Annotated in this window: 254 protein-coding genes and 2 tRNA genes (2 of these 256 running past the window's edge); 94 read left to right on the forward strand and 162 right to left on the reverse strand. The window is 46.6% G+C overall.

Going from position 1 to position 227,972, the window contains the following annotated elements; all coding sequences use genetic code 11:
* Both EXW93_RS08375 and EXW93_RS08380 read left to right on the forward strand, forming a co-directional pair.
* On the forward strand, nt 1–494 hold the 3' portion of the coding sequence (locus EXW93_RS08375) for a P-loop nucleotide/nucleoside kinase family protein (protein ID WP_174316339.1). Its footprint begins 67 nt before the window's first position; the window shows 494 of its 561 coding nt (coding positions 68–561); its start codon lies beyond the left edge, outside the window; the stop codon is at nt 492–494.
* A gap of 100 nt (nt 495–594) precedes the next feature.
* Nucleotides 595–1,401 (forward strand): phosphotransferase, encoded by an 807-nt coding sequence (locus EXW93_RS08380; RefSeq protein ID WP_174316340.1) that lies wholly within the window; start codon nt 595–597, stop codon nt 1,399–1,401.
* A 67-nt stretch (nt 1,402–1,468) separates the two neighbouring features.
* Here EXW93_RS08380 and EXW93_RS08385 read toward each other — a convergent pair whose 3' ends face one another.
* Genes EXW93_RS08385 through EXW93_RS08405 form a run of 6 tightly spaced genes read right to left on the reverse strand, consistent with a single transcriptional unit; the run spans nt 1,469 to nt 6,143 of the window.
* Nucleotides 1,469–2,782 carry a HAMP domain-containing sensor histidine kinase gene (locus tag EXW93_RS08385; RefSeq protein ID WP_174316341.1) on the reverse strand — a complete coding sequence of 438 codons (1,314 nt, stop codon included), beginning with the start codon at nt 2,780–2,782 and terminating at the stop codon, nt 1,469–1,471.
* Nucleotides 2,779–3,042, reverse strand: a complete 264-nt coding sequence (locus EXW93_RS16440; RefSeq protein ID WP_254606198.1) for a winged helix-turn-helix domain-containing protein — start codon at nt 3,040–3,042, stop codon at nt 2,779–2,781. Before EXW93_RS16440 ends, EXW93_RS08385 begins: the two co-directional genes overlap by 4 nt.
* A gap of 57 nt (nt 3,043–3,099) precedes the next feature.
* A complete protein-coding gene (locus EXW93_RS16445; protein WP_254606199.1) occupies nt 3,100–3,450 on the reverse strand; it encodes a response regulator transcription factor in 351 nt (116 codons plus the stop codon).
* Between the two features lie 16 nt (nt 3,451–3,466).
* The gene (locus tag EXW93_RS08395) at nt 3,467–4,612 is read right to left on the reverse strand and encodes an ABC transporter permease (protein ID WP_174316342.1); all 1,146 of its coding nucleotides are present in this window, start codon (nt 4,610–4,612) and stop codon (nt 3,467–3,469) included.
* The gene (locus EXW93_RS08400; RefSeq protein ID WP_055968249.1) at nt 4,609–5,286 is read right to left on the reverse strand and encodes an ABC transporter ATP-binding protein; all 678 of its coding nucleotides are present in this window, start codon (nt 5,284–5,286) and stop codon (nt 4,609–4,611) included. The genes EXW93_RS08395 and EXW93_RS08400 overlap by 4 nt, the downstream gene beginning before the upstream one ends.
* Nucleotides 5,286–6,143: an efflux RND transporter periplasmic adaptor subunit gene (locus EXW93_RS08405; RefSeq protein WP_174316343.1), complete on the reverse strand. Its 858-nt coding sequence runs from the start codon at nt 6,141–6,143 to the stop codon at nt 5,286–5,288. The genes EXW93_RS08400 and EXW93_RS08405 overlap by 1 nt, the downstream gene beginning before the upstream one ends.
* Nucleotides 6,144–6,311: 168 nt before the next feature.
* Between EXW93_RS08405 and EXW93_RS08410 the strand changes: the two genes are divergently transcribed.
* From EXW93_RS08410 to EXW93_RS08450, 9 genes are all read left to right on the forward strand, one after another.
* Nucleotides 6,312–7,007 (forward strand): ABC transporter ATP-binding protein, encoded by a 696-nt coding sequence (locus tag EXW93_RS08410; RefSeq protein WP_023468400.1) that lies wholly within the window; start codon nt 6,312–6,314, stop codon nt 7,005–7,007.
* Nucleotides 7,008–7,034: 27 nt separating this feature from the next.
* Nucleotides 7,035–7,805 (forward strand): hypothetical protein, encoded by a 771-nt coding sequence (locus tag EXW93_RS08415; protein WP_055968253.1) that lies wholly within the window; start codon nt 7,035–7,037, stop codon nt 7,803–7,805.
* A gap of 19 nt (nt 7,806–7,824) precedes the next feature.
* Nucleotides 7,825–10,470 (forward strand): ABC transporter permease, encoded by a 2,646-nt coding sequence (locus tag EXW93_RS08420; RefSeq protein WP_174316344.1) that lies wholly within the window; start codon nt 7,825–7,827, stop codon nt 10,468–10,470.
* Between the two features lie 52 nt (nt 10,471–10,522).
* Nucleotides 10,523–10,939, forward strand: coding sequence for an NUDIX hydrolase (locus tag EXW93_RS08425; protein ID WP_064299821.1), 417 nt, complete (start codon nt 10,523–10,525; stop codon nt 10,937–10,939).
* Nucleotides 10,940–10,953: 14 nt separating this feature from the next.
* Complete coding sequence (locus EXW93_RS08430; RefSeq protein WP_174316345.1) at nt 10,954–13,590, forward strand: ABC transporter permease; 2,637 nt, start codon at nt 10,954–10,956, stop codon at nt 13,588–13,590.
* Nucleotides 13,591–13,607: 17 nt separating this feature from the next.
* Nucleotides 13,608–14,132, forward strand: a complete 525-nt coding sequence (locus EXW93_RS08435; RefSeq protein WP_174316346.1) for an HAD-IIIA family hydrolase — start codon at nt 13,608–13,610, stop codon at nt 14,130–14,132.
* A gap of 450 nt (nt 14,133–14,582) precedes the next feature.
* A complete protein-coding gene (locus tag EXW93_RS08440) occupies nt 14,583–15,242 on the forward strand; it encodes a hypothetical protein (protein ID WP_174316347.1) in 660 nt (219 codons plus the stop codon).
* A 5-nt stretch (nt 15,243–15,247) separates the two neighbouring features.
* Nucleotides 15,248–16,504: a hypothetical protein gene (locus EXW93_RS08445; RefSeq protein WP_174316348.1), complete on the forward strand. Its 1,257-nt coding sequence runs from the start codon at nt 15,248–15,250 to the stop codon at nt 16,502–16,504.
* 30 nt (nt 16,505–16,534) lie between these two features.
* Complete coding sequence (locus EXW93_RS08450) at nt 16,535–17,788, forward strand: hypothetical protein (protein WP_174316349.1); 1,254 nt, start codon at nt 16,535–16,537, stop codon at nt 17,786–17,788.
* Nucleotide 17,789: 1 nt separating this feature from the next.
* Here the strand turns inward: EXW93_RS08450 and EXW93_RS08455 are convergent, their stop codons facing one another.
* Complete coding sequence (locus tag EXW93_RS08455) at nt 17,790–18,320, reverse strand: nucleotidyltransferase family protein (RefSeq protein WP_174316350.1); 531 nt, start codon at nt 18,318–18,320, stop codon at nt 17,790–17,792.
* A complete protein-coding gene (locus tag EXW93_RS08460; protein ID WP_174316351.1) occupies nt 18,317–18,904 on the reverse strand; it encodes a TetR/AcrR family transcriptional regulator in 588 nt (195 codons plus the stop codon). Before EXW93_RS08460 ends, EXW93_RS08455 begins: the two co-directional genes overlap by 4 nt.
* Before the next feature lie 154 nt (nt 18,905–19,058).
* On the opposite strand from EXW93_RS08460, the gene EXW93_RS08465 reads away from it, so the two are divergent.
* Nucleotides 19,059–19,775, forward strand: a complete 717-nt coding sequence (locus EXW93_RS08465; RefSeq protein ID WP_023468412.1) for an ABC transporter ATP-binding protein — start codon at nt 19,059–19,061, stop codon at nt 19,773–19,775.
* Nucleotides 19,775–20,803, forward strand: coding sequence for an ABC transporter permease (locus tag EXW93_RS08470; protein ID WP_023468413.1), 1,029 nt, complete (start codon nt 19,775–19,777; stop codon nt 20,801–20,803). The genes EXW93_RS08465 and EXW93_RS08470 overlap by 1 nt, the downstream gene beginning before the upstream one ends.
* Here EXW93_RS08470 and EXW93_RS08475 read toward each other — a convergent pair whose 3' ends face one another.
* A complete protein-coding gene (locus tag EXW93_RS08475; RefSeq protein ID WP_174316352.1) occupies nt 20,804–21,508 on the reverse strand; it encodes a hypothetical protein in 705 nt (234 codons plus the stop codon).
* Between the two features lie 82 nt (nt 21,509–21,590).
* Here EXW93_RS08475 and EXW93_RS08480 point away from each other — a divergent pair, with 82 nt between their 5' ends.
* From EXW93_RS08480 to EXW93_RS08490, 3 genes are all read left to right on the forward strand, one after another.
* Nucleotides 21,591–21,935 carry a DUF2200 domain-containing protein gene (locus EXW93_RS08480; RefSeq protein WP_174316353.1) on the forward strand — a complete coding sequence of 115 codons (345 nt, stop codon included), beginning with the start codon at nt 21,591–21,593 and terminating at the stop codon, nt 21,933–21,935.
* 12 nt (nt 21,936–21,947) lie between these two features.
* A complete protein-coding gene (locus EXW93_RS08485; protein ID WP_158024752.1) occupies nt 21,948–22,118 on the forward strand; it encodes a hypothetical protein in 171 nt (56 codons plus the stop codon).
* 75 nt (nt 22,119–22,193) lie between these two features.
* A complete protein-coding gene (locus tag EXW93_RS08490; protein ID WP_023468417.1) occupies nt 22,194–22,403 on the forward strand; it encodes a hypothetical protein in 210 nt (69 codons plus the stop codon).
* Nucleotides 22,404–22,462: 59 nt separating this feature from the next.
* On the opposite strand, the gene EXW93_RS08495 is transcribed toward EXW93_RS08490, so the two are convergent.
* The 4 genes from EXW93_RS08495 to EXW93_RS08510 form a co-directional block, all read right to left on the reverse strand.
* A complete protein-coding gene (locus EXW93_RS08495; RefSeq protein ID WP_050678013.1) occupies nt 22,463–23,005 on the reverse strand; it encodes an NADPH-dependent FMN reductase in 543 nt (180 codons plus the stop codon).
* Between the two features lie 54 nt (nt 23,006–23,059).
* The gene (locus tag EXW93_RS08500) at nt 23,060–24,043 is read right to left on the reverse strand and encodes a ring-cleaving dioxygenase (RefSeq protein WP_055968274.1); all 984 of its coding nucleotides are present in this window, start codon (nt 24,041–24,043) and stop codon (nt 23,060–23,062) included.
* Between the two features lie 58 nt (nt 24,044–24,101).
* A complete protein-coding gene (locus EXW93_RS08505) occupies nt 24,102–24,536 on the reverse strand; it encodes a MarR family winged helix-turn-helix transcriptional regulator (protein ID WP_174316354.1) in 435 nt (144 codons plus the stop codon).
* 194 nt (nt 24,537–24,730) lie between these two features.
* Nucleotides 24,731–25,411: an NAD(P)H-dependent oxidoreductase gene (locus tag EXW93_RS08510; RefSeq protein WP_174316355.1), complete on the reverse strand. Its 681-nt coding sequence runs from the start codon at nt 25,409–25,411 to the stop codon at nt 24,731–24,733.
* A gap of 119 nt (nt 25,412–25,530) precedes the next feature.
* Here EXW93_RS08510 and EXW93_RS08515 point away from each other — a divergent pair, with 119 nt between their 5' ends.
* Together EXW93_RS08515 and EXW93_RS08520 are read left to right on the forward strand one after the other, a co-directional pair.
* Nucleotides 25,531–25,902 carry a winged helix-turn-helix transcriptional regulator gene (locus tag EXW93_RS08515; RefSeq protein WP_174316356.1) on the forward strand — a complete coding sequence of 124 codons (372 nt, stop codon included), beginning with the start codon at nt 25,531–25,533 and terminating at the stop codon, nt 25,900–25,902.
* A complete protein-coding gene (locus tag EXW93_RS08520) occupies nt 25,899–26,360 on the forward strand; it encodes a VOC family protein (protein ID WP_174316357.1) in 462 nt (153 codons plus the stop codon). The genes EXW93_RS08515 and EXW93_RS08520 overlap by 4 nt, the downstream gene beginning before the upstream one ends.
* Here EXW93_RS08520 and EXW93_RS08525 read toward each other — a convergent pair.
* The 3 genes from EXW93_RS08525 to EXW93_RS08535 are packed head-to-tail and all read right to left on the reverse strand — an operon-like array spanning nt 26,353 to nt 28,191.
* Nucleotides 26,353–26,985 carry a Type 1 glutamine amidotransferase-like domain-containing protein gene (locus tag EXW93_RS08525; RefSeq protein WP_174316358.1) on the reverse strand — a complete coding sequence of 211 codons (633 nt, stop codon included), beginning with the start codon at nt 26,983–26,985 and terminating at the stop codon, nt 26,353–26,355. The two genes, EXW93_RS08520 and EXW93_RS08525, sit on opposite strands and share 8 nt — an antisense overlap.
* A 25-nt stretch (nt 26,986–27,010) precedes the next feature.
* Nucleotides 27,011–27,769 (reverse strand): aminoglycoside phosphotransferase family protein, encoded by a 759-nt coding sequence (locus EXW93_RS08530; protein WP_174316359.1) that lies wholly within the window; start codon nt 27,767–27,769, stop codon nt 27,011–27,013.
* Nucleotides 27,766–28,191 (reverse strand): Lrp/AsnC family transcriptional regulator, encoded by a 426-nt coding sequence (locus EXW93_RS08535; protein ID WP_174316360.1) that lies wholly within the window; start codon nt 28,189–28,191, stop codon nt 27,766–27,768. The genes EXW93_RS08530 and EXW93_RS08535 overlap by 4 nt, the downstream gene beginning before the upstream one ends.
* A 136-nt stretch (nt 28,192–28,327) precedes the next feature.
* Between EXW93_RS08535 and EXW93_RS08540 the strand changes: the two genes are divergently transcribed.
* On the forward strand, nt 28,328–28,486 hold the full coding sequence (locus tag EXW93_RS08540; protein ID WP_081637378.1) for a DUF1272 domain-containing protein: 159 nt from the start codon (nt 28,328–28,330) through the stop codon (nt 28,484–28,486).
* A gap of 35 nt (nt 28,487–28,521) precedes the next feature.
* Here the strand turns inward: EXW93_RS08540 and EXW93_RS08545 are convergent, their stop codons facing one another.
* Both EXW93_RS08545 and EXW93_RS08550 read right to left on the reverse strand, forming a co-directional pair.
* Nucleotides 28,522–28,986 carry a DUF4188 domain-containing protein gene (locus EXW93_RS08545; RefSeq protein ID WP_029341806.1) on the reverse strand — a complete coding sequence of 155 codons (465 nt, stop codon included), beginning with the start codon at nt 28,984–28,986 and terminating at the stop codon, nt 28,522–28,524.
* Between the two features lies 1 nt (nt 28,987).
* Entirely contained in the window at nt 28,988–29,524 is a 537-nt protein-coding gene (locus EXW93_RS08550; RefSeq protein ID WP_174316361.1) for a PadR family transcriptional regulator, read from the reverse strand.
* A gap of 147 nt (nt 29,525–29,671) precedes the next feature.
* Between EXW93_RS08550 and EXW93_RS08555 the strand changes: the two genes are divergently transcribed.
* Nucleotides 29,672–29,944: a hypothetical protein gene (locus tag EXW93_RS08555; protein ID WP_174316362.1), complete on the forward strand. Its 273-nt coding sequence runs from the start codon at nt 29,672–29,674 to the stop codon at nt 29,942–29,944.
* A gap of 5 nt (nt 29,945–29,949) precedes the next feature.
* Here EXW93_RS08555 and EXW93_RS08560 read toward each other — a convergent pair whose 3' ends face one another.
* Together EXW93_RS08560 and EXW93_RS08565 are read right to left on the reverse strand one after the other, a co-directional pair.
* On the reverse strand, nt 29,950–30,507 hold the full coding sequence (locus EXW93_RS08560) for a histidine phosphatase family protein (RefSeq protein WP_174316363.1): 558 nt from the start codon (nt 30,505–30,507) through the stop codon (nt 29,950–29,952).
* Nucleotides 30,504–31,166, reverse strand: coding sequence for a Type 1 glutamine amidotransferase-like domain-containing protein (locus EXW93_RS08565; protein ID WP_174316364.1), 663 nt, complete (start codon nt 31,164–31,166; stop codon nt 30,504–30,506). The genes EXW93_RS08560 and EXW93_RS08565 overlap by 4 nt, the downstream gene beginning before the upstream one ends.
* A 162-nt stretch (nt 31,167–31,328) precedes the next feature.
* Here EXW93_RS08565 and EXW93_RS08570 point away from each other — a divergent pair, with 162 nt between their 5' ends.
* From EXW93_RS08570 to EXW93_RS08585, 4 genes are all read left to right on the forward strand, one after another.
* Nucleotides 31,329–32,036, forward strand: coding sequence for a hypothetical protein (locus tag EXW93_RS08570; RefSeq protein WP_174316365.1), 708 nt, complete (start codon nt 31,329–31,331; stop codon nt 32,034–32,036).
* 10 nt (nt 32,037–32,046) lie between these two features.
* The gene (locus EXW93_RS08575) at nt 32,047–32,751 is read left to right on the forward strand and encodes an AAA family ATPase (protein ID WP_174316366.1); all 705 of its coding nucleotides are present in this window, start codon (nt 32,047–32,049) and stop codon (nt 32,749–32,751) included.
* A 105-nt stretch (nt 32,752–32,856) separates the two neighbouring features.
* Nucleotides 32,857–33,204, forward strand: coding sequence for a hypothetical protein (locus tag EXW93_RS08580; protein WP_047394673.1), 348 nt, complete (start codon nt 32,857–32,859; stop codon nt 33,202–33,204).
* The gene (locus EXW93_RS08585) at nt 33,185–33,403 is read left to right on the forward strand and encodes a helix-turn-helix domain-containing protein (protein ID WP_047394678.1); all 219 of its coding nucleotides are present in this window, start codon (nt 33,185–33,187) and stop codon (nt 33,401–33,403) included. Before EXW93_RS08580 ends, EXW93_RS08585 begins: the two co-directional genes overlap by 20 nt.
* On the opposite strand, the gene EXW93_RS08590 is transcribed toward EXW93_RS08585, so the two are convergent.
* The 3 genes from EXW93_RS08590 to EXW93_RS08600 form a co-directional block, all read right to left on the reverse strand.
* Nucleotides 33,378–33,788, reverse strand: a complete 411-nt coding sequence (locus tag EXW93_RS08590; protein ID WP_174316367.1) for an SRPBCC family protein — start codon at nt 33,786–33,788, stop codon at nt 33,378–33,380. The two genes, EXW93_RS08585 and EXW93_RS08590, sit on opposite strands and share 26 nt — an antisense overlap.
* A gap of 75 nt (nt 33,789–33,863) precedes the next feature.
* The gene (locus EXW93_RS08595; protein WP_174316368.1) at nt 33,864–34,094 is read right to left on the reverse strand and encodes a hypothetical protein; all 231 of its coding nucleotides are present in this window, start codon (nt 34,092–34,094) and stop codon (nt 33,864–33,866) included.
* A gap of 2 nt (nt 34,095–34,096) precedes the next feature.
* On the reverse strand, nt 34,097–35,377 hold the full coding sequence (locus EXW93_RS08600) for a right-handed parallel beta-helix repeat-containing protein (RefSeq protein ID WP_174316369.1): 1,281 nt from the start codon (nt 35,375–35,377) through the stop codon (nt 34,097–34,099).
* Nucleotides 35,378–35,494: 117 nt separating this feature from the next.
* Between EXW93_RS08600 and EXW93_RS08605 the strand changes: the two genes are divergently transcribed.
* Nucleotides 35,495–36,073 carry a hypothetical protein gene (locus tag EXW93_RS08605; RefSeq protein WP_035397151.1) on the forward strand — a complete coding sequence of 193 codons (579 nt, stop codon included), beginning with the start codon at nt 35,495–35,497 and terminating at the stop codon, nt 36,071–36,073.
* 36 nt (nt 36,074–36,109) lie between these two features.
* Here EXW93_RS08605 and EXW93_RS08610 read toward each other — a convergent pair whose 3' ends face one another.
* Nucleotides 36,110–36,724, reverse strand: a complete 615-nt coding sequence (locus EXW93_RS08610) for a histidine phosphatase family protein (RefSeq protein WP_174316370.1) — start codon at nt 36,722–36,724, stop codon at nt 36,110–36,112.
* 144 nt (nt 36,725–36,868) lie between these two features.
* Between EXW93_RS08610 and EXW93_RS08615 the strand changes: the two genes are divergently transcribed.
* On the forward strand, nt 36,869–37,744 hold the full coding sequence (locus EXW93_RS08615; RefSeq protein ID WP_174316371.1) for an alpha/beta hydrolase: 876 nt from the start codon (nt 36,869–36,871) through the stop codon (nt 37,742–37,744).
* A gap of 274 nt (nt 37,745–38,018) precedes the next feature.
* Here the strand turns inward: EXW93_RS08615 and EXW93_RS08620 are convergent, their stop codons facing one another.
* The 3 genes from EXW93_RS08620 to EXW93_RS08630 form a co-directional block, all read right to left on the reverse strand.
* Entirely contained in the window at nt 38,019–38,615 is a 597-nt protein-coding gene (locus EXW93_RS08620) for a hypothetical protein (protein ID WP_023468440.1), read from the reverse strand.
* A 110-nt stretch (nt 38,616–38,725) separates the two neighbouring features.
* On the reverse strand, nt 38,726–39,256 hold the full coding sequence (locus tag EXW93_RS08625) for a nucleotidyltransferase family protein (RefSeq protein WP_035397146.1): 531 nt from the start codon (nt 39,254–39,256) through the stop codon (nt 38,726–38,728).
* Nucleotides 39,249–40,232, reverse strand: coding sequence for a quinone oxidoreductase family protein (locus EXW93_RS08630; RefSeq protein ID WP_055968304.1), 984 nt, complete (start codon nt 40,230–40,232; stop codon nt 39,249–39,251). Before EXW93_RS08630 ends, EXW93_RS08625 begins: the two co-directional genes overlap by 8 nt.
* A 166-nt stretch (nt 40,233–40,398) precedes the next feature.
* Between EXW93_RS08630 and EXW93_RS08635 the strand changes: the two genes are divergently transcribed.
* The gene (locus tag EXW93_RS08635; protein WP_023468443.1) at nt 40,399–40,986 is read left to right on the forward strand and encodes a hypothetical protein; all 588 of its coding nucleotides are present in this window, start codon (nt 40,399–40,401) and stop codon (nt 40,984–40,986) included.
* A gap of 70 nt (nt 40,987–41,056) precedes the next feature.
* Nucleotides 41,057–44,290: an FtsX-like permease family protein gene (locus EXW93_RS08640; RefSeq protein ID WP_058713147.1), complete on the forward strand. Its 3,234-nt coding sequence runs from the start codon at nt 41,057–41,059 to the stop codon at nt 44,288–44,290.
* Nucleotides 44,291–44,343: 53 nt separating this feature from the next.
* Here EXW93_RS08640 and EXW93_RS08645 read toward each other — a convergent pair whose 3' ends face one another.
* The 10 genes from EXW93_RS08645 to EXW93_RS08690 form a co-directional block, all read right to left on the reverse strand.
* Nucleotides 44,344–45,267, reverse strand: a complete 924-nt coding sequence (locus EXW93_RS08645) for a DMT family transporter (RefSeq protein WP_035397139.1) — start codon at nt 45,265–45,267, stop codon at nt 44,344–44,346.
* Nucleotides 45,268–45,372: 105 nt separating this feature from the next.
* The gene (locus tag EXW93_RS08650; protein WP_058713148.1) at nt 45,373–45,843 is read right to left on the reverse strand and encodes a hypothetical protein; all 471 of its coding nucleotides are present in this window, start codon (nt 45,841–45,843) and stop codon (nt 45,373–45,375) included.
* A gap of 31 nt (nt 45,844–45,874) precedes the next feature.
* Nucleotides 45,875–46,192, reverse strand: a complete 318-nt coding sequence (locus EXW93_RS08655; protein WP_023468447.1) for a hypothetical protein — start codon at nt 46,190–46,192, stop codon at nt 45,875–45,877.
* Nucleotides 46,193–46,221: 29 nt separating this feature from the next.
* Complete coding sequence (locus EXW93_RS08660) at nt 46,222–48,666, reverse strand: ABC transporter permease (RefSeq protein ID WP_058713149.1); 2,445 nt, start codon at nt 48,664–48,666, stop codon at nt 46,222–46,224.
* Nucleotides 48,663–49,412, reverse strand: coding sequence for an ABC transporter ATP-binding protein (locus tag EXW93_RS08665; protein ID WP_082487087.1), 750 nt, complete (start codon nt 49,410–49,412; stop codon nt 48,663–48,665). The genes EXW93_RS08660 and EXW93_RS08665 overlap by 4 nt, the downstream gene beginning before the upstream one ends.
* A 95-nt stretch (nt 49,413–49,507) precedes the next feature.
* Entirely contained in the window at nt 49,508–49,930 is a 423-nt protein-coding gene (locus tag EXW93_RS08670) for a cytidine deaminase (protein WP_058713150.1), read from the reverse strand.
* A 10-nt stretch (nt 49,931–49,940) separates the two neighbouring features.
* The gene (locus tag EXW93_RS08675) at nt 49,941–50,711 is read right to left on the reverse strand and encodes an ABC transporter permease (protein WP_058264934.1); all 771 of its coding nucleotides are present in this window, start codon (nt 50,709–50,711) and stop codon (nt 49,941–49,943) included.
* Nucleotides 50,708–51,409: an ABC transporter ATP-binding protein gene (locus EXW93_RS08680; RefSeq protein ID WP_058713151.1), complete on the reverse strand. Its 702-nt coding sequence runs from the start codon at nt 51,407–51,409 to the stop codon at nt 50,708–50,710. The genes EXW93_RS08675 and EXW93_RS08680 overlap by 4 nt, the downstream gene beginning before the upstream one ends.
* A 96-nt stretch (nt 51,410–51,505) precedes the next feature.
* Nucleotides 51,506–51,946 carry an NUDIX domain-containing protein gene (locus EXW93_RS08685; RefSeq protein WP_023468453.1) on the reverse strand — a complete coding sequence of 147 codons (441 nt, stop codon included), beginning with the start codon at nt 51,944–51,946 and terminating at the stop codon, nt 51,506–51,508.
* Between the two features lie 58 nt (nt 51,947–52,004).
* Nucleotides 52,005–53,600, reverse strand: coding sequence for a M3 family metallopeptidase (locus EXW93_RS08690; RefSeq protein ID WP_058713152.1), 1,596 nt, complete (start codon nt 53,598–53,600; stop codon nt 52,005–52,007).
* A gap of 159 nt (nt 53,601–53,759) precedes the next feature.
* On the opposite strand from EXW93_RS08690, the gene EXW93_RS08695 reads away from it, so the two are divergent.
* Nucleotides 53,760–53,966, forward strand: coding sequence for a helix-turn-helix transcriptional regulator (locus EXW93_RS08695; RefSeq protein WP_023468455.1), 207 nt, complete (start codon nt 53,760–53,762; stop codon nt 53,964–53,966).
* Nucleotides 53,963–54,661, forward strand: a complete 699-nt coding sequence (locus tag EXW93_RS08700) for a DUF3169 family protein (RefSeq protein ID WP_058713153.1) — start codon at nt 53,963–53,965, stop codon at nt 54,659–54,661. Before EXW93_RS08695 ends, EXW93_RS08700 begins: the two co-directional genes overlap by 4 nt.
* A gap of 44 nt (nt 54,662–54,705) precedes the next feature.
* Here EXW93_RS08700 and EXW93_RS08705 read toward each other — a convergent pair whose 3' ends face one another.
* Complete coding sequence (locus EXW93_RS08705; RefSeq protein ID WP_023468457.1) at nt 54,706–54,855, reverse strand: hypothetical protein; 150 nt, start codon at nt 54,853–54,855, stop codon at nt 54,706–54,708.
* Nucleotides 54,856–54,955: 100 nt separating this feature from the next.
* On the opposite strand from EXW93_RS08705, the gene EXW93_RS08710 reads away from it, so the two are divergent.
* Together EXW93_RS08710 and EXW93_RS08715 are read left to right on the forward strand one after the other, a co-directional pair.
* A complete protein-coding gene (locus EXW93_RS08710) occupies nt 54,956–55,138 on the forward strand; it encodes a hypothetical protein (protein ID WP_023468458.1) in 183 nt (60 codons plus the stop codon).
* 6 nt (nt 55,139–55,144) lie between these two features.
* Complete coding sequence (locus EXW93_RS08715; RefSeq protein WP_058713154.1) at nt 55,145–56,008, forward strand: NAD-dependent epimerase/dehydratase family protein; 864 nt, start codon at nt 55,145–55,147, stop codon at nt 56,006–56,008.
* 46 nt (nt 56,009–56,054) lie between these two features.
* On the opposite strand, the gene EXW93_RS08720 is transcribed toward EXW93_RS08715, so the two are convergent.
* The gene (locus EXW93_RS08720; RefSeq protein WP_174316372.1) at nt 56,055–57,029 is read right to left on the reverse strand and encodes a phosphotransferase; all 975 of its coding nucleotides are present in this window, start codon (nt 57,027–57,029) and stop codon (nt 56,055–56,057) included.
* A gap of 101 nt (nt 57,030–57,130) precedes the next feature.
* On the opposite strand from EXW93_RS08720, the gene EXW93_RS08725 reads away from it, so the two are divergent.
* From EXW93_RS08725 to EXW93_RS08735, 3 genes are all read left to right on the forward strand, one after another.
* A complete protein-coding gene (locus tag EXW93_RS08725; protein ID WP_023468461.1) occupies nt 57,131–57,529 on the forward strand; it encodes a VOC family protein in 399 nt (132 codons plus the stop codon).
* A gap of 122 nt (nt 57,530–57,651) precedes the next feature.
* Entirely contained in the window at nt 57,652–57,993 is a 342-nt protein-coding gene (locus EXW93_RS08730) for a PadR family transcriptional regulator (protein ID WP_058713156.1), read from the forward strand.
* Nucleotides 57,990–58,334: a DUF1048 domain-containing protein gene (locus EXW93_RS08735; RefSeq protein WP_338060537.1), complete on the forward strand. Its 345-nt coding sequence runs from the start codon at nt 57,990–57,992 to the stop codon at nt 58,332–58,334. Before EXW93_RS08730 ends, EXW93_RS08735 begins: the two co-directional genes overlap by 4 nt.
* A 50-nt stretch (nt 58,335–58,384) precedes the next feature.
* Here the strand turns inward: EXW93_RS08735 and EXW93_RS08740 are convergent, their stop codons facing one another.
* The 5 genes from EXW93_RS08740 to EXW93_RS08760 form a co-directional block, all read right to left on the reverse strand.
* Nucleotides 58,385–58,738, reverse strand: a complete 354-nt coding sequence (locus EXW93_RS08740; RefSeq protein ID WP_058713157.1) for a hypothetical protein — start codon at nt 58,736–58,738, stop codon at nt 58,385–58,387.
* Nucleotides 58,735–58,950, reverse strand: coding sequence for a helix-turn-helix transcriptional regulator (locus tag EXW93_RS08745; RefSeq protein ID WP_023468465.1), 216 nt, complete (start codon nt 58,948–58,950; stop codon nt 58,735–58,737). The genes EXW93_RS08740 and EXW93_RS08745 overlap by 4 nt, the downstream gene beginning before the upstream one ends.
* A gap of 112 nt (nt 58,951–59,062) precedes the next feature.
* Nucleotides 59,063–59,461 carry a GNAT family N-acetyltransferase gene (locus EXW93_RS08750; RefSeq protein ID WP_058713158.1) on the reverse strand — a complete coding sequence of 133 codons (399 nt, stop codon included), beginning with the start codon at nt 59,459–59,461 and terminating at the stop codon, nt 59,063–59,065.
* A 19-nt stretch (nt 59,462–59,480) separates the two neighbouring features.
* The gene (locus EXW93_RS08755) at nt 59,481–59,825 is read right to left on the reverse strand and encodes a DUF3147 family protein (RefSeq protein ID WP_035397105.1); all 345 of its coding nucleotides are present in this window, start codon (nt 59,823–59,825) and stop codon (nt 59,481–59,483) included.
* Entirely contained in the window at nt 59,806–60,210 is a 405-nt protein-coding gene (locus EXW93_RS08760; RefSeq protein WP_055968336.1) for a MarR family winged helix-turn-helix transcriptional regulator, read from the reverse strand. The genes EXW93_RS08755 and EXW93_RS08760 overlap by 20 nt, the downstream gene beginning before the upstream one ends.
* A gap of 74 nt (nt 60,211–60,284) precedes the next feature.
* Between EXW93_RS08760 and EXW93_RS08765 the strand changes: the two genes are divergently transcribed.
* Both EXW93_RS08765 and EXW93_RS08770 read left to right on the forward strand, forming a co-directional pair.
* Nucleotides 60,285–60,641, forward strand: coding sequence for a hypothetical protein (locus tag EXW93_RS08765; protein WP_058713159.1), 357 nt, complete (start codon nt 60,285–60,287; stop codon nt 60,639–60,641).
* Between the two features lie 12 nt (nt 60,642–60,653).
* Entirely contained in the window at nt 60,654–61,421 is a 768-nt protein-coding gene (locus EXW93_RS08770) for a nucleotidyltransferase domain-containing protein (RefSeq protein WP_058713160.1), read from the forward strand.
* On the opposite strand, the gene EXW93_RS08775 is transcribed toward EXW93_RS08770, so the two are convergent.
* The gene (locus EXW93_RS08775) at nt 61,410–62,120 is read right to left on the reverse strand and encodes a class I SAM-dependent methyltransferase (RefSeq protein WP_023468470.1); all 711 of its coding nucleotides are present in this window, start codon (nt 62,118–62,120) and stop codon (nt 61,410–61,412) included. The genes EXW93_RS08770 and EXW93_RS08775 overlap by 12 nt on opposite strands.
* A 183-nt stretch (nt 62,121–62,303) precedes the next feature.
* Between EXW93_RS08775 and EXW93_RS08780 the strand changes: the two genes are divergently transcribed.
* Nucleotides 62,304–62,939 carry a homing endonuclease associated repeat-containing protein gene (locus EXW93_RS08780; RefSeq protein WP_050677254.1) on the forward strand — a complete coding sequence of 212 codons (636 nt, stop codon included), beginning with the start codon at nt 62,304–62,306 and terminating at the stop codon, nt 62,937–62,939.
* A 48-nt stretch (nt 62,940–62,987) separates the two neighbouring features.
* Here the strand turns inward: EXW93_RS08780 and EXW93_RS08785 are convergent, their stop codons facing one another.
* Genes EXW93_RS08785 through EXW93_RS08795 form a run of 3 tightly spaced genes read right to left on the reverse strand, consistent with a single transcriptional unit; the run spans nt 62,988 to nt 64,259 of the window.
* Entirely contained in the window at nt 62,988–63,398 is a 411-nt protein-coding gene (locus EXW93_RS08785; RefSeq protein ID WP_055968344.1) for a DUF4362 domain-containing protein, read from the reverse strand.
* Between the two features lie 17 nt (nt 63,399–63,415).
* Nucleotides 63,416–63,922 (reverse strand): SRPBCC family protein, encoded by a 507-nt coding sequence (locus tag EXW93_RS08790; protein WP_058713161.1) that lies wholly within the window; start codon nt 63,920–63,922, stop codon nt 63,416–63,418.
* Nucleotides 63,894–64,259 (reverse strand): ArsR/SmtB family transcription factor, encoded by a 366-nt coding sequence (locus tag EXW93_RS08795; RefSeq protein WP_055968349.1) that lies wholly within the window; start codon nt 64,257–64,259, stop codon nt 63,894–63,896. The genes EXW93_RS08790 and EXW93_RS08795 overlap by 29 nt, the downstream gene beginning before the upstream one ends.
* Before the next feature lie 136 nt (nt 64,260–64,395).
* On the opposite strand from EXW93_RS08795, the gene EXW93_RS08800 reads away from it, so the two are divergent.
* The gene (locus EXW93_RS08800; RefSeq protein ID WP_035397093.1) at nt 64,396–65,250 is read left to right on the forward strand and encodes a LysR family transcriptional regulator; all 855 of its coding nucleotides are present in this window, start codon (nt 64,396–64,398) and stop codon (nt 65,248–65,250) included.
* Here the strand turns inward: EXW93_RS08800 and EXW93_RS08805 are convergent.
* Nucleotides 65,238–65,867: a hypothetical protein gene (locus EXW93_RS08805; protein ID WP_023468475.1), complete on the reverse strand. Its 630-nt coding sequence runs from the start codon at nt 65,865–65,867 to the stop codon at nt 65,238–65,240. The two genes, EXW93_RS08800 and EXW93_RS08805, sit on opposite strands and share 13 nt — an antisense overlap.
* A gap of 118 nt (nt 65,868–65,985) precedes the next feature.
* Here EXW93_RS08805 and EXW93_RS08810 point away from each other — a divergent pair, with 118 nt between their 5' ends.
* The 3 genes from EXW93_RS08810 to EXW93_RS08820 all read left to right on the forward strand — a co-directional run bounded on the left by EXW93_RS08810 (nt 65,986) and on the right by EXW93_RS08820 (nt 68,665).
* Complete coding sequence (locus tag EXW93_RS08810) at nt 65,986–66,753, forward strand: SDR family NAD(P)-dependent oxidoreductase (RefSeq protein WP_058713162.1); 768 nt, start codon at nt 65,986–65,988, stop codon at nt 66,751–66,753.
* Between the two features lie 62 nt (nt 66,754–66,815).
* Entirely contained in the window at nt 66,816–67,613 is a 798-nt protein-coding gene (locus EXW93_RS08815; RefSeq protein WP_174316373.1) for an SDR family NAD(P)-dependent oxidoreductase, read from the forward strand.
* 26 nt (nt 67,614–67,639) lie between these two features.
* Nucleotides 67,640–68,665, forward strand: coding sequence for a phosphotransferase (locus EXW93_RS08820; protein ID WP_174316374.1), 1,026 nt, complete (start codon nt 67,640–67,642; stop codon nt 68,663–68,665).
* 17 nt (nt 68,666–68,682) lie between these two features.
* Here the strand turns inward: EXW93_RS08820 and EXW93_RS08825 are convergent, their stop codons facing one another.
* Nucleotides 68,683–69,930, reverse strand: a complete 1,248-nt coding sequence (locus EXW93_RS08825; RefSeq protein WP_235515894.1) for a polysaccharide deacetylase family protein — start codon at nt 69,928–69,930, stop codon at nt 68,683–68,685.
* A 193-nt stretch (nt 69,931–70,123) separates the two neighbouring features.
* Between EXW93_RS08825 and EXW93_RS08830 the strand changes: the two genes are divergently transcribed.
* Both EXW93_RS08830 and EXW93_RS08835 read left to right on the forward strand, forming a co-directional pair.
* Complete coding sequence (locus EXW93_RS08830) at nt 70,124–71,539, forward strand: NAD-dependent succinate-semialdehyde dehydrogenase (RefSeq protein WP_023468478.1); 1,416 nt, start codon at nt 70,124–70,126, stop codon at nt 71,537–71,539.
* A gap of 155 nt (nt 71,540–71,694) precedes the next feature.
* Complete coding sequence (locus tag EXW93_RS08835; protein ID WP_023468479.1) at nt 71,695–72,138, forward strand: NUDIX hydrolase; 444 nt, start codon at nt 71,695–71,697, stop codon at nt 72,136–72,138.
* Nucleotides 72,139–72,223: 85 nt separating this feature from the next.
* Here the strand turns inward: EXW93_RS08835 and EXW93_RS08840 are convergent, their stop codons facing one another.
* Entirely contained in the window at nt 72,224–74,239 is a 2,016-nt protein-coding gene (locus tag EXW93_RS08840) for a Na+/H+ antiporter (protein WP_023468480.1), read from the reverse strand.
* A 56-nt stretch (nt 74,240–74,295) separates the two neighbouring features.
* A complete protein-coding gene (locus EXW93_RS08845) occupies nt 74,296–75,204 on the reverse strand; it encodes a helix-turn-helix transcriptional regulator (protein WP_055968356.1) in 909 nt (302 codons plus the stop codon).
* Between the two features lie 83 nt (nt 75,205–75,287).
* On the opposite strand from EXW93_RS08845, the gene EXW93_RS08850 reads away from it, so the two are divergent.
* Nucleotides 75,288–75,812, forward strand: a complete 525-nt coding sequence (locus EXW93_RS08850; RefSeq protein WP_174316375.1) for a dihydrofolate reductase family protein — start codon at nt 75,288–75,290, stop codon at nt 75,810–75,812.
* Nucleotides 75,813–75,861: 49 nt separating this feature from the next.
* Here the strand turns inward: EXW93_RS08850 and EXW93_RS08855 are convergent, their stop codons facing one another.
* From EXW93_RS08855 to EXW93_RS08865, 3 genes are read right to left on the reverse strand one after another with little or no spacing between them, the layout of a single operon-like run.
* Nucleotides 75,862–77,082 carry a cation:proton antiporter gene (locus EXW93_RS08855; RefSeq protein ID WP_174316376.1) on the reverse strand — a complete coding sequence of 407 codons (1,221 nt, stop codon included), beginning with the start codon at nt 77,080–77,082 and terminating at the stop codon, nt 75,862–75,864.
* 3 nt (nt 77,083–77,085) lie between these two features.
* Complete coding sequence (locus EXW93_RS08860) at nt 77,086–77,586, reverse strand: cation:proton antiporter regulatory subunit (RefSeq protein ID WP_023468484.1); 501 nt, start codon at nt 77,584–77,586, stop codon at nt 77,086–77,088.
* 24 nt (nt 77,587–77,610) lie between these two features.
* Nucleotides 77,611–77,829 (reverse strand): AbrB/MazE/SpoVT family DNA-binding domain-containing protein, encoded by a 219-nt coding sequence (locus EXW93_RS08865; RefSeq protein WP_023468485.1) that lies wholly within the window; start codon nt 77,827–77,829, stop codon nt 77,611–77,613.
* Nucleotides 77,830–78,076: 247 nt separating this feature from the next.
* Here EXW93_RS08865 and EXW93_RS08870 point away from each other — a divergent pair, with 247 nt between their 5' ends.
* Complete coding sequence (locus tag EXW93_RS08870) at nt 78,077–78,382, forward strand: hypothetical protein (protein WP_035397073.1); 306 nt, start codon at nt 78,077–78,079, stop codon at nt 78,380–78,382.
* Here the strand turns inward: EXW93_RS08870 and EXW93_RS08875 are convergent.
* Both EXW93_RS08875 and EXW93_RS08880 read right to left on the reverse strand, forming a co-directional pair.
* Nucleotides 78,365–78,988 carry a hypothetical protein gene (locus EXW93_RS08875; protein ID WP_174316377.1) on the reverse strand — a complete coding sequence of 208 codons (624 nt, stop codon included), beginning with the start codon at nt 78,986–78,988 and terminating at the stop codon, nt 78,365–78,367. The two genes, EXW93_RS08870 and EXW93_RS08875, sit on opposite strands and share 18 nt — an antisense overlap.
* Before the next feature lie 3 nt (nt 78,989–78,991).
* Nucleotides 78,992–79,561 carry a GNAT family N-acetyltransferase gene (locus EXW93_RS08880; protein WP_035397071.1) on the reverse strand — a complete coding sequence of 190 codons (570 nt, stop codon included), beginning with the start codon at nt 79,559–79,561 and terminating at the stop codon, nt 78,992–78,994.
* A gap of 130 nt (nt 79,562–79,691) precedes the next feature.
* Between EXW93_RS08880 and EXW93_RS08885 the strand changes: the two genes are divergently transcribed.
* The gene (locus EXW93_RS08885) at nt 79,692–80,903 is read left to right on the forward strand and encodes an MFS transporter (protein WP_174316378.1); all 1,212 of its coding nucleotides are present in this window, start codon (nt 79,692–79,694) and stop codon (nt 80,901–80,903) included.
* A 16-nt stretch (nt 80,904–80,919) separates the two neighbouring features.
* Here EXW93_RS08885 and EXW93_RS08890 read toward each other — a convergent pair whose 3' ends face one another.
* The 3 genes from EXW93_RS08890 to EXW93_RS08900 all read right to left on the reverse strand — a co-directional run bounded on the left by EXW93_RS08890 (nt 80,920) and on the right by EXW93_RS08900 (nt 84,945).
* Nucleotides 80,920–81,465 (reverse strand): ribonuclease FAU-1 family protein, encoded by a 546-nt coding sequence (locus tag EXW93_RS08890; protein WP_052017113.1) that lies wholly within the window; start codon nt 81,463–81,465, stop codon nt 80,920–80,922.
* A gap of 105 nt (nt 81,466–81,570) precedes the next feature.
* Nucleotides 81,571–83,028, reverse strand: coding sequence for a 6-phospho-beta-glucosidase BglA (gene bglA / locus EXW93_RS08895; RefSeq protein ID WP_035397067.1), 1,458 nt, complete (start codon nt 83,026–83,028; stop codon nt 81,571–81,573).
* Nucleotides 83,029–83,052: 24 nt separating this feature from the next.
* Entirely contained in the window at nt 83,053–84,945 is a 1,893-nt protein-coding gene (locus EXW93_RS08900) for a beta-glucoside-specific PTS transporter subunit IIABC (protein ID WP_174316379.1), read from the reverse strand.
* A gap of 163 nt (nt 84,946–85,108) precedes the next feature.
* Here EXW93_RS08900 and EXW93_RS08905 point away from each other — a divergent pair, with 163 nt between their 5' ends.
* Both EXW93_RS08905 and EXW93_RS08910 read left to right on the forward strand, forming a co-directional pair.
* Nucleotides 85,109–85,819, forward strand: a complete 711-nt coding sequence (locus EXW93_RS08905) for a GntR family transcriptional regulator (protein WP_035397060.1) — start codon at nt 85,109–85,111, stop codon at nt 85,817–85,819.
* 18 nt (nt 85,820–85,837) lie between these two features.
* Complete coding sequence (locus EXW93_RS08910; RefSeq protein ID WP_023468494.1) at nt 85,838–86,293, forward strand: hypothetical protein; 456 nt, start codon at nt 85,838–85,840, stop codon at nt 86,291–86,293.
* Between the two features lie 92 nt (nt 86,294–86,385).
* Here the strand turns inward: EXW93_RS08910 and EXW93_RS08915 are convergent, their stop codons facing one another.
* A complete protein-coding gene (locus EXW93_RS08915; RefSeq protein ID WP_174316380.1) occupies nt 86,386–86,727 on the reverse strand; it encodes a hypothetical protein in 342 nt (113 codons plus the stop codon).
* A 322-nt stretch (nt 86,728–87,049) separates the two neighbouring features.
* Here EXW93_RS08915 and EXW93_RS08920 point away from each other — a divergent pair, with 322 nt between their 5' ends.
* Nucleotides 87,050–88,435: an MFS transporter gene (locus tag EXW93_RS08920; RefSeq protein ID WP_050677231.1), complete on the forward strand. Its 1,386-nt coding sequence runs from the start codon at nt 87,050–87,052 to the stop codon at nt 88,433–88,435.
* Nucleotides 88,436–88,481: 46 nt separating this feature from the next.
* On the opposite strand, the gene EXW93_RS08925 is transcribed toward EXW93_RS08920, so the two are convergent.
* From EXW93_RS08925 to EXW93_RS08935, 3 genes are read right to left on the reverse strand one after another with little or no spacing between them, the layout of a single operon-like run.
* The gene (locus EXW93_RS08925; protein WP_174316381.1) at nt 88,482–89,114 is read right to left on the reverse strand and encodes an HAD hydrolase-like protein; all 633 of its coding nucleotides are present in this window, start codon (nt 89,112–89,114) and stop codon (nt 88,482–88,484) included.
* Nucleotides 89,111–89,605 carry an AAA family ATPase gene (locus EXW93_RS08930; protein WP_035397056.1) on the reverse strand — a complete coding sequence of 165 codons (495 nt, stop codon included), beginning with the start codon at nt 89,603–89,605 and terminating at the stop codon, nt 89,111–89,113. The genes EXW93_RS08925 and EXW93_RS08930 overlap by 4 nt, the downstream gene beginning before the upstream one ends.
* Entirely contained in the window at nt 89,602–90,414 is an 813-nt protein-coding gene (locus EXW93_RS08935; protein ID WP_035397054.1) for an MBL fold metallo-hydrolase, read from the reverse strand. The genes EXW93_RS08930 and EXW93_RS08935 overlap by 4 nt, the downstream gene beginning before the upstream one ends.
* Nucleotides 90,415–90,543: 129 nt before the next feature.
* On the opposite strand from EXW93_RS08935, the gene EXW93_RS08940 reads away from it, so the two are divergent.
* A complete protein-coding gene (locus EXW93_RS08940; RefSeq protein ID WP_231681718.1) occupies nt 90,544–90,927 on the forward strand; it encodes a VOC family protein in 384 nt (127 codons plus the stop codon).
* Nucleotides 90,928–90,971: 44 nt separating this feature from the next.
* On the opposite strand, the gene EXW93_RS08945 is transcribed toward EXW93_RS08940, so the two are convergent.
* Both EXW93_RS08945 and EXW93_RS08950 read right to left on the reverse strand, forming a co-directional pair.
* Nucleotides 90,972–91,400: a hypothetical protein gene (locus EXW93_RS08945; protein WP_035397052.1), complete on the reverse strand. Its 429-nt coding sequence runs from the start codon at nt 91,398–91,400 to the stop codon at nt 90,972–90,974.
* Between the two features lie 327 nt (nt 91,401–91,727).
* Entirely contained in the window at nt 91,728–92,129 is a 402-nt protein-coding gene (locus tag EXW93_RS08950) for an RrF2 family transcriptional regulator (protein ID WP_035397050.1), read from the reverse strand.
* 371 nt (nt 92,130–92,500) lie between these two features.
* On the opposite strand from EXW93_RS08950, the gene EXW93_RS08955 reads away from it, so the two are divergent.
* Entirely contained in the window at nt 92,501–92,806 is a 306-nt protein-coding gene (locus tag EXW93_RS08955; protein WP_064299743.1) for a hypothetical protein, read from the forward strand.
* Nucleotides 92,807–92,964: 158 nt separating this feature from the next.
* Here EXW93_RS08955 and EXW93_RS08960 read toward each other — a convergent pair whose 3' ends face one another.
* The gene (locus EXW93_RS08960) at nt 92,965–93,354 is read right to left on the reverse strand and encodes a thiol-disulfide oxidoreductase DCC family protein (RefSeq protein WP_035397048.1); all 390 of its coding nucleotides are present in this window, start codon (nt 93,352–93,354) and stop codon (nt 92,965–92,967) included.
* A gap of 196 nt (nt 93,355–93,550) precedes the next feature.
* Between EXW93_RS08960 and EXW93_RS08965 the strand changes: the two genes are divergently transcribed.
* Nucleotides 93,551–94,291, forward strand: a complete 741-nt coding sequence (locus EXW93_RS08965; RefSeq protein ID WP_052017112.1) for an SDR family oxidoreductase — start codon at nt 93,551–93,553, stop codon at nt 94,289–94,291.
* 53 nt (nt 94,292–94,344) lie between these two features.
* Here EXW93_RS08965 and EXW93_RS08970 read toward each other — a convergent pair whose 3' ends face one another.
* Genes EXW93_RS08970 through EXW93_RS08985 form a run of 4 tightly spaced genes read right to left on the reverse strand, consistent with a single transcriptional unit; the run spans nt 94,345 to nt 96,083 of the window.
* Nucleotides 94,345–94,803 carry an NUDIX hydrolase gene (locus tag EXW93_RS08970; protein WP_035397043.1) on the reverse strand — a complete coding sequence of 153 codons (459 nt, stop codon included), beginning with the start codon at nt 94,801–94,803 and terminating at the stop codon, nt 94,345–94,347.
* Nucleotides 94,775–95,500 (reverse strand): alpha/beta fold hydrolase, encoded by a 726-nt coding sequence (locus EXW93_RS08975; protein ID WP_052017111.1) that lies wholly within the window; start codon nt 95,498–95,500, stop codon nt 94,775–94,777. Before EXW93_RS08975 ends, EXW93_RS08970 begins: the two co-directional genes overlap by 29 nt.
* Nucleotides 95,490–95,903 carry an RDD family protein gene (locus tag EXW93_RS08980; RefSeq protein WP_035397041.1) on the reverse strand — a complete coding sequence of 138 codons (414 nt, stop codon included), beginning with the start codon at nt 95,901–95,903 and terminating at the stop codon, nt 95,490–95,492. Before EXW93_RS08980 ends, EXW93_RS08975 begins: the two co-directional genes overlap by 11 nt.
* A gap of 12 nt (nt 95,904–95,915) precedes the next feature.
* Nucleotides 95,916–96,083, reverse strand: coding sequence for a hypothetical protein (locus EXW93_RS08985; protein WP_174316383.1), 168 nt, complete (start codon nt 96,081–96,083; stop codon nt 95,916–95,918).
* 123 nt (nt 96,084–96,206) lie between these two features.
* Between EXW93_RS08985 and EXW93_RS08990 the strand changes: the two genes are divergently transcribed.
* Complete coding sequence (locus EXW93_RS08990) at nt 96,207–97,133, forward strand: zinc-dependent alcohol dehydrogenase (RefSeq protein ID WP_174316384.1); 927 nt, start codon at nt 96,207–96,209, stop codon at nt 97,131–97,133.
* Here the strand turns inward: EXW93_RS08990 and EXW93_RS08995 are convergent.
* Together EXW93_RS08995 and EXW93_RS09000 are read right to left on the reverse strand one after the other, a co-directional pair.
* A complete protein-coding gene (locus EXW93_RS08995) occupies nt 97,115–97,711 on the reverse strand; it encodes a hypothetical protein (protein ID WP_050677221.1) in 597 nt (198 codons plus the stop codon). The genes EXW93_RS08990 and EXW93_RS08995 overlap by 19 nt on opposite strands.
* Nucleotides 97,712–98,443 (reverse strand): DUF5694 domain-containing protein, encoded by a 732-nt coding sequence (locus EXW93_RS09000; protein WP_174316385.1) that lies wholly within the window; start codon nt 98,441–98,443, stop codon nt 97,712–97,714.
* Nucleotides 98,444–98,552: 109 nt separating this feature from the next.
* Between EXW93_RS09000 and EXW93_RS09005 the strand changes: the two genes are divergently transcribed.
* Nucleotides 98,553–98,906 carry a hypothetical protein gene (locus EXW93_RS09005; RefSeq protein ID WP_174316386.1) on the forward strand — a complete coding sequence of 118 codons (354 nt, stop codon included), beginning with the start codon at nt 98,553–98,555 and terminating at the stop codon, nt 98,904–98,906.
* 343 nt (nt 98,907–99,249) lie between these two features.
* Here the strand turns inward: EXW93_RS09005 and EXW93_RS09010 are convergent, their stop codons facing one another.
* Nucleotides 99,250–100,602 (reverse strand): phenylacetate--CoA ligase family protein, encoded by a 1,353-nt coding sequence (locus EXW93_RS09010; RefSeq protein ID WP_174316387.1) that lies wholly within the window; start codon nt 100,600–100,602, stop codon nt 99,250–99,252.
* Between the two features lie 172 nt (nt 100,603–100,774).
* On the opposite strand from EXW93_RS09010, the gene EXW93_RS09015 reads away from it, so the two are divergent.
* A complete protein-coding gene (locus EXW93_RS09015) occupies nt 100,775–101,629 on the forward strand; it encodes an AraC family transcriptional regulator (RefSeq protein ID WP_035397033.1) in 855 nt (284 codons plus the stop codon).
* 55 nt (nt 101,630–101,684) lie between these two features.
* Here the strand turns inward: EXW93_RS09015 and EXW93_RS09020 are convergent, their stop codons facing one another.
* Complete coding sequence (locus EXW93_RS09020) at nt 101,685–103,034, reverse strand: phenylacetate--CoA ligase family protein (protein WP_174316388.1); 1,350 nt, start codon at nt 103,032–103,034, stop codon at nt 101,685–101,687.
* Nucleotides 103,035–103,279: 245 nt separating this feature from the next.
* On the reverse strand, nt 103,280–103,669 hold the full coding sequence (locus EXW93_RS09025; RefSeq protein WP_023468515.1) for a hypothetical protein: 390 nt from the start codon (nt 103,667–103,669) through the stop codon (nt 103,280–103,282).
* A gap of 159 nt (nt 103,670–103,828) precedes the next feature.
* On the opposite strand from EXW93_RS09025, the gene EXW93_RS09030 reads away from it, so the two are divergent.
* Nucleotides 103,829–105,253, forward strand: coding sequence for an NAD(P)H-binding protein (locus tag EXW93_RS09030; RefSeq protein WP_174316389.1), 1,425 nt, complete (start codon nt 103,829–103,831; stop codon nt 105,251–105,253).
* A gap of 121 nt (nt 105,254–105,374) precedes the next feature.
* Complete coding sequence (locus EXW93_RS09035; RefSeq protein ID WP_174316390.1) at nt 105,375–108,962, forward strand: dynamin family protein; 3,588 nt, start codon at nt 105,375–105,377, stop codon at nt 108,960–108,962.
* A 55-nt stretch (nt 108,963–109,017) separates the two neighbouring features.
* On the opposite strand, the gene EXW93_RS09040 is transcribed toward EXW93_RS09035, so the two are convergent.
* From EXW93_RS09040 to EXW93_RS09050, 3 genes are all read right to left on the reverse strand, one after another.
* Complete coding sequence (locus tag EXW93_RS09040) at nt 109,018–109,926, reverse strand: LysR family transcriptional regulator (protein WP_023468518.1); 909 nt, start codon at nt 109,924–109,926, stop codon at nt 109,018–109,020.
* A gap of 12 nt (nt 109,927–109,938) precedes the next feature.
* On the reverse strand, nt 109,939–110,889 hold the full coding sequence (gene corA / locus EXW93_RS09045) for a magnesium/cobalt transporter CorA (protein ID WP_174316391.1): 951 nt from the start codon (nt 110,887–110,889) through the stop codon (nt 109,939–109,941).
* Between the two features lie 314 nt (nt 110,890–111,203).
* Nucleotides 111,204–111,752, reverse strand: a complete 549-nt coding sequence (locus tag EXW93_RS09050) for a hypothetical protein (protein WP_023468520.1) — start codon at nt 111,750–111,752, stop codon at nt 111,204–111,206.
* Nucleotides 111,753–112,036: 284 nt separating this feature from the next.
* On the opposite strand from EXW93_RS09050, the gene EXW93_RS09055 reads away from it, so the two are divergent.
* Both EXW93_RS09055 and EXW93_RS09060 read left to right on the forward strand, forming a co-directional pair.
* Complete coding sequence (locus tag EXW93_RS09055) at nt 112,037–113,155, forward strand: NAD(P)/FAD-dependent oxidoreductase (protein ID WP_174316392.1); 1,119 nt, start codon at nt 112,037–112,039, stop codon at nt 113,153–113,155.
* A gap of 42 nt (nt 113,156–113,197) precedes the next feature.
* Nucleotides 113,198–113,521 carry a hypothetical protein gene (locus EXW93_RS09060; protein ID WP_055968418.1) on the forward strand — a complete coding sequence of 108 codons (324 nt, stop codon included), beginning with the start codon at nt 113,198–113,200 and terminating at the stop codon, nt 113,519–113,521.
* Between the two features lie 82 nt (nt 113,522–113,603).
* Here the strand turns inward: EXW93_RS09060 and egtD are convergent, their stop codons facing one another.
* From egtD to EXW93_RS09085, 5 genes are all read right to left on the reverse strand, one after another.
* On the reverse strand, nt 113,604–114,560 hold the full coding sequence (egtD, locus tag EXW93_RS09065) for an L-histidine N(alpha)-methyltransferase (RefSeq protein ID WP_055968420.1): 957 nt from the start codon (nt 114,558–114,560) through the stop codon (nt 113,604–113,606).
* Entirely contained in the window at nt 114,560–115,840 is a 1,281-nt protein-coding gene (gene egtB / locus EXW93_RS09070) for an ergothioneine biosynthesis protein EgtB (protein ID WP_058264870.1), read from the reverse strand. The genes egtD and egtB overlap by 1 nt, the downstream gene beginning before the upstream one ends.
* 123 nt (nt 115,841–115,963) lie before the next feature.
* Nucleotides 115,964–116,947 (reverse strand): GMP reductase, encoded by a 984-nt coding sequence (guaC, locus tag EXW93_RS09075; protein WP_023468525.1) that lies wholly within the window; start codon nt 116,945–116,947, stop codon nt 115,964–115,966.
* Between the two features lie 161 nt (nt 116,948–117,108).
* Nucleotides 117,109–117,615, reverse strand: coding sequence for an NUDIX domain-containing protein (locus EXW93_RS09080; RefSeq protein WP_052017109.1), 507 nt, complete (start codon nt 117,613–117,615; stop codon nt 117,109–117,111).
* Entirely contained in the window at nt 117,602–118,159 is a 558-nt protein-coding gene (locus tag EXW93_RS09085; protein WP_174316393.1) for a GNAT family N-acetyltransferase, read from the reverse strand. Before EXW93_RS09085 ends, EXW93_RS09080 begins: the two co-directional genes overlap by 14 nt.
* Nucleotides 118,160–118,303: 144 nt before the next feature.
* On the opposite strand from EXW93_RS09085, the gene EXW93_RS09090 reads away from it, so the two are divergent.
* The 6 genes from EXW93_RS09090 (at nt 118,304) to EXW93_RS09115 (ending at nt 123,020) form a co-directional block, all read left to right on the forward strand.
* A complete protein-coding gene (locus EXW93_RS09090; RefSeq protein ID WP_035397016.1) occupies nt 118,304–118,564 on the forward strand; it encodes an RNA polymerase sigma factor in 261 nt (86 codons plus the stop codon).
* 243 nt (nt 118,565–118,807) lie between these two features.
* Nucleotides 118,808–119,008, forward strand: coding sequence for a cold-shock protein (locus tag EXW93_RS09095; protein ID WP_023468529.1), 201 nt, complete (start codon nt 118,808–118,810; stop codon nt 119,006–119,008).
* Between the two features lie 83 nt (nt 119,009–119,091).
* Nucleotides 119,092–119,457 (forward strand): nuclear transport factor 2 family protein, encoded by a 366-nt coding sequence (locus tag EXW93_RS09100; RefSeq protein ID WP_023468530.1) that lies wholly within the window; start codon nt 119,092–119,094, stop codon nt 119,455–119,457.
* Nucleotides 119,458–119,581: 124 nt separating this feature from the next.
* Nucleotides 119,582–120,646, forward strand: a complete 1,065-nt coding sequence (gene serC, locus EXW93_RS09105; protein ID WP_174316394.1) for a 3-phosphoserine/phosphohydroxythreonine transaminase — start codon at nt 119,582–119,584, stop codon at nt 120,644–120,646.
* Nucleotides 120,647–121,804, forward strand: coding sequence for a phosphoglycerate dehydrogenase (locus tag EXW93_RS09110; protein ID WP_058264867.1), 1,158 nt, complete (start codon nt 120,647–120,649; stop codon nt 121,802–121,804).
* 13 nt (nt 121,805–121,817) lie between these two features.
* Nucleotides 121,818–123,020 carry a DUF1015 domain-containing protein gene (locus EXW93_RS09115; RefSeq protein ID WP_055968436.1) on the forward strand — a complete coding sequence of 401 codons (1,203 nt, stop codon included), beginning with the start codon at nt 121,818–121,820 and terminating at the stop codon, nt 123,018–123,020.
* 55 nt (nt 123,021–123,075) lie between these two features.
* Here EXW93_RS09115 and EXW93_RS09120 read toward each other — a convergent pair whose 3' ends face one another.
* Nucleotides 123,076–124,848: a glycoside hydrolase family 13 protein gene (locus EXW93_RS09120; RefSeq protein ID WP_023468534.1), complete on the reverse strand. Its 1,773-nt coding sequence runs from the start codon at nt 124,846–124,848 to the stop codon at nt 123,076–123,078.
* A 194-nt stretch (nt 124,849–125,042) separates the two neighbouring features.
* Here EXW93_RS09120 and EXW93_RS09125 point away from each other — a divergent pair, with 194 nt between their 5' ends.
* Both EXW93_RS09125 and EXW93_RS09130 read left to right on the forward strand, forming a co-directional pair.
* Nucleotides 125,043–125,756 (forward strand): YebC/PmpR family DNA-binding transcriptional regulator, encoded by a 714-nt coding sequence (locus EXW93_RS09125; protein ID WP_023468535.1) that lies wholly within the window; start codon nt 125,043–125,045, stop codon nt 125,754–125,756.
* Between the two features lie 244 nt (nt 125,757–126,000).
* A complete protein-coding gene (locus EXW93_RS09130) occupies nt 126,001–126,294 on the forward strand; it encodes a hypothetical protein (protein ID WP_023468536.1) in 294 nt (97 codons plus the stop codon).
* 40 nt (nt 126,295–126,334) lie between these two features.
* On the opposite strand, the gene EXW93_RS09135 is transcribed toward EXW93_RS09130, so the two are convergent.
* Nucleotides 126,335–126,586 (reverse strand): hypothetical protein, encoded by a 252-nt coding sequence (locus EXW93_RS09135; protein WP_023468537.1) that lies wholly within the window; start codon nt 126,584–126,586, stop codon nt 126,335–126,337.
* A 357-nt stretch (nt 126,587–126,943) separates the two neighbouring features.
* Here EXW93_RS09135 and EXW93_RS09140 point away from each other — a divergent pair, with 357 nt between their 5' ends.
* Genes EXW93_RS09140 through mnhG form a run of 7 tightly spaced genes read left to right on the forward strand, consistent with a single transcriptional unit; the run spans nt 126,944 to nt 132,731 of the window.
* Nucleotides 126,944–129,349, forward strand: coding sequence for a Na+/H+ antiporter subunit A (locus tag EXW93_RS09140; RefSeq protein ID WP_035396993.1), 2,406 nt, complete (start codon nt 126,944–126,946; stop codon nt 129,347–129,349).
* Nucleotides 129,346–129,786, forward strand: coding sequence for a Na(+)/H(+) antiporter subunit B (locus EXW93_RS09145; protein WP_023468539.1), 441 nt, complete (start codon nt 129,346–129,348; stop codon nt 129,784–129,786). The genes EXW93_RS09140 and EXW93_RS09145 overlap by 4 nt, the downstream gene beginning before the upstream one ends.
* A 1-nt stretch (nt 129,787) precedes the next feature.
* Entirely contained in the window at nt 129,788–130,129 is a 342-nt protein-coding gene (locus EXW93_RS09150; RefSeq protein ID WP_023468540.1) for a Na(+)/H(+) antiporter subunit C, read from the forward strand.
* Nucleotides 130,122–131,609: a Na+/H+ antiporter subunit D gene (locus tag EXW93_RS09155; protein ID WP_035396991.1), complete on the forward strand. Its 1,488-nt coding sequence runs from the start codon at nt 130,122–130,124 to the stop codon at nt 131,607–131,609. Before EXW93_RS09150 ends, EXW93_RS09155 begins: the two co-directional genes overlap by 8 nt.
* A gap of 3 nt (nt 131,610–131,612) precedes the next feature.
* Nucleotides 131,613–132,089, forward strand: a complete 477-nt coding sequence (locus EXW93_RS09160; RefSeq protein WP_023468542.1) for a Na+/H+ antiporter subunit E — start codon at nt 131,613–131,615, stop codon at nt 132,087–132,089.
* Nucleotides 132,090–132,136: 47 nt separating this feature from the next.
* Nucleotides 132,137–132,373: a Na(+)/H(+) antiporter subunit F1 gene (locus EXW93_RS09165; protein WP_369792086.1), complete on the forward strand. Its 237-nt coding sequence runs from the start codon at nt 132,137–132,139 to the stop codon at nt 132,371–132,373.
* Nucleotides 132,357–132,731 (forward strand): monovalent cation/H(+) antiporter subunit G, encoded by a 375-nt coding sequence (gene mnhG / locus EXW93_RS09170; protein WP_023468544.1) that lies wholly within the window; start codon nt 132,357–132,359, stop codon nt 132,729–132,731. The genes EXW93_RS09165 and mnhG overlap by 17 nt, the downstream gene beginning before the upstream one ends.
* Before the next feature lie 53 nt (nt 132,732–132,784).
* Here the strand turns inward: mnhG and EXW93_RS09175 are convergent, their stop codons facing one another.
* The 22 genes from EXW93_RS09175 to gltB all read right to left on the reverse strand — a co-directional run bounded on the left by EXW93_RS09175 (nt 132,785) and on the right by gltB (nt 159,309).
* A complete protein-coding gene (locus EXW93_RS09175) occupies nt 132,785–133,228 on the reverse strand; it encodes an Rrf2 family transcriptional regulator (protein WP_023468545.1) in 444 nt (147 codons plus the stop codon).
* A gap of 216 nt (nt 133,229–133,444) precedes the next feature.
* The gene (locus tag EXW93_RS09180) at nt 133,445–134,341 is read right to left on the reverse strand and encodes a glycerophosphodiester phosphodiesterase (protein WP_023468546.1); all 897 of its coding nucleotides are present in this window, start codon (nt 134,339–134,341) and stop codon (nt 133,445–133,447) included.
* A 157-nt stretch (nt 134,342–134,498) separates the two neighbouring features.
* Entirely contained in the window at nt 134,499–135,755 is a 1,257-nt protein-coding gene (odhB, locus tag EXW93_RS09185) for a 2-oxoglutarate dehydrogenase complex dihydrolipoyllysine-residue succinyltransferase (protein ID WP_035396989.1), read from the reverse strand.
* Between the two features lie 35 nt (nt 135,756–135,790).
* Nucleotides 135,791–138,631: a 2-oxoglutarate dehydrogenase E1 component gene (locus EXW93_RS09190; RefSeq protein ID WP_055968445.1), complete on the reverse strand. Its 2,841-nt coding sequence runs from the start codon at nt 138,629–138,631 to the stop codon at nt 135,791–135,793.
* Between the two features lie 312 nt (nt 138,632–138,943).
* Complete coding sequence (locus EXW93_RS09195) at nt 138,944–139,672, reverse strand: amino acid ABC transporter ATP-binding protein (RefSeq protein ID WP_023468549.1); 729 nt, start codon at nt 139,670–139,672, stop codon at nt 138,944–138,946.
* Nucleotides 139,669–140,313, reverse strand: a complete 645-nt coding sequence (locus EXW93_RS09200) for an amino acid ABC transporter permease (RefSeq protein ID WP_023468550.1) — start codon at nt 140,311–140,313, stop codon at nt 139,669–139,671. Before EXW93_RS09200 ends, EXW93_RS09195 begins: the two co-directional genes overlap by 4 nt.
* A gap of 31 nt (nt 140,314–140,344) precedes the next feature.
* The gene (locus EXW93_RS09205) at nt 140,345–141,112 is read right to left on the reverse strand and encodes a transporter substrate-binding domain-containing protein (protein WP_023468551.1); all 768 of its coding nucleotides are present in this window, start codon (nt 141,110–141,112) and stop codon (nt 140,345–140,347) included.
* Nucleotides 141,113–141,313: 201 nt separating this feature from the next.
* A tRNA-Leu gene (locus tag EXW93_RS09210) sits at nt 141,314–141,397 on the reverse strand.
* Nucleotides 141,398–141,439: 42 nt separating this feature from the next.
* Nucleotides 141,440–142,372, reverse strand: coding sequence for an alpha/beta hydrolase (locus EXW93_RS09215; RefSeq protein WP_023468552.1), 933 nt, complete (start codon nt 142,370–142,372; stop codon nt 141,440–141,442).
* Between the two features lie 21 nt (nt 142,373–142,393).
* The gene (locus EXW93_RS09220) at nt 142,394–142,735 is read right to left on the reverse strand and encodes a hypothetical protein (protein WP_023468553.1); all 342 of its coding nucleotides are present in this window, start codon (nt 142,733–142,735) and stop codon (nt 142,394–142,396) included.
* Between the two features lie 15 nt (nt 142,736–142,750).
* Nucleotides 142,751–143,761, reverse strand: a complete 1,011-nt coding sequence (locus EXW93_RS09225; RefSeq protein WP_023468554.1) for a S66 family peptidase — start codon at nt 143,759–143,761, stop codon at nt 142,751–142,753.
* A 184-nt stretch (nt 143,762–143,945) separates the two neighbouring features.
* A complete protein-coding gene (locus EXW93_RS09230) occupies nt 143,946–144,308 on the reverse strand; it encodes a DUF779 domain-containing protein (RefSeq protein WP_023468555.1) in 363 nt (120 codons plus the stop codon).
* 22 nt (nt 144,309–144,330) lie between these two features.
* Entirely contained in the window at nt 144,331–145,851 is a 1,521-nt protein-coding gene (adh, locus tag EXW93_RS09235; RefSeq protein WP_023468556.1) for an aldehyde dehydrogenase, read from the reverse strand.
* Nucleotides 145,852–146,046: 195 nt separating this feature from the next.
* A complete protein-coding gene (locus tag EXW93_RS09240; protein ID WP_023468557.1) occupies nt 146,047–146,571 on the reverse strand; it encodes a TraR/DksA C4-type zinc finger protein in 525 nt (174 codons plus the stop codon).
* A gap of 68 nt (nt 146,572–146,639) precedes the next feature.
* Nucleotides 146,640–147,437: a hypothetical protein gene (locus EXW93_RS09245; protein ID WP_023468558.1), complete on the reverse strand. Its 798-nt coding sequence runs from the start codon at nt 147,435–147,437 to the stop codon at nt 146,640–146,642.
* Nucleotides 147,438–147,675: 238 nt separating this feature from the next.
* Entirely contained in the window at nt 147,676–148,818 is a 1,143-nt protein-coding gene (locus EXW93_RS09250; protein ID WP_174316395.1) for a mannitol-1-phosphate 5-dehydrogenase, read from the reverse strand.
* 2 nt (nt 148,819–148,820) lie between these two features.
* A complete protein-coding gene (locus EXW93_RS09255; RefSeq protein WP_023468560.1) occupies nt 148,821–149,258 on the reverse strand; it encodes a PTS mannitol transporter subunit IIA in 438 nt (145 codons plus the stop codon).
* A gap of 34 nt (nt 149,259–149,292) precedes the next feature.
* The gene (locus EXW93_RS09260; protein ID WP_023468561.1) at nt 149,293–150,723 is read right to left on the reverse strand and encodes a PTS mannitol transporter subunit IIBC; all 1,431 of its coding nucleotides are present in this window, start codon (nt 150,721–150,723) and stop codon (nt 149,293–149,295) included.
* Nucleotides 150,724–150,916: 193 nt separating this feature from the next.
* Nucleotides 150,917–152,929 (reverse strand): BglG family transcription antiterminator, encoded by a 2,013-nt coding sequence (locus EXW93_RS09265; protein ID WP_174316396.1) that lies wholly within the window; start codon nt 152,927–152,929, stop codon nt 150,917–150,919.
* On the reverse strand, nt 152,922–153,215 hold the full coding sequence (locus EXW93_RS09270; RefSeq protein ID WP_174316397.1) for a PTS sugar transporter subunit IIB: 294 nt from the start codon (nt 153,213–153,215) through the stop codon (nt 152,922–152,924). The genes EXW93_RS09265 and EXW93_RS09270 overlap by 8 nt, the downstream gene beginning before the upstream one ends.
* Before the next feature lie 158 nt (nt 153,216–153,373).
* Nucleotides 153,374–154,840: a glutamate synthase subunit beta gene (locus EXW93_RS09275; RefSeq protein ID WP_023468564.1), complete on the reverse strand. Its 1,467-nt coding sequence runs from the start codon at nt 154,838–154,840 to the stop codon at nt 153,374–153,376.
* The gene (gltB, locus tag EXW93_RS09280; protein WP_023468565.1) at nt 154,837–159,309 is read right to left on the reverse strand and encodes a glutamate synthase large subunit; all 4,473 of its coding nucleotides are present in this window, start codon (nt 159,307–159,309) and stop codon (nt 154,837–154,839) included. Before gltB ends, EXW93_RS09275 begins: the two co-directional genes overlap by 4 nt.
* A gap of 294 nt (nt 159,310–159,603) precedes the next feature.
* Here gltB and EXW93_RS09285 point away from each other — a divergent pair, with 294 nt between their 5' ends.
* Both EXW93_RS09285 and EXW93_RS09290 read left to right on the forward strand, forming a co-directional pair.
* Nucleotides 159,604–160,446, forward strand: coding sequence for a transporter substrate-binding domain-containing protein (locus EXW93_RS09285; RefSeq protein WP_023468566.1), 843 nt, complete (start codon nt 159,604–159,606; stop codon nt 160,444–160,446).
* A gap of 2 nt (nt 160,447–160,448) precedes the next feature.
* Entirely contained in the window at nt 160,449–161,126 is a 678-nt protein-coding gene (locus EXW93_RS09290) for an amino acid ABC transporter permease (RefSeq protein WP_023468567.1), read from the forward strand.
* An 82-nt stretch (nt 161,127–161,208) separates the two neighbouring features.
* On the opposite strand, the gene EXW93_RS09295 is transcribed toward EXW93_RS09290, so the two are convergent.
* A complete protein-coding gene (locus tag EXW93_RS09295) occupies nt 161,209–163,050 on the reverse strand; it encodes a putative bifunctional diguanylate cyclase/phosphodiesterase (protein ID WP_370688659.1) in 1,842 nt (613 codons plus the stop codon).
* 146 nt (nt 163,051–163,196) lie between these two features.
* On the opposite strand from EXW93_RS09295, the gene EXW93_RS09300 reads away from it, so the two are divergent.
* Nucleotides 163,197–163,826, forward strand: a complete 630-nt coding sequence (locus tag EXW93_RS09300) for an FMN-dependent NADH-azoreductase (RefSeq protein ID WP_023468569.1) — start codon at nt 163,197–163,199, stop codon at nt 163,824–163,826.
* Here EXW93_RS09300 and EXW93_RS09305 read toward each other — a convergent pair.
* The 6 genes from EXW93_RS09305 to EXW93_RS09330 all read right to left on the reverse strand — a co-directional run bounded on the left by EXW93_RS09305 (nt 163,823) and on the right by EXW93_RS09330 (nt 168,624).
* The gene (locus EXW93_RS09305) at nt 163,823–164,698 is read right to left on the reverse strand and encodes a helix-turn-helix domain-containing protein (RefSeq protein WP_023468570.1); all 876 of its coding nucleotides are present in this window, start codon (nt 164,696–164,698) and stop codon (nt 163,823–163,825) included. The genes EXW93_RS09300 and EXW93_RS09305 overlap by 4 nt on opposite strands.
* Nucleotides 164,699–164,720: 22 nt before the next feature.
* Complete coding sequence (locus EXW93_RS09310; RefSeq protein WP_023468571.1) at nt 164,721–165,587, reverse strand: helix-turn-helix domain-containing protein; 867 nt, start codon at nt 165,585–165,587, stop codon at nt 164,721–164,723.
* A gap of 203 nt (nt 165,588–165,790) precedes the next feature.
* Nucleotides 165,791–166,675, reverse strand: coding sequence for a helix-turn-helix domain-containing protein (locus EXW93_RS09315; protein ID WP_023468572.1), 885 nt, complete (start codon nt 166,673–166,675; stop codon nt 165,791–165,793).
* 3 nt (nt 166,676–166,678) lie between these two features.
* Nucleotides 166,679–167,569, reverse strand: a complete 891-nt coding sequence (locus tag EXW93_RS09320) for a helix-turn-helix domain-containing protein (protein WP_035396959.1) — start codon at nt 167,567–167,569, stop codon at nt 166,679–166,681.
* Between the two features lie 7 nt (nt 167,570–167,576).
* Nucleotides 167,577–168,464 (reverse strand): helix-turn-helix domain-containing protein, encoded by an 888-nt coding sequence (locus tag EXW93_RS09325; protein WP_023468574.1) that lies wholly within the window; start codon nt 168,462–168,464, stop codon nt 167,577–167,579.
* 89 nt (nt 168,465–168,553) lie between these two features.
* Nucleotides 168,554–168,624, reverse strand: a tRNA-Thr gene (locus EXW93_RS09330).
* Between the two features lie 437 nt (nt 168,625–169,061).
* On the opposite strand from EXW93_RS09330, the gene EXW93_RS09335 reads away from it, so the two are divergent.
* Complete coding sequence (locus EXW93_RS09335) at nt 169,062–170,237, forward strand: MalY/PatB family protein (RefSeq protein WP_023468576.1); 1,176 nt, start codon at nt 169,062–169,064, stop codon at nt 170,235–170,237.
* Between the two features lie 261 nt (nt 170,238–170,498).
* Nucleotides 170,499–171,971 carry a sodium/proline symporter PutP gene (gene putP / locus EXW93_RS09340; RefSeq protein WP_174316398.1) on the forward strand — a complete coding sequence of 491 codons (1,473 nt, stop codon included), beginning with the start codon at nt 170,499–170,501 and terminating at the stop codon, nt 171,969–171,971.
* Between the two features lie 56 nt (nt 171,972–172,027).
* Here putP and EXW93_RS09345 read toward each other — a convergent pair whose 3' ends face one another.
* Both EXW93_RS09345 and EXW93_RS09350 read right to left on the reverse strand, forming a co-directional pair.
* A complete protein-coding gene (locus EXW93_RS09345; protein WP_023468578.1) occupies nt 172,028–172,819 on the reverse strand; it encodes a class I SAM-dependent methyltransferase in 792 nt (263 codons plus the stop codon).
* Between the two features lie 41 nt (nt 172,820–172,860).
* Nucleotides 172,861–173,175 (reverse strand): hypothetical protein, encoded by a 315-nt coding sequence (locus EXW93_RS09350; protein WP_035396953.1) that lies wholly within the window; start codon nt 173,173–173,175, stop codon nt 172,861–172,863.
* A gap of 204 nt (nt 173,176–173,379) precedes the next feature.
* Between EXW93_RS09350 and EXW93_RS09355 the strand changes: the two genes are divergently transcribed.
* The 3 genes from EXW93_RS09355 (at nt 173,380) to EXW93_RS09365 (ending at nt 175,102) form a co-directional block, all read left to right on the forward strand.
* Complete coding sequence (locus EXW93_RS09355) at nt 173,380–173,862, forward strand: GNAT family N-acetyltransferase (RefSeq protein ID WP_023468580.1); 483 nt, start codon at nt 173,380–173,382, stop codon at nt 173,860–173,862.
* Between the two features lie 126 nt (nt 173,863–173,988).
* Complete coding sequence (locus EXW93_RS09360; RefSeq protein WP_029341956.1) at nt 173,989–174,687, forward strand: queuosine precursor transporter; 699 nt, start codon at nt 173,989–173,991, stop codon at nt 174,685–174,687.
* A gap of 58 nt (nt 174,688–174,745) precedes the next feature.
* Complete coding sequence (locus tag EXW93_RS09365; RefSeq protein ID WP_023468582.1) at nt 174,746–175,102, forward strand: PilZ domain-containing protein; 357 nt, start codon at nt 174,746–174,748, stop codon at nt 175,100–175,102.
* A gap of 235 nt (nt 175,103–175,337) precedes the next feature.
* On the opposite strand, the gene EXW93_RS09370 is transcribed toward EXW93_RS09365, so the two are convergent.
* Nucleotides 175,338–177,008, reverse strand: a complete 1,671-nt coding sequence (locus EXW93_RS09370) for a glycoside hydrolase family 13 protein (protein ID WP_058264844.1) — start codon at nt 177,006–177,008, stop codon at nt 175,338–175,340.
* Nucleotides 177,009–177,232: 224 nt separating this feature from the next.
* On the opposite strand from EXW93_RS09370, the gene EXW93_RS09375 reads away from it, so the two are divergent.
* The 3 genes from EXW93_RS09375 to EXW93_RS09385 are packed head-to-tail and all read left to right on the forward strand — an operon-like array spanning nt 177,233 to nt 179,166.
* Nucleotides 177,233–177,850: a hypothetical protein gene (locus EXW93_RS09375; RefSeq protein WP_023468584.1), complete on the forward strand. Its 618-nt coding sequence runs from the start codon at nt 177,233–177,235 to the stop codon at nt 177,848–177,850.
* Between the two features lie 48 nt (nt 177,851–177,898).
* Nucleotides 177,899–178,693, forward strand: a complete 795-nt coding sequence (locus EXW93_RS09380) for a thymidylate synthase (protein ID WP_055968468.1) — start codon at nt 177,899–177,901, stop codon at nt 178,691–178,693.
* Complete coding sequence (locus EXW93_RS09385; protein WP_035396944.1) at nt 178,690–179,166, forward strand: dihydrofolate reductase; 477 nt, start codon at nt 178,690–178,692, stop codon at nt 179,164–179,166. Before EXW93_RS09380 ends, EXW93_RS09385 begins: the two co-directional genes overlap by 4 nt.
* A 50-nt stretch (nt 179,167–179,216) precedes the next feature.
* Here EXW93_RS09385 and EXW93_RS09390 read toward each other — a convergent pair whose 3' ends face one another.
* Together EXW93_RS09390 and fumC are read right to left on the reverse strand one after the other, a co-directional pair.
* Entirely contained in the window at nt 179,217–180,734 is a 1,518-nt protein-coding gene (locus EXW93_RS09390; protein WP_023468587.1) for a GGDEF domain-containing protein, read from the reverse strand.
* A gap of 80 nt (nt 180,735–180,814) precedes the next feature.
* A complete protein-coding gene (fumC, locus tag EXW93_RS09395) occupies nt 180,815–182,209 on the reverse strand; it encodes a class II fumarate hydratase (protein ID WP_035396940.1) in 1,395 nt (464 codons plus the stop codon).
* Nucleotides 182,210–182,327: 118 nt separating this feature from the next.
* On the opposite strand from fumC, the gene EXW93_RS09400 reads away from it, so the two are divergent.
* Entirely contained in the window at nt 182,328–183,632 is a 1,305-nt protein-coding gene (locus EXW93_RS09400) for a hemolysin family protein (RefSeq protein ID WP_174316399.1), read from the forward strand.
* Nucleotides 183,633–183,654: 22 nt separating this feature from the next.
* Here EXW93_RS09400 and EXW93_RS09405 read toward each other — a convergent pair whose 3' ends face one another.
* Genes EXW93_RS09405 through EXW93_RS16645 form a run of 3 tightly spaced genes read right to left on the reverse strand, consistent with a single transcriptional unit; the run spans nt 183,655 to nt 186,210 of the window.
* Nucleotides 183,655–184,056, reverse strand: coding sequence for a reverse transcriptase-like protein (locus EXW93_RS09405; protein ID WP_064299690.1), 402 nt, complete (start codon nt 184,054–184,056; stop codon nt 183,655–183,657).
* On the reverse strand, nt 184,049–185,008 hold the full coding sequence (locus EXW93_RS09410) for a CobW family GTP-binding protein (protein ID WP_023468590.1): 960 nt from the start codon (nt 185,006–185,008) through the stop codon (nt 184,049–184,051). The genes EXW93_RS09405 and EXW93_RS09410 overlap by 8 nt, the downstream gene beginning before the upstream one ends.
* An 11-nt stretch (nt 185,009–185,019) precedes the next feature.
* Nucleotides 185,020–186,210 (reverse strand): HD domain-containing protein, encoded by a 1,191-nt coding sequence (locus EXW93_RS16645; RefSeq protein WP_174316400.1) that lies wholly within the window; start codon nt 186,208–186,210, stop codon nt 185,020–185,022.
* Between the two features lie 139 nt (nt 186,211–186,349).
* Here EXW93_RS16645 and EXW93_RS09420 point away from each other — a divergent pair, with 139 nt between their 5' ends.
* Nucleotides 186,350–186,835: a hypothetical protein gene (locus tag EXW93_RS09420; RefSeq protein WP_023468592.1), complete on the forward strand. Its 486-nt coding sequence runs from the start codon at nt 186,350–186,352 to the stop codon at nt 186,833–186,835.
* 268 nt (nt 186,836–187,103) lie between these two features.
* Here EXW93_RS09420 and EXW93_RS09425 read toward each other — a convergent pair whose 3' ends face one another.
* From EXW93_RS09425 to yvfG, 11 genes are all read right to left on the reverse strand, one after another.
* The gene (locus EXW93_RS09425) at nt 187,104–187,670 is read right to left on the reverse strand and encodes a deoxycytidylate deaminase (protein ID WP_023468593.1); all 567 of its coding nucleotides are present in this window, start codon (nt 187,668–187,670) and stop codon (nt 187,104–187,106) included.
* Nucleotides 187,671–187,717: 47 nt separating this feature from the next.
* A complete protein-coding gene (locus tag EXW93_RS09430) occupies nt 187,718–188,926 on the reverse strand; it encodes a toxic anion resistance protein (RefSeq protein ID WP_174316401.1) in 1,209 nt (402 codons plus the stop codon).
* Nucleotides 188,913–189,656: a 5-bromo-4-chloroindolyl phosphate hydrolysis family protein gene (locus tag EXW93_RS09435; protein WP_023468595.1), complete on the reverse strand. Its 744-nt coding sequence runs from the start codon at nt 189,654–189,656 to the stop codon at nt 188,913–188,915. Before EXW93_RS09435 ends, EXW93_RS09430 begins: the two co-directional genes overlap by 14 nt.
* 251 nt (nt 189,657–189,907) lie before the next feature.
* Entirely contained in the window at nt 189,908–191,251 is a 1,344-nt protein-coding gene (locus tag EXW93_RS09440; RefSeq protein WP_023468596.1) for a sodium-dependent transporter, read from the reverse strand.
* 173 nt (nt 191,252–191,424) lie between these two features.
* Nucleotides 191,425–192,297 carry a diacylglycerol/lipid kinase family protein gene (locus tag EXW93_RS09445; RefSeq protein ID WP_174316402.1) on the reverse strand — a complete coding sequence of 291 codons (873 nt, stop codon included), beginning with the start codon at nt 192,295–192,297 and terminating at the stop codon, nt 191,425–191,427.
* Nucleotides 192,294–193,811, reverse strand: coding sequence for an ABC transporter permease/substrate-binding protein (locus EXW93_RS09450; RefSeq protein WP_023468598.1), 1,518 nt, complete (start codon nt 193,809–193,811; stop codon nt 192,294–192,296). Before EXW93_RS09450 ends, EXW93_RS09445 begins: the two co-directional genes overlap by 4 nt.
* Complete coding sequence (locus EXW93_RS09455) at nt 193,808–194,539, reverse strand: ABC transporter ATP-binding protein (protein WP_174316403.1); 732 nt, start codon at nt 194,537–194,539, stop codon at nt 193,808–193,810. Before EXW93_RS09455 ends, EXW93_RS09450 begins: the two co-directional genes overlap by 4 nt.
* A gap of 184 nt (nt 194,540–194,723) precedes the next feature.
* Nucleotides 194,724–195,359 carry a 3D domain-containing protein gene (locus EXW93_RS09460; protein WP_023468600.1) on the reverse strand — a complete coding sequence of 212 codons (636 nt, stop codon included), beginning with the start codon at nt 195,357–195,359 and terminating at the stop codon, nt 194,724–194,726.
* Between the two features lie 347 nt (nt 195,360–195,706).
* A complete protein-coding gene (locus EXW93_RS09465) occupies nt 195,707–195,916 on the reverse strand; it encodes a hypothetical protein (RefSeq protein ID WP_023468601.1) in 210 nt (69 codons plus the stop codon).
* 60 nt (nt 195,917–195,976) lie between these two features.
* Nucleotides 195,977–196,588 (reverse strand): NUDIX hydrolase, encoded by a 612-nt coding sequence (locus tag EXW93_RS09470; RefSeq protein WP_023468602.1) that lies wholly within the window; start codon nt 196,586–196,588, stop codon nt 195,977–195,979.
* Nucleotides 196,585–196,806, reverse strand: a complete 222-nt coding sequence (yvfG, locus tag EXW93_RS09475; RefSeq protein ID WP_023468603.1) for a protein YvfG — start codon at nt 196,804–196,806, stop codon at nt 196,585–196,587. The genes EXW93_RS09470 and yvfG overlap by 4 nt, the downstream gene beginning before the upstream one ends.
* 90 nt (nt 196,807–196,896) lie before the next feature.
* Between yvfG and EXW93_RS09480 the strand changes: the two genes are divergently transcribed.
* Nucleotides 196,897–198,471, forward strand: a complete 1,575-nt coding sequence (locus EXW93_RS09480) for an FAD-dependent monooxygenase (protein WP_023468604.1) — start codon at nt 196,897–196,899, stop codon at nt 198,469–198,471.
* A 33-nt stretch (nt 198,472–198,504) separates the two neighbouring features.
* Entirely contained in the window at nt 198,505–198,822 is a 318-nt protein-coding gene (locus EXW93_RS09485; protein WP_023468605.1) for a hypothetical protein, read from the forward strand.
* A 44-nt stretch (nt 198,823–198,866) separates the two neighbouring features.
* On the opposite strand, the gene EXW93_RS09490 is transcribed toward EXW93_RS09485, so the two are convergent.
* From EXW93_RS09490 to recU, 7 genes are all read right to left on the reverse strand, one after another.
* Nucleotides 198,867–199,421: a nuclease-related domain-containing protein gene (locus EXW93_RS09490; protein ID WP_023468606.1), complete on the reverse strand. Its 555-nt coding sequence runs from the start codon at nt 199,419–199,421 to the stop codon at nt 198,867–198,869.
* A 131-nt stretch (nt 199,422–199,552) separates the two neighbouring features.
* On the reverse strand, nt 199,553–199,867 hold the full coding sequence (gene gpsB, locus EXW93_RS09495; RefSeq protein ID WP_023468607.1) for a cell division regulator GpsB: 315 nt from the start codon (nt 199,865–199,867) through the stop codon (nt 199,553–199,555).
* Nucleotides 199,868–199,872: 5 nt separating this feature from the next.
* On the reverse strand, nt 199,873–200,433 hold the full coding sequence (locus EXW93_RS09500) for an SLOG family protein (protein ID WP_023468608.1): 561 nt from the start codon (nt 200,431–200,433) through the stop codon (nt 199,873–199,875).
* Complete coding sequence (locus tag EXW93_RS09505) at nt 200,430–201,635, reverse strand: ribonuclease H-like domain-containing protein (protein ID WP_174316404.1); 1,206 nt, start codon at nt 201,633–201,635, stop codon at nt 200,430–200,432. The genes EXW93_RS09500 and EXW93_RS09505 overlap by 4 nt, the downstream gene beginning before the upstream one ends.
* Nucleotides 201,632–203,896, reverse strand: coding sequence for a DEAD/DEAH box helicase (locus EXW93_RS09510; RefSeq protein WP_023468610.1), 2,265 nt, complete (start codon nt 203,894–203,896; stop codon nt 201,632–201,634). The genes EXW93_RS09505 and EXW93_RS09510 overlap by 4 nt, the downstream gene beginning before the upstream one ends.
* 77 nt (nt 203,897–203,973) lie before the next feature.
* A complete protein-coding gene (locus EXW93_RS09515) occupies nt 203,974–206,634 on the reverse strand; it encodes a PBP1A family penicillin-binding protein (RefSeq protein ID WP_174316405.1) in 2,661 nt (886 codons plus the stop codon).
* Nucleotides 206,635–206,654: 20 nt separating this feature from the next.
* The gene (gene recU / locus EXW93_RS09520; RefSeq protein WP_035396916.1) at nt 206,655–207,281 is read right to left on the reverse strand and encodes a Holliday junction resolvase RecU; all 627 of its coding nucleotides are present in this window, start codon (nt 207,279–207,281) and stop codon (nt 206,655–206,657) included.
* A gap of 74 nt (nt 207,282–207,355) precedes the next feature.
* Here recU and EXW93_RS09525 point away from each other — a divergent pair, with 74 nt between their 5' ends.
* Together EXW93_RS09525 and EXW93_RS09530 are read left to right on the forward strand one after the other, a co-directional pair.
* Nucleotides 207,356–207,658, forward strand: coding sequence for a DUF1798 family protein (locus tag EXW93_RS09525; protein ID WP_023468613.1), 303 nt, complete (start codon nt 207,356–207,358; stop codon nt 207,656–207,658).
* A gap of 175 nt (nt 207,659–207,833) precedes the next feature.
* A complete protein-coding gene (locus tag EXW93_RS09530) occupies nt 207,834–208,748 on the forward strand; it encodes a DUF3800 domain-containing protein (protein ID WP_023468614.1) in 915 nt (304 codons plus the stop codon).
* A 37-nt stretch (nt 208,749–208,785) separates the two neighbouring features.
* Here EXW93_RS09530 and nth read toward each other — a convergent pair whose 3' ends face one another.
* From nth to panB, 10 genes are all read right to left on the reverse strand, one after another.
* The gene (gene nth / locus EXW93_RS09535) at nt 208,786–209,442 is read right to left on the reverse strand and encodes an endonuclease III (RefSeq protein WP_023468615.1); all 657 of its coding nucleotides are present in this window, start codon (nt 209,440–209,442) and stop codon (nt 208,786–208,788) included.
* A gap of 4 nt (nt 209,443–209,446) precedes the next feature.
* A complete protein-coding gene (locus EXW93_RS09540; protein ID WP_023468616.1) occupies nt 209,447–210,025 on the reverse strand; it encodes a DnaD domain-containing protein in 579 nt (192 codons plus the stop codon).
* Between the two features lie 75 nt (nt 210,026–210,100).
* The gene (gene asnS / locus EXW93_RS09545; RefSeq protein ID WP_174316766.1) at nt 210,101–211,390 is read right to left on the reverse strand and encodes an asparagine--tRNA ligase; all 1,290 of its coding nucleotides are present in this window, start codon (nt 211,388–211,390) and stop codon (nt 210,101–210,103) included.
* A 29-nt stretch (nt 211,391–211,419) separates the two neighbouring features.
* Entirely contained in the window at nt 211,420–212,601 is a 1,182-nt protein-coding gene (locus tag EXW93_RS09550; RefSeq protein ID WP_058264834.1) for a pyridoxal phosphate-dependent aminotransferase, read from the reverse strand.
* A 14-nt stretch (nt 212,602–212,615) separates the two neighbouring features.
* Nucleotides 212,616–213,083 (reverse strand): hypothetical protein, encoded by a 468-nt coding sequence (locus tag EXW93_RS09555; RefSeq protein ID WP_023468619.1) that lies wholly within the window; start codon nt 213,081–213,083, stop codon nt 212,616–212,618.
* Complete coding sequence (locus EXW93_RS09560) at nt 213,080–213,250, reverse strand: YpmA family protein (protein ID WP_012370646.1); 171 nt, start codon at nt 213,248–213,250, stop codon at nt 213,080–213,082. The genes EXW93_RS09555 and EXW93_RS09560 overlap by 4 nt, the downstream gene beginning before the upstream one ends.
* A 62-nt stretch (nt 213,251–213,312) precedes the next feature.
* Nucleotides 213,313–216,126: an ATP-dependent DNA helicase DinG gene (gene dinG / locus EXW93_RS09565; protein ID WP_041255512.1), complete on the reverse strand. Its 2,814-nt coding sequence runs from the start codon at nt 216,124–216,126 to the stop codon at nt 213,313–213,315.
* A 105-nt stretch (nt 216,127–216,231) separates the two neighbouring features.
* Nucleotides 216,232–216,615, reverse strand: coding sequence for an aspartate 1-decarboxylase (gene panD, locus EXW93_RS09570; protein WP_029341994.1), 384 nt, complete (start codon nt 216,613–216,615; stop codon nt 216,232–216,234).
* A 2-nt stretch (nt 216,616–216,617) separates the two neighbouring features.
* Nucleotides 216,618–217,448, reverse strand: coding sequence for a pantoate--beta-alanine ligase (gene panC, locus EXW93_RS09575; RefSeq protein WP_023468622.1), 831 nt, complete (start codon nt 217,446–217,448; stop codon nt 216,618–216,620).
* Nucleotides 217,445–218,284 carry a 3-methyl-2-oxobutanoate hydroxymethyltransferase gene (gene panB, locus EXW93_RS09580; protein ID WP_023468623.1) on the reverse strand — a complete coding sequence of 280 codons (840 nt, stop codon included), beginning with the start codon at nt 218,282–218,284 and terminating at the stop codon, nt 217,445–217,447. Before panB ends, panC begins: the two co-directional genes overlap by 4 nt.
* 88 nt (nt 218,285–218,372) lie before the next feature.
* Here panB and EXW93_RS16570 point away from each other — a divergent pair, with 88 nt between their 5' ends.
* Nucleotides 218,373–218,495 (forward strand): hypothetical protein, encoded by a 123-nt coding sequence (locus tag EXW93_RS16570; protein WP_256429275.1) that lies wholly within the window; start codon nt 218,373–218,375, stop codon nt 218,493–218,495.
* Nucleotides 218,496–218,532: 37 nt separating this feature from the next.
* Here the strand turns inward: EXW93_RS16570 and EXW93_RS09585 are convergent, their stop codons facing one another.
* From EXW93_RS09585 to bshA, 3 genes are read right to left on the reverse strand one after another with little or no spacing between them, the layout of a single operon-like run.
* Nucleotides 218,533–219,504, reverse strand: a complete 972-nt coding sequence (locus EXW93_RS09585) for a biotin--[acetyl-CoA-carboxylase] ligase (protein ID WP_058264832.1) — start codon at nt 219,502–219,504, stop codon at nt 218,533–218,535.
* On the reverse strand, nt 219,474–220,607 hold the full coding sequence (locus EXW93_RS09590) for a CCA tRNA nucleotidyltransferase (RefSeq protein ID WP_254606200.1): 1,134 nt from the start codon (nt 220,605–220,607) through the stop codon (nt 219,474–219,476). The genes EXW93_RS09585 and EXW93_RS09590 overlap by 31 nt, the downstream gene beginning before the upstream one ends.
* Nucleotides 220,594–221,736: an N-acetyl-alpha-D-glucosaminyl L-malate synthase BshA gene (gene bshA, locus EXW93_RS09595; RefSeq protein ID WP_174316406.1), complete on the reverse strand. Its 1,143-nt coding sequence runs from the start codon at nt 221,734–221,736 to the stop codon at nt 220,594–220,596. The genes EXW93_RS09590 and bshA overlap by 14 nt, the downstream gene beginning before the upstream one ends.
* A gap of 170 nt (nt 221,737–221,906) precedes the next feature.
* Here bshA and EXW93_RS09600 point away from each other — a divergent pair, with 170 nt between their 5' ends.
* Nucleotides 221,907–222,794: a YitT family protein gene (locus EXW93_RS09600; protein ID WP_035396836.1), complete on the forward strand. Its 888-nt coding sequence runs from the start codon at nt 221,907–221,909 to the stop codon at nt 222,792–222,794.
* A gap of 43 nt (nt 222,795–222,837) precedes the next feature.
* Here EXW93_RS09600 and EXW93_RS09605 read toward each other — a convergent pair whose 3' ends face one another.
* From EXW93_RS09605 to EXW93_RS09640, 8 genes are all read right to left on the reverse strand, one after another.
* Nucleotides 222,838–223,518, reverse strand: coding sequence for a zinc metallopeptidase (locus EXW93_RS09605; RefSeq protein ID WP_174316407.1), 681 nt, complete (start codon nt 223,516–223,518; stop codon nt 222,838–222,840).
* 45 nt (nt 223,519–223,563) lie between these two features.
* A complete protein-coding gene (locus EXW93_RS09610; protein ID WP_217448909.1) occupies nt 223,564–224,166 on the reverse strand; it encodes a DUF1405 domain-containing protein in 603 nt (200 codons plus the stop codon).
* A 54-nt stretch (nt 224,167–224,220) separates the two neighbouring features.
* Nucleotides 224,221–225,012: a menaquinol-cytochrome c reductase cytochrome b/c subunit gene (locus tag EXW93_RS09615; protein ID WP_023468630.1), complete on the reverse strand. Its 792-nt coding sequence runs from the start codon at nt 225,010–225,012 to the stop codon at nt 224,221–224,223.
* Between the two features lie 40 nt (nt 225,013–225,052).
* Nucleotides 225,053–225,724 carry a menaquinol-cytochrome c reductase cytochrome b subunit gene (gene qcrB, locus EXW93_RS09620; RefSeq protein WP_012370658.1) on the reverse strand — a complete coding sequence of 224 codons (672 nt, stop codon included), beginning with the start codon at nt 225,722–225,724 and terminating at the stop codon, nt 225,053–225,055.
* A gap of 3 nt (nt 225,725–225,727) precedes the next feature.
* The gene (locus EXW93_RS09625) at nt 225,728–226,234 is read right to left on the reverse strand and encodes a ubiquinol-cytochrome c reductase iron-sulfur subunit (RefSeq protein WP_023468631.1); all 507 of its coding nucleotides are present in this window, start codon (nt 226,232–226,234) and stop codon (nt 225,728–225,730) included.
* Between the two features lie 104 nt (nt 226,235–226,338).
* Complete coding sequence (locus tag EXW93_RS09630; protein WP_023468632.1) at nt 226,339–226,779, reverse strand: DUF2487 family protein; 441 nt, start codon at nt 226,777–226,779, stop codon at nt 226,339–226,341.
* Between the two features lie 181 nt (nt 226,780–226,960).
* Entirely contained in the window at nt 226,961–227,491 is a 531-nt protein-coding gene (locus tag EXW93_RS09635; RefSeq protein WP_035396825.1) for a ReoY family proteolytic degradation factor, read from the reverse strand.
* Nucleotides 227,492–227,519: 28 nt separating this feature from the next.
* Nucleotides 227,520–227,972, reverse strand: the 3' end of a protein-coding gene (locus EXW93_RS09640; RefSeq protein WP_041255514.1) for a tetratricopeptide repeat protein. The gene runs 810 nt beyond the window's last position; only the last 453 of its 1,263 coding nucleotides appear in the window; its start codon lies beyond the right edge, outside the window; the stop codon is at nt 227,520–227,522.

Here is a 227,972-nt window from a genome sequence, read left to right on the forward strand (position 1 = left end):
CTCAACGTCTACCGGCAAGTTTTGTCATCGATCAGGATCTTCAAGCACGCTTTTTGCTCGAACATTATCCGGACCTCGTTCCAACAGAAGGACCGAATCAGATCAAACATGACTTGACGGGATGGTTGATCGAACAGGCAATCACGTCTTCCGTCGAGACGATCATCTTATGTAACGCCAACACCACGCGGATTGGTCGGAAACAATTATTAGATCCATTCTCCCGATCGACGTTCCGCTCGATCCTCGTCTGGTTCGATTTACCCGAAGCCACTTTTTTAAATCGACTGACTCACTCCAAACGCGATGGACGAGAGATTCGTGGCGACTCGTCGTACTACGACATCTATCAGCGGCAACGAATCGAGTCGCCAGTTACAGGTGAAGCGGACAAAATCGTTCGTCTTCGTTCGACGGAAGACGTTGACACATTCCTCGATCATGTCACGAATCCGACGCTTGACGCTCTCTTCGATGCGGTGTCGACTGATTGAAGAACATGACAATCGTGCATAAAGCACCCGCTTCTTCATCAACGAATGCAAAAAGACCAACCGATATGTAACCGATTACATAAAGAAAGAAGGAACACTCATGTCTGAAGAACAACGATTGACAGGCGGAAATGTCTCCGCTGTCTATCAAAAAGGTGAGCATGTCTATCGCTCACAAAAAGAGAACAGCAACAACGTCCAACGGTTATTATGCCACTTAGAAGCGAAACGCCTATCCGGTGTTCCGCGTTTCGTCGGCATCGACGAACAAAATCGAGAAATCCTGACCTTCCTCCCTGGTGAAACGGCCGATTATCCGCTAAAAGCATACATGTGGCATGACGACGTATTGGACGATGTCGCACGTCTGATGTGCCAGTATCATGACGCGACAGTCGACTTCGACGTCTCACCGGACTGGGCACCGTTGCTCAATACCCCGACTCCACACGAAGTCATCTGCCACAACGATTTTGCCGTCTACAATACGATTTTTCAGGATCAAAAACTGAGTGGCGTGATTGACTTTGACCTCGCAGCACCCGGTCCACGTGCTTGGGATATCGTCTATGCTCTCTATACGTTCGTTCCGCTTAGCAGCAGACGACAAACACCTGACGGATCCGTTCTTGCTTATTCACCAGAGCAAGATGACACACGTTTCGCCAAGCGAGTGAGTCGGTTCCTTGATGCGTATGGCTATGAAGGACCGCGTTCTGAACTCCTATCCATGTTATTGTTACGCGTCGAAGCCCTCTATCTGTTGATTGATCAAAGAGCTGCGGACGGTGATGCTGCATTCATCAAGATGAAAGAAGAAGGTCACGACACACATTACCGCACGGAATACCGTTTCATCGCGGAACATGGGAAAAAGTGGTTTACCAGTTCAAATAACTTAAGCTAACACATCCTAAAGGAGCGCCACACTTCACGATAACATCGTATAAGTCCGCGCTCCTTTTTATCTGTCATCATTCACGCGTCTCGTGCGCCGTTAACGTAACGGTCACGATTGCGCCTTGCTCCGACTGATTCCTAATCGTCAACTCACCGTCATGTAAATCAATGATTCGTTTAACAATCGATAATCCAAGACCATGTCCTTCATTCGCTCGTGACTGTTCGCCTTGATAAAAGCGATCGAACACGTACGGTAAGTCCGGTTCTGCGATTCCCGGTCCTTCATCGCGGATCGTGACACGAATGTTCTTTCCTTCACTTAAGGTCACTTCTAACACTCCCGACCCTGGCGAAAACCGAATCGCGTTCTCAAGCAGATTGAGCCAGACGTGCTGCATCAGTTCCTCTTCCCACTCGACGAACACTTCTGGTAAATCAAGCTCCAATCGAAGTGATTTCTCCGTCCACTGTCGTTCCAGCAACAACAGGCACGTCCGAAGTTGTTCATCAAGGCGATACCGTTTCCGCTCGATGATCGTCTGATGATCAAGTCGCGACAAGCGGACGAGATTCGACGTCAAGCGTGATAGACGGGTGCTCTCTTGCTCCATGATCGTCAAGTACTGCTGCCGTTTATCCGAGTTTTCTTCTGTCAGTAACAACCTAGAAAATCCTTGAATCGAAGCAATCGGTGTCTTCAGCTCATGCGAGATCGAAGCGACGAGATCCTTTGCGAGATGGTCGTTTCGTCGCAGTGCTTCAGTCATGTGGTTGAAGTTTTCAACGAGGAGCGCGACCTCATCATTTCCACCTTCCTTGATCGAGACATCATAGTTCCCGTTCGTCACTTCAATCGCCGCTTCACTGATGCGACGAATCCGTCGTGTCACGAGCGTGACGGCAAGCCAGGTCAGGATGAAGGCGACGCCGATCGTGATGACGATACCGATCCCGGCTGACGTTCGTAATCCGTCAAGGATGCGTTGTCCGGCAATCGGTGTCGAGACGAGATATCCTGTCTCCATTTGGCGAATGTATTGCGACGGTTCGAGCCACGACCCATCGATCGTGATTTCACCCTTTTGCTGTAACTGGTCACGTTCTGACGACGATAATGATTGTACTTGATTGAGCGACGTGTATTGTGTCGTTTGAATCAAAGACTGATCCATATACTGACTCGCCTCAGCGAACGACAGGTTTTGGTCTTGCATCAATCGTTCAATCTGATCCGTTCGTTGTTGCAATTGATTATTTAGGTCTTGATCGACTTCTTGGAACTGGAACCAGACCGTCATGATGAACGGTAATAGCAGTGGTAGTAACAATAAACCGAAGAGGATGACGAAAAAGCGACCAGAGATCGAGCGGACGAAGCGTTTCACTGGATCACTCCCTTATAACCGAGTCCCCAGACCGTCTCGATCGTAAAATCATCATAGGCGCTGAACTTGTCACGCAACCGCTTGATGTGGACATCGACCGTCCGACTGTCGCTCTCGGCATCATATCCCCAAATCTCGTCCATCAATTGCTGACGTGTAAAAATCTGCTTCGGATGTGCGAGCAAGCGATAGAGCAGTTGAAACTCCTTTTGTGGTAACGGTATCTCACCATGAGGCGTTACGACCGTTGCGTCCGTCATTCGTAGTTGCAGGGCGCCGACGATTAATTCTTGCGCTGCTACGATCTTTGACCGGCGTTACAGCGCTCGGATCCGAAGTAACAGTTCGTCCAAATCAACCGGCTTGACCATATAATCATCAGCACCGGTCGTGAACCCGGCTTCCTTATCCTGAAAGGAATCCAGCACTGTCAACATCAAGACAGGTTGTTCGTATCCTGATTCACGCAGCAGCTCAACCAGTTCGATCCCTGAAACGTGTGGCATCATCACATCCGTTACGACGAGATCGACGTGTTGTTGATCGAGTTGGTCGAGTGCGTCTTTCCCGTCTCTCGATTCAATCACCGTAAAGCCGGCGGACCGGAGTGTCTCGCCTAATAGTAGACGGACATTCCGGTCATCTTCGGCAATCAAAATCGTTACCATCGTCCTCCTCCTTCACTTAAACATTTCGTAAGGCTTCGATCGGATTCAAACGAGATGCCTTTCGCGCTGGCATGTAACCGAACAAGACGCCGACACCGATCGAGAATCCGGCGGCAAGCAGAATCGTGCTCACGGAGAGTGTGAACGGTGTACTAATCATCAGACTGGCGCCAAATGCGAGCATCGCTCCGACAAGAATCCCCATCACTCCACCCATCAAGGACAGTAGAATCGATTCCAAGAGGAACTGAAGGCGGATCGTACGTGGTTTCGCACCGAGTGCTTTTCGTAAGCCAATCTCCGTCGTTCGTTCCGTGACCGAGACGAGCATCATGTTCATGATGCCGATCCCACCGACGATCAAGGAAATCGACGCAATACCTGTCAACAAGAGCGAGAGCATCGTATTGATTTGGTCAATCGAATCGAGGGCTTCATCCAAGCTGACGACGTCATACGTATCGTCGCGTCCGTTATAGAACTGGTACAGCTTTGCCGTGACATCCCGTTTGACGGTCGCGACGTCAGCTGCGTCCGTCTTGAAGATATCCACTTGCTTAACGGCTGTCACTCCAAGCGTCCGCAAGGCCGTCGTATAGGGAATGACGATTTGGTCGCTATCCGCGTCGCTGATACCGACGATCCGGTAATCGAGTCCATCAAGCTTGATCGTCTTACCGATCGCGACCTGACCCGGATAGAGTGTTCGGGCGACGGATGGACTGACGACGGCGACATGCGTCTGTTGTTTTACATCACTGATGACGATGCCGCGTCCTTGCGGGACATCTTCAGATTCCCGGTAATAGATGTGATTTCGCCCTTCGATCGTCACTTGGTCGAGTGAATGATTTTCGACACGGATGTTCCGAACCGTCGAGACGGTCGGTGAGACACCGCGTGTTCCTTTAATCGTGTTTAACTCTTCCAGTTGTGCAGGTGATAATCCTTCTTTCAACGGCGTCTCTGTCGTTTGGACCGTTAATTTATTGGCACCGAACGAGGCGACCTCTTCATTGATTGAGGCCGTTGCGCCGTTGACGATTGAAATCAAGGCGATGATCGATGCGACACCGATGATGACACCAAGCGTCGTCAAAAACGACCGCATCTTATGATGCCAGATATTCGACCATGCCATCCGTAACGTTTCGCGAATCATGTCGTCACCTCCGTCACCTGACCATCTTCGATCCGGATGATCCGGCGGGCTTGCTTAGCAATATTGACATCGTGTGTGATCATGATGATCGTCTTCCCTTCCTCTGAGAGGCTCTCGAACAACTCCATGATTTGTTTCCCTGTCTTTTGATCGAGCGCTCCGGTCGGCTCATCAGCGAGTAAAATCGTCGGTCGCGTCACGAGCGCCCGGGCAATCGCAACCCGTTGTTGTTGACCACCGGACAATTGACTTGGTAAGGCATCGGCTTTATCTGTCAATCCGACACGTTCCAGGAGCTCAAGCGATCGCGCGCGGCGCTCTTTGCGCGAGACGCCGGCATAGATGAGCGGTAATTCGACGTTTTGTAAGACACTCATGCGCGGTAGCAACTGGAATTGTTGAAAGATGAAGCCAATTTCTTCGTTGCGAATCGTCGCTAGCTGATCCTCGGATAGATCGTGGACGAGCTGCTCCTGCAAACGATAGACGCCGTTTGAAGCGACATCGAGGCATCCGATGATATTCATCAGTGTTGATTTTCCTGAACCCGAAGGTCCGAGGATCGTCACATATTCACCAGCCTCGATCGTCAGCGATACTCGATCGAGGACGATGTGACGATTGGTTCCTTCGCCATAAGCTTTTTGGATTTCATGCAAGTCAACGACCGTCATCAGGATGCACCTCCTGGTGGAGTCGGAAGAAGACCGGAACCACCGTCCTCACTCGGCAGGAAGACTTCGTCTCCGGCGGACAATCCGTCCTTGATTTCAATATCCTGTCCGTCCGTCACGCCCGTCTCGATGTAGTGACGAGTCGTTTCCCCGTCTTTTTTCACATATACATACGGACGATCCGACTTCGAATACGAAATGACATCGAGCGATAAGACAGGTACATCTTGTGCGAGTTGATATGGTAAACGTCCCTCGACCGTCATGCCGGGTAACCAGTTTGACGAGCTCGGTACCGATACCTTTGCATTGAAATACGTACTTCCATTTTCCGTCACAGCTTCCGGACTAATCGATTCGACCTTCCCTTTGATGGTTTTATCAGATGCATCCGTCTGTAATTCAATCGTATCTTCAACTTCAATCCGTTCGATATCTTGCTCATCAATTTTCAGACGAGCGATCAACTCTTTGTTGTCTGCAACAACGAAGAGGACAGTATTCGGGGCATAAACTTCGCCTTCCGTGACGTCAAGACGAACGAGTTGTCCAGAGCGAGGTGCCTTGAAATCTTCTCCTCCTTCGACGCTGACGATCGTTTGACCCGACTTAACGGTATCTCCTTCTTCAAAGCGAACGTCGGTGACACGGACATCACGATCACTGATGACCGTCTGTCGATCTTTCGCTTCAAGCGTGCCCGAGAAGTAGAAGAATGTTTTTAATGTCTTTAACTCGACGACCTCCTTCGTTCCTTGTGCCTCTCCTCGTCCTAAAAAGAGCGTGGAACCGATTAACAGGAGTACCAGGATGATCCCTCCACTGATCCATAACCATTTCTTGCGTGTTCGTTTCATGTTAAATGCCTCCCTTGATTGGTGTTAATCCGATCATAGGGAGAAGTTATGAACCAACTATGAACAAATATTAAAAAAGTGGTTGGATCAGAAATAAAAACGCAATAGACAAAATTTTCTAAAAATAATACACTGAACATAACCAAATTATGTAAAAGGAGTGGTCATATGGATATTACCTTTCAAGATATTTCGCATACATTCGAACGAAGCGGTGTCCGGACCGATGTCTTGCATCAACTAAACGGTCAGTTTTCGCAAAGTGAGGTGACGGCACTCGTCGGTCCATCCGGTTCTGGAAAATCAACGTTCCTGAGTCTCCTTGGTTCGCTTGATCGCCCGACGTCCGGTCAAATCCTCTATGACGGGCAGGACATCACGTCTTGGAAGAACAAACGGTTATCGCAATTCCGCTCGCAAGAGATCGGCTTCATCTTCCAGCAGTTTCACTTATTACCGGCACTGACGGTGTCTGAGAACTTAAAGGTCGCCTTATTAAAGCAAAAGACCTCCTTCAATCAAGAGGAGCGGATTCTCGAGCTGCTCGAACGGGTTGGACTCGACGATAAACGGAATGCTTTACCGGCTCAATTATCCGGTGGACAACAACAACGGGTCGCGATCGCCCGTGCCCTGCTTCACCATCCGCAATGGATTCTCGCGGACGAGCCGACCGGTAATCTCGATTCCGTGACGGGTGACGCAATCTTCGAGTTGTTACTAGAGCTGCATCGTGAAGCTAAGTGTGGCGTTTTATTTGTCACACACGACCTAGAACTCGCCGAACGTGCTGACCGGATTCTCTTCATGCAGGATGGACGAATCGTTGAAGACCGCCGGAAGCGTACGGTGCAAAGTGTCTAAGTATTGTTAATGAGGAGGTGTCTCGCGTTGCACACGTTTCGTGCCAAATTAATCACGAGCTTTATCGGCTCACTTGTCGTTTTTCTGTTGCTGTCGGTATCGACGCAGTCCGCGTATGAAGCGTTTCAGAATGCGGACTTCTCGGAACAGGAGACGACGATCGTGCGGGGATGTAATCATAACGACTTATCCAATTTATTCTTCACAAAAAACAGTTGTAATTTCGATGAAAAAATTGATGAGAGAGAAGACGGCATCGATTTTGGTGAGTCCGATGAACAAAGTAAAAATACGGGAGGCACACCACGCGATCGAAAAGTAAAGGATCTTCCTTCATTTTCTATTTTGAATGTTGTAGAAAGTTCGTCTTCTTCCAATAAACTTCTCTTCGTCACCGCTGTACTTGTACTCGTTGCTTTCGTAGCATACCGGATTCGTCGTCGGCGTCGACGTTCATCACAGTCACGAGAAGTTGAAAGTGAAGCAAAACATTGGGTCCAACCATCGTCTGAAAGTTATGTCCAACAAACAAACCTTCAATCGATGCTTACTCCGCCTGAAGAATCATTACGCCTGATGCTATTTGATTTTAACCAACGATTACCACGTGCCCTTCAGCGACGAAGTCACGAATCGTTGACAGACTGGACGGAGCGCATTCATCTGGTGACGCCACTCTCACCTTATTTCGTCACTCGCTACGCTGCACAAGCAGAAGTAGAAGCACTCGATGCACAAGCGATTCACCATTTCGAACAAGATCTTGCGCGTTATTTAAAGACGCAGCTCTCCCAATAACAAGCAAAGGAGACTACATATGTTACGCTTCGTCATCAATCAATGGCGTCGGCAGCGCGGTAAATTCATTCTGACGCTCGTCGGTGCGCTCATCATCAGTGCCGGACTCAGTTTGATGTTCAATCTTACCGACTCCAGTCAAGGAACGGTCGAACAGACGTTACAAAAGAAATGGTCGTCTGCGTACGACATCGTCGTCCGACCGAAAGGCAGTCAGCTTGCAAGTGAGTCGAATGATTTACTGGAACCGAACTATTTAAATGGGATCGACGGAGGAATTTCCTTCAAACAATACGAAACCATCAAAAAAATGAACGACATTGCAATTGCAGCTCCGGTCGCCGTGATGGGCTATGTCAAACTCGGATTACGTGTCACAGGACAATGGGACCTCCCCAATAAACCTGGCTTTTACCGTTTAAGAGAGACGCTGACATCTCCGAACGGTTTTGGGGAAAAAATTCTTAGCGATGAAGCCATTTATAGTTTCAATGGCAATAAAAACGCACGTATTGCTAATTTGCCAGGAGTCTTTCCAACTAAGTCTACGTCGCGAATCATCCATCCTCGAACATTCAGCTTGCTGGTGGCAATTGATCCTGAAGCTGAAGCCGAGTTAGTGGGTCTTGATCGTAGCATCATTCCTTCAAAAGGAAATAGTCGCTATTTTACTGAAAATGATAAAGCTATCGAAAAAGCAGATCCAAATACGATTCCCATTCTATTAAATCCAAATTCATTCAATCAAGGGACTTTTCAGTATTCAATCGAACGACTAGATGTTCCATTCGATACACAAAAACAACAAAATATATTTTATTCAAAGATTCCAAAGGATTTCACACCTGCGTTTGAGATGCTGAGTGAGATTCCAGGTAAAACAATCAAAAAATTTATGATTTCTTCAAAAGATGTCGAACAAAAATTTTTTAGTTCATTAACAAATACTCCAACAAAAAATATTCAATCATCACGATTAGATGATGCAACGATTGCTGATTACTTACAACTCGAAATCACGACTGGACCACTATCATACCAATCTGAAAAAAGTCCTTTTGCCGCGCGTTGGTCAAATGCGTATCAAGTTGAAAGCCAAAAAATTAAAGTCACGAATCCTTATTTGAAGGATATAAACGCTTTACCTAAAATCGGATATCGTTCGACACATTCGTTAGAAAAAAAAATTAAGGATACTATGGGTAGCGGGAATGATGTTTATTATTCTCCCGGCTTTTCGATGAATGTCATCGGACTTTATGACCCTAACAAAATTCGTGTTTCAAAAGATCCACTTAATGAGTTACCGATGGAGACATATCGTCCTTCTTCTGCTGATCTAGTTTTAGATACAAACGGACAACCAATCAATCCAGCTAGATCTATTAATACTTCAGGTGATCCGGTCGGATTACTGACTAACTCACCGAATATGCTGACGACTTTAGACAGCGCACAGCAATATCGAGGCAACAAATCGATCTCGTCAATTCGCCTAAAAATTAAAGGTGGCGAAACACTCAGCGAAGAGTCCGATCAACTCTTACAACAAATCAAAGCAAACATTGAGAAAGATACCAGCCTCATCGCTACAATCACTAAGGGTTCTTCCCCACAACCCGTCGTCACAAAAGTCGTCGAACAAGGCAAGACACTCGGTTGGATCGAACAACCATGGGTTCATATCGGTGCTGCGATGACGATTTTCCGCGAGACGAGCGTCGGGTTCTCCGGTGTCATCTTCGCAATGCTCGCCGTCGCGATCGTCTATGTCCTCGCGACGAGTTATGTCTCGATGCTCGCGCGCAGAAAAGAATTCGCTGTTTTACTCGCACTCGGCTGGCGGACGAAGGATCTTTATAAAATCGTCTTGATTGAGGCAGCGATCCTCGCTGGATTCGTCTCGACGGTTGCCTTAATTGTCGAAGGGATCTTCTCATATGTCCGTAATGAAGCGATGAACGGCTGGAGCCTCCTTTGGATCGCGCTGTTCAGTCTCGTCATTTATCTCGCTGGCGCAACTTGGTCGGCGTGGACGATCCGTCGCATCTCACCATACGAAGCGATCAAGACCGGCGAATACGCGAAAGCAGCTCGTGTCGGACTGAAGCTTCGTTCGACCGCGACACTCGCACTAAAGGAACTGATTGGGAAATGGAAGCGGAACAGTTTGTCGGTCCTCTCGATTGCTCTACCGACGGCGCTCTTGACGTTCTTCCTGTTCGTGACATTCCATTTACAAGGTGTCCTCTATACATCGTGGCTCGGACAATTCGTCGCCCTGCAAGTCGGTCCAATGCATTACGTGACGATGGGTGTCGCGATCACAATCGCTATTTTGACGACAGGAGAGATTATGTGGCAAAACGTCACCGATCGTAGGGCATCGCTCGCCGTCCTAAAAGCACTCGGCTGGACGAACGGCGCAATCCGACAGTTGATCGTCCTTGAAGGCTTCCTCGTCGGTCTCATCTCCGGAGTCATTGGACTGATTGTCGCCTACTCGACGATTTACGTTCTATACGATCTTGTTCCCTGGAATGAGCCGTTGTTGATTGGCGTATCGCTCGCCCTACCGATTCTGTTCGGTGTCATTGCAGCCTTCATCCCAGCACAACTGGCAGCACGTGTTCAACCGTATCAAGAACTGAAAGATGCATCTTAATATTTGGCGGAGGGGCAACAGGCATTGTCCCTCTCTTCACAGGAGGAAGTCTATGTTACCGACATCGATTTATTCGTTATCAGCAGGAGCGGTCGTCTTGAATGACCAAAACGAGATTCTTTTAATCCAAGGACCGGATCGCGGCTGGGAGTTTCCGGGTGGCATCGTCGAGCCTGGGGAAAGTGCAGCTGACGGTATCATTCGCGAAGTCAAAGAAGAGTCTGGAATGGAGATTGAAATCGTGAAATTTTGCGGTATCTATCAAAACCTCGAGGCGAATGTCTGTGCGACTTGTTGGCTTGCAAAAGCGATTGGTGGTCAACCGCAGACGAGCAGCGAAAGTTTAGCAGTCGGTTTTTTCCCGCTCGAAGAAGTGTTACGACGCGTAACGTGGTCGAACTTCAGCGAACGAATCTTACATATCTTAGATGAACAGTCTCATCCATTTTTCGTAGCCTTTACCCCATAAAAGGAGGAATGACGATGTTCCGTTTTGTCTTAAATCAATGGCGCCGGCAGCGCGGGAAATTCATCCTGACGCTTGTCGGTGCCCTCATCATCAGTGCCGGGCTCAGTTTGATGTTCAACTTGACCGACTCCAGTCAAGGAACGGTCGAACAGACGTTACAAAAGAAATGGTCGTCTGCGTATGATATCGTCGTCCGACCGAAAGGCAGTCAGATGACGACGGAATCAAATAATTTACTCGAACCGAATTATCTCAATGGGATCAATGGTGGGATTTCGTTTAAACAATATCAACAAATCAAACAAATGAATGAGGTTGATATTGCAGCCCCGGTCGCTGTCATGGGGTATGTCATGTCTAATGTTTCCTTTGAAAAAGCGATTAAAATTCCTTCCACACCAGGAATCTATCGTTTTACAGAAACCACTTATATTCAAAACGGCTTCAAGAAGGAGCGACAATCAAAAACTGTGCTTCATCTTGCTCAAGGAACAAAAGTTCAAGTTCCTGAGAACGCTTCATTCATTTCTGAACAAATTGATGGTTTTTCAACGGCTGTCGCTAGAAATCCAGTCCTGATCGTCGGTATTGATCCAAAAGAAGAAGCACGGCTGGTCGGTTTGGACAAGAGTGTGCGTACGACGAACAAATCCCGATACTTCAATTCGACCGATCGCCTTGAGTCAGACGCGGCTAATAATCGAAACATCATCCCGATTTTAGTAAATCCGAACTCCTTTAATAAAGGAAGTTACGACTATGATATCGAACGTCTCGATGCTCCTTATCAAACCGAACAAGATCAGCAAAAACTAATTGATAAGGTCATCAAATCACAACCAAAACGGTCTATTATCGATTCTCCTCTTGCCTCTTATCCCGCTAAGAATATTCAACACCTGTCCATCCCAACCGCTAAAGTAGAAGAAACCTATCTGCGAACGATGGTTGAAAAGACAAACAGCTTACAAACGAATTCTGAATATGCAGAAGGAGGACAATTGGTTTATCAATCCGGTCCTCTTCGATTCCAATCAACGGCTAGTCCGTTTTCAAGCCGATGGAGCACAGCTTTTGAAGTATCCGCGACGCCGACACGAATTTCAGGAATCGGCATTGAGAAGGAATTTATTTCTGATAAAGGGTTTCGTTCCCTCACATCGATGGGACAAAAGGTCAAAAAGCCAGAACCCGGATCAGTTGATGTCATCTTTCCATTTTTACAATTTAAAGTCGTTGGTCTGTACGACCCGAATAACATCAAGGTCTCAAAAGACCCGCTGAACGAATTACCGATGGAAACTTATCGTCCCTCGTCTGCCGATCTTGTTTTAGATGCGAAGGGCGAACCCGTCAACCCAGCGAAATCGATTGATACGTCTGGTAATCCCGTCGGACTGTTGACGAGTTCTCCAAACATCCTGACGACGATTGACAGCGCACGAGCAGTCAATGGAGAACAAGCGATTTCTTCGATCCGTCTTAAAATCAAGGGGGCTTCGACCGTCAGTGAAGAGTCGGAGCAACTACTCCAAGACGTGAAAAAGCAAATTGAACAGAAAACCGGATTGATGGTCACTATCACTAAAGGTTCTTCCCCACAACCGGTCGTCACGAAAGTCGTCGATGATGGCAAGACGCTCGGTTGGATCGAACAACCGTGGATCCATATCGGTGCTGCGATGACGATCTTCCGCGAGACGAGCGTCGGTTTTTCCGGTGTTATCTTCGCGATGCTCGCCGTCGCCATCGTCTATGTCCTCGCGACGAGCTACGTCTCGATGCTTGCCCGCCGGAAAGAATTCGCTGTCTTACTCGCAATCGGCTGGCGGACAAAGGATCTTTATAAAATCGTCTTGATCGAGGCGGCGATCCTCGCTGGATTCGTTTCAACGATCGCCTTGATCGTCGAAGGAATCTTCTCAATCGTTCGGAGCGAAGCGATGAACGGCTGGAGTCTCCTCTGGATCGCACTGTTCAGTCTCGTCATTTACCTGGCTGGCGCAATCTGGTCGGCGTGGACGATTCGCCGGATCTCACCGTACGAAGCGATCAAGACCGGTGAATACGTGAAAGCCGCTCGCGTCGGACTGAAACTTCGTTCGACGGTGACACTCGCACTAAAGGAGCTGATCGGGAAATGGAAGCGGAACAGTTTGTCCGTCCTCTCGATTGCTCTACCGACAGCACTACTGACCTTCTTCCTGTTCGTGACGTTCCACTTACAAGGTGTTCTTTATACGTCGTGGCTCGGTCAATTCGTCGCCCTGCAAGTCGGTCCGATGCATTACGTGACGATGGGTGTTGCCATCACGATCGCCATTTTGACGACGGGAGAGATCATGTGGCAAAACGTCACCGATCGCCGCGCCTCACTTGCCGTACTAAAAGCACTCGGCTGGACGAACGGTGCGATCCGTCAATTGATCGTCCTTGAAGGTTTCCTTGTTGGTCTGATTTCTGGAGTGATTGGGCTGATCGTCGCCTACACGACGATTTATGTCTTGTACGATCTTGTTCCATGGAATGAACCGTTGCTGATCGGCGTGTCGCTTGCCTTACCGATTTTGTTCGGTGTCATCGCTGCCTTCGTCCCAGCTCAACTGGCCGCACGTGTTCAACCGTACCAAGAACTGAAAGATGCTTCTTAAACTAAGGAGTTGTACACATGAATTCTATTCAAGCAATATTTCTTGACCGAGACGGGACGATTGGTGGAGATGACACCGTCCATTATCCTGGAACGTTTACGTTATTTCCTCTCGTCGCTTCACTAATCGAACGCTTACGTAACCAAGGGATTTTACTGATTGCGTTTACGAATCAACTTGGTATCTCAAAAGGATTCGCGCGTGAAGAGGATTTTCGGACAGAATTACAGGGCTTCGGCTTTGACGATATGCTGAATTGTCCGCGTGCAGCGGAAGATCGCTGCACCTGTCGCAAACCATCACCTGAATTATTAAGGCAAGCACAAGTAAAACACGATCTCCGACTCGAGCAATGTGTCGTCATCGGGGACCGCTGGAGTGATATGGTGGCAGCTGCGCACGCCGGGTGTATCAAAATCTTAGTCCGAACCGGTGCCGGAGAGAGTTCCATTCGCGATTACGCTGACCGGGTGGAAGCAAACGTCGACTATATTGCCGACGACTTGACGGACGCGATCGTTTGGCTCGATACGCAAAACTGAACAAACGAAAAGGCGCGCTTCCACAATTGGAAGTCGCGCCTTTATTATTTCTTTGAACGTTTCGGTTGAGAAGATGCGTAGACACTAACCGCTAACACAAATAAGGTTGCAAACCATGTCCAAAATGACATGTCATCGTCTCCTTTTGATGATGCGTGGATACTTAAACTGTCTTCTTGATCTTATCAAAAAGTTCCTGCAATCAGTTGTTAGCGATTTTTCTTAATATATAGAGTGCATAGATAATCGATGGGATCGCCATCGCCATGAGAATAAGATGAACACTCTCAAATAAAAGATTCAATGCTAGACTAAAATCTGACACTTTTATTTCCTCCCACTCACCTCACCAGGAATTTAGAATCCTTACAATTATGTAATAATTTTCAATTATCCTTCATTATAAAGGGATTCACGTTACACTGAACGTACGAAACAGAGGTGAATACGTTGCAATTAACATTTGAGTACATGCCTTATTATTACGATGATGATCTTCAGTTGATTCCAAATGATTTTTCAGACCCTGATAATATGCGCTTCGTCATCGAACAAGACTACACATCAGCCTTTAGCATCTTTACGAATCCAGACGATGAATCGTCTTCATTTGAAAGTTCATTTCTTGAGCAGTGGTTTCATCGATTACAAGCTTTCCCACTATTCGTCTGTGTAGAGGTGAATCGTTATGACGAAGAAGAGTTTGAAGCGTTATGTCGATTTTATTCGATTACATATAATGATTTAACACCACTTGCGGACAAACGATTCATCGTCGCTGAACTGAAGCATGCCGAAGACTTTCAACGATTGTATTCTTACATCCATCCCCACGCGAGTTGGAACGATCTTGTCATCTGGTCAACCAAACCAAATGTCTTCCGGATTGAATACCGAACGCACTACTACTCCGAACGACCAGAAAAAACGGTCATCGTCGCCATGCAGGAAAACATGTCTGTCTTTGCGTTCAGCTACGATGCAGATGTCGTGAATGTTGTCTCGAATCAACTGTTTTTCGAGACAACCGATCGCCTATTTAATACCTTACCCGACTTCGTCGTTCCGACCTTAGTTGACGATACAGAAGACGTACAAGAAAAGGAGTGAATCCTTTGGATCCTTTAACGAGACAGCTAACTGAATATATGCTCGAGAAATATCGTTTAACCGATTATGTGCTCCATGAATCGTCCTACACTCAAAACAAAATAAACGACCAAACTGTCTACTCTTTTGAAACGTTTTGGATTCCGCGAGGTGCATATGTTATCGAGGAAGAGGATGGAACGATGCTTCCAGAAGGAACCGTGCAGATTACGATTGACCCTGTTACGAAACGAACGACGACGTTATCCTTACACGGTCCGACCTCGATTCATTCCGTGCCTAACGATTTACGTGATCCAACCACTCGGATGGCTTGGATCGAATCAGAGACCGACATGATCCATGGTACGCATTTTATGGTAGAAGAAGAAAACGAAACTTTTTTCAGTTATGTAAGTTGTCACGAAGGGATTCGGATGTCTCCCGGTTGTTTCATTCATCTGACGTTAACGGAAAACGGTCAACTCGATGAGTTGTTCCTATACGGTCCTCATCCGAGTGATCATCATGTGAAACAGGAACCTTTCGCCTTAACGCTCGAGGACATCGAATCGCTAACTAAACAACAACTAAAATGGTTCTCCTATACAAAACCAGGACATCAATACGCGCATACCGTCGTCGAGACGTTCGTGACGCAAGAAGGGTCTATCCTTGTGCCTAGTAAACTGGATTTTACGTCGTCACTCGATCGAAATGACATCTTAACGTGGACAAATCCGTCCTCTTCAATTCTCAAACGCCATCCTTTCCAATCAGCAGCAAGCGTGACAGCAGAGGATGTGATCATGCAGACCGAACATCCTGATTTTCATCCAATCCAGCAAGAGACGGTGAACGCTTGTCGCATCGTGATTAAAGACATCATTCAAAGCGAGTACCCTGCAGATTCCGGACAATGGACGATTCGTCACATTTACCGGCAACATCCCTACCTTGCTGTCAAATTGTCACGCGCGCATCCGACGTCCTATGTTGATCAGCAACGGCGCGTCACGATTCTCCTTGACGAAAAGACGCTTGACTGGATTAGCTTGACCGACGATCAGGAACTCCATACCGTGTTCGATTCCGTTAGCGCACCGGAGCTCGAGGATGAGCAGCAAGACATCATCTTCAACGCATTACGTCCGTACCTTTTGCTCACGCCGCGTTATGTGTTTGCCGCTTCAAAAGGTCAATACGTTCTTTGTGGCTTGCTTGACTCGAACCATGCTTACTTACCGGCAACAAATGAAGTCGTTTTATTGCGCAATCTATAAAGTGAAGATAGATACGAAGGAGTGAACGAGTTGCATCCATTAACGAAAGATTTAATCTCCCATATTCAAGATAAATATCAACTGAACGATTATGTCTTACATGAATCCTTCTATCACCGCGAAAAAATTCATGGTGCAACGCAGTATTCGTTTGAGACATGTTGGTTCCCCATCAATCACGGTCCATGGTCTGAAGACGAGAGTTATCCAGACGGTACGATAGAGATTCAAGTCGATACAGCTACACGACGAACGACATCAATCAACAAACATGGTGATGTCACAATTTATTCTCTTCCAGAGGACTTGCGTGATTCAGACACACAGACTTCCTGGCTAGAGCAAGAATTAGGAATAACGTTCGACCAGGAGTTCATGTTACTGAAACATCAAGATTTGCTGTATCAGTATGTCAGCTGTCATAACGGAATTCGCCTCTTCCCCGGTCTTGTCATTACGATTGAGTTAACGAACAACGGAGCACTCGATTTTTTCAGTGTGTATGGAACCCCCGCCCTGAGCAACAATTATCCGACTGAATCGTTTTCACTGTCACCTGTTCAAATCACACCGATCATTACAGAACAGATACGGTTCTTTTCAGCTCCTGGTGAGCAACAACGAATACAGGCGCATACAATCGAGGAAATCTTTGTTTCTCAAAACGACTCGCTCACGTATCCCTTTAGTGATCCAGACATTTCGTCCGTTGCCATGAACGAGATCGTGACATGGGACAAACCATCTACGTTCTCCTACACGCGCAAATTGATTAAGCGGAGAGACGCCGTCACGGCACGCGATGCCGAAGCTCAAACGCCACACCCGGATTACCGACCGTTGACCGATGGGACATTGATGACTTGTAAGTCAATTGCTGTAGACCTCATCGCTGCGGAGTATCCTGAGGAGTCAGGAGCGTGGACGATTCAGGAAATCTATCGGAATTTTCCATTCATTAACGTGAAAGTACGCCGGACTCGTGACGACCCAAATCTCGCTCATAAACGTCGTTTGACGATTCTCCTGATTGAAGAAACTTATGAAGTCAGCCTAATCGTTGATAACGAGTCGATTATCGCGCTCTACCATGACTCGTCACAACCGTTGCCTAATAGCGTGCCCAAAGAAGCCATACGTGACGCACTCATGCCTTATCTGACATTAAAGCCATATTATGTCTTCGACCATGCGCTCGATCAGTACGTCCTCTGCGGACTACTCGACTCCGTTCATGCTTACTTACCGGCAACGAACGAAGTCGTTTTATTGCGCGACTTATGAGTTAGTTCAGCCATTGATCTATCCGATTCCTTATTGCTTTTGGAAGAACGAGTCGTCTCAGCTGTTCCAGTCGCTCATGGTCCACTTCCTGTTTCGTGAGATACTGTTCAATCATCGCGACCTTTTGTTCCCGTCCTGGAATCAGTTGATAGATGACGTACCAATCGATGAGTGCCATGAACGGACGTCCAGTTGAATCAATCGATTGTTCATCAAACGGATAGATGAACACGCCCTCACCATGACGAATCTGCAGTCCGCTCATCAAATCGATATCGATTCCTTCGATGATAAATTCCTGGAACACTTCCGTCGCATAAAGTGACGTCTTGTCTTGTTCGACGACAGTCCCCATGTCCGCCAACAGTTGGACTGCTCGTTCGGCGTCCGCTAACGCGACGACGAGATCGATGTCGCGCGGTACAACTGGTAGTCCATGCTGCGCCAACAATAATGAACCACCGATACCAAAATGAATCCGTTCTCGCTGCAAACAAACGACGACTTTTTCTAAGACTTGCTCAAGACTCATCGCCGGAACCCCGCTGCTCGAAACGGTCCTTCCATCGAAATCGTAAAGATGATTCGCGCAATTTCATCCGGTGATGTCTCGTTTAGGTGGCTCAACCAGGATTCGATGACACCGAGATGGGCGGCTGAGAGATAGGCAATGAGATAATTTTCTGGAACAAGGCGTTCTCCTTGTTCCGGTAGTCCCGAGAACAGAATCTGTTGCATGTAATCACGGACCTGCTTCCGAAACATCCCGTCACTCGTCGGACTGAGTAAGATCCGCATCAGCGTCCGGTGTTCATAAAGAAACGTTAGAAACGGGATGATTCGTCGGTATGGTGAGTCCTCCGTTTTGTTGATCAGGACGAATGGAATCTCGCGTTCGAACGTCGCTTCGATCTTTTCAAAAACCTCATTCGTCATCCGCTCGAGCAGTTCGTATTTATCCGCGTAATGATGGTAGAACGTCCCGCGATTGACTTCCGCCCGTTCCGTCAACAACTTAATTGTCACGGCGTCAAATCCAACTTCGTCGATCAGCTGAAGGAACGTCTCGCGTATCCTCCGGTCGGTCCGGATAACGCGTAAATCCTGTTTTTTCATCGAAATCGCCTCTTTCTTCAACATTTTATCGAGATGTGTCGCTTAAGCGACAGATGAACGTTAACTGGTCATTGCTCCCAGTTTCTCTCCCTTTTATAATGAAATTAATCAACACGTTGTTCAATAATTATTTCATAAAAGGAGGGAGAATACGATGGATCTACGATTACAAGGTGTATCAAAATCATTTCATCAACAGAACGTCCTCCAACAGATTGATCTTTTGATTCCGTCCGGTGAAATTTGTGGTTTGCTCGGTCCGTCAGGTTCCGGAAAGACGACATTGATTCGTTTAATGATTGGTGCAATCCAAGCAGACGCAGGTTCGATTCAGATTGGCGACACTTCGATACCAAATTTCAAGATGTTATCGCAGATTGGTTTCATGCCACAAAACGATGCCTTATACGAGGATTTATCTGGCCTTGCGAACCTGCAATTTTTCGGTTCCTTATACAATATGTCCCGTCAGGATTTAGCAAAACGAATCGACGAGGTCTTGACACTCGTCGATTTAACGAATGATCGAAAAAAGCTCGTTCGCCATTATTCCGGCGGGATGAAGAAACGATTGTCCCTCGCCATTTCGATCCTGCATCGCCCTAGCGTCCTATTTCTGGATGAGCCGACCGTCGGGATCGATCCCGTGTTACGTCGCCAGATTTGGAATCAATTCCAAGCGATCCGTACGCAAGGAACGACGATCGTCGTTTCGACCCACGTCATGGATGAAATCAACGAATGCGACCGGGCAGCACTGATCTATAACGGTCGGATCATCGCCTACGATCCGCTCGACCGTTTACTTGCGCAGACTGAAAACGGTCAAATCGAGGAACTGTTCCTGCTCGCTGGAAAGGACGTGACGTAATGTGGCAACTCGCACGACGGGTCATCCGTCAAACGTTGAACGATAAACGAAGCGTCGGACTGATTTTGCTTGCTCCATTACTAATCTTCACCTTGATCTATTTCCTACTTGGAAACGATGATTACACGCCTGTCGTCGCTATCAGTCAAGATGTACCGGCTCCAGTCTCTCAAGCGATCGAAAAACAGGATTTGTCGATCAAAACGTATAATGGCAGCGATGCTGACGCCTATCTCAAGAATCATGAAACGGTCGACGTCGTCTTAGAGATGAGCGACAATCAGCTGTCCTTAAGTCTCCGCGAACCATCGACGAAAAGTTCGAAAGCACTACGAGAAATCCAAACTGGATTGGCATCGCTGCAACCGACGATGCAACTCGAGACGAACTATCTGTACGGAGATGTTGATCAATCGACCTTTGATGCGCTTGGCTTCGTCTTTTTATCGCTGTTCTCATTCTTCTTCGTCTTTATCTTGTCAGCAATGGCTCTCGTCAAGGAACGCAGTGGTGGAACGCTCGAGCGGTTGATGATGACACCGATTCGCCAAACCGACGTCATCTTCGGCTATACGCTCGGTTATAGCGTCTTCGCCTCCATCCAGGCAATTCTTGTCGTCCTGTACGCGACAACCGTTCTTGACTTACCGTCTGAAGGTTCGATCATCTGGGTCTTCCTGACGATGCTTGGACTTGCCGTCGTCGCGGTCTTGTTCGGCGCAACAATTTCGATCTTTGCCCAGTCTGAATTACAAGTCGTCCAATTGATTCCTTTTACGATCATTCCGCAGATTTTCTTCTCGGGTTTGATTCCGCTCGATCTAATCCCGTACGGACTCGGTAACATCGGATATATCACCCCAATTTTCTACGGAGCGAGTGCGATCAAAGAGGTGCTCGTCTACGGCAATGGGTGGTCAAGTATCTGGCCGTACTGGCTCGGACTATTCCTTTATGGAGCAGCACTGTTCCTCTTAAACATGCTCGCCCTTAACAAGTATCGCGGACACCAAAAAAGACACGGCTGATTACACAAGCCGTGTCTGAGTTTGCTCAAGCTGTTCAAGGAAAACAGTCCGTCGAGAGGAATCGAGTGTCTGCTCCGGAATATCAGCATACCGAACGAGCTGATACATCTCTTGCGGAACCGAGACCTCTAAACGTATAAACCACTCCGTCAGCGTCTCATATGTCCGCCGTTGTTGCGCTGGAGTAAGTGACCGATTGAAAGCGCGCACCGCTTCACGAATTTTTGAATCAAGAATGCGTTCTTCTGATGAGGACTGGACTTCAGGCGTAAGCGGAAGCGATAGAGCAGTTCGCTTCGGTCGATGACTTGATGAGAATAACCACTGCATGCGGTTGAATCGTTGTCGACGATTCAGGTAGAAGATGATCACTAAAGCGACCATCCAAGGAGCTATACGTGCAATTTGATTAATCGTATCTGTCAAGAAACCTTTCCCAAGCTCAATCGGTTTTTTCTTTTTAGGTTCTTTCCGATATCCTTCGTGCCCGCTTTTGGAAGAATCCGGTTGTTTGATGATGTGTTCTTCTTTCACATAGATGACTTTTTTAGTCGGTAAAATCTTGCCCGGAATATATACCCAGTTTCCTGTCGATTGATCAATCGGCGGATCGATCAATGCTTGATACGATAATTTTACACCCATGACGCCTAAAAATAGGACTAGGCACGTCAAAAAAGTCATTCCAATGATTCGATATCTCATTTCATCCTACACCTCCAAACCGAATTGAAATCCGTGACACAAGATCTTTTCCCATATGTTACCATGAAAGGAGGCGATTCAGATGAGTTACGAAAAAGTATTTCAAATGCCGATGTTGCAGCTGTATCAGGTATACCGTCAAAAAGTCGAACGTAAGCAACGGACACAAGAGGAACTCGATGACGTGCTGTTCTGGTTGACCGGACACACGCAATCAACTCTTGAACAAGCCATACAAACCCAAAACGTCGCAGCCTTTTTCGAGCACGCACCCGCCCTGAATGAACGTCGTTTTTTAGTCACTGGCGTCATCTGCGGGATTCGTGTGGAACATCTAACGGATCCGCTCATTCGTAACATCCGGATTCTCGACAAACTCGTCGACGAACTGGCGAAAGGAAAAGCGTTATCTAAAATCCTACGATAAGGAGGAATGCTGATGTCTACTTTACTCAGCACACTGGCGATCCTCGTCATGGTGACCAGTGTGACCTATTTCATCGTCTATCAAGTTAAACGAAACAAAGGAACCCATCGTTCCCCCGTCTATCGACTTGTTTTTAGTGGTCTGTTGGTCGGCTTGATGGTCAGTTATTTTTTGCTGACGTGAGTCGTGATTTTTAGTTTTTGATTTTAACAATAAAATCATTAATACAGTATTTGAAATAATGAAGGGGGTATACGCTTGAAACTTCGAAAATGGATTCTTCCACTTTTATTGCTCACCTGTCTCGCATCACCGAATGCTGCGACGTCGTATGTAAAATGGACGGTCGCTCCAACGGGTCACTATCTCGAACGTCTTCAAGCGGCTGACATTCCTTATAAAGTCCGCCAACACACGCTTTACATTCAAGAAAAGGATCTGCGACGCGTCACGTCGTGTTGTACATGACAACGATAGAAAACCCCCTCATTTCAGCGAAATGAGGGGGTTTTCTGATCAATCACGAATTAGCGAATCGTTTTTAATGCCGTTGCCCACGGAATGACTTGATCGAGCATCTGGTTGACCGATGTTTCTTGAACGGCTGCCGCTTTTAAGACCGATCCATTCTCGAAATCAGTGAACAAGGATAACGCTGGATGCACCCGGACATCGGCAATCAATAACTCACCGAGGATGCCACGCAAGTGTTCTGCCGCCCGAGCTCCACCGACAGAACCGTAAGAGACGATCCCTGCTGCTTTATTGTTCCATTCGACCCGTAGATAATCGAGCGCGTTCTTGAGTGACGCTGCGATTGAGTGGTTGTATTCCTGAACGATGAAGACGAATCCGTCTTGTGCTGCGACATCCTTCGACCAAGCAGCAGCACCCGACGCATCCCCATCCTTTTCACCTAGGAGCGGTAATTTGTAGTCCGCGATATCAAGAATCGTATAGTTCGCGTCACCTCGTTGATCAGCCAGTTGTTTGACCCAGTTCCCGACTTGTGGGCTGAGACGTCCTTCACGTGTTGACCCTAAGATGATGCCAATGTTTAATTTCTCCATCTTCATTTCCTCCTCTTATTTAGATGCGATTAGTTACGTTATCGTAGCGTTCTCTTAAAGGTATTCTTTTTCGATTTTCCGAGTGCTCCGGACTGTATCGATCGGACGGACCATTTGTTCGATCTGTTCTCGTTGCGGCTCGAGGAATGGTGGTAACGACAATTTCTCCCCGACCGTTTCGTACGGCTCGTCACCCATGAAACCAGGACCATCCGTTGCCCATTCGAACAAAACACCGCGCGCGACACGGGCATAGAGGGACTCGAAGAAGAAGCGATCGACGTAACCGGACGTGTTGAAGCGTAGTTGTTGCATCCACTCGATCCATTCCTGTAAGGCAGCCGTATCTTCAACGCGGAAAGCGACGTGGTGCACCGTTCCGAATCCTTGACGTCCGCTTGGTAGAACGACGTTGTGCTCAACGATGACTTGTGCGCCGTTTCCTCCTTCGCCCATCTCGAACAAGTGCAGGGAACCAGCTTGATCGACTTCTCGCATCAACATCGCTTGTTCGAGTACCGCTTTTAAATTGTCGAATTCCGCGATCCGGATGTGAATTGGACCGAGTCCCGTGATCGCGAACTCGAGAGGTACCGGACCATTTTGCCACGGTGTGCCGGAAGCGACACCTTGATTATGCTCGTCAGAAATCAACATGTATTGTTGCTCATCGAAATCGACGAACGAGAGCGTCTTCTTGCCGAATTGTTCTTTGATACCACGGTGCTTGACGTCGTATTTGTCAAAGCGTTTGATCCAGTATTCGAGTGCCGCATCCGTTGGGACACGGAACGCCGTCTTGAAGATTTCATTCGTTCCGTGTGATCCCTTTTGGATACCAGGGAAATCAAAGAATGTCATATCCGTGCCTGCAGATCCTTTATCATCGGCGAAGAATAAGTGATACGTCTGGATGTCATCCTGATTGACGGTCTTCTTGACCAATCGCATCCCTAGGACGTTCGTAAAGAAGTCATAGTTTTTCTCGGCACTGCTCGTAATCGCCGTCACGTGGTGGATTCCTTTTAGTTCATTCATGAAAAATCGCTCCTTTAATGGTTATTATCTCGAATTCGAGATATCAGTCTAAAAAATTTTATTGTTTTTTTGCTTGATAGCCGATCGTTTTGGCTGTCTCGATGAATGATTCGAGGTCTGACGGGGCTATTCCTTGAAATACTTGATTAATCGCTTGCTCGTGCTTTGGAAAAATAGCTTCCATCAGTTGGTGTCCTTCAGAGGTCAGTTCCGCAAATGTCACACGCCGATCCTCTGGACATGCTTTTCGGACAACGTAATTCTTCTTTTCGAGCTTATCGATGACATAGGTGATGCTACTGCTCGTGATCAAGACTTTTTTCCCAATCAATTGAATCGGTTGCCTGCCTCTGTGAAACAGCAACTCAAGAACCGAAAAATCCGTCGGGTTCAACCCCCATTGCGCAACATCCTTCTTGATGACTTCATGTAACGCATCAACTGCGCGCACCATGATCGTCAATGCTTTCAAGTTCGGATTCGGTGGAGTCATTTCGTTCACCTCTTTTGTATCTTTAATTCATATATCTTAAATTCGAGATAAATATACCATCCTGATTTTTGTTCGTCAACTGTTTTGAATCATATTTATGTGGACTTGATGCGTAACAAACTAAAAAAACTGAGCCGAAGAAAAATTTCGGCTCAGATGCGATGAATCACATGGTTTTTAAATTAGCTTGAATGTTAGACCCAATCAACGAGATCAGCGATGGCTTGACGCGTTTGCGGATGCGCCGGTGCTTCATTTCGATAACCGAACGCAACCATGACGGCGACATTCAGATTATCCGTCAGGTGCCCTTCATCACGTAACAGCTGTTCGACGGCTTTTTGGTCGAATCCTTCCATCGGGCACGAATCAATCCCGATCTGTGCCGCACTGGTCATCATGTTACCGAGCGCAATATATGTTTGTTTTGCCGCCCAATCCCGCATGGCGCGCTTGGATGACACAAGATCGAAGTCGGCTTCCTGGAACTGCCGATAAAATGAATGACGACCTTTCTGTGCTTCAGGCGTTAATCCGATCACATCTTGCATCATATGATGGATGTAAGGCGCGTCAAAATGCATGTCCTGTTCATTTCGAGCCAAGAGGATGACGAAATGGCTCGCTGTCTCGAGTTGTCCGGCAGCGCCCCACGCAAACGGTGCAAGCCGCGCACGAAACGACTCATCCTGAATGACGAGAAAACGCCACGGTTCGTAGCCAAACGATGATGGAGAAAGACGTCCCGTTTCGAGGATGAAAGCAAAATCATCTTCCGGAATCTGTTTGTCCGCAAATCGTTTTGTCGCGTGACGGAAGGTGAATGCATCGAGAATCTGTTGTTTTCGTAAATCGGTAGTCGTTTTAGTTAACATGTTCTAGCCTCATTTCGTATGATAGTGACATCTGAAGTGTATGCCGCTTCCTAGCAAGCGACAAGTACGCACTTTGAAGTGACATACTATCAATCATGTAACTAAAGGAGACGATCCATATGCCAATCGAAGACAGTTGTGTCTTTCTAAATACCTATTCTTGTGCGACGGCAGCGACGGTCGAAGTAATCGGTGGAAAATGGAAAGCCATCTTACTCTATCAACTACTTGACGGTCCGCTTCGCTTTTCAGAACTGTTGAAGACCTCTGAATCCATCAGTCCGCGTATCTTGACCTTACAATTACGAGAACTCGAGCACGATGGGTTGATCCATCGCGTGACATACGCAGAAGTACCACCTCGTGTCGAGTATTCGCTTACCCCGCTCGGTGAGACACTTCGTCCGCTCGTCCTGATGATGAAACAATGGGCGACCGATCATATGTCAAGCGTGCTCGAACATCGTGCTGCAGGAGAACTCGTTCAATGACGTTCTCACTATATGAAGCGCATCTACCGGTATCTGATTTACATCGATCGATTGAGTTTTACGAATCACTCGGATTAACCTTTGATCATACCGTTGACGATCGAATCGCATTTTTATGGATTGAACCCGGAAAAAGTTGGAATGGACTTTGGATTAGCGAGCATACGAACACACCGTATCATCCTTCCATCCGACACATCGCTTTAACTGTTGATATCGACTTTTTACGAAATGCTCCGAATTGGTTGCGCGAGCGTCAAATCGAACCACGCGCTGCATTTGGATTTGGACCAGATGAGCCCTTCTTCGTGATGACACATACGGATTACGCCCATGCCAAACTGCATTTCAATGATCCGAATGGCAATAGTCTTGAATTCATCTGTCACTTACCGAATCCAAAACGACTATCGAAGAAGATGACACTCCTAGAGTTCGAGACGCTAACGTTCACTTAATGTAACATCCATACAACGCGTGTCCTTCGCCTAATCGATAGTAATCGGTCCCAGAAAGAATATACGCCGTATCGTCAGGTAATCCGATCGCGTGATTCATTTGAGACACGTGTTCCTGAAAACGGGTTGCCCGTTTTTCCTGGTTCAAGTGTGGACAGAGACAACCACTCAGCCAACCTTGCCCCGTATCCAGGTAATAGTCCGTTCCGTCCTCACTCGTACGGATTCCGTATTCCATCGCATAGATCGCTCCAGCGCTGACACCGACGTACCACGTTCCACGCTTGATGGCTTGTTCAAGCAATACATCCATGCCTTTTACAGCAAAAGTCTTGACGAGTAACGGATAATTGCCACCACCGACATAAAGAATGTCGGCATTTTCTATTAGTCGTCGTTGCGTCTCCATGGATTGTTCGTCGTCAAACAGCGTGACGATCGAGACAATCGCTCCAATTGCTTCATATGTATCTCGAAATTGTTGTTGGTATAGCAATTCATCTCGACTTGCCGTCGGCAGGAAGACGATATGTGGTGCGTGTTTCGTCAGTTGAACGACATGCCGATTGATGAATTGATGAGACGGAGCAACCAGTTGACCGCCTCCGATTAGCATGAGGTTCATCTTTTTTCTCCTTTGCAGCGACTTTTTAGAAAAAGGAATACAGTCCGTGTTCGTAATAATCAAATTCTCGTGTAGTTAGTCGCTCAAAGCGATAGCCTTCATAAAAGGCATCGAGTGCTACCGGATCATTGATGATTGGACTGATGGCGAGAGCGATATCATACCGCCGATCGCCCGGTCTCATCGCTCCGACATCTATGAACGAGAGCTTTCCGTCCGTCGCGACCAACAGATTGTCTGTCGTACAGTCGCCATGAATCCAACTGGCAATTATCGGCTCCGGACAGGAGGACTTTAGTTGTTTCAGTAAATCCATCGTGCCGGACGTCCAAACAGATGTGACATAACGTTCCGCTGTCACAAGTCGTTCCGTTAACCATTCCTGTGACGTTCCTCCTGTCGCTCGTTGATGAAAATGAAAAAGATATGTCCCGAATGCTTGCCACAGCTGGATCCGTCGCTCGCTTGTCGCCTGTCTTAAAGCTGTCGTCAACGTTATCCCGTCTCGCCACTGCATCAAGAGATGGCTTTGCTGTTCCGTCTTTAAAAAGCCGACGTACTCAGGTAGGAACCCCGGTTCTCGTTGCATCCATTCTTCTAAGACGACTGCTTCTTCTGCGAGCCATTCCTGGTACCTCGCTTTCGTAGCAGTCTTGAGTAGGTATTTTCCTGTTTTCGTTTCAACCCGGTAGACCGTCGCTGTTCCCCCTTGCTCACCGAGTTGTTCGATGTACTCGATATCCCCCGTCAGTTGTTCGATCCGTACACGTGTCGCTTCCGTCATACCGTATATCCCGTGAACGGCACTGGCGTCGACAGCCGAATCCAGGTCGACGGTTTGCCGTAGACCAATGCATCATCGAGAAAACGTTCCAGTGTTGCAACGGACGCGGTTTGCAACTTGACCATGAAGTTATAACTACCGGTCAGGCGGTGACACTCGACGACTTCTGGATGTCCTTTACAAAATTCAATCAAGCCTGAGCAGCGTGTCTCTTCGAACATGACGATCGCGAGTAACCCTTGCGCGAGTGCTTCTGGATTAATGACAGCACGGAACCCTTCGATGATTCCCGCGTCCTCCATTTTTCGGACCCGTTCGATGACGGCAGGTGCCGATAATCCGATCTGACGTCCGAGTTCCGACCATGGAATCCGGGCATCGTCTTGCAGAATCCGGACAATCTGTTGATCAATTTGGTCCATTTTTCATCTTCCCTTCGAATTAAAACCACTTTCTTCAAATTAACATGGAATCAAAGGGAAATATAGCCTTTTTCTATGTTCTCCTACTGTGCTCATCAAAATGCTTTTCTTATACTAGTAACAGGAGGTGATACTTATGGAACCAACCTGTGTCCGGTGCCAAGAAACGATTGAAACGACGGTCTATCAGTGCTCGCACGCTTGTACATTTTGCGAACCGTGTACGAAAACGCTCGATCATATTTGCCAAAACTGCGGGGAGATGCTCGAACCCGTCACACCAGTCGCGACTTAAAAAGACGGATGCCTCGGCACCCGTCTTTTGTCTATTTAGATCGTCTCTTGTGATTGCCGCTCGGCTAAGCGCCCTTTTGCTTGTTCTTGATGCGGCTTGATCGCCGACTCCCCGAGTGCTTTCGCTAGACCTCGTGTTGGAAGATTGACATACATCGACTCATAATTGCTGACTTCGAACGTCTCATGGAAGATCCCGACCGCTTCTGATGTCCGTGCCTTCTGATTGAATCGTTTCCACGCCGTCAAATGACGGGAACCATGGGCATATGCCATCAATTCTTCCGTCGAACGCCAATACTGAATCAACGTCACGGAACGCCAACCGACAAGTGACTCATGCGAAATCAGACCGACATCGTTTTCATAACACTCTTGTAGCATCGGTCCCATCGCTTGGACCGTCGGTAACCACTGCCGGACAGAACGTAGGCGATTGATCCGTAAACCGATGATGAACACGACGACGTCTTTGTTCGGAGTCGCAATGATCCGTTTCATGTCAATTTCCTCCTTCAAGGGTCTCAAGGGAAGCGTCGCACCAGTCGAGTAACGCCCGTGTCTTCCGAATGCCATAATCAAGCGTCAATAACCAATAGACGGCATCATTCGAGTCAGGATAAGAACGAATCATCGCATCGATCGCTTGATACGTCTCAAGCCGTTCTTCGAGCAATCGAGCGTGCTCCTGAATTTTCTGCAAGGTGACCTCTATTGAAGCATGTCGAGCGAAGTACAGCTTCAACAACAGGTCGTTCCGTTGCACGGGCAATTCGACGGACGGTTCAGCGACCCACCGCTCGAGCTCCGCATGCCCGTTTTTCGTCAGAGCGAATTGTTTCCGTTCCCCATCCGTGACCTCTTCAACGATCAATCCTTCCGCCTCTAACCGTTTCAGCGTCGGATAGACTTGTCCGAAGCTGATTTTCCAAAAGTGATTCAAGCTCGTGTCGATCGTATGTTTCATCTCATAACCAGACGTACATCCACTTGCAAGAAGTCCGAGAATCGCATAACGAGTCATGTTTTCTTTAGGCATCGGTCCCTCCTATATCTAAAAGATACTATCTTTTAGATATAGTTCCCGTTCATTCAAATGCCAAACAAGAAATTCACTAAATGAAGCAGGAATTCTCGTTTTAAATCCGAATTCTTGTTCACATACTTAATTAAAAGGAGTTCTCACATGACATACGCTAAAGCTTCTATCTTCTTTAGTTTGCTCGGTCTACTCATCGCCTCTATGATTTTCCCGCCGCTCAACTGGTCGTTCGGACCGGACTCGATGCTTACGATTCCGATCGGACTTGCCATTTATCTGTTCGGAATCGGACTCGGGATCGTCGCCATCAAACGACGCGAACCGGGAATCCTCAAATACGTCAGTCTCGCTTGTGCCGTTCCGCTTGGCGTGTTACTACTGCTCTTTCTCGGTTTCATCTTCAGCGGGCAGATTTAATCATTTTACAATAGTTGTTCATGAGACGTTTTCCCGCCTGCATCGAATGTCAGCTGATGGATTGCTGGACTCCCCATCGCGCCCAGCCACTCATTTGCCGGTCGTCCAGTGTAGTGTTCGAGCACTAACGCCAACACGAGACCATGCGTCGCGACGACCACTCGGTGGTGCGGGTGGGTTTTACGTAGATGATCGATGACTACTAGAACACGATTGCGTGCTATTTGATTCGACTCTCCACCACTTTGCGCGTAATCGTCATTTTGGAATGAACGCTTCAACAGTTCTTCTAGCCGTTCAGGTGATAAACGTTCGTCTGTTTCCTGAAAACGCCGTTCCTGAAACGCTGCCTCGTAGATTCGCAAATCTCGTTGCTCAGCAAGCGGGCGAACGGAGTCCATCGCTCGTTGCATCGGACTCGAATAGATGGCGTCAATCGGCAGCGCTTGAAAGAACGCTACGAGTTCTTGCGCTTGTTCCTGACCTGCATCTGTTAATCCCCGCCCTCGATCACTGCCTGTTTTGATCGATTCGCAATGGCGAACGAAATAGATCGTCCTCATCGCAACTGGACCCACGTTCCTTCAGAAATTACATCGACGTTCGAACCGATGACACGGATCGCTGTCGCGTCGTCGATTGCGTAAGCTGGATTCGTTAATATCTCAGCCCAAGACTTGGCAGCTTGTAAGTGATTGTCTGGTAACTGCGGATGATCGAGATGCGGGAAGATTGAAAAATCAACGAGACCAAGCGTTGCGTCCGATTGCTCCGGCGTCTTTTTCCATCCAACGAAATCCGTTCCGATTCGTGGCGTAAGCACCATGCTACCAGCGCTCATCCCGACATAAACACCGGTCAGTTGCGATAATAGTCGATCAAAGCCCGATTCGACGAACCAGTGATGTAGAAATAGCGGATCCCCACCATTGACGAGGATGACATCCGCTTGTTCGACCGCTGGTTGCCAAATAGTTGGATCAATTACCGAGACCGCTGATAATTCCAACAGACCGACTGACTTCCATCCTAAATCGACCATCGGTGCCTCATCTTTTCCTTGAATGAAGTTAACAGCAAGGTCCGTTCCTCTGCCTAATGCGTAGGAAGCTGTCGTGATCGCGATGGCATTGCATTCCTCAATCGGTTTTCCGAGCATCTCGCGTAACGCGTTGTGAATCGATGGATTTTGTATCCCACCGGACGTTAATAAATAGTCCATCATCGTACCTCCTGTCCTTTGCTTCAGTTTACAATATTTGTGCGTTTCTGGTATTCTTACTTTTATTAACAACTTACTTCATCAGGAACTTTTCTCCATTTTCTTTCGTATCAAAACATACAGTCTCATTTTTTGACCAATTTTTGTGAACGGGAGGCACATATGTATTCGATTCCTAGCTACTTCATACTCTACTTAAAAATCATGCTGACGGATAAGATTCCGGTCTTTTGGTCGTTGATCTTCCCATTGATTCTCGCCTTTGTCTTCGGGTCACGACTCGACTTCACCGAGAGCAGTTTCCTCTCGTTCCTCGCGCTTTTTTGGGGCTATATCTTACTTTCGATTTACGTGAATGGCATCGGTCTCCAGCTTGCCCGGATGCGGGAGCATGGTTTGATGAAGACGTATATCATGATTTCCGGTAGTAAGATCGGTTGTATTCTCGCACTCGTACTCGTTCAGCTCGTGTTTGCAGCCATTAGTTTAACGGTCTTTACGACGATCCTGATGCTCGTATTCGGCTTCTTCTCAGCTTTGACGTTGTTACTCGCTTATCTCGTCTTGTTGCTCAGCATCCCGCTTGCTTTTGCAAGCATCGCCTTGACGATGCTTCCGGCAAAGATTTCGAGTATGTCGACATTAATCAACATCGTCATGTATCCACTGTTCTTGTTCGCAAGTAACCAACCGGATCGTTGGTACAGTTACTTGAATCCTTTTTATGTCATGAAAACACTCGGTCTCGCCGTCTCCGAGCACGTTACGGGAGCATCGTTACTTATCTTGACCGTCGTACTCGTCGTTTATCTGTTACTTGGTCTATTCTCTGTCAAACGCTTTAATCTCATGTCATTGCTGACCCGATAGGAGGATTCAGATGCACGTCCAACACATACGCTTCAACTATCCGAAATCACCTGACCTGTTACACGATGTCTCCTTTTCGCTCATTCCCGGAAAATTGAACGTCTTGATTGGGATGAACGGTGCCGGCAAAACAACACTTTTTGATTGCATGACCGGTGCTTTACCGATCACGTCCGGTGAGCTTGATTTACCCGATATCTCGGACATTCTTTATTTGACGCAATTCATCTATTACTCGGACGAACTAAAGGGCAAGGATGTCGCTGTCTTCGTCGGCCGGCTCGCCCGTTTGAAAGCATATCGCAAGCAAGAGACGTATACGCTTCATCTGAAACAGCCACGAGAGTTCGATCTATTCGCTCACCTGTGGGAGATGAAAATCGGTAAGATGTCCGCTGGCGAAAAGAAATGGTTGTTCGTGACTCTGTTGACGACAGTACCACGTTCGCTCTACATCTTTGACGAGCCGACGAGCGGGGTCGATCCGGCAACTCGCCTCCATATCATGCGACGCTTCGAGCAGATGACAGCTAACGGTCAAACGTGTCTTTTCTCGACCCATCAACTACACGATCTATTGCATACGGACGCTCATGTCATCTTTCTCCATCAAGGTCGTATTTTGTACGAAGGTGACTTCAAGGATTGGTTGAACCGATTCGAGACGACGGATCCAGACGTCGCGTTCGTTCAAATGCTTGAACTGGCAGGATAACGTTAACCACCTCTTTTTTTGAGGTGGTTTTTTTATAATATTTGAAATACAGGTTTTTAGTAAACATGTACAGGATATACACATTATAAGAAAGGAGGTCGTCCGATGCATTTCATCTCTGGTCAAGTTTTTATTACGAAGATGGATTCACTTTTCAACGAACAGGAATGGAAGCGACACATCTTATACGTCACTGCGAATTCAGCAGCTATCCACTTGCAAAAACGATCTGTTGCTATCCCCTTGCCACCTCTTGAATATCAGATTTCGTTTCTCGTGCATTTACCAACGCTAGAAAAACGACTGATCGTCAAAACGAATCAACAGGAGACGCGTCAATTTTTCTTTGATTCAATGGCTTCCATCGATTGTATGTGCACTAGTTTAATGCCATGGACGAATCCAGGGCGATTTAATGAGGAGGAAAACGTTCATGTCCATCAACACTCTTGAACAACGCATGAATGCCGTCCTCGATTGTTTGGCGGCCGCAAAGGACTACCAACGTATCGCCGGACGGCATGATGTGTCGTATCAACAATTGTATAACTGGGTCCGGCGCTATGAGAGCGGCGGTATTCCTGCCCTGACGGATCGCCGTGGTCGGAAGTTACGAAGCGAACGACTTACTTCGACTCAGCATACGCCTTGAACCGATCAAGGATCGCCTGCCAACCCGCTTGTTGCATCTCAGGCGGGTTAATCGTTTCGGCATCAAATGATTCGACGACTTCGGTTTGTTCCCCGTTCCGAGAAAAGTCGATCGTCACCTGACGACCATCCTCAAGGACATACGCAATGCGCTCATAAGGAACGATCGTCTCATATGTACCCGTGAAATCAAAACCCACGCTTCCGTCTTTTGCTTCCATTCGATTCGTGAATTGACCACCGACCGTCAAATCATTCGTTGACGCCGTCGTATGCCAATCGTCAGACGCTGCGTTCCAGCGTTTGATGTCTTCCGGTGCGTTCCAGATCTCCCACACGGTCTCGACCGGACGATCAATCACGGCTTGAATCGTTAGTTTCGTCATCTTTCTTCCTCCTTACTAATTTGAAGTTCTCTCCTTTTTTCGAGAATACCTAGACAAATTCCTTGTTTTTATCGATTAATTCAGAGGTGATTTTGCGCTCTTTGTTTTCCATACCACAAACAATAGAATCGCCGGAACGAGACAGATGATTGCATCGGTAACGGTCGGTAGGCGTAACGCCGGACTTGTTAAAAAACGAACGCCTTCCACCGTCCAAATTGTTAACATCAAGGCGGTCAATATTCCGAGTCGCCAGCGTCTCGGAATCCGGATCCAGTAAGCGAGTAATCGTTCCGATCGCTTCATTCTCATTCCACCTTTCGAACGGCTTTCAAGAAGCTTTGTTCCGTTTTATAGGAGGCCTCGCGCCACATGAAACGTTTTGTATGCTTGAACGTATTTTTTTCAAACTGGTTCCCCGAACTCGTCTTGAAGTAATGGGCGACACTTAAAGGACCGTCGAATGTGTTTCTGATGATCGTGTTATCATGGACGTCATGCTGGACGAGCAATTGACCACCCTCGAGCCCTTTCGTATCATTCCCGATCAGCTGATTTTGCTCGACCCGGACATGTTTTGTACCGCCCCGCTTCGTGTCATACCCACCGATCGCAATCCCAGTGTAGACGTTTTTCCGTACATCATTCTTGCGGACGATGACATCTTCTGCGTACCGTCCGGCATGTTCACTCGTTACCTCGATCCCGATGTCACTCGCTTCGACGAGATTCTTCTCAATTGTTAGGTTTTTCCCACCATCGACATAGATGCCGGCTGCATTGTATTCCTTCCCGTAAGCAGGATTCCCGTAGCTTGACGTCCGGTAGACACGATTTTCCGACACGACGCCTTCACGGACGTAGTCGTCTTTCTTCGATCGAGCGATTCCTTCATATCCGATCAAATCAATGCCGATGTTGTCGTTATCCCGTAAGACATTCTTCGTCACACGGAAATGTTTGACGTTTCCGTTCAATACGAGGGCTTCACTGAAACCGAGGCGATTCTGCTCGACTCGGTTGCCGGTGATCGTCAGGTGACGAATCGCTCCCGTTCCGTAGACGGCGATTCCGTGTGCATTCCCGTCTTTCGCGAGCGTCTTGATGTGGCGGACCGTATTGTTCTTCAACGTGATGTGTGATCCTGATCCTGTAATCAAAATACCGATCGGTGTCGCGTCCGTTCGTTTCGACTGAACGGCTTCGATCGTCAGACCTTGAATTGTTACGTATTTCCGATCCTTGATCTGGATGATTGGTAAGGTGGCGTCCCGATCTTTGATGTTTTTCCCGCTTAACGTGACCTGCTCGTCTTGATAGTTTCGGAAGGAGATCGGGCGTTCTCTCGTTCCGCTCTGTCTAACGTTCAGTGCCTCGTGATACGTTCCCTTTCGCAAGTAGACCGTCGTACCCGCAGTCGCTTTTTGCGTCGCTTGCCGGATTGTTTTAAACGGGTGCTTCAACGTGCCGGTATTTTTATCACTGCCGTTCGGTGCGACGTATAACGATTTTGCCGTCGATTCGGCCTCTTCACCCGTCGAGGCACAACCGACGAGCAGGACGGTTGCTAATAACCAATTGCCTTTCATGATTTCCTCCTTTATTTAGCGAGAACATTGTTGGTATAATCTAGGTATCATTTCTAATTTTTTGAATATTTTAATTTTATCCCGATTCACTATGACTATGGAAAAGAGGAACACGTCATGAAATATGCGCTCTTATTCACCCTTCCCTTCTTGCTTGCTGGTTGCACAACGGAAGCAACCGTCCTTCCAAAAGAAACCGTCAAGATCAAGAAGTCTTCCTTTTCGATCACACCTTCTACCGCGAAGGACGAGTCGCAGCAACAGCAGACATTTTTCTTAACTGGTACACTCGATCGCCCCCTCCAGCTCAAAGCGATTCAATTTGACGATACAGAACCACCAGAGGTGCTGATCGACAAATCGATTCCTGCCGGTACATATGATCGCACGCCGTTCCAGTTGACGTATGATTTGAACCTACTCAACGATTCGCATGCCTTCACCTATTCGCTTGATGCGAAGAATGGTATTCCTGAGACGAAAACGGCCTATACCTTACCTCAAAACGTCCAGACTGACAGCGGTCAATTCAATGATCAAAAACAGACGAATGCTTCGTTCTATCCCTTACTCCTCAAACGCTATACGACAGGAGAATCGATCATCGGTCGCTCAATCGACACGATATCCTCTCCTCACCTAAAGGTCAGAAAACAAGAAGGCGCGATTTTGATCTATTTGGCGAAATCACGATAAGGAGAACGGCGGACCGAGAAAAAGTCCGCCGTTTTTTTAGTCCGCTATGACATGCGACATGTCAGCTTCTAATCGAATCACGGCTTCCCCATCCCTGTATTCGACGATCGTCAAACTCGTTCCATGAATGAACGGCGGATCCCATAATGTCGCGAACGGCTTTCGTTGAAGATATGTCAGCAAGATGTTAAGGAAGATGCCGTGGGTGACGATTAAGATGTTTTCGCCTTCTTCATGGTCTGCCAGTCGTTCCAAAAACGATAGAATGCGCTCCCGGACCGCGTCAAAGGATTCTCCACTCTCCGGTATGTACGTATGCGGCGTTTGCCAAAATGCAGCATGAGCAAGCGGGTGTGCGACTTCAATTTCCGCCGCCGTCCGCCCTTCCCAGGTCCCCATGTGCATTTCACGCAATCGATCGTCGATGGTGACCGGAATCGCTGGATCGAGATCCATCATTCGAACTGTTTCTCGGACGCGACCAATCGGACTGATATAGAGATGATCCAGATGAACTTCACGTAAGCGGTGACCAAGGTCCCGCGCATTTTGTCTGCCCTTTGCTGTCAAGGGAGAGTCTTCCCAGCCTTGCATTCGTTTTTCTAAGTTCCATTCCGTCTCGCCATGACGCGTAATGTAAAGTGTTGGCATCTGTTCCATCCTTTCGATTTCTAATTTCTTTCAAAAGTGTATCAAACTCTGGCTGCTTTTTCCTGCGACTAGAGAAAACGAATCCAGAAGAGCAATTCACCAATCCGTTCGGTATGATGAAGATAGACCTAAAGGAGGAATTCGATGAATCGCCAAGAGATGATTGACCTTGCCAAACAAATCCGCTCAGATGAGGAACGTCCTCAAGTCACACCTCCGCATCCACCGCAAGCGACCACGACTACGCTACACGTGCCGACTTCAGTCGGAGATGTTCGAGTGTTGCGTCACTCACCGATTGATGCAATAGAACGGTTACCTGGATTCATCAGTTTCCATGGTGGTGGTTTCATCACCGGAACGCCAGAGATGGATGAACCATGGAATCTGTTTCTCGCTGAGACCGCCAACTGTCATGTTCTCAATATTGAGTATCCGTTAGCGCCGGAACATCCATTTCCTGTTCCGGTCCACGTCGCCTATGAAGTCGTTCAGTGGATTTTCCAACATGCTGATACGCTACGCCTCGATGCTTCACGCATCGCAATCGGAGGGCATAGTGCCGGTGGCAATCTCGCGACTGCCGTATCGTTATGGAACGTCGAGCAGACGCATCCGGTTCCGCTCATCGCTCAAATTCTTGATTATCCTCCGCTTGATCTCGCGACGGATCCCGCGGACAAACCGTTCTTCGAAGAAGCGATACCAGATGAACAGGCACGTCAGTTCAATGCGATGTACATCGCTCGTGCGGAAGACGCGTATCATCACCTCGCTTCGCCACTCTATGCGGCTCAACTCGATGCGTTACCACAGACTCTCGTCCTGACAGCGGAGCACGACTCGCTGGCGCAGGAGGCTCGGCAGTATGCGAATCGCCTTCAGGCGGCAGGTGTCGTTGTTGAGCACCAGGAATTCGCTGGTCAAGCTCATGCCTTTACACACCACGGTGACTTAGACGTGGCGTTTCAGGCTTGGCACCGTATCGCGGATTACCTCAAGTCCGTCTATCGTTCGTAAGTATAAGAGGCTGACTCAAAAATCCGTTTCCATAAAGGTAAGGGTGGCAGAATGATGATCTGCCACCCTTACCTCGTAACAAAAAGAATGACGCGTTTCACGCAACTCCTACAGGAAAATACGCCTCTTTGCGCTGTCAGAGACAAATAAGATCTGCTTTCTTGCTTGAATAAGGCAGAAAAGCTCCTTGTGTCTCGCCTGAGGGAAGGGCGTGAACAGACGCGTCGTTCTTTTTTGGAGTCAGCCTCTTTGTCTATTCAGTCTGCTTAATTGTTTACTCAGTGAGAAGCGAGTCAATCGGACTTTCTGGTGATCGCTGAATCAACCGCATGGTTGTCTCTTCCGGTCGATCACTGACGATCCACATCACGTCTGTTCTATTTTGGTAGGCAAGATTGAGCTGTTTCCCTTGCTTTTGAACGTGTACCTTCAATCCGTTGATGGTACGTAGCCGTTTTCCAAATCGTGCCGGAATCTGCTCACTTTTCAGTCGTGTCTCCATTACCGTATAATGACGATTCGTTACAAGTTGCGTCGTCATTTTTTTCTTGTTTCCTTCCCACGCTAGACTCCCTTCGATCGACTCGCCTTTCGTGGATTGATCTCGAATGAGATCCATCGAACTGCGTAACATCCAGTTCGACTTCTTTTCATAAATCATCAGCGAATCGTATCGTCCATCGATTACGCTTGCTAGCAGTAAATTATAGTCACCGAATCGCGCGTCCACTCGGAAATCGTCTTGCTTTAACGTATAGGTGGACTTGTCACTCAAGTCATATTTAAACTGATGTTCGGCCGTCTCTACAGCAGTCGGATAAGAGCCACTGTTGAACAAACTCGTACCATCAACGTGAATCTTTTCTTTCACCTCGACATTCTTTTCCGGTGCGCACCCGCTGAGAAAAAGGAGTCCTAACATGAAAAGAGTGATCTGTTTTTTAGGTTTGATTCGTTTGATCGTTTAATCTCCCTCTTATTTCATGTACATATATGTAGACCTGGGTCGTCTTGCCATCCTTTTTCGATCACACGTCGCTGAAAAATCGAATGACGCGCGGTACCGATTTGAAAAAGTGGCGTCGGTCGAATGATGCGATCAGCGAAATCGTTCGCACCATAAGGAAGATACAATTCGAAGTCTGGTCGTTTCGTCACTCCGATCGACGTGACGGTCTCGGGGAACTGTAAAATCGCATCCTTCGCGGACTTATATGGTGGTAATCCATTGATCAGATGCATGCGCGCTTGATTTTTAACGGACCACGGTATATCCGACAAGCGTCTTAGCTGCCCTTCATGACGCTTTTCCGTTACCTCCGAAAGATCGATAGGATCGAAATAAACGATATCGATATCCGGTCGTTCATATCGATTCTCCTCCCATACGATAGAGCGGACATATCCCGCGCACATCCACCAATCAGGTAATTCTAATGTTGCCACTAGCGTTAACATCTCTTGTAACTCAAGATCGTCTAGTAGTCGTTGATTAATCTCTTCTTCACTCAATCTCGTCTCCTCCGATTCGTAGGACGATTTTTCCTTGATACTGTCGAGATTCCATCAACCGATGCGCTTTTTGCACTTCCTCTAATGGGAACTCATGAATCATTGGCATCTTCAATTTATTTTCTTCAAACAACGTCAAGACATAGGATGCAGCAGTTCGAATACGTTCTGGATCCAGTTGACGTGTCGTGCCAAGACTAAATCCACGAATCGTCCGGCAACTCGCATGAACGTCTGTCGTCGAGAGTTCACCCGCTTCTCCACTACTATTACCGAATTGTACGAGTGTTCCGTAATACGCGAGACAGTCAAGACTTTTTCGTGTCACGTAACCCGCGACAGAGTCAAAGATAACATCCGCTCCCTTATCGACCGTCAATTCCTTCACTTTTTCAGAAAAATCATTATATGTAAAGACATTCTGAATACCAAGTGCACGAACATAAGGTATTTTATCAGCATGTCCAACAGTAGCAATCAATCGTGTCATTCCTTTTAATCGCGCCAATTGAATCAACATCGATCCGACACCTCCAGCGGCACTGTGGATGACGATTGTATCCTTCAGTTTCACTTGTGCGATCTGCGTCAACAATATCTCGCTTAAAATCGAAGTCAACATTCCTGCAGCAGCATCACGTAATGAAATCGTTTCAGGTAAACTGTAAACTAACCGTTCGTCGGCACGGACTACTTCCTTATATGATCCATCTAATACAAATGCCATGACTCGATCCCCTACTTTGATCGCGGAAGATGGATCCGCATCGACGACGATACCTGACACATCCACTCCGAGAACAAATGGAAAGGTTCCAGTCGCCTTGCCACCACGTCGTTGTTTGATATCCGTGAAATTGACTCCGGTCCATACCGCACGAATTAAGACTTCTCCAGATTGTCGAATCGGCATCACGACATCATCCATCTGTAGCACGTTTACATCACCGTATTGTTTTTGAATGACTGCTCTCATAATTCTTCCCCTTTCACTTCACTAAGGTTATTTTACCTTATTTTATCAATCGGGTAACCGTTTCCTTATTTTTACACTATTTTCTCCATTTAGCTTGTTTCCATTCCTTGTAAATAGTATATTTTATATAAATATTCTGACTATTCTATCGAAAAGGAGTGTTTTTATGCCACAAGCTCGTAAAGCGATTCCCCTAGTAATTACTTCTCTTGCCCTGATCGGTGGTGGCGGTTGGTATTGGTCATCCCATCAGGAGAAACCTATCAATGTCTCATCACAAACAAAATTAGCTGGTGTAAACGAGACGCAGGAGAATCGCATCTTAAACATTGACGAGTTGATGAAACAGGGACTCGTCAAGACATATCCGGGTGATCCTAAACTAAAAGCGAAGACATTCCGTGCCGAGGCACTTCTTTCCTCTCCTCCAAAAGAATTAAACCTGAAAGATAAACCAGGTTATCGTTATGTCACGATTCCGCTCGTCATGCATGACACGTCCGATAATTTCGGAGCTTACAGTGTCTATAAACCAAACTTATTCGTTCTCAATGATGGCAAAGGACACGAGTACGACGTCGTCGATTACGTCAATCATAATCCGAAGGCGTGGAAGAACAGTCATCAATATTATTCTCCACATCGCGCTCAAATCGATTTAGTCTATCAAGTACCAGAAGAAGCGAAGACGTTCGTCTTATTCGCTGCTTCCGACGCATTCCCGAAAACGCATACGATTAAAATCGAACTGTGATCCATTGCGCTTGCATGAATGTGCAAGCGTTTTTTACATAAGAATACGATGAGAAAGGATGTATGGTATCATGCTACGTTTCATCTGGAATTCGTGGTGGCGCAACAAGGAACGATTCATTTTATTACTCGTCGGCGTTCTCGTCGTCAGTACCGGTTTGAGTTATTTGATCGGGACGACACAAGCAAATAACGGAACAGTCGTCGACGAACTGCAAAAACGTTGGAAGTCTTCCTACGATATCGTCGTGCGTCCCCCAAATAGCCGAAGCGTGACGGAAGACCTCAAACTACTCGAACCGAACTATATGAGTAGTCTAGATGGTGGAATCACGATGAAGCAATATAAGACGATCCAAGATATCTCGGACGTCGAAGTCGCAGCTCCGATTGCGATGATTGGAAACCACTCTACAAATGCACCTGTTGGTACGCATCGGTTTGATGATTACGGTGTCTATAAACTGACGATCACTGATAAACAGAATACCGGCTTGAACGTCGAAAAGTACTCTACCGTTAATTATCTCGCTGCCGGATGGACACCAGATGAAAATGCAACACGTTCCGGCGTCTCACCTGCTGTTCTGGGTGAAGATCCGTTATTAGAATTCGGAAGTGCGACGATGGTTGCCGGAATTGATCCCGAAGCAGAAGCCCGCTTGATCGGACTAGATAACGCGACGATCAGCGGAAAACATAGTCGCTACTTTGACAAACAAGACAAAGCAAACGTCGTCGATCCTGAACTCGGAACGGTTGAGATGCCTATTTTGATGAGCGAACGGGAATATGTCGATGCGTCACGGACGTATACGTATGAGAAAATAGACCTCCCGCTTATTAATGACTCGATACAAGAGACGATTCAAGATGTTACGAAGCGTGGTGGTGCAAAGTTTCTAAATACGCTACAGACGACTGACGATCCTGCAAAGACGTATTCAGTCACAACGCAGGACGTTCAAAAAACACTGCTAAAACAAATCATGACGGACTCGTTTCCTGAGCTGCCGTCAGGAAATTCCGAATGGCTGATCCTAAAGCCGTCACCGATTAGTTATCAGTCTATCTCTAGCCCCTTTGCGTCGCGCTGGCCGTTCAGTTACCAAGTTGAACCGAAGAAAGTCGATCCGGATTCGTTACTTGCGAAACGGACGATGTACCGGGAAGCACGCATGTTTGGGAAGACGAGTGATGATTGGCCAAGAGTTCGCTTAAACTACATCGGAGTCTTCAATCCGAAGAAATTGAATATATCGAAGGATCCCTTGACGGAACTACCGATGGAAACGTATTTCCCTGCAAAGGCGCAATGGGTCATGGATAAGAATGATCGTCCGGTTAACCCCGTCAAGGATGTCAAACCGACGAATGATCCGTATGACTTCCTGACGAAACCCCCTTCGATGTTGACGACGCTTGATGCCGCCTTCAAGATTCGCGGCGAAAAAGCAATCTCTGTCATTCGCGTCAATGTCAAAGGCGTCGATCAGATGAATGCAGCGAGTGAGCAAAAGCTCCAAGACGTCGCGAACGAAATTGAGGCGAAGACTGGTCTGATCACGGACATCACACTTGGTTCCTCTCCGCAGCTCGCTTTGACGTACTTACCAGGACTTGAAAAACAATCGGCCCTCGGTTGGGTCCAACAACCGTGGATCAAACTCGGTTCTTCAATGACGATTTTCCAAGAGGCGAAGGTCGGTATGTCTGGCGTCATCGCTAGCGTCATCGCGGTTGCGCTCGTCTATGTCTTTAGTTCAAATATCATTCTACTCTATGCACGCAAAAAGGAATTCGCGATTCTATTGTCTCTCGGCTGGCGTCCGCGTCAACTCTCGAAGTTGCTGTTCCTTGAAGCGACGCTACTCGGATCTCTCGTAGCGTTAATCGCTTGGTCGATTCTCGGTACGTTTTGGTTAACGACTGATCATCCGATCGCTTTAGGACGAATTCTGTTAATCGGTCTTGCTGGTCTACTCATTTACTGGGGTGGGACGCTCGTTCCGATGGCATTGATTCGTAGAATCAAACCATATGAGAGCATGCGATCCGGTGAAGTCTCACGTTCGCGACGATTCGTTCGGTCACAATCGATTCTTGGTATGAGCATGAACCAACTCTTTACGTACTGGCAACGAACAATCCTTTCGATTATCGCCATCGCCTTGCCGACGAGTCTGTTCATCTTCTTCCTCTTCGTGACATTCCGCTTAAAAGGGGTGCTCTATGCGACGTGGCTTGGTGAATATGTCGCCTTAGAAGTCGGCACGATGCATTATGTCGCGATGGGTGTTGCCCTATTGATCGCCATCTTGACGACGACGGAAATTCTTTGGCAAAACGTCAATGAACGTCGCAGTCAACTCGCTGTCTTAAAAGCGACAGGGTGGCAAGACGGGTTGATTCGACGCCTCGTCTTATTAGAAGGTTTGCTGACAGGGTTACTAGCTGGAATCGTCGGACTTCTCTTTGCGCTAGTGATGATTTGGCAAGTATACCGCCAATTCCCGACGACGGAACTCGGTTTCTTGTCTGCAACGATTCTAATTCCACTGTTGACAGGGATCATCGGTGCAATTTTACCAGCACAGCGCGCTGTCCGTATCGTTCCGAATGCTGCAATCAGCAGCGTCAATGCTAACTCAAAAGAAACCGAACGACGCTTTAAACTTGCTCTCTCATCTATCGGAGCCGTGTTATTCGTCGGTGTCCTTTCCCTCTTCCTGTTTGCAACGAATGAACAACCTGCCAAACAGACGTCTGTTGCGAAAGCTCCAAAAGTCATCACGACGGGAAGCAAAATTTCCGATGGTCTTACGGGTGCAAAGCGACAGCTCGAGACGACGAAAAAAGAATCATCCGGTGTCATCGAAGAGACGATGGCAAAAGGAACGATTAAGACGTTCCCAGGAGATCCGGCTGTTAAAGATACAAGTTTCTGGATCGGAAAATTGTTGAAGCAACCGCCTGCTTCCCTGAAACTAAAAGAGAAAGAGGGGTATCAGTACATCACGGTTCCGACGTTTTATCAAGATCTCTACTATCGAGATGCTGGGGAAGAAAGTTACTATTTCCCGAATCGTTTCCAAGTGACGGGAGTCAGTGGTGTCTATGAACCGATTGATTATGAAAACAAAAACGAAAAAACATGGAAACAGGGTATGAAGTATGTTGCACCGGGTCGGTCACATGTGAACCTTGTCTATCAAGTACCTGCAGATGAGACAGAATTCGTCATGTTCGTCTCAGGGGATATTTTCGCAAAGACGATTTCCGTTAAAATTGATTTAAAGAAATGACCGAAGACAGCTCGTTCTCAACGTATGCCACCATACGTTCGAACGAGCTGTTTTTAAATGCGTATCAACACAATACCGCTAAGCATGACAAGCAGACTGACGATCTGCACACCTGTGACCGGTTGTTTCTTTGCACCGAACCAGCCGAAACGGTCAATCAATAGGCTGCCGGTCAGAAGACCGATCGTGACGATGACGACAGCGAGTCCTGTACCAACGAGCGGAACGATGAAGGCATTACCGGCAACGAACAACGCACCGATCAATCCCCCGATCCAAATCCAAGCAGGTAAGGGTTGCGAACGATCGATGTGCCATTTCGTTCGGAGGATCAGATTCAGTAATAACAAGGTGATCGTACCGATGACGAATGAAATCAAGGCACCTTTGACGGCTGACCCGAGAACACTACCGAGATGACCATTGATCGCTGTCTGGGCAGCACTCATCATACCGGTTAGAATTCCGAGCAGACGCCAGATAAACAATGAGTTTTCTGATGATGTCATCTGTTGCTTGCGACGTCGTGCGAAATAGTCACCAAGCGCGACCGTTCCAACGACACCGAGTAACACAAGCACTGCGCCGATGACTCGTGTCAGTGAGAGTGAGGTGACCGTTGACTCAAACAATCCGAAATGATCGATCAACAGTCCCATGATGACCTGACCGAAAATGGGCATGATGACCGTTTGTACGCCTCCGAGTCGCGGAAACAGCAGGATGTTCCCAGTCAAATAGATGACGCCAAGCAGTCCCCCACCCCAAATCCAGAACGGTTCATCGGCAGTAGCCATAAGACCTGTGAGATTCCCATCGACGACCAACACCAGAATCAGTAAGAAGAGTGAGCCGATCGAAAAGGAAATCAGCGAAGCGAGGAACGGCGAACCGACAACGCCCCGCAGCCGTGTATTAACACTCGTTTGAACTGGTACGAGCAGACCGATGATAAATCCAATGATGATAGCAAGCATACGAGGACCTCCTTCTTCATGTGCCCCTTCATCATACGGCAGTCGAACACGCTGAAGCGACCGGAATGCTCAAAAAGGAGCCGGTGCATCGACCGGCTCCACGGATTAGATCTTTTTCCACGACTTCGGATACATCCGCAGTTCCTTCTTCGTTGGATGCTCAGCATCGAGACGTTTTCCGTTTCGTTCAAGCAACATATCGGATACGAGCAAAACAATCGCAAGAACGACATAGACAGTAAAACTGAGGAAGAATGGCAAGTCGAATACGATGATCAGCGGGAAGAATAATCCCATTAAGATGACGAACAAAAAATCGGTCACATACTGCCATTGAATGATTTTTTTCATCTGTGGTTCTACCGTTAATGCCATATCACGTTCGACTTCTTGCGAGTGAATCCGCGCAATCCACACTAGTGCTACAAGTAAAAAGAACAATGGCCAGTACACGTCCCGATTGGCGACGACTAATAAGATACTGACGCCGTACAGCAACGAGCTGTATAAACGTGGTTTGACGAGTTGACGCTTTTCTTCTTGAATGAACGCGATGCGCTCGGCTTTCGTTTTCATCTAAATCCCCCAACTGATGTGACGTATCTTTTTAATCTGATCGAACCGTCCGTGATCGACCGATGTACTCGACTTTATTTTGAAGTACACGATACATCCGGTATTCTCCCGTCGGTGCCGACTTCAGCTGAACGGCAATCTGATGACGTCGTGATTTCGATGATTCGGACGCTACGAAGTAAGGTTTGACTGATGCGATATCATCACGTCCGAACTGCTTCGTCACGTGTCTTACGACTTGCACTTCAACAATCTGTTCATAGGTCGCATCCCGTTCATCTGCGATCATCCACCAGCCGACACCGCTAATTACTATGAGTAATAGAATCGCCCCGATCGTTTTTCGCATTTCGATCCCCCCGGTTCTCGTGCCCTTACTTACTGTTTCAATTCGAGAACGAGGTTTTCCTGCTTTCGTCGGGTGACGAACCAAGCAATGCTTAGGACAAGCACTATCAAACCGGCAATGGTTCCGGCAATCGTCGGTACGTTAAAGTAAAATGCCCCCCTATCATCGATCCGTGTCACGAAGAACGTCGCACCAAGACCACTAATCAGCCCAAAGGTGATGCCACTCCCAACGAATAAGAGCATTTGAATGAGTGTCAGCTGCCGGAGCTTGTTCCGTGTCAACGCAATCGTTCGTAGCAAGGCATACTCGCCTCGTTTTCCACTCACGAAACTGAGTAAGGCGTTCGCAAGTCCGAACCAGACGGATCCACTCATGACGACAAGCGCAATCAAGAAGACGAACCAGCGTTCCGTCGTTTGTTGCTCCGCATCGCGAAGCGCGTCAGATAGTCGATTCACTTGCAATGTCGGATAACTTTCTGTGATCTCTAATAATGTTGTGGTCACTTGAGTCTTTTTTAACTCGGATGGAACGTCGATAAAGACATTCAAGATGTGATCGTTCGGTTGCCGCAGTTGCTCGTTCCGCCAATCCACGAGGACGTCTGGTGCTATCTTCTTTTCGATTCCAACGATTCGGAATTGACCGACCGAAACGCTTCGTTCTTGTTCCCCGTCCCATCGCCCGAGCGGCAACGTATCACCTTTTTCGAGACTATGTTTTTTAGCGAAGGTCCGTGAGACGATGATTCCTTCTGTGTCACTCGTCTGCTCTCCCTCTAAGACGTCAAGACGACGATAGTCCGTTACTTCGTATTCGATCGAGACATCTTCTTGAGACGATTGATATTCGAGTGAATTTCGAGACGACAGGAAGGTCGCTTTTGCGCCAGGTAGGTCCGTTTCAATTTGTCGAATCAATTGTAGCGGGTCTCCTTGCGATCCTTCATCTAAACGACTCTTTAAGACGACCTCCGTCGGATATTGGCTGATGATGTACTTCCGTTCGTTTTGTTGCACCGTCTCAAGGAACGTCGAGCCGATGACGACGATGATCATCAAGACTTGAACAATCAGCATCAACCAGGCATTTTTCCGAAGTTGCGGTAACACGCCCCGGAGGGCGACGAAACTTGTCGGTCCCGCTAACCGACGAACGATCGGTTCCGCTCGATGCAGCACTCCCTTCAAGAGGAGTGGCGTCGCAAGATACATCGTCAGTAAAAAGGCGACGGTTGCACCGAGCCAGGCGATTGCCCGTGCCCCCTCCGTACTGGCAATCACTTCAGCGAACAACACCAAACTGACGGTCAATCCACTACTGAACAGGACGAGACGTTTTCGCCGGGTCGGTCGTGACGCCGTTTTCAGATTTTCTCGCAAGACGTGGAGTGGTAACACATCCCGTTTTCGATAAGCCGTACTCGCGAGCAACAGCAAAATCAACAAGGCACTACCGAACGTTACGAGCACCAAGAACGCTCCCTGTTCGATCATGAGGGAGACGATCATTTTACCCTCTGTCGGCCATACGAGTTGACCGAGTAACGGGAAGCAAATACTGCCTAGAATCGTAAGCACCGTGCCCGCTAAGACAATCAATCCAGATTGAACGAAGAACAGCTGAAACAGTTGCCGTGTCGTCGCCCCAAGCGTCCGCATGATGGCAAATTGGACAGCATGTTTACGTAAATACAAGTCGAAATTCGCCATCAAGATGAAGGCGGACACGACAAGGATCAGTACTGACAAGATTCCGATGTAACCGTTCAGCGCCGGTGAGAGCGTTTGCCCTTCCGAAAGTTCAATCCGGAGCTTCGGATTCGCTTTGACGAGTGTATCGGCATAGTGGACGAGATCCGCCTCTTTTTTTAGATTGAGCAAGACGGCTTTCGTTTCGATCGGATGATACTTCTTCAGATCAGCATACGAAAGAAAGACTTGATCGTGCATAGCTTCAGATGTTGTCGCACTTGGTAAAATCTCACGGATTCGATACGTCGCTTCTCCGACGCGAAGCGTTTGCCCGACACTACGATCAAGCGACGTCGCGAGTCGAGCTGACACGATCGCTTCTCCCTGTTTCAAATCGTTCGTGAAATGATACCGACTTTTCGTCAGGGCATCCGAATGAACTCCTATCGTCTCCACGTCGGCCATCGTTTGACCAGCTACGCGCGCTGTCGTCTGTATGATCGACTCTGCGCCCAAGACATCGTGATCCTTTTTAAGTTGCTCAAACACGGACTGATCCGTCCGCTCGTCTTCAGGTGTATATTTGACCGTCAGATCGACTTGACCATATCTTTGTACACGATCTGTCTCGATAGCGGCTTGATTATGTAGTAAAAAAATGACCATCGTTAAGACAAGACCAATCGAAATCATGACGCTTCCGATTGAGGTCACTAAAATCATCGGACTTTTACGGTACAGTCGGTGGGAAAGACGGAAGAGATGTTGTCGTTTCATACAGCCCCCACGAACTGCTCGTATGTCTCTAAGATCGGCGCCACGTCTCCGGTCGACAGCTGATCGGCAACAATCTGTCCGTCATGGAAATACAGCACCCGCTTCGCATGAGCAGCTACGGTCGCATCATGGGTCACGAGCAGGATACTCGTTTGTTGTTCGCGATTGAGTTCTTGAAGCAACTGCATGATTTCAGCAGATGTCTTGAAATCGAGGTTCCCCGTCGGCTCATCCGCTAAGATGATCGGTGGTCGACTGATCAAGGCACGTGCGATGGCGACACGTTGTTGTTGTCCTCCCGACAGCTCTTGCGGTCGATGATTGTTCCACTTCGTCAGTCCGACTCGTTTGAGCCAAGTGTCTACTTCTTGATTGATCGTTTTATCATCCATCCCCTTCAGCATCAACGGTAAAGCGATGTTCTCCTGAACCGTCAAGTCATCGAGCAGGTGAAACGATTGAAAGATGAACCCGATGTGTTGCTGACGGTATAACGTCGCAGCAGGCTCAGTGAAGATGTCGCGTTGCCGTTTTTCCTTTAAGGTCAACGTTCCGCCGGTTGGTGCGTCAAGCGCTCCCAGGATATTCAACAGTGTACTTTTCCCGGAGCCACTCGTTCCCATGATGGCGATGAATCCTCCTTCCTCTAACGTAAAGCTGACTTGTTTTAATGCATGGATTGTCTCCGTTCCACGTATGTAGGTTTTTGATAACCGTTCGACTTCTAATAAAGCTGACACGCATATCCCTCCTTAGTTATTCCGTCTTTATCATAACCATAATAAGGATGATTTAGAAGTAAATGCAAAAAATCCTCATCTAAACGACAAGGAGTTACTGGTTATTGTCGGACATATTTTAATGGTATCAAATCTTCAATCCGGACTTTCGTCAACTGATCGTCGATCGTCAAGAGGACAAATGCGTCCGGTGCATAGTCGGAAATCAATTCGCGACACATGCCGCACGGACTAACGACACGAATCGTTCGGTCCGCCTCATCCGAATAGGGATGTCGGACGGCGACGATCGTCTCAAAATCCGTCAATCCATCCGTGATGGCGGAACCGATCGTGATGGCTTCCGCGCACACCGTCACCCGTCCGATATAGGCTTCGACATGAACACCCGTTTTCGTCGCGCCATCTTTTGTCCGCAACGCAGCTGCGACGTGATGTTTATCGTCAGCGTAACGGCTTTGAATCGTTTCAGTTGCTAGTTCGACCAGTTGCAGGTCAGCTTCTGTAATCGGATAAGTCTGCATAATGTGCTCCTTACATGTCTTTTTTCTTATAGGTCAAACCGATGAATTGTGCTTTTTCATTGAACAGTCGACGGTAGGATAGAAAACCAACGAGGACCGATGCCATCGCCGCCGTCGTCAAGATCAGGAATAGAATCAATAGTTGATAGAGGACGGCTTCCATCGGATCCGCGCCACCGATGATCAACCCACTCATCATCCCTGGCAGTTGGACGAGGCCCATCGTTTTTTGCGCTTCAATCGTTGGAATCATACTTGTCCGGATCGCGCCTTTTAAGCTCGTATCAATCGCTGTCTTCGCATCTCCACCAAGCGAAAGAATCAGTTCGATGACCTCGTCGCTTCGTTCGACCTCGTCCTTGAACTTATTAAGAAACAATAAGGACAAAATCATACAGTTCCCAATGACCATCCCGCTGATCGGAATGACTTGCTGGGCTTCGAACGGAATGATTCGTAACCCGAGCAAAATGCCCATTGTCAATGCTTCGACCGCAATCAGTGTGAACAAGATGATCCACTGGATCCCGGGAATCCCGTCCCCTTTACGGATGACGTTCAGTGTCGCTGCACCGATCATCAACAGAATCATCAGTAACATGAAAATTGGACTGCCGCTTTCAAAGACGAACGTCAAAATATAACCGATGATCAAGAGTTGGACGATCGATCGAACGGTTGCGATGAGGATGTCCTTCTCTAGACCAAGCCGTAACGTCCGCGCTAAGACGAGGGGGATCAAAATGAAGATGAGCGAAGTCGCCAGTTGGAGATAACTCATACCGATTCCCCCTTCAAGAACGCTTGCGTCTCTGCTTGACCACTTGAAACGAGTTCCTTGAATGCACCAGACTCGATCAATCGTCCTTCCTTTAAAAACCAGACTTCGTCGCTGACCCGCTTGGCTTGCTCTAAGTCATGCGTAATCCAAATGATCGTCGTCTGTAACTTCTGCTGTAAATCAAGAATCAGCTTCTCAATCTCCTGTACCATCCGGTAATCGAGACTTGCCGTAATTTCGTCAAGCAACAGGACGTCCGGTCGATTGACAAGTGTCCGCGCGATTCCGAGTCGGCTTCGTTCACCACCCGACAAATCTTTGACCGGTCGCTCAAGTTCGACGGATAGGTCAACTTGTTGTAGCAAGCGTTCCGCCTCTTCGCGCGGTAACGATTCACCGAAGATCGATTTCGGTAAATTGATATTATCGTAGACGGTACCTGGAATCATCGGCGCACTTTGGAACGCCATTCCGATCCTTTTGCGGACATCGAGCAGATTCATCTGCTCAAGTGGTTCGCCTCGAAAACGAATTTCGCCGCGATCGGGAGAAATCAGTCCATTGATGTGTTTCAATGTCGTCGATTTCCCGGCACCACTCGGTCCGACGAGCGTCGTAATGACGCCTTCGCGGAACTCACCTGTTATTTCGTGTAAGATGTGTTGATAGCTGACTTCGTGAAACGTAAGAATCGACATACCGTGTGTTCACCTGACTTTCTACAAGTTTCGGGTAATGCTCCTGTAGTGTTGTACCCGAAAATCCGTCACGTTAGTACGTCAAGCGACACTTCCTTACGAGTGGATGATCTCTCCGGCAAAATCATACGGTACCGTTCGACCAGCAAAGAGCGATTCTTTTGATGCTTCCGGTAAATTGAGGTGTTTGAACGCTTCTTCACGATCCATCCAGACGAGTCCGGAAATTTCTTCTGGAACATTCGTCTTTAATTGACCGGAAGTGATTTCTCCCGCGAAGAAGAAAAAGAGACAATGTTCCCCCGCTTGCGGGAAGAATGCTTCTGCCAGATGGACGATGTCACTTGGTATGATTGTAAATCCTGTCTCTTCCAGAACTTCACGCGTGATTGCCGTATGTAGCGTTTCGTCGCGCTCGACCGTTCCACCGGGCAATGTATAGTAGTCACCATGATCGCCACGATTCTCGACCATCAATAATTGATCACCGGTTTCATTAAATAATGTCGCATAGACGATGTTTTTACGGATATTCATGTTCGTCCTCCTATCGTTTTGTACATCTGCTATTTCTGATCAAAGCGTGTTGTTTTTATTATGTCTTTTCTAGCTCATTTGTCCAAATTTCAATTTGACCCTGTAGGAACGCCATCAACTCTTTCATTTCCGCATCACTTGGTAAGAAGGATACGCCCGCTCTCGCATAGACGGCTTGGATCGAATGGGTTTGACTAAGCGCTAAAGCTGCGATGAAATCTTTCAGCGTTTGGTCAGGGTCTTTCGTGAAACGGTGATAAACCTGGAGAGCGGCGATTTGAGCAATCGCGTACTCGATGTAATAAAAAGGTGTCTCAAAGAGATGGATGACACTCATCCATGCGTGACCTTTCCAATCGGGTGTTTCCGACCAATCAATGACGTCCGTATCGTATGATTCTCGGAGATCGGCATAATAGGCATGTCGTTCTTTTGGATCATGACCCGGGTGAGCATAGAGCCATGATTGAAAACGATCGACGATGATCGTCTCGGGTAAGAACTCGACAATGGAACGAATCTGTTCCAGTTTCGCCCGGGCAACGTCTTTTTTATCCGAAATCACCTGATGCCATTCGTTCATCGTCAACAACTCGAGCGACATGGCAGCGAACTCCCCTACTTCGAGCGGAATCGGTTGTAGTCCGTCGTACGTTTCTTTCATCGCATCATGATGGACGGCATGGCCGATCTCATGCATAAAGATGACGAGATCATCGAAGGTATGGATGCGATTCATGAATAAGAACGATTGTTGTTCGACCGGTAAATACTCACAAAACCCTCCGCCCGCTTTGTTTGACCGGGCATCGATATCGAGATGATTTATCTGTCGCATGTCTTTTAATACTTCAGCAAAATAGGGGTGAACGCTCTTGAGGATGGCTTGAGTCTGATCTAAGAATGAAGTATCGGAATCGGTCACGTGATGATCAATCTGTGTATAGGCCGATTGCCGGACGTCCCACGGATGGAGCGCATGTTTGCCGAGAAACGTTTGTTGTTCGCGCTGAAATTGCCGTTTGACCGGTAGAAAGTCGGATTGAATGATGGTGGCGTAATGATCGACATCTTGACTCGCATAATCAACGCGTCCGAGTTCTGCAAAAGCTAGTTCCTCGAATCCGATCTTACCACATGCAGTGGCACGCGCTTGTCGTAACTCAACGAGTCGTGAAAACAACGGTTGAATGACGGATTCTTTCATGCGGAATGCTTCCTCAATCGATAAGAGCGCTTGTTTTCGAGTGGATTCATCCGCGTTAAATAAAGAAGCATGCAGATCGGAAACCGCCTCTCCCGATTTTGTCAGCATCGTCGCCTCAATTCGGAGATAGTCTTGAATAAGACAAGCTTCCTCTTCTGTCACACTTGTTGCTCTGAGTGATTGTTCAAAACGTGCTCTCGTTCGAAGTGTGATGTCATCACGCGAGACGAGATCCATTTTTACGGAACGTCTCAACGTATCGAGCTTATCCGATAGCTGCTGACGCCCTTGTTCGTATTCAGAAGTGGTACCGGGGTCTGTGACGTCCTGGAGATACGCAATTTTTTGTTTGAGCAATGTCTCTTCCATTTTTAGAATCGAAGCAATCTGGTGCGTAACATTCTCATCATGATAAATAACGTTATTTACACGTGACTGAGATTTCATCGACGGATTTCACATCTCCTTTCAACTTATTCCAGTATACAGTTTATGCCATTCATATGATGGGTTTACGAATAAATGACCACTACATTGTCCTTTTTGACTATTATCGTTGTCAAAAAGACTCTGATAAGTTACATTATATAGGAGGTGAATCCCCATATGAAATCCAGGTTAAAAGAATTACGTGCTCGTCACGGGTGGAATCAGTCTGAACTGGCACGACGTGCAAACATTTCGCGCCAGACGATCAGCTTAATCGAGCGAGAAGAATTCATGCCGTCGCTATTGATCGCTGTCAAAATTTCTCGTGTGTTTGATACACCGTTAGAAGACATCTTTTATTTCGATGAGGAGGAATTAACATGAAAAAGGAAGCAATCAAGGTCATCATCGCAGCTTTACTCGGTTTCATTAGCAGTTATTTCGTCATGTTTGTCCTCAAAAATACCCATTTGTCACAGTTTGAACGATCGCTCTATCTTGATTACATATTCACTGGTCTTTTCGTTATCTTGACGATTTTGACTCTCAGTTACATCGTACGCTATTTACAAATTCGTCAATTGATTCGACGATCCGTTTCTTCCGACGAAGAGGATGCGATTGACGATCAAGCGAATCGCTACTATGCAGATGGCATGATGATGGTTCAGGTTTCTACTCTTCTCAGCATCGGGCTCGCATCATTTAGCCTCATTGAAAACCAGTTCGGACTTCATTTATTACTGAGTGGACTCTTTTTTGTCTTCAGTAGTCTTGCCTCTGTTTTTTATCTTAATCTCATGCATCACATCTATCCAAACCGCGATTTCCCGAAGTATTCGGAAACAAACTATATCAAAAAGCTGTTCGCTGCCTCAGATGACGGAGAACGTCACGTCATGTTAGAGGGACTCATCCGTTCACAGTCTTCTTTGCAACTCCTATTGATGGGGATTATCGTCGTATTGGTCGTGTATTCGTATGAGACCGGTCAATCTCAGATCTTTGCAATCAGCTTATTGATTATCGCCTTGATCTGGAGCAACGCAAAATATTTTCTCCATGTACGCAATCGCTAAAAAGGAGCATTCAGTCAATGGACTGGATGCTCCTTTACATGCCTTCAAAAATCACGATGATTTTGTTGCTGATGGACATCATGCTGGTTCAGTGTATATTCCTGATCGTCGAGCGAGCGATGTTTCGATTGACTCCGCGCTGAAATGAACCAGACGACTCCACCAACGGCGAGAAAGATCGCAATGAAGATCATAGACACCCTCCTTTTGATTCCTTTTTTACTTTATTCTTCCAACACCCTGGTTTTTCCTTTACGATAAGATAGAAGATATTAATTTATAGGGGGCGTTAGGATGTTCGGCAAAGAACCGACATGTATGCATTGCGGCAAAACGATTGAAGGAAACGAAAAAGTCTACATCCAGATGCGCTATCCGAAACATCGCGGGATGACGGAAGTCAAAGCATACCTAAAAAGCGAAGGACGTTTCATTTGTGAGCAATGTTTCGCTGAAAAGACAGAATCAAAGGGGTAAGCACTTATGAACCTGAAAGAGAGTACGATTTTAGTTACAGGAATGACCGGAACGCTTGGCTCTCGTGTTGCGCGACGTTTTCTAAAAGAAGCGCGTGAAGTGCGCGGTTTGTATCGCTCTAAGGAACAAGCGGATCAATACGCTTTCAAAGGTGTCCACGCAGTCATCGGTGAGCTCGGTGATCCGGATTCGCTTCTTACAGCACTTCAAGGCGTCGATCTGTTGATTCACTGTGCTGCCTATCTCGGAGATGATCCCGATTTAGCACAGGAAGCAAATGTTACAGGTGTACAACATCTCGCGGATGCTGCGACAAAAGCTCGTGTCAAGTGCATCGTTCACATCTCGACGACTTCCGTGTACGGCGAAGTCGTGAGTGGACATTTTACGGAAACGTCACCGCTCCTACCGTCCGAGCACGTTTACATCCATACAAAGCAGGAATCCGAACGCCTGTTACAGGAAAACACACCCGATTCCGATTTAATCATCTTACGCCCAGGATCAATTTGTGCCGAGGAGCAGTCCTATTGGGGGGATCGTCAAGTCGAGCGGATGAAGGAGGCGGATGTGATTACCTGGGTGCATCCGGATGATGTCGTCCCGTGGGTCCATACGGATAATCTAGTCGAAATGATCGTCCTTACCGCAACGAATGCGCATAATGGGGATATCTTCAATGCGATCGATGCGAATCTACCTGAGACGGATTTTCGGATGAAGTTGATCACAGCAAGTGACAAGCCGTACCAAATACCGAAGCGTGCAGCGGAATGCGCTACTTTCTCAAACGAACGAATCAAACGACTCGGATATGTTCCGATTCGTACTCCTGAATCAACTATTGAACAGTTGGTCAAATCGTTTTAATAACGAAGAAGCATCGAATCGAGTGATTTGATGCCTCTTTTTATGCTTATCTTACCGACATCCACTTGATCCAGAGATTCCGGTCGTGCGCTCGTAATTCTTTTATTGTTAAAACGACTTGTTCTGTTCCAAGTACTCGTTCCGCTTCAGGGATCCCACTTTTCCCGAGTGAGCGCTCCAGATTAAAATTCAGCCAGTCCAGCTTTCCTTGGACACTGCTATCGATGACGTGCGTCCAGTCGACATCAGGCAAACGTTGGTTTGTCGCGTAACCATCAAGAAATGCGCTAAATCGAACACGGTCAAACGTATCGTTTTCCTGCTTCGACCAATAACAGGCTGTCTCGAACACGTCGACCGCTCGATGAATCAGACCCGCAGACTCCCAATCAATCAGGACTGGACCCGTTGGTGTCCAGAGGATGTTCTTTGGATCGAGATCACGATGACTGACAATCCAGTCTACTGGCAGTTGTTTTTGCGCTCCCTGTGCTAATCTTTCTATTCGTTGCAGCTGTTCCTGCTCTTCCATGAATAGCTGCAGCCACTTTGCTTGCTGCCGTTTTCCTTCTTCTAAATGACCGTCCCAATCGATTGAAGTACTCGAGGTATCCGGCTTTAAAAAACCAGTTGTCGCTACCGTCAGTCCATGCAACCGTCCTAATTGAACTCCGATTTGTCGTGCATGTGCCGATCGAAGCTGGTCGGTTGATAACGTCTTGCCATCGATCCAGTCAAACAAAAGGTAATCCGAGCCGTCAATCGTTTGTACCGCTTGGTCTTTGATGCGACGTGCCGGTAATGCTGCTAAGTGAAATGACGCTTGCACGGCGACATCTTCTGACATCTTAAAATTATTTCGTGCTTCAGGGCGTCGCATGATGTCCGGATTCAATCGTTTTAAGACGTAAGATCCAGTCGTCGTCTGTAATCGCCATGTCTCATGCATGAGTCCGCCAGTCAATCGTACAGGTTCGCTAATCATTTGTCCTATTGTAAAACGTTCACAAATCAAATTCATCGTTTGTTGCATCCTATTCTCCATTTCGTTCGTTCCAACCGATCCATGAAATGCTACACTAGTTTTGCATGATTTCATTGAACACGAAGGAAGGTTTTAGTATGAAACAAATTCATCACATCTGCATTCAGACGACGGACTATGCTGCGTCTAAACATTTTTATGAACAACTTGGATTCTCCCTCGTTCAAGAGTCACCTGGTTTTCACGACCGCGCCTTTAACAGCTGGTTACGTCTCGGTGACTTCTATATCGAATTGCAAACACCCAAATCGGGTCAACCGTTCACTGATTATACGAAACAAGCAGCGGGTCCCGTCCATTTCGCACTTTACGTTGACGACTTGCAAGAAGAAGTAGCACGCCTCGAACGACTCGGGATGCCTTTCCTACCGAAACACGGCGGAAACATCTACTTCGTCGTCGATGGTCATCTCAGCAAATTAAAAGCACCCGAAGGAACAATCATCGAATTACGGGATACGTTTGCGATCTCTTAATTTCGATTCAACCGCCCATAATAAGGCGGTTTTTATATTGTCCAAACCAGTACTTCGTGTTACTATATAGTGGTAGTCATTAATACTAAGTAGCTGATTTATTAAGTATCGAGGTGAATAGTTTGGAAAATATCACAGAATTGCTCAAAGGTATTCTTGAAGGATGTGTACTTGAGATCATTAGCCGCGGTGAAACTTATGGTTATGAAATCACTCAACAGTTACGTCAACTCGGATTCTCAGATGTCGTGGAAGGTACAGTCTATACAATCACGATGCGCTTAGAAAAGCAGCAGCTCGTTCATATCGAAAAAAAAGCATCAACAATGGGACCTCCTCGAAAATTTTATACGCTAAACGAAGCAGGACACGATCGTTTACGTATCTTTTGGGAAAAATGGGCGTTCGTATCTGACAAAATGCAAGAACTGCTGCAGTTAAAACAAGAAGGGAGTACGAGATGATGAGAATATTCGAGCGGATCACCGGTAGTATGGAAGCTAAACGAGAATGGCGGTCGATGGAGAAGCGGGCTAAATCTCTTCCTCCTCGCTACTATGAGGCTTATCAAGCGATTCAACGCTATTTAAATGTCACGGGTGGACTAACGAGCTGGCAAAGTAGTCATCGTGTACTGACCGTCATCCTCGAGTTGATGGAACAAGCCGCCTTCGAGCAAAAACCAGTGACAGATTTCACTGGAGAGGATGTTGCTGCGTTTTGTGATGAGTTAGTGAAGGACGAGCAGTCTTGGCAAACATCGTACCGTCATAAATTGAATCAAACCATTCGTCAGAATTCATGATGACGTATGGAGGAAAGGGATGTGTCAGACACATTCCTTTTTTGTATTCATCAAATCCGTCGATTGACAAATATTAATATGATTGGAAAGAACAGGATTTGCCCTCCTAATGCTAGTAACAGAGCAAAATGAATGTCTTTTATGATCGACAGATTGACGAGAATCAAGATCAAGAAAAGATATCCGATGCTTACGAGATAAGCGATATGTCCACTACGAATTTTAACAATTCCTTGGCGCTCATCATACGGTTCCGTTGGCGAGAATACCGTTCCTGTGATACGTGACGTGACGCCAGCTAAAACGAGGATGATCCCGAGAGTTTTAGCCGCCGGATCTGTCATTGTTAAGTACAGACCTACTCCAATTAAAATGATGTCTAGTAACATATTGACTCGCTTCATTCTATTCCCTCCTCGTTCGTTCGATTCGGTGTAAAGATGTCTTCGATTCGCCGTTCAAACAGATCAGCTAGTGAAAACGCGAGGTCGAGTGACGGATTATACCGTTCTTTTTCGATGGAAATGACCGTCTGACGCGACACGTTCAATCGTTTTGCCAGTTCGCCTTGCGACCAACCTCGTTCTTCGCGCATCTCCTTGACCTTATTTTTCATGATTTCACCTCGTAGTCCCACTATATGTAAATAACACACCACCTGTCAAGTTTCCTTTACACCCTCTTCATACGCTCCCACATGATATATTGATTGTCGCTCCCGACCTGAATCAATCCCGCTTTTTCGAGTACTCGGATTGATGCTTGATTCGTCGACTCGTCTTCGCAAGTACCCCTGTCACTTCCGTTTGTTCAAACGCCCATTCAATCAATGCTAGAACTGCTTCCGTCGCAAACCCTTGATTGAGATACGCTGGTAACAGACCATAACCGATTTCGACCGCTTGTCGTATGTCCAGCTTCCCCTTGAATCCGATATCCCCGATTACTTGACCATCCTTTGTCATGACGAGCCAGCTGCCCCAGTATAGTAGTGAGGGATCTGACGCTATTGACATCAAATGCTGCTGAACTTCCGGTCCGTTATCGTAGTGCTGTTGTTGTAAACGTGTCACGTCATTCGCTGAACATGGATGAATCGTCAAGCGCTCCGTTTGAAGGATTACCATCGCTTTCGCTCCTTTTTGATTACGTTTGCCACCAATGTTGTAGTTGACGTTGAACATACCAACAAACGATAAAAAAACTTGTTGCACCAAGTATACTGTAAAAAACAGGAATCCCTAAGCGAATTAACCCATATAAGACGGCAAGCAATAAGAACGTCGCTGGTAATCCGAGTAACACACTCTTTAAGAATGTACTCAGTTCTGCCCGTTCACTTCCCTGTTTAACGAGCCAGGCAAAGCTGATCAGACTGACGACGGGCAATGCAGACAACACACCACCCAGTGACGGTGAACGCCGGGCGACTTCCGTGACGAGACCGATGACCAGTGCGCTCGACAGCACCTTAACGAGAAAAGCAGTCATCTGCCGCCTCCCGCAACAATCGAAACGCCTGTTCAATCGTCTGTTGTTCTGTTTTTGACATCGTAGCAAGGACTTGATTTAACCGTTCAGGATCGAGCTCGGTATGACGACGAACGATTGTATCTCCTAAGACTGTCAAACCAATCGTCACTTGGCGCTGGTCTTCTGGATTTCGCTTTTTTTCGATATAGCCTAATCTCTCCAACTTTTTGACGTGCTCAGACGTCGTATTATGTGAGAGGCGAAATGCCTCGGCAATCTGCTTGATCGTCGGATTCATCGCAAATTGAATGTATTGCAAAATACGCACACTTTGGTGAGACAGGTTTTCTTCGAACCGTGGATGTAATTGATAATAAATTTTTGCAAAATCAGCTGAAATCATAATGCTCCCCCTTATATCGTATAATCCGAATATATCGTAAATTACGATATATAACCAGAGAAAGAGGTATTTTCATGAAAAAAGTGTTAGCTACTATCGTATTGGTCATTCTTTTTCTCAGTGGATGCTTAGCGGAGACGACGATGACAACAACGGACCTCATCGCGGCGGAAGCCATTGAACAAGATCAAGACGTCATCCGCTTGAACGATCGCGTGTACCGACTAGATCAGGTTGTAACCGTCTCCGATCTCTCCTTGACTCCTGGACTACGTGTCCAAAAAATAGCATCCGAAAAGACGCTCGAGGACGGCATGGCAACTTATCTTAAGAGCGGTACGGTCATCTATCAAGAAAAAGATGATACGATGTTTATATATGTGCAGCGAAACAAGAAGTGGTATCGCTATCAATCCATTCCTGAAGGATGAGGAGGAAGACAGATGCAGTATCCTACGACATTGGGCACGAAAAATGGCTACATCCACAATCCAACTTCCGCTGAAGCGATTCCTGTCCGTTATCGTGCCGTGATTCAGGACGTCGTCGCCTATGTACAAACCTTATCCGCGTTTCATGGCGTGTACTTGTATGGCAGCGTCGCCAAAGGAACGGCGCGTCCCTTTGAATCCGACCTCGATTTTACACTGATTTTGACCGAACCGTTGACGGAAGAAGAACACATGCAGTTAGATGAACGGACGGAAGACTGGTTGAAGGACTATCCATTCGTCACCAAAATCGATTATGACATCGGTCTGCTTGGCGACGTCATACGGGATGACGAAGCACTTCGTTGGGGCGTCTGGTTGAAATCCGTCAACTTGTTTCTGGCAGGCGAAAATCTCCAAAGTCGATTTCCGTCCCTTCGTCCGACACGCGCTCTTGGCTTCGCATTAAACAGTGGGCTATCCGAGCAGTTGAGGTCTGATCTATCACGTCTAGAGAAAGGGCAAGTCACCTTGCTTGATTCGGATTCGATCGTGAAACGGATTGTTCGGAGCGCCTATCACCTCATCTTAGAGGAAGATCAAAGCTTCGTGCATGACCTCGAGACACTCCGCCCGATCCTGCTTCATTATTTCCCTGACGAACCGCGCTTTTTGTCACTGTTCGCCGCATACGATACAGACCAAATCGTTTCGCTAGAAGATGTCCACTACTTTGTGGACTGGTTCGCGTCTCGAATGCCGGACGAATCAATTCTTTAATCGAAACAGACCAGTCCACAGTCCAGCATGACCAAATAATGCCTCTGGATTGTCGACGGGTTTCATTTCCGTTAGTTCGATGACGTCGAATGCATCGAATATGGAGAGTAATCGCTCTTTCGTATAGCCGAGTCCGCCTTGGAGACTATTTTCTTGATAGACTTCCCAGTCTGTCAACGTCGCCCCGCCAAGCGGACCGCCCGCAACAAAACACGTTAATCCGAAATATCCTCCTGGTCGCAACATCTCCTTCATTCGCGTCACGTAGGTCAAACGTCGATGTGGCGCCATATGGTGAAAACAGCCTGAATCGTAAATGAAATCATATGTATTCTGTTCTGTCGTCTCTAGAAAATCTTGCTTTCGAAACGCAACGTGCGCTCCAGTCTGTTGTGCTTGTTCCGTTGCCCATTCTAACGCGGTTGATGAGAGATCCAGTCCTGTCATCGAGAAACCGTGTGCTGCGAGATAGATCGCATTTCGCCCCTGTCCTGTTCCGAGATCTAACGCGTCACCTGGCGAGATCCAGCCCTGTTCGACGTAGCGAACTAAGTTCTCGTCAGGAATGTTTTTAAAAAACGGGATCGGTTTCGTCCGATCTTCATAAAACTTGTCCCAAAACGGTTCTGGTTCACGCAATCGCGCATCAAGCATCTTTAAAATATCCTCCATCGTATCAATCGTCTGTGTTTCTGTCATTGATCAGTTCCCCCTCTTTTCTTCTATAATATTGTATTCGTGTTCAACCTCTTATTTTCCTGTATTTCTCGGATGAAAATGCGCTATTTTTCTTACCTTACGATATTGTTAGTATGTTCTCGCAATCGCCCATGCTACACTAGCCTTTAATTGAAACAACCATTCAAAAGGGAGATATCTTGCATGCGTCAACATCCGACTTCCACTTCCACCTTAGCAACGGATGAGAAGATCATCCGCTTGATTCAAGGTCTTCATCAAATGCACCATTCACCTATGAAAGCTACCCATTATCAAAAGTTAGCAGCTCAACTTCCTTATCCTTCTCTTGAAGAGATCAATGCCCGATTCGGTTCGTGGGCACACCTGTTAGAACGAGCTGGAATCGTCAAGACTTCCCATTTATCGACGAAAGAACGCATGACGTTAAACCGTCCCGCCGCGGTTAAGCGAACGAAACGGTGGTCGATCGAAGAGAGCGTCGCCTTTTATGTCGCACAAAAAGGAACGAACATGACGATTCGCTCCTACACAGAATTACGAGATTTACACCCAGAGATGCTAAGCGCAAATACGATCATTCGTCGTTTCGGCACGTGGAAAAATGCCTTAGCGCACTTCGACCTCACCTCGAACGGCTTCTTCACCGATCAAGACTGCTTAGACGCTCTTCAACAAGCTGCAGCCACACATGGACCACTTCTGACGAGTCAACAATATGCTAAGTGGGCGCGTGCGCATCAAGCACCTTCACTGACGTTGTTGATTGAACGCTTCTCCAGTTGGCGCGAAGCTTTACGTCGTCTCGAAATCGAATAAAAAGGATCGTGCCCGCTGATTGATTCGACGGGACACGATCCTTTTTGATTATTGTGTTGGCAATCGTAAGAGCTCATGATCCGCCCCTTCAGCGCATTGGCGTAACGTATAGACCGACTGTTCCTTCTCGCTTGTCTTGACGAGTCTCTTACAGACTTCGTTTTTACGATCATCGTCTGTTGTACCGAATTGATCACGCGATGAATCAGACGTGTATTGATACGACTTTCCATCATACTTGACGTCATACAATACTGGGTCTCCTTCAGTCGTAAATGCCGTGATGCGGATCTGATCTGATTTGCCTTGCGTTGACTTCTTTAAAAAGGACTCGAATCGGTCGCTGTTCGTAACATCATTCTGGACGATGATGTCGCCATTCTCTTTCGCCTCTTCCAACGTATATTTTCCACAACCGGCTAAACAAAGCAGACATACTATAAGACCGAGCTTCCGCATCCTTCACCGACTCCTTCTCAACGTTTCGTTAATAAGCGATCAAGGCGATACAGTTGCGACGTAAAGCCCTCCTTCATCCCCATACCGAGCACTTCTTGCAAGGCTGCTTCTGTCTCATAGGTCGACTCGAAGACAATCAACGTCGTCTCCCCGAGGTCGAGGAATGTCGTGACATTTTCGCTACCCGGTAAATGTTCAGAGATCGCCCCTGACGCGTCCGAGAAATAATCGGCATGACTATACGTGTTCGGAGAATCGATGTGTCTGAAAATCGCTTTCCCCCACGACTCCATGCCGTAAAAGTCACCTTGCGCCGGATCAACACAGCGCATGCAATAATGCCATACACCACCTGGTTGAAACTCAAACGTCTTGATCATCGTCTCCCAGCCTTCCGGTCCCCACCACGCTTCGAGTTGCTCTTTTTCTGTGAATGCAGCAAAGACATTATCTCGAGGAGCCTCACATGTCCATTCCATTCGTAAAGTCTTCCCCTCAATCGAGGTCTTCAATTCCTTTTTCATTCGTCCCGTCTCCCTTCACGTTCGACTGAATCTGCTTCAAATGTGCGTCTAGACGATGCATGCGGGCTTCCATTTGTGCAAGCGAGTTGCTCCACATGACGAGCTCTCGAAACGTTTCTGGGCGAAGGCTATACAAGCGACGATTCGCCTGCCGTTCGACAGTGATTAGTTCCGCGTCAAGCAACAGCTTTAAATGCTTCGAGGTTTGCGGTTGGCGTAAGTGTAGTTGTTCAGCTAACTCATTGACGGAGCGAGGACCATTTCGTAACGCTTCGATGAGTTGAATCCGTGTCGCGTCTCCGAGAGCTGAGAATCGTATTGGTATCCGATCATTCATATCCGTTCACCTCTTTATTTTATATATTCCCAATTTAGAATATTCCAAACTAAGAATATAAAAAATGCAAAATGATTGTCAGATGCGTTCAAATGGCGTAAGTTCTAAACAACCTGTATGAAAAGAGCGTGAACCAATGAAGACCGAATGGATGGAAGCATTCCTCGTCACCGCGGAGACCGGCAGCCTGACGAAAGCAAGCGAAGTACTGCATATGACGCAACCGGCGTTAAGTAAACAAATCAAAAGTCTTGAGAGTGCACTCGACGTCTCGTTGTTACACCGTTCGGCACATGGTGTCACGTTGACGACTGCTGGCGAAATCGTCTTTGAAGAGAGTCGTGAACTGCTTGACCGGATCGATCAGATGAAACGACGAATCGGTACGATCGACGAACGGACGACACTGACGCTCGGATCATGGCCAAGCGTCGCGATGACGTATCTCCCCCGTCACGTCTCGCGTCAAGCGACGGCCCCGGATCTTAAGTTGAAGACGGCGCATACGACGATCGATTTGATGCAAGGTCTTGAAGAACGCCGATACGATGCTGTCTTACTCGACGATCGTCACCATGTCCATCCGTATCATACGACCCATTTGTATACGGAGAACTTTTTACTTTATGTCCATCAAGACGATGAACGATTCACAGGCTGTACGTCTGTGGCGTTTGAGCAAATTCGTGACGCCTCTTTCTTGTCGCTTCCGATCGATTGCGATTCGACGAACATCCTAAAGGACGCGTTCATCGAGCGAGGTGCCGTCTACCAAGCAGAAAACGAGATGGAATTCGGTTCAAGCGTCCTCGGTTTCATCCGTGCAGGGCTCGGTATTGCCCTGTTGCCGGAGATTTTCCAAGACGGACTATCCCCAGAAATCAAGACGTTACCGGTCGACGGGTTTGATGTCGTCCGTGAATTGTCACTCGTCTCACGGGACGCCTCTCATCATGCGATTCTGCTTGATTTACTTGGTCAGTCGCGCTGAAGGTGCACTTGTAGTTCATGCCTCAGCCCATCGACTTGATCTTGTGAAATCGCCGAATCCGGTGTGTCACCGTACCGGACGAGATGGTAGATCGATGGATCAAGCGTGACATCAATCCGTTGTAACCATTCGCCGACCGTCTCTTCGGAGCGGCGGCGTTTTTGTCGTGTCAGTTGCCGATCGAACGTTTGTAACAGACGGCGAATCTCTGACTCTGATTCTTCACCAACAAGTGTTTGTCGTGTCGAACGATTTGGGGAAAACACCGGCGGCGGCTGCATTAAATCGTCGATTACATTCTCTCGTTTGCGTCGTTTTCGCAAACGCTTCAAGAAATAACGCACACTAAAGATGACAATCAGTAGTATGACAAGACCGATGACGCCGTAAAAGGTAGCAACACCTAAGGCATCCTTATCCGCAAATCCCCCGCTTTGGATGTCCATTTTTTGCTTGGTCGGTTTTCCTTCTTCTTTCCCGCCTCCATCAACCATAAATCGGGCTTGATAGGTTGCCGGATCATAAAAGAAATAACGATAAACTTCTGTACCGACTAGTTGAATAGCAGCAAGGCTCACGAGTGTTATACATAATGTCACAACTAAACCACGCTTCATCTCATCCCTCCTTTTCAATATTTTACCATCCCTACTCTACCTTGGAGTGATTTTTCTTTCTTTTCAGTCAATTTTTCATTAGAGTAAGTGATGACTCTCAATAAAAGGACGTGACATCATGTATCTTCCAAGTTTTTCGTTAACCGATCAGACATTTCTCATCACAGGAGCTGGTCGAGGCATCGGACGCGCGCTCGCCATCGGGATGGCTGAAGCCGGTGCTAACATCATTCTCGTCGCCCGGACGGAACGGGATTTGAAGGAGACGGCACAAGAAATCGAACGACTCGGTCGAACGGCTTACGTCTTCCCGTGCGACATCACTGACCGGAAACAAGTCGTCGAGACGGTAGCTCGTGCCTACGAACAAGTACCGCAGATTGATGGGCTCGTCAACAACGCTGGAATGAACATTCGTTCGAAGGCACTCGATGTAACAGAAGACGAGTGGGAAACGATCCAACAGACGAATCTGAAATCCGCCTTCTTTTTCGCTCAAGAAATTGGGAAACGGATGCAGGAGACAGGTGGAAGCATTCTGAACATCGCCTCGGTTGCTGGTCACGTCGCCTTACGGACCGGCGTCGTGTATGCGACGACGAAAGCGGCAATGATTCAGATGACAAAAGTACTGGCGCTCGAATGGGGACCACAAAACATTCGTGTCAATGCGATTGGACCGTGGTATTTTAAGACGCCGTTAACGGAACCATTGCTGAAAGATCCTACATATCTGCAAGACATCGTTGACGTGACACCGCTCGGTCGGGTCGGTGAATTAGAAGAACTGGTTGGACCAGTTGTCTTCTTATCGTCTGCTGCTGCCCGTTACGTGACCGGGCAAACGCTTTATGTCGATGGTGGGATGACGATTAAAGGTTTTTAAGACAGAAGAAGACGGATGCGCATCTGTCCATCCATCTTATCGTATCTGAAAGGAGCTTCATCATGTCAAAACGGATTGCACTCGTCGCTGGTGGCTCGCGTGGCGCCGGACGTGGCATCGCCTATGCCTTAGGTGACGCCGGAATGATCGTTTACGTCACGGGACGAAGTACGAATGAACAGACGACGGATCATCGAAGCGAAACGATCGAAGAGACGGCTGCTGGTGTCACGGCACGCGGCGGACTCGGCATCCCGATCGTTTGTGACCATACGAGTCTTGACGATATCGATCGTCTGATTCAGCAGATCCAGCACCGCCATGGTCGAATTGACCTCCTCGTCAATTGTGTGTTCGGTGGTTCGGAAAGCCACTTACCGTCTGGAACCGGACGACGGTTTTGGGAGCGACCACCGGAACATTGGGACGCGATGATGTCTGCCGGTCCAAAAGCGTACTTGTGGACGATTCGAGCCGCGATGCCATTACTGCAACAGAGTCCAGCTGCGCTCGTCATCAATCTGACGTCATTCACTCCAGATCAGGTGTCAGGAAACCTCTATTATGATTTAGCGATGCAAACGATTAATCGAATGACACACGTCATGGCGCAGGAGTTAGCTCAGACGACCATCTCCGTTATCGCGCTCTGCCCCGGTTTCATGCGGACGGAACGAGTCGTCGATGCCGGTTTCGCGAGTGCCGCGACTGAATCGACGACCTATATCGGACGAGCCGTTACAGCGCTGATGGCGGATGACGATGTTAGCCCTTATTCTGGACAAGCCGTCTTCGTTGCCGATCTCGCGAAGACCTATCACTTTACGGATCAGGACGGGACGCAACCACTACCGTTTTGACCTATACCGTTAGAGGAGTGTAAACTATGTGTCCTGAAGATAATCAATTGATTTCGCTCGCTTTATCACGATTTGGGATTTCATATGATTCTGCTCTAGATCATTCAATCTCTTTATCGACTTTCGGAATTCATGGTGACAAACATTATCGAATAATCTGTAATAGTAACGCTTATTCTTTACGCCTTCTTGCGGATGATCGATATAGTTCTGAGACAGAACTTGCCTCTGCATCTGATTTGAATCAGCAATTATACGCAACTGATAGGATACGTGCACACGGACTCCCCTTCATGAAACGCGTTCAACCGACAACTGACTCAAATACATTTTCAATGATTCAGGATGATGCTGGTCAAGCATGGCGCTGTATCCTCTTTGATTGGATAGACGGCACACATATTACTGCACAAACTAAATCATCAGCGTCAAAAATGGGTGCGTTGCTCAGGCAACTACATGATATACCGGTCGATTCGCAATTTTCTTTTCCGGTCGTTGACCATACCGTCGCCTACCAAAAATGGCATCATGATCTATCAAAGGTGGATACTGTCATCACCTCAATAGACCAACAAAGGTTAGGTAACTATCTCGATCTCGTCCAGTTCCATATCTATCAGGCACAACGCAGATTGAAGAACGATGTGCTACCTGTTTTATCAACAGACCTCAATGCACTAAATATATTATGGAAGAACAATCATATCGTCGGAATCGTTGATCATGAGCATATCGGTTACTCTGATCGTATACAAGACCTCGCATGGATCCTTAAATGGTACGCACGTAATGAAGGGATTCATTCTTTTAGCGTGTCCCCTGAACTAGCGCAAACGATTTTAGAAAACTATGACATGAATATTTTTGATCACGATGATTTTGTTCGACTTAAATCGTTACTCTGGCTTTCGGGTTGTTTCAATTTTCATTTCGTTCGACAAACATTTAATCTTTTATCTGATTCTATCGTTTCAAACGAGGAATTGAGCAATCACCTAGAACGTTACCGTCAAAGAGGAAAAGCTCTCCTCTCACTACTAGCTAGTTGATCAATCGAAGGACCATGTCACTTCCGTTCCGGTCGTGCTGGATCAAAGACTTCTTTCGCATCAAAGAATGGATCGAGTATGCTCGTATTTCCGGCAACGGCTTGACGTAAACGAATCCCATCAACGTTGATTCGAGCTTGGCGGAAGTAGTCGGGTCCAACTTGCTTCCACGCATGTTGACTCGCATCGACATTGAAGAAATAACGGAAACCGCTATCGATGAGCAAACGATATTTCTCACCCGAATACTCATGCCAATCCCCGACGTCACTGCCATATGGATAAATCAGTTGCGTTGTTTTTCCGATCAATGGTTCTACGTCCTGTTTGTAACGTTTAAGATCCGCGCGGATCGTAGGAACTGACTCTTTTCCGACCCAAATATGTCCATACGTATGACTCGCGAACTGCCAGCCGTCCTTGTTTAACGCGACGGCGGTCTGCTTCGCTTGTTTTCGTGCCGTTTCGACCTTTTCATTATGACCGTATTGATTGTAGGAGGAACGATACCCGAGCACTCCGTTATAGCCTGTGATACCGAGCAACCCTTTTGCTCCTTTATAGGAAAAGTCAGGATGAGACTGGACGAACGCATCGACAATCGGTACGAGATCATAAGCACCATCCGGCTTTCCAATCATCGCGTTGACAATTTTGCCATCCTTCACTTTTAAATTCTTCGCAAATCCGTCGCCTTCCATGTATTCGTAATAATTGACGTCGTCCTGCGACAACACGAGCGGTTGCTTTCCTTTTGGTAAACGGACGGGTGTCTCGACGATCTTCCCGTTCACCTCTTTTGCTAGGTCTGTTGGTCGGACGAGCACGTAATCGTTTTTATACAACGCATCCAAGATCCGTTCGAATTCCTGTTGCGTCACCATGTAATCATCGTACCCTGCTTCCTTCCGGTCGCCATCAAATGCTTGGTTTGGATCAGCAATCAATGAATGGAAGAAGAGATGCGGTACAGGTTTCGTCACAGGCAGGAGCGCCTGCTTTTTCTGTTCGTATTCCTCTTCCCTCTGTTTCGTCTCTTTTGCGCGGACGGGTTTCAACACTTTGATCGCCCGGTCATAATCGTACTGGGCAGCGTAACGATCAGCACGCTGTATCGTCTTTTCTATGTATGCCTGTTGCGAAGCTTGTCTTTTTTGCTGTGTCTCTCGTGTTTTTTCCGACTTTTTCTCGCTGACTTCGCTTTCCCCACATCCACTTAGTAGCAGACTCAGCGCCACACCGCCAATGATCCAGTTCCGTCTCATGTTTTTAGACTCCTTCATCAATTTTGACGTTTTCATTCCCCTCTATTCTAACTGTTCCCGATTGTTCAGTCGATTAACTACTTTTTTGAGTCATTCCGTTTCGTTATGACTGTCCATCCAAAGCGGAACTTCCGCTCACTCGTCTTGAGGTGTTTAATAAAGGACGTAATGAAATTCACGGAGGTGCAACAAGATGATTGAAAAGAACTTAATTAATGGTGAATGGTACGATACGACAGAAACGATTCCGGTCTACGACCCAGCAACGAAAGCATTGCTCGGACATGTTCCAGCAAGTTCAGCGGAAGACGCACAACGTTCCGTTGACGCAGCGAGCGAAGCATTCGTTAAGTGGTCAAATGAAACAGCAGACACACGCGCGAATTTAGTCGACGCCTGGTATCGCTTGATCAACGAAAACCGCGAGGAACTCGCCCGCATCATGACGACGGAACAAGGGAAACCGTACGTCGAAGCACTTGGCGAAGTCGATTACGGCAATCAATACGTCCGTTGGTACGCTGAAGAAGCACGTCGGATTTACGGTGAAACGATTCCGGCTTCTGTTCCAGGGAAACGACTCTTCGTCGAAAAAGAACCGGTCGGTGTCGTCGCAGCGATCACACCATGGAACTTCCCAGCAGCAATGATCACACGCAAACTCGCACCGGCTCTTGCAGCAGGTTGTACAATCGTCCTTAAACCATCAGAAGAGACACCGTTTACGGCACTTCGCCTCGTTGAACTAGCAGAAGAAGCAGGTATCCCTAAAGGGGTCATCAACGTCCTAACAGGTGACGCAGCAACAATCAGTGGCGTCTGGCAAGCGGATTCTCGCGTCCGGAAAATCACGTTCACAGGTTCAACAGCCGTCGGGAAATTGATCATGCGTCAAGCAGCTGATACGATGAAAAAATTGTCACTTGAACTCGGTGGACATGCACCCTTCATCGTCACGGAAAATGCGGATCTCGACAAAGCTGTCGAAGGCGCGATGCGCTCGAAATTCCGAAACGGTGGTCAAGCGTGTGTCGCGACGAACCGCTTCTACGTGCAAGCATCTGTCCTTAATGAGTTTACGGAAAAATTCACAGCTGCCGTCAAACAACTGCAAGTCGGTAACGGGATGGACGCCGACTCGACAGTTGGTCCATTAATCAATGCGAAAGCCGTCGCAAAAGTCAAAGCACACATCGATGACGCTGTCGCAAAAGGGGCAACGATCCTGACTGGTGGTACGATTGACGAATCTGTCGGCTACTTCGTCACTCCAACCGTGCTTGCAAATGTCACAGAAGACATGCTCTGCATGCAGGAAGAAACGTTTGGTCCGCTCGCACCGATCTCTGTCTTTGAGACACTCGATGAAGTCATCGAACGGGCGAACAACACACCATACGGACTTGCAGCTTACGCGTTCTCTGAACGCATCGATGAAGCATTGATGCTCGGAAAACGACTCGAATACGGGATTGTCGGTCTGAACGATGGCGCACCATCTGCTGCACAAGCTCCATTTGGTGGCTATAAAGAGAGTGGTCTTGGCCGTGAAGGTGGCGTCTACGGCATCGAAGATTATCTCGAAGTCAAATACTTGTCGCTCGGTTAATCAATTAAACATTTCGTTTGAAACAAACGATCTTTACCCATAGGTCACCCCTCATTTCTTGAGTGAAATGAGGGGTTTTTGTTTGGCATGCTTACATACTATTTTGTAAGGTATGATTGAATTCAAATGATTATACGAAAAGGAGTGATTTAAGAATGGATGTCATCACCTTCGGGCAACAAGAACAGAACCAACACTACATAACAAGACCTGCTGTTTATGCGGTCATGCGCGACTCTCAAACAGGTAAAATTGCCGTCATTCAAAAAAAGGACGGTAAGTTGTTTCTTCCAGGTGGCGGTATCGAGACCTATGAGACGTATGAAGACTGTCTTAAAAGAGAGGTACTAGAAGAAACGGGGATGGACATCGAAATCGGTGATTTCATCGGACGAGCCAATCAACATTTCTATTCACAAAACGAAACGGCATATTATTTGAACGAAGGGCAGTTCTATCGTTGTGATGCTGGGCAGAAAGTACAAGATCCGATTGAGGATGATCATGCCTTACGATGGATCGACCCGGTTGAAGCAATCGAACATCTATTTCACGACCATCAACGCTACGCAGTCCAAAAGACGCTATACATGATTTAAATCAAGACGCACAAAAGGAGCACGATTCTCTTTTTCAGAGAAAACGTGCTCCTTTTAAATATGTGACAAACGAACAGTCTCGTTGTTATTCGACGTATTCGTAGAGAACGACACTCTCGATGTAGTGAATGAAGCGACGTAATTCCTTCTCCTCTTCGTTCGAGAGATCCCCTTCTTTCGACATATTCGCGATTTCAAGACGCTGAACTTCGATCGCTTTCAAGCAAAGTTCTTCTTTTTGCTGATCGACGTCCTTGCCACCGATTGGTGACGACCAACGCGTATGTTTGAAGCGAAGTCGTTTATAGAATTCCAGCACACTTTGAACGACGTCTGGTGGGTACGATGAGCGGCAATTCTCGAGACGTTCGATCACTGTGCCCATTACCTTTTCATACAGTTCATGCTCGACTTGTGTCATTTGAATCAACGCGTCAGATGACATGTTCGATCGTTTCCGCTTCCACCACAATTTTCGAATCGGTTGGACGATTTGGAAACGCGAATCCTTGCCGATCGCCTTACGACGGTTTTCGATCGAGCGGAAGACATCCTTCTTCAACAGATCCGGCACCTTGTGCTCAGCGACGAAACGTTTTGATTCTTCCTTTTCCCACTGGACGGCTTCCAGTCGCAGTGCTTTCAATTGATCATTGAATTGATCGAGCTCTTCCTGACTTTTTTCCTGTGCCCGAAGCAACCGAAGCATGACATGATACTCATTAAGGAGATCAAACGCAACGACCGCATTGTCTTCGTCCGTCACTTGTTTGATTTCTGAGATTGCACGGCGAATCATCCGTTGTTTTTGGGCATTCAGGTCGAGTGCGATCGGTGTAGCCGCTTCTCCCCGGTTCAAGACCGGTAAGAGAATCGTTGCGAGAACGAGTGTATAGATGATGACTCCCGCTGCAAGGAAGATGATCAATGAGCGTTCCGGGAAGGCTTCGCCGGACTCCGTCAAGAACGGTAATGACAAGACCCCGACCATCGTGATCGTTCCGCGAACCCCGACCAGTGTCGTGATTAAATCTTGTTTGAAGGACGGTCGACGATGATCGCGGTCCTCTTTTTTAAAGAACCGATGATCGAACCAATTGAAGAACATCGTCCAGACGAGACGGATCGCGAGAATGAATGAACCGATTTCGATGACATATAGCATGAGACGCCAGTTGTTGATCGCATCATCTGCAAAAATCTCGCGTGTCGCTTCCGGCAACGTCAAACCGAGCAATAAGAAGATAATCCCGTTTAACGTATACGCAATCATCGTCCAGATGTTATCCGTCAACGTCTGCTCTTGTGCAAAGAACGTTTCCGTCCGTTCTTTGATCAAGGCATGCAAGATACCACCTGTCACGACGGCGATGACGCCTGACGCGTGAAACCCTTCTTCGGCGATGAAGAAGATGATGAATGGCGTTAAAATTTGCAATAAGGCATAAAAGACAACATCTTCAATGCCGGCGCGACGCAAGCGAACCTTGAGAAAGTTCATCGCGAGTGAAATCGTCAATCCGATCAATGCTCCGACGATGAACATGTAGAAGAACTCAGTCGTTGCGCTTTGAAGCGAGAAATACCCTGTGACGACAGCAGCGACCGCATAACTGAACGCAACGAGTCCCGATGCGTCATTGATCAGCGATTCTCCACGGACGAGCGTCAGAATCTGTTCTGGAATCTGGACACGTTTCGCAATCCCGTTGACGGCAATCGGATCGGTCGGCGATAAAATCGCAGCTAAAGCAAAGGCAGCAGCGACTGGAATAACTGGAATCAACCAGTTGATGAAGTATCCTCCGACGATCGTCGTCAACAAGACGAGAATGATCGCGTTCCCGAAGATCGCTGTCCGCATCCGCCATAAATCTTCTCGTGGGAAGTGAGAACTATCGTTGTAAAGTAACGGTGCGATGAATAAGAGGAGGAACCACTCGGATTCGACCTCGATCGTCAAACCACTCATCAGGAGAGCGGCGACGGTTCCGGCAATGATTTGAATCAAAGCCGTTGGGATGAAACGGATGTAATGTCCGATGACTTGCGTCAATAAAATAAGCGCAAGCATCAATAAAATCAATGATAGTGTTTCCATGGAAGACCCCTTCCTCTATTGTTTCTTTCTACCTATATCCTAACATAGTTTTTTAATCAATCCTGTCCGAGCGCCTTATCGGACCGTTGCACAGCAATCATTTCTGCTGCTTGACGAATCAACTGCTCCCGGAGTTCGAGTGGTTCAAGGACTCGCACTTCCGGACCGAGCCGCATCAATTGGCGTCCGAGATACGGCAGTTCGGTTTCCGGAACCAACCATGTTCGTTCCGACTGAATCGGTAAAATCCCCTCTAGCAACCGTTCGCCTAATGGTGATACTTCCAGTTTCACCGTCGTCATCGGTACACGTGTCATGTCTTGTTCCAAATCTGAAAAGGTTAACTCGGTTGCTGGCAACTCATGAAGCGTCACGTCTTTGATCCGATCAACACGGAACTGGCGATACCCTCGATTCGTCTGTCCATAGAAGTACCAGCGATTCTGTTCGAACGATAAACCAATCGGATCTACGACGATCATGCGTTGTCCTTTTGTCGTCTCATACAGAATATTCCCCATCCGTCCGCTCTCTAACAAGTCGAGTAACGCTGGATTTTGCGGCGACGGTGGTGTGTCGACCGTTTGAAAGCGAAAGCGGTCTTTCCATTTTACAATCTGTTGCTCCGTCATTTTCGGTAACTCGTTCGCATAGCGTTCAGCGACTTCCTGTCGAATCGTACCGAATGGAAAATCGGGAATCTGTCCGACCCATTCCAGAAGGATGAATAAGACAATCGTCTCTTCATCCGTCAAGACGAGTGGCGGCATGTTCCGGTGCGGCAGCATCCGGTACCCCCCCGCTACGCCTGGTTCGCTGTAGATCGGATAACCATTTGCTTCAAGTACCGTCATGTCCCGTTGAATCGTCCGGATCGACACCTGACATTCTTCCGCAAGCATCCGTGCAGAGAAGTGTTCCCCCCGGTTTAACAAGCGGACTAAACGCCATTGTCTCGTATTCATACATTTCCTCCTCAAATAACGACATCTTTTGTCGTCATTATACGCTAAGATGAAGTCACACGATGCAAAAGGAGGAATTATGGATGTCACAACCTACGACCGTTCTTTATATCGCTTGTAGTCTTGACGGGAAAATTGCTAGACTCGACGGTTCACTTGATTGGTTATTTGCCGTTGCCGGAGACGGGGATAATGGTTATCAAGCGTTCTATGATCAAGTCGGTGCCGTCATCATGGGACGAAAAACATATGATGAGGTCCTGCAACTCAGCGAGACATACCCTTACGCAGATATTCCGAGTTATATCTATAGTCGGACGCAACGAACGTCTGAGACGGTCACCTATACGGATGAACCGCTTGATCAACTGCTTGACCGGATCACGCCAACGATCGAAGGTAACGTCTGGCTTGTCGGTGGTGGCGAATTGATTCAAGAAGCGTTGCGTTTAAAACGCATCCGCTCGATTGAACTGGCAATCGCCCCTGTCATTCTCGGAACAGGTATCCCACTGTTTCCGGAAGGGACGAATGAAACGAATCTTCGTTTAATAGCGAGTCGCCATTCGGGACAATTCCTGATGGCGACGTATGAAGTCTTGACTTAAACAACAACAACCGGTTCGGGAAAGCGAACCGGTTGTTCGTTTATATCAGTCAGGCATTTTTCTTCGTTTTTTTCTCTTTTGGTTCCGTCCACTTAAAGATTTTATTCATGACGTTGTAAATCCGTTTTGATTCCTTCGTCATCAACGGTCCGAGGATGGCGAGAATCAAGACGTACAAGGCTGAGAATGGTGACAAGATGTCCATCAACCCACCAGCGATTCCGAGATTCGCGACGATGATCGAGAATTCCCCACGCGAGACAATCGTCAAGCCGATGTTCGAGGATGCTTTGTGTGACAAGCCTGCTTTACGCCCCGCAATCATACCGGCCACGTAGTTCCCGATGATCGTGATGACGACGGCACCGAGTGCGAGCCAGACGGCGTCAAGTAACATCGTCGGATCGATGCTCAATCCGAAACTGAAGAAGAAGATCGCACCGAAGAAATCACGGAATGGGACGACGAGATGTTCAATCCGCTCGCCTTGATCGGTTTCCGAGAAGACGAGACCGAGTAACAACGCCCCGATCGCTTCCGCAACATGAATTGTTTCCGAGAATCCGGCGATGAAGAACAAGGCAGCAAAGACGACGATGATGAAGACTTCATCCGAGGCGATCTTTAGCATCTTATTCAAAAGCGGTGTTGCCTTCCGAGCGACGATGAAGAACAGCAACATGTACCCGAGGGCGATCAAGATCGATGTGAGGGATGCGAGTAATGTCGTCCCACCTCCGAGAAGCAGTCCCGATAAGACCGACAAGTAGACGGCGAGGAAGATATCCTCGAACATGATGATTCCAAGAATCAGCTCCGTCTCCGTATTACCGGTCCGGCGGAGGTCAACGAGGACTTTTGCAACGATCGCACTCGAAGAGATCGTAATGATCCCGGCGATGACGAGTACTTCATAGAGTGGGAATCCAGCGATGAACCCGTATAAGATACCACCGGTAAAGTTAATCGATAAATAGATCGTTCCGCTCGTGACAATCGATTTTCCAGACCGAATCAACTTACCGACCGAGAACTCGAGTCCGAGATAGAACAAGAGGAATAGGACGCCAATTCGTCCGAGGAAACTGATGAACTCAGCACTTTCAATGAACTTGAAGTCTAGTATCCCGATTGTCGGAGCGTGCGGTCCAACAATCATCCCGAGAATAATCAGAAACGGGATGATTGAGAAATTGAGTCTGTTCGCGAGCACTGCCGCGATCGCCACTAAGATAAGCGCGGTACCGACTTCAAATATGAGATGATCCATATATTATCCGCCTCCTTCGATTGAGAATAATGCTTTCGTGATGTGACGGACGTTTTGACGTTCTCCTGACAGGACAATCGTATCTCCCGCTTCAAGGCGCGTTTCTGGTCCAGGATTTAACGATTTCGAACGGTCATGTTTAAGCACTGCAATGATCGAGATGTCATATTGGTTACGGACATCGAGTTCCCCAATCGTTCGATTGTTGACCTTTGAATCCTGACCGACTTTGAACCACTCGATGACGAGATCATCAAACGCGAGTTCAATTTTTTCAAGATCCTTTGGCTTATAAGATAATCCTCCGAGAATCCCTGCCATCTGACGAGCTTCTGCATCATTGAACGTCACGCTCGAGATGCTCTCATCAAAATCATCGTCATCATAATGATGCATTTCGCGTCGTCCGTCGTCATGGACGATGACGACCACCTTATCTCCTCGTGTCGTGATGCCTTCGAACTTCCGTCCGATTCCTGGTAAATCTACTTCGCGCATATCCATCTGTTATTTCCTCCTTTTTATTTTTTACAAATGATGATTCGCTTTGTGGATGAGCGTCTTGAACGTCTCATCGCTCAATATATCTTGAAGGTCATGCAGCTGTTTCAAATCCGCTTTCGCCATGATGACAAACCCGTCCTCCTCAATGAATGCCACGCGATCTCCTTCCTCCACTTGCAAGGCCTGCCGAATTTTTTTGGGGATGGTGATCTGTCCTTTTGACGTTAACTTTGATAGCTCCATCACGAACTTCCTTCTTTCTGTGTTTTTCTTGTATTCCTTACTTCCTTACTTTTCTTATTTCCAATATAACATAGTTCTAAACTTATTCCGAGTGTTTTGCTTTGAATTAAAATTTAAAAATCGATTTTCTTTTTGTTCAACCGTATGCATACGATTATTTTCAAGACATCTTACAATAAACATAGAAAAACGCATCCTAATCTAAAGGGATGCGTTCTTCGTCTTATTGTTATTCGGAGGTGATTTTATGTCGCAATTATTTTTAATTGCGTTTGTAATCTATATTTTATCGTTGAACGTGGCAGCAATCTATCTTATCTATAAACGAATCGTACCAGCTGTAGTCGCCGGCTTAACAATTCTCTTCCTGATTCCAACCGTCAGTTGGACCGTCATGGTACTTTTTGTATTCGCTTTATTCGTTACACCAGTCATGGATTGGTTTGAAGGTTTAGAAAGTCTGATTAACCTGATGTGGATTGGTCTGCTGAACGGATGCTGCTACATCTTATTCGGGATCGTCAAATGGGTCATTTCAATGATTCGGAGATGATTCTTTGGTCGGAACAATCTTTAGCCCTTTTTCACCTAAGTGATGGAAGGAACGTTCAATCGCTGTTTCGATATATCCATCCAATTGACACGGCAACAAGATATCATATTCTTGTAGCAGAACGGTTCGTCGATCCTCCTCTACCTCTCTAATGAAATGCGGAAGTGCTTTCCATCTCGACTGCACACTCACTTCATGAAGCGCTCCGTTGATCGCTTGTTCATTCCAGTTCACGAACGGAGCAATGCGTGTATTGTACCGCCTGAAGTCATCATGATACCTTGAACCAATCGAGGCGTCAGCTATGATCGCTTGCCGTAACCACCCCATATAAAAACCGCGTAACCAAATATCATCCGCTATCAGATGGACGTAATAGCCACTTCGAAAAGATGGATTCCAAGACGCCGAGTCTCTCCAAAACGCTTCGTAGTCAATCGCTCGTGTTCCGCTCGCTAATTCACCCGTATAATAGTGGGCTTGCTCCTTCTCGTCGTGGCGTGCATCAGGAGCGATCGTACCTATAAGGAATCGAGCAGGGTCTAGTTCCGGAAGTAACGTAATCAATCGTTGTCCGATGTAGGCATGCATTAGTCGTGAACCCATCGCTTACTTCCCTTCGTAATCGCTACGCGTGATCGCGTAAATTTTTAAGTCCCAGAAACGCTCTTTAACGAATAAAGCACTCCGCGAGATCCCTTCGAACGTCATACCGATCTTTTCCATGACACGAGCAGATCCATCATTCCCAACAAAACAACGGGCTTGCATGCGCTCGAGTCCGAGTGTCTCAAAGCCGTACTGCACGAGACGCGCTGCCGCTTCCGGCATCAAACCTTTCCCCCAGTACTCGCGCGACAGCGCATAACCGAGTTCTGCTTGCTGTTGCTCAAACGAGACTTTGATGAAATCAATCGTTCCGATGACTCGTCCGTTCGTTTTGTCTTCAATCGCCCAAGGTGCCGGATTCCCTTGTTCGTATTGACGAAGGATGTGATCGACGAATTGTTCAGAATCCGTGAGGCTTTTATGCGCATGCCAGCTGACATAACGCGCCGTCTCTTCATCTTTCGTGTAGGCATAGATATCTGCTGCATCTTCTGTGCGAACCGGTCGCAAACGAAGTCGTTCCGTTTCAAGTACAGGCAAAGCTTGATATAAATCGATGGTCGTTAACATGATTGAACCCTTCTTCCTTTGATTTTTTCCAAGTATACCCACTCTTCCATAAAAAGTATAGAGATATACGAAAACGTTATCTGAATTTTCTGGTATACTATTGGAAAATGATGTAAGAAAGGATGCTGTCATGTCTTCTCGGGAACGAATCCTCTTAAGTGCGCTCGGTATTTCACAGTTTGGTGACTTCATTTATCTCGTTGCGATCAACGTATACATCTATCGCTTGACCGGCTCTGCGTCAGCCGTTGCTGCGCTTTGGATCATCAGTCCGGTCGTCTCTCTCGTCATCAAGTCGTTCGCGGGAAGTTGGGTCGACCGATCCGACTTACGTCGACTATTGATTCAGACTGATTTGTTGCGTGCTTTCTTAATCGGTATCATGCCATTTCTACCACTATCGTTGCTTTACATCGACTTGATCGCCTTAGCCATCATCAAAGCGGTCGTTGAACCGGCAACGTTGACCTACATCACGACGCTTGTTCCTCAAAACGATCGGGCGTCGTTCAATGCCTATCGTAGTCTGATCACGTCTGGTGCCTTTTTGATCGGGCCTGCTCTCGCTGGAGGACTGCTCTATGTTGCTTCTGCTGACGTTGCCATTTGGCTCAACGCTGTCTCGTTTTTCGGATCAGCTGTCCTGCTGATGCGCTTGCCGCGTTTTACTGCTGCGGTCGAACGAGGGATGCGGCTGCAAGACATTATATCCGATTGGCGGCTTGTCTATCAGTTCAGCAAAAGTGCACGCTACGTGACCGGATTGTATATCCTCGCGATGCTGATGATGATCGCGACACTTGCGCTTGATACACAAGAAGTCATCTTTTTACAGCGAAGCATCGGGTTATCGGAAACCGACTATGGTTTACTGATGAGTCTGACTGGGATTGGTTCCGTCTCCGGCAGCTGGGTCGTCGCTCGCTACGCTAAAACCCTCTCCGTTCGGATGATGCTGACGATTGGCTATGTATTTGTCGCTGCCGGTTACATGCTGTATGCAAGTGCGAATTCGTTTTCAATCGTCTGTATCGGTTTCTTGTTGCTCGGTTGTTTCCACGCATTTGCGGGGACCGGTTTCCTAACGTTCCAACAAACGAATATTCCACTACACTTAATGGGACGCTTTACGAGTCTTTACGGAGTCGGTGTCAGTCTGCTACAGATTCTAGCGATCGTCGGCATCGGTCTGCTCGGTGATATCTGGTCGATTCGCTTCAGTACGATTCTATTTGCCTGCCTCCTCGTGATCGTGACAATCTGTTTTCTCGGATTGATTCTCCTCCCGCGCAAGCAACGGTACTTTACGACGAACGAAGTTAAAGCAGAGCGACACGCCTAAAAAACAGGGAACCCCGTCAACGCGGTGTTCCCTGTTTAAGTTGCTGTTTCATCACTTCTGCGTGTGCGACGAGCGGAAAAGATCCATCTTGTAGTTGTTTTTGCAGTCGCTTCGCTTCTGCCCAAGCGAGCGCATATTCCGCTTGTGAGACATCCCCTTGATCTCGTGCTGCTTCTAGTTCGTCCGTGTCGATTAACAAAACTTGTCCCGATGGCAAGGAGATCAGATCGAGAAACAAATCCTCCCAGTAGATACGTCCGTCCTCCACTCCGGTACGAAGACAGATATCGATATAGGTTTGTACCAACTGACCTGCGGCGTCAAACATCGAGGTCACGGCATGATGGGCATCGCTTGGGAATTGTTGTACCCAGACGTAACCAGCGTCAGCGATTCGAATCGTTTCGTCACCATAACGGACGTCTAACGGTGAAGCGACTTCAATGAGTTGAAGGAGTGTCACATGTCCTACGAACACTTCGCTGTCTACCTGTTCATGAACATAGTGTCGTTGTGTGATGCGACGCCAGTCACGTCGATCGGCATAGCGTTTCTTGATCATTTACCGGTCCCCCGTTTTTTCCTTAGTGTGCCATACCCCACTTCTTTTTCATTCTAATTCTTTTAAAAAAGGGGCAACGGATTTTTTCCGTTACCCCTTACTTCATCATTTTGCCGTCTCTGAACCGTGTAACGCAGCACCATTTGTCTCGATGACGTGACGATACCAATCGAACGAATCCTTTTTCATCCGTTCCATCGATCCGTGACCTTCGTTATCCCGATCGACGTAGATCATGCCGTAGCGTTTTTTCATCTCCCCTGTCGTAAAGGAGACGATGTCGATGACGCCCCACGGCGTGTAACCAATCAACTCGACACCATCTTCGAGTACAGCTGCTTTGAATGCTTCGATATGCGCACGCAAGTAATCAATTCGCGCCGTGTCATGAATCTGACCATCCTCGATCGTATCGATTGCACCAAAGCCGTTTTCGACGATGAACAATGGAATCTGATAGCGGTCGTATAGACGATTCATCGCATATCGGAGACCAACCGGATCAATTGCCCAACCCCAATCACTCGACTGGATGTATGGGTTCTCAACGCCGTTTGCGAGACCACCGTTGACGATGTTGCCCGTGTTATTGACGACAGCATCATGTTTGACGGTCGTCGACATGTAGTAACTGAATCCAAGATAGTCGACCGTTCCGTTTCGCAAGATTTCTGCGTCACCGTCTAGAATCGGAATATCATACCCTTCCCGTTTGAACTCATTCAACGCATAAGACGGATAGTAGCCGCGGACTTGGACGTCTGGGAAGAAGTAGCGCTGACGCATCGATGTCTCAGCGAGCAGAATATCTTCCGGATGCGATGAGTACGGATAGATCGGTACGTGTGAGACCATTGCTCCGATTTCGAAGTCCGGGTTGATCGCTTTCCCTTTCGCGACGGCAAGTGCACTCGCGAGCAACTCGTGGTGACCCGTTTGATACATGACTTCCATCGCGTTCTCTTCCGGATCAAGGAGGACACCGGAATTCGTCCAGAGGAATAATGGATTGCTGACATCCATCTTGTTGTTGATTTCATTGAATGTCATCCAGTACTTGACCTTGTCTTTGTAACGCGTGAAACAGACTTCCGCGAATTTTTCGAAGAACAGCGCTACTTTCCGGTTGCGGAAACCGCCATATTCACGCGCAAGATGGAGTGGCATCTCAAAATGCGACAACGTGATGATCGGCTCGATGTCGTATTTCAGTAATTCGTCGAAGACGTCATCATAAAACTTCAGTCCTTCTTCGTTCGGTTCCGCTTCGTCTCCGTTTGGGAAAATCCGACTCCAACCGATTGACGTCCGGAGACACTTTAGTCCCATCTCAGCAAACAGGGCGATGTCCTCTTTATAACGGTGATAAAAATCAATCGCCTCGTGATTCGGATAAAATTCATTCTCCTCTACCTGATCCGTGATACGTCGTGCAACGCCGTGTGCTCCTGCCGTCAATACATCAACGACGCTCGGTCCTTTTCCACCAGCATTCCAGCCACCTTCGAATTGATGCGCTGCTAACGCACCGCCCCATAAGAAATCGTTTGGTAATGTCTTCATCTTCATGTCCTCCTTCTTTTTCTCTTACTTGATGATCGTCAAAATCTGTGTATTTGCCGTCGTGACCGTCTCGTCCGTCGGTAGGATTTGTGCATAACTCTGAGTGTTCGTGATAATGATTGGCGTGATCGTCTCGAGTCCATGCGCTTCAATCGCTGTCGCATCAAACGTTACGAGTAGATCGCCTGTCGTCACGGATTCGCCTTCTTTGACGTGAAGCGTAAACGGTTTACCGTCGAGCGTCACGGTCTCAAGACCGACATGGATCAAAACTTCGACACCACTCGTCGAGCGTAATCCGATCGCGTGACCTGACGGAGCGACCATGACGACGGTACTGTCAAACGGAGCCGTGACCCGGTTGTTCGTCGGACGAATCGCTACCCCTTGTCCCATCGCACCGGAAGCAAATACAGGATCCGGTACATCTGATAAAGCAACAATCGTTCCTTCAAGTGGTGCGCGAAGCGTCTCTTCGTTTGTCAGAGTTGCGCTGACTTCCTGTTTTGCAACTGGTGTCGCTGTACTTTCAGGTGCTACGACCGGAGCAGCCTGCTCCCCGAAACCGAACACTTGAATCAAGACGATCGGTAGAATCAAGGCAATCGCCGTTCCGATCAATAAGCCGATGATCGACGATGGATAGTCGGAATCGATGCCGTTGACGAGCGTCAATGGTCCCGGTAATCCGGCGTAGGCAAAGTAATACGGTTTAAAGAAACTTGCCGTGACAGCACCGATTGCTCCCGAGATACAGCCATAGATGAACGGTTTTTTAAAACGGAGCGTCACCCCATAGATGGCTGGTTCCGTGATACCGAAGATGCCTGTCAGTCCGGCTGAGACCCCGACTTTTTTCGTTTCTTTGTTACGTGCTTTCAAGATGACCCCGATGACAGCACCGATTTGGGCGATGACGGCAATCGTTTGGTAGGCTTGGAACGAGTCGCGACCATATTGCTCAAAGTTTGCGAGCACCATCGGCGTGACACCCCAGTGGACACCGAAGATAACGATGACTTGCCAGAAGCCACCGATGATGAGACCAGCTACCGCAGGAGCATTCTCCGCTAAGTAGTTATACCCGTTTGCGATCCCTTCTGCACCAAGTGTCGTGATCGGTCCGATCAAGAGAATCGTAAGCGGCACCATCAACACCATGCTGAAGAATGGAACGAACAACGGACGAATGACTTCATGAATCGTCTTGTTCAGGAATCGCTCAACATAGGACAAAATCCAGACGAGGAATAATGGCGGTAAGACCGATGACGTATACGTCGTACCGGATAAAGCGATTCCTAGGAACGTGATGGATTCACCGGCAGTGATGCGTGCTGCGATATCTGCCCATGTTGGACTGACAAGTGCCGCACTACAGGCGACCGCGATGAAGGCGTTGACCTTAAAATGATTCGCTGCCGTGATAGCAATGAAGATCGGCAAGAACGTAAACGGTGCCCATGAGATGAAGCTAAAGACTTCATAAGTACCCGTCTTCGCAAATGCTGGAAAAGCGAGCGTCGTCAAAATCAAAGTTCCCTGCAGAATCCCCGCTGCAGCTAAGATGTAGACGAACGGTGCAAAGACGGCTGACATCGTCGCAATGATTCGGTTGAGGACCGTCCCTTTCGGCGCCTCTTCCGTTTCCGATTGTTCCAAATCGACGAGCTTCACAAATTCTTGATGGACTTCCCCAACGTGTTGACCAATGACGACTTGAAACTGCCCGCCAGACTCAACGACCGTAATGACGCCAGGTAGTGCACTGACTGTTTCCTTGGCTGACGAATCCGATCGTTTCAAGACAAGACGAAGTCGAGTTGCACATCGGACGGCGCTGATGACGTTGTCTTCGCCACCGACAGCTTCTAATATCGAATGCGCCAATTGTTGATAATCGCGAACCTTGCCCATATCGTGTCCCTCCCCTGAATATGACGCTTGAATACCCTTTCATTTTAATTGTACATGCACAATTAATCAATACATAAATAATTAAATTTAACATGTTATTAATCAGGAGATGGCTTATGCTATACTAAAGAAAGAAAAAGTTCGCAAGAAAAGAAGGTGTCCTATGCTGAAATACCAACAGACGGCTGATGAAATCGAACGGTACATAGAACAACATGAGTTGAAACAAGGAGACAAACTACCGATTCTCGAAGAGTTGATCCGGCAGTTCGCCGTCAGTAAGACGACGATGACAAAATCACTTGAGTTACTCGAACGAAAAGGAATCATTTTTCAAGTCCGCGGAAGCGGAATTTTTGTCCGGAAGACGAATCGCACCGGCTATATTCGCCTGTTCTCGACCCAAGGATTCAAGCAGAATCTCGTCGGTCATACGATTGAGTCGACCGTTCTCGCACTCGAACCAATCGCTGCAACCGATAACATCGCGAAGAATCTCGGGATCGAGGCAGGTGAGACGGTTTATTACGTCAAGCGAATCCGCTACATCGACGGCAAGATCCTCTGTCTCGAAGAGTCTTACTATCGCCAATCAATCGTTCCGTACTTAAATCGTGAAATCGTCGAGCAGTCGATCTTCGAATACTTAGAGACGGCACTCCAATTGAATATTGGGTTCTCGGATATGTACATGCACGTCGGGAAGTTAAGCGCTGAGTCGGCTCATCATCTGGATCTCACCGAGGGCGATCCTGGATTAACGATCGAGACAGTATTTCATTTGACGAACGGTCGTCCGTTCGACTATTCCGTCATCACATACCATTATGAACATTCGCATTTCGTCGTTCAGGCGAATGGACTATATTTATGAAGAACGGAGCTAAATCAAATGAATCGTGAACTCATTCTGTATTACGGAATGCTTATACTCGGAATCATTACACTTTTTGGTGGCATCTTCTTTACGATTGATACATGGAAAGACTCGACAGAAACATTTAAAGACAAACTTCAGTTCATCTTCATCACGTTACTTGGATTTGGACTACTTTACTGGACGGTCCCTAGCCTATCGCAAATCGTCTTCAAGGACTACGCTGTCATCAAAGGTGACTGTTATGTAGAGGAAAACTCAGGAAAGACACAATCCATGTCTATTATTTTCGACTCAACCGAAGATTATGAGGATTTTACCTTTCAAGATTATCCGGAATTAGGAGCGTACGGAGAAGACGTGCCCTATTTCTGTCGCGTCATTTCAACAAAGAACCATCGATTTCCGATTTCCTATAAAATTTACGATTCTAAGACACATAAACAACTCTCCTCTTCCGAAGATGATTAAAACAAAAAGGATTGCATGAGCTGATGCCCATGCAATCCTTTTGAAGTGCTTACAGTAATGAGACAAGCCAATCGTTGTCTCATTTCATTGTGTTATAACCGAATCTTTTCTTTACTCGAATTTTCGAGATACAGTTCCCCATCAAACGTCGTCAAGGCAATCACTTTCCCGTCTTTTTCATACCACGCCGTCGTTCCTTCACGATCGAGTTCTTTCCAACCGGCTTGGCGAATCCGAGTCCCATAGAGTAAACCCGGTCCGTCAGTTTCAGAGACTAGACGGGTTTTGATTTTCCACTCGCCTTGTTTTTCAACTGCCGTAGCAAATCGCGGCATCGGAAAACCGGATACTTTTGATTCTTGAAATCCAGCATACCAACCACCGACGACTACAATGAGCCAAAGACATACAATGGCGATCCATTTCTTCTTCATAAGCATTCTCCTTTACTTTCCACCCTCATTTTAAAAATTACCAAAAAATAGTTTAACTTCCCCCATCCTAAAGGCGGATTACTGATTTTTTAGTTGTGAAAACATATGAAAATTGTTTCGAATTTATGAAAACATCCAAAAAATTTTCAATTTTTTTCATAAAAAATGCACACCCCTGTTCGTCCTTAGAGTAGCAACGGTTTGACAACTTCCGGCACAGAGCCGTTTTCAGTCGTTTTCAATTGATTAAGCGCATTAGCAACTTGACTTCATTTCCTGCTATGGTACGATACGAACTTATCAAAGGGAGTGAACAGAACTTATGAAATTCAGAAAAGAAAAAGTCAATGTCGTTGACATGCAGCAAACCAAAAAGAGTGTCTACGCGACCGGAATTGGGAATGCGATGGAATGGTTCGATTTTGGTCTTTATTCCTATCTCGCAATCATCATCAGTCAAAACTTCTTTAGCGCTGTTGAAAATGATGAACTGAAGCTCGTCTTTACTTTTGCGACGTTTGCGATCGCTTTTTTAATGCGACCAATCGGCGGAATCGTCTTTGGACGCATCGGAGATCGACTCGGGCGGAAGGTCGTCTTAACAACGACGATCGTCATGATGGCTGGTTCCACGCTCATCATTGGATTATTACCGACCTACGATCAAATCGGAATTTGGGCACCGATCCTATTATTGTTAGCCCGGATCTTACAAGGATTCTCGACTGGCGGTGAATATGCCGGCGCAATGGTCTACATCGCTGAGTCATCACCAGATAACAAACGGAGTGCCCTCGGAAGTGGACTTGAAATCGGTACACTCGGTGGATATATTCTCGCCTCATTACTGGCTACAACACTTTTCGTCACCTTATCGGATGATCAAATGGCATCTTGGGGATGGCGGATTCCCTTCATTCTTGGAGCACCACTCGGTTTATTTGGTCTCTATTTACGTCGTCACTTGGATGAATCACCGATCTTCGAAAATGAGATTAATGAAAACACAGAAGAGCCTGCGACATTCCGCGAAATTCTTCGCGACCACAAACGTGATATCATCGTTTGTTTCATCGCTGTTGCCTTCTTCAATATTACGAACTACATGCTCTTGTCCTACATGCCATCGTACCTCGATGAAGTCATCGGCATGTCAAGTTCGACAAGTACGATTCTAATTACTGGTGTCATGGTGATCATGATTCCGCTCGCTTACTTCTTCGGGAAGCTCAGTGATAAAAAAGGGAATCGTAATATCGTCCTTTTCGCGTTAGCCGGACTATCGTTGCTCTCAATCCTGTCGTTCTTCTTGATTGGTCTTAAACCACTCTTGTTCGTCGGAATCGGGATCTTCATCCTTGGCTTCTTCTTGGCGATCTTTGAAGGAACGATGCCAAGTCTTCTACCGAGTATCTTCTATACGGATGTCCGTTACCGGACACTATCCGTGACGTTCAACGTCTCGGTCTCGATCTTCGGTGGAACGACGCCACTCGTTTCGACGTGGCTCGTCCATACGACACAAAATCCGCTCGCTCCTGCTTTCTATCTAACAGCAGTCAGCGTCATCGGCTTCGTTACGTTCTTCTTCTTCTTTAAAAATACAGCCGGAAAAGCACTTAAAGGATCGCATCCGACTGTATCGAGTGAAAAAGAAGTCGCATCAATCGCGAAGAAACCAAACGATGCCCTCTGGTGGGCAGAATAATTGCTAGCTATAAGTAAGAGCCGTCTTCCACAGAAGACGGCTCTTTTTAGTAGACAGCACTCAACTCTTTTACGACTCGGTCCGCGACTGCGAGTTCCTGCTCTTGTGCAAAATCGAACTGACAACCGATCGCAGCGAGCCCGTTCGCATGCGCCGCTTTGAAATCAGATAAGCGGTCACCGACAACGTAGCCTGACGAGATATCGTGCATCTTACAAATCTCCCGTACGAGTGCTGATTTATCACCGGAACGAACGTCTTCAATGCTATAGACATGATCGATATACGCTTCAAGTCCATACGTCGTCACGATTGCTGACAGGTAGGATGGCCACCCATTACTGGCGATATAGACGGAGTGACCCGCTTGTTTCAAACGAGCGAGCAACTCGACCGTTCCTGGATATAAGCGACCGTGCCCCGCTTTGACTGCCTGCTCTAAGCTACGTCGAAACTTGTGATCCGCAGCCTGTTGGTCTGTGGCTGAAAAGTCCGGTAGTAACGTCTGCCAGACTTCCGGTAACGAGACGCCCATGATCTGCTGATAGAGGGCGAGTGGGGTTTCCCCCTCCCAGCGTCCCGTTTGACGCAACTCTTGAAAGACCTCTTCTAGCGCATGCGACAGCACGGCATTCGTTTGAAACAACGTTCCATCCATGTCAAAAATGTAGTGTGTCATTCGCTCTCCCCTTTTTGCTCTTGATTTATCATTTGAATCACGGATTCTATCGATCTATCCTCAGCAATTAGACGATCTGTCGGGCGGTGATCCTGATCAATCCACCAGCGTTTCATATCCGTCACAGAAAACTCCGTGGGCTGGCGCATTTCATGGCGACGAACCGTTTCTTCAAATGAGACGTCAAAATAATACGCCGCGTACCGTGAAGTAAAGCGTCGTTCCAACCGGTCAATCATCTCACCGTACCAGTCCTGTGCAAGAATTCCTTCCAGCAGAATCGTCGCGTGGCGTCCGTCAGCAAGTCCGATCAACTCTTCGATCCAGCGAATCGCCGGATTTCCTGGTCCATCTTTTACGTTCAACATCTCCCTGCGGATGACATCTTGCGAGAATAAGATGCTATCCGGTAAGACCGATCGTAACGCTTTTGCAAGCGTCGTTTTTCCACTACCAGAATTCCCACGGATGACGATCAAGCGCGACTTCATGTCGTGAACCAGTCCCCGTTTAAGGCAGCAATGTACCGCTCTGCAGAGCGCGCTACTGCTTCAGACGCACCGGTTTCGATTTTCCGATGAAAGGCGTCATATAATTTTTCAAAATGAAGCGGACGTAACGTTTCTGCCATTCGCGCGACCGTCTTTGCCGGAAGCGGAATCACATTCGGATAGCTGTACATGAAACTGACCCATGCCCGATCGGCAACGATCCGAATGATGTCTCCTGTCAACAACAGCCCCGCTGATGCGTCTTTTCGTTCACAAATGACTGCTCCTTTGAAGTGACCACCTACGCGATGTAACATCAAATCTTCCGCCAACTCCAAGCGTTCACCACTCCAGAAGACGATGCGCTCACTTGGTCGTGTCACGAACGACGCATCATCTTCATGAATATAGATCGGTACGTCAAAAGTCTCCGCCCATTCGACTTGTGTCGCATAATAATGCGGATGTGATAAAGCAATCGCGTGAATCCCGCCTAACTCGTTAAGTTGCTCTTTCGTTGTTGAATCAAGATATGTAATGCAGTCCCATAACAGGTTGAACGATTTTCCTTTTACAAGATATGCCGTCTGACCGATACCGAACGCCGGTGTCGTCTGAATCGAATAGACGCCTGCTCCGTCGTCGCTAATGACGTTTTGATACGTTCCTGACGTTTGCATGGCAGCGAGCGTCGTCCACGTTTGACCAGTTGGATTGACATACTGTCGTTCCTCTAAGCAAATCGGACACGTTTCGCGCTCTGGATTGATTTGCTCGACGCCACACGTCGTACAAATGATGGTTTCCATATCATCATTCCTTTCCAATTCGTAAATGATTTTCCTGATACATCATACCATATTCCATTTATAGGGATTAGAGGAATTAAGAGGCTGTTATCGAAAGGAACATGTATGAAATCAAAGGAGGAGATTCTGATGTCAATTTCGACCCACCTCATTGCGCCTCGCTTGAACGCTGTCTTTTTGCATGTTCAGGATGTGAAACGTGCCGCCGCTTGGTATCACCAGTTACTGCAGCTGCCGTTTGATGCGTCGCGCGTCTCGTCACCTGTCTACAATCTTCCACTTGAGGGTCCAACGAGTTTGACGCTCGATGATCATACGAATGACGCAACGTACCGACATCACCCTTCTCCCCATGCCTTGTTTAATTTTTATACGACGGACATCGATGCATCCTATCAGTTTGTGCGGTCACTACACGCACCCATCATTCGAGACATCGAACGTTTCGATGACTTTGCTTACTTTACGTTTGCAGATCCCGACGGCAACGTCTTGATGCTCTGTACAGGATAAGACAAAAGCAGGTCGAGCCACATTAGTGGTTCGACCTGCCTTGTTTAACGAGATGCTCGATCGTCATTTATGACGCTTTGAAAACGTTCTGTGAACCGAATGATTGCCTCTTCCGTGTCTAAAATACCTAAAAACCAGATCTTTTTGTCTTCCGAAAATGTAAGATGCAGTGACCCTTCTATTGTGGACTTCACTTCAAGCGTAGCAATCGTATCCGACTTCATTAAAGTCTTTTGTGATAGAGTGACCAGTTCATTCGTCAACGTTTCGCGTGTACCTTCTGATGTCTTTTCACGAAGTAGATGAATCGTTTTGCGGAGCAGTTCGGTCTTTGAAACACTTAAAAGATTCAATTCGCGGATTTCGAAAGTATAGGCGTTCTCGTCTACCCCGGATTGTTGAACGATGAATCGCGGGGATTGCACTAAGCGTTGAATGAAGTGAACGAACATTCCGATGGTCATTTCGGACATTGCAAAAACCTCCCTTTTACATGGATCAATGGACGGATGCCTTTAATCCTTTATCTGAATGGGATTAAAGTCCCTTATTATAATCTAGACAGTGAACAGAATGAAGGTACAATTCCCCTTCAATATAGCTAATATAATAAACAAGTACAAATTGAACATGTTTTAGTTGTAAAAATAAGATTCGAATAGCATCCGAATCTTGTTTATAGTAACATAAGAGATACTAGTTTTTAGTATAAACGGATCATAATTAATTATGAGTGTCTGTTTTCATTATGTACAAGGATAAAGAGCCAGAGAGCAATCCTTTGTCTCTGACTCTTTACTTCAATCATTGATCGGTGGCGCAATTAAGTCTAGTAACGTATAGGCTTGAAGTGCGTCCGTGAAGGACGTGAATGCTTGATCGAACGCTTGTCGTGTGTTCTGTAAACTACCATTTTTATTTGGAACCGTCACATTTTCGAGATAAGACACTTCTTCGAATAAATGGACGATTTCTCCTAATGTAATCGTATCTGGCGATTTCGCTAACTTGAATCCACCATTGCGACCTTGTACGGAGATTATGAGACCGAACTTACTTAAAGAATGGACAATCTTCATTAGATGGTTTTTAGAAATATCGTAATGTGTTGCTACTTCTTGAATTTGTACAAGTCTAGTCGGATGCGACGCTGCATAAATTAGCACACGAATAGCATAGTCCGTAGAGCGAGTCATTTTCATCCATTTCACCTTCTTTTTAATTCCTCTTACAGAAATAGTACAAAAGCTCTCTCGCTTTCACAATTGATAGTGTGGTTTCAAGTGCAGCAACAAATAATCAACAGTGATTTTGCACATAATATATAGCCTATCTTATAGGATAAGAAGTGCGAAAATCTAGTTGTTTTTTCGTAAAAAGGCAAAATGATATTTTAGAAATTTGTAACTCTTGTTTCCTATCACGAATATCTAAACGAATTGAATGGTCGTCCACTCTTAAAAATGAAAAGCGTTTAGATTTTTCTTCTGTTTATGAATCGATGAATAGTGGAACACAATTAATAACATGTATGAAAATGATATGAATAATATAGAACTAGGAAGTGAAAAAAGTGGAAGGTGATTTAAATCAAATCGTCTGCTGTTTGAATCAAGATTTCAGACAACAGCGAACTGTGTTTAGTGCATTGACTTTGAAAGAAACCAATCCCTGTATCGTCTTAATGGAAGATCATCTTCATAGGCAAATGAATGATGCGCTGTATCAATATCCAGAATTTATTGTAGAACTAGAAACGTTGATTTACCGATGTTTGATCGATGTGCGAGGAGCACGTGAATCCGTCTCACCTTCCGAGATTTTTATTTCCAAAGCTCAGTTATACTCGCCTTATCATTATTTAGTCACATTTTTATGAACAAGTGTAATCCGACCGTTCAGATCAGAAGAAAGATCCAATATTAAGCTGAATAGTTGATTTTATATCACTCGGATCTGGCCCAACCAAAAATATAGTATTTATTTTAGTTAAACGACAAAAAACCGCGATTTAGATGAAGGCGGTTTTTTCCTATTTCAATCATGAAATCGAGCACGCGTCTCTGATGAAGGGAGCGCACAATGTTGTTTTACACCGAACCACTGATGTCGATTTTTGGCGACAACATCATACACATAATCTCGGAATGACCGTGGAAAAATACGTAAAATAGTCAACAGTTTCCATCCACCCTGTAAATGACCAGCAATTCGTAACGCTGCGTCCGATTTGATATAGGGTACTCCTCGTTCAATTACGACGACACTGTCGATCGTTGCCGGGAGATGATGACGCTTTACGAATTCTTGTCCGGTCTTTCCTTGTAACGATGCAAAATCATGGTACCCTTGGTCTCGTTTTAAGATGAACTGGACGCTTGCGTCACAGAGATTACACTCTCCATCAAATAAGACGATTGCTTTCATGAGTGATTCATCCTTCCCGTACTGTTTATCGAATTACTGTGTTACTTACACTTTACCTTTACTACACTCTTTTTGATAGGCGTGATGTCATGATGTTAAATATTGATAACGCTTTCTTTCTCAGTCCTCCATACGCTATACTAATTTCTGTAAACATCTGGTTTTTATGAATGTATTTACATAAAGGAGAATACATATGACTCGACCTATTGCCATCGTAACCGGCGCCAGTCAGACACGCGACATCGGAGCTGCCATTTGCCGCCAGCTTGCCTCGTCCGGACATGACCTGGTCTTTACTTATTTTAAAGCAACAGCGGATTGGGCGGCTAGTTTTACGACCGAACTCGAAAATCAAGGTGCCCGCGTCCTTGCGATCGAGCTAGATTTAGGTCAAGCAGATGCTGCTGACGATTTATTCGCACGCATTGAAGACTTTGGAACACCAAGTATCCTGATCAACAACGCTGCCCATTCGACGATGACGGATTGGCGAACACTTGATGCAGCCAGTCTTGATCAACACTATGCCGTCAATCTCCGGGCACCGTTGTTGCTCGCGACACGTTTCACGAAACGATTCGCTGAAGCACATCTAACGTCCGGTCGTATCATTCAACTGACGTCCGGACAAGATCTCGGTCCGATGCCTGACGAGATTGCTTACGCTACGACAAAAGGTGCCTTGTCGACATTTACAAAGACTTACGCGGCAGCCGTAGCACCGCTTGGCATCACCGTTAATGCGGTCAATCCGGGTCCGACAGACTCGACTTGGATGGATGAAGCAACACGGACAGCGCTTAAACCTAGTTTTCCGTTCGGGCGAATCGGTGCGCCAGAAGACGTCGCACGATTGATCCAATTCCTCGTGAGTCCTGACGGTAGCTGGGTGACCGGACAGATCATTCATTCCGAAGGCGGCTTTGAACGCTGAACATGGAGAACATAAAATCCCCCCTGATTTTTACATCAGGGGGGATTTTTGCGTTATCGAAAAACCGGACCCAGTTCCGTCAAAAAATCGTTCCAGGCTGTTTGATGCAAATCGCTATAGAGTTCTGGCATTTGGTCTCTTTCAAAAAAAGCAATATCGAGTGATTCATCGGAATCAATCGTCAATTGCCCCCCATTGATTCGACAAACGAAAAAATGGACGATCGGTTGGGCGACATCCCCGTTTGGATACATCTCTTCGTACTTCGAATAGACACCACTCAAACGTTCAATCGTGACATGAAAACCGGTCTCTTCGAAAATCTCACGCTGTGCGGCTTCGACAATCGACTCTCCCAGTTCCAGTGCGCCGCCGGGAAAGCCCCATGCTTGTTGCTCTCGCCGTTTTTGAAGAAGAATGTGCCCCTCCTCGTCGAAGACGATGCCACCCGCAAAGTTCAACATCACTTTTTCTTGACCGACCTTACTGCGAAGAAAACGTATGTAGTCCATCTGTCGCCCCTTGAAGTTTGACGTGCTTCAGCCATGTGATCAGTTGCTTGATCATTGCATCGGTCACGGTATGATTGACACCTGGAAAAACGTCTAATACGGTCGTTTGCGCCATACCTGCTTGAACAGCTGTCCCGTGATAAAACTGCTGGATCGATAGTGGAATGATGTCATCGGCATCGCCGTGCAGGAGTAATCGCGGACGCTCATCCATCACGCTGATTGGATCGAGCTTCCATGGTACATCCTCCTTTTTGATGGCAGGTCGCCCGTCACGAACGCGGAATTGACGTTCTGCTTCAAGATAGGCACCGCCCCCATTGATCGCAACGAGTGCTTTAATCGGCTGACGCGACATGATCCCGTGGGCAATGAACCCACCCATCGAGACGCCGATCGCTATCACGTCTGAAACATGCCAGCCTGATTGTTCGATGATAGCTGTCGCTTCCGTAATCGATTGTTCGACGACGGACCAAAAATAGGTCGTCGTTATTTCTGGATCAAATGGATGATCAAGCGGTTCACGCTGGTCGTGTCGAAGAAGTTCCGGGATGAAGACATCGTATCCTTCGTCAGATAATTGTCGCGCAAACTCTAGATAAGAAACAGCCGTTCCGCCCCAACCATGATAAAGCAGAATGGCTCCTGTAGGTTGAGAGGCACGGACACAATGAACATGAAAATCAAGCTTCATTATTTAGCTTCTCCTGATTCAAGCGGACGATCGTTCTCGCGAAGTCATCTTCCGGTAATCGGTGTCCGTTCTCAAGAAACGGTTTCCAATACGGTCGAATCTTAAATAGCGAGACCGTATCACGATAGACTGTTCGGCGGACAATTTGTTCTGTCGTCAACGGCAATCCGTTCTCGCTTTCAACCTGGATGCCGCAAATCCGACCACCAATCGTTTTTCCGTTCAACAGTTTTAATTGCGCGACTTCTCCTAGAAAACTGATTGTCGGTTGTGTCACGACGGCGTGAACGACTTCTGACTTCACACGTCGTAACACCGTTTTTTCGATGAAGGCGGAAAGTCCGAAATAAACAGCTTGGTTGATGATGTACGCACCGATTCGTCGTTTAGTCGTTGAATGCATGGGTGGTCCTCCTTATACGTTGAAATAAACGACAGCGCCAAGTCCACTGACGGCAATCAAATAAAAGACGATCGCGAGTCGTTTGTTTGCGGTAGAAATATCCTTTCGGACGAGGATCTTACTATACCGATACGTCAAAAATGCGAACACGAGCAATGCCAAAATCAATAATGGTTCCATTTGATTCCCCCCCTTTTCTTTCTTATTCTACATCATTTCTGGTTTCGAATTGTTATATTTTACAAGTAAAGTGGTATATGCTTGATCCATATGTCATCAATCCAACAATGAAATGAGGTTTACATGTTGAACACTACAACGATTTGCTGTCTTGTGGAGTCGAAGACACCTGGTTATCTTGTTCGGGAACTGCCGCCGCTTGGCATCCATGACGTCCACGTCCGCACCTTAGCCGGTGCCATCAGTATTGGTGCCGAACTTCCCCAATGGCTGGAACAAGATATGACCGAAACCAGCTATGACTATCCGCTCGAGACCGGATATGAAAGCTACGGCGAAGTGCTTGCAGTTGGTGACGCCGTCCAAATCGTCAAGCCCGGTGATCGGGTCGTCAGCTTCTATGGTCATCAAGATCAGGCGATCGTTCCTGTATCGAAGGTCATCCCGGTTCCTGCTCATATCTCACCGCGCGAAGCCCTACTGTTGATTCTGTCCTGTGACGCGGCAAAAGGCGTCCGTAAGCTGACATTGACACCCGACACAAGCGTCTTAGTTTCTGGAATGGGTACGCTCGGTTTGCTGACGGTACATTACTTACGGCATTACGTCAACGTTCGTCAGATTGATATCCTCGAGCCGCTTACGTCCCGAGCGGAGTTAGCGCGTCAATTAGGTGCACGTGTTGTCACACCGGGTTCAAGTATGTATGACGCCGCCATCGAATGTTCCGGACGTCAAGCGGCCTTTGCCGAGCTTCAATCCGCTGTCCGTCCTCATGGTTCAATCTGCGTCTTATCGGACGGCAACCGGGAATCCTTGGCGTTGACGCCCGCTTTTCACGCGAAAGAACTTCAGATCGTTGCATCGAGTGACGGCTGGGACTACCGCAAGCACGCAGACTGGCTCTTTGCAGACGAGCGTCACGCGACATTGCTCGCTTTGTTCGAACACGAGACTTCGTTTTCGGAGCTCGCCAGTTGCTTCGCTAGCTTAATGGAAACACCAGATCTCCCGATTAAAGTATTCGTTGATTATGAGCAGACGAGCTGAACACCGTTCGGATCCGTACCTACTAGCGATACGTCGGAAAAGACTGCTTCTTGCAAGACGGTCTTCTCTCCGCGGACGGTTTGGATTTGTGAAATCGGTTGATCGAACAGTTTCGCTAAATCCGCCTCTAATCCTTCGCGTGGCGTCGCCAGAACGAGACGCTCAAGTGTCGTTCCATCAGTATCCGCAATCGCATCTTCATGGATTTGCAGTTCAATCCGTAATCCGTATGGTGTCTGCAAGAACGTCCGACGCTCGTTCGCTTGGACCGTGAACGATAACGTTTCTGCGCGGTCGAGAATCGTTTGCACGTCACCAGGCTGAATCAAAAATCCGATGTGATCGAAGCGAACCGTTTTTCCGAATCCGATCGTCACGTTGACCGCCCCCCGTTTCATTTCGATGATTCGGAATAAAATTTGATCCGCTCGAAAATCATTCCATGACAGAGGTGGATTAAACGAAGAAAATTCTCCGTCCTTCTTCCCGATGCGCTGGGAAACGTGAAACCCGCGTGCCGTGTACCAGGCTTCTGTTTCTTCCAAATGTGGTGTCCAGATATGGTAGTGAAATAGCATTTACATACACTCCTTTTCGTTGTTCCAATCGTTCCACGTCATCACTTCGACTTGGTTCGATTCATTCAAGTACTGTCGTAATAACGGGAGGTGCGCAGCACCGTACAAACAGACGATTCGCTCGTTCGTCTGAGCGAGTTGCAGTAAACGATTTGTGATCTTTTGATTGCGGACTTGCCAGTAGCGTTCGATCCAAATCAGCCCGCTTTCCAGTCGTTCGATTTGATCATAGATTCTAGCCGACGCTACAATCGTTTCTTCAGCGTGCAATCGGTCGAGCCATTCGGAGAAGGATAACTGCTCCATCGCGTGCTCTAACTGTTCTGTCCGCTTCATCTCAGCCGCGACGATCGTCTCAAAAGCTTCCGGATGATGTGAACGGACGATTCCTAAATCCGGTACGCCAGGTACGACTTCGTTCCAATCGACCCCATGGAGATGTGATACTCCCGCCATCCGGGCTAAGCGAAAACCAATTTGTTGCCGTTCATTATCGGTTAAGTCGCTCTCGGATTGATAGGTTTCATATGTATGTTGCAAATCACTCATGCGTTCGGCTACCGTCTCAAGAGCAACGCCTGTCGGTCGAAATGCGTTCAATCGAGCAACGACTTCTTGGATTTCTCGTTGCCGTCGTTCTGATCTGACATCAAATATCGACGGACGAATCAGATCTCCATTGGCCGGGCGATCGAGATGGAACATGCCTAGCAGTAAAATCTGAGGTTTCATCTATCCCCCTCCTTTTCCTGATTTTACCTTATACTTGGTAAAGGAAGCGACTTTTACCTATCATGAATTTAAGTTACTATTCAACAAATGCTCATATAAGGAGGTTCCGATGAAAAAGATATTTGTCATTGTGTTCATTGGATTTTTATTCGGATGCAGTCAAACCGGTACAGAGGACGAAGCTAGTTATGCCATGATCGTCATTGTGAATAACAAAGAGTATAACGGAACAGAAGCAGAATTGGATGCATCTAAGCAACAAGGGGAAAAAATTAGCACGATACTAAAGAAAACAAAAGCATATGAAATGCCCCAAGCGAACAGTCAATCGAATCTTTTTTCAGTCGGGTCCACCATCTATTCTGTTAAAGGAACAGAAGATTTTATCATCGTAAAAGACAAAGAAAATAAAAAATGGCTTTTAAAAAAGGTAAGAGATATCAAAAACAATTTGAATCAATGAGGCACTTTAACACTTTTAACGTGGTGTCTCTTTAGAAATACCAACAGCAGAGATGTTTTGTACTTTTACACGAGGTATGGTGAAAAGTAATTAAAATGGGCTGACTCAAAAAAGAATGACGCGTCTTTTCACGCCTTTTCCTCAGGCGAGACACAAGCCAGTTTTCCTGCTTCATTCAAGCAGAAAAGCGGGTCTTGTTTGTCTCTGACAGCGCATAAATGCGCTTGTTCCTGTAGGAGTGGCGTGTGACGTGTCATTCTTTTTGTTACGAGATAAGGATGGCAGATCATCATTCTGCCACCCTTATCTTTGTAGAGACTGATTTTTGAGTCAGCCCCTTTTTTTACCCTGTTAAATTTGATTTAACGAGTAAAATTTTCCCGCTTTCCTCTGCATCGATATAAGAAACGGCTTGCACATCGAGATGGATATCACGACCGAACAAACGGTATAGCCGTTCCATCAGAAGTCGTTCGTCTGATTGACTGAACCGCTCTGCGTCCGGAACGTAGTAGATCGATACGCTATCTGTCGTCATTTGAACATATTGAATACGCTCGATACTATTTGGCAAATGTTTGACGAGACTCGCCAGTTGCGCTTCAAAAATCTTTTGCCCATCCGGTTTTTGAATGAATGCCCGCCCCCTGCCATCAATCGATTCGATGATTGGTCCCGGGTGACCACAGGAACAGGTGCGCTGACTGAGCGTCATCCGATCTCCGACCCGGTAGCGAATGAGGGGAGTGCCGTGTGTATCAAAACTCGTCACGAGAATCTCCCCGTCTGTATCGAGTTTGATGATTCCCATCTCATGATGCAGATGTTTTTGACCAAACCGGCATTCCGAAACGATTGGTGCCCCTTCAGACGATGCATATTGATCAAAGACTGTTCCGTGAAACACTTCTTCGATGACTTGGCGCTCTTCCGCATCGATGCGTTCAGCCGTCGGAAAAATCGCAATCGGTTGACACGTCAAGCGGATCCCTTCTCGCTTCGCGAACCGGGCGAGCTCAATCATCGCTGACGGAAGACCATCGATCGTTTCTGGTTGAAAACGTTCGATAGCTTCAAGATACGCTGCCATCGTCCGTGGGGATAATCGTTTCACCGTGAACAAGAGCTGATTCGCCGCTCGATTCATTCGCCAATAGACGTCCACCTGTTGACGCTCGGGTACGAGATCCTGTGCCGTAAAGCTGATTCGTCGCATGCCACGGTAGACACCGTGGGTCGCCTTGAAATAATCCAGATGGGCCATGCGAATTTGCATATCCGGTATCGTATATCGTACTTGCAGTGACGTGCCTGTCGTTCCGCCCGTTTTCCCTATGATTGGCGCAGCGACATCTGTTTGAATGTTCTCCATGTGCGTTCGTAATATTTCTTTTGATAGTACAGGAATATGTTTTAGTTCGGATAAGTCCGTTAACGGTAGGCGAATGCCATGTGAAGTGAAGAGCTGACGGTAATAGGGACTGTGTTCCGTACAGAAGTGAAGAAAGTCATTTAAACGATCAAGTTGTTCCGCTTTGACGTCGATCGTCGTATGTTCTCGTTCGAGGAGCATCCGGAACCGTTCTTGATAGGCCGGTCCATAACGTTCGCGATGCAATTGATACCCATAGAGGGTTGTGAAGAGGTGCTGGAGAAATAGAGGAGAGCGATTGTAGATCTGCTCTTTGATACCCATGTCATCACGTCCTTTCGCAAGGGAAGTAACGGTTTCGATGTCTCTACGATAGCCTATGTACCTGACAAGAATATGACAAAAATAAGGGAACATGCATCCTGACAAATTACTATCGCCTTGGACAGGTCCAACGATCATCGCTCTATTATACTAAAAACAAGGAGGTGACAAGATGTGGCTCGAATCAATTCAACGCGTCATTGACTATATCGAAGATCATTTAGAAGATTCGCTCGATCTCAACGTTTTGACAAGGGTGGCGCAGATGCAAACGTATCCTTTACAACGGACGTTTTCGTTACTTGCGATGATGACGTTACCGGAATACATCCGCGGGCGACGTCTGACGCTCGCTGCCCAACAATTGACACAGACGGACGAAAAAATCATCGATCTCGCCTTACGTTTTGGTTATGAGACGCCGGAAGCTTTCACAAAAGCTTTCAAACGTCAGCATGGTTGTTCGCCAACGTTGATGCGAAGCGAGCGACGTCCGATTCACGCCTATAACCGCCTGAGCATTCAGGTGACCTTGAAGGGACTGGAGCAAATGGATTACCAACTCATCGAACGACCGGCTTTACAAATTTCAGGATGGCGAAAACATTTCCCGACGCAAGATGGTGCCCAACAACAACTGATTCCGTTGTTTTGGAATGATGTGAATCATTCCGGTCAAGATGCTACCTTGTTTAAACAAAATGACGGTCAGATTGAAGGTGTGATTGGTGTCTGCTCCAATTTCACCGAAGCATCGATGGATTATTGGATCGCGACGACGACAACGGAAGTTCTGCCCGGTCAGGAAACGATGACGATTCCGGCGAGTCTTTGGGCGACGTTTCCGGTCGTTGGTCCGATGCCGCATGCCATTCAAGAGATGTGGCAGCGTATCTATCAAGAGTGGATCCCATCGCATGGATATGATCCTCTCCCTCACGCTGAACTCGAAGTTTATTCGGCAGGCGATCCGTCTGCCGCCGATTATCAATCTGCCATCTGGATTCCGGTGCGGCCACGCGACTGACGGTTTCAGGACATATGAAAAAGCGAGATCATCGGTGATCTCGCCTTTTCGTGTGTCATGCATACTGTTGTTTAATCAGTAACGTTTTTCCACTGATTTCTTTCGGAATTTCGGGTACCGCGCGCATGACGACATTCAATTGTCCGTCAAACAGTCGGTCCAGAACGAAAAAGAGTTTCTTCTCATGTTCTTTCTCGAAGCATCGTTCATCCGGAACATATAATAAAACAATCTCATCCCGCGACTCTTGAATGTATTGCACGCGTTCGATACAGTTCGGGAACGCTCGAACGATTCCCGCAAGTTCGCCTTCAAAGACACGGTGCCCGTTTCTGAGTTGAATGAAGCTTCTCCCCCGTCCGTCGATCGAAGCGATGATCGGACCTTGATGACCACAAGGACACGTTTCCTGACTAAGCGTCATGCGATCGCCAACGCGGTAACGGACAAGTGGTGTACCATGCGTATCGAAGCTCGTCACAAGGATTTCGCCGTCCTCATCGCGTTCAATGATTCCCATCTCATAATGTAAATGTTTTTTCCCATACGGACATTCGGCGACGATCGGTGCCCCTTCTGACGACGCATACTGATCATAGATCGGCGCATGGAAGATTTCTTCGACGAGCGTTCGTTCTTCTGCCGTCATCATCTCAGCCGTCGGGAAGATTGCTTTGGGACGAAACGTACAGGTCATCCCATATTTTTTAGCATATCGTGCGACTTCGATCATTCCTGAAGGCAAACCATCAATCGATTCCGGCTGAAACCGATTCAGTTGTTCGATGTATGCAGCGGCGGTTTTCGGATTGATGTTTTTGATCGAGAACAACATCTGATTGATGACTTTATTCGTCCGCCAATAAACCGGTGCCTTTTGTTGCGGGGAAGCAAGCGTTTGACCGGTAAAACTTGCACGGCGCATCCCTTGATCGACTCCATGGGTCCACTTGAAGAAGTCAAGATGTGCCATCCGGATTTGCATGTCTTCCTTTGTATAATGCACTTGAATCGATTTACCGGTCGTACCGCCCGTTTTTCCGAGAATCGGGGCATGGACGTGCGCATGGACGTCCTCATTTTGTTGCCGTAAGATTTCTTTCGTCAAAGGGGGAATCTGTTTTAGCTCATCAATCGATTTTAGCGGGAGCTCTAGTGCGATGGTAGAAAACAATTGCTGATAGTATGGACTACGTGTTTGGCAAAAAGAAAGGAAGTCGTTTAATCGATGCAATTGTTCTGCTCGAACGTCATGCGGTCGTCCTAACTTCTGTTTCAGTTCTTGTAAACGTTGCTGATAGGCGGGACCGTATCGTTCATGGAACAGGCGACGTCCTTGTAAAGTCGTCAACAAGTTTTGGATGAAAATCGGTGAGTGAAAGTAGATCGATTCTTTGAGCTGCATGATGTCACTCCTTCCATAGTTAGACCACCTTTTACTGATACTTTCATCTTATTTCCAGTCGCCGCCCATCTCAATTAGTTCTTCGTGAATAAACTTAGCTTTTATTTTCATGGCGATTTATTTTAATGAACTCTGATTCACGAACATCTTCTTACCGATTCTTGAACTTACAACTTTTCTTCCCTCACAAAAAATCCGATTGATGAAGAGGAGTTTCTTCATCAATCGGATTCATACGAGTGGCATTACGATTTCGCACCTTTTTGTAACATCTGACATCCGTATGCCCGCAATTTAATCGCTTCGAGTACGAGCGACATCTGTTGCTCATCCAATCGTTCAATCAGCTCGATGATTGTGATCGTCGTTCGTCCATTATACAATTGGACGATCAAGTGAATGATCGCTTCTAACGCTGGACTCGGATAGGGTTCAGCTAGAAATTCACGATCAAAAAACTCACCGCTATCCGGAAAGAAGTAATCCGAGAACCGTTCGAGCACTTGTGGCTGTCCTGTCGCAAGGTACAGCATCGAGACCATCGCTGCATCTTCTCGTTGTTTCGGCTTTAATCGTCTCCACAACAGATCGAATCGTCGTTCATGTCCCTCTTGCATGAATTGTATCGTCTGCATGGTTGAAGCCCCCTTTGTTTTCATACTTCCTGTTGGTTCTTTTCCATATGTTACTATTCCCTATTCCATTCAACTGAATCGTCTCAGCATATCCTCTTGCGATTGAACCGACTCGATTGGGGGTACATTACAACAGATATAAGAGAGGAGTTTACATCCATGCCAACGCGCCTAGCTTTAGCCGGAGCCACCGGATACATTGGTCACAATTTACTGAACGAACTAAAGAAAAAATATGACGTCATCGCCCTTTCACGAAATGGTGACGACAAGGATAATGAGGAACACGTCGAATGGCGATCGTGCGACCTCTTTTCTCTAGACGATACGATCGCTGGTATGAAAGGAGCGGACATCGCTGTCTACCTCGTCCATTCGATGATGCCATCTGCTAAATTGACACAAGGATCGTTTGAGAATATGGACTTATTGTTAGCCGATAACTTCGCCCGTGCCGCAAAAGAAAACGGCATCCGGCAAATCATCTACTTAAGTGGTATCATCCCCGAGGAAACAGAAAATCTATCGCGTCACTTAAAGAGTCGACTTGAAGTCGAACGCGTTCTCGGTGCGTACGGAACACCGGTGACGACGATCCGTGCTGCGTTAATCGTTGGTCCTAAAGGTTCATCGTTCCCAATATTATCGAAACTCGTCAAACGCTTACCCGTCATGGCACTCCCACGATGGACACGTAACAAGACACATCCTGTCGCCTTACCCGACGTCATTCATGCTCTTGGTGAAAGTGTCGATCGCGATGATGTCAAAGACCGGGCCATCGATATCGGTGGTCCAGAAGCGATGACCTACAAAGAGATGATCCTTAAAACAGCCGACATCATGGGTAAACGACAACCGACGATCGATATTCCTTTATTGACCGTTAAATTATCCCGCCTTTGGGTGACACTCGTGTCCGGAGAACCAAAAGAAACCGTCTATCCACTCGTTGAAAGCATGGTCCATGAGATGGTTGCGGATCCAGAAAAAATGGTTCCCGGCATCAGTGACGGCAAAATCACATTCGAACAATCAGTCCGAGATGCGTTAAAAGAGGAGGAGGAACAAAAAGGATCTTCTTCCTCGTCGTCTTCGACACCAGACGTCCTTGACGTCCGATCGGTACAACGTGTTCTTTTGCCAAAGGATCGCGATGCCGACTGGGCAGCTGAAGATTATATGAACTGGTTGTCATCATTTGCTCGCCCTTTCCTATCGTCAACCGTGCAAGATCAAGTCGTTCGGATCCACATTCCGTTTTACGAACAACCGCTGCTGGAATTGACGAAGGAACCGGTTCACGATCGACACATGGCGACGTACCGGATTACCGGCGGATTGTTCGCAAAAGTCGAGCAAGACAGCCGTGGTCGGATTGAATTCCGGCAAATTCCCGGTACGCAGGAATGTATCATCGCCATCCATGAATTCGTCCCTACGCTACCGTGGATACTCTACAAGGCAACACAGGCGAACGTTCACCTGCTCGTGATGTATCTCTTCAAATTACACTTGTTGCGCCGGATTCATTCGACGGAACAAGAATCGACACGTGCGGACGAAATCGTTCCGTCCTCTTAATGCCAATCAAAACGATTCGCCTCTTCCTTGGCGAATCGTTTTTTGACGTTTACAGAAGGATGACGAAATGGAAAAAATCGTGATACACTGGACGATGACTGAAAGAAAGGGGTTTCATCGCATGCGCTCATTTGAGGAACGATTATCGAACCAACTCGAGGCGACGGCTTCACTCGCCACATTGATTCAACCTTCAACGGATCAACTCCGTTTAGATAAACTAGATAAATTCGCTAGCAAACTATTAAAACGAGAGTTCACGATTGCGTTTGCCGGTCACTTTTCAGCTGGAAAATCGAGCATGATCAACGCCTTGACGGGTGAATCGGTCTTACCGACGAGTCCGATTCCGACGAGTGCGAACATCGTGACACTTCAGCAAGGTGAGACGGATTCAGCAATCGTTCACTTTCATGAACAGCCCTCTGTTCGTCTGACAGCAGCAGAGCAAGAGGAGCATCTTCAATCGCTTGGGAAAAGTGGTGATGTCCGACAAATCGATTTGACGCATGCCGCGTCCGCGCTGCCTCCTGGTCTCGTCTTGATGGATACGCCAGGCGTCGACTCGGTCGATGATGCCCACCGGGTCTCAACGGAGTCTTCCCTTCACTTGGCTGACATCTTGTTTTACGTCATGGATTACAATCATGTTCAATCCGAATTGAACTTCATGGTGACGGATGAATTACAAGCTGCCGTGCCGGAATTATATTTAATCGTCAATCAAATCGATAAACATCGTGACGATGAACTATCATTCGACGCCTTCCGTCGTTCGGTTCATGCGTCCTTCGCCGAACACGGTGTCGTACCGAAAGGTATTTTCTTTACGAGCCTACGGGACCCAGCCCATCCGCATAACGATTTCACGGAAGTCGAACAACTCGTCAAACAAAGCATTCGCGACGCTCAACCGAAGTTGTTGACTTCTGCCGCTCTGACACTTGAAAGTCTTCACCAGGAGCATACACGTTATCTCACACGTCTCGTCTCAGAAACCTACGAGACGATGGCTGAGCAATTGAATGACACTGAACAACGGGATCCGGCGAAAATCGAAACCGAATTAGCGCGTGTCTCGCAACAGTTAGAAGCACGTCAACCGGACCGCTGGGTACAGACGTTTTCGCTTCATCGGGATCAACTTTTGAAAAATGCGACATTGATGCCGTTTGAATTACGCGAGAAGATGCGCCGCTTCCTCGAGTCACGTCAGCGTGATTTCAAGATTGGATTATTCCGTAGCGCGAAAAAAACGGAAGCGGCTCAAGCAGAGATCGCACAAGACGTGCTCCGTGCCTATCAGACAGTGACCGCTTCTGAAATTTCGCTTCATTTACGTAACTTGATGAAACAATCGTTACGTGACCTTGGTCTCCTACAGGATACGCACATCGTCGCAATCGATCAGCTCTCACTTGACCCACCGCTTTCCGTACTCGAAAGTGCCTTGCCAACCGGTATTACGATCACAGGTGAATCAGTGCTCCAGTTCACGAATCGTGTCGCCGAACAGACACAAGCGTGGTTCGTCAAGGAAACGAACGCGTGGCGTGAGCTTGTTCGTCAAGAGTTGACGGCAACTTTCCCGAAAGAACAAGCTGAACTATTGCAACAACAGACGTCACTACAGCATAAATGGAATAGCGTTCAAGCATGGCAACAGGCTACCGTAGCACTCGAGCGATATGAGCATGGCGTTGCGAGTCCATCCGATCAACAACTCAAACAGGCTCGGACGCAAGTCTCAGTTTGGGAGGAGCAATTGATTCAGCAAGAAGCGGCGATCGTTTCCTTTACCGGGTATGAATCGGTGACAGAAACTACTGCGTTTGAAGTTGCGACGACGATCAGTGAGCAACAAGCCGTCCGTTATGCACCGGAAGACGTCGCTCAAATCCGTCAGCATCTAAATGGTCTTCAAGGTTTTGAAGATGCCGTCGCTTATTTGAATGACAAATTGGACCGACTGACACATCAATCGTTCACGATTGCCTTATTCGGTGCCTTCAGTGCTGGGAAATCGTCGTTTTGCAATGCCTTACTCGGAGACAAGGTCCTCCCGGTCTCTCCGAATCCGACGACCGCATCGATCAACCGGATTCACCCTGTTGACGCTGCACACCCGCACGGCGTGGCAGAAGTCACGTTCAAGTCGGAAGCAGCGATGCTTGAGGACTTAAATGAAGCAATGGTCGGAACGATGACATTCGAGTCAACGAAACAGGCATACGATACGCTCTTACCACGTACCGCGTCACTGACGGACCCGTTCTTGCGTGCTTTCTTGAAAGGATTCCCTGCCGTCCAATCCTTCATCGGTACCATCCAGACGGTCGATCAAGACGCTTTTAAACAGTATGTCGCGCAGGAAGAACGAAGCTGTTTCGTAGATGTCATCGATTTCTATTACGATAGCCCATTAACACGTCTCGGCGTGACGCTCGTCGATACACCGGGAGCAGATTCAATCAATGCCCGTCATACTGATGTCGCTTTTGATTACATCAAGAACGCGGATGCGATCTTATTCGTCACGTACTTCAATCATGCCTTCGCCCGCGCTGACCGTGAATTCTTGATTCAACTCGGTCGTGTCAAAGACGCATTCGAACTCGATAAGATGTTCTTCCTCGTCAACGCGATTGATCTCGCTGCATCAGATAGCGAACGTCAAGATGTCTTGAACTATGTCGCGACGGAATTGCAACGCTTCGGGATTCGATCGCCTCGACTGTATGGAGTCTCGAGCTTACAAGGACTCACGGAAAAGCAACAAGAGCGATCGGATTCAACTTCCGGTCTACCTGAATTCGAGGAGGCATTCCATCACTTCCTAGCGGAGGATCTGACCGGTCTCGCCAAAGTATCGTTGTCTGAGCAGACGGAAAAGACCGTCCAGCGACTCGAACGATTTATCGCTGCGACTGAAGCGAATCTGTTGCGAAAAGAAGAACGGTTGGCTGAGCTGTCTGCTTTAGAACAGCAGGTCACGGATCGTTTCGAAGACAATCGCGCCGCTTTGATCGAACCTGCACTCAAAGCAGAGATCCATGAGCTGTTGCACCATGTCGTACAACGCATTTATTACCGTTTCTCCGACTTTTTCAAGGAAGCCTATAATCCTGTTCGTTTTGCTCAAACTGGCAAAGGAGCGGCATTACAGGATGCATTGACGGAACTGTTGACGTTCCTTCGGTTCGATTTTGAACAAGAGCTCCGTGTCACGCATTTCCGTGTCGATCAATGGCTCGAAGCGTCCTTGATCCGGCGTCAACAAGAGGAGCAACAGTTGCTAGAGCAATGGAACGAATCCTTCCAACTCGCACCTGTCACGGTCTCTCGATTAAACGAAATGACGTTCGATGGTCCATTCGAAGATGCAACGCCTTATGTCGGCGTCAAACGCCACTTCCGGAATGCGAAAGCCTTCTTTGAGAAAAATGAGAAGGAGCAGTTGAAGGAGGAGCTTGCGACATTAACTAAACAAGAAGCACTCGCGTATACTGCCACTCAAGAAGAACGCTTGCTTGCAGTCTCGTCGGCACATCTGGACACTTCTTTGACAGCCGTTTCAGAGCACCTATTACGCCAAACACTCGAGCAACTTGAGAGTGAACGAGCGACGTTACAGGCACAAGAGACGCTGACTCCTTATAAACAAGCAGCAAAGCAGATTCGCAGTCTGACGCAACACGTCACTTCGTAAAATACAATCGTTCAACACAAAAGACCGGAGCGCGATGCGTTCCGGTCTTTTTTCTTCATCGCGCAGGCGTTGGCCAATACGACTGAAAATAGTGAACGATGTATTGGTGGACGTGCCGGACAACAGGACGTAATTCCGTCCCGACGAGTCGGTTCAACGAGACATCCCATAACATCGGTGGGTCGAACGGGATGATTTTAATGTCATCCGCATGATGAAACCGTAGTATCGGTTCCGGTAGGATTGAGATGACGTCAAGTTCTTGGACCATCCCGATCAACAAGTCCCATGCCCCTGACATGAAGAAGATATTCGGCTCTTGCTGCACTTTACGAAACTCCGATAGTATTTGATGATGTAACATGAATCGATCGTTCAAGATGACAAGTGGTTCATTTCCGATATCACGATACGACAACGCTTCTTTGGCTTGAAACGGGTGATTCGGACGCACGGCGACGACGACCTCATCTTCGATCAATCGAAAACGTTCGATACCATAGGATTCGCCCGGTTCAATCAAAATGGCCAAGTCGAGTTCTTCAAGTAACAGTCGACGCTTGAGTTCAAACGCCCCCTCTTCGATGATTTCGAGTTCGATGCCTGGATGTTCCGCCATGAACTTCGGAATCAACTGCGAAAATAAAACAGGGAGGATGACGGGTGGGATGCCGAGACGGACCTTTCCTCGGACGACGTTCGAACGTTCACGCAGATGACCCATCAATGCTTGATGACGTGTCAGAACGATCTTCGCATCCTCATACAATTGACGTCCCGTTTCCGATAACCCTGTCAACCGTCCGTGCTTTCGAATGAACAGTTCCACTTGCTCCAGCTGCTCGAAGTCGCGGATCATCTGACTAAGCGCCGGTTGCGAGATTGACAAGTGCTTCGAAGCACGCGTTAAGTTATAGCCTTGCTCAACGATTGTCGTAAAAAAAAGTAACTGTCGAATATCCACTTACATCTCCCCTTATTCATCAAACCAGCGATTTTTTTTGAAAAACAGAATCATTCCTAAAGCGAGGAGTCCCATTGCCCCTAATGTCACGAAATAACCGTACCGAGTGGTCAGTTCTGGCATATGTTCGAAGTTCATGCCGTATATTCCGGCGATGAACGTCAACGGCATGAAAATCGTCGTGAAGATTGTCAACGTCTTCATGATGCTATTCATCCGGTACGAGTTGAGGGAAATGAAATTATCCCGAAACTCAGAGGTCATTAATCGATTGTATTCGATCATTTCCGATAACTTCAGTAAGTGATCGTACAAATCGCGAAAGAATGCTTGTTTCTTTGGATGAATCGATAACCGCTTTGATTCGACGACACGATACAGTAAGTCCCGCATCGGCATGACCGTCCGCGAGATTCGAAGTAACCGCGCGCGTAGTTCGAAAATCTCCTCCATCAACCGACGATCATTGCCACGCGTTCGGTAGCGTTCTTCAAGCGCAAACAATTCATCTTCCGTCGCATGAACGATCGGAAAATACCCGTCGACGATCTTATCCATGATTTTATGTACGAGGTCGACTGTTTCTTGTTTGTCGAGGCGTTGGCTACACTGGTCAAACACGATATCAATTTCTGGCGAAGATTGCTCATGGTAGCTGACGAGATGCCGGTCGCTTGCGAACAAATTGATTTCGCGACTTGTCAACGTTCCTTCATCGAGCGCATGAAGGACAAAAAAGCTATGTTCTGTATAATATTCAAGCTTCGGGCGTTGTAAGTAATGGAAACAATCTTCAATCGCTAGCGGATGAAAGTCAAAGACCTCAATCAGTTTTTGCTTTTCTGCATCTGTCGGTTGATCGAAATCAACGAAATAACGTGTGATGCCCGATTCCTGTATCCGACTTACATCATCAGTCAAAATGATTGTGTCATTCGCATCAATCAGTATACAACGAATCAACTTTTTCTCCCCCTTTTCCTATGTAAGCGTACTATATTTTTTCAAATGCAACAAAAAAAGGATTTCTCCGAAGAGAAATCCTTTCAGATTGTTGACTTGTAGACAAATGGACTGACTCAAAAAATGACGCACCTTTTCACGCCCTTTCCTCAGGCGAGACACAAGCCAGAGCGACCCTGCAGCGAAGCGAAGCTTGTCCCAGGAAAACGATGCGAGTCGAACAAAAAAAGCGCAATCCTTCTCGTTAGAGAACAATTGCACTTGTCTTCAGTCTCAAAAGATTTCCCCAAAGAGAAATCCGTTTCAAATAGCAATCAACCATGTTCAATATAAAATCCGCTCCAATAAACCTGACGATACGTAAACTCTTTTCCACTCTTCGTCGTCACAAGCATTTCATCTTCTGCCATGACGGCAATTTTAATGGGTACTTCACCGTGATCCGTCAAATAATTGAGGATCTCAAGATGCCGATTCAACCAAAGACGACGGCGGAACCAACGAAAACGACTGAATGCCGCACTGAAGTGGAGTAAGGCAAGCGCAAGGATAATTAAAGCAAACGGAAGTGGAATATCGAACAACGCAATCAAATATACATCTGCGATCAGCAAGGATAACGAGAGACCCATTTCCGTCATCTCCATGAAAGATGCTTTATAGGTCGCAAAGTAGGTCATCACACGAAATAGGAAGATGACCGTGAGGTACGGTACGAAGTACATTTGAAACACATGGTCCGTGCCGCTGTTGACGAACATGAGCAGTGGCAGGAAGAATAGCAATTTCCAGATTAGGATGGCGGAATAAAATAAAGTATGATCCGTGTAGCGTCTGCGTACGATGGCTTGACTCATATTCATTGCCTTCCCCTCCTTCATGATGGACCGTTTCAAAGTCGATGATGACAGGACATGATGCCTATAAGGGTATGTTTCCGAATTCAGCTGTTTCTAATCGTCTAATTCACAGTTTTTAGAAACTGTATATTTAGTATACGTCATGACGCGCTAAATGGTTCACTTTCCCCATCATTTCCCATCATTCGATGTGCTACAGATTGGAAACCCGCTCTTGCTAGTCGTCCGGATCTTCTACTGCTACAATAAAAGATATTCCAATTGAACAGAATCGAGTTGAATCTTTCATGTACACCCATATCATCATTGGCGCCGGAATTCTCGGTGCCTCGACTGCCTATCATTTATCGAAGGCTGGTGAACGCGTCTTACTCGTCGATCGGAAGGAACCCGGTCGAGCCTCTCATGCGGCAGCCGGCATCATCTGTCCATGGATGACACAGCGGCGAAATAAGGCATGGTACAAATTAGCGAATAACGGGGCTCATTTTTATAAGACATTGATTCCTGAACTGGAAGCACTCGGTGAGACGAGTACGGGTTATCAGCAAGTTGGCACGATCGCCTTACATGAAACATCAAAAATCGAAAAGATGGAGACGATTGCGCAAAACCGTTTTCCGGAAGCTCCTGCCATCGAACGTATCGAACGACTGGACCAAGATCGTGTCAAAATGCTCTTTCCACTCGTCGAACAGATCGAGGATGCCTTATTCGTTTCCGGTGGTGCCCGCGTTGACGGACGTGCCTTGTGTGCTGCACTGATTCGTGGCGCTGTCGAACATGGAGCGACCGTCCTAGAAGGAGATGCTTCTCTTGTCGTAGACAAGGGAGTCGTCACTGGTATAACCATGGAAAATGAACAGTACTCGGCAGAACAGTTCATTTTAACGGCGGGTGTCTGGTTAAATGACTTACTCCGCCCACTTGAGCTTAAAATCGATTTGCATCCGGAGAAGGGACAGATTCTGCAACTCGATTTGACGGACTCTACATCAACGACATGGCCCGTCGTCATGGGACAACGCGGATTATATCTCGTCTCTATCCACGAAGGGAAACTGATCGTCGGTTCAACACACGAAAAACAGACCGATTATGATTTGAAACCGACCGTCAAAGGGATGCATGCCTTATTGAATCGCGCTTTACCTGTCTTACCGCGTCTCGAAGAAACGACGATTGATGAACTGCGTATCGGCTTACGCCCGTATACGAAAAACTCCCTGCCGGTGATCGGACCGCTTCAAAATCATCCGAACGTGTTCCTAGCGAACGGACTCGGTGCATCCGGTTTGACGATCGGACCGTATCTCGGTAGCCAATTAGCGAAGCTTGCACGTCATCAAACTCCTGATATCGAATGGACGACTTATGAGCCGACCTACGTCTCTCTCGACTCCTGACCCACTCTATACTTCACTTTGAAAGGAAGTACACCATTGTCCATGAAACCAATCGTTCCTCTTGAATTATTCGATGCTTTAGATATACGTGTTGGTACAATCCAGTCGCTTTCGGATCTTACCGATGGCTCAATTCAGCTTGAACTACAATTCGACGGCTTTACGCGTTCTTTTTCACTCGCTTGGGAATCGCTTCGCCCGGATGTCCATGAGTTGCTTGGAAAACAAGCGATTGCCGTGTTGAATGTACCTGGTCGTACGCCTGAAGAGTCGGGGCGGTTGCTTGAGATCGGACGTTCGGAACAATGGATGCCTATCCTCGTCGTACCGGAACATCCGATTCCAGAAGGCGCTCGGATCGAATAAACGCTTTCACCCACAAAAATACTCCCCTTCATCGCTTCTACACAGAAGCTTACAAGCGGGAGTATTTTTAGTTTTTTCGCCGTTACATTTTTTCTAAATAATGCACGCTGAATCGTTCATCGTCATCGATCCAACAATTGACTGAATGAAAACCACTTTGACGGGCAAGTGTCTCAAACTCTTCTTTACTGTATTTATAGGAGTTTTCCGTATGAATCGTTTCCCCTTGTTTGAATGGAACCGTCACATCTCCAACTTGCACGAGTTGATCGAGTTGACTCCGAAGATGCATTTCGATTCGTCCTTTTTCTTCATTATAAAAAGCATGATGTTCGAATCGTGTCACATCAAACGTTCCCTCGAGCATCTGATTCAAATGCGTCAACATGTTCAAATTGAATGCTGCTGTGACACCGGCTGCATCATTATAAGCCCGTTCAAGCACATCAACAGACTTTTTCAGGTCGACGCCGATCAAGAATCCATCACCCGTTTCAAGAATTCGTGAGGAATGACGTAAGAAGCGCATCGCTTCCTCCGGTTCAAAGTTACCAATCGTCGATCCCGGGAAAAAGATGACTCGTTTTTGAGACTCCTCGACCGGTAAAGAAATCGATTGTGAGTAATCCCCACAGACCGCTTTAATATGCAGCGCAGGATACCGTTCCGACAATTGGCGTGCAGATTCCATCAGGAAGTCTTTTGAGATATCAATGGGCATGTACGTGTCGAGATGTGTAAATGTCTCCAGTAACATCTGGATTTTACGACTGCTGCCACTTCCATATTCAATCAGTGTATGCACATCGCCGATACTTCGTGCGATCTCCGCTCGATGCTGCTCCAAGATGGCGAGTTCTGTCCGTGTCGGATAATATTCCGGTTGTTGCGTAATCTGTTCGAACAACTGGGATCCGATATGATCATAAAAATATTTTGCCGGTAAGACCTTTTGTTCTCGCATCAGACCTTCGATGACTTCTAAACGCATGTTTTGTTGCGGCGTATATAAATCGTACCCAATGACTGTCTCTCGCATCACATGTCACCTGCCAATCGGAAGCCGCCAAATAACCAACGTTTATCAGGCGGGAAGAAGTTGCGGTATGTCTCGCGAATATGATCGTCAGGCGTCACGCACGCTCCTCCACGCAGTACCATTTGATTACACATGAACTTCGCATTGTATTCCCCGAGTGCTCCTTCGAGCGGTTTACTGCCTGGATATGAACTATAAGCGCTCGACGTCCACTCCCAGACGTTTCCGAACATGCTCGCAAGCGTCGTCTCTGACTCTTCGACGGCTACCGGATGGAAGGTCCCGCTTCCCATCATATTACGCTTCGTGACAGAATCGACTTGGCGCGAAGCCCATTCCCATTCCGCTTCTGTCGGCAACCGTTTCCCTATATAGCGACTATAAGCGTCCGCCTCATAAAAACTGACATGACAGACCGGTTCATCGAGACGAAGTGGTTCGACACCGTTCATCGTAAAGATCGTCCACTCTCCCGCGTCATCCTTCATCCAATATAACGGGGCTTTCCAGCCTTCTTTTTGAACCGTCGCAAAGCCGTCAGATAACCAATACTCTGATTTTTCATAGCCCCCTGCTTCAATGAACGCCAAATACTCACCGTTCGTGACAGGACGCGTCGCGAGTTCAAATGGATGCAGCCACGTTTTATGACGTGGACTCTCGTTGTCAAACGCAAAACCGTCTCCTGTATGACCGATTTCGACGAGTCCTTCCTCGAATTGGATAAACGATGTTTCCTTGACTGCATTTTCAGGCACATCTGTTGCCAGCGACTTTGACTGATAAGCAGGTAACAGTGGATTCGTGAAAAAGTTATACTTCACGTCCATCAAGATCAATTCCTGATGTTGTTGCTCGTGTTGTAGTCCCATCTCGACTAATGTTTCGATTTTTCGTTGGTCTTCTGGAGTCCGTTCTTCCTTCAAGAACTCGACCATTTGTCCATCGACATATGACCGGTAAGCAATGATGTCCTCGACGGTCGGACGTGATAACATCCCTCGTTGTTGACGAGGCTGGTAAGCACCAATCGAGTTGTAGTACGAATTGAACAGATAATTGTACTTCGGATGGAAGACGCGATAGCCTTCACTATATTCTTGTAGTATCATTCGTTCAAAAAACCAAGTCGTATGGGCGATATGCCATTTCGGCGGACTCACGTCCGAACTCGCTTGAATGATGAAGTCTTCTGCTTCGAGCGGTTCAATCAAGGCAATTGTTTGGTTACGAACAGTGGCAAATTTTTCGATTAAGTACGATGTCGTTTCAAATAGCATGTCAATCACTCCCTATCCAAAATATTCCGAATCTTTTGGTCCATTTGATGTATACCCCTCCTATGGAAGAGTTATGCTAAAGAAACAAAAAAAGTCCGCTCCGTTAAGAGCGAACTGATCACTTTAATATACTTTATCGCCGTTGAAGATCGAGTTCTTGACGACGACGTAGTCGACCGTCCGAATCGCTTGCAATTTGTTCCCGCCAGCGTACGAAATTGCCGATTGCAAATCTTGCTCCATCTCGATCAACGTATCCGCTAGACTTCCTTTATGCTCGACGAACATCTTCTTTCCTTCGACGTTCTTGCGTTCCCCTTTTTGGAACTCAGAAGCAGAACCGAAGTATTCCTTGACGAGCACCCCATCTACTTCATGCGTCTCACCAGGCGATTCCTCGTGCCCTGCGAAGAGTGAACCGATCATGACCATCGAAGCACCGAACCGAACCGACTTCGCGATATCGCCATGCGTCCGAATCCCGCCATCCGCGATGATCGGTTTACTTGCTGCTTTTGCACACCAACGAAGTGCCGCGAGTTGCCAACCACCTGTACCGAATCCTGTCTTAATCTTCGTAATACACACTTTACCTGGTCCGATCCCGACTTTTGTTGCGTCGGCTCCCGCATTCTCAAGTTCGCGCACCGCTTCTGGCGTACCAACGTTACCCGCGATGACGAAACTTGCTGGTAGAAGCGACTTGATGTGACGAATCATCTGAATGACGGCTTCCGAATGACCGTGTGCGATATCAATCGTGATGTATTCAGGAGTTAGGCCCTCTGCCGCAAGCTGTTCGATCAGCTGATATTCTTCTTCCTTGACACCGACGCTGATTGAAGCGAACAGTTGACGTTCTTGCATCATACGTACGAATGCCAAACGACGAGCCGGTTCGAATCGATGCATGATATAAAAATAATCGCCTTCCGCTAAGAACAAAGCAATCGATTCATCAATGATCGTTTGCATGTTTGCCGGTACGACCGGAAGCTTGAAACGTCTACCACCGAACTCGACTGACGTATCACATTCCGAACGACTACCAACGATTGATTTTGCTGGAATTAATTGAATATCTTCATAATCGAATACTACATCCATGAATAACACCTCTAATTACGAATATTTTTTAATATATTGGCGATAATCATTCGCCCCTTGACTACTATAACGAACTGTCATCATAGTGTCAAAGAAATTTTCGCATTTTTAAGGTTTTTCAAGAACTTTATTCCGTTATCAGCAATTTAATGTTCGGTTTTTTACCGATTTTGTTGTTGTAAATCTGTCAACCAGTGCTCTTCCCAGTCAAAATAGCTCGTTGCTTCGGATGCTTCAAACACGTGATCAGGATAAGGCAGTGCTAAAGGAGGACGATCCTGTTTCGGAAAATACGCCAGTTGCTTTGATTCGCCATCGATGGCTTCGAGCGTTCCGCCGACTACCTTACACTCGAATACCGTCGCTACATATTCAACTTCGTTTCCATCTGGGTACGTCAAACGGAACGACTCTCCACCGAAGGTCGCAATCAGACGGACCGGTCGGACGAATAGACCCGTCTCTTCATAGACTTCGCGAATGACTGCCTGTGCCGGTGATTCCCCCAGTTCGATTGCTCCAGCAGGCAAACTCCAAAACGGACCTCCTGGATCCTGAAAGAGGATGTGACCTGCTTCGTTTCGAATGATCGCTGCGACGCATGGTGTAAAAAGACGCTGCGTTCCGACAAGTTGGCGCAGATTGGCATAATAATTAGAGATTGGCATGACGTGACTCCTTTCGGTCTTCTTTTAATAGGGCAAACAAAACAAAGTCTTCCCAGGCATCGTTGATGAAGAGATTTTGTTTCGCGATTCCTTCTTTACGAAATCCGACTTTTTCAAGGACACGGATCGAGCCGATATTCTCTGGCATGACTTCAGCTCGGATCCGGTGAAACTGGTGGATATCAAATAAATGATCCACGAACAATCCGACCGCTTGTGCCATATATCCTCGTCCTGAAAAGGCGGCATCCAACTGGTAGCCAATCATGCACGTCTCCGCTGGTCCACGTTGAACGAACATCGCCGAAACATCCCCAATCAACTGGTCCGTCTCGGATAAAAAAACACCATACGCATAATAAGCATCTTGACGCATCAACTCTAGATGACGATGAATCCGTTCTCGTTGCCCTTCTATCGTGTATTGTTCAGGTGACGGCTTGATAGGCATCCAGTATTCAAAGTGATCACGGTTTCGCAAATTCACATCAAGGATCTCCGCTGCATCCTCCAAGATGTACGGGCGAATGTATATAGGAAGCATATAACGTTCCTCCATTTCCATTATTATCTTTAGTTCAAGAAGTTTGGGTGTTTCATAATTCATATAGCGGGAATCTACATAATAGTTTCATTACATTACAGTGACAGCATACTATAGAGAAAACTGTCGAAGAAGGAGTGACCTATGTATTCAGACATTGATTTGCTCAATCAAATCAAACAACGCGATTCCGTCGCGTTAGAACGATTATACGATCGTTACGAAAAAACACTCTTTCTTCTATTCCGTCGCACACAAGTCGAGGATGCACTCATTCATGCCGCGATGACGCAATTGTTTCGTACCGTTTGGGAACAACCGACACGTTATCCGAATTTCCAAGGATTCATTTTGCATACATTACGACAACTCAGTAGTAAAAGAGAACATATTCCGACTCGTTGAAAGAATCAGTTATACTCTTTCGACACAAGTAGAATGAACCCTTTAATTGCATGCTTTATTCAGAGAAGAACAGCTTCGTTTGTTCTTTTTTTGTTTTGTCCTTTCTTTTTCGATTCAGGCATGCTATATTATTAAGTAATTATTGTTGTTCGGTGGAGATACGAAGTGTTTCACTTTATATTCGATGAAATTGATCACGGTAGTAATAATCAGTGTGCCAGTCACACGCAGGAGGCAATACACATGGAACAAGGTAAAGTAAAATGGTTTAACGCAGAAAAAGGATTCGGCTTCATCGAGCGCGAAAGCGGAGACGACGTATTCGTACACTTCTCAGCAATCCAATCTGAAGGTTTCAAATCACTTGACGAAGGTCAAGAGGTTTCTTTCGAAGTTGAAGAAGGTCAACGTGGACCACAAGCAACTAACGTTGTAAAACTTTAATTTCTTTTAGACCCTGCTCACGCAGGGTCTTTTTTTTGTTTATATATGCTACACTAGCGATTCAGGAAGAAAGGAGATGTAACATGACACTCGAACAAACGATGCAACACCTTCAAGACGCTATGCTAAAAGGAGATTTATCACAAGTCTCGCATCTATTATCTCCCGAATTCACGTTCATCGATGCATTAGGGCGGTCATTCGATGCCGAGACCTACCTCGATCATTACGTGGATCCTGCAAACATCCGCTGGTTATCCCGGACCGATGATTTTTCATACATTGATCATTTCGAAGATACGGCAATCCAGTATAGTTTGACAGAAGACCGATTTGAATACGGGACAACTCAATACGTTGGTCGTTTCCGGATCGTATCCATCTATCGTGCTACGTCAGATGGTTGGAAATGGCACTTTGGTCAATTGACATCTCTTGATCCGTCGTAACGGATTCAAGGGATGTTTTTGTTTTCATTTTCCATTCATCGTCAGTTGGAATTGCTTCTCATTTTTCATTCCGTTACACTTGAGTGGTACATATTTTCTGAAAATTCAAGAAGGAGTGTTCCTCATGACGGTTTATAACTTCTCTGCCGGTCCAGCAGTCCTTCCTGCCCCGGTCCTATTGAAGGCTCAATCCGAGCTACTCGATTATGAAAATTCAGGACAATCCGTTCTTGAAATGAGTCATCGTTCGCCAATCTTCGAATCGATTCGGGAGGTAGCTGAACAATCCTTACGGAGACTGATGTCGATTCCCGATTCGTACTCCGTATTGTTTCTTCAAGGAGGAGCTACACTTCAGTTCGCGATGTTACCGCAAAATCTGGCGACGAAGACCGGACGGATTGATTTCATCGATACCGGCGGCTGGTCGACGAAGGCGATTGCAGATGCCAAACTGTACGCCACGGTCAACGTGCTCGCCTCTTCCGCTGATCACGGGTATCGCTTCATCCCAGAAGGTCCGTTCACGTCAACGGCCGACTATTTGCACATCACTTGGAACAATACCCTCGAAGGGACGACGTATCAGACACCGCCACATGTCGATGTGCCACTCGTCGCTGATGTCTCGTCTTCGATTTTGTCTGAACCATTGCCAATCGAGTCATTCGATGTGTTGTATGCTGGTGCTCAAAAAAACCTTGGTGTCGCTGGTTTAACGGTCGTCATCGTGAAGAACGAGTTGCTTGATCGTGTTCCTGACACGATTGGTGCCTACTTACGGTATGACATCCATGCCAAACAGCGGTCTCTTTATAACACGCCACCGACGTTTAGTCTTTATATGACGAAATTAGTGCTCGATTGGATTGAAGAGACGGGACTCGAGACGATCGCGGCACGAAACGTCTCACAAGCGCGCATGTTATATGAAGCAATTGATCAATCCGATCTATTTCATAACCATGTAGCCGTCAAGGATCGAAGCCGGATGAACATTCCATTCTCGACCGGAAGCGAATCGAAAGACGCTGCTTTCTTGAACTTTGCTGCGCGTCACGATTTAATCAACCTTGCCGGTCACCGCTCGATTGGTGGAATGCGCGCGAGTCTTTACAATGCGATGCCGACCGAAGGAGTTACGGCACTGATTCACATCATGCACCGTTTTGAACAGGGGGAACGTTAAATGTATCAAATTCAACTATGGAATGATCTATCAGACAAAGGATTAAAACGATTTACAGACGACTATCACGTCCAGCGGGAAACGGAGCAACCAGACGCCTTTCTCGTCCGCAGCAAGGATTTACATGACATGCGCTTTCCAGATAGTCTCAAAGCCGTCGCCCGAGCTGGCGTCGGTGTCAATACGATTCCACTCGATCAACTCGCGAACCGCGGGATTCCCGTCTTTTCGACACCAGGTGCCAATGCGAATGCCGTCAAGGAACTTGTCATCGGTAGTTTGTTCCTGACGGCGCGAAAACTCGTCCCGAGTCTGCTTTGGACGAACAACTTGCGCGGACCGGATATTCCGGAGCGGATCGAAGCGAACAAAAAACAATTCGTCGGAACGGAGTTACTCGGGAAACGAATCGGGATCGTTGGACTTGGGGCGATCGGGGCAAACTTAGCCAACACCCTTCACGAGCTCGGCATGACCGTCACAGGCTATGATCCACATATGTCCGTTGAGTCCGCTTGGCGCGTCTCGAATCAGATTCAGCGGGCAACACAGCTCGAGGATCTCCTCGCGACAAGCGACTACATCACGTTGCATCTCCCGCTCGTTGATGCGACGACGGGTTTACTCGATGCGTCACTCTTTTCAAAAATGAAACACGGCGCGACCCTACTCAACTTCTCGCGTGGTGAACTCGTCGATGAACAAGCGCTAGCCGAAGTGCTCAGGTCCGGTCGCCTGGCGAATTATGTGACGGATTTCCCGAACGCCTTCATCTTGTCCCTCCCCCGGGTCATTGCTTTACCACATATCGGGGCATCAACGAGTGAAGCGGAGGAAAACTGTGCCATCATGGCGGTCGATCAACTGCGTCTGTTCCTTGAGACAGGAAACATCCGCAATGCGGTCAATTTCCCAGCCGTCGAGCTACCGTTCACTGGAAAACGACGAATTACGATTGCTCACCACAACATTCCGAACATGGTCGGTCAAATCGCCTCGGTGTTAGCGCAAGAGTCGATCAATATCGCGAATATGATCAATGGTAGTAAAGATGCGATTGCCTATACGATCATCGATATCGATAACCATGCGGACGAGATGATTTCGCTCGACCGACTGAATCAGATTCCTGGCGTCTTGAAAACACGCCTACTCTAAAGGAGTGAACCCCATGCCAACTTTCGAACCTTTTGCGGCGTTACGACCGGACTCAAAATATGCGGCAGAATTTGCCGCCTTACCGTATGATGTTTATTCGCGCGAAGAAGCACGTTCCGAGATCCGACGTCATCCGCTGTCTTTTTTACGGATCGATAAAGCAGAAGCTACTCTTCCGTCATTAATCGCTGAAGATGACCCACGCGTTTATCAGCAAGCAGCGCTTGCCTTCGAAGAGAGTCAAACAAACGGCATCTTACAGCTCGATGCAGACGAGACGTATTACATTTATCAATTGTCAGATGGAACACATACGCAATCCGGTTTCGTCGGATGTGTTGCCGTCAGTGATTATGAGACGAATCAAATTCGTAAACATGAGTTCACACGTCCTGATAAAGAGCGCGACCGTGTCCGACACGTCGAACAGTTACAAGCACATACGGGTCCGATTTTACTTGCGCATCAAACCGATGCACAACTCGAAGCAATCGTCACGACGATTACTGCTGGCGATCCCCTATATGATTTCACCGTCGATGGAGTGACGCATCGAATTTATAAAATCACCGATCGCAATCATCTATTGACGATCGGGAGCCAGTTCGCCCGTCACGATGCTCTCTATATCGCTGATGGTCACCATCGTGCTGCAGCAGCAGCCATCGCTGCCAGTCGGACGGACCAGGAGGAAGCCCAACGTTTTCTTGGCGTCTCCTTCCCGCAGGATCAATTACGGATTCTCGGTTACCATCGTGTCGTTGAAGATTTGTACGGTCAATCCGTCGTTGATTTCCTCGAGCGATTAGCCCATCGCTTTACGATCACAAAAGGACGTGCCGAACAAACGAAGCCTCACCAAATCGAGATGTATCTCAACCGGCAATGGTATATCCTTTCGTACGATTCTGAACGAATCGGGACGAAAGCGAATCTCGACGTCTCGATTTTACAAGAAGAGTTGTTGACACCGTTACTCGGTATCGAAGATCCACGGACGGACGCACGGATTCAGTTCGTCGGTGGTCATAAGGGGTATGCCGGTCTTGAGCAGATCGTGGACTCTGGACATGCCGCTGTCGCCTTCCACTTGCATCCGACTTCGATCGAAGATTTAATGGCTGTGGCTGATGCGGGAGAAGTGATGCCGCCGAAGTCGACTTGGTTCGAACCGAAGCTTCGGAGCGGTTTACTGATCCATCCGTTTGATTCATAATGCACACGCACTAAAAAAGCAAGTCGCGGATTCGATATCCACGACTTGCTTTTTCTTATACGTGTCGCAAAAGAAGAGCCGACACAGCTTCTACTTGAATAGTTCCCGACAACGTCGTTGCATTTAACAGACTTTCATACGTTCCCTCAAGCGAAAGAGATTGTGCCTCTTCACTTACGTTGACCACGAGCAAGTAAATCTGTTCACCCTGACGTCGCTCGACGACAAATGTCTGTTTTGTATCATCGATCCTTTGGAAATGATACGTTCCGGCATTTGCTAAAACCGGATGCTGTTTTCGAAGAGCGATCAACTGTGCAACGTGATCGAACAACTCACGGTTCTGCTTCGTCTCATCCCATTCCATACACGCACGGTTTGCCGGGTCTTGCCCCCCAGTCATTCCAATCTCATCGCCATAGTAGATGACGGGTGAACCCGGAAATGTCAACAGTGTAGTGAAGAGTAACTTCATTCGATCGATATTCCCTTTCGCACGCGTTAGAGCACGCGGCGTATCATGCGAGTCAATCAAATTGAACATGACCTCGTTGACATTTTGAGAATGCCAGTTTAAATTCCGGCTGACTGCATGTGAGAAATCACGAACGCTCGTCTCGCCCGTCGCAAAACAAGTCAAAAAGCTCTCTGTCAAACCGTAATTCATGACGGCATCAAATTGATCGCCGAGGAGCCATGGTTGCGAATCCGTCCAGCATTCGCCGACGATATAACATGTTCCGTTCGCAGCCCGGACTTCCTTTCGAAACTCACGCCAAAACGCATGATCGACTTCACTAGCGACATCCAGACGCCAGCCGTCAATTCCGAATTCCTCGACCCAGTAACGTCCGACGTGAAGCAAATAGTCTTTGACGTCCGGATGGGCAGTATTCAACTTCGGCATGTTTCGTTCAAATGCAAACACTTCATAGTTTGGAATCGATGGATCGACCGGGAAGGAATCAATCGTAAACCAGTTGGCGTATTTTGAGTCTTGTCCCTTTTCTAAGACATCTTGAAATGCTGGGTGCTCTTCACTAATATGATTAAAGACGGCATCGAGTAATACGCGGATACCGTTCTCATGTAGCACATCGATCATCTTGCGGAACGTTTTCTCGTCACCGAACGCAGGATCAAGCTTCAAGTAATCAAGCGTATCGTATTTATGATTGGATGGTGCTTCAAAGACTGGGCAGAAGTAGACACCCGTGACGCCGAGACGTTGTAAATGATCGACGTGATCAATGACCCCTTGAAAATCTCCACCGAAGAAATTCTGAAAAGCCGGTGCTTCACTTCCCCACTCCTTCGTTCCCGCTGGATCATTCGTCGTGTCGCCATTCGCAAATCGTTCCGGGAAAATTTGATACCAGACCGTATCCTTCACCCAATCCGGTGTATCAAAGACATCCGTCGCATGAACATATGGCACAGAAAAATAATAGCCTGGATGATCGAGTGGTGCTTCGTCATACCAGCCGCGCTCGGTTAAAACGGCTATCTTATCGCCATGAACCTCAAACCCATACCGTACCCGCTTCCGTTCTGGACGGATTGCAATGAACCAATAGTCATACGTCGCATCACTTCCATTGTGTTGCATCGGCGTCCGTTTCACTTTCCATGATTTTTCTTTCTCCGGATCAAAATTCCAATCTCGGTCTTCTTCTTTTTCCGCTTCCCATTCATACGGATCACCATATATCAATTCAACTTTTTCAATATCTCCTTTAGCCGTCATAAGTCGGACATGGACGGTTTCTTGATCATAGGCATAAACGAACGGTGATAATGCGCGATGAACTACTCCAGCCTGATTCAAATTCTGCCACTCTCCCTTAAATTGATATTTCTCTATCGGTAAAGTTCCTTTCTTCCGCATCGCTTAAACGTATTTAGTAGAAATTCAACTGTTCCACCGACATTTTAGTTCAGTCTGTCAGGTAGTTTAAGGTATACTGATAACGCATAGGAAATCACGGATTTCTGACATTACGGAAAGAGAGTGGATACGAAATGGGTCGTAAATGGAATAACATCAAGGAAAAAAAAGCATCAAAAGACAAAAATACGAGTCGGATTTACGCAAAGTTCGGTCGTGAGATTTATGTAGCGGCTAAACAAGGTGAACCCGATCCAGAATCAAACCAAGCATTAAAGGTCGTTCTCGAACGAGCGAAGACATACAACGTGCCACGTGCCATCGTCGATCGGGCGATTGAAAAAGCAAAAGGTGGAGCGGAAGAAAACTACGATGTCTTGCGTTATGAAGGGTTCGGTCCAAGCGGTTCAATGGTCATCGTCGAAACGTTGACGAACAACGTTAACCGGACGGCTTCTGACGTTCGTGCTGCGTTCGGAAAAAATGGGGGAAACATGGGCGTGAGCGGATCCGTCGCTTATATGTTCGATGCGACGGCAATCTTTGCCTTTGAAGGTAAAACTGCAGATGACGTTCTCGAATTGATGATGGAAGCGGATATTGATGTGCGCGATATCCTCGAAGAAGACGAATCTGTCATCATCTACGCTGAGCCGGAACAATTCCATGCTGTACAAGAAGCGTTGAAAGCTGCAGGCATTACTGAGTTCTCACTTGCCGAACTCGTCATGCTCGCCCAAAACGAAGTCGCGTTGTCTGAAGACGACGTCGCCCAATTCGAAAAAATGATCGATGCACTGGAAGATCTTGAGGATGTGCAACAGGTCTACCACAACGTAGAACTATAATCAAAAAGACAAGGGGATGGTCACGACCATCCCCTTGTCTTTTTGATTATAGTTTCTGTATCGGTTAACGCCCAGAATCGGTCACGCACCGTCTGTATTCATCATAAAGTATGAAACGCGTTTCATAACAAGAACTAAAAAAGATTCATTTATGATGTTTATTTCTTGAATTTAATGGGAATAGTAATATTCGGAGTCGATTATAACTTATTTTGCTTTGAAGAAATAAAAGGAGGAACGAACGATGACATATTCTTTAATTGAAACATTCAAACACATCGTAAGCGAGGCAACTAGCTTTAAGCGCGTTGATTTCGGAGGATACGATATTTATATGCAGACAACAGATGGACGAACGATTACGGCACACATCCGCTATGATGGTGGTGGAACAGACTTCAATGAAGCTTATTTAATGCTAGAATCGAGTACCGGTCAACGTCGCACAGCGACCTTAACGCTTTATCAATTCGAACATCTTTCTTCTTATACTGCACACAGTGAACGGACACGTGCCCTAGTCACAACAAGTGCTTAATGACTATAAAACACGCCTCTCATTCGAGAGACGTGTTTTTTTAATTTTCTTCTCGCTCGAGGCGTTCGAGTTCTGCGTGCGTTTGTGGGAATCCATTCGCTTGCCAATCTGCCCGATGAATGGAATCAAGTTGTGTCAGTCCGACTTCAGCCGGATCGCGTTTCGCGTCGACACTTGGACGATGGTCAATATCGTCTGAAGTCGTTTTTCGTTGTTGGTATTGTTGATAGGCGATTGTCGCAATCGCCGCTAAACCACCTAAAATGACACCTGTCTTGAATGTTGCTCGCATGAAAGTTCCCCCTCTAAGGTCATTAGTTGTGCTCTAGGTAGATGTACCCGAGTTACTTGAATTTGAATCATTCTTCTCATGGATCAACGTGTTATTTGAAAAAAATCAAAAAAAATTTCAGCCTATTTCTGCCGTGTTCCTACATATTTAATAATCAAGAGAGAAAATGGCTCTATCCCTTATGCTTCAACGCTTCACGTCATGCAAGAAGGAAAAAAGTACGCTATACTTGATTCAGAAACATCTTCGACGAACAAAATGAATCGTGTCTTCTACTGGACAGTTCCGAGCTTCAACAGCTTGCGTTCGCGTCCCTTTTTCATTTTTGGTCGTCGATGTCACAAAGGAGGGAATTTCGTGTCCGTGATGCACGGGGCTATTTTACTGCCCATATTGATCAGTCTTTTCATTCCGCTTCTAGCGAAACGCCTTCCGAACATTCATACCGGTTGGTTTGTACTTGTCGTACCTGTACTGCTCGTTTCGTATTTCAGCCGCTTTCTCGCTGGTACGATGTCAGGTGAGACCTTTACGGCACGCATGCCGTGGATACCATCGCTCGGTATCGATTTCGTCACGTATCTCGACGGACTCGGCTTATTGTTCGCACTATTGATCACAGGAATCGGCTCACTCGTCGTTCTTTATTCGATTTTTTATTTAGATGCGAAAAAAGAATCACTCGGAACATTTTATGTTTATCTGTTGATGTTCATGACCGCCATGCTTGGCGTCGTGCTGTCAGATAACATGATCGTCCTCTATCTGTTCTGGGAATTAACGTCGATTTCGTCGTTCTTATTGATCGCCTATTGGTACGAGCGGGAACGTTCTCGTTACGGCGCTCAAAAATCGATGCTGATCACCGTCTTCGGTGGACTAGCGATGCTTGGGGGAATCGCGATTCTCTCAACACTCAGTGGATCGTTAAGTATTCGTGAGACCTATGCGTCGCTTGAATCGATTCAAGGTGAACCCTTCTTTTCGGTCGCCCTCGTTTTATTCTTGCTAGCTGCCTTCACGAAATCGGCTCAATTTCCGTTCCACATCTGGTTACCGGATGCGATGGAAGCACCGACCCCTGTCAGCGCCTACTTGCACTCGGCAACGATGGTCAAGGCAGGGTTGTATCTTGTCGCTCGTTTCAGTCCGATTTTTGCGGATGAGTCGCTCTGGTTCTATCTCGTCTCATCTGTCGGAATATTCACCTTATTCTGGGGTTCACTCAATGCGGTGAAACAACATGATTTGAAAGGAATCCTTGCTTACTCGACGATTTCTCAGCTTGGATTGATCATGTCCTTGCTCGGACTCGGAGCAGCCGCCTTGCACGTCGACGCGTTAGATGACGGATTATATACGATTGCGACAGTCGCTGCGATCTTCCACCTGATCAACCACGCGACGTTTAAAGGCAGTCTCTTCATGATGGCGGGAATCGTCGATCACGAGACTGGTACTCGCGACATTCGGAAGCTCGGTGGTCTTGCGCAACTCATGCCGATTTCGATGACGATTGCGATGATCGGGACCCTTTCGATGGCGGGGATTCCACCATTCAATGGTTTCTTAAGTAAAGAGATGTTCTTGACAGGTGTACTTGAAGTTTCAGGATCTGACTTGTTCCACTTACCGTCTTACGGTTGGATTATTCCTGTACTCGCCGTCGTCGGAAGTATCTTTACATTCGTCTATAGCATCTTGATCGTCCGCAGAACGTTCTTCGGTAAGCGTCAAGACGACAAGTTACCGAAAACACCACACGAGGCACCGATTGGCATGTTGATTCCACCTCTCGTCCTCGTCTCGCTCGTCGTCATCATCGGACTCTTCCCGAATATATTATCGGATACGTTGATTCGACCGGCAGTCGAAGCGATCTTACCGCAAGTCGTTGATGCGGGTGGCAAGATTGATGTGCATATTTCAATGTGGCATGGATTCAATACTGAATTATTCCTGACACTCGTGATCATCAGTGCTGGCGTAATCTTGTATAAAACACTCCCACGTTGGCAATCGCTTTACAACCGGATGCCACGTGCCGTCTCCTTGAATCATCAATATGACGCCTTGTTACGTCGTGGTGAACAGACATCGACAAAGATCCATGATACGGTCATGACCGGATACATGCGGTCGTATCTCGTCTACATCTTCGGATTCATCGTCATCTTGATCTTGACGGCATTATACGGGTTTGATGCCTTCCGCTTCGCGGTTGATCCAATCAGCTCGATTGACGCGTATGAGATCATCCTTGCACTCGTTCTCGTTTCGAGTGCCCTCTCGATCACCTTTGCGCGTTCACGACTGACATCGATCATCTTGCTCGGTGTGACAGGTTATACGGTCGCTCTGTTCTTCGTCTTGTTCCGAGCGCCAGACCTTGCCTTGACGCAACTCGTCATCGAGACAGTATCGGTCGCTCTGTTCCTGCTCGTTTTCTATCGTTTACCGGAAATCAGCCGGAAAGAAGAGCGCATTCCGTTCAAGCTCGGCAACGCCTTGATTTCGGCACTCGTCGGACTGACGGTGACACTCGTCGCACTTGCTTCTCTCAGCCAACGATCGTTTACTTCAATCGCCAAATATTACATCGATAATGTCGCTGATCTTGCCGCTGGCGGTAATATGGTCAACGTCATTCTCGTCGACTTCCGTGGCTTCGATACGTTGTTTGAGATTGCCGTTCTCGCACTTGCCGGAATCGGAATTTACACGATGATTAAATTCAGACGAACAGGAGGGATGGATAAATGAAAAAGCAGACAAAAAAACATACGAATGACGTCATCTTAGAGTCCGCGACTTCCTTTATCACGTTCATCATCTTCCTGTTTGCTGTCTACTTGTTCTTTGCTGGACACTATACGCCAGGTGGCGGTTTCATTGGTGGTCTTGTGACGGCGTCTGCTCTTGTCTTGATCTTACTTGCTTACGACATCAAGACGTTACGCCGGATTTTGCCATTCGACTACAAATGGATCACGGCTCTTGGCATGTTGATTGCCGTACTGACGGCTTCAGGAGCGCTTGTCTTTAACGTCCCGTTCTTCACACATGCACATGACTATTTCAACCTACCGTTATTCGGTAAGACATCACTTCATACGGCGATGTTGTTTGATCTTGGTGTTTATCTTGTTGTAGTCGGTGTGACGATGACGATTATTCAAACGATTGGGGAGAGTGATTAATATGGAAATCATCATGGCGATCGCCGCAGGCATCCTGACGATGTGTGCCATTTATCTCATTCTTTCGAAAAGTATTCTTCGCATTATCATCGGAACAGGGTTGCTCAGCCACGCTGCCCATCTACTCGTCATGACGATGGGTGGATTAAAACGAGGCGCGGCTCCGGTCTTAAAGGACGGCGTGACTTCCTATACGGATCCACTACCGCAAGCACTCGTCTTGACCGCCATCGTCATCAGCTTTGGTGTCACTGCCTTTTTCTTGGTACTCGCTTATCGTGCCTATCAAGAACTCGGAACCGATAATATCGAAGAGATGAAAGGAACCGATTCGAATGATTAACTTACCGCTACTACCAATCATCATCCCTTTGTTGACGGGTGTCATCTTGATGTTTTTCCCGAGACACCTCAAAGGACAACGAATCGTTTCCCTCTTTTCGACGATTTTGACTGTCTGTGTCTCCATCTATCTTGTGCTGACTGTCCGGTCGAACGGCATCTTAACAGTCACACTCGGTAGCTGGCCAGCACCTTTTGGTATCACACTCGTCTCTGACATGCTATCCGCTTTACTCGTCACGACGACGAGCATTCTTGTTCTTTGTATCATCTGGTATGCCATTGTCTACTTGAGCGTTTCCTATCAACGATACTACTATTTCATCGCCGTTCAATTCCTGCTCGTTGGTGTCAATGGTGCCTTTACGACAGGTGATATCTTTAACATGTTCGTCTTCTTCGAAGTCTTCCTGATTTCGTCTTATGTCTTGATCGTTCTCGGCGGGAAACCGGCACAATTACGAGAATCGCTGAAGTATCTTTTGATCAACGTCATCTCGTCCGCATTATTCGTCATGACGGTGGCCTTCTTGTACGGAATCATCGGATCACTCAGCATGGCGGATATCAGTCAAAAGATTTCAGAGGTCGGACAGCCGGCAATCCTAAACGTCATCGCCTTGTTATTCCTAATCGTCTTCGGATTAAAAGGTGCGATCTTCCCGCTCTACTTCTGGTTACCTGGTTCTTATCAAGTACCGCCGACGCCTGTTCTTGCTCTGTTCGGTGCCTTGCTGACGAAGGTCGGGGTCTACGGGATTTTACGGACGTATAGTTTGTTCTTCTCAAATGAGATTGGAACGATTCATCAAATCTTAAGTATCCTTGCTCTCAGTACGATCATCATCGGGGTGATCGGTGCGCTTGCGACACGGGATGCGAAGCAAATCATCATCTACAACATCATCGTCGCAGTCGGGGTCATCTTGTACGGGGTTTCCCTCATGACACCGCAAGCACTAGAAGGTGCGATTTTCTACCTTCTTCATGATATGTTGATCAAAGCCGCTTTATTCCTTCTCGTAGGGATCATGGTCGGAATTGCCGGCTCGAGTAAACTGAAAAATATGGGAGGGATGATCAAAACCTATCCTGTACTAGGTTGGACGTTCTTCATCGCGGCGTTATCACTTGCCGGGATTCCACCGCTCAGCGGGTTCATTGGGAAATTCCTGATTGTTCGTGGTGGTATTGAAGCTGGTGAGTTGATTGGACCGATCATCGTCTTACTATCAAGTCTGCTCGTCTTGTATTCCGTCGTTCAATTGTTCATGCGTGCCTTTTGGGGAACACCGAAGACCTACTCGGGTGATAAACAAGCGCTTGTTCCCAAGCTGCTAGTTCCTACGATTGTCTTAGTTGCGCTCAGCGTTCTCTATGGAGTAGGTGCTGAGGCGATGCGTCCACTGATTCAACAAGCCGTCGAACCGTTGACGAATCCAACGCTCTATATCGATGCCGTACTAAAAGGAGGTCGTTAATTCATGGCATTTCAAGTCTTGCTCAACTTATTTCTTGCATTCTTGTGGATGTTTCTCTCAAACAATTTCTCGGCCTCCGGTTTCGTCATCGGTTACGCGCTAGGGCTGATTGCGATGTTCGCTTTCCGTCGCGGCTTCAAAGGTCGCTTTTATCTCGGACCTGTCGTCGCACTCGTCCTATTGTTTTTCCGCTTTCTCTACGAGCTTGTCGTCGCGAACATCGATGTCTTGAAAATCATTTTAAAGCCGAAGTTAGATATTCAACCTGGTATTTTCGCCTATGAGACCGAACTCGATCAACCGTGGCAAATCACGTTGCTGTCAATGCTGATCACGCTGACACCGGGAACGCTTGTCGTTGATATCTCGGATGATAATAAGACACTCTACATTCATGCACTCCACATGCCAGAGGTCGATGAAGCGGTCGCTTCGATTCGCGATAGTTTTGAGAAAGCCATTCTGGAGGTGAGTCGGTGATGTTCGATATTTTAATCTATATCGCACTCGGGGGTGTCTTTCTCTCGATGCTTGGTCTGTTTTACCGGGTCATCAAAGGACCAAGTATTGCGGATCGTGTCATCGCGCTTGATTCAATTGGTATCAGCTTGATTTCAATCGTTGGACTTGTCTCGATCATCTTACGGACGAGCGACTACCTCGAAGTCATACTGTTGATTGGTATACTCGCCTTCATCGGTACAGTTGCCTTTTCAAAATATATCGAGAAAGGAGAGATCATCGAACGTGATCGCAACCAATGAATTGATCGTCGCGGTCTTCGCCTTGCTCGGTATGGGATTTAGTCTCGTCACCGCGCTTGGTCTGATCCGCTTACCGGATGTCTATACGCGTGCTCACGCTGCATCTAAAAGCGCGACATTAGGTGTCATGTCGATTTTAATCGGCGTCATCATCTATTTCGTCACTGAAGATGGATTCTTCTCCTCTCGTGTCGTTCTCGGCATCCTGTTCGTGCTCATCACAGCACCGATTGGAGGACATCTGATCGCTCGTGCTGCATATTACAGCAATGTTCCGTTGTGGAAATCGTCTGTTCGTGACGACTTGTCCCAGAATAAAGAACATGTGGAACCAAAGAAACGCCAAGATGACGTATAAGTATCGCTATGACAAAACCCTCGCTTCCATTCACGGAAACGAGGGTTTTTTGATTAGGAACGCTGTAAAGATGAGGCAGCAAACAAGAGTGCCAACTCATCACGATTATCTAGCAATTCTTCTAATGTATGCTGTTCCAGTTCCCGGATAAAAGCTCGAAGCGCTCGTCCGAGCACACCTTTTAGACGGCATCCTGGTTCGATGACACAATGACCGTTGCTTCCAAAACACTCGACGATATCCATCGGTTCCATCTCCCGAACGACTTTCCCGATGTTGATGTCTTTTGGCTCACGAATCAAACGGAGTCCGCCTGACCGACCTCTTGTTGATTCGACATAGCCAAGTTTCGCTAATTGTTGTGTTACCTTCATTAAATGGTTGGATGAGATGCCATAATGCTTGGCAATCTGCGGCATTGGTGTGATAACATCCCGGTGCACCCCGAGATACATCAACACACGTAGTCCATAATCCGTATACTGTGTAATTCTCACGATCCTCACTCCATTCCTTCCCAAAACTGCACTGTTATCGTACCATGAAATACGAAACTGACTACATTGTTTTGTCTCATGATTCGAAATTCTGATAAACCTCTATAGGGTTTACGTATGGAATGAAATATTGGATTTAAAATACGAGTTTTAAAAACAAAAAACTATTCCTCCTTTCCTGTTCGAAAGAAGAAATAGTATTGTTTCGTTTTTACTTTATTTTTTGTACAGCCCTTTCACGACATCATTGAAACGGTCGGCATAGTTCGTAAAGACACCTGTAACACCATAATCAAGCATACGTACCATATCCGCTTTTTCATTGACAGTATACGGGTGAAGTAATAAATCATGCGCGCGAATCGCTGAGACGTTCTCACGTGTCAACGCTTTGAAGGAAGGACCGACACCGACTGCATACTGACGGATTGCAGTCAATCGATCATCCGTCAATGCCTTGACTTCGTTCGCTTCCATCAACTGAATAAGCGGTACATTCGGATCCATGGCTTTGACTTTTTGAAGGCTTGCTTCACTGAACGATTGAATTAAGACTTGACCCGGTTTTACACGATCACTCGATAAACCATAAGCTTTTAAGGTATTCAATAACTTCTCTTCCATACCTGGATAAACCTCTGGCGATTTTGTTTCAATATAATAGTTCGCATGCTTTCCATATGTCGAGAAAATTTCTTCAAGTGTCGGCACTTTTAATCCAGCGTACTCTTTTCGAGCAAGTGAAGGGTTTACTTCATTGAACCAGCTTCCTGCATCAAGCTTCTTGATTTCTTCAAGTGTCTTGTCTTTGACAGCACCCGTCCCATCTGTAGTCCGATCAACCGTTTCATCGTGCATCGCAATCAATTGACCATCTTTTGTCATCTGTAAGTCAATCTCGATGTAATCTGCTTTAAATTTCTTATGTCCCATTTCATAAGCTGGCATCGTATGCTCTGGTGCATACCCTGAAGCTCCGCGGTGAGCGACGTTGATGATTCGATTTGGATCGAGCAATGATTTTCCTTTTGATTGTGCACCGACATCTTCTGTCGGAAAACCTGTACTTAATATCGCGCCTGCAGCCATCGTTAACCCAAATTGTTTCAACATAATTGATTCCCCCTTGAAATATTCTTACAATACCTATCCTAAGTCGTATGTATGAAGCTGATATAGAGAAAATGTAAATGTCATTTCGTGATTTGATGACAAAGTGTTATTACGACATAGAAAAAGACCCGTTCGATCAAACGGGTCTTCTTGAAACTTACGCTTCGAAAATCAATGACTCTGGATCTTCAAGCAAATCTTTGATGTGCTTCAGGAACGTAACGGCTTCTTTTCCATCAACGATTCGGTGGTCGTAGGAGAGTGCGACATACATCATCGGACGGTTTTCCATCCGTTCAGCATCAATCGCGACAGGACGCAAGTTGATTGCATGCATCCCTAGAATCGCGACTTGTGGACCGTTTAAGATCGGTGTCGACATGAGTGAACCGAACGTACCACCATTCGTGATCGTGAACGTACCACCCGTCAAGTCAGATAGACCGAGTTTGTTGTCACGCGCTTTGACAGCGAGTTGAATGATATCTTTTTCAATCTCAGCGAAGTTCTTCTTGTCCGCATCACGTACGACAGGAACGACGAGACCGTCCGGTGCTGAGACCGCAATCCCGATATCGTAGAATTTCTTCAGGACGATTTCATCCCCTTGAATCTCAGCATTCAAGTATGGCATCTTCTTCAGTGCTGCGACTGCTGCTTTTGTAAAGAATGACATGAATCCGAGCTTGACTTCGTTTTCCTTCACAAATTTCTCTTGGCGACGTTTACGTAGTGCCATGACCGCTGACATATCGATCTCATTGAATGTCGTCAACATCGCTGCCGTTTGTTGAACTTCAACGAGTCGGTTCGCAATCGTCTTACGACGGCGTGACATCTTGATTCGCTCTTCCGGTTTCCCAGGAGCGGCTGAAGGTGCTGGTGCCGGTGTAGCGGGTTTCGTAGGAGCCGGTTTTGCTTGCTCACGTGGTGCTACTTCAAACGTCGCGACGTCTTGGACGCGGATGCGACCAAGTGGATCTTGCGTCGCCACTTGTGCTAAATCGATTCCTTTTTCACGAGCCAGTTTACGGGCAGCAGGTGAAGCAATCGGACGATCCGCAACAGATGTACTTTCAGTCGCTGCTGCAGCCACCGGTTGTTCCGCTTTTTCTTCTGCTTTTGGTGTCTCTTTTGGCGTTTCTTGTACTGGTTCTGCCGCAGCCGGTTTTGGAGCCTCGCCACCAGCAGAGATGACAGCAATCGTTTCCCCGACGCGAACTGTATCTCCTTCAGCAGCCATCACTTCCGTCAACGTACCTGCTTCATCTGACGGTACTTCGATGTTGACTTTATCTGTCTCGAGCTCAACGATGGCTTCCCCTTTTTCCACGTGATCACCTGGTTGTTTTAACCAAGACGCCACCGTTCCTTCAGTAATTGATTCGGCAAGTTCTGGTACTTTGATTTCCATCGTATTCTCCCCCTATGACTCGATTCTATCTTAAGTTATGATGTGTGATTTGATACGTGTGATGGTGCTGTTGGAGTAGAAACAGTCGCTGTGAGTGCATCATTGATGATACGTGCCTGCTCTACTTTATGACCTGACGGGTCACCTTCTGCTGTACTAGAACGACGACGACGACCGATGTAACGGACGGTTTGGATGCCGTTCGGTGCGACTGTCTCAAGTCGAGGTTCCATGAAGGACCAAGCCCCCATGTTTTTCGGTTCTTCTTGTACCCAGACCATCTCTTCGACGGCTTCATAGCGCGCGATGACTTCTTGTAAGGCTTTCGCCGGGAACGGATACAACTCCTCGACCCGGACGATTTGTAGCCAATCGAGATTCTCATCTGATTTTGAAACGGCTTCTGCTAGATCGATTGCCATCTTACCAGAACAGAACACAAGACGTTTAACACGATCTGGTGCTTCGCCAAGTCCAGCTTGTTCGATGACACGTTGGAAACTACCTTCCGTCAACTCAGAGACATCGGATGTCGCAAGCGGATGACGCAAGAGACTCTTCGGCGTCATGACGACGAGCGGTCGGACTTCCTCTTTCCCGAGAATCGCTGCTTGTCGGCGCAACAGGTGGAAGTACTGGGCAGCACTTGACACGTTCGCGACCGTCCAGTTTTTCTCACCCGATAACGTCAAGAAACGTTCTAAACGACCACTCGAGTGTTCTGGTCCTTGCCCCTCATAACCATGCGGAAGCAACATGACGAGACCTGACGTTTGTCCCCATTTTGCTCGGCTAGCTGAGATGAACTGGTCGAAGATGACTTGACCTGAGTTCGCAAAGTCCCCATATTGCGCTTCCCATAATACAAGTGTTTCCGGAGCGAAGACGTTATAACCGTATTCAAAACCAAGTACACCTGCTTCAGACAACGGACTGTTGTAGACCGAGAATGATGCAGTTGCCGTTGACAAGGCATGGAGTGGCGAGAAGCCTTCTCCTGTTTTCACATCATGAAGATTAATGTTCCGTTGTGCGAACGTTCCCCGTTCAGAATCTTGACCGCTCAAGCGGATGGGTGTTCCATCTGAGAGAATCGAAGCGAACGCCAATGTTTCGGCATGTCCCCAGTCAATTCCGTTCTTCGTTGAGAACGCATCCGTCCGGCGCTTCAGGACCTTCTCAAGTTTATGGAACACTTGGAAGCCGTCCGGCCACTGTAATAATTCTTCATTGTACGCCGTCAATGTTTCAATCGAGACCCCTGTCTCGATGGTCGGAACGCCTTTAAAGACGACGTCCGGCATGACCCCACCATACTCTTTCTCGACGTTTGGTACTTTTTCACGAGCTGCTTTCATCTGGTCATTGATCGATGTTTCAATCGATTGAATTTCGTCAGCTGTCGCATCCCCGTTCGCGACAAGTGTTTTCCCGTACAAGACACGAATTGGATCATGTTTATGAATCAAATCGTATAAGACCGGGTTCGTATTCATCGGTTCATCCATTTCGTTATGACCAAAACGACGATATCCGATCAAATCAATCATGACATCCTTCTTAAACGTTGCCCGATACTCGCTCGCGAGCAACGCGACAGCGAGACAGCTTTCCGGCTCATCCGCATTGACGTGGAAGACTGGGATCTCATATCCTTTGGCAAGATCACTCGAGTAACGCGTCGAACGGGAGTCCGTCGGCTCCGTCGTGAAGCCGATCGTGTTGTTCGCGATGATATGAATCGTTCCGCCGGTGTTATATCCTTTGAGATTCGCTAAGTTCAATGTTTCAGCCACGATTCCTTGACCTGGGAACGCTGCATCACCGTGGATCAGGATCGCAGCAGCAGCCGCTTGCTCTTGGCGTGGTGCTCCTTTTTGTGAGCGATCATCTTGTGCCGCACGTGTGAAGCCTTCGACGACTGGGTCGACGAACTCAAGGTGCGACGGATTGTTCGCAAGCGTCATCCGCACGTTACGTGTCTCTTGCTCAAGTTTTCGGTTTAAACCGAGGTGATACTTCACGTCGCCCGTCCAACCGTACGTGATCCCAATCGAGCCTTCAGATGGTACGAGGTCGTGGTTTGGTGCATGCTGGAACTCAGCAAAGATCATTTCATACGGCTTCCCGAGTACGTGCGCCAAAACGTTCAACCGTCCACGGTGTGCCATTCCGATATTGATCGTCTCCGACCCGTTCGAGATGAGGTGTCCGACGATTGTGTCGAGCAATGGCACCATCGCGTCAAGTCCTTCAATCGAGAAGCGTTTTTGACCGACGTATGTTTTGTGCAAGTATTTTTCGAAGAGGTCCGTTTCAGCTAAGCGTTTGAACAACTGTTTCTTTTGTTCAGCATCTAGCGTCGCTGTCAAAGCACCTTGCTCGATTTTCTGACGGAGCCATTTCTTTTCATCGAGATCGTCGACATGCTGGAACTCAACTGCGGCTGCTCCCGTGTACTGCGCTTTTAAATGTTCGATGCCTTCAAATGCGTCCTGTACACCAGTTGGTGGTTCAGGACAGACGAGTGAGACTGGCATTTTTCGAAGATCTGCTTCTGTCAATCCGTACTGACTCAATTCGAATAATCCTGTTTCTCGCGGATGGTCCTTCAGCGGATAGATATCCGCCGCAAGATGTCCTTTTGCACGAATTTGTTCCGCTAAACGATTCGCCGCAAGATATTTTTCGAAATCTCCTGTCTCGACTTGCATCGGTACAACTGGTTCCGTCACGGGTGCACCATGCTCTTCGAAATAAGCACGTGTCTCCTCATCAACGGATGTTTTGTCTTCTAAAAAACGCTCGTACAATTCAATGATGTAGCCAAGGTTTGGTCCATAGAATGCTTGTTGATCTTGCTCGTGGCCTGCCATGTACGGTTCCCCCCGTTTCTATATTTCTCCCCACACATCCAGTGGATACTCGATGTGTTTCCAGCCCTCTACCTGTTAGCGCTTTCAAAAGGAATTGCATGAATAAAACGCTGAACGTCATGAGAAGGAATGATCGTGTCATTCTTCCATGAAAGTGCCTTCGTTACTATATTACTACTCTTTTCCTGTGTGTGCATTTCGAATTCCCAAATTCTTGCGCTTAAATGTATAAGTTTTTCTTATGAGCGCTTAGCCAGTTATTTATGATTCGTCAAAAAACCGGCGTATCCGCATTTAGATACGCCGGTTCCATCATAAGACTTTACTAAGGAACGATTGCGTCCGTTCGTGTTGTGGAGAATCAAACAATGCTTGTGGCACGTTCTCTTCGACGATATAGCCACCATCCATGAATAAGACGCGATCTCCAACCTCTCGAGCAAATCCCATCTCATGGGTCACGACGACCATCGTCATGCCTTCAAGGGCAAGCTGTTTCATGACGGCAAGCACGTCACCGACCATTTCCGGGTCAAGCGCTGACGTTGGCTCATCAAACAACATGATTTTCGGATTCATCGCAAGCGCGCGGGCAATAGCGACCCGCTGTTTTTGACCTCCAGATAATTCACCTGGATAATTATCCGCTTTTTCACGTAATCCGACTTTATCGAGTAGTTCAAGTGCCCGCTGTTTCGCCTGTTCTTTATCCGATTTACGCACTTTAATCGGTGCGAGCGTGACGTTTTCTAGCACGGTCTTATGTGGGAAGAGATTAAAATGTTGAAAGACCATCCCGACTTCTTCCCGGACCTTGTTGATATCGACCTTTGGACTCGTAATGTCGAAATCATCGACGATGACCGTGCCACCCGTGATCTCTTCCAATCGATTCAAACAGCGTAAAAACGTACTTTTCCCAGATCCCGACGGACCGATGACACAAACGACTTCTTTTTCTGCAATCGAGACGTTGATGTCTTTTAAGACTTCATTCGAACCGAAGGATTTTTTTAAGTTCTTCACTTCAATGATACTCATCGTAATGTAAACCTCCGTTCCAAGAACTTCGCCACTAAGGACAAGAGATAAATGATGACGAAGTACATCAATCCGACGACAGACCAGACGATAAATGGTTCGAACGTCGTCGATTGCTGAACCTGACCTTGTTGCGTCAAGTCAGCGATTCCGATGATCGACAGCAACGATGTATCTTTTAAGCTGATGATCGATTGGTTCGTAATCGTTGGTAACATCCGTCGGAATGCTTGCGGTAAGATGATCTGTACCATCGTTTGACGCCCTGTCATCCCGAGTGAACGCGCAGCTTCTGTTTGTCCTTTATCAATCGACTGGATACCAGCTCGAATGATCTCCGCAAAATAAGCACCGGCATTGATTGCGACCGTCAGTATCCCTGCATACATCCGGTCCATCGATAACCATTCGAGCGAATTGAGTCCAAAATAGATGAAGAATAACTGAACGATGAATGGCGTTCCGCGAATGACATCAATATAGACAATTGCGATCCCGTTTAAGATTTTTGATGGTGATAACCGCATCAATGCGACGACTAAGCCAATCAGAAAGCCGACGATGACCGCGATGATGAAAATATACAATGTGACTTGAAGCCCTTCCAAGAAAAATGGAAATGCGGTTTTGACCACTTCCATTGGCTATCCCACTCCCTTATCGCCTTGCGACTTATTTCAGATACGTGTCAACGATTTTATCGTATTCACCGTTTTCTTTCAGATTCGCAAGCCCTTTGTTGATTTTCTTCATCAGATCCTCGTTCTCACCTTTTAAGACAGCGATTCCGTAGTTGTCCCCGTTGAGACGGTCTCCGACAAGTTTTAATCCAAGGTTTTGTTGTTTGTTTGCATATGAGATGACAGGATAATCTTCAATCAAAGCAGCAGCGTTACCATTCTTCACTTCTTGGAACATCGCTGGACTGTCATTGAACTGTGTGACTGTAAAGCCCAGTTTATCTGCGTTATCCGTTGCATATTTCGCACCCGTCGTTCCCTTTTTGACGGCTACTTTTTTCCCTTTTAAATCGTTGACAGATTTAATACCATTCTCATCTTCTTTGACGACTAGAATAAGACCAGCTTTGAAGTATGGATCCGAGAATGTGACGACTTTCTTCCGTTCTGGCGTAATACTCATACCGGCAATGGCAACGTCCAATTGATTTGCTTGAAGTGCCGGAATGATGCCGCTAAAGTCCATCGCCTCAAATTGAATCTTGAAGTTCTGATCCTTCGCGATTGCTTTCATGAGATCGATGTCGATTCCTTTGTACGTATCCCCGTCTTTATATTCGAATGGTGGATACGTGACGTCAATGCCGACCTTATAAGTCTTTCCTTCAGACGACTCTTCTTCTTTCGAACCGATGCTACATGCACCAAGTACGAGAACACAGCTCATCAAGAGCGCTAGCAAGATACTCCCTTTTTTCATGTTTGTTTCCCCTCTCCTATGTGTTAAAGATTGTCTACTTCACTTAGTACTTTCCCTGAAGAGTACCCTCTTTAAAACGTATTTTACCAGAAAAATTCTAAAAAGATAAATATTTCTGAATTTTTATTCGTTGTAATCGTTTTCTATTCAGCAATAAAAAAAGGGCAACCCCCTGCTGGGATTGCCTCCTTCAATCATTTATGCCGCCGAGAGGACTTGAACCTCCACGGTGTTGCCACCACTAGATTCTGAGTCTAGCGCGTCTACCAGTTCCGCCACGACGACGTTGATTTATGATATTAATATAGCGGGTAAAGAACGGAGTTGTCAATCATTTCGCAAGATGTTGCGAACGAACTTCTCGACGACATCATCATACAATGCTGGATCCTCAAAATAGGCCATCGCATGAGCGGCATTTGGAATGACGACGAGCTCTTTTTCCGTTGGACAAGCTTCATACAGCTCATACACCATGTCTGTCGGTACGAATGTATCCGCCCCACCATGGATGAACAAAATCGGTACTTGTGCCTTTTTGACCTGTTTCAGCGCAGATGCTTCACGGAACGTATAACCAGCCTTTAGCTTCGTCAATACGCTCGTCATGCCTAAGAACGGAAAGTGTGGTAGACGGTACATCCGCTTCATCTGATACGCAAGGACTGCATTAACGGACGTATAGGCACAATCAGAAATGATTCCTTTGATTTGTGGTGGGAGTTGTTCGCCACTCGTCATCAATACGGTCGCCCCTCCCATCGATACGCCATGCAGGAATAGTTTCGCCTCCTGTCCGATCCGTTCAATCAGATAGTTCGACCAACTGAGACAATCTTCCCGATCATGCCATCCGAATCCGATGTAGTGACCGTCACTCATTCCGTGTCCACGATTATCGGGCATCATGACATGGAAACCGGCCTGATGGTACAGATAGGCGAATCCGGCTAAATCCGTTCCGACGCCTCCGTACCCGTGCACGAGAATGACGATCCGATTTGACGGAACAGGTGACGGAAGAAAATGCCCGCGTAACGTTAAACCGTCTTTCGCTTCAATCTCGATCCGCTCAAGCGGTTGCTCCTTGATCCATGTCTGACCAGGTTGCATCAATCGGACCATCTCGTCACTTAGATCTCGATTATTCGATAAGAATGGCTTTGGATTCGTAGCGATTGCCATCTCGTAAAAATAATAACTCGCTGCTACTAATCCGGATCCGATGACTCCGATTCCAATTTTTGTTCTGCGACGCATCTGCCCCACTCCTTCTTTCCGTTATAACTCGATCTTCAGTTGAGCAGCATGGTCATCCTCTTCATCCTGCAAGACTTGTTGACGTAATCGCTGTTCTTGTTGCTGACGCCGGTAGGCAAATTCTTGGACGAGCTCTGTACCCGTGAATCCATCTTCTACGAGTTCGCTCAATAAATCTGTTTCTGTCTCGACGACCTCCCCCGGACGTCGCATGACGAGAACATCTCCGACTTGTGCAATCAGCAATTCATCTTCTAGACGAAGTGCATCGTAAAATGGTTCCGGTAACGTCATCCGACGTGTCTCCGGATTGATATGGACGCGTTTATAAACGCCTAATGCTTGAAACTTACGACGTGCCATTGCGTGCTCTCCTTTTTAGTTGAACGTCAGATCGATTCGTGAATCTTTTCCTTGAATACGAACCGTACCCGTCGCTCCATTGATTAACGTCACCTGCGGCGGCTGATGACCGATGTCAAGATCGTATAAGACTGGTAAGCCTGTCTCATCCGCTAGATATTGATACACGTTTAGCCATGTCAGGTCTTCTGTAATCCTTGCAGACGTGCGCCCGAATAAAAAGCCAGCCGCATGGTTGAACCAGCCAGCATACGCCATTTGTCGCAGCGTCCGGTGCACCTCTGCCGAATTCGCTTCAGACACCTCAAAGTACCAGAGTATCGGTTCTCCGTTGATCTCTTCACGCTGGAAACGCTGCACATCTCCATACGGTGTCCCAATCAGATGGCGAATCGTCTCTAGGCACCCACCAAGTATACGTCCGGTCACTTCTGTTCGCTCATCAAGTGCTTTCCATTCCGTCGCTTCCGTTAGCTGAAATAACGAACCTGCTGGACGTTCTTCATCAGTCCATTTGGATTGATAACGATCGGAAGCCCACTGTGTAACGGTTCCTCCAGTTGGCGTCGCAAGTACTCGTCGCCAGGCACTTGTCGTCTCGTCCCATTCTTCACTTCGAAGCTCAACGAAATTCGGACCATGTGCTGTTGCAATTCCCGTCTGAAGCGTCAGACTGAGCAATAGCGTACTGATATCGGAATAGCCAAGCAACCATTTTGTTTGGTAAGTAGCTAGCGTCAACTCAGGTAAAAGATCAATGGCGCGTTCCCCGCCAAATGGCGGGATGACGGCATCAATCGTCTCATCCGTCATCATGCGGTTCAATTCTTCGGCCCGTTGTTTAGCCGGTGCACTCTCAGCATGTTGATGCGACCAAATCGTTTCGCCTAAACGGACGTTCATTTGTCGTGCTTGTACCTGTTCAACTGCTCGTTCGACCCATTCCTGTTGCTGTTCACTTAATCCGGAGGAGGGCGCCGTCACTCCGATCGTTTGACCTGTCCAACCTAAAAATGGATATTTCATGGTGACCCCCTATAATGTCATAGTGTGAAACTATCTTCTCGTCAAAATATGAGTTCATTATACCGTTCTTATGCCGCATTACCAACTTTTATCCTGTTCGAACGTCGTGATACGAACAAAAAACACGATTCCGTACGAGCGACCTGAATGAACAAGTCACCTCGACGAAACCGTGTTTGATTCCTTAGCTTGATGCTGATAGTTCAGCGTATTCCTCTTGCGTGAACGCACGGGAGCGTGTCAAAAAACGTTTCCCTTCGACACCTTCAAGAGAGAACATTCCGCCTCGACCATCCACGACATCAATGATGAGTTGCGTATGTTTCCAGTACTCATATTGATCTTCATGAATATAAAACGGACAACCACCGATCTCTCCCAGTTTTTTATCCTGATCTCCCAGGAATAGATCACCCTGCGCAAAACACATCGGGGAACTGCCATCGCAACAACCACCAGATTGATGAAACATCAACGGACCGTGTTTTTCTCTCAACTGGTCGATTAACTCTAGACAAGCTGCTGTCGCCTGAACACGTTCCACCATTTGCATCCACGTCCTTTCCGACTTAGAAGAAACCGAGTTTATTCGGGTTGTAGCTAACGAGTAGGTTTTTCGTCCGTTGGTAATGGTTGAGCATCATCTTATGGTTTTCACGTCCGATCCCTGACATTTTGTAACCACCAAACGCCGCGTGAGCTGGATATTGGTGATAACAGTTCGTCCAGACACGTCCTGCTTCGATTGCACGACCAAACCGGTAAGCACGGTTCATATCGCGTGTCCAGACGCCGGCACCAAGACCATATAACGTATCATTCGCAATTTCGAGTGCTTCTTCTTCCGTTTTGAATGTCGTGACCGATAGAACCGGTCCGAAAATTTCTTCTTGGAAGATTCGCATCTTGTTATGCCCTTTGAAGATCGTTGGTTGGATGTAATATCCTTCGGCAAGATCCCCTTCAAGCATGTTACGCTCTCCACCGATGAGACACTCTGCGCCTTCCGACTTACCGATTTCAAGATATGAAAGGATTTTCTCCATCTGTTCGTTCGAAGCTTGAGCCCCCATCATGACGTCCGAATCAAGAGGATTTCCGATCTTGATGGCTTTGACACGCTCAAGAACACGTTCCATGAACGGCTCGTAAATTGATTCTTGAATCAAGGCACGCGACGGACACGTACAGACTTCTCCTTGGTTCAACGCAAACATCAGTAATCCTTCGATTGCTTTATCGAAGAAAGCATCATCTGCCTGCATGATATCTTCGAAGAAGATGTTCGGTGATTTCCCACCGAGCTCGAGGGTGACCGGAATCAAGTTTTGCGATGCGTACTGCATGATCAAACGTCCTGTCGTTGTCTCACCCGTAAAGGCGATTTTGGCAATCCGTTTGCTCGACGCGAGCGGTTTCCCTGCTTCAAGACCAAAACCGTTGACGATGTTAAGAACACCCGGTGGGAGTAAATCCTCAATGAGCTCAACGAGTACCATGATGCTCGCTGGTGTTTGTTCTGCTGGTTTTAAGACGACACAGTTTCCTGCTGCGAGAGCCGGTGCCAGCTTCCAGACAGCCATCAGGAGAGGGAAGTTCCACGGAATGATTTGACCAACGACGCCAAGTGGCTCATGGAAGTGGTACGCTACCGTGTCTTGATCGAGTTCGCCGACCGAACCTTCTTGGGCACGGATGACGCCGGCGAAATAACGGAAGTGATCGATTGCGAGCGGTAGATCGGCGTTGAGTGTCTCACGGACCGCTTTCCCGTTCTCAAGTGTCTCTGCATAAGCGAGCATCTCAAGGTTTTCTTCCATCCGATTCGCGATTTTATTTAAAATGTTTGAGCGTTCCGTTACAGACGTTTTTCCCCATGCTTCTTTTGCCGCGTGTGCTGCATCAAGAGCCAGTTCGATGTCTTCCTTACCGGAACGAGCGACTTGGCACAATACTTTACCAGTGACAGGTGTGACATTATCAAAATATTCTCCCCCGACAGGTGCCGTCCACTTTCCATTGATGTAATTTTCATACCGTTCCTTGTACTGTACTTTTGACCCTTGCTTGTTCGGAATGTCATAAATCATGCGTTATTTCCTCCCTCAACTAAAATGGTCAAGCAGTGAGACGGATGCTTGTATGCGCTTACATTTTAATATAGGCTAAAACAGCCCCCTCGATACCATCGTACCAAAATTATATGAAAAGTCAAAAAATTCCGGTAAATATCTGTGATTTTTTTCTAGAAAAAACATCTCCATTTTCGGGAGATGTTTTGCCGGTCAAGACCGTGTCGGGTCAATTCCGTCTTCTTGGTCAGACGGTGTATCGGAACTACCGAAATCACTTACTTTCGAGAATCCATCCGTATCACCGTCGATGTCTTTCCCGCGGGCTGTAACAGATGGATCCAGTACATCTTCTTCACTTGGTCGCGAATTCGGATCGTTCTCGTTTTGTTCTGCTTCTTCTTTTGCATGCTCGATACATAATAGCGTTTCCGGAATGATATCAAGACGCTCAATCTCAATCTCTTTTCCACAGACCTTACAAATGCCATACGTTCCGTCCTCGATCGCTTTTAGGGCACGATCCACATCAGAGAGCATATCCTCTTGCATGTCCGTGATCGCTTGATCGCGTTCCCGTAAGAATAATTCATCGCCGGAATCGGCAGGATGATTATCGTAACTCGACAATTCACCTTCATCGTAATCGGTATCGCGTTGTTCGATGTTTGATGTCGTCTTTTCTTTTTCCTTTAATAATCGTTGCTTGAATTCTTCCGTCTGTTGTTTAGATAACATGATTGTTCGACTCCCCTTCGTTAGAACCTCTGTTAAGAATGTAGCCTATTCGAAGAAGAGTTAAACCATCACGAACACTTATAAGAACGAATTGATCCATGAAGATCACAGATAACCGTCATGCATTCATTCCCATCGTTAAAACAAATCTGATGTGATCGTCCGTTCTTGGATGTCGTGATGTCATCGATCCACAGTTGCGAAGCATCTGCCGAAGACAGCATCGCGATTTTGTCACGAATCATGAATAAATCAAACGGTAACAGATTCAAGGATTGAATCGTTAACCCATGTTTACGGAAAAGTGGATCAAGCTGGTATTGCGAGAGACTATATAAAGACTTTTCCGTCCCACCAATCAGTAGTTGAATCGAATGTGACGGTTCATGACTGTCGATTCGTTCCTTATGCAGGATGATTCGTCCTCGAACACCAGACTCATTGAATATTCGTTGCGTATCCTCTTGTGACAGTCGTGGTCCACCTTCCTTGACCTTTAAGACGATGTGGGCGAATTCCGCAAAATCCGGTTTTCCGATTTCAAGCGCTGGGATATGACGGACTTCTTCTCGTTCAATGATTTCAATCAAGTCACGCTCTACTTTGACACTGACCGTATCTGTTGAAAAGACACGAACGTCGATCACAAATTGATCAAGTACTGCATTTACTTCGATCGTGTACGTCAAATCAAGGTTTTTTTCTTGTTCAACCAATAGTCGATTCAAGATGAGTTGATGCAATAAATGGACTGGTGTACGTGAAGAAAATTGACTCGAATAAATCAAATGTTTTGGTCCGGTTCCTTTTGTTGCTTTTGGTCGTGCTCCGTTTAATCTATATACGTTCACTTTATAATTCAACATATTATCACCTTCTCTTACCTGAAAAATCGGAATAGAGATGTTCCGTTCATATAGCGTACAATGTATTTTAATCGCTAAATATTCGTTTTCGAATATTCCAAATTGAATATACAAATTGTAATCAAATTGTGATAGAAGATTTGCAAAAACTGATTATTTCGATGACGATGCGCTACGTGTTATTAGATATACAAAACCACCCTTCACGTAACGTGAAAGGTGGTGCGCACACTTATTCTCAAGCAATCGAATTGACTTGTTGTTGCATCGCTTCATAATGTTCGATGATTCGAGATCCAAGTGGATCCGTTGCTGACAGTTTTAGATATGCGTTTAACGCATCTTCAATTCCATGTTTCGTGATATATGCATTTAATTCAGAAGATTCTGAATCATTTGGATCGAAATAGGTCAGTGCTGCTGCGATTCCGCGCGCTAATCCATCTGCTTCAATCCCGCGCTCCATCAATTCCTTCGCTGGTTTGACGAGTCGGTCAGTTGGACTCAGTTTACGAATCGGTGAACGAGCGACACGAATGATTTCATCATGAATTCGCGGGTTTTCAAAGCGTTTCATATTCTTTTGGATATACGCACTATGGTCGACGGGGTTAAAGCCGTACTTTTCAAGTAACAACCACCCTGTTTCGTAAAGTGCTGTCTGGACACCACGACGGATGCGTGGATCCGTTAGACTTTCAGCGATTGTCTCTTTATGAAAGAGTGCTCCGAGGTACGAAGCGATCGCATGTCCCGTATTAACGGTGAACAGTTTCCGCTCGATGAACGGTTCGATGTTTTCGACATAGGTAACACCTTTAATCCGTGGATAGGCTTCCGGTAGTCCAGTCGTCTCAATCACCCATTCGAAGAATTCTTCCACTTCGACGTACAACGGGTCTTCATGATGCTGAAGCGGCACGATCCGGTCAACCGCTGCATTCGGGAAATACCAGTTCTCCGCTACCGTCTGATGTTTCGCTACCTCCGCTTGCAAGTGTTTTGACCCACCGATCATATTCTCACACGCAATGACGTAGACAGGTGTCTGTTGATCACGTTGACGTAACCCTTCCGCGATCAAAGGAGCTACTTTCGACAACAAGCTCGGACCGACAGCTGTCGTAATCACATCTGCATCGCGAATCGCTGCAATGACCTGATCCGGTTCAGACAAACTGTTGAGCGCCGTCACGCCGTCGACCCGTTCATGTCCTCCTTGTTCAGAGGCATAACCGACCTCATAGGTATGTCGTGCTTTTAATGCATCGACGACCGTCGTATTGACATCTACGAAACAGACTTCGTAACCCGTCTTGACGAGTTGTAAGCCGATGAAACCACGTCCAATGTTACCGGCACCAAAATGAATGGCTTTCATGCTTACACCTCCGCTGTCAATAAGGCAATGATTTCTTCTTTTGATTTCGCTGCCACGATACGCTCGACGTTCTCCTCATCGGAGCAAATGACTGCGATATTCGATAACAACTCGAGGTGTTCGTCCCCAACACCAGCGATACCGATGACGAGTCGTGCTTGTTCCGTTCCGAACGCTACGCCTTGCGGTACTTGTAGAATCGATAGCCCCGTTTTCTTGACTTGTGATTTAGCCGACTCTGTTCCGTGGGGAATTGCGACATGGTTGCCGATATAAACCGTTGATAAAGCGTGACGCTCCTGCATTGAATCGATATAACCCGCTTCGACATATCCATGGTCGACGAGGAGTTGACCGGCAGCCGTAATGGCTGCCGTCTCGTCTGCGAATTGTTGATCCAGTAATACGAGTTCCGGTGAAAGGTTCATTGTCGTTGTCATGTTTATTCCTCCTTGAATATCTCTATCTTTATTTTTAAGAAATCTTATTTCGTGCTGTTTCAATCTCATGAACGAGTTGGTCATAATAACCGGCATTCAAGAAATTATCGACTGATCGGTGTTCTGCCGTTGGAACCTGTTCCTTCGCTCGCTCCGTCAAATCACGATGCGTGATGATCAGTTCGGCGTTTTGCGGCAATTGACTGATTGACGTATTCGTTACCTTGATCGGTAAGCCCGCTTTGTTGATTTTATTGCGAAGGACGGATGCTCCCATCGCACTTGATCCCATACCAGCGTCACAAGCGAAAATGATATGTTCGACTTCCGCAAGTGGTTTAGCATCAGCTGAAACGAGTGTCGAGGCAATCGATTGTTTGCCTTTCATCGCACTGACGTTCGCGCTTGCTTCTTCAAGCGATGTCTCTTTTGCTTTGCTTGTTTTCAATAAGACAGTCGAGACAACGAATGTCACAGACGCTGAAACAAGGACACCGGCGATCAATCCGATGTAAGAGCCGCGGGATGCCATCGCAAGAACCGCAATGATACTACCTGGCGAAGCAGGTGCGACTAAACCGACATCAAATAGGACGAATGTGAGAATTCCACTCATACCACCTGCGATCATCGCAAGCAATAAGACCGGCTTCATCAAGACATACGGGAAGTAAATTTCGTGAATCCCACCGATGAACTGAATGAACGCGGCACCCGGTGCTGTTTTCTTTGCTGCACCAGAACCGAAGAACGAGTACGCGAGTAACAATCCGAGACCCGGACCCGGGTTAGCTTCGAGTAGGAACAGTACCGATTTTCCTGCTTCATTCACTTGATCGAGACCAAGTGGGCTTAAGATACCGTGGTTGATGGCGTTATTTAAGAACAAAATTTTCGCTGGTTCGATGAATAAACTAGCAAGCGGTAATAAGTGCGCACTGACGATTGCACCAACTGCTGCAGCCATGATGTCGTCAAGACCTGTCATGAGTGGTCCGAATAACTTGAACCCACCGAGCATCAACAAACCACCAATGATTCCGACCGAGAAATTGTTGACGAGCATCTCGAGACCCGGTTTGACTTTTCCTTCGATCAACTGATCGAACTTTTTGATGACGTATCCACCAAGTGGTCCCATGATCATGGCACCGAGGAACATCGGAATCTCTGTGCCGACGATGACCCCCATCGTCGCGAGCGTCCCGACGACACCCCCTCTGACGTCATGCATTAATTTCCCGCCTGTGTATCCGATCAGCAACGGTAAGAGATAGGTGATCGTCGGACCGACGAGTTCACCGAGTTCCTTATTTGGTGCCCATCCAGTTGGGATGAACAGTGCCGTGATGATCCCCCAGGCGATGAATGCACCGATGTTCGGCATGACCATACCGCTTAAAAAGCTTCCGAACCGTTGAACTTGTACACGGATGCCCCGTGCTCCATTTTGAGCTGTCGCCATTGTGTTAGCCTCCATTTCGTGTATGAGTTGATAAGATGATTGCTTTGCTATGACCTTATTGTAAGAGTACTGCAAGCGCTTACTCAATCTTTCCTAGTTCAGTCTTTGTCCAAGAAGTTGGACAGACTGGAAAGAAGCCTGCTTGACATAAAAAAATCCCTGTCACTTCAGGAATGGAGTGACAGGGATTTTTTCAAGTGTGACCGAGGAACTGATCAATGACCGTTCGAAACGTTCGATTCAATAGCAGACGAATCGTCTGTTCCTCCCCGAACTCGAATTGATCCATTTGTTCGGGACTCTCGATGATCGCAGCACTGATCGAACTGAGTAATTCAAGCAGTTCGTTCGAGGTCTCTTCCGGTGCGACCAAGACGAGGAGCCGTTCGACGGATTGTAACTGTTGATCCATTCCGAGCAAGTCGATCGGTTCAGGCAATTCAAAGATGAGGAATCCCCCTCGTTGAATCGTCGCATCGCGTCCGTGAAACAGCGCAAGCCGCGTTCCCGGAATACCAAGACCTGACATCTCATGACGACGTAGCAATTGTCCAGAGAGCGAAACAGCTGACTTCGCCAATCCTTGCTCGACCATGCGTGTACTGATCTCAAACAAGAGCGATTCAATCCCATCGCCCACCCGCTCTAACCGTTCCATTCGGAATCCGTCCGATACTTGAATGGACGACGCAACGAGCCGATGCAATTGCTCAAGTTCGAGCCATTCCGTTTTCGTCTTTCGCGGTGCCGGTTGAAAGGATTTAGGCAAGGCGAGAATTAATTTCCGAATCCGTTCGACCTCATCCTGAGGAAGCAATGGGTTGACGAGAAGATGTGGTGGACGAATGTCAGGCAATGGCACAGTCGACAATACAAAGTCGTACGAGTCGATTGGTAACCGTTCGATGCCAAACAGGGACGAGTTATCGATGTGCTCGAGTTCAGCGAATTCTTGCCGTAGCCGATTCATCAACAACTTCGAGGAACCGAGTCCAGCAGAGCAGACGACTAGAACACGATATGGGAGTTTTGGTGTCGGTTTGCTGAGAACGGCACCGAAATGCATGACCCAAAATGCTAAATCTACGTCTTCAAATGTCGCATCGGTGAAGATCGACAGTGCTGTTTGTTTGACCGCATCAAACAAGCGCGGATATTCCCGTTCGATTTGTTTGATGACATAGGACGGATTGACGCTATTTTGACGTGTGTACGATTGAATATGCGAGACGAGTCCGCGTTCTAGCGCGTGATCCTTCGTAAAGTTCGTTCCATATAATAAGGAGACATGCTCAATCAATCGTTTTACACGAAGGCGCGTGACGAGTTCCTCCGTATCTCCTGCGTCCGATTGAAAGAAAGCACGCAATTCTTCTGATAACCATTGGCGTTCGGCAATCGACAACGTGTCAGGTAAACGCTCTTCGACGCGTTCCACCCATTTGAGGATTTCGACCGGATACGCTTTTAACTCGTAACGCATCGGAAACTGATCTTTGCGTAACGCTTGTAAAGCTAAGCTGAGTGTCGCACGCATGATTTGTCGGTCATTGAGACGCCCTTCTTTCGTCAATGGCGCTATGACCGCGTACGCTTGATTGATCATCTCAAGCCAGGATGTTCGATTCATGCGTAACAGATGAGGTAATTGCCCGGCGTCGCCTTGTAACAACCGATAGAAAGCGAGAACATCCCATTGCGTAAAGATCAATGAAATCAGTAAACGGCGTTTGTTGATTTCTTCGCCGATGACTTCGGCACCAATACCTTTTTTGCGCTTGATTTCAAGGTCATATTGTAGAAACCATTCATCAATCCGTTCTAAATCCTGGCTAACGGTGCTCGGAGCCACATACATCGCATGGGCGATTGCCTGTAATTTGACCATCCCTTCTTCTTGTAGTAGCCGATACGCTAACTCGACTTGGCGATCTTCAGCGTTCGGTAATTGTTTATGTGACAATAAGAGTTGGTCCCGTAATGCATGTTTGGCTTCGTCCGTTCCCTCAATTAAGAGACCTCTGCCGCGAACATATGTCAAACGCAAATCATGATCTTCTAAAGACTGGGCAAGACGATCGCGTTCACGTTGAATCGTTCGTTCCGATGTCTCGAGCGTTTCCGCAATCTCTTGTATTTGAACAGGTTCCTCGCGTGATAAGAGGAAAAATAAGATATCATGTTCCCGTGGTGTAAATTCAGTCATGCAGCCTCACTCTTTTCTGCCAAGATTCGAGGATGACGTCATATGCAGTCGGATCAAGAATCCGATCGACTGGATGAACCGAACAATGTGTTTTCCATACGTGTCGATGGACGAGTTGCGTTTCTCCGATGATAAAAGCTGCTTGATCAGGTAGTTCTGCGATCCGACATGTCTTGACGTCTGTCGTAATACCACATTCAAGTAAGCGCTTTCTTAAAATCGTAGCCCCCATGATACTACTCGCCATTCCACTCTCGCATACGAAATAGATGATTTCTGAATTCATCTGTCATACCTCCTCTTCATTTTATAAGAATAGCAGAAATATTTTCGGTGTTTCACCTTGAAACAAAATCAATAGTTATTTTTGAACTGGCAGATTTCTTTGCCAAACACAAAAAAGCCTGGATTTCCGATGATGCCAGAAAATCCAGACGATGTGATTTAGCCTGTTTGTTGCATTGCTTTTAAATATTGTCCAACGGCTTCTGCTACTTCACGACCTTCGCGAATCGCCCAGACGATCAATGATTGACCACGTCTTGCGTCACCTGCGGCAAATACGCCTGGACGGTTCGTCGCGTAACGTGTCGTCTTGATTTTCCCACGTTCCGAGGCGACTGCTAAATGTTCGAGTACGTTCTCTTCGACACCACTGAATCCAATGGCAATCCAGACTTGATCGACTGGGAAGTAACGATCGCTCCCTTCGATCTCCTCAAAGATCACTGTACCCGATTCAGTTTTTGTTTTCGTCGTTTGAATCGTCCAGACACCGGTGACTTGACCCGATTCACTTGTTGTGAATCGCTTGATCGCGATCAAGTATTCACGAGGATCCCGACCGAATTGTTGCAACGCTTCTGCGTACCCATAATCGATGGAGTAGAGTGACGGTGTATCCGGCCACATGTTTCCTGTTGCACGCGTCGTACCCGGTTGTTCATGTTTACCGAATTGGACGACGGAGCGACAGCGTTGACGGAGTGCTGTTGCCACACAGTCCGCTCCGGTATCGCCTCCACCGATGACGAGAATATCTTTATCTTTCGCATCGTGATCAGCAGACAACGGTTCTTGCGAGAGCACGTGACGTGTCACCCCTGTCAAATAATCCATCGCATAACCAACCCCACGCGTTGGCGCATCCGTTAATTTGCGTGGTTCCGTCGCGCCGACACATAAGATAACGGCGTCATACTCCGCTTCAAGTGTCTCGAGAGTGATATCTGCACCGATCGTGACGTTCGTCCGGAAGTGGATCCCTTCTGCTTCAAGCAAATCAACACGGCGCTGTACGACCTCTTTATCAAGTTTCATGGCTGGTATACCGTACGTGAGTAATCCGCCAATCCGATCTTCCCGCTCGTAGACCGTCACTTGGTGACCGGCTTGATTCAGCTGATCGGCAGCCGCAAGACCGGCAGGACCAGATCCAACGATGGCAATCGAACGTGTCGATCGTATTGCTGGAATTCGGGGCACGACCCATCCTTTTTCGAAGCCAATGTCGATGATTGTCCGTTCGATATCTTTGATCGCGACCGCAGGTTCATGAATCGACAACGTACACGATCCTTCACATGGCGCTGGGCAGACACGACCCGTGAATTCCGGGAAATTGTTCGTCTCAAGAAGGCGATCGAGTGCCTCTTGAAAACGTCCTTCTTCTACGAGCAAGTTCCATTCTGGAATCAAGTTATAGACTGGACAACCAATCTTCACTTGATCAAATACTTCCCCTACATGGCAAAACGGGGTGCCACAATCCATACATCGACTTGCTTGTTGACTCGCTTCCGCTTCCGTCAAAGCCGTCTTATATTCCTTAAAATCACCCACCCGTTCGCTTGGATGTCGTTCCGTTCCACCCGAACGAGCAACTGTCATGAATTGATCGCGTCGTTTCATCGTACCCCTCCTGTTCTGCGCCCTAGATGTGTCTCAAATGCGAGCAACATCGCTTCTTCGGTGTTGTGTCCTTGTTTTGCGAAATCAGCCATCAACGTCGTCACTTTCTCATACGTCGAAGGAATGACGCGGATGAACGAATGAATGACATGATCCCAGTTCGCTAGAATCGCATCGCCCTGCTCACTACCGGTCCGTGCGACGTGACGTTCGATGAACGTCTTCAGTCGCGCAATCTCTTCGACATGCGTGACAGGTCCCGTCGAAACGAGTTCGCGGTTGACACGTTGTAAAAATTGTTCAGGATGACGCGGCAAGACATAAGCGACACCACCTGACATACCGGCAGCAAAGTTTTTTCCGACATCGCCAAGGACGACAACGGATCCACCGGTCATATACTCGAGTCCATGGTTACCGATTCCTTCGACGACAGCGACGGCTCCACTGTTTCGAACCGCAAATCGCTCACCTGCCTGACCGTTGACATAGAGTTCTCCACTCGTCGCCCCGTAAAGTGCGACGTTACCAATGATCGACTGATCGGACGAGACGAACGAAATCGAACGTGGAGGATGAACGGCGATGATACCTCCGGACAATCCTTTCCCGACGTAATCATTCGCTTCTCCCGTGACATCAAGCGTTACTCCGCGTGGTAAATACGCACCTAAACTTTGTCCGGCAGATCCATTTAGTTCGAGTTTCAATCGATCCGTTGGCAGACCAAGGGCCCCAAACCGTCTTGTTAGCATGGCACCGGTCTGCGTTCCGATCGCACGGTCTGTATTTTGAATCGTTAAACGTAGTGTCTGAGGCTGACTGAAATCTGCCGCCTCCAAATACGGCGAGATTTCACGCGCGTCAAAGGAACGCTCGACATGATGCTGTTGTTGTTCAGCCGGACCGTGTGTCACGTGAACGAGGAGACGCGAAAAATCAAGACTCTTCGCCTTCCAATGCGTCCGTTGTCGCTCCGATGGTTCGAGTAGGTCCGTCCGCCCTACGAGATCTTGTAGTCGGCTAACTCCGAGCTTCGCTAAATGTTCTCGTACTTCCTCTGCGATGAACGTCATGAAATGGACGACGTCATCGGCAGATCCCGTGAATTTCTTACGGAGCTCTGGATCTTGCGTCGCGACACCAACAGGACACGTATCGAGATGACAAGCACGCATCATGATACATCCGACGGCGATGAGCGGAGCTGTCGCAAACCCATACTCATTCGCTCCGAGCATCGCGGCGAGGATGACGTCGCGACCAGTCAATAGCTTTCCGTCGGTTTCAAGGACGACACGCTCGCGCAACCCGTTTAATGTCAACGTTTGGTGCGTCTCAGCAAGACCAAGCTCCCATGGCAGTCCGGCATGTTGAATACTCGTCTTCGGCGAGGCACCCGTGCCGCCGTCATGACCACTGATGACAATGACGTCCGCAAGCCCCTTCGCAACTCCAGCCGCGATCGTCCCAACGCCACCTTTTGCGACAAGTTTGACGCTAATCCGGGCTTGATCATTGGCACGTTTTAAGTCATGAATTAACTGGGCCAAATCTTCAATCGAATAGATATCATGGTGTGGTGGTGGGGAAATCAATCCAACACCCGGTGTCGATGCACGCACCCGTGCGATCCACGGATAGACTTTTTCACCAGGCAATTGACCACCTTCTCCGGGCTTCGCACCTTGTGCCACCTTGATTTGTAATTCGTCCGCGTGAACGAGGTAATGACTTGTCACCCCAAAACGACCAGAGGCGATCTGCTTGATTCGGCTCATCCGGAAGTCACCATTTTCATCCCGTTCGTATCGTTCCTCCTCTTCACCGCCTTCACCACTATTACTCTTTCCGCCTAAGCGGTTCATCGCGATCGCAAGCGTCTCGTGCGCTTCTTTTGATAACGAGCCGTATGACATCGCACCCGTCTTGAAGTATTTGACGATTTCGCTGACAGGCTCAACTTCTTCAATTGGGATCGCCTTCGTCTCCTTGAACGTCAACAGATGTCGTAGCACCGTTGCCGGCTCCTCCTGAATGCGTTGAGCGTACTTTTGATAAAGCCGGTAATCATTCGTACGGCATGCGTGTTGCAACAAATGAATCGTTGCTGGGTTAAAGGCATGATGTTCTCCTGCTTGACGGTACCGGAAGACACTACCGGACTCTAAATAAATCCGTTCATCTGCAACCTGTTGTGCTCGTCGGACTTCTTCTTCCATCAGTTCAAGCGTCATCCCGCTCAATTGAGAGACCGTACCAGTGAAATGCTGGTCGATGACGGAGCGATCGATTCCGACTGCTTCAAAGATTTGCGCACCACGGTAGCTGAAGACCGTCGAAATGCCCATCTTCGACATGACTTTGACGACGCCTTCCGTGACTGCTTTTTGGTAACGTTTGTCTACATCCGTAAAACGATCCCCTACCGCTTCTTCAAGCGTCGCATATGCCAGGTACGGATAAATCGCATCCGCACCATATCCGAGCAACGTCGCGACATGGTGGACTTCACGAATCTCTCCCCCTTCAACGATCAAGCTGAGATTTGTACGTAATCCCTTGCGGATCAGCGCATGATGAATCGCACTCGTCACTAAGAGGATTGGCATCGGCAATGTGCCGGGGCGTACGAGACGATCCGATAATGTCAATAATTCATACCCGTTTCGTGCAGCGGTCACAGCCTCATCAACGATCATGTCGAGCGCTTCTGCAAGCGAGTCGGTGAACGTCGTCGAAATCGTTTTTTGCTTAAGTCCACTTTGTTTAAGCGCATGGGCTTCGTCTGGTCGCAGAATCGGGGTCTCTAAGCGAACACGACGACAGTTCGCGCGGTTCGGCGTCAGCAGTTCCCCTTGTCGACCAAGCCATGTCAGCGTCGAGGTGACGATCTCTTCGCGTAACGCGTCAATTGGTGGATTCGTGACTTGTGCGAACAGTTGCTTGAAATATCGGAACAAGGATTGAGGGCGTTCACTTAAGACCGCTAGCGGTATATCCGTCCCCATCGCACCTAACGGATCCTTTTGTTCTTCGACGAGCGGGATCAAGTATTGATCGATATCTTCACGCGTATATCCGAAGTGTCGTTGTTTCGTTCCAAGTTCAACGAGTGTTTCCTTGAAGTCGTTACTTGAAAGGGAAACGACTTCTTGCGCGAGCCACTCCGCGTAGGGATGACGTGTCGCTAGCTCCCGTTTAATCTCTTCGTCTGCGATCAACTGACCGGACGCAAAGTCGAGTAAAAGCAGTTCACCCGGTGCTAATCGTTTTTTGTACAGGATGTCTTGTTCACGAAGAGGGAGTACTCCTGCTTCTGACGACAACATGAAGTGACCATCGCGTAACAATACATATCGCGCTGGACGTAAACCGTTTCGGTCAAGCGTCGCACCAATCTGTTTTCCGTTCGTAAAGACAATCGCAGACGGACCATCCCATGGCTCCATCATGCTACTGTGGTACTCATAATATGCGCGCTTAGCCGGTCTGATCTCAGCATGTTCGAATGGTTCCGGTACGAGCATCAGTGCTGTCTCAGCGAGCGAGAGTCCGGACAGATGAAGAAACTCAAACGCATTATCAAGCATCGACGAGTCACTACCTGTCTCATCTAGAATCGGTAACACTTCCTCTGCCCGATTACCATACGTCGTCTCGGCCAGTCGACGTTCTCGACCGCGCATCGCCCGAATATTTCCTTGCAACGTGTTGATTTCACCGTTGTGAATCAAATAACGGTTCGGGTGAGCACGTTTCCAACTTGGGAACGTATTCGTACTAAAACGCGAATGCACGATACCAAATCCTGATTGATAGCGCTCATCTCGTAAGTCATCGAAGTACGCGCGCAATTGATCCGTCGTCACGAGTCCTTTGTAAACGATCGTTTCACTCGAGCTACTCAAGACGTATTGTTCAAGACCGAGTTGTTCTGATTCACGTTCAAATGCGCGACGAATCAAAAAGAGTGTTCGTTCAAATGTCAATCCTTCCATCGCCTTTGCACCAATGAAACATTGACGAATGACTGGCTCCGTGCGGCGGGCACCCGACCCAAGCACTTCTGACTGAACAGGTACAGTACGCCATCCTAAGACGTCTTGTCCTTCTGTCAAGATGATGGATTCTAATGTTCGTTCGAGTCGCATCCGTTCCCGTTCCTCACGTGGTAAGAACATCATGAAAACGCCATAATCCCCTTTTTTAGGGAAGGAAATGTGGCGAACCGTTTCACGAAACAAACGATCTGGTAATTGCGTTAAAATACCCGCCCCGTCTCCCGTCTTCGCATCGCTTCCTTGTCCACCACGATGTTCCATTTGACAAAGCATGGCCAATGCATGTTCAACAATTTCATGACTCGCTCGTCCTGTTTGATGTGCGTAAACCCCGATCCCACACGCATCATGTTCCATACGAGGGTCGTATAATCCCTGCTGTTCAGGGTACTGATGAAATGTCATGGTAGCACTCTCCTTGCCTTCTTAATTTTCTGTATATTCAGTTAAATTATACTTTACACTCTTTTATGTTTATTCGCTACTATGCATAATCACCATTTTATTTAACCTTTGAAGATAGAAATACCATATATCAACATTGATAACGCTTACATAAATATGGATATTCATTCAATATTTTTTTTAGTTGAATTCTACACTTTGTGCGCGTATTACTTTGCCCGAACATAAGATTCCGTGGTATTTTTAACTATGAAAAGAGTTATTGATCATGGAAGTAGAGAGAGGAATAATACGATGAAAAAAACAATGCAATTTACGGGTCTCTTGATCGCAGGAAGCTCGATCTTATTAAGCGCATGTGGTCAGCAAGAGGAGAAGGCAACCGCATATGACAAGATTCAAAAAGATGGCACAATTGTTGTCGCGACGGCTGGTACACTTTTCCCGACATCTTACCATGAAGAGAAAAACAATAAGTTGACTGGATTTGATGTCGAAGTCGTCAAAGAAGTAGCAAAGCGTCTTGATTTGAAAGTGAAATTCAAAGAGATGTCATTCGACGGTATGTTGACAAGCGTCAATACAGGTCAAGTCGATCTTGCTGCTAACGACATTACGATTACCGATGATCGTAAAGAAAAATTCGCGTTCTCAAAACCATATAAATATACGTATGGTACGGCAATCGTCCGTAAAAGTGATTTATCAGGCATCAAGTCTCTTGAAGACTTGAAAGGGAAAAAAGCTGCCGGAGAAGCTACAACGACATATATGCAGATTGCTAAAAAATACGGTGCAAAAGAAGTCACGTACGATAACGCGACGAACGATCAGTATCTACGAGATGTCTCAAATGGTCGAACAGACGTCATCTTGAATGATTACTACTTGCAAACACTCGCTGTCGATTTCTTCAAGGACTTCGATATTACGATTCACCCTGATATCGCTTATAATCCAAGTCAGGTTGGTTTAATCATGGATTTAGATAACAAGGAACTTCAATCCAACATTAACGAACAACTCGATAAAATGAAGGAAGATGGCACATTAAAGGAAATTTCGAAGCAATTCTATGCTGGAAAAGATGTCTCTCAAATGCCTGACGTCAAAACGACGATCGTCGATGTGAATTAACGATGTCTTCGATTGATTGGCGGTCCGTCTTCAATCCGGAATTGGCGGTTGAATCGTTTCCTTATATTTTGAGTGGACTGGGACAGACGCTATGGATTTCCTTGCTCAGCATGGCCATTGGTCTTGGAATTGGTTTGCTCCTTGCCCTTTGTCGTCTGTCTAGGCTTCGACTTTTACGTATCGGAGCGAGCGCCTACATCTCGTTCATGCGAGGTGTTCCGATTCTCGTGTTGCTGTTCATGTTGTATTTCGGACTGCCGGTCATCAATATTCAACTGGACGCGTTAACAGCAGCAATTACCGGTTTTAGTTTGAATAGTGCTGCGTACATGGCAGAGATCATTCGTTCTTCCTTACTATCGATTGATCGTGGTCAGGAAGAAGCGGCAGCTTCGCTTGGTTTATCGCGATATCGAACGTTCGTTGGTATTATTTTGCCACAAGCGATCCGAATCGCCATCCCACCGCTTTCAAACGTCTTGCTTGATCTCGTCAAAGCCTCGTCGCTTGCTGCCATGATTACTGTCCCTGAAATATTTCAAAAGGCAAAAATCGTTGGTGGGCGTGAATTTGATTATATGACCGTTTACTTTGTCGTTGCGTTCATTTACTGGGGAATTTGTTCCTGTATCGCAGTCATCCAAGAGATTCTCGAGCGTCGTTTTGCACGGTATCTCTGATTCATTATTTCGCAAACTGTTATACAAACAGGCGATGGACCATGTCCATCGCCTGTTTGCTTTTTAAATTTTTACTGATTGGTTACCCTTCCCGATACATCGCTAAAAAATGTTCGAGTTGCCGCGGTTGTAGCGGTCGATGGAAGAGGTACCCTTGCAACGTATGACATCCTAACCGCTCGAGCAACGCTGCCTCTTCTTCTAGTTCGATTCCTTCTGCGACGATCGTCATATCTAATCGTTTCCCTAATTGAATGATTGTCTCGATCATCGCTCGTTTTTTTTCAGAATGAATCGCTTCTTGAACGATTTCTTTCGGAATCTTCAATTGATCGAATGGAAGTTCAACGAGAGGCTGCATAGAGGAAAAACCGGTTCCGAAATCATCGAGTGCAATTCGAATTCCGTATAAATGGAGCGCATTCAATGTCTCAATGATTTGTTCCGTTCCCTCGATGAAGATGTGTTCTGTCATCTCGATTTCAAGGAGTGATGGTGGAAAACCTGTTTGTTTTAAGGTCGTCAGTACTCGATCTGTAAAATCAGGTTGTCGCAATTCCCAAGGCGAAACATTCACTGAAATCGTTATAGGTTCCTTCCCTTCTTCCAACCATACTTTTCCTTGTAAGCAAGCTTGTCGCATGACCCAGCTTCCAAGCGTTTCAATGAAACGTGTCCGTTCCGCAAGTGGAATGAACTCATTTGGCGGAACGAGACCATACTCCGGGTGATTCCAACGAATTAATGCTTCCACTCCTGTGATTTGACGCGTTCGTGCATTGACTTGAGGTTGAAATAAAACGAAGAAATCACGATCCAACTCTGCATCGTACAAATCGCGTGTTAATTGAAGCGCTCGCTTTCGTTCATTTTGAGTCGCTAAATCTGTAATCGCATACGTATTTTTTCGATTTGCCTTTGCTGTAAATAATGCAATCTCTGCATCGTTAATGACATGGTCTGTTGTTTCATCGTTCATGTATGAAACACCGATACTTGCAGTTACATTAATCTGCTTAAAATCGATTTGTACACGTTCTGCTACACTCGACAAAATATCATCACAGAGCACGCGTGCATCGTAATGGTGTGGTGCATGCAATAAAAAAGCACTTCCACTTGCTTTCGCAATTGTACAGTCCGGAAAGTGATTCATCAATCGCCGGCCAATGATGTGTAACGAGCGGTCTCCAGTTCGGTATCCGAATGCATCGTTGACTGTTTTGAAATCGTCCAGATCAACGAGACAAATCATATCACCTTCTCGTTTCTTCTTATCTACTTCAATCACAAATGAAGATCGGTTTGATAAACCTGTCACAGGATCCGTGAATGCTTGTTCTTGTAAACGGGCTAGGTAGTCAATATTACGTTCAAGACGGGTGACGTATTGATTATGAATCAATAAACTAATGATCGTCGCAATCAAGATAAGTCCAATGCGCGCGATGTGATCGGATGCAAACATCGTGGCATTTTCAAAAGATGGAGTATGATACCAAATATAGAGAAGAGAAATCGTCGTAATGCTCGTTGCATACAGCAACATTGTCCGATTAATGACGACTAATGACGCTAAAATGAAAAGAAGTGCACATGCCCAAACCGTTTGGACACCACGATCGATGAACGGATAATAAATGTATGGAATCAACAAAAAAACACTCGACATTATATGTGGCTTTAGCCGATCTGACAGTGTACTTTTACCAATGAAGTATTGTGCTATTCCAGCACTCGCAATGACGAGAGCGCGAATCCAATCCTCCCCATTTAAACCAGAACGACTAAACAGGTTAGCAACGATATATAAAATGGCACCACAACTCGTCAATACAAAAATGATCATCCCGAACAACTGATAATTTGCCCGGATTTCTCGATGATATTGCAAACTATTGGAAGAACGTCGCTGTGTGTTCACCGCCATCCCCTCTTTCTAGTTCCTGTCGGTTATTTTCCTTATCAGAACCAAAACAAAACCTGAATTTTCTAAAAATAATAAAATAATGGGAAGTCATGATTTTGATTAGAATGGGAATAGATAGGTATAGAAAGGAGCGATTAACTATGTCTCATCTACTGTTTATTGAAGCCAACGATAGCACACATCAAAAAAAAGGCATTAGTTCTGAATTGAACGATGCTTTCCTAAATGCGTATCGTGAGCATCATCCTGGCGATACAATCACGGTTTTGAATTTATTCGAGGAACGTCTCCCCTTCTTTGATTTAAAGCTTGCGAATGCGGCAGGTCGACTATTTAAAGGAGAGGAATTAACGGGAGATGATGCGATCCACGCACAACGGCTTCAAGAATATTTAAACGGATTCTTAGATGCCGATAAGGTCGTCTTTTCATTTCCGATGTGGAACTTAACAGTTCCTGCACCGCTTCACAACTATATGGATTATCTCGCACAGGCTGGTCAAACGTTTCGTTACACAGCTGAAGGTTCGATCGGACTGGTTGAAAACAAACAAGTGTTGTTGATTCATTCACGCGGTGGCGATTACTCGACAAAAGAGAAAGCACCAAGTGAACACGCTGTTCGCTACATGTTAGACTTATTAGCATTTTTCGGAATTGATGATGTATCGACAGTCATTTTAGAAGGGCATCAACAATACCCCGATCGTGCATCTGAATTGATTGAACAGGCACTTCTTGCATGTAAAAAGACAGGTGAACGATTCTAAATACGAAATAAAACAAATGAACTATTTTTTTCAAGTAAGATTTTTTCATGAACAGGTAGATTAAAGGTACGGAATAATGAGTACGCCATTGTAAAGTCTTTTTGGATGTCAGAGGGGTTACGATTCAAAATTTTTTTGAAGTAACCTCTTTGATAATATAGTTGACCTAAAAGTTGACCATCTTCAATTTGCAAGCTCTCTTGAATGCCTTGTTCAGTAATCTCTAATCCAAGTTGATTTCGATTTTGTTCAGATAGTTGTTTTGCATAGTTATAAAGAATCTTAATACGAACTTTTTTCAGTTCAGTTGTGTCATAGTTAAACCGAAGCAATTCTTGAAAGCTATTTTCTGCTGAATCAAAATCCTCATGCTCAATAAAAGAAATCGCGATTGCCATATGAATTCTTAAATAAAGCGTTGGAGATTTGAATTGTAATGACGTATGCATCAATAATTGTTTAAATTCACCAATGGTTTCAAGATAAGTTCTAAAATTTCGTTTTTCATGAATGATAATTTCATAATACATTGCTAAAAATTTTATCTCATCGTAGTCTATTTTGTTTTTTATATCATCAATAATCATGCGGGCTTCTTCAAATTGATGACTTTGTAACAACCTCAATAATTGTTGATCATAAGATGTAAACATATCACTCCGAAGATGATCTTCAAACAACATGGAGAGCGGTACCTTAAGACGTTTTGCAACTTGTTGTAACCAATCAATTGTTGGTGAATTTTTACCATTTTCTACTTTACTAATTTCGGCTTGACTACATATTCCCTTACATAATTCAGCTTGAGTCATATTTTTCTCTTTTCGAATCCGTTTAATTTCATATCCTATTGATGAAGATAAATGACTCATACGATCTCCTCCTTCATCTATTTTAAAGTTCAAAGTATAAAAAATCACGTTTACCATTTAATACTAGTTCAGCGTGATTTCTATTGTCTAACGCGTGAAATATGGTATACGCGTGAGTAAATGCTTCTTGAATGTCCTTACGTGGATAATCTAACTTTTCATAAAAACAACCTCGTTGATAAAAAAAATGACCTAACAATGACGTATCTTTTCTTTCTAGAGATGATTGAATGCCTTTTTCCGTTATCTTCAGTCCCATTTCAAAATCTGATTGAAAGTACAGTTGCTGCGCATAGTTATACATAATTTTAGATTTTAGTTTTATCAAATCATATGTCATATAATCATACTCTAATAATTCTTCATATATTTTTCGCGCATATTGATATTGGTGATTTAAATAATAATAGTTTGCGACAGACATTTTAATTCTTAAGAAAATAGATGGGTATTCGATTTCCATTTGTTCTTGATCTGATAAGTAAAGTAATTGAGAAATACAAGTACGGTAGTCAATATCTTTTTTACCCTCACGAGCTACCCACTCAAAATAACGAATTAATAATTGAACAGAAGAAGGTAAATCATTTGGTGTTTGTTTAATGAAATCAAGCATGTCATCATAACGATGTCGTCTAGAAAAGTCAGACAATTGTCTATCAAATTGATGAAATAGACTGGTCTCATTCGCATCAATGAAGAGATGAGCCGTTGAAGTATGGAGCTTTTGGGATAACCGTTGAACAATATCTATCGTCGGCATGATTTTTCCATTTTCGATTTTACTCAATTCCGCTTGGCTACATACATCTCTTGCTAATTCTGTTTGCGTTAAATTTCTTTCGACACGTAGTTGTTTAATATGTTGACCAAATGCTTCGATTTCCAAAATTTCTGCTCCTTTCTTGTAGTTTCATTTTCACTTAACAGCGTGTTTATTATTTGATTAAGTATACGGAGAAATCAGTTTATGATTCCGAAAAGTTTTTCTTAACAGATAAAGAAGATAGCGAATTTTATGCACTCTAAAAAACAAGATATAGTATAAGATTTCGCATTGGGACAAGCGCCTATATAGGATTACTTTTAAGTCTACTCAAAAGTAAATAATAAGTGTTCCTCTTTTAGATCAACAACTTTTTGTTTAGTCGATTTAAGCTCTAATGCATGCAACAATGTATACGCAACTGTATATGTTTTTTGAAATGAATCTATTCCTACCGCTTCTTGATAGTTACCTAATTGAAAATACAAATGCCCTAAAAGAAAAGTTTGCTGATGAAGTAAACATAATTCAATTCCTTTTTGAATATATATTTTTGATTCTTCAAACAGATCTTGATACAAAAGGATTTGGGCATGATTAAAATAAATTTTGATTAAAGAGGTGACATATAATGAGCTATTAAGACTCTCTAACAAAATTTCGATATCCAAATAAGAATTCGTCGTTAAATGGAATAGCTTATGTTCAGCATATAAATTGGCAATCGCGGTTTTGATTCGAATGAACAAAGTGATTGATTCGTTTTGAACATCCCGTTCAATTAGAAGGTTATTTAATAGGAAAGTCGCGGTCCTAAAATCATACTGATCCTGTTTCAAGTCGACGATGATTCGAAAATATGCATTTAATATGACTAACTCAATATTTTCATTATTATTGTGCTTAGAAATGTATCTCTTGATTTGCTCATACTTTTCATCTCGAAGTAGCGCTGAAACAGTCTGATCAAAGCGTTCCATTTCTTCGTTTTCTTGAAGTTCTTCGAATAAAAGTGCAATTGGAACTTTTAATCGAGTGGCAATTTGCTTCATTAAATCTACAGTGGGTGAATTCAAACCATTTTCAATTTTACTAATCTCAGCTTGGCTACAAATACCATTACACAGTTCGTTTTGTGTCATCTGCTTTTCAATACGCAACTGTTTTATTTTTGTACCAATCGATGAAGTTAGTGAATTCATCTTCATCATTTTTCACTCACTTTCATCTATTGGGAATAGCAATAGTTCTGCTAAATGCACTTCAAGAATTTTTTGGTAAGCATGATTATTTGTTGCAATAAAAAAGGAATAGGCAATGGTATATGCCTCTCTAATATCATTATTTGCAGCATGTAATGATTCTAAAAAGAAACCTTTTTGATAATAAAAGTGACCAAGATATGTTAAATCTTGTAGTCTTTTTGTCTCTTCAATTACTTGTTCAACTTCTTGCAATCCTTCTTCAAATCGCTTTAGTCTATACAAATTTCTTAAATAATTGTACATGATTTTCATTTTAATTTTTTTATATTCACAGGTCTGATATGGCATTTTTAATAAATCTTCATAAATTTGGTGAGAATGCGCATATTCCTTATTATTCGTATAGAGAACAGCAATTGCCATTTGAATTCGAATATAAAGAAGAGACGACTGTTCCATGATTTTCTTTTGCGCAACTAATTGAAGTAAGGATGTAATGCATGAACGAAAATCAATATTTCCTCTTTCATATTCAAGCAGGACTTGATAATAATGAATAAAAATTCTAATTTCAAATATGGTTGTAGAGTTAGAATATTGAACTAACTCTGCTGACATTTCCCCATACGTTTTTTCTCTAAAATGCCGTAACATTTTTTGGTCAATTTCGTTCAACTTTTGCGAGACCTGTTCATCCGCAAAAAATAAAGAAATGGGTATTCGTAGTTTTCTAGAAATTTGTTGTAATAAATCAATTGTTGGAATGTTTCTTCCATTCTCGATTTTACTAATCTCAGCTTGACTACAAATATCCTCACACAGTTCCTTTTGAGTCATCCGTTTTTCTAATCGTAACATCTTAATTTTTTTACCAATCGATGAAGTTGGTAAATCTATCATTTTTTGTTCACTCACTTTCATTAATCGGAAATAAGAGGTGATCAGAAAAATAGGTTTCAAGGATTTTTAGATAAGAGTGATTCTGAGTAGCAATGAAAAAAGAATAAGCGGTCGTATACGCTTCTTTTGTTTCTGATTCAGATGCTTTTAACGCCTCTAATAAGATTCCTTTTTGAAAATAAAACTGTCCGAGATACGTTAAATCCTGCAATTGTTTTGTCTCTTCGATGACCTTCTCAACTTCCTGCAACCCTTCTTCGAATCGTTCAAACTCTACTAAATTACGTATGAAATTATACATGATCTTCATTCGAATTTTTTTATATTCTCTTGTTTGATAAGGTAAGTCTAATAGTTCTTTATAGATTTGATGGGCACGACTATATTCTTCGTGGTTCGTATACAGAACAGCAATTACCATCTGAATTCGTGTATAAAGAAGAAATGATTTGTCTTTGATCTGTTCCTGTCTGACAACTTGTAATAAAGAGGCGATACATGTCCGAAAATCAATATTTCCTCTTTCATAGTCTAGTAATTCTTGATGGTAGCGAATTAAAATTTGAGTTTCAACCGCATTATTGACGTTCTCATATTTTGCTAAGTCTTTTGCCATATCTGAGTACGTTTTTTCACGCAAATGCCGAATCATTCGTTGGTCTATTTCATTTAATTTTTGTGAGACGATTTCATCTTCAAAAAACAATGAAATCGGGATGCGTAGTCTTCGACAAATCTGCTGTAACAAATCAATCGTTGGGGAATTTCGACCATTTTCGATTTTACTGATTTCAGCCTGACTACAAATTCCTTCACAAAGTGCTTTTTGTGTCATTCCTTGTTTTTTTCGTTCTTGTTTGATTTTATCACCAACAGAATGAATGACTGGATGCATAGAGGTCACTCCTCAAATCAAAAATATCGAACTCATGAAAAAAGTCTTCCGTTTCAAGTATATATCACTTGAGACGGAAGACGTGTCTATGCTTCCGGCGAGAATCGAACTCGCACTGCAGCATTACCATTGCTGAGGTCTGCCATTAACCTACGGAAGCTTGTAAAACCTAATTCTAGTATAACTTATAGAAAAAGACAAAACAAGAAGTCGATGCTTTTCAGCTCAACTTCTTGTCACTCATTTACAGTGTAGTTTTCGTTAGCGAGTTATCATAGACGACTAAAACTGAATAATGTTCATCCGCTTTAGACGCAACGAATGTTGAAAATTTTAATGTAATGATGGCGTTTGATCCGACCCCATTATTTTCAAAAAATTCATTAAGTCTTTCCTCTAATTCCTCAGGCGATCGCCCGACGACTACTTTAGAATGCAACATGATCATCACTCCGTTTCATTATGGTAGGTTCGAGTTTAGTAATTGCCTGATCGTATAAATGTTAAACCTTTATTTTTTCGACTTGCCCCACTCTCTCTCTATCCGCTATGGTGAAATGGAGTCATTCAACTATTGAAGAACAGGAGTGAAGTCTGATGGAACAAATCAATTTTGATGAAACGATCGAGAAACGAAATACAGGATCCGTCAAGTGGGACGGGCTCCCTTCGCTATATGGATCAGATGAGCTGATTCCAATGTGGGTCGCCGACATGGACGTCCGTCCACCCCACAATTTGACAGAACGATTGACTAGACGTGCTGCTACAGGTCATTTCGGTTACTCGATGTTTGAAGACGAAGCCAAACGAGCAATTCAACAATGGTTTCAAAAGCGATATGACGTCACAATCACTACTGATTCCATTCTCTACTCAAGTGGTGTTGTTCCAGGACTTGCACATACTGTCCTCGCACTGACGGAACCGAGTGATGAAATCATCATCCAGACACCGGTCTATCCTCCATTTCATCAAATCATTCAGTCTAATCAACGACAACTCATTGAAAATCCGCTTCTTTTAGACGGTGAGACGTACCAGACTGACTTTTCACTTCTCGAACGGCAAATGCGAACAGCACGTATGATGATTCTTTGTAGCCCGCATAATCCAAGCGGTAAAGTCTATCCGAGAGAAGAATTACAACAAATCGTCGAACTCGCGAAGCAACATGATGTTTATCTTGTATCCGATGAGATTCATGCGGACCTCGTCTATACAGGTTCCGTGCACACGCCCATTCTCGGTTTGGATTATGAAAAACTCATTTTAGTGAGTGCCCCATCCAAAACGTTCAATATTCCGGGTCTCTATGCGTCTTATCTAATCGTACCTGACATCTCGATTCGTCAACAAATCGAACGTGTCCAACAACGTCATTTCGTTCACCCGAATGCATTGGCTTCGACTGCGATTTCAGCAGCGTATGGTGATGCTATGAGTGAACAATGGCTGTCACAATTACTTGTGTATTTAGAAGGAAATCGTGACCATGCCATCCGTCGGATTCGCCAAGAGATGCCAAAATTAGACGTTGTCATTCCAGAAGCAACTTTCTTGTTGTGGATCGACTTCAAAGCACTCAAACTGGATAGTAAAACACGAGCAGATTGGCTCGTCAAGGAGGCAAAAATCGCTCTAACACATGGTTCTTCGTTCGGATCTGGCGGAGAAACATTTGAACGGTTAAATATCGGGTGTCCTCGTGCACAATTAGATCAGGCATTAGACCGTTTAAGCTCCGCATACCAACAGTTTTGGACCCATTAACATGACACGAATGATCCTAATTTATTAGGGTCATTTATCTTTCATTTAATTATTCTGAACATTCGAACTAGTAGAACTTCAACAGGGACTAAAACCGTCCCAATCCCTTAAGGCACTAGGCGTAGCGGTACTTTTCATGAATTTGACGTGACTTGCAAAGTCGTTTTATCCCCTGTAAGGTGGGGAACATATCATTTGGCGAATGAGTCAATACATGCTTGATCGCTGAAAAAAACTATTGCATTTGGAGGATTTAACTTTATGACGCAAGAATGGATTTCAATCATCCTGTATCTTGTTCTCATGTTGGCAATCGGTTATTTTGCCTACAAGCGAACGACGAATACAGAAGATTACATGTTAGGCGGACGCGATCTCGGTCCAGGTGTCACAGCACTCTCTGCTGGTGCATCGGATATGAGTGGATGGATGCTCATGGGACTTCCCGGCGCCATGTACGCGACAGGTGTTTCAGCACTCTGGCTCGCACTCGGATTATTGATTGGATGTTACGTAAACTATTTAGTACTCGCACCACGTTTTCGACTTTATACGGAAATGGCGAACGACTCGATTACGATCCCTGATTTCTTAGAGAATCGTTTTGAAGACAAATCACGTGTGCTTCGTACTGTATCAGCACTCGTCATCATCATCTTCTTCACGTTCTACACATCAGCTGGAATCGTCTCAGGTGGAAAATTATTTGTCAGCTCATTCGGATTTGATTACCACTATGGTATGCTCTTGACGATTGCGGTCGTAATCGCCTACACGTTATTTGGCGGTTTTCTCGCAGTTAGTTGGACCGACTTCGTCCAGGGCTGTATCATGTTCATCGCACTCGTTCTTGTTCCTGTCGTCGCATTGACAGACGTCGGCGGAGTCGATGGTGCATACAACTACGCTGAAAAATTAGACCCTTCGTTGTTTGATCCACTTAAAGGAACAACAGTTCTTGGAATCATCGGATTCCTTGCCTGGGGACTTGGTTACTTCGGTCAACCACACATCATCGTCCGTTTCATGGCGATTCGCTCAGTCAAGGATTTAAAAAGCGCCCGTCGTATCGGGATCGGATGGATGTTCATCTCGATTCTTGGTGCGATGATGACAGGACTCGTCGGAATCGCCTATTTCGAAGGTCAAGGGAACGGACTTGGCGACCCGGAAACGGTCTTTATCCGCTTCTCTGACGTACTGTTCCACCCTTATATCACTGGGTTCTTGATGGCTGCGATTCTTGCAGCAATCATGTCGACGATTTCATCACAGTTGCTCGTTACTTCGAGTGCGTTGACAGAAGATTTTTATAAAACGTTCTTGAAAAAGGATGCAACGGATAAACAACTCGTCTTTACTGGTCGAATCTCTGTGCTTCTCGTAGCAATCGTTGCAAGTGTACTCGCTTGGAATCCGTCAGCGACGATTCTTGCACTTGTCGGTTATGCATGGGCTGGATTCGGTTCTGCCTTTGGTCCGATCATCTTGCTTTCTCTCTACTGGAAACGGATGACGAAACAAGGTGCACTGGCTGGTATCATCTCAGGTGCCTTGACTGTCATCATCTGGGTTCAACTCGGACTTAGTACGACGCTTTACGAAATGGTACCTGGATTCTTCATAAGCTTGATCTTTACGGTCGTTGTCAGCTTGATGACGAAACAACCAGTCAATGCCGTTCAGGAAACGTTTGAAGAGATGGAAGACGAATTAAAAGACGCTGTTCAATAATCAGCGAATAACGAGTAAGACCTCTGCCGTATGATTGGCAGAGGTCTTTTTTTGATCTACAGTTCAATCACGCCATAATGCAACTTCGACGTTTTACGCTTTGTTCGTTCGAACCCAAACCGTTCAAACAAGGGGCTCTCATAATGTGCTTTTAAAACGATACGCTGACGTGCCACACGCTTCGCCTCCACCATCGCTTCCACAGATAAAGCTTCATAGTTCGCAAGCGTTCGTAAAGCGTCGAGATGCGTCGATTCTTCGACGGTCTGTTCGAACATAGGATCAAAGTAGATGACATCAAAGGAGTTATCCGGACATTCTTTCAAAAAGGCTAAATGGTGTTTGACTTTCACTTCTATTCGTCGCATCGCTTGATTGATCGGTTCGTAAGATTCTTCCCACCGTTTTAATCCATTCTTGACGACAAATGCTGTCTCAACCCGGCTTTCTAACCCGATGATCCGCCCCCGCTCTCCGATGGAATGACTCATGACAATGGCATCTGCTCCAAGACCAAGTGTGCAGTCAAGCACACGCATCCCTTCCGATAAGCGTCCGATTGTAACGAGAGGATCGCCTCCTCCTGCATCAATTTGTTTGATGCGAAACACCGCACTTGAAGGATGGAAAAAGAACGATGTGGTCTCACCTAGTGGATATAAATCAAGCCGTTGTTTATCGACGACAAGCACCGGTAATCCTGTCTCCTGTTGCAAGTGTTCTATGCTTTTTTTCTGACGCACGACATAGATAAAATGTATCGTCTCATCCGCTAATAACTGCTTCACACGATGATGCACGTCGTCAGTCGGACGAAGACATGTCGTCAGTCCAATGGTTGGTTTCATAATGCGTTCCTCCATAAAAAAATAAGCTAGCCGGAGCTAGCTTATTTCTTTTTCTTCAATAATCCTTCGATATCTTCAATCAATGCTTTTTTCGAAATTAGGTCTTCTTGCTTTTCCTGTTCGACTTTTGCATCGACCGTCGTCCGCTTCATGAGTGCCTGAAGCGTTTCATCGATGCTTGACTTCAGATGATCGCGGTCTTCTTTATTAAGGGAAAGATCATGGTGAACTTCATCCCCTTGTTCATCTAATTGGCGTAAGCGTTCCGTCAATTGTTTCGCTTCACGATTCAAGTCCGAATACAATCGTTCGATTTGCTCTAGACGCAATTTGATTCCGTCACGTTCTGTGAACACGTTTTCCAGCCCCTTCCAGTATGCAGTTGTCTACATCATTACTTTACCATATTCCACGGGAATTAAAACAATCACAAGATGATTACAGAATGACTTTTTTTATATTTGTCACTACGCATCGGCTTTAGTTAATTTTTGCAATTGCACGGAGGGTATCGCTATAATGTAAACGAAGCATCAATTGGGATGAGGGAGGATTTTGTGATGGAATTGAGACGTCGAACATTACGTCATGTCGATCAAGCTGAGTACGATCATTTCTTGAAGTATGGCGAGCAAGCATATGGACTGACTCCGCAAGAAATCAAAGGGTATGACCATGAGCTTGGAGAAGAGCGGGCTTTTGATTCCGTCGAGCACAGCTATCCTGAAGATTATTACTTTGATATCGTTGAAGCGGATACGATCATGGGGCGGGTTCTGCTCTTAAAAATGGGTCACTACTTCCAACTCGACTTCATGGTGTTTGATCCCTATACGCGTCGGGGTCTAGCTACTCAAGCAGTTGCTGAAGCATTGACGTATTCTGGGGTACTAGATCGTCACGAAGTACGCGCGCGTGTCCTTGAACAATCACCACACGCTTCGTTTGCAAAACGCATTTTGGAAGCGAATGATTTTACGTCGACAGAGAACTATTACGTCAAAGGAAGACGTCGTCGGTACTCTCTGCAACGAATGGGCTAAAGACCATCCGAAAGACCATGAAACTCATGGTCTTTTTTTAATGCCCCTCATCGCTTCGTCACCTTTGACAGTTGATGAATTTCAGCGTACAATTTTCATCTGTATGAACAGAAAGGAGTACATCTCATGAACGAATGGTTATGGATCCCTTCCATTTTTTTAACGATGGGATTATTGATTTTCAGTTATTATTTATTTGGTAAGACAGGATTGTTGATGTGGATTGCCATCGCAACAATCATTGCAAACATCCAAGTCACACAAACCGTCGATATTTTTGGTTTCGTCTTCACGTTAGGGAACGTCGTGTATGGCAGTTGTTATCTAGCGACAGATATCCTCAATGAAAAATACGGAAAACAGGTCGCTCGTAAAGGCGTCTATATGGGGTTCTTCTCCCTGATCACGACGACCGTCCTCATGCAGTTCAGTCTCTTGTATACACCACTTGCTGATAAGGCTGCACTCGAAACATCCGATTCCTTGCATTTATTGTTTGGACTCTTACCATGGATTGCTGTTGGTAGTCTTGCCGCTTATCTCGTCTCGCAACTATTCGATGTCTTTATCTATTCAAAGATCCGTCAGAAGACAGGCGAACGTAAGCTTTGGTTACGGACGACAGGGTCAACCGTATTAAGTCAATTGCTTGATACGTTGACGTTTTGTGCGATTGCCTTTCACGATATGCCCTTCTCCATCTGGTGGCAAATCTTCATTACGACGTATCTTGCGAAATTCGTCGTCGCTTGGTTCGCGACACCATTCATGTATTTAGCAAAACGTATCCACCCAACGAAACAATCGACAGACGCTGCTGCATGACCTAAAAAAACTAGAAGACTTGACGAAATTGTCGGATAATGGGAGTGGAGGTGCCTACATGAAAATTAAACGGAATGAACCCTTTCGATATACGCTGAAAAAACCAATAACAGGTGAATTTCATTTATTGAAAAATGACCAGCGTACTCCTAAAGGGCTGATGAAAATTCATAATATCTCACCGAACGGACTAGCAATCAGCACAGAACTAAAACTTCCACTCCTCAAATCAATGAAAATCGTGGTTGAGTTCTCATTGATCGAGGGTCAAGAACCTTTGTGCATCGAAGGTCAGTTATTGCACGAGAAGCCAGTGGGTCCCGAAAGACTGTATGGCATCCGCCTCAATCCATCAACGACTGATCGTGATACAATCATCGCTCAGGTTAAACAAGTCGCTCAATTGGAGCGATAATTTATAAAGAAAGGGTGGCAGAATGATGATCTGCCACCCTTTTCTCGTAAAAAATGACGCGTCACACGCAACTTCTATAGGAAACAGCGCATTTATGCGCTTCAGAGACAAACAAGACCCGCTTTCCTGCTTGAATGAAGTAGGAAAGCGGGCTTAGTGTCTCGCCTGAGAAAGGGGCGTGAAAAGACGCGTCATTCTTTTTTTGAGTCAGCCCTCTGTTTTATGGCTAGATGAATCAACCTTCAAACGTACGGAAGACGACTGCCTCATAAGGTCGAAGTGTGAGTTCGTCGGTAATGACGGACTCTTCATAGTTTCCGATGACCCGATCTGACGTATCATGCGTAGACGGAATATTCACATCATGATCCGCAAACGAACAGTAGACATACCATGTCTCCCCTTCAAGCGTTCGTGAGTAGGCGTAAACTTCTGGATGATCTTCGAGTAAGAGTTGATAGCGACCATAGACGACGAGCTCATGGTCATGTCGTAGACGAATCAACTGTTGATAGTAATAAAAGATGGATTGCTCATCTGCAAGCGCCTGTTCGACGTTGATTTCCGGATAGTTTGGATTGACCTTCAACCACGGTGTTCCCGTTGAGAAACCAGCGTTCTCCGACGCATCCCACTGCATCGGTGTCCGCGCATTGTCTCGTCCTTTGATATGGATGGAACGTAGTAGTTCAGCCGGTGATGCTCCTTGTTCCGTACGTTCTTTCCACATGTTTCGAATTTCGATATCTTCATAGTCCGCGATGTCTTCAAAAGCGACGTTCGTCATGCCGATTTCCTCGCCTTGATAGATATATGGCGTCCCTTTTAACAAATGCAACAATGTAGCAAGCATTTTAGCTGACTCGACGCGGTACGTCGTGTCATTACCGAATCGACTGACGACACGGGGTTGATCGTGGTTGTTCCAATAGAGCGAGTTCCAACCCGTCTCATGTAACGCCGTCTGCCACTTGGTGAAATTTTGCTTGAGTTTAAGTAAATCAAACGGAATGACGTCCCATTTCCCATTCGGACCTGAATCGAGATCCATATGTTCGAACGTAAAGACCATGTTGACCTCTTTACGTGCCGGATCCGTGTAAAGAATGGCATCATCCGTCGTCGCTCCTGGCATCTCACCGACTGTCAGGACATCGTATTTACCGAAGGAGGCTTCGTTCATCTCGTGTAAAAACTCATGGACACGCGGTCCGTTGATATAATGTTCTCCACCATCTCCATACAGTGCTCCTGGATGGACCGTCGCATCTGGTAAGCCAGGTGTCTTTGAAATCAAGTTGATGACATCCATTCGGAAACCGTCAATCCCTCGATCCAACCACCGACGAATCATCCCGTACACATCATGACGCATCTGCTCATTTTCCCAGTTCAAGTCAGGCTGCTTCTTCGAGAATAAGTGTAAGTAATACTCATTCGTTGTTTCATCATATTCCCAGGCAGGTCCAGAGAAAATCGATCCCCAGTTGTTTGGTAGCGAACCGTCTGGATTTGCCGGGCGCCACATATAATAATCCCGATATGGATTGTCCTTGCTTTGACGCGACTCCGCGAACCACTGATGTTCATCTGACGAATGATTGATGACGAGGTCCATGACGATTTTGATATCTCGTGCATGTGCCTCATCTAGAAGACGATCAAAATCATCCATCGTCCCGAATTCCTTCATGATGGCTTCATAATCACGAATATCATAGCCATTATCGTCATTCGGTGAATCATAGACAGGACTTAGCCAAATGACGTCGATACCAAGTGTCTTCAAATAATCCAACTTTTCGATGATTCCGTTCAAGTCACCGATTCCATCCCCATTCGAATCATTATAACTACGTGGGTAAATTTGATAAACGACACTATCATGCCACCATTTACGTTCCATCCTCAACACTCTCCTCTTTTATGTACGTAACGTGCTACATATTGAGCAAACGATTGCATCAATTTGTAAAAGCGCTTTCAATTCTCACAACGTCATCTTAACATGTCCATGAGAGGTGCTCAAGCACGAACCTTAACATATTTGATATCATGAAATATGAAATACAAGTGTTTACTACATCCAAGATGATGGGAAAGAAAGGTATGAGAAAGGAGTGTGGACAAATGTATCGTCGATATTTGCTCTTCCTTGTCTGGGCGATTGCTATTGTCTTCATCTTATTATTTGGAAATAATCGTGTCTTTCCAGAAGGTTTCTTGATGTCGTTTTTACGTTTCGACCAAAGTCAATTTGATACATCCGCGTTAAGTTTATTTGCCTTACTCGGCATTTATCCGTTCGCTTTCTTTTTACTATTTCTAGATGAGAAACGATTCATGCGCCCTGGACCGCTCGTCGCAAGTATTGGATCGTTCTTCTTAGGTGCCTTCGTGTTGATGCCTTATGTCGCCCTCGCTATTCCAAGGAAAACGTTTCTTCCTTTTCGTCGTCGCGGGTGGATTCCTACCGTCGTCGCCTTACTTAGCGTCGTGACGACATTATTGCTTTGGATTGCTCTTGCTCGGTCTGATTGGAGTATATTCCGCATCTACTTTGAGACCAATCAATTCGTTCGAACGATGACCGTCGATTTGTTATTATTCTACATTCTGCAAGTCTATCTGCTCCGGCGCATTCGTGTTCGGAATGCACAATCACTAGAGTGGCAAGACGTGATTCCGCTCTTTGGCTTATTCCGTTATCTATTCGCAAGACATTTACCGACATCCTCAAAATCTTAATTTATGGTACAATGAAATTTGGATTTTTCGAAAAGGAGATGTCATCCGATGGAACAATATCATGCACTTTGCGAACACATTTTGGAACACGGAACAAAAAAGGAAGACCGGACGGGAACGGGAACACTCAGCGTGTTTGGTCACCAAATGCGCTTCTCCCTTCAAGATGGTTTTCCTCTCATTACGACGAAAAAGTTACATATGAAGTCGATCATCCATGAGTTGATTTGGTTCATCTCGGGTGATACGAATATTCGTTATCTACAGGAAAATGGTGTGCGGATTTGGAACGAATGGGCCGATGAGAACGGAGATCTAGGTCCTGTTTACGGGGCACAATGGCGCTCTTTTCCACGTCCAGATGGCACGACGGTCGATCAGCTAGCACAAGTCATTGAACAGATTAAGACGAATCCGGATTCTCGTCGTTTGATCGTCAGTGCTTGGAATCCTGGACAAGTCGATGAGATGGCTTTACCACCTTGTCATCTCTTGTTCCAATTTTATGTCGCTGACGGAAAACTATCATGCCAATTGTATCAACGTTCAGCTGATGTTTTCCTAGGCGTACCATTTAATATTGCATCTTATGCGTTACTGACACATATGATTGCTCATGTGTGTGGACTTGAGGTTGGTGACTTCGTTCATACGCTCGGTGACGCTCATATCTATTCAAATCATATTGAACAAGTTAATCTTCAGTTGACGCGTACCCCGAAAAAATTACCGACGCTGCGCTTCGCTCGAACAGTCGATCGTATTGAAGACTTCCGCTTCGAAGACATCATCATTGAAGGCTATGATCCTGATCCGCACATTAAAGGTGTGGTAGCCGTATGATCACACATATCGTAGCGTTTACAAAAAATCATGTCATCGGTCGTGACAATGCGATGCCTTGGCACCTTCCAGCTGATTTAGCTCACTTCAAGCGTACGACGATTGGCAAACCTATCATCATGGGACGAAAGACGTTCGAATCCATCGGACGACCGTTGCCCGGTCGAGAGAACATCGTCATTACGCGCGATCAGACGTTTGCAGCCGAAGGTGTAACGGTATGGCATGATCTATCTGCTTTGCAACCATACGTCGATTCAGAAGAAGAAGTCTTTTTGATTGGTGGTGGAGAGTTGTTTGCTCAAACGCTTCCTCTTGCTCGCCGCCTGTATGTCACTGAAATTGATACGGTTCTTTCTGGAGATGTACATTATCCCGAAATCCCATCTTCATTTCAGATTACTTCCGAAACACATTATGATGCGGTCGAGGGAAACGATTATCCGTTTATCATTCGTCGATATGATCAGTAACTAAAAAACAGCCACATTGCTCCGTATGATGGACGAATGTGGCTGTTTTTTTAAGGAATTTGCATGATCCATTCAGCAATCCATTCCTCCATATCAGAATCGATCTGTGAGGTCATGATATAGTCTGTCGCACCGCATGATAGCGCATTGGCTAAACGATCGTCTTCTTGATCCGTCACGACCAAAGCATCAATGATCGATTCCCGTTGTTGTCTCCACTCCTCTAATCGTACAAAGTTCTCGCTTGCTAACTGATCGAGTGAAAGAATCGCCAATTGTATTGGCGACGTCCGTTGATCATCTAGCGGAATCACCTCAATATGGTATTTCGGATGACCCGGCATATCAAGCGTATGTACCTGTTTAAGGAATCCTTCCTCGACACGGATATAGACTGGTATTTTTTCGATCGATATCGCTGTCGAATAGGACACCACTTGATTACGACCATTACGTTTCGCTTGATACAGAGCTTCATCTGCCTCTGCTGTTGCTTGCGCCAGGGATGTGAGGAGATCAAAAGCAAAGGAGAGACCAATCGAAACCGTTACTTTTAATCCGTTCGCAAAAATATGGCGCTCGACACGCTCGCGAATTTTATTCATACTCGCAACGGCTTGCGGTACTGTTTCTGCTGAAAACAATAAGATGAATTCCTCACCACCGAAACGAATGAATTCATCATCGAGACGAGCGGCTTGTTGAACGATGGTAGCTAGTTCGGAGAGGACCAAATCCCCCGTTGGATGTCCATGTAAATCATTGATCCTCTTAAAATGATCGATATCAAAAATAGCTAACCCAAATGTCCGCTGTTCACGTTCGAGACGTGCTACGCGACGATCAAAGGCATTTTGGAGGTATTTCCGGTTATAAGCTCCCGTCAGTTCATCGACCAAGATCGTCGAAGATACGACCCTTAATTTTCGTAATAGTCTCGCTAGACGAACATGTCGTTCTTCATTCGTCACTGTCTCATCCCAGTAGTCATCGGCTCCCATCTCATAGCTGACTTGACGAATATCAGACCGGTTTGGACCTACGATGATGACGGGAACGAATGCTGACTCCATTTGTTTGATCAGTTTTTGGAACAACTCCAATGATTCCACGATAGATGAATGGTCGATAATGACGGCATCCATAGCAATATCATGTGATATCGACAACGTGTCTTCCACCGAACTGAAGAATCGTGACATATAGCGCTCCTGTTCGAGCGATTTTTTCCATTTGATATTCTCAAGAAAACGTCTTGTCACAGTGACGACCAATTCTTTTCGAATCCGGTTGGCGCGTGAACGGTCCGACAACTGATCGACGATTGGCTGCAGTAATTCTTTAACGATTGGCTGCGTGATGACCGCATTCATTTGTTCCCACGTCGCTTTTTCCCGACTCACTTGATCGGCAAGTCCTCTGAACAGTTCCTCTCTCCCGAGTCCTTCAAGCCAGCTTGCCAATGCGAGTAGTTCTGTTCGTGGCACGGCCGGCATCCGAAGTAACGTCTCGACCATGATGATCGTCTGTTGCAGTTGTTTTTCTATTCGTTTTCGACTTCGTTCCATCCAATCCCCTCTCTTTCTATACATCCGAAGAACAATCCTCGGATAAAGAGAAAGCGAGGGAAATCCCCCGCTTTTTCAACTCACGCTTTTAAGTTCGGACGGACCATATCTGCTGGTACGATCCATTGATCATATTGTTCTTCTGTTAGTAGACCAGTCGCAAGTGCTGCTTCTTTTAAGGTTGACCCGGATTGATGCGCTGCCTTTGCAATTTTCGCCGCATTCTCATATCCAATGTGCGGGTTGAGTGCAGTGACGAGCATCAACGAACGTTCGACGTTCTCAGCGATGACGGACTGTTCTGGTTCGATTCCGATCGCACAGTGGTCATTGAACGAATGCAAGGCATCTGTCAGTAAACGAACCGATTGTATGAAGTTATACATGATGACCGGCTTGAAGACGTTTAGTTCGAAGTTTCCTTGACTTGCAGCAAAACCAATCGTCGCATCGTTTCCAAGGACTTGCGCTGCGACCATCGTCAACGCTTCACTTTGAGTCGGATTGACTTTCCCCGGCATGATTGAGCTTCCCGGCTCATTTTCTGGAATCGTAATTTCGCCGATTCCTGCTCGTGGACCTGACGCGAGCCAGCGAACGTCGTTTGCGATCTTCATCGCGTCCATCGCTAACGCTTTGACCGCACCATGCGTAAAGACGAGTTGATCGTGGCTGGTTAGGGCGTGGAATTTGTTTTCCGCGCTCGTGAATTCATATCCCGTCTCCTCGCTCATCTTTTGCGCAGCCAAATCACCGAAGTCCGGATGTGCGTTGATGCCCGTTCCAACAGCCGTACCTCCGATTGCTAATTCTGTTAACGGATCAAGCGTCCGTTCGATCATCTGCTTCGAAAGTGCAAGCATCCGGACCCAACCGCTGATTTCTTGACCGAGTGTGATCGGTGTAGCATCTTGCAAGTGTGTCCGTCCAATCTTGACGATATCCGCAAACGCGTTCGCTTTTTCGTCAAGTGTCGCATGCAACGCATCGATTGCTGGGAATAGTGATTCCAGCAAGACTGTCTTCGCTGCTAAGTGCATCGCTGTCGGATATGTATCATTTGAACTTTGTGATTTGTTGACGTCATCATTCGGATGAATCGTCGTCTCACTGCCTTGTTCTTTCAACTTACGTGTCGCGACCCGAGCGATCACTTCATTGACGTTCATATTCGACTGTGTACCTGAACCCGTTTGCCAAACGACAAGCGGAAACTCATCATCGAATTTCCCCGCGATGATCTCGTCACATACTTCAGCGATGACACCCGCTTTTTCTGCCTCAAGCACGCCTAAGTCGCGGTTCGCAAGCGCCGCTCCTTTTTTCAGGACTGCAAAGGCACGAATAACTTCAATCGGCATTTTTTCCGTTCCGATCTTAAAGTTTTCTAGACTACGTTGTGTTTGTGCGCCCCATTCCTGCGCTTCTGGTACACGAATTTCCCCCATCGTGTCACGTTCTACACGGTATTCCATAAACAAATTCCCCCTTTTGATTATTTCTCTTTTAGTTTAACGCAAAAGTAGACAGAATGGGAATGAGAGAGACAGTTTTCGGGAATAGTTTATTATCGAAAAAGGGAGTGAAGATTTCATGTGGTTGATTAACTTAACGATTGTACTGCTTTTGATTCTAGCAAACGGTATTTTTGCGATGACTGAACTCGCTTTGCTTTCCTCAAAACGGTCCAAATTAGAGAAAGCAGCGAATGATGGCAAAAAGTCAGCCCATGTTGCGTTAGAGTTACTCGATCGACCAACCGATCTGTTATCGACTGTTCAAGTCGGCATCACGTTAATCGGCATCGTCAATGGTGCCTTTGGTGGTGCCGCTCTCTCAGGACCGGTCATCAAGTGGCTTGCTCAATTCGCGTGGCTCGCCTCTTATGCCAGTACGATCGGCTATATTCTCGTCGTAACGATCATCACCTATATTTCACTCGTCATCGGTGAACTCGTTCCTAAGCGTGTCGCCCTTGTCAGTCCAGAACGGGTCACGATGTGGCTTGCTCCACCGATGCGTTTTTTCTCGATTGTGCTTCGACCATTCATTTGGGTTCTAAGTAAGTCGACGAGTTCCATCTTCCGTTTGATTGGTCTGGATCGCCTGCAAACAGAAGACGAGACGGAAGACGAAGTCCGGCAATTACTGATTCGTGGTACGCAAGAGGGCACCTTCAATCGATCAGAAGCGGAGCAAGTCTCTCGTGTGTTTGATTTTCATGATTTGTACGCGTACGAACTGATGGAGCCGCGTACCGTTACCGAATGGATTGACTTAGCGGATGACTCCGACACGATCTTACAAGAGCTCCGGCAAGCACGACATCGAAACTTACCGGTTGGTCATGGTGACTTGGATCACTTTGTCGGTTTCATCGATGCGAAAGAGGTGCTATCAACGGAACGACCTGTTCAAGAACTTGAACGACTGATTCAATCACCACTGATCGTTCCCCGTCAATTAAAAGCAACCGTCTTGCTTGAACGGATGCGCAAAGAGACGGTATCCATCGCCTTTGTTCTTGATGAATACGGTGGTTTCCTCGGCATGATCACCTTATTCGACATCCTCGAAGCATTCGTTGGCGAAATTTCAAGCGTCGAGGAAGAACCGGAACTCGTCATGCGAAAGGATGGCTCCTTCCTCGCGGATGGTCTATTGCACATCGATGATTTAAAGCGGACGCTCGGTTATACAGAAGACTTACCCGGTGAACAGTTGAACGCCTATCATACGGTTGCTGGTTTGATTCTATATACGTTAGGTGATGTACCCTCCCGTGGAAGTACTGTCGAAATTGGACCGTACCGGTTTGAAGTCGTTGATTTAGACGGACGACGCGTCGACCAAATTCTGATCGAGCGCATCGAACATGAACAAACACCCCTACCGTGAGGATAGGGGTGTTTGTCGTCAATCATGCTTCGTATAATCGTAACGCTTCTCGTGCGACACGATCTGCTTTGTTCTCCGACCGTGGAATCCACTTCACGAAAGCGAGTGGTAAGAGTTGATAACGCGCAAAGGCAGGATCAAAAATCGTCTGCGTTCGTTTGTTCTTGACGAATTCGCGTTCGACTGCGAGTGCAACGGCTTCTGAATCCGTCCGAAACGAAATGACGCTCTCGCCTTGTGCAATCAGTTCGTGCGCCCACTCGACGGCTTTCGCAAAAGCAATAAATTCTGCTTCATGATTATTGATCGCTTGAATTTGATACATTTTTTCCGTGACTTCGCCCTCGGAATTTTTACTGAAAAGCCCAACCGCCGCTTCATCATTTGAAGGACGGACCGTACCGTCAAAATAAAGTTCAACCATGTTCAATTGCCGCCTCGATTCCTTTTCGTATCGCTTGTTCATCTAGCCCTTTCCCAATGAAGACGAGCGTCGTCTTTGGTTGTTCGCTAAATGGTTCTCTGATTGCTGTGCCATAAATCATGCCAGTACCTTGTAAAATGACCTTTCGATCCGTATCTGCAAAATGAATGATTCCTTTATAGCGATAGAGATCTTCCGCATACGCTTCTAACACCTCACGTAGGACCATTCCAAATCGATTTCGGTTCAAGGGTCGTTCCTCGACAATCGTCAATGCCGTGAAATCCTCAACCGATTGATGAATCTGATCCGTTTGTTGACTGAGTCGTACTTGCTCTTCTTTTGGAAAATGGAACGTTTCAAACAGTCGGTCCGATTCAAGTTGAGCCTGTTCCGTTTCAATGATAGCTGCAGAAGGATTTCGTTCGCGAAGTAAAGCGGACAACGTTTCGCGCTTTGACTCGTCAATCAAATCCATTTTATTCAAGATCAGGACGTCAGCAAAGCCGATTTGTTTCACATTTTCTTGGAACGTCAGTTGACGTTCCAAGTGATACGCATCGATGACCGTAACGACACTGGAAATCTGATAGGACTGTTCAACAGCCGGCTCAAAGTAGAATGTCTGTAGAATCGGTCCTGGATCCGCAACACCTGTCGTCTCAATCAATAATCGATCAAACGATAACTCCCCATCTCGACGACGTTTTGCGATCCGTAGCAACGCATCCCGTAAATCACCGCGAATCGAACAACAAATGCAGCCATTCGTCAATTCGATCATCTCTTCGTCACTTCGTTCAATCAATGCTTCATCAATATGAACAGAACCTACTTCATTGACGAGCAAGGCAAACTTTTCTGTCGGTTGAGAAACGAGATGATTGAGTAGCGTAGTTTTACCGGCACCTAAAAAACCAGTAATGACGGTCGTACGTATTTTGTCTTGCATGATTTCACTCCTTAGCGTCCTTGTTGCTGACGCCATTTTTCTTTTCGTGCATCGAGTAGATCAATCGCATGAAGATACCAAGCATCTGTCGTTTGCGGCGTAACACTTGATCCCCACTCGCGTTTACCATGGTGTGATAATACCATATGCATGAGACGGTGATAAACAGCACGCGGTAATCGGATATCTTCTTCTCGAAGTGTTTGTTCGAGAACAAAACAACCATATGGCATATGACCCATCAATACACCGTCCGGATCAAGCGCAATACCCGCCAGTTCTTCCTCTTCCTCTGTTACGTGCAACAGTCTTGAAAAACGATCTGTCGATGCACCCGCATGCGTATACTCCCATAGCTTTCCGATGTCGTGCAATAAAATACCGAGCAACAACTCATTCGGATTCGGTCGTTGATCTAACAGAGCAACCGCTTTTGCCGCTTGATAGAGGGCATCAAAACTGTCATCCCAAGAAAATTGACGTATCTCTCGTTCAGCTGCTTGGAAGAGTTCATTTTTATGATCGGCTTCTGCTTCTTGAATACATTTGAGTAGCGTCAAGTATGGTTGTTCACTATCACAAATTCCTCGACCAATCGTCATCATACAAGCAGTATGTTTCAGCAAACCACCGATATAGGCATGGTGATGAAACAGCGCAGCCGGTCGTGTTGAAAAATCCGCCCAGTACTGTCGCAGAATCGAGAGCGCGATTTCTTGGTAAGGAGAATCAAGTTGACCGACTAGTCCAAGCAACTGATCACGATACGTTTCAAGCGATTCATCTGCTGGTAATTGTGGTAGGAACTGCGTCGGTGAGGCGTCATGAATCGGAGTGACGCGCTGAACGGTCAATGACTTGTTTCCGGATTGCGGCGGGTACTCCTCTACCTTTGCCTCGACCCGAACGATTCTTGTTTCGAGATATGGACGAAGTGCTTCTTCTGCCGTTCCTTGATTGATCCACTGTTTTCCCTTACAAGATCCAGCGGGCGAATTGAACGTGAACTGTAACCATTCTCTCCCGGTTTGACCAGTACGGATTTCACCAGAGGCAACGAGTAACACTTCTTCGATTCGTTCACCCGAAACAAGCGTCTCTATCGAAAGTCCAATCGGTTGATTCGATTGATGGATGGAAAAAGTATCATTTCCATAAGAAGGCATCGTCACTTCCGGAAGTGCTTTGAATAATTGAATCACGTCATCTCACTCCTTTTTCTTCACTCATATCATAGCAGACACGATTTCATCACGACTACTAATAAACAGATATTGTAAGCGTTTTCTAAATGAATTATGATGAAACTGGAAGTCCATTTATGCTTAAGGAGGAGAAACGATGATTCGACCACTTACTCAACTATACAGTGAAGCTGTTGGCACACTCGATCAATGGACGGTATCCGAAATCGTGACACGCGATCAAATTCGGCAAGCTGTCCAGGTGTACGATCCATATCAAATGCATACGTCGTATGCTTTGGAACATTTGTTGATTCATGAATTGCGTGAGGCTTGTCATCATGTCCAAGAACAAGGGCTAACGTTGGCTGATGCGCAAACAGAGCTTCTCATCCTCTCTGCTTTCCAAAGTGATGCTGGCTACCAAGCAGAGGAAATTCAAGATATGTCTCCCACTGCAATCAAACGGCACTTGTCCTCGCTAGACGCTGCCTTCAACCGACTACTACATCAACTGTTTTTACATCAATCGCAACCAGACATCCTCTGTCAGCGATTCATGACGATCCTCTCAGGTGCGGTCGCCACAAAATGCGCAATCCGTGCTAAACGTCTCAAGGAAGCGACACTTGTTCATCCATAAAAAAATCCTGACTCATGTGAGTCAGGATTTTTCATTCAACGACCTGGCATTCCAGCTCCTTGATTGGTTTTGTATGAAAATGCGGCGTTCCGCTTCGTCATATTCTATAGTCATCATGCCAAACTATTCAAGTCCTGTCAATTCTTTTCTAAAAAAAAGTGGACCGATTTTCGATTGAAAATCAGTCCGAATGGAAGAGTGAATAATTACCATGGCAATGCTTGATTTCATCATACAATGCTATGGAAGCGTTTACAACCCTTTTTCGTTAAATTTTTTCAAGAAAATATTCGTTTGCGAGTGGCAAGTGGATGACTTCGATTCCACTTTGTCGCATCAGGTTCAGTCCGTCCCCATACTCATACCCTGTCGAATAAACGACACGATCGATTTTAGAAGCGATGAGCGCTAAACTACACGCATGACACGGACTATGTGTGACATAAGCTGTTGCATGACGCGCACTCGTCGAATCGGCTGCCAGCTTACCGAGCGCGTTGATTTCAGCATGAATCTCGTGTTGCTTCGACCATTCATGGTGTTCTTCCTGATTTTCGCACCGATAAAAGAGAGTTCCGTTTCGTTCAACCGATTCTTCAACAATCGGGTGGTCAGGACGTGATGTATAGAGAATACCATCTTGCTTTAAGTAAATTTCGTTGCAATTCACATGCTGACTAGGTGTTCCGTTTATTCCGATTGAAATCGGCTTTTCATCTTTGACGATGACACAGGCAACGGATTTTGAGGCACATTTTGAATGACGGTCTGCCATCATCCGTGCGAATAATAACCATGTCGTATCCCATTTCAACTGCTTCTCTTCATTATTCATTCAAACTCTCCTTTCATGAAGGAAAGGAACACGAAATGTCGTGTTCCTTAGTATGGTCGATTCGGTAATTCTCTGCTTTTTGAGGCGACTTCGATGACTTTTTGTTTCAATTCATTCTCCATTCGCTCTAGTTCATGCTCTGCGTCGCGGCGTTTTTGTTTTCCTTCTTGTTGGATGCGTAATGTCTCATCCAGTGTTTCGATCAAGTTTTGGTGCGCTACTTTTAACGATTCGACGGATACGATGCCTTTTTCGTTTTCTTCCGCAATTTCAATCGACGATTCCTTCAGCAACTTCGAATTTTGCTCAAGTAACTGGTTCGTCGTATTGGTGACATCCTTCTGCATTTCAAGTGCTGCTTTTTGACGCGACAGACTCAAAGATAGGACAACTTGGTTCTTCCAAAGTGGAATCGTATTGACGACTGCTGATTCAATTTTTTCCGCTAGAATTTGGTTATTTTGTTGAATGACACGAATTTGCGGTGCCATCTGCAAGCTAATTGTTCGGGATAATTTTAAATCATGGATTTTCTTTTCAAAACGATCCGTCAATTGAATCAAGTCATTCAATTCCTGTAACTTCGTTTGATCCCGCGATACCTCGACTTCCGTTCGTAACGGTTCGATTTCATGTTGACGAACGTGAGCGATTTTCGTCTCGCCAGCTGCAATATAGACGTTTAATTCCTCAAAATAACGCTTGTTCTTTTGATACATTTGATCGAGTAACGTGATGTCTTTCATCAATCCAAATTTTGATCGATCAAGATTGTGTACGACTTCTTCGAGATAAGCGCTCATTTTCTCGTATTGCAAGAAATACGTTTCCGCTTTTTTCTTCGCCCGACCGATGACCGGCACGTTCGACCAGAAGCTCTTTTTTTCTTGAAGCGTATCTGGATCCATTTGGCGGACACGCTGCATTAAGTCACTCAGTAATTTCCCTGCTTCCCCGCCGTCCTTCATCTTCACTTCACTTAAGACTTGATCAGAGAATTGGGATAGTTCACGCTGAACGGGCGCCCCGAATTGCATGACGGCATCCGTTTTTTGTAGATCGATCACCTGCAGTAGACGTTCAATCTTTTGTCGTTGTTCTGCCGGAACATCCGAAGGAATCATTTCTTCGACAGGGCGAGCCGGCATTTTGGGCGGTGTCTCCGCTACGTTTAAGTCGACCGACGGATTAGAAATCGTCGGTTGATCTTGCTCATCAGGCCATTGTTGCCATGTATCTTTATCAGAATGGGTCATGTCGGTAACTCTCCTCCTGTTTTCGTTGTTCAGTCTCTTGCGTCAATACCTTTTCAATCGTTAAGAGTTCCCGTTCTAAATCAACGGTATCCCCTTCAAGCAACAAGGTTTGTTGTTGCTTTAATTTTTGTCCGATCATTTTCAAGTTCGAAATCAATTGATTTTTCGTATCTAATTGAACTTGAGCGCCACGGCGTTCCAAATCGGCATATTTTTCTGAAATCGACAGTAAGGAATCCAGATAGAACGTAAAGAAGTCCCGAACTTTTTTGACGTCGCGTGGACTTTCATATAACTCCTCGAACAAGACATGTGCTTCCCGTGAGACGATGCGCATCTCACTTCTGATTTCACTATCTCGAATAGAGGGAACGATTTGATCGTACGTCTGGATTTTTGTGAATCCTTCTTCGATCGTCCGTTGCAATACTTGAAGTTCTAAATCATCCGTCTCTTCAAATCGGCGTGTCGCCCGTTCCGGTTTTAAAATGACACTTCCGACGAACTCATCTTCGTCATCAAGTAGTAATTTCTTTTTCACATTTTTCCGCTTGATTTCGGTCGATTTCCGTTCTGTCCGATATCGTCGACCTGGTTTTGTTCGATAACCGCTCCAAATGAACCACAAACCAAGAGCGATGAAGATTCCCGAGAAGTTGAACGTATCGGCCAATTGTAGAAATACGAACATCATACCGATGGAACCAAATATCCACCATGAAGACTTCATGTCATCCCCTCTTCCTTCGTACTGATTCTTCTATCAGGTTTACGTGTCTTTATTTTAACATTACGTAACGTCTAACAAAAAGTTTCCCGTTTTTCCGAAATGTTACGCCTCGTGTATTTATATTTCAACATACTTTTAAAAATATCGCATCAGACCGAAGAATGAACTATTCGTTCTTTCTTTCGCATGATTCTTTTGACAACAAATAAGGTAGTCGACAAAATTGTCGACTACCCAAAAAAAGTGATCTATTATCCGAACATTGGCCATACAAGGATGATCAAAATTGCGATCGGACTCAAGTAACAAACACTCACACGCCACACAGGCACGATTTTTTTCATGAATGGACTCGTCACGAGTTCCTGTTCGACAAGAGCTCGATCGAGCTTGTACCCAGCAAAAATCGAAATCAGTAAAGCACCAATCGGCATTAAAATATTCGAGACAAGGAAATCAACGCTGTCAAAGAACGTTTTCCCCATGAATTGAGCATCACTCAACATACCGAACGAGAGTGCGGACGGAATTCCGACGATCGCAATCGCAAGTGTCGCAAGCCATGTCGTCCGCTTTTTATCACGCGATGTCGCATTCTCCTTACGATCCGTTAATGAAGCAACAACGACCTCAAGCATAGCAATCGATGAAGTGATCGATGCGAAAGCAAACAGAAGGAAGAAAAGTGTTAAGAACAACGAGCCAAACTGGATCTGACTGAAAACAGTCGGCAATACGATGAAAAGCAATGCCGGTCCTTCTGCAGGGTCAAGACCCGAAGCAAAAACAGCTGGGAAAATCGCGAATCCAGCTAATAATGAGACCGCGACATTCATCGCGACGATCCATGCGGCGGAACGATTAATCTCGCCACGTTCCTTCATGTAGGAAGCATACGTCAGCATCGCTGATACACCGAGCGATAAGGAGAAGAACGCTTGGCCAAGCGCACTCAGGACAGAAGTTCGGTTGAGGACCGAAAAATCAGGCTGTATGAAGAATTTAACACCTTCCATTGCACCATCAAGTGTCAATGATCGAACGACAAGGATGATGAAGCACACGAATAATAATGGCATCATGATTTTACTCATTTTTTCAATACCGGATTGAACACCACGTAAGACGATCCAACATGTCAAAGCGAGGAAAATCAATTGCCCTGAAATGACATATAACGGTGAGGCGGAAATCGTTCCGAACAATTCACCAAGCGCACCACTGTCCATCGTCGTCAGGCGACCTGTGAAACCAAGAATGGTATAAATCAAAACCCATCCTCCGATGACGCTGTAGAAAGAGAGCAACAAGAAACAGGCGATGACACCCAGTACACCAATGAATGTGAACTTCTTATGACCAAGTGCCGAGAACGCTTGAAGTGCTGTTTTTCCACTCGTACGACCGATTAAAAACTCGGCAATTAAAACGGGCAGTCCAAGTAATAAGGTAAACACGAGGAACAAGAGTAAAAACGCGCCTCCTCCGTTCGTTCCAGTCGTGTACGGGAATTTCCAGATGGCCCCCAGACCAATGGCGGATCCCGCTGCTGCTAAAATAAATCCAACTTTTGAAGCCCATGCGTTTCCTTTCATGGTGCTCCACCTCCTTTTCAAAATACTTTTTCATTGTACAGAAAGAATCATTGAAAGTCATCCTTTATCAAATATTTTCTTTAAAGCGTCAAAGCATAACCGCATATATGTACTGAAAGATAAAAAAGAAGACCGTTTTTTATGACGACCTTCTTTTCATTCATTACTTTATATTATTGTGTGCCTCCATACATGCGCAGATACTCCGGCAATACTTTAACTGTAACCGGTGTATGGATGGCTTTTTCACCATCTGTATCGATCACTTTTGCGTCTTTTGTTTTCAACTGAAACCCACTCGTCAAGATATGTGTAAAGGAAGGATCATTGGCAAGACCAATTTTTTGAAGGATCACATCTCGAATGGTTGTTAAATTTACTTCATCGACGATCACTAAATCAAGTTTCCCGTCATTATAGGCTCCATCTGATAAGTTCGTCTCGATTCCACCGAGCGATTCTCCGTTTGCCGCAAGAATGAGAACCGCTTCGCCGGTCATGTAACGACCTTCATCTAAAATCAGTTCATATTCGAAGGGTTGTGCTTCTAGACTTGAGCGAATCGTCGATAGATAATATCCCATCTTCCCGAGGCGTGCTTTTTCTTCTGTATCGATGCCAATCGATGCCTCTGCGACAAGACCGACACCAAGGAAATTCAAGAAATAGCTATTTTCGACTTGTCCGAGATCGACCTGAACAACGTGTTGCATCGCGATCGCTTCTGCAGCAAGCCGAGGAGCCATCGGTAAGCCAAGAGTTCGAGCGAAGTCGTTACAGGTCCCTCCAGGAATGATACCGAGTATCGGGCGATCATCCAGTTTTGCGACCCCGTTGATTGTCTCAAACACCGTTCCATCTCCACCGATGACGACGACCGCATCAAATGCGGATGAATCTTCCGCAAATTGCATCGCATCTCCAGCTTGCTTCGTATTCTTGATGACGATTTCATCGAATAATGTACTTAATGGTTCGATGACTTCTCCAAGTAATCCGGTGCCGTTCGTCCCAGCTGTCGGGTTACTGATCAGTAAAAGTTTCATTGAATGACGCCTTCCTTCTTCAGGTAATCACGAGCGACCTCATTCGCCGTCTTTCCGCCGTATGCGACAGCTTCATTCATTTTTGACATCTCTTCATCTGAAATTTTACCTGATAATTGCTCAAGTGCTTGTTTTACTTCTGGATACTCCTCGATCGTCTCTTGTCGCAGAAGAGGAGCTCCTTCATATGGAGGAAATAGTTGCTGATCGTCTTTTAAGACGACCATGTCGTATTTCGCAATCTCCGGATCTGTCGAGTAAGCATCAATGACATCGATCTCACCTGACTCGATTGCTTTATAGCGCAATTTTGGTTCCATCGTGACGACTTTCTGGAAATTAACATCATATTTATCTTGAATCCCTTTATACCCATCCTGTCGATCCTTAAATTCTAACGTGAATCCAGCCGTCAACTGATTCGCGACCTGTTTTAAATCAGAGATCGTCTTCAAATCGTAACGGTCTGCTAATTTCTTTGGAACAGCTACAGCATAGGTATTGTTATAGTTCATCGGTGGTAGCAAGGCTAAATCTTGTTTTTCAAGACCGGCTTTTGCCTGTTCATACACTTCTTTTGCATCATTCGACTTCGGTTTTTCATTCGTCAAACTAGCGAGCACCGTTCCTGTAAACTCTGGATACGCATCGATATCACCTGATTCGAGCGCCTTATAGACGAAGGTCGTCTTCCCGAAGTTCGGTTTGACTTGTACCGTCAAATCCGTTTCATCTTCAATGACAATCTTATACATGTTCATTAAAATTTCCGGTTCTACACCTAGTTTTCCAGCGACGACGAGATCTGGTCGTTCACTGCGACCGACAGCAAAAGGTGCGACGACGATCGCAACCATCAAGACGACTGCCGTTACGAGACGTGCTGTTTGTCGTTTACGAGTCGCTACTTCCGTTTGACGTAATAAGCCGTCAAATAAAAGCGCGAGCAGTGCTGCTGGAATCGCACCGAGCAATAATAGATAGTTATCATTACGGTCAATCCCGAGAAGAATGATCGAGCCTAATCCTCCAGCACCGATCAGGGCGGCAATCGTCGCCGTACCAATGATCAGTACCATCGCGGTCCGAATCCCGGCCATCATAACAGGTAAAGCTAGTGGGAGCTCGACTTTCCAAAGGCTCTGCATCGGAGTCATCCCACATGCGCGTGCCGCTTCCTTAATCGAAGGATCAACTTCGGCAAGCCCTGTATAAGTGTTTCGAACGATCGGTAATAAAGAATACAAGACAAGTGCAATAATCGACGGGACTGTACCGATTCCGACAAGTGGTATCATCAGACCGAGTAACGCGAGTGATGGAATCGTCTGGATGACAGAGGTTACACCAATCGACCACTCACTCAGACGTTTATTGCGTGATAAGTAAATCCCCAGTGGAATAGCGATCACACATGCGATCAGCAAGGAAATGACCGATAATTGAATATGCTCGATTAGCGCTTGAAGCAATTCAGTCTTCCGGTCTTGATACGTTTCGATCAATCCATTCATTCGACACTCCCCCTGACTTGACGCATGAATTCTTGAACGAACGGATCGTTACTGGCTAGTACCTCGTCCTTCGTACCGATGAAAGCAATCTCTCCAGCGTTCATCAGACAGATGCGACTCCCTAGTTTCAACGCTTCATTCATGTCATGCGTGACGAACAAAATTGTTTTACCAAGCTCTTCGTTTAGATGCAACAAATCATTTTGTAATTGTTCCCGTGAAATGGGATCAAGAGCAGAAAATGGTTCGTCCATCAAGATGACGTCTTGTTCTGCTGCGAGTGCCCGCATAACCCCAACACGTTGTTGCTGTCCACCAGAGAGTTCACTTGGATATTTTTTCTTAAGTGAGGTGTTTAACCCAGTCAACCGAAATAATTCATCGACCCGTTGTACTACTTTCTCCTTATTCCACTTCAATAACTCAGGTACGACGCTGACGTTCTCCTCAATCGTCATATGTGGAAAGAGGGCAATCTGTTGTAAGACGTAGCCAATTCGCCGACGGAGTTCATGTTCATTGATCGACATGATCGGTTCACCATCGATCCAAATTTGTCCTTCCGTATGATCAATCAATCGATTAACCATTTTCATCGTCGTTGTTTTACCGCATCCTGAAGGACCGATCAAACAAAAAATCTCGCCTTGTTCAACCGTAAAATTCACGTGTTGCACTGCATTTGTTCCGTCTGCATACGTTTTGCCGACATCCTTGAATTCAATCACGAACCATCCCTCGTTTCCCGGTTTATTATCTTTGTAAAATTCCCCTTTCTTGGACATTCTAAAACCTATTCCGTCCACTCTTTCCCCTGTTTTCTAAATCCAACATCGAACAGATCGTTTTTTTATCCTTCCTCAAAACAAAAAAGACGATGGAAACTATCCATCGCCTAACCGTATACTGCTCTTATTCGAACGTCACCGTGACTTGACGGCGACCCCATTCTAAAGCTTCTTGTTTTGAACCGACAAGAAGATCCATGATTTTCCCGCGAATCGCACCACCTGTATCGAGCGCAATTGCGTCGCCGAAACCTTCTACATGTACCTTAGTTCCAAGCGGTACGACCGATGGATCGACAGCAACGATGCGACGTCCTTCGTATGTAATCGTATTCGTGACGTCATAACCCGATGCTGTTAAGGCACGACCATTATACAAACGGCTTCCATTGTTTTCTGGATTCGTCGTATATGCTGTCGTCTCAAACGTTTCCGTACGCTTTGTGGAACGGTTAGCGTTTGCTTGTGTTCGACTTTGTTTCTTTACCTGTCGTGTTTCCTTTTTGGCTTCTTGTGCTGCTTTTGCTTTTTGCTCTGCGTCTGCTTTTTGCTTAGCCAAGGCTTTTAGACGCGCTTGTTTTTTCGCCTCTGCTTGTTCACGCTTCTCTTGAGCAGCTTGACGCTTCATCTCTAATGGATTTTGTACAATCGTTTTCTCCGTACCGATCCCGATTTGTGCTGCCGACGCTTCATGATGCGGCAAAAGAATAAATATGAATCCCGCTAAACAAAGGGATAAAAGGAATGATGTTCGTTTCATGTTGATGCCAACCTTTCTCGCCGTTTTACGACCCGCACAACGTATCACGGTGACAAATAGTTTGAAAAGCGAACACCATGAATTGAAATATATCTGTTAAAAAGTAACGAAATGGTTACACGCTTACAAAAAACGCTCTCAATCGTTGTATATCAACGTTTTTATATTTTGTAACCGTTCTGTTACGAATTAATCTTTGTTACTCTTTTGTAATAAATGTATCTTTTCGATGTTTTCAGTCATTTTGTCCAATTCTTTAAAAATCAAAAGAATGTAGGATTTCATTATTATTCAGTTCGCTGGATGAACATAAAAAAACACACCAACATGTGGTGTGCTTTCATGTGTTACTTTGTTTTACGTTCTAACAATTCAATCTCTGACTTTAATAAGACTTGTTTTTCAAACTCTAATCCGAGTGCCTCAAAGTTTTTCGTGTGGGATACATCACCAACGACCGTATTTGTCAATACTGCCGTTACTTCCGCTACCCAGCCTTCTTTCGTTTTTACCATATCGCCAACGATATAATCGAATAACTCTTCTGTTTCTTCCATTTGACTCATCTCCTGACACGTTCAATTACAGTTAATCATATAAAATAACGACCGAAAAAGCTAGTCACGCGTCAATTGAGCTAAGAACTGGCGCAAGATTTTAGCGGTTAATCCCCAAATCAGATAATCCCCGTGCTCATAAAAGTGCTCCGTGACTGTATACGTACGATCCAGATAGGCTTCTCGATTCGCCATGCGTTCGGTTGGCACTTCCTTACCGGGGCGGATCCGCCACTCCATATCTCCTTTAATCGGCTTCGAAGTCATCAATTCCGTTAATGACACGAGAAACACATGATCGACTTCGGCCGGCGAAGGATTAAAGTCCGTCGCATGAAGAATACCAAGATACGGGTAAATGATCGACCGGTTCGGTGTCACGAGTGGTTCAAGCGTTCCAATCACTTCAATCTCAGAAGCACTGACATTTAATTCTTCGACCGTTTCACGGACAGCTGCTGCTTTCGGTAATTCACCACCATCGATCCGACCACCTGGAAAAGCGATTTCACCTGGTTGCGAACGTAGTGTCTTAGCTCTCACTTGAAATAACAAATAGACTTCGCCATCTTGCTCGACTAATGGAACGAGTACAGCTGCCGCATGACGAGGTAAACGTTCTTCAGAATCTACGTAATGCTTTCGGATATCGGCTAAGTTCACCTGTTTCATCGCCCTTCTTGTGCAACGTGTTGGTACGCCTCTTCCAGATGGCGCATACGGACGATGAGATCCGCATTCTTAGCAATCCGGTCCGATAAAATCGATCCTGCTACCGTCTTGTAATAGGCGTTTAACGCATGTCGTTTCGTCAGATGTGCCTCATTCTGACGGATATATTCTTTAAAATTCGCAATCAATCGTTCTGTCGTAAAAAGTTGTTCGTTCACAAGTTTCATCCTTTCACACGTCTCAAGCGTGTCATCAATAGTTTAATGGTAACGAGTTTTGGCTAAGATGTAAATTAAGGGGGGTTATCCGTGAATAAAAAATTAGATGTCCTCATTATCGGTGCCGGACCAACCGGTTTAACACTCGCACTCGCACTCTCACGCTATGGATTATCCTTTCGCATCGTCGAACGTGCAAGCGGACCATCTGTCGTCTCAAAAGCGATCGGGATTCAAGCGCGTTCTCTGGAGTTGTTCGCAAGGCTTGGTGTTGCAGAAGACTTGATGGAGAATGCAATCAAAATCAATCAAGGAAACCTCTATGTCAATGGTGCATGGCAGGCAAAACTTGATTTTACGGATTTGAATACACCTTTTCCGTTCGTCACGCTGTTGCCTCAAAGTGAGACGGAACGGATTCTCGAAGCGCAACTCGCCAAATATGGACACGTAGTCGAGCGCGAAACAGAATTAACAGGGTTTGCTCAATTTCCAACATTCGTTACAGCATCCTTACAACATAAAGGAGAAACAGAGACGGTCGACGCTTCCTTCATCATCGGAGCAGATGGTGCAAACAGTTTCGTCCGTCGTGAGCTCGGGCTTCCGTTCAGCGGGAAGTCGTTTAAAGAATCGTGGGCACTGGCTGACATCGAGGTCGACTGGCCGCTCTCTTCTGAGGAGGTTCATATCTTTTTCTCTGATCATGGCGTTATCGAGTCGTTCCCTCTCCAGTCGAACTTGTTCCGGATTACCGGCAATCTAACGAGCGGACCTGTTCCGACCGACCATAAAGCGATTGACGATTTTTTACAAAATCGAGCCAAAGTACCGTTTGAGCTCAAAAAAGTCCATTGGTATTCGATGTTTCGCGTCCATAACCGGATTATCGAGAAATTCGGACACCACCGGATTTATTTGATCGGGGATGCAGCACACATCAATTCACCCGTCGGTGGTCAAGGAATGAATACCGGAATTGCTGATGCGATGAACCTCGCTTGGAAACTATGGTGTGTCCATCAGTTCAAGGCGAGTTTTCCGTTACTTGATTCTTACAGCGTCGAACGCCGAGAAGCAGCACAAGGTATTTTACGATCAACAAACCTTGCGACGGAACTCTTGCAAATCAATATCCCTTTTTTATTGCCCTTGCAGGAAAAAGTCATTCGAAATAGTCTCAAGATCGCACCCTTACATCATTTCGTGACGAACCGGATTGCTCAGCTCAACAGCCACTACCCAGCGAGTTCGACCTTCGTCACACAAGGACACTTTAGTCCGTTGACACCAAAACCAGGTGAACCGATGCCTTACAGTGAAGTCGTCCATCCGCGGACAAAAAAGAACGAACTATTATTACGTCGTGCCGATCGGAATTTCTTATTACTGCTGTTCTTACCAAAAAACGCAACCGATGATCTTCTTGAGCCATTCAAGGAACTCGCCTATACCTATCCCGATCTATTTGAGACGGTACCGATCCATCAATCCCTTAAAGAGGATGGTGTCGTCGATCAAGGTGGTGAACTGGCACGACGCTTTGGCATCAAGCAATCCGGATTATATTTGATTCGCCCTGACGGTTATATCGCGTATCGCCAACAAGGTTTGAAAAGTAAATCGTTCGCCCGCTATGTTGAACGTTTACTTTATGCGCGTTAACTCGGTATGATAGTAGGTGAGGTGAAGGCAAAGATGGATATACAGCTAGTTCGAACGGTTTTAATCATTCTTTTAGTCATTGCATTTCTCGTCATCGTCAGCAGACGAACGAAGGAAAACCTTCGATGGTCACTGATCGGGGAAGCATTTGGTGAAAAAGGAGAAGATTTATTAAAGGACGCTGCGCGACTCGAAGCAGCTGACTTAGAGATTCGAGTCGAACGCGGCGTCAAGACTTCGTTTTTATTCCGACGTTTCAGTAAAGACTTGGATGATCGCGTAGCGGTGTATGTCTTGAAAGAAGACTTGGATCAAGCTGAAGACATTCTTGCGTCTCGACCAAGACGATGAATTCAAACGAAAAGGCAGTGAAGCGAGCGCTTCACTGCCTTTGTTCATTCCTGTTGCTGCGCGAGATAAAACGCAACTTGTTTTCGTTCTTGCTCTTGAACAGGGGAGGATTTCTTTGAGACGATGAACGCCCGCACATCTTTAAAGCTGTTCCCCGTCGGGAATTTAATTCGTTCCGTCCGCATCTGTGGTGCATTCGGAAAAAGTGTAATGCCATGAATCGGAATGATGATCCCTTGTTCTTTTAGCGTTTTTCGAACCGCTTGAACGATTTGTTTCGACTGATGGATGGGATGAGGTGCAAACACTTTTCTTCCATGCTCATCATCCATGACATGGCAAGATTCCTCCGTCATCCATTCTACGACCGCATCGTTTTGTAACACGAGGAATAATCCTTTTGGTCCGATCAGCGCAAAAGGAATGACTATCGTGTCAGAAAGACGAATCCGATCAAACAACATCCAATCAAAACGACAAACATGACGGATTTCATTACAGAGTGCATCCGTTTCACTCGTCGTCGTACTCACTTGTTTACTTGCAAAAAAACGACGGCGCGGTGGTTGAGGAACAGAAGCAGTCATGACTTGTAACATGGTTCATCATCCTTTGTAGTATGTATTATTAGTTATCTTAACACCGTTTTCACTCAGATGACGATTCTTTCAAAAAAGAAGGAAATAAAAAAAGACACTTCTGATCTGACAGAAATGTCTTTTTTGATGCGTCAATCTTGGTGCGGACGTCCGAAAACGGCCTTCTCTAAATTTGAAATACGACGTAACATGTCATAGTTCGATGAACTTGATACTTGTGGCTCCGCTTGCTCGACGCGGCGCTCTTCACGTTTTACCGGTTGTGCTGGTGCTTGTTTTAACGCCTCGTTCTCTTTCTTCAGACGTTCGATCTCACGTTCGAATCCTTCATAATCTTTAATGATTTGATCCAAATATCCATCGACATCTTCGATGACATAGCCACGGAGGCCGGTTTTGAATTCCTTTTTGTAAATATCGTCCGCTGTCAACAATGGCTTATACATCCTCTTCACTCCCACTGATCATTGTATTGTAATTCTTGTTCGAGCCAAGATAAATCATCTTGTGTAATTAAAAACAACTGATAATCGGATTGTTCCATTTCTATTCTAGCACGCTCTACTAAAAATTTCGCTGATCCTCCATGTTCTTCATCAAAAACCGACAATAATCCTTGGCTTTTTTGAATCATGAACTCGGTTTTATTACGTAACTGCGATGGATCCGTATACGGTTTCTGGCTGATTGCTTCGACGAAGTCAGCTTGTTCAAGAATGGAAAGGTACTGCGCTTGAACTGGCTCTTTCCAGCGTGCTTCCTGTTCCAAGAACGGCAACAGAATACCGAGACGAATATGGGGATACTCTTCCTTTAATTCAAGTACGACCTCGCATGCCCAGATTTCGCAACCCGGTGAGGCATTCGTGATAAACCACTCTGTGCCTCGATCCTCAATTAAGCGAATCATCCGCTCTCGATATGCTGCCTTTAAGACCCGGATCCCAGGGTGTTTTTGATCAAAGATACCTAGTTCATTGGGTTTATATCCTGTGATGGCGACAACTTTCACACGTCACACTTCCTTTTCAACCGACGTCCTCGATGATCCAGCTCTGCTAAGATTCGTTCTTTTTTCGTAATCAACCAATGATGGCGCTCGACGTGTTGTCGTGCTCGTTCCGTATAATCATAAGCAAGCACCGGATCTTTTGCAATGTGCTCTGCCCACTTCGCAAGCTCGACATACCCTAAATAACTGTCGCTCTTCAAGAAACACTCTCGAGCTTGTTCATGGTTCTTCATTTTTTTATGCAAATATCCTTGGCGCAACCATCCTTCTGCTGATAGTTCTTTGACTTGCTGAAAATGAGCGTGTGATCCTTCATGAATTCCGAGATCTGCCAGCCAAATCGCGATGTTTTCTTGAATTGGGGAAGGCGCCTCCGCTCGATGTGTGACGAGTCGGTTGCACGCATCATAGAGTCCGACAAGCGTCAGACAATCATCCAGATGATGTTGCAAGACCCCTGTCATGATATCCGGATGCTGGTGTTCGACGTACTGAAAGTAATGCATCGGCGCCAAAAATCCAGGTAAATCCCCTTCCCGTTCAAATCCGATTCGCTCTTCCATCGCTGTCAATCGATAGGAATCATACATTCCTTTAAAGATTCGTCGCGCGACATGAAGTAAATCGAGATGACCGACTTTCGGCAAACGCGGAACACGTTCCCGAACGAAGACATGACGTGTCTTGATTTGCGGCCAATCAAAACTTTTCCCGTTATAGGTCACAAAGCGGACATCATCTCCGATATCGTGCAGGAAGTGATGGTAAAAGGCAGCTTCAAAGTGCGGATGCGGTAAGAAATATTGTCGCATCAGAAATCCGCCCTGCTCAAAGCGCGCAAACCCGAGTAAAAAGATCGTCGTTCCAGTTCCTCGTAATCCTGTCGTCTCCGTATCAAAGAAAATGACTTGCTCAAGTGGAACATCTAGTGCAAGCGGTGGATGAGGAAGTTGTAAGGACTCATACACTTCAGCAAAGCTTCGGTCTCCATGCCGATCTGTTAATGCATATCGCTTGTCGATCCTGACAATCCACTCTTCTTCGAACGTCAAGATATCGGCCCCACGATCAATCCAGGCTTGCTGTTCGTCAGTCCACCCGATTGGTGTTTTCAGCGTCTCCACTTCAGGAGCGGAAGACACTTGATCCTCCGGTGCGGCGTCTGATGTAGATTTCAGCATACGTCTAAGACGATTTTTCATGATAGTTCCTTCTCCATTTCTGCCAACAACTGAATCGTTCGTTCTTTCTCGTCTGCTACGCCAACCATACCGATACAGGCAGGACAACCGTCCTGACACGGGCATGTGACGATCGAATCACGGGCGGCACGCAACATGACACCACGTTGCTTATATATCGACTCCGCGAGACCGACACCTCCAGGGTAACGATCATATAGATAAACAGTTGGCTGTTGCGTGTGTGTCGCCTTGACTTGTGGCACGACGAAGACATCACTGGCATCACACATCAAATAAAGCGGTGCGACACGTCTGAGACTATTCGCGACTCCTTCTAGCACTTGTTCGAGCTCTGTCGAAGAGCGTGCGTGATCGGGTAACGTGAACCAGACACCTGTCGTATGAATTTCTCGTTCCGGTAAGTGAATCGGACCAGAGCCGATGTTCTCATGCGTACCGAACTTAATCTTCTTGAACATCGTCGCCATCCCCCGAACACTGACATCTCCACGCGCAACACTGTATTCTCCCTCTGCATACTGTTCATCTTCTTCGAGAACGGAAAGGTCGACTGAAAAATTAGCATCCGTATAATAATCAACGTCTACTGCACGGACGAATGCTTTTTTCTCTTCGAAATCCAAATGCTCAACTTGGTATTGATCAGCTCCGTGAAGATAAATGGCCTCGTCATGTAACAATGTCATCGCACTAAACGTATCCATTTCACCGATGACTCGATTCGGTACCTCGGTCTGATCGACGATGATGACGTTCTCTTGATCACTCGACCGAAGTGATATTCCATGAGCCGGAAACGCATCGTTCATCCAATAAAATCGATCGCCCCGTTCGTGCAGGACACGCTCTTCGACTAAGTATTCGAGGATATCTTCCGTCTCGAGCGTTCCAAATGATTCGCCTTTCGTAAAAGGCAGTTCAAACGCTGCACATTTGACGTGATCGACGGCAATGATCAGATTATCTGGATCGAGTCGGGCTGCTTCCGGGGATTGATTCAAGAATAACTCTGGTCGTTCTGCGACATATTGATCGAGCATACCGGAAGAAGCGACAAGAATGATTAACGCATCATCTTGACGGCGCCCCGCTCGTCCTGCTTGTTGCCAAAGCGAAGCAATTGTTCCCGGATAACCATTCATGATACAGACTTGCAGTTGACCGATGTCGACACCAAGTTCGAGAGCGTTCGTCGAGACGATACCGGTGATCTCTCCTTGACGTAACCGTCGTTCGATATCGCGACGCTCACTCGGCAAATAACCGCCCCGGTACCCTTCGATCGATCGCGGACCGAGCTCATGCGGATAGATGCTTCTTAGATACGTCAGTAAGACTTCAACGCGAACGCGTGACCGTGCAAAGACGATCGTTTGGAACTTTTTCTTGATGAAACGCATCGCCAGTTGTTTCGTCTCAAGCGTCGCAGAACGTCGAATGCCGAGTTGTGCGTTGACGATCGGTGGTTGATAGACGAGAAAATGTTTTCTACCAGTCGGCGCACCGTTGTCATCAATCAAACCGACTGTTTTTTCCGTCAGACGTTCTGCCAGTTCCTTGGGATTGGCAATCGTCGCACTCGTCATGATGAAGACGGGATCACTACCATAATACCGACAAATCCGTCGTAAGCGACGAATGACATTAGCGACATGACTACCAAACACGCCACGATAGGTGTGAAGCTCATCGATGACGATATACTTCAAGTTCTCGAACAGTTCGATCCATTTCGTATGGTGTGGTAGGATGCCGGAATGTAGCATATCCGGATTCGTGATGACGATATTACCAGCTTTTCGTACTTTTGTTCGAATCGTCGGTGACGTATCTCCGTCATAGGTAAAACATCGGATCGGCGCTTCTAATTGATCGATCAATTCAAGTAATTCACTATTTTGATCCTGTGCGAGGGCCTTTGTCGGATAGAGATATAATGCCCGCGCGTTCGGATGCTCAAGCAGGTGTGATAAGACCGGTAAGTTAAAACAATAGGTCTTTCCGGAAGCAGTCGGTGTGACGATGACCGTCGATTCTCCCGCTTGTACACGTTCAAACGCTAGCCCTTGGTGACGGTACAATTGCGTGATCCCACGTGTGCGAAGGGCTTGTCGTAAACGCTCCGGTAGCCGTTCTGGAAAATCGACATAACGCCCAGCTGTCGCTTCCATCGTTTTCATATACGTAATCCGCTCCATGAACGAGCGATCCTGTTTCAATTCTTCGAGAAATGCAACGAGCGTTTGTTTCGCTTGCATGCCTTCACTTCCTTCCACTTCTCATTATACAAAAAAGAGGCAAGACCAAAGAACGAACTACTCGTCTTTGGTCTTGTCTACTTTACAAGTGACGCTCCTTTATTAATCTTCAGAGTCATCTCCACTGTTATTCTGATTGTTCGGATTGTTGTTTCGTTCCGCTGGTACATTTGAGTTACTTTGAGCATTCGCCCCATCATTCGATGACGGTTCATCCGTCGTCGGCTCGTCCGTTGATGGTTCATCCGTCGTCGGCTCGTCCGTTGATGGTTCATCCGTCGTCGGCTCGTCCGTTGATGGTTCATCTGTCGTCGGCTCATCCGTTGATGGTTCATCCGTCGTCGGTTCATCCTCGTCGGTTCATCCGTCGTCGGTTTGTCCGTCGTCGGTTCGTCCGTTGTCGGTTCGTCCGTTGTCGGTTCTTCTGCTTCAGGATCCGTGACCGTTACTGTCGTCGAAACCGGACCTGATTTTTCTCCAGAAGCCTTCGCGACGACTTGGAATGTCGAGCGACCTGGCTTCAATCCACTGATCGCAATTCGATTCGTCGAGCTCGTTCCGACTGTCGATGATTGACCATCAGCATCCGTCATTGTCACTTCAAACGAGACATCGTCATACCCATTGGCACGAAGCGCAGCATCATTATAGTTCCAAGTCAGTTCACCGCTCTTTGTGTCTTCATCGTAAGATGCTTGTAATCCAGTCGGAGCGGGTACCGTCTTTTTTTCAACGACAGGTTCCTTCGTCCCTTTCACGTACAATTCGTTTCCGATACTGAGGACAGAACTTGGTTGTTCAAATGGTGCCGGCGTACGATCACGTGTCTTCGTGATGAAATCTTTCCAGATTTGTTGCGCCATCGTACTGTTATACGGACCACTGAGCCCTGCACCATTGTTATTGCCGGACTTCGTAGTTCCTGTCCATACACTGATTGAAACGTCTGATGTGTATCCAGCAAACCAGACATCTTTGTAAGCATTCGTCGTCCCAGTTTTTCCAGCTGCGTCAAACGATAATCCAGCGCTTGGGAACGTACCGCCTGGTTTCAAGACATCACGCAACATGTCCGTCAACATATACGCCGTGTAGTCTTCCATTGCTTTTTTCGATTTGACTGGTGATTTGATTTTTGATCCATCACTGTATTCAATCGATTTGATCAGGTGCGGTTTGATATAATCGCCACCGTTTCCGAGTGTCGCATAAGCCCCAGCCATTTGAGTCGTATTGAAACCATGCTTCATCCCACCAATCGCATAAGCTGGTGAAATCGACTCATCGTCTTCTAATTTCAAACCTGATTTTTCAGCAAATGCTTGAACTGGGTCACCACCGATTTCTTGATACGTTTGGATGGCTGGTGTGTTCGCTGAAATTTTTAACCAGTGGCGTATCGTATTCGTGCCACGGTATCCATCATAATAGTTACCAATCTCTTTTCCATTGACTTCTGTTGGTTTATCCGTCAATTGCTTCGCAGTCGACCATTTATCGTTCTCGATCGCTGGACCATACGCGAAGAATGGTTTTGCGGACGATCCCGGTTGGTGCGGTTCATTTGCGTAGTTTCGTCTCGCTGTTCCCTTACCCGGATTTTTTCCGTCTACGACAGCTAAAATCTCACCCGTTTGTGTATTCACTGCCGAAGCAGCTGTCTCTGCATATTCAGGCATTTTAACGATTTGGTCTTTTTTGATGGCTTCGTTCATATAATCGTGCATCGGTTTATCGATCGATGTATAGATTTTTAAACCTTGACCATAGATGTCTTTTCCTTCCAAGCCAAAATCATCTTCTAACTCTTTTGATACCATATCGAAGATGACACTATCGTAAGATTCATCCTTTGTTGACTTCGGTGCCGGATTGATCAATTTTGAGATTGGCTGCTTCACTGCTTTATCCCGTTGTGCTTCTGTAATGACGCCTGTCGTCTGCATCGCATTGAGTACTTGCGTCTGACGCCATTTCGTTAACTTCGGATCTCCTTTAATTGGATCGTATGCCGTCGGACGCTGTGGGAGTCCTGCGAGCATCGCGGCTTCCGCATAATTCAATTTATTTACAGGCTTATTGAAGTATGCTTTTGAAGCGGTTTGGATGCCAAATGAATTTTGACCATAGTAGTTTTTGTTCAAGTACATCTCTAAAATTTGATCTTTTGTATAGTCCTGTTCTAAACGAATCGCGAGCCATTGCTCTTGGACTTTCCGTGTAATCGTCTTATCAAAAGTCAGGAACGACTGTTTGACGACCTGTTGCGTGATTGTCGAAGCCCCTTCAGAACCAAATCCGTCCGTCACGTTCGCGATGATGGCTCCGCCAAGACGACGGAAATCGATTCCATTGTGCTGATAGAAACGACGGTCCTCAATCGAAATGAATGCGTCCTTGACGACTTCAGGGACTTCATCAATCGAGACGTATTCCCGACTCGTTCCACCTTTCGTAATTTCCTTCTTATTACTTGCGTAAATTTTTAGCGGCAAAGCATCACGTAATTCTGCTTCATCCAGCTCAGGAGCAGTAGCTACGGCATATGCTGCAAAACCGCCACCAATCAGCATCATTAAGATGAATAGACCGGTAGCAATCAGTAATAACTTTTTCCAAAGTGGACCTTTCCCACCGGAACCTCCACCTGACTTTTTCTTTTGGGGACGTTTCGTCCGTTTCATCTTTTTCTCAGATGACTTCGTCTCTTCACGACGTGCGACACGACTTCTTTCCATATGCTATCCTTCTCCTTCAATCAAAAAGTGTCTGAATTGAAATATAGTTCGTCCACTGCCTTTAAATAATCGATGGCAGGGTACGCACCAGTCTCGACTTTGATACCGTCTCGTTCAATGACCGTCAGCGGAATAGATTTTCGTCCGCTTTCTAGCTGATCCCACCAGGGGAACACGTGCTCGACTGAAAGCACATATTGCACATTATACAGACTGAAACGAATGATGACAAAACAAATTCCTCCATGTTCGACACATTGGCGCATGTGTGCGATTTGATGGGGGTGAAAATTTTTTATCGGGAAGGATGTTTTATTCGTCGTCTCCTTCGCTTCGAAATCAATATATTTTCCGCGATAAACACCGTTATAGTCCGTCGTCGACGGTTGCTTGAAATAGGCTTCCTTGACGACCGCTGCCGACCGTTTTGGATAATCGACTTGGACGATTTGTAACGGAGTGGGTTTCTTGTGAATGATTGCCCGATTATGGGTCAGGTAAAACGTATTACTTTCATTCAATAATTTTTCGAGCGTCATCCCTCGATTCGAAAAGGTCGAATCGGTTGATCGCGCCTTCTTGATTCGGGTTCCATGCGACTCGAGTGGCTTTTGAAATTTTTTCCCGTTCGGGTAATTCAAAACGATTCCCCTCCTATCGCGTTTATTGTACCATGATATGTGATTGTACCGTATCGGCCGAGAGGAGTAGTTAAAAACCAATGACAATTGAACCGTTATTACAAGAGATTGAACGTATTTATCAAGAAGGACGTGCCGGAACCGAATATGACTTCAATCGTGACGTCGTACCATTCGTTGAACGAGCGGATCAACTGATTGCACAGTGGCAAACGAATGCCCAGGATAGTCCTTACTTACGACCTAGCATGGTCGAAAGCGCCGTGGATCAACTAAAGCAAATTTCCGTTCAAGCATTTCAGCCAAAAACGAGTCTGAAACGCTTCAATGAAACGATTAAATCCGTTCGTTATATCGATCGCTTGATGAATGGTGAAGAATAACGATTAAAAAACAGGAATTATCTTCCTTAAGTCGAACACCTAATCATACGAGAGAATGTTTCTACGGTTTCACTTATCAGGCTATAGCTTTTCAGCCGCCTAGCGTGTAAAGTGGCATCAAGAGCATTTCTTTCGAAAAGACTGTGTAATTATTGTGCAATTGGAGGAGATTCATTTGAACAAACGGGTACAATCGAACGTCAAAGGCGTTGACGTCAAAGGATTTCCTAAGAATTCAACCCCTGCCCCGAAGAAATACATCATGTTCGTCGATGAAACTGGGACACCGAAAGGGAATACACAATTCAACTTAACGGGTGTCTTGATGGAATATAAATATGCCATCGATTCGGATGAGACCGGTGAACCAAGTCCGCTTCGTCAACGTTTGATGGATTTTAAGGCAAAAGTTTTTGAAGATCCGCATATTCCGCTTCATTTGAAGGAGATTTTAAAAGCGGAGCATCCGTACGGTAAAGAAGATGGCATCACGATCGATATGTTACGACATTTCTGGATCGCCTTGCCGGAATTTTTAGTTGATATTGATTGTACGATCGTCAGCGTCGAAGTCGATAAACAGAAGCTACAAGACTTCTTCTCGACACCGAAGGATCCGTATGTCGTTGCCTTCGCTCATTTGATGAAGTCGTTTTATTCCTTCCTCGATGAGACAGAAGCAACGAGTGCGCGTGTTGTTCTTGAAAGCCGTGATGATTATCAAAACTTGCTCATTCAAAAGGCGTTCTTCGATATCTTCAATTCGGGAACGGTCCATCTCGACGTCGAAAAAAGTCGTCAAAAAATCAAAGGCTTCATCTTTGCTGAAAAAGACAGCGACCTCTACCAATCTGGTCTTGAGATTGCCGACTTGGTCTGCTTACCTTTATCTCGCGTTCGTCGTGGTGTCATCGAGGTAAAACCCCGGTTTGTCCATTATGGGGACGAAAACCGGATTTTTAAAGCCATCAAAGATAAGATTTACATTCGCCGTGATAGTCCGGACCAAGATTTCCGAAACTGGGGATTCAAAAAAGTACCGATCACGAAAAAGCGTCGTGAATGGTCCGATACTCCTTGGAATGGATGATATGCAAAAAAAGTGGATCCCCATTGGATCCACTTTTTTATGGTGTAGCTAGTCCTTTTGTCCGCTTTTTCCCCTCTCGACACATGTCGAGTAACGGGCACGCTTCACAGTTCGGACGTTGTGCCTTGCAGTGATAACGTCCAAAGAAGATGAATTGGTGATGAAGCTTTGACCAACGCTCCCGTTTGAAGCGACGCATCAGTGTCGCTTCAACCTGCGTGACATTATCCTTCCAGCGACAGATCCCGAGGCGCTTCGAAACACGTTCGACATGCGTATCAACCGCAAATGCCGGTACATCGAAAGCGACAGACAAGACGACGTTCGCCGTCTTGCGTCCAACGCCAGGTAAGGCTTCGAGCCCGGCGCGTTCCGTCGGGACTTCTCCGTCGTGTTGCGCAAGGAGTTGTGCCGCAAGCGCTTTGATGTTTTTGGCTTTATTTCGGTACAATCCCAGTCGTTTGATTTTATCCTCGATTTCCTCAACGGGTGCCGCAGCAAGCGAAGCAGGATCCGGATACGCTGCGAACAACCCAGGCGTCACCTGATTGACAAGTACGTCGGTCGCTTGTGCACTGAGTGCAACCGCTACGACCAGCTCAAACGGGTTGCGATGAATCAACTCACAAAATGCATCCGGAAACATCTCTTCTAACGTTGCTTCAATCCGATCGATTTCTGCCTTTCGTAACATCTCCTTAACCTCCCCGCCCTGCGAGATCCTCAAGCGTCTTGATTCCTTCACGTTCCCATGTCCGCAGAATTTGATTGATATAGGTCATTTTGCGGACATTATGATAGACTGCTTCTCGAAGTGCGGCAAGCACTAGCTCTTCCGAAATGTTCTCGATCGTCAACCACTGAATGATCTGCTCCATCTGAAACGGTGACATCATCCCGAGTTCCCGTTCGAATTGTTGGAAGACGGACGGGTTGATCGTATCAAAGTTCGGTGCTTCCTGTTCCGGTGGTGCCATCAGCTTTTCGTAAAGCGGAACAAGCGAATAACGTTCAGACCCATTGACGTTCTCCATTGCCAATAATCCTTTTTGTAATAAACCGAGTGTCGTCTCGATTGTTTCCGTCTCGGATAGTCCAAGTCGATTACTTAACTCTTCCGGTGACGGCATCTCCATACCTTCTGCCCGGCAAGCAAACAGTTGACCAATCAATGTGAACTCGACAAAACTGATGCCTAACCGTTTTGCCTCGGTGAACAATCGTTTCGGCAAGACGACCGTCCCTTCCTCGAATAATTGCACTAAATTATGATTCATCGTATTTCCTCGATTCTCTAGTCTAAACAAGAAATCGACCCGTCGAGACGATGGGTCGATGTTTTTCCTTACTGCTTATGGATAGAGGCGGTTTAGCAAACGTGGGAACGGAATCGTTTCCCGAACATGCTCGACACCTGTGATCCAAGCGACTGTCCGCTCTAAACCAAGACCGAAGCCACTGTGTGGAACAGAACCGTATTGACGTGTTTCGAGATACCATTTATAAGCACCTGTCTCGTCAAGACCATGTTTCTTCATCTCTGCGAGGAGTTTTTCATGATCTTCTTCACGTTGTGAACCACCGACGATTTCCCCGTATCCTTCAGGGGCAATCAAATCATCACACAAGACGAAGTCTGGGTTTTCCGGATCTTCTTTCATGTAGAACGGTTTGATTGCTTTTGGCCAATGCGTGATGAAGACAGGACGTGCGAAGCTGTTTGCGATTGCTGTCTCGTGTGGTGCACCAAAGTCATCGCCGAATTCGATATCATCGAATCCTTGCTCCTTGAGCATATCGATTGCTTCCGTGTACTTGACGCGCGGGAACGGTGCTTTAATGTTTTCAAGGACCGTCAAGTCACGTCCAAGCAACTCAAGTTCTGCACGACAGTTTTTCAGTGCTGATTGCACAAGGTGCGAAACATAGTTTTCTTGGACTTCGAGGTTCATCTCGTGATCGTGGAATGCCATCTCAGGCTCCATCATCCAGAATTCGATCAAGTGACGACGTGTTTTTGATTTTTCAGCACGGAACGTTGGACCGAACGAGAAGACCTTTCCAAGTGCCATTGCTGCCGCTTCCATGTAAAGCTGACCCGATTGTGAAAGATACGCATCTTCATCGAAATATTTCGTATGGAACAATTCTGTTGTTCCTTCTGGTGCGCTACCTGTCAAGATTGGCGGATCCACTTTGATGAATCCTTCTTGGTTAAAGAATTCGTACGTCGCACGAATCAATTCGTTTCGAACGACCATGACCGCATGCTGGCGCTTTGAACGCAACCAGAGGTGACGGTTATCCATTAAGAAGTCCGTTCCGTGTGCTTTTGGTGTGATCGGATAATCGATTGCTTCATGGATGACTTCGATTTTTGAAATTTCCATTTCATGACCAATCGCTGTCCGACCGCCATCTGATTTGATGACACCTGTCACCCATAGTGATGATTCCTGCGTTAAGCCTTTTGCTTGTTTGAATAAGTCTTCGCCGACTGTTTCTTTGACGACGACACCCTGCATGAATCCAGAGCCATCCCGAAGTTGGAGGAAGGCGATCTTACCGCTTGAGCGTTTGTTTGCTAACCAACACCCGATCGTCACTTCTTCTCCTACATATTTGTTTACATCCCGAATCATTGCTTTCAACAGTCAACATCCTCTCTCTATTAAACGGCTGTATGTGCCGTGATGAATCCTTCAATCCGGTCGAGTGCCTCTAGGACACGTGCCGGATCCGTCGCGTAAGATAGGCGGACATAGTCTGGTGCACCAAATCCTGAACCTGGAATCAAGGCGACCTTCGCTTCAGATAAAACAGCTGTACACCAGTCATCGACATTATCGAATCCACACATCTCGGCAGCTTGCTTTGCATGTGGGAACAAGTAGAATGCCCCTTCCGGCTTCAGACACGTTAATCCTTCGATCTCGATGAGTCGTGCATAGATTTTTTCAAGTCGTTCTTCAAAGATGACACGCATCGCTTCGACCGGTGCATCGCCTTCTGCATACGCAGCAACCGATGCTGCTTGCGCAATCGATGTCGGGTTCGACGTCGAATGGCTCGCTAAGTTCGTCATCGCTGAGATGATCTCTTTCGGTCCGATTGCATACCCGATCCGCCAGCCTGTCATCGCATGGGACTTCGAGACACCATTGATGATGACCGTCCGTTCGCGCATTTCTGGCAAGGACGCGATCGAAATATGTGTCGCACCGTTATAGAGCAACTTTTCATAAATCTCGTCACTGATGACGAGTAGATCGTGCTTGATCGCAACATCTGCTACCATCTCGAGCTCTTCTTTCGAATAGACCATTCCTGTCGGATTCGATGGTGAGTTCAAGACGAGTGCTTTCGTTTTTGGGGTAATGTGTTGCTCGAGCAATTCCCGTGTCACTTTGAAGCGAGACGATTCGTCCGTTTCTAAAATGACCGGTATGCCGTCACTGAGTTTAATTTGCTCTGGATAACTGACCCAGTATGGTGCTGGGACGATGACTTCATCGCCTGGATCGAGAATCGCTTGGAACAACGTTGATAGTGCATGCTTTGCGCCTGAAGCGACCATAACTTCTGAGCGTTCGTATGGCATCCATAAGTCACGGCGTGTCTTTTCGATGATCGCATCCTTTAAGGCAACCGTTCCGCCAGACGGCGTATACTTCGTATCGCCCGCTTCTGCTGCCTCGAATGCTGCTTGGATGATGAATTCCGGTGTATTGAAGTCGGGCTCTCCCGCACCTAAACCGATGATGTCTTGACCTTCTTCACGTAGTGCCTTGGCTTTCGCTGTGATGGCTAGCGTCGTAGATGGTGTCAATTGTCGTACGCGTTTCGATAACATGTCGCCCACTCCCTTTACTTGATTCGTAATCGCTTGATGAAAGAACCTTCTTGATACGTGTAATACGAATAATCATAGCCTGTCGTCGTCTTTGAAACGATCTCGATGACGGCACGATCCTCAAAGCCGTACTTAGCAGACACGATGTCTCCTAGTTCCGGATGATCCGCGATGACCGTTTTGATGGCAATACCATCAGCAACTGGTCGTGTCTCAATCGTTCCTTTTTTCGGAACGAACGCCCGTACCGCCTGTCCATTCTGCTTCATCGTAAAAACGACATATTGACGTTTCCCGTTAAAGACTGATTCGAACCGGACGTCCGTTGGTTTGAGTTCTTTTTTCAGACGCGCCTCTGCTTGTTCGGCGACGCTCTGTTCCCGGTCTTTTGCCTCAGCGATCGTCACCTGATAAACGGCGGTGCCAAGTACAGTCAAAAGGATGAGTGCACTTAGCAGACCAAGCGTGATTTTCCACTTCATGTGCGGTAGATGGTAAAGACCATCTGCTCCTTGTCTTTTTCATCGAGAGCAAGACCGAACATTAAATCTTCCGTTTTCAGTGTCCGATTCAACAAGTCGACGATTTTATACGTATCGTCATGGCGGTTCACCTTGACGGTCGCAAGTGTTTCAATTTTTGAATCCATCTGTATGTCCTCCCTCATTTTTCTCTATCTATTATAATGCGATAGGGTTTATCTGAATAGACTTAATCGCCATCATTCAAGAACAATTCTAGTTCTGCCGTCAGTTCATCAAGCGGTTTTGATAAAACAGGCACTTTCGGCAGACTCGTGACGAACCGTTTTCCATAACGCGTCGTCTCAATCCGGCGATCAAGTACGAAGACGACACCTCGGTCGTTCGTCGTCCGGATCAAGCGACCAAAGCCTTGCTTAAAGCGAATGATCGCTTGCGGTAAGCTGTATTCGAAAAATGATGATTTCCCGAGTTTTTCGATCCGTTCCGAGCGTGCCTGGACGATCGGTTGATCCGGTGGCGCGAACGGTAGTCGGACGATGACGAGACAACTGAGATCATCTCCTGGGATATCGACCCCTTCCCAAAAGCTAGCCGTCCCGAACAAGATACAGGCGTCGAGTTGCTTGAACTGTTTCATCAGTCGTTGCCGTGAACCTTGCGTGACCCCTTGCGAGAGTAACGTAAACCGTTCAGGTAACAGCGGTTTCGTCGCTTCATGCGTCAGTCTTAGCAAGTCATTTGAGGTAAACAAGACGAGCATCCGTCCTTCCGTCACCTCTGCGATTTGTAAGATGGCTTCCGCAATCGTCTCTGCGAATTCCGGCAATGGTACATCCTGTAGGAGCGGGAGATCCGTCGGAATCATCAATCGCACGTTATCGGCATATCCGAACGGCGACGGAACGACGAAACGACGTGTCTCGAACGCATCGAGCCCTAAACGGTTCTCAATGAACTGGAACTTGTTCGAGACAGTCAGCGTCGCAGACGTCAGGATACACGTCCGTTTCGAAAAGACATCGCGTCGCAGTCGCTCTGAAATGTCGATTGGTTGTGTGTAGACCCGTGTCAGTTTCCGGTTCTTAACAGACGTCTCGATCCAAGATACCGTCTCATCGTGCGGAGCAAGCATCGTCTCGAAGATGGCGAGCTCCGCTTCTTCGATTTGTGACGTGATCGCTTTTAAATCCGCGACGAGTGAACGTTCGCGATAACTCATCTGCTCCCGGTGTTCATGGAACAGTTTATGAATCGCCCGGATTGCTTGACGCAAACGCCGCAACACCAATTCAACCCGCTTGGCACTTTCCTGGACGGCACGCATCGAACGGTCGAGTCGCTTGAAGCGAATGCTGACCATTCCTTCCCGTCGTGCTTTGCGGGAAGCCAGTTCGAGCCCGTATGCTTGAATAATCATCAATAGACCGTCTGCCTCTTCGAGCAACGTCGTCAGTGCCTCATCGACCGTCTCACTATGGGCTTCGACCATCTCGGCGATGTCCCATTCTTCCGACAGATCGAGCAAGCGGTGTAATAATTTTTTATCGGACGAATACCCGAGTTGTCGGAACAGACGATCAAACGTATGTCCATCAAAGACGAGACCAAAATGATGGCTCGCGACCTCTTCGATTTGATGTGCCTCGTCAAGAATCAACGGACTTCCTTTCGGTAAGACCCCTGCTTCGAACTGCAGATCACTAAACAACAAGGCATGGTTCGTGACGATGATCGTTGCATCCTTTGCTTGGCGAATCGCATGTTGGAAGAAGTCCCGGCTGTACCACGGGTCAAACCGCCCGAGTTGCGATTGGCTATCAGACTGGATCAACTGTTTGATCCCGATATTGCCTTGCGCTGCACCGCCTGGTAAGCTGACTTCTTCTAAATCTCCCGTTTCCGTCTCCGTCAACCAGACGAGTAGAATTGCTTTTGCGAGCGTGAAGTTATAAGCATCCTCTTGATCATTCAAGAAAAATTCGAATTTCCGTAAATCAATATAGTTACTCCGTCCCTTAAGCAATGCAATCTGGACCGGCGCATCGAACAGTTGACGCAAGAGCGGTAAATCACGCGCGAATAGTTGCTCCTGCAATTGAATCGTGTGCGTACTGACGACAATCGGGACTTCATGTTCAAGTGCGTAATGCGCTGCCGGAACAAGATAACCGAGCGATTTTCCTGTTCCTGTTCCCGCTTCGACGAGTAACGGTGTTTCTTGATCGAGCGATTGATAGACATGACGCATCATCTCGAGCTGCCCACGTCGCTCTTCATATCCTTCGAATAGACGAGGGAACGTAACGGTGTTCAATTCATCAACGAATGGTCCGAACGGTTCAAGAACGGGCGGATGTGCCAACCGCTCTATCGTCTGGCGCTTTTTCAAAGCGATTTTACGGAAACGATCAAACTGTGAATCCTCCTCGATGCCGACTAAACGAATCGCATGGTCGATTTCCTCTTCGATGGCACTGAACAGGCGTGGTGATAAACGTCTTAAGTGCTTCAATGTCTCAAGCGGCAACGTATGTAGTCGTTTGAGTAGTTCAAGCAACAATTCAGCCGTCGCCGAAGCGTCACTCCCTGCCCGGTGCGCCTCTTGATGGGCAAGTTGTAATGACTCTGACAGATGCGACAGCGCGTGGCTTTCTGCTGTCGGAAGTAAGATTCGTGCGAGTTCGACCGTATCGATGACAGGACCTGTGTACGGCAAGTATCCTTCCTCTTCTAACGCATCGTTTAAGAAGTTTAAATCGAACTGCACATTATGTGCGACGAAGACACCACCGTCGAGCAATGATAAGACACGCGGTGCGATGACATCGAATGTCTCGGCCTCTTTGACATCCTCATCCGTGATGCCCGTCAACTGGGAAATGAATGGAGGAATCGGTTGGGTCGGACGCACGAAGGCAGACAATTGTTCTGTCAACTGTCCATCTTCAATGACCGCCATGCCGATCTCAATCATCTCATCGCCAGCCTTTATGGAATGACCTGTCGTTTCCAGGTCGACTACGACGTACTTTTTCTTCAACACTGATCCTCCACCTTTTATCCATCCTCTCCATGACCGGATGGCATTTCATTCTTCATCTTAACAAAAAAAGAGACCCGCTGACATGATCGGGTCTCTAAAATTTCATAAGATCGTGTGGGCGATTTCTTGAGACAACATTTGTTTGATGTCGTTCTGTTCATTTAGAACAGCCACTTTTGGAACATGTGTCGCGATTTCTTCCGTCGATAGTTGCGCGTACGCCATGATGATGACCTCATCCCCGACTTGGAAATGGCGTGCTGCCGCACCGTTCAAACAGATGACACCTGAACCACGAGCACCTTTAATCGCATACGTTTCAATCCGTGCACCGTTCTGATTGTTCGTCACTTGGACTTTTTCATTTTCAAGAATCCCGACAGCATCGAGTAAATCCTCATCGATCGTAATCGAACCAACATAGTGTAAGTTCGCCTCGGTGACCCGGGCCTTGTGTAGTTTAGCGTGCATGAATGTGCGTAACATCGTCATGCTCCTCTCGTATATAGTAAATTATCGATCAAGCGTGCCGATGCAAACTGCACGGCGACTGCTAAGAGAATCGTAGTCGTTTGTTCAGTGACGGGTCTTAGTGACGGGTAGTCGACGGCTTCGACGTAATCGATTGTCGTCCCTTCGAATCGAAGTGCTTCGCGCGTCCGCTCGAGAACCGTTTCAACAGGCACCCCTTGATCGAGTGCTTGTTTCGCTTGTTGCAACGCCTGCTGAATTCCTGGTGCTTGCGCCCGCTCCGTTTCCGAAAGATAGACATTGCGTGACGATTTTGCTAGACCATCCGCTTCGCGAATGATCGGGCAACGGACGATCTCAACCGGAACGAAGTAATCAGCGACATACGCTTCAATCAATGCGAGCTGTTGTGCGTCCTTTAAGCCGAAATAAGCACGGGTTGGACGGACGACGTTCAATAGTTTGCTGACGACCGTCAACACACCATCAAAATGTCCTGGTCGTGATGCGCCGCATAAGACATCATCACCGGAGCGGACCGTAACACGGGCCATATCCAGCGGATACATCGTCTCGTTCGTCGGATAGAACAGATAATCGACCCCTTCTGCCTCTGCGATTTTCTGATCGCGTTCCGCGTCTCGTGGATAACGATCCAAATCTTCGTTTGGTCCGAATTGTGTCGGGTTGACGAAAATACTCAAGACGACGACATCATTCTCTTGTCGTGCTTGTTTGAGCAAGGAGGCATGCCCTTCATGCAAGAATCCCATCGTCGGTACAAAACCGATTGAACCGGCTCCCGCTAAACATTCGCGTAACGTCTGGACGTCCTGAATGATCTTCATTCCTTAGTCCCTCCATAAAGCGCACCAATCAGTTCTTCGTCCATCTGGAACGAGTGTGCTAGTTCAGGGAAAGCACCGGCTTTGACGTCTTTGACGTAAGCAGCGATTGCTTCCGTTCCTGAAGTATTCCAGTCCGTGTACGCTTTGACGAACTTCGGTAAACGACCGACACCATACGTCAAGATGTCATGATAGACAAGTACTTGACCGGCGACGTCTGCACCGGCACCGATGCCGATGACCGGAATCGAGAGGAGCTCTTGAATGCGTTTCGCGAGCGGATGCGGCACACATTCGAGGACGAGCATCTTCGCTCCGGCACGCTCTGCTTCCAAACTGTCTGCAATCAGTTGTTCGGCTGCTTCTAATGATTTCCCTTGGACTTTGAATCCTTCAAGGACACCAACGGATTGTGGTGTTAATCCGAGATGCGCGACGCAAGGCATCCCAGCGTCCGTCAAACGACGAATCGTCTTTAAGATCTCCCCTGCCCCTTCCAGCTTCAAGGCATCTGCCTGCGACTCTTGAAAGATACGCGCCGCTGATTCAAGCGTGCGATCAAATGAACCGTGATAGCTTGCGAACGGCATATCGACGATCATGAACGTCTGTGGTGCGCCGCGGCGTACCGCACGCGCATGATGAACCATGTCGTCGACCGTGACGGCAATCGTTGAGTCATAGCCGAGGATGACGTTTCCGAGGGAATCGCCAACGAGCAACATATCAACTCCTGCTGCTTCCGATAGTTTTGCTGAAGGATAATCATACGCCGTCAACATGACGAGCTTCTCTCCAGCTTGTTGTTTTTTTAGTATTGGACCCATTGTGTGCATCGTGTTCTCTCCTTACGTGTGTAGGGAGGACAAAAGGAAAACGCCTTCTTCTCCAAAATAAATGCATGCGGAAAAGAAGGCGGAATAATTGAATATCGTCCTTCTGTCCCTGTCCGTTAAGATCAAGGCAGTTGAAACAGCTAAAACTGGCACCTGTCAATTCGGTATGGTTCCGGCAAGCGGATACCATCCGTGGCTTTATTATACATGACGGGAAAAGCTCTCTGCAAACCGTCTGATTCAAACCTTTATTCTTTTTCCCAGTAAATCAGCTCTGCCGAATGGAAACGGGTTTCCCCCGTTTCCGTCTCAATCCGAATCGTGCCCGTCTCGTCAATACCGAGCAATGTTCCGGAAGCGGTCATCTGACGTGTCCGTAGCGTCACTCGTTCATGTAAGCGATCTGCGAGTGTTTCCCACTCGGAGACGAAAGATCCGAATCCTAGCTCGAGCCACTGCGTGTATAGTTGTTCAAATCGATTCAAAAACGTCGCGACGACCTCCGCACGTCGGAAAGTTCTTCCTGATTCTCGGACGAGCGAGGTAGCACGGTCTTTGATCCCTTCCGGAAACTGCTCGTGATGCACATTGATGCCGATGCCAATAATGACTGAACTGATCCGATCCGCCTCGGTCTGCATTTCCGTCAAGATGCCTGCCACCTTACGACCGTTGATCAAGATGTCGTTCGGCCATTTAATCGTAACTGGAACATCGAATGTTCGGAGAGACTGGGCAAGTGCAATACCTGCTACGAGCGTTAATTGACCTGCTTGGTGCATCGGTACATCTGGTCGGACGAGTAGACTCATCGCGATGCCCTCATTTTTCGCCTCATGCCACGTTCTCCCTAGCTGTCCGCGTCCATTCGTCTGGTGATCGCATACGACGAGTGTTCCTTCCTGCGCTTGCTGTTGCGCTTGCTCATGTGCAATCCGCTGCGTCGTGTCCAGTTCTTCGAAATGAAGGATGTGGCGACCAAGGCGCGCTGTCGTTAACCATTGTTCAATCGCAATCGGTGTCAGCAAATCGCCTTCATCGACTAATTGATAGCCTTGTTTTTTATTCGAGATGATCTGGTATCCTTCTTCCTTCAAGGTTTGCATATGTTTCCAAATAGCGGTACGTGAAATATTTAGTGTCTCTGCTAATTCCTGTCCGGAGTACCACGTTCGCTGACGAAGTGCGATCAAGATTTGTTCTCGGACTGAGTGCGCCATCGCTCTACCTCCTTCAATAATGTCACGCGGTCGTTTAGGCAAGCGCGCGTGACGACACTGTATTCCAAATGCAAAAGTGCTTCTTTGATCTGTTGTTTTTGAAGACCGAGGCGGATCATGTCTTTTCCGTCGACAGCGAGCTCTTTACGACTGCGAATCGGTAAGTCTGATCGCTCCAGATAATCCGTTCCGGTCATTTCCCGAAGGATCATCAGTTCCTCGTCCGACAATCGATAACGATCCCAGTCTTGTAACGGTCGGTGTAACAGAGGTATTAAACGCGTTGCGAGCTGCACTTGATGTTTCGATCGTTTCCAGCGCGTCAATTGATCTTTCGCGAGACCGGCATCGAGTACGAGTGTCCAGACGGCATCCTTTGAAACACCCTGAAACGACTGCTGCGCGAGTCCTTTGACGATTTCTGAAGTCATGCCGGGAAGGTAGCGTTCGATTCCTGTCCGGAGCATCGCCTGTAACGCCCGCTGTTTTCCAGGACCAAGTAAGAGCTTCTCGAACTCGATCGCGATCCGCTCAATCGCAACGGCCGCTAGATGCGGAGCGAGTTTAACGATTGCTTGTTCAGTTGCTTCGTCAAGCGAGAAATCCAGTTGGCTCATGAAGCGGAACGCCCGCATCATTCGAAGTGCATCTTCATTAAAACGTTCGGCTGGTTCGCCGACCGTCCGGATGATCCGCTCTTCGATGTCACGCGCTCCTCCGAACAGATCGACACGACCTGATGGTCTGAGTGCCATCGCGTTGATCGTAAAGTCACGCCGGGTCAAATCCTCTTCCAAACTAACGCCAAGCGTCACCTCGTCCGGTCGCCGGCGATCGCTGTACGTTGCTTCTGAGCGAAACGTCGTGATCTCGTACGGCACGTGGTTGAGAACGACCGTCACGGTTCCATGCTCGAGTCCTGTCGGAATGACGACAGGGAATAAATCGATGATCTGTTCCGGTAACATCGAGCTCGCTAAATCATAGTCTCCTGGTGTCCGGTCGAGCAACATATCACGAACGGCACCACCGACGATATACGCTTCACCACCGGCCTCCTCGATCGTCTGAATGATATGATGTGCGCCTTCAAGCAAGTTCATGACGCGCACACACCCGTTCATAGACTTGTTCATAACGATGAACGATCTCATTCGAATCAAAACGCCGACGCGTATCGCGAATGCCCTCTTCTGCCATCCGTTCCCGTAACATCGGATCATCCGCGAGTTCACCGATTCGTGCCGCAGCCATTTTGACATCGTAGGTCGGAACGATATATCCGGTGACACCGTCCTGTATGACTTCCGGTAAGCCACCTGCTGTCGAGACGACACTCGGGACGCCAATTGCCATCGCCTCAAGAACGACGAGCCCGAACGCTTCTTTTTCAGACAACAGGACATGAATATCACTAATGGCGAGCAATTGCGCGACGTGTTCCTGTTTACCGGCAAAGATCACTTTGTCATAAATGCCGAGTTCCTTTGCGCGACGTCTCGTTTGTCCCATCTCTGGACCATCCCCGACGAGCAACAGACGCATCTTCCGGTCTTTCGCTGCAATGGCGAACGCCGCAAGCGTATCATCGATTCGTTTGACCGGTCGGAAGTTCGAGATGTGAATGACGACGACTTCGTCCGCTTCGATGCCGTAATGCCGCTTCAAGCGTTCATCCCGCATCGGATAATAGACACTCTCATCAATCGAGTTCGCAATGACATCGATGTCGTAGTGTGCGTTGAGCGTCGCATTCGTCTCAATCGCTAGACTCTCGGAGACGGCCGTGACCGCGTCTGATCGTTCGATGCCGTACCGGATTGCCGGTTGCATCTCTAAATCTTGCCCGATGACGGTGATGTCCGTTCCGTGTAACGTCGTCACGACGGCGACACCTTTTTTCTTTGCCATGTTTCGCCCGAGATCTGCACAGACCGCGTGCGGAACGGCGTAATGGGCATGGATGACATCAAGATCGAATAAATCAATGATTTCTGCCACTTTTGACGCTAACGTAATGTCGTATGGTGGATATTTAAAAACGGAATACTGGTTGACTTCAACCAAGTGGACCGTGATGTTTGGCCGATATTCCGTCAAGCGAAACGGCATGCTCGACGTAATGAAATGGACGTCATGGCCACGGTCCGCAAGTTTCATACCGAGTTCCGTCGCGACGACCCCACTCCCGCCGACGGATGGATAACAAAGAATCCCAATTGCTTTTTTCATGATAAAACCACACTCTCTTTATGACTTCTATTCGTCTCTATTCTAAGCAATATCAATCGGAATGACCATACTGATCACTTTTTGACTGATTTTCATAGGAAAAGCTAGTCTTTTTCCGACCGTGCCGTTACCCTAGAGAAAGAGTCTTGATTTGAAAGGAGCATACGGAAATGGCACCTCCATTCCAATTTCCGATTCGAATCCAGAACATCCTCTGGATTTTAGTCGGATCGTTCATCTTTGCTTTTGGTATTTATCATTTTAACGTTCAAAATGAGTTAGCAGAAGGCGGTTTCACCGGAATCACGCTGATTCTAAAAGGGCTGTTCGGGTTATCACCATCAATCACGAACTTAGTATTGAATGTCCCACTTTTTTTCGTCAGTTATAAAATTCTTGGTCGGACGACCTTTGTCTACACGTTGATCGGTACATTCAGTTTTTCCTTCTGGTATGGATTGATTGCGAAATATTCACCACTCGTCATCGACCTGCGCGACGATATGGTGCTTGCTGCGCTCTTTGCCGGTGTATTCATCGGCGTTGGTCTTGGTATCATCTTCAACAACGGTGGTACGACAGGTGGCGTTGATATCATCGCGCGTTTGACGAAACGTTACTTCGGTTGGTCGATTGGTCGAACATTCTTGATCTTCGATTTCTTCGTCATCGTCGCATCCTTGACGTATCTCGATTACAAGCAAGCGATGTATACGTTACTTGCCGTCTACGTCGGTGCCCGCGTCATCGATTGGATGCAAGAGGGCACGTATGCCGGTAAAGCAGCGATGATCATCAGTGATCACCGGACGGAGATTGCCGACGGCATTCATGCGACGATGAATCGTGGCACGACCCGTCTGATCGCAAAAGGCGGTTACTCTGGACGAGATCTCGAAGTATTGTACGTCGTCGTCGCTCGTAATGAGATCAATCGCTTGAAGACGCTCGTTAAAAGTGTCGACCAGCACGCCTTCATCACGTTGCATGATGTCTATGAAGTAACGGGAGAAGGATTCACGTTCGACGAAAATCGAGTCCCGATCAAAGAAACGTAAAAAAAACACGGATCGCTCAAACGAGCAATCCGTGTTTTTCATTTTAGTCATCACTTGACGGGTTGAAGACGAGCAGTGCGAGACGAAGAAACTCGGCGACAGCAACAAGTGTTGCTGCGACGTACGTCCAAGCCGCTGCGTTTAAAACACGACGTGAACCACGTTCTTCTTCAGCGTCAATGATACCATGCTCCGTCAACTGCGCCATCGCTCGATTCGAGGCATCAAACTCGACCGGTAACGTGACAAGTTGGAAGATGACGGCACCGAGCATCAAGACGACACCAAGCATCGCAAGACCACTGAACCCGGCAAATAGACCAATCAACAACAGCGGGAACGATATATTGGAAGTAACAGATGCAACTTTGCCAACTTTATGCCGAATACGTATCATATTATAGTCCGTCGCATCTTGAATAACGTGACCGATTTCGTGTGCTGCAATCGAAACAGCTGAAACTGTCGAGCCATAGTAAACATTCTCGGATAGTCTAACTACCTTATGATTTAAATCATAATGATCAGACATCGTTCCACCGATTGGCTCGAGACGGACGTTCGTGATCCCGTTCTGCTTCATGATGAAGTCGGCGACCTGCGCTCCCGTCACCCCACTCTGAATCGGAACATCTTGATATTTTTTATAGGTGCTCCGCACCCGCATCTGAGCCCAGATCGGGACGATGATGATGATCGCGAGATAGATCAAATAGTTTGCCACGAGATATCGTTCCTTTCTTTTTTTGATTATAGGTCTATTTTATGTTCAAGTGATCTTATTGTCAATTGAATCGCGCGCGACAAGCAGATATCCCATCAAAAGACACAATCCGGTCAACCAGAAGGAGCCGTAGCCGATCCACTGGATATGCTCCGCAAGCGCTGGGTAACGCGGCCACTGACCGAGCACGTAATCGACGACATCGTTGTGAATGACCCAGATGGCGACGAGGACGAGTTCCTTGACGCGAAACGTCATCAGCGGACTGTATAACAACGCCTGGAACGCCATCGCTCCGTGCGACACCATTAACATCAGTGCCATCGCCGTTAAGGTCGCATTTTCCGTTCCGAGTTGATTCAACATCAACGCGTTCATGACGACTGCCCAGACCCCGTATTTGATGAGTGTGACAAACGCGAGCGCTTCAAACAATCGGGAACGTCGTCCAAAAATCCAGAGAAAGACGATGATCGTAAAGAAGAGGGATGCTGTCGGGCTATCCGGAATGAACGGATAGTAATACCACTTCGATGTCGAAAGTTGTGGTTCATACCAGTAGTAACCGTATAATGTGCCTGCTAAGTTGATCAACCCGACGATCCAGAGTACGGCTTTATGTCGGAGTAATGTCAAAATACCTTGCAATCGTTTCACCTCATCATCGACAAAAGCCGGAGGATTGCTCCCCCGGCTTTTGGCTTATTTATTGTTTTCGCCGCCTTCACCGTATGAAGCGATGAATTTCGCGAGTTCTTTACGATCCGCGTCTGATCCTTTGTACTGACCAGCAGGCATCGAACCGACACCTTTATCTGCGATTTCATAAATCTCTTCTTCTGTCTTCTTCGTACCAACGAGTGCCGGAGCTGCTGCTCCACCCTCGAGGTTCTTACCATGACAGTTGACACATGACTGGTTCGAATAAATTTCGTATCCTTTTGCCGATGTATCAATTTTTGGTCCTTCGTTCATCGTCAACTCACCTTGTTTATGGATTGTATCCCAGTGAGTCGTTTGAACAGATTCCCATGTCAAGAAGACGATCGAGACGACTGCGAGAAGCATCATGCTGACTGCGATCGGACGTTTCGCAGGACGACGTTCAAGACCTTGGTCGAGCCATGGCGCGACGAGAAGTGCTGTGAACGCAAGACCTGGGAGGATGACCGTTCCCATCAAGATGTACGGACCTGCAGCGAATTGGTATTTCAAGAGCTGATAGAGGAATAGGAAGTACCAGTCCGGAAGTGGAATGTACGACGTATTCGTCGGATCGGCAATGTTTTGAAGTGGTGCTGCTTCTACGATTGTCAATGTCATGAAGCCGATCAAGAAGACCGCTCCAACCATCCATTCGCGAAGTAAGAAGTTTGGCCAGAACGCTTCCGTTCGACCTGGATATTCCGAATAATCTTTCGACTTGTTCGGCATCCGGTTGTTGATCGACACCCGTGAATCGGTGACGAATTTCATTCCTTTACCACGATGCATCGTGTTCTCCCCCTTTTTTGTTGTCTAGATGATAGTCGGTTTAAAGTGGTCCAGAGATCCCTTGTTTACGGATCATCATGAAGTGGGCCCCGAGCAAGACGAACAATGCTGCAGGAAGGAAGAAGACGTGAATCGCAAAGAATCGAGCGATTGTACTTGCGCCGACGATTTCTCCACCCGCAAGGAGGGTCTTCGCGATACCACCGATGACCGGAATACTTTCAGCAATCTGAATCGTAACTTTTGTCGCGAACAATGCTTTCATGTCCCAAGGCAATAGGTATCCTGTCAGACCGAGAGCTAAGACGACGAAGAATAAGAGAACTCCGACGACCCAGTTCAATTCACGTGGTTTTTTGTATGAACCAGTGAAGAAGACACGTAATGTATGTAGGAACAACATTACGATAACGACCGACGCACCCCAGTGGTGCATACCACGAACGATTTGTCCGTGTGCGACTTCATTTTGAAGATAGTAGACGGACGCGTGTGCGTTGATGATGTCCGGTACATAATACATCGTCAAGAACATCCCCGAAAGAATCTGGATGACGATCGTAAAGAACGTCAATCCGCCAAAACAATAAACGAAAGCTGAAAAGTTATGTGCCGGGTTGACGTGCTCCGGTACTTCATGGTCGGCGATATCTCGCCAGAGCGGCGTAATGTCAACGCGCTCATCAATCCAATCATAGATTTTTTGCATCATCGCTTACGCACCTCTTTCGACTGGTTTACCAAGGTAGAGGAAACCATCTTTCTGCTGCATTTCATAACCATCGAGTGGTTTCGTCGGAGGCGTTCCTGGAACGTTGACGCCATCTTTCGTGTACCGACCGAAGTGACATGGGCAATAGAATTGCTCCGGGTGCGTCGGATCTGAACCGAAGCTGACTTGGCAACCTAAGTGTTTACAAATTGGTGAGAGGGCTAAAATTTCTCCCTTATCATCTTTGAACACCCAAGCTGACAACGTTTCTTCGAACTCATACCATGCATCTTGCGTTTGTTTCTTGAAGTCGACCCGTTTTGGTTCTGTCGTGATATCCGACAACTTCATTACTTTTACTTTATCGCCTGCTCCTGATTTCTTCAGGACTGGATCAACTGCGAAGTTGACCATCGGCATGACCATCGTCGCCGCCATGAAACCGCCGACGCCTGTCAATGTATACGTCAAGAACTGACGACGTGTTACGTTAGACCCGTTTTGAGCCATCTCGATCCCCCCTTGTGATGTACGCTGTGCCCCAAGACGACAGTACTTCACACAAATTTCTCACATGGTAATAGTATCTTAATAAAATCATTGCGTCAACCGCTTCATAGCGCGGTCCAACGGTTTCCTAACTGTTCGAGAACTTGTCCTACGAAATTCCCGACCATCTGACCTTGTTGGTCACGACTCATCGTCTCAAGTGCTAGACGTGGCACGTAGATAATCTCTTCGGCGGCAGTCTCCTTCCACCTTAAATCAGCCGTGATGAAGGTGATGAAACGGAATTGCCCGGAAGCAGCCGCTTGACGCCATCCTTCCAACTGTTCGATCGACGGTGCATCGATATAGGTCAGAGCAGGAACGAGCAATGCCCGTCCGGATAGCTGGCGTTCGACTTCGGACGCCACCGTCAATGTCATGTCTGCGCATTCCGCGTAAGCATGCATCGCCTCATCGAAACCGACCGGAAGCAAAGGCACGATCAGCGTATCGATGTACGCTTGCTCGCTTCGTGTCCGCTGTACGTCGGATGGTTTGAAACGCAAGTCATTTCCCCCTTTCTTCGTACTTACAATTCGTCACATTTAATGTATCATATCCGCATTTCCTCCTACTCTCTTAATGTGAACGTTTTATGAAATTCCACTCTATTTTTCTTCATATTTTGCACAAATCTTCACATACGAAAGGACCCTACTACCTCTGCTGGGCAATAGAGTCCTTCTGTTAAGGAAGTTGACTTCGAACGAGCCGTAACTGTTCGGAAAGAGAGTGGAATCGATGTTGATCGCGTGCATCCAGCGCTTCATCAATCAAGCGGACTAAACGTTCTTCTTCCTGCCGATTGACCGTGACCGCGATGAAATGTGTCGCTTCATCCGCTAAGCGCGGTTCAACAGCAACTTCTGGGCGAAACGGATTTTCCTCGAGTAAAGACAAATACTCGTCATCCATCATCATACCTTGAAAGTTCAACTCGATATAGATATCTTCCGCGGTCAGGCGAATATCATGATACGCTTTTTCTGGATCTAGCGTCGTGACATCCCCTTTTTTGAAGAGAAATGGTTCCGCGTCGAATCCGTATGTCGTCATGATGATTGCCTTCGGAGCGAAGGTCGCATTTTGGACGAAGTGTACTTGCTCGAGTTTTGCCTCATTACGCAGCCAATAATCGATGATCCATTTCGCTTCCCGTCGCTTTAACGTGTAATAGGTCAAGATGCGGCGTAAGAATCGCTGCTTTCTCTCTATCATCTCAATCCTACTCCCTTCTCCCGTGAAGTCATCCATCCATTCGTTCAACATAGTCGACAAGTTCATTATCTTCTGGTGTCAACATAGCAGCGCGACGGAGAAGACGTTGTCCCTCTTCACGCCGTCCTTCCTCGACGAGTGCGAATCCATACTCTTTCAAGAAGAGCGCATCTTCGGTGAATGCACCTTCGACTATCGCATAATTCTCCATCGCTTGCGTGTATTCCTCTAAGGCATACAAAGCGCGTGCCCGGTACCATGTCAGAATCGGAGCCGTGACGTGTTCTTCGATGGCAGAGATCGTCTCGATCATCGCTTCGTGGTCCTCGTCTTCAGCAAGTAACGACAGCAAGCGTTCCGCTGCGACGATCGATTCCGGATTCAAGGCAAGCGCCTCACGCAGCGCTTGGACGCTTCCAGCGCGATCGCCGAGTTTTAGAAGGAACAAGGCTTCCATCGTCCGCAACTCATCATTGTAATC

Origin of the sequence: Exiguobacterium sp. JMULE1 (assembly GCF_013337175.1) — a bacterium.
GTDB classification, from domain to species: Bacteria; Bacillota; Bacilli; order Exiguobacteriales; family Exiguobacteriaceae; genus Exiguobacterium_A; species Exiguobacterium_A indicum.

Bases quoted from the DNA above. Each gene is read 5' to 3' on its own strand.
- EXW93_RS08380 (WP_174316340.1), top strand. From the start codon at position 595: ATGTCTGAAGAACAACGATTGACAGGCGGAAATGTCTCCGCTGTCTAT.
- EXW93_RS16440 (WP_254606198.1), bottom strand. From the start codon at position 3,042: ATGACGGACGCAACGGTCGTAACGCCTCATGGTGAGATACCGTTACCA.
- EXW93_RS16445 (WP_254606199.1), bottom strand. From the start codon at position 3,450: ATGGTAACGATTTTGATTGCCGAAGATGACCGGAATGTCCGTCTACTA.
- EXW93_RS08395 (WP_174316342.1), bottom strand. From the start codon at position 4,612: ATGATTCGCGAAACGTTACGGATGGCATGGTCGAATATCTGGCATCAT.
- EXW93_RS08400 (WP_055968249.1), bottom strand. From the start codon at position 5,286: ATGACGGTCGTTGACTTGCATGAAATCCAAAAAGCTTATGGCGAAGGA.
- EXW93_RS08405 (WP_174316343.1), bottom strand. From the start codon at position 6,143: ATGAAACGAACACGCAAGAAATGGTTATGGATCAGTGGAGGGATCATC.
- EXW93_RS08410 (WP_023468400.1), top strand. From the start codon at position 6,312: ATGGATATTACCTTTCAAGATATTTCGCATACATTCGAACGAAGCGGT.
- EXW93_RS08420 (WP_174316344.1), top strand. From the start codon at position 7,825: ATGTTACGCTTCGTCATCAATCAATGGCGTCGGCAGCGCGGTAAATTC.
- EXW93_RS08425 (WP_064299821.1), top strand. From the start codon at position 10,523: ATGTTACCGACATCGATTTATTCGTTATCAGCAGGAGCGGTCGTCTTG.
- EXW93_RS08430 (WP_174316345.1), top strand. From the start codon at position 10,954: ATGTTCCGTTTTGTCTTAAATCAATGGCGCCGGCAGCGCGGGAAATTC.
- EXW93_RS08435 (WP_174316346.1), top strand. From the start codon at position 13,608: ATGAATTCTATTCAAGCAATATTTCTTGACCGAGACGGGACGATTGGT.
- EXW93_RS08455 (WP_174316350.1), bottom strand. From the start codon at position 18,320: ATGAGTCTTGAGCAAGTCTTAGAAAAAGTCGTCGTTTGTTTGCAGCGA.
- EXW93_RS08460 (WP_174316351.1), bottom strand. From the start codon at position 18,904: ATGAAAAAACAGGATTTACGCGTTATCCGGACCGACCGGAGGATACGC.
- EXW93_RS08465 (WP_023468412.1), top strand. From the start codon at position 19,059: ATGGATCTACGATTACAAGGTGTATCAAAATCATTTCATCAACAGAAC.
- EXW93_RS08470 (WP_023468413.1), top strand. From the start codon at position 19,775: ATGTGGCAACTCGCACGACGGGTCATCCGTCAAACGTTGAACGATAAA.
- EXW93_RS08475 (WP_174316352.1), bottom strand. From the start codon at position 21,508: ATGAGATATCGAATCATTGGAATGACTTTTTTGACGTGCCTAGTCCTA.
- EXW93_RS08480 (WP_174316353.1), top strand. From the start codon at position 21,591: ATGAGTTACGAAAAAGTATTTCAAATGCCGATGTTGCAGCTGTATCAG.
- EXW93_RS08485 (WP_158024752.1), top strand. From the start codon at position 21,948: ATGTCTACTTTACTCAGCACACTGGCGATCCTCGTCATGGTGACCAGT.
- EXW93_RS08495 (WP_050678013.1), bottom strand. From the start codon at position 23,005: ATGGAGAAATTAAACATTGGCATCATCTTAGGGTCAACACGTGAAGGA.
- EXW93_RS08500 (WP_055968274.1), bottom strand. From the start codon at position 24,043: ATGAATGAACTAAAAGGAATCCACCACGTGACGGCGATTACGAGCAGT.
- EXW93_RS08505 (WP_174316354.1), bottom strand. From the start codon at position 24,536: ATGACTCCACCGAATCCGAACTTGAAAGCATTGACGATCATGGTGCGC.
- EXW93_RS08510 (WP_174316355.1), bottom strand. From the start codon at position 25,411: ATGTTAACTAAAACGACTACCGATTTACGAAAACAACAGATTCTCGAT.
- EXW93_RS08515 (WP_174316356.1), top strand. From the start codon at position 25,531: ATGCCAATCGAAGACAGTTGTGTCTTTCTAAATACCTATTCTTGTGCG.
- EXW93_RS08520 (WP_174316357.1), top strand. From the start codon at position 25,899: ATGACGTTCTCACTATATGAAGCGCATCTACCGGTATCTGATTTACAT.
- EXW93_RS08525 (WP_174316358.1), bottom strand. From the start codon at position 26,985: ATGAACCTCATGCTAATCGGAGGCGGTCAACTGGTTGCTCCGTCTCAT.
- EXW93_RS08530 (WP_174316359.1), bottom strand. From the start codon at position 27,769: ATGACGGAAGCGACACGTGTACGGATCGAACAACTGACGGGGGATATC.
- EXW93_RS08535 (WP_174316360.1), bottom strand. From the start codon at position 28,191: ATGGACCAAATTGATCAACAGATTGTCCGGATTCTGCAAGACGATGCC.
- EXW93_RS08540 (WP_081637378.1), top strand. From the start codon at position 28,328: ATGGAACCAACCTGTGTCCGGTGCCAAGAAACGATTGAAACGACGGTC.
- EXW93_RS08545 (WP_029341806.1), bottom strand. From the start codon at position 28,986: ATGAAACGGATCATTGCGACTCCGAACAAAGACGTCGTCGTGTTCATC.
- EXW93_RS08550 (WP_174316361.1), bottom strand. From the start codon at position 29,524: ATGCCTAAAGAAAACATGACTCGTTATGCGATTCTCGGACTTCTTGCA.
- EXW93_RS08555 (WP_174316362.1), top strand. From the start codon at position 29,672: ATGACATACGCTAAAGCTTCTATCTTCTTTAGTTTGCTCGGTCTACTC.
- EXW93_RS08560 (WP_174316363.1), bottom strand. From the start codon at position 30,507: ATGAGGACGATCTATTTCGTTCGCCATTGCGAATCGATCAAAACAGGC.
- EXW93_RS08565 (WP_174316364.1), bottom strand. From the start codon at position 31,166: ATGGACTATTTATTAACGTCCGGTGGGATACAAAATCCATCGATTCAC.
- EXW93_RS08570 (WP_174316365.1), top strand. From the start codon at position 31,329: ATGTATTCGATTCCTAGCTACTTCATACTCTACTTAAAAATCATGCTG.
- EXW93_RS08575 (WP_174316366.1), top strand. From the start codon at position 32,047: ATGCACGTCCAACACATACGCTTCAACTATCCGAAATCACCTGACCTG.
- EXW93_RS08580 (WP_047394673.1), top strand. From the start codon at position 32,857: ATGCATTTCATCTCTGGTCAAGTTTTTATTACGAAGATGGATTCACTT.
- EXW93_RS08585 (WP_047394678.1), top strand. From the start codon at position 33,185: ATGTCCATCAACACTCTTGAACAACGCATGAATGCCGTCCTCGATTGT.
- EXW93_RS08590 (WP_174316367.1), bottom strand. From the start codon at position 33,788: ATGACGAAACTAACGATTCAAGCCGTGATTGATCGTCCGGTCGAGACC.
- EXW93_RS08595 (WP_174316368.1), bottom strand. From the start codon at position 34,094: ATGAAGCGATCGGAACGATTACTCGCTTACTGGATCCGGATTCCGAGA.
- EXW93_RS08600 (WP_174316369.1), bottom strand. From the start codon at position 35,377: ATGAAAGGCAATTGGTTATTAGCAACCGTCCTGCTCGTCGGTTGTGCC.
- EXW93_RS08605 (WP_035397151.1), top strand. From the start codon at position 35,495: ATGAAATATGCGCTCTTATTCACCCTTCCCTTCTTGCTTGCTGGTTGC.
- EXW93_RS08610 (WP_174316370.1), bottom strand. From the start codon at position 36,724: ATGCCAACACTTTACATTACGCGTCATGGCGAGACGGAATGGAACTTA.
- EXW93_RS08615 (WP_174316371.1), top strand. From the start codon at position 36,869: ATGAATCGCCAAGAGATGATTGACCTTGCCAAACAAATCCGCTCAGAT.
- EXW93_RS08630 (WP_055968304.1), bottom strand. From the start codon at position 40,232: ATGAGAGCAGTCATTCAAAAACAATACGGTGATGTAAACGTGCTACAG.
- EXW93_RS08635 (WP_023468443.1), top strand. From the start codon at position 40,399: ATGCCACAAGCTCGTAAAGCGATTCCCCTAGTAATTACTTCTCTTGCC.
- EXW93_RS08640 (WP_058713147.1), top strand. From the start codon at position 41,057: ATGCTACGTTTCATCTGGAATTCGTGGTGGCGCAACAAGGAACGATTC.
- EXW93_RS08645 (WP_035397139.1), bottom strand. From the start codon at position 45,267: ATGCTTGCTATCATCATTGGATTTATCATCGGTCTGCTCGTACCAGTT.
- EXW93_RS08650 (WP_058713148.1), bottom strand. From the start codon at position 45,843: ATGAAAACGAAAGCCGAGCGCATCGCGTTCATTCAAGAAGAAAAGCGT.
- EXW93_RS08655 (WP_023468447.1), bottom strand. From the start codon at position 46,192: ATGCGAAAAACGATCGGGGCGATTCTATTACTCATAGTAATTAGCGGT.
- EXW93_RS08660 (WP_058713149.1), bottom strand. From the start codon at position 48,666: ATGAAACGACAACATCTCTTCCGTCTTTCCCACCGACTGTACCGTAAA.
- EXW93_RS08670 (WP_058713150.1), bottom strand. From the start codon at position 49,930: ATGCAGACTTATCCGATTACAGAAGCTGACCTGCAACTGGTCGAACTA.
- EXW93_RS08675 (WP_058264934.1), bottom strand. From the start codon at position 50,711: ATGAGTTATCTCCAACTGGCGACTTCGCTCATCTTCATTTTGATCCCC.
- EXW93_RS08680 (WP_058713151.1), bottom strand. From the start codon at position 51,409: ATGTCGATTCTTACGTTTCACGAAGTCAGCTATCAACACATCTTACAC.
- EXW93_RS08685 (WP_023468453.1), bottom strand. From the start codon at position 51,946: ATGAATATCCGTAAAAACATCGTCTATGCGACATTATTTAATGAAACC.
- EXW93_RS08690 (WP_058713152.1), bottom strand. From the start codon at position 53,600: ATGAAATCTCAGTCACGTGTAAATAACGTTATTTATCATGATGAGAAT.
- EXW93_RS08695 (WP_023468455.1), top strand. From the start codon at position 53,760: ATGAAATCCAGGTTAAAAGAATTACGTGCTCGTCACGGGTGGAATCAG.
- EXW93_RS08700 (WP_058713153.1), top strand. From the start codon at position 53,963: ATGAAAAAGGAAGCAATCAAGGTCATCATCGCAGCTTTACTCGGTTTC.
- EXW93_RS08705 (WP_023468457.1), bottom strand. From the start codon at position 54,855: ATGATCTTCATTGCGATCTTTCTCGCCGTTGGTGGAGTCGTCTGGTTC.
- EXW93_RS08710 (WP_023468458.1), top strand. From the start codon at position 54,956: ATGTTCGGCAAAGAACCGACATGTATGCATTGCGGCAAAACGATTGAA.
- EXW93_RS08715 (WP_058713154.1), top strand. From the start codon at position 55,145: ATGAACCTGAAAGAGAGTACGATTTTAGTTACAGGAATGACCGGAACG.
- EXW93_RS08720 (WP_174316372.1), bottom strand. From the start codon at position 57,029: ATGAATTTGATTTGTGAACGTTTTACAATAGGACAAATGATTAGCGAA.
- EXW93_RS08725 (WP_023468461.1), top strand. From the start codon at position 57,131: ATGAAACAAATTCATCACATCTGCATTCAGACGACGGACTATGCTGCG.
- EXW93_RS08735 (WP_338060537.1), top strand. From the start codon at position 57,990: ATGATGAGAATATTCGAGCGGATCACCGGTAGTATGGAAGCTAAACGA.
- EXW93_RS08740 (WP_058713157.1), bottom strand. From the start codon at position 58,738: ATGAAGCGAGTCAATATGTTACTAGACATCATTTTAATTGGAGTAGGT.
- EXW93_RS08745 (WP_023468465.1), bottom strand. From the start codon at position 58,950: ATGAAAAATAAGGTCAAGGAGATGCGCGAAGAACGAGGTTGGTCGCAA.
- EXW93_RS08750 (WP_058713158.1), bottom strand. From the start codon at position 59,461: ATGGTAATCCTTCAAACGGAGCGCTTGACGATTCATCCATGTTCAGCG.
- EXW93_RS08755 (WP_035397105.1), bottom strand. From the start codon at position 59,825: ATGACTGCTTTTCTCGTTAAGGTGCTGTCGAGCGCACTGGTCATCGGT.
- EXW93_RS08760 (WP_055968336.1), bottom strand. From the start codon at position 60,210: ATGATTTCAGCTGATTTTGCAAAAATTTATTATCAATTACATCCACGG.
- EXW93_RS08765 (WP_058713159.1), top strand. From the start codon at position 60,285: ATGAAAAAAGTGTTAGCTACTATCGTATTGGTCATTCTTTTTCTCAGT.
- EXW93_RS08770 (WP_058713160.1), top strand. From the start codon at position 60,654: ATGCAGTATCCTACGACATTGGGCACGAAAAATGGCTACATCCACAAT.
- EXW93_RS08775 (WP_023468470.1), bottom strand. From the start codon at position 62,120: ATGACAGAAACACAGACGATTGATACGATGGAGGATATTTTAAAGATG.
- EXW93_RS08780 (WP_050677254.1), top strand. From the start codon at position 62,304: ATGCGTCAACATCCGACTTCCACTTCCACCTTAGCAACGGATGAGAAG.
- EXW93_RS08785 (WP_055968344.1), bottom strand. From the start codon at position 63,398: ATGCGGAAGCTCGGTCTTATAGTATGTCTGCTTTGTTTAGCCGGTTGT.
- EXW93_RS08790 (WP_058713161.1), bottom strand. From the start codon at position 63,922: ATGAAAAAGGAATTGAAGACCTCGATTGAGGGGAAGACTTTACGAATG.
- EXW93_RS08795 (WP_055968349.1), bottom strand. From the start codon at position 64,259: ATGAATGATCGGATACCAATACGATTCTCAGCTCTCGGAGACGCGACA.
- EXW93_RS08800 (WP_035397093.1), top strand. From the start codon at position 64,396: ATGAAGACCGAATGGATGGAAGCATTCCTCGTCACCGCGGAGACCGGC.
- EXW93_RS08805 (WP_023468475.1), bottom strand. From the start codon at position 65,867: ATGAAGCGTGGTTTAGTTGTGACATTATGTATAACACTCGTGAGCCTT.
- EXW93_RS08810 (WP_058713162.1), top strand. From the start codon at position 65,986: ATGTATCTTCCAAGTTTTTCGTTAACCGATCAGACATTTCTCATCACA.
- EXW93_RS08815 (WP_174316373.1), top strand. From the start codon at position 66,816: ATGTCAAAACGGATTGCACTCGTCGCTGGTGGCTCGCGTGGCGCCGGA.
- EXW93_RS08820 (WP_174316374.1), top strand. From the start codon at position 67,640: ATGTGTCCTGAAGATAATCAATTGATTTCGCTCGCTTTATCACGATTT.
- EXW93_RS08825 (WP_235515894.1), bottom strand. From the start codon at position 69,930: ATGAGACGGAACTGGATCATTGGCGGTGTGGCGCTGAGTCTGCTACTA.
- EXW93_RS08830 (WP_023468478.1), top strand. From the start codon at position 70,124: ATGATTGAAAAGAACTTAATTAATGGTGAATGGTACGATACGACAGAA.
- EXW93_RS08835 (WP_023468479.1), top strand. From the start codon at position 71,695: ATGGATGTCATCACCTTCGGGCAACAAGAACAGAACCAACACTACATA.
- EXW93_RS08840 (WP_023468480.1), bottom strand. From the start codon at position 74,239: ATGGAAACACTATCATTGATTTTATTGATGCTTGCGCTTATTTTATTG.
- EXW93_RS08845 (WP_055968356.1), bottom strand. From the start codon at position 75,204: ATGAATACGAGACAATGGCGTTTAGTCCGCTTGTTAAACCGGGGGGAA.
- EXW93_RS08850 (WP_174316375.1), top strand. From the start codon at position 75,288: ATGTCACAACCTACGACCGTTCTTTATATCGCTTGTAGTCTTGACGGG.
- EXW93_RS08855 (WP_174316376.1), bottom strand. From the start codon at position 77,082: ATGGATCATCTCATATTTGAAGTCGGTACCGCGCTTATCTTAGTGGCG.
- EXW93_RS08860 (WP_023468484.1), bottom strand. From the start codon at position 77,586: ATGGATATGCGCGAAGTAGATTTACCAGGAATCGGACGGAAGTTCGAA.
- EXW93_RS08865 (WP_023468485.1), bottom strand. From the start codon at position 77,829: ATGGAGCTATCAAAGTTAACGTCAAAAGGACAGATCACCATCCCCAAA.
- EXW93_RS08870 (WP_035397073.1), top strand. From the start codon at position 78,077: ATGTCGCAATTATTTTTAATTGCGTTTGTAATCTATATTTTATCGTTG.
- EXW93_RS08875 (WP_174316377.1), bottom strand. From the start codon at position 78,988: ATGGGTTCACGACTAATGCATGCCTACATCGGACAACGATTGATTACG.
- EXW93_RS08880 (WP_035397071.1), bottom strand. From the start codon at position 79,561: ATGTTAACGACCATCGATTTATATCAAGCTTTGCCTGTACTTGAAACG.
- EXW93_RS08885 (WP_174316378.1), top strand. From the start codon at position 79,692: ATGTCTTCTCGGGAACGAATCCTCTTAAGTGCGCTCGGTATTTCACAG.
- EXW93_RS08890 (WP_052017113.1), bottom strand. From the start codon at position 81,465: ATGATCAAGAAACGCTATGCCGATCGACGTGACTGGCGTCGCATCACA.
- bglA (WP_035397067.1), bottom strand. From the start codon at position 83,028: ATGAAGACATTACCAAACGATTTCTTATGGGGCGGTGCGTTAGCAGCG.
- EXW93_RS08900 (WP_174316379.1), bottom strand. From the start codon at position 84,945: ATGGGCAAGGTTCGCGATTATCAACAATTGGCGCATTCGATATTAGAA.
- EXW93_RS08905 (WP_035397060.1), top strand. From the start codon at position 85,109: ATGCTGAAATACCAACAGACGGCTGATGAAATCGAACGGTACATAGAA.
- EXW93_RS08910 (WP_023468494.1), top strand. From the start codon at position 85,838: ATGAATCGTGAACTCATTCTGTATTACGGAATGCTTATACTCGGAATC.
- EXW93_RS08915 (WP_174316380.1), bottom strand. From the start codon at position 86,727: ATGAAGAAGAAATGGATCGCCATTGTATGTCTTTGGCTCATTGTAGTC.
- EXW93_RS08920 (WP_050677231.1), top strand. From the start codon at position 87,050: ATGAAATTCAGAAAAGAAAAAGTCAATGTCGTTGACATGCAGCAAACC.
- EXW93_RS08925 (WP_174316381.1), bottom strand. From the start codon at position 89,114: ATGACACACTACATTTTTGACATGGATGGAACGTTGTTTCAAACGAAT.
- EXW93_RS08930 (WP_035397056.1), bottom strand. From the start codon at position 89,605: ATGAAGTCGCGCTTGATCGTCATCCGTGGGAATTCTGGTAGTGGAAAA.
- EXW93_RS08935 (WP_035397054.1), bottom strand. From the start codon at position 90,414: ATGGAAACCATCATTTGTACGACGTGTGGCGTCGAGCAAATCAATCCA.
- EXW93_RS08940 (WP_231681718.1), top strand. From the start codon at position 90,544: ATGTCAATTTCGACCCACCTCATTGCGCCTCGCTTGAACGCTGTCTTT.
- EXW93_RS08945 (WP_035397052.1), bottom strand. From the start codon at position 91,400: ATGTCCGAAATGACCATCGGAATGTTCGTTCACTTCATTCAACGCTTA.
- EXW93_RS08950 (WP_035397050.1), bottom strand. From the start codon at position 92,129: ATGAAAATGACTCGCTCTACGGACTATGCTATTCGTGTGCTAATTTAT.
- EXW93_RS08960 (WP_035397048.1), bottom strand. From the start codon at position 93,354: ATGAAAGCAATCGTCTTATTTGATGGAGAGTGTAATCTCTGTGACGCA.
- EXW93_RS08965 (WP_052017112.1), top strand. From the start codon at position 93,551: ATGACTCGACCTATTGCCATCGTAACCGGCGCCAGTCAGACACGCGAC.
- EXW93_RS08970 (WP_035397043.1), bottom strand. From the start codon at position 94,803: ATGGACTACATACGTTTTCTTCGCAGTAAGGTCGGTCAAGAAAAAGTG.
- EXW93_RS08975 (WP_052017111.1), bottom strand. From the start codon at position 95,500: ATGAAGCTTGATTTTCATGTTCATTGTGTCCGTGCCTCTCAACCTACA.
- EXW93_RS08980 (WP_035397041.1), bottom strand. From the start codon at position 95,903: ATGCATTCAACGACTAAACGACGAATCGGTGCGTACATCATCAACCAA.
- EXW93_RS08985 (WP_174316383.1), bottom strand. From the start codon at position 96,083: ATGGAACCATTATTGATTTTGGCATTGCTCGTGTTCGCATTTTTGACG.
- EXW93_RS08990 (WP_174316384.1), top strand. From the start codon at position 96,207: ATGTTGAACACTACAACGATTTGCTGTCTTGTGGAGTCGAAGACACCT.
- EXW93_RS08995 (WP_050677221.1), bottom strand. From the start codon at position 97,711: ATGCTATTTCACTACCATATCTGGACACCACATTTGGAAGAAACAGAA.
- EXW93_RS09000 (WP_174316385.1), bottom strand. From the start codon at position 98,443: ATGAAACCTCAGATTTTACTGCTAGGCATGTTCCATCTCGATCGCCCG.
- EXW93_RS09005 (WP_174316386.1), top strand. From the start codon at position 98,553: ATGAAAAAGATATTTGTCATTGTGTTCATTGGATTTTTATTCGGATGC.
- EXW93_RS09010 (WP_174316387.1), bottom strand. From the start codon at position 100,602: ATGGGTATCAAAGAGCAGATCTACAATCGCTCTCCTCTATTTCTCCAG.
- EXW93_RS09015 (WP_035397033.1), top strand. From the start codon at position 100,775: ATGTGGCTCGAATCAATTCAACGCGTCATTGACTATATCGAAGATCAT.
- EXW93_RS09020 (WP_174316388.1), bottom strand. From the start codon at position 103,034: ATGCAGCTCAAAGAATCGATCTACTTTCACTCACCGATTTTCATCCAA.
- EXW93_RS09025 (WP_023468515.1), bottom strand. From the start codon at position 103,669: ATGCAGACGATACAATTCATGCAAGAGGGACATGAACGACGATTCGAT.
- EXW93_RS09030 (WP_174316389.1), top strand. From the start codon at position 103,829: ATGCCAACGCGCCTAGCTTTAGCCGGAGCCACCGGATACATTGGTCAC.
- EXW93_RS09035 (WP_174316390.1), top strand. From the start codon at position 105,375: ATGCGCTCATTTGAGGAACGATTATCGAACCAACTCGAGGCGACGGCT.
- EXW93_RS09050 (WP_023468520.1), bottom strand. From the start codon at position 111,752: ATGAATATGAGTCAAGCCATCGTACGCAGACGCTACACGGATCATACT.
- EXW93_RS09055 (WP_174316392.1), top strand. From the start codon at position 112,037: ATGTACACCCATATCATCATTGGCGCCGGAATTCTCGGTGCCTCGACT.
- EXW93_RS09060 (WP_055968418.1), top strand. From the start codon at position 113,198: ATGAAACCAATCGTTCCTCTTGAATTATTCGATGCTTTAGATATACGT.
- egtD (WP_055968420.1), bottom strand. From the start codon at position 114,560: ATGCGAGAGACAGTCATTGGGTACGATTTATATACGCCGCAACAAAAC.
- egtB (WP_058264870.1), bottom strand. From the start codon at position 115,840: ATGCTATTTGAAACGACATCGTACTTAATCGAAAAATTTGCCACTGTT.
- guaC (WP_023468525.1), bottom strand. From the start codon at position 116,947: ATGGATGTAGTATTCGATTATGAAGATATTCAATTAATTCCAGCAAAA.
- EXW93_RS09080 (WP_052017109.1), bottom strand. From the start codon at position 117,615: ATGCCAATCTCTAATTATTATGCCAATCTGCGCCAACTTGTCGGAACG.
- EXW93_RS09085 (WP_174316393.1), bottom strand. From the start codon at position 118,159: ATGCTTCCTATATACATTCGCCCGTACATCTTGGAGGATGCAGCGGAG.
- EXW93_RS09090 (WP_035397016.1), top strand. From the start codon at position 118,304: ATGTATTCAGACATTGATTTGCTCAATCAAATCAAACAACGCGATTCC.
- EXW93_RS09095 (WP_023468529.1), top strand. From the start codon at position 118,808: ATGGAACAAGGTAAAGTAAAATGGTTTAACGCAGAAAAAGGATTCGGC.
- EXW93_RS09100 (WP_023468530.1), top strand. From the start codon at position 119,092: ATGACACTCGAACAAACGATGCAACACCTTCAAGACGCTATGCTAAAA.
- serC (WP_174316394.1), top strand. From the start codon at position 119,582: ATGACGGTTTATAACTTCTCTGCCGGTCCAGCAGTCCTTCCTGCCCCG.
- EXW93_RS09110 (WP_058264867.1), top strand. From the start codon at position 120,647: ATGTATCAAATTCAACTATGGAATGATCTATCAGACAAAGGATTAAAA.
- EXW93_RS09115 (WP_055968436.1), top strand. From the start codon at position 121,818: ATGCCAACTTTCGAACCTTTTGCGGCGTTACGACCGGACTCAAAATAT.
- EXW93_RS09125 (WP_023468535.1), top strand. From the start codon at position 125,043: ATGGGTCGTAAATGGAATAACATCAAGGAAAAAAAAGCATCAAAAGAC.
- EXW93_RS09130 (WP_023468536.1), top strand. From the start codon at position 126,001: ATGACATATTCTTTAATTGAAACATTCAAACACATCGTAAGCGAGGCA.
- EXW93_RS09135 (WP_023468537.1), bottom strand. From the start codon at position 126,586: ATGCGAGCAACATTCAAGACAGGTGTCATTTTAGGTGGTTTAGCGGCG.
- EXW93_RS09145 (WP_023468539.1), top strand. From the start codon at position 129,346: ATGAAAAAGCAGACAAAAAAACATACGAATGACGTCATCTTAGAGTCC.
- EXW93_RS09150 (WP_023468540.1), top strand. From the start codon at position 129,788: ATGGAAATCATCATGGCGATCGCCGCAGGCATCCTGACGATGTGTGCC.
- EXW93_RS09155 (WP_035396991.1), top strand. From the start codon at position 130,122: ATGATTAACTTACCGCTACTACCAATCATCATCCCTTTGTTGACGGGT.
- EXW93_RS09160 (WP_023468542.1), top strand. From the start codon at position 131,613: ATGGCATTTCAAGTCTTGCTCAACTTATTTCTTGCATTCTTGTGGATG.
- EXW93_RS09165 (WP_369792086.1), top strand. From the start codon at position 132,137: ATGCTTGGTCTGTTTTACCGGGTCATCAAAGGACCAAGTATTGCGGAT.
- EXW93_RS09180 (WP_023468546.1), bottom strand. From the start codon at position 134,341: ATGTTGAAACAATTTGGGTTAACGATGGCTGCAGGCGCGATATTAAGT.
- odhB (WP_035396989.1), bottom strand. From the start codon at position 135,755: ATGGAAATCAAAGTACCAGAACTTGCCGAATCAATTACTGAAGGAACG.
- EXW93_RS09190 (WP_055968445.1), bottom strand. From the start codon at position 138,631: ATGGCAGGCCACGAGCAAGATCAACAAGCATTCTATGGACCAAACCTT.
- EXW93_RS09195 (WP_023468549.1), bottom strand. From the start codon at position 139,672: ATGAGTATCATTGAAGTGAAGAACTTAAAAAAATCCTTCGGTTCGAAT.
- EXW93_RS09200 (WP_023468550.1), bottom strand. From the start codon at position 140,313: ATGGAAGTGGTCAAAACCGCATTTCCATTTTTCTTGGAAGGGCTTCAA.
- EXW93_RS09205 (WP_023468551.1), bottom strand. From the start codon at position 141,112: ATGAAAAAAGGGAGTATCTTGCTAGCGCTCTTGATGAGCTGTGTTCTC.
- EXW93_RS09215 (WP_023468552.1), bottom strand. From the start codon at position 142,372: ATGCGTCGCAGAACAAAAATTGGAATCGGAGTCATCGGATCCGGATTA.
- EXW93_RS09220 (WP_023468553.1), bottom strand. From the start codon at position 142,735: ATGGCACGTCGTAAGTTTCAAGCATTAGGCGTTTATAAACGCGTCCAT.
- EXW93_RS09225 (WP_023468554.1), bottom strand. From the start codon at position 143,761: ATGAAATATCCATTTTTAGGTTGGACAGGTCAAACGATCGGAGTGACG.
- EXW93_RS09230 (WP_023468555.1), bottom strand. From the start codon at position 144,308: ATGGTGGAACGTGTTCAGGCGACAGCAGCTTGTCTAGAGTTAATCGAC.
- adh (WP_023468556.1), bottom strand. From the start codon at position 145,851: ATGATTTATGACATTCCGAACAAGCAAGGGTCAAAAGTACAGTACAAG.
- EXW93_RS09240 (WP_023468557.1), bottom strand. From the start codon at position 146,571: ATGTTATCTAAACAACAGACGGAAGAATTCAAGCAACGATTATTAAAG.
- EXW93_RS09245 (WP_023468558.1), bottom strand. From the start codon at position 147,437: ATGTTGAATTATAAAGTGAACGTATATAGATTAAACGGAGCACGACCA.
- EXW93_RS09250 (WP_174316395.1), bottom strand. From the start codon at position 148,818: ATGAAAGCCATTCATTTTGGTGCCGGTAACATTGGACGTGGTTTCATC.
- EXW93_RS09255 (WP_023468560.1), bottom strand. From the start codon at position 149,258: ATGACAACGACAATGAACCTTTCACCGGAACTCGTATTACTGGATCAA.
- EXW93_RS09260 (WP_023468561.1), bottom strand. From the start codon at position 150,723: ATGGCGACAGCTCAAAATGGAGCACGGGGCATCCGTGTACAAGTTCAA.
- EXW93_RS09265 (WP_174316396.1), bottom strand. From the start codon at position 152,929: ATGACTGAATTTACACCACGGGAACATGATATCTTATTTTTCCTCTTA.
- EXW93_RS09270 (WP_174316397.1), bottom strand. From the start codon at position 153,215: ATGAATTCAGAAATCATCTATTTCGTATGCGAGAGTGGAATGGCGAGT.
- EXW93_RS09275 (WP_023468564.1), bottom strand. From the start codon at position 154,840: ATGAAACGACGCGATCAATTCATGACAGTTGCTCGTTCGGGTGGAACG.
- gltB (WP_023468565.1), bottom strand. From the start codon at position 159,309: ATGACATTTCATCAGTACCCTGAACAGCAGGGATTATACGACCCTCGT.
- EXW93_RS09285 (WP_023468566.1), top strand. From the start codon at position 159,604: ATGAAAAAAACAATGCAATTTACGGGTCTCTTGATCGCAGGAAGCTCG.
- EXW93_RS09290 (WP_023468567.1), top strand. From the start codon at position 160,449: ATGTCTTCGATTGATTGGCGGTCCGTCTTCAATCCGGAATTGGCGGTT.
- EXW93_RS09300 (WP_023468569.1), top strand. From the start codon at position 163,197: ATGTCTCATCTACTGTTTATTGAAGCCAACGATAGCACACATCAAAAA.
- EXW93_RS09305 (WP_023468570.1), bottom strand. From the start codon at position 164,698: ATGAGTCATTTATCTTCATCAATAGGATATGAAATTAAACGGATTCGA.
- EXW93_RS09315 (WP_023468572.1), bottom strand. From the start codon at position 166,675: ATGATGAAGATGAATTCACTAACTTCATCGATTGGTACAAAAATAAAA.
- EXW93_RS09320 (WP_035396959.1), bottom strand. From the start codon at position 167,569: ATGATAGATTTACCAACTTCATCGATTGGTAAAAAAATTAAGATGTTA.
- EXW93_RS09325 (WP_023468574.1), bottom strand. From the start codon at position 168,464: ATGCATCCAGTCATTCATTCTGTTGGTGATAAAATCAAACAAGAACGA.
- EXW93_RS09335 (WP_023468576.1), top strand. From the start codon at position 169,062: ATGGAACAAATCAATTTTGATGAAACGATCGAGAAACGAAATACAGGA.
- putP (WP_174316398.1), top strand. From the start codon at position 170,499: ATGACGCAAGAATGGATTTCAATCATCCTGTATCTTGTTCTCATGTTG.
- EXW93_RS09345 (WP_023468578.1), bottom strand. From the start codon at position 172,819: ATGAAACCAACCATTGGACTGACGACATGTCTTCGTCCGACTGACGAC.
- EXW93_RS09355 (WP_023468580.1), top strand. From the start codon at position 173,380: ATGGAATTGAGACGTCGAACATTACGTCATGTCGATCAAGCTGAGTAC.
- EXW93_RS09360 (WP_029341956.1), top strand. From the start codon at position 173,989: ATGAACGAATGGTTATGGATCCCTTCCATTTTTTTAACGATGGGATTA.
- EXW93_RS09365 (WP_023468582.1), top strand. From the start codon at position 174,746: ATGAAAATTAAACGGAATGAACCCTTTCGATATACGCTGAAAAAACCA.
- EXW93_RS09370 (WP_058264844.1), bottom strand. From the start codon at position 177,008: ATGGAACGTAAATGGTGGCATGATAGTGTCGTTTATCAAATTTACCCA.
- EXW93_RS09375 (WP_023468584.1), top strand. From the start codon at position 177,233: ATGTATCGTCGATATTTGCTCTTCCTTGTCTGGGCGATTGCTATTGTC.
- EXW93_RS09380 (WP_055968468.1), top strand. From the start codon at position 177,899: ATGGAACAATATCATGCACTTTGCGAACACATTTTGGAACACGGAACA.
- EXW93_RS09385 (WP_035396944.1), top strand. From the start codon at position 178,690: ATGATCACACATATCGTAGCGTTTACAAAAAATCATGTCATCGGTCGT.
- EXW93_RS09390 (WP_023468587.1), bottom strand. From the start codon at position 180,734: ATGGAACGAAGTCGAAAACGAATAGAAAAACAACTGCAACAGACGATC.
- fumC (WP_035396940.1), bottom strand. From the start codon at position 182,209: ATGGAATACCGTGTAGAACGTGACACGATGGGGGAAATTCGTGTACCA.
- EXW93_RS09400 (WP_174316399.1), top strand. From the start codon at position 182,328: ATGTGGTTGATTAACTTAACGATTGTACTGCTTTTGATTCTAGCAAAC.
- EXW93_RS09405 (WP_064299690.1), bottom strand. From the start codon at position 184,056: ATGGTTGAACTTTATTTTGACGGTACGGTCCGTCCTTCAAATGATGAA.
- EXW93_RS09410 (WP_023468590.1), bottom strand. From the start codon at position 185,008: ATGCAAGACAAAATACGTACGACCGTCATTACTGGTTTTTTAGGTGCC.
- EXW93_RS09420 (WP_023468592.1), top strand. From the start codon at position 186,350: ATGATTCGACCACTTACTCAACTATACAGTGAAGCTGTTGGCACACTC.
- EXW93_RS09425 (WP_023468593.1), bottom strand. From the start codon at position 187,670: ATGAATAATGAAGAGAAGCAGTTGAAATGGGATACGACATGGTTATTA.
- EXW93_RS09430 (WP_174316401.1), bottom strand. From the start codon at position 188,926: ATGACCCATTCTGATAAAGATACATGGCAACAATGGCCTGATGAGCAA.
- EXW93_RS09435 (WP_023468595.1), bottom strand. From the start codon at position 189,656: ATGAAGTCTTCATGGTGGATATTTGGTTCCATCGGTATGATGTTCGTA.
- EXW93_RS09440 (WP_023468596.1), bottom strand. From the start codon at position 191,251: ATGAAAGGAAACGCATGGGCTTCAAAAGTTGGATTTATTTTAGCAGCA.
- EXW93_RS09445 (WP_174316402.1), bottom strand. From the start codon at position 192,297: ATGAAACTTTTACTGATCAGTAACCCGACAGCTGGGACGAACGGCACC.
- EXW93_RS09450 (WP_023468598.1), bottom strand. From the start codon at position 193,811: ATGAATGGATTGATCGAAACGTATCAAGACCGGAAGACTGAATTGCTT.
- EXW93_RS09460 (WP_023468600.1), bottom strand. From the start codon at position 195,359: ATGAAACGAACATCATTCCTTTTATCCCTTTGTTTAGCGGGATTCATA.
- EXW93_RS09465 (WP_023468601.1), bottom strand. From the start codon at position 195,916: ATGGAAGAAACAGAAGAGTTATTCGATTATATCGTTGGCGATATGGTA.
- EXW93_RS09470 (WP_023468602.1), bottom strand. From the start codon at position 196,588: ATGAAACAGGTGAACTTAGCCGATATCCGAAAGCATTACGTAGATTCT.
- EXW93_RS09485 (WP_023468605.1), top strand. From the start codon at position 198,505: ATGGATATACAGCTAGTTCGAACGGTTTTAATCATTCTTTTAGTCATT.
- EXW93_RS09490 (WP_023468606.1), bottom strand. From the start codon at position 199,421: ATGTTACAAGTCATGACTGCTTCTGTTCCTCAACCACCGCGCCGTCGT.
- gpsB (WP_023468607.1), bottom strand. From the start codon at position 199,867: ATGTATAAGCCATTGTTGACAGCGGACGATATTTACAAAAAGGAATTC.
- EXW93_RS09505 (WP_174316404.1), bottom strand. From the start codon at position 201,635: ATGAAAAATCGTCTTAGACGTATGCTGAAATCTACATCAGACGCCGCA.
- EXW93_RS09510 (WP_023468610.1), bottom strand. From the start codon at position 203,896: ATGCAAGCGAAACAAACGCTCGTTGCATTTCTCGAAGAATTGAAACAG.
- EXW93_RS09515 (WP_174316405.1), bottom strand. From the start codon at position 206,634: ATGGAAAGAAGTCGTGTCGCACGTCGTGAAGAGACGAAGTCATCTGAG.
- EXW93_RS09525 (WP_023468613.1), top strand. From the start codon at position 207,356: ATGACAATTGAACCGTTATTACAAGAGATTGAACGTATTTATCAAGAA.
- nth (WP_023468615.1), bottom strand. From the start codon at position 209,442: ATGTTACGAAAGGCAGAAATCGATCGGATTGAAGCAACGTTAGAAGAG.
- EXW93_RS09540 (WP_023468616.1), bottom strand. From the start codon at position 210,025: ATGAATCATAATTTAGTGCAATTATTCGAGGAAGGGACGGTCGTCTTG.
- asnS (WP_174316766.1), bottom strand. From the start codon at position 211,390: ATGATTCGGGATGTAAACAAATATGTAGGAGAAGAAGTGACGATCGGG.
- EXW93_RS09550 (WP_058264834.1), bottom strand. From the start codon at position 212,601: ATGTTATCGAAACGCGTACGACAATTGACACCATCTACGACGCTAGCC.
- EXW93_RS09555 (WP_023468619.1), bottom strand. From the start codon at position 213,083: ATGAAGTGGAAAATCACGCTTGGTCTGCTAAGTGCACTCATCCTTTTG.
- EXW93_RS09560 (WP_012370646.1), bottom strand. From the start codon at position 213,250: ATGGATTCAAAAATTGAAACACTTGCGACCGTCAAGGTGAACCGCCAT.
- panD (WP_029341994.1), bottom strand. From the start codon at position 216,615: ATGTTACGCACATTCATGCACGCTAAACTACACAAGGCCCGGGTCACC.
- panC (WP_023468622.1), bottom strand. From the start codon at position 217,448: ATGAAGATCATTCAGGACGTCCAGACGTTACGCGAATGTTTAGCGGGA.
- panB (WP_023468623.1), bottom strand. From the start codon at position 218,284: ATGCACACAATGGGTCCAATACTAAAAAAACAACAAGCTGGAGAGAAG.
- EXW93_RS09585 (WP_058264832.1), bottom strand. From the start codon at position 219,504: ATGGCGCACTCAGTCCGAGAACAAATCTTGATCGCACTTCGTCAGCGA.
- EXW93_RS09590 (WP_254606200.1), bottom strand. From the start codon at position 220,607: ATGAACTTGCTTGAAGGCGCACATCATATCATTCAGACGATCGAGGAG.
- bshA (WP_174316406.1), bottom strand. From the start codon at position 221,736: ATGAAAAAAGCAATTGGGATTCTTTGTTATCCATCCGTCGGCGGGAGT.
- EXW93_RS09600 (WP_035396836.1), top strand. From the start codon at position 221,907: ATGGCACCTCCATTCCAATTTCCGATTCGAATCCAGAACATCCTCTGG.
- EXW93_RS09615 (WP_023468630.1), bottom strand. From the start codon at position 225,012: ATGCATCGTGGTAAAGGAATGAAATTCGTCACCGATTCACGGGTGTCG.
- qcrB (WP_012370658.1), bottom strand. From the start codon at position 225,724: ATGATGCAAAAAATCTATGATTGGATTGATGAGCGCGTTGACATTACG.
- EXW93_RS09625 (WP_023468631.1), bottom strand. From the start codon at position 226,234: ATGGCTCAAAACGGGTCTAACGTAACACGTCGTCAGTTCTTGACGTAT.
- EXW93_RS09635 (WP_035396825.1), bottom strand. From the start codon at position 227,491: ATGATAGAGAGAAAGCAGCGATTCTTACGCCGCATCTTGACCTATTAC.